General features: G+C 39.2%; 196 protein-coding genes and 7 tRNA genes (2 of these 203 only partly in view). 123 read left to right on the forward strand and 80 right to left on the reverse strand.

All coding sequences use genetic code 11. The features are described from left to right. Positions 1-668, reverse strand: partial view of a TorF family putative porin gene (locus QUE72_RS01435; RefSeq protein ID WP_286271067.1) — the 5' portion only. The gene continues 1 nt to the left of window position 1, outside the view; 668 of the gene's 669 nt are visible here — the first part of the coding sequence; the start codon lies at positions 666-668; only part of the stop codon is in view: it crosses the left edge, with 2 bases visible at positions 1-2. Positions 669-945: 277 nt separating this feature from the next. Here QUE72_RS01435 and rpe point away from each other — a divergent pair, with 277 nt between their 5' ends. Continuing rightward, complete coding sequence (gene rpe / locus QUE72_RS01440) at positions 946-1,614, forward strand: ribulose-phosphate 3-epimerase (RefSeq protein WP_074497848.1); 669 nt, start codon at positions 946-948, stop codon at positions 1,612-1,614. A gap of 20 nt (positions 1,615-1,634) precedes the next feature. Next, positions 1,635-2,639, forward strand: coding sequence for a tryptophan--tRNA ligase (gene trpS / locus QUE72_RS01445; RefSeq protein ID WP_286271070.1), 1,005 nt, complete (start codon positions 1,635-1,637; stop codon positions 2,637-2,639). 87 nt (positions 2,640-2,726) lie between these two features. Here trpS and QUE72_RS01450 read toward each other — a convergent pair whose 3' ends face one another. The 6 genes from QUE72_RS01450 to QUE72_RS01475 form a co-directional block, all read right to left on the reverse strand. After that, entirely contained in the window at positions 2,727-3,776 is a 1,050-nt protein-coding gene (locus QUE72_RS01450) for a hypothetical protein (RefSeq protein ID WP_286271072.1), read from the reverse strand. Positions 3,777-3,813: 37 nt separating this feature from the next. Beyond that, a complete protein-coding gene (locus QUE72_RS01455; protein WP_074497856.1) occupies positions 3,814-4,674 on the reverse strand; it encodes a ThiF family adenylyltransferase in 861 nt (286 codons plus the stop codon). 8 nt (positions 4,675-4,682) lie between these two features. Then, positions 4,683-5,486: a PEP-CTERM/exosortase system-associated acyltransferase gene (locus QUE72_RS01460; protein WP_074497857.1), complete on the reverse strand. Its 804-nt coding sequence runs from the start codon at positions 5,484-5,486 to the stop codon at positions 4,683-4,685. A gap of 88 nt (positions 5,487-5,574) precedes the next feature. Further along, positions 5,575-6,804, reverse strand: coding sequence for a pyridoxal-dependent decarboxylase, exosortase A system-associated (locus tag QUE72_RS01465; RefSeq protein ID WP_286271076.1), 1,230 nt, complete (start codon positions 6,802-6,804; stop codon positions 5,575-5,577). Then, positions 6,801-8,396, reverse strand: coding sequence for an acyl-CoA ligase (AMP-forming), exosortase A system-associated (locus QUE72_RS01470; RefSeq protein ID WP_286271078.1), 1,596 nt, complete (start codon positions 8,394-8,396; stop codon positions 6,801-6,803). Before QUE72_RS01470 ends, QUE72_RS01465 begins: the two co-directional genes overlap by 4 nt. A gap of 110 nt (positions 8,397-8,506) precedes the next feature. Then, entirely contained in the window at positions 8,507-9,361 is an 855-nt protein-coding gene (locus tag QUE72_RS01475; protein ID WP_286271079.1) for a patatin-like phospholipase family protein, read from the reverse strand. A gap of 165 nt (positions 9,362-9,526) precedes the next feature. Here QUE72_RS01475 and QUE72_RS01480 point away from each other — a divergent pair, with 165 nt between their 5' ends. After that, entirely contained in the window at positions 9,527-10,288 is a 762-nt protein-coding gene (locus QUE72_RS01480; RefSeq protein WP_074497862.1) for a S1 family peptidase, read from the forward strand. A 6-nt stretch (positions 10,289-10,294) separates the two neighbouring features. On the opposite strand, the gene QUE72_RS01485 is transcribed toward QUE72_RS01480, so the two are convergent. The 3 genes from QUE72_RS01485 to gpmM all read right to left on the reverse strand — a co-directional run bounded on the left by QUE72_RS01485 (position 10,295) and on the right by gpmM (position 13,866). Beyond that, entirely contained in the window at positions 10,295-11,047 is a 753-nt protein-coding gene (locus tag QUE72_RS01485; RefSeq protein ID WP_286271080.1) for a divergent polysaccharide deacetylase family protein, read from the reverse strand. Positions 11,048-11,122: 75 nt separating this feature from the next. Further along, entirely contained in the window at positions 11,123-12,283 is a 1,161-nt protein-coding gene (locus QUE72_RS01490) for a murein hydrolase activator EnvC family protein (RefSeq protein WP_286271081.1), read from the reverse strand. A 38-nt stretch (positions 12,284-12,321) separates the two neighbouring features. Beyond that, positions 12,322-13,866 carry a 2,3-bisphosphoglycerate-independent phosphoglycerate mutase gene (gene gpmM / locus QUE72_RS01495; RefSeq protein ID WP_286271083.1) on the reverse strand — a complete coding sequence of 515 codons (1,545 nt, stop codon included), beginning with the start codon at positions 13,864-13,866 and terminating at the stop codon, positions 12,322-12,324. A gap of 289 nt (positions 13,867-14,155) precedes the next feature. On the opposite strand from gpmM, the gene QUE72_RS01500 reads away from it, so the two are divergent. The 4 genes from QUE72_RS01500 (at position 14,156) to gpsA (ending at position 16,451) form a co-directional block, all read left to right on the forward strand. Continuing rightward, on the forward strand, positions 14,156-14,581 hold the full coding sequence (locus QUE72_RS01500) for a rhodanese-like domain-containing protein (RefSeq protein ID WP_074497870.1): 426 nt from the start codon (positions 14,156-14,158) through the stop codon (positions 14,579-14,581). A gap of 22 nt (positions 14,582-14,603) precedes the next feature. Then, positions 14,604-14,861: a glutaredoxin 3 gene (gene grxC / locus QUE72_RS01505; RefSeq protein ID WP_074497872.1), complete on the forward strand. Its 258-nt coding sequence runs from the start codon at positions 14,604-14,606 to the stop codon at positions 14,859-14,861. A gap of 79 nt (positions 14,862-14,940) precedes the next feature. Next, positions 14,941-15,441: a protein-export chaperone SecB gene (gene secB, locus QUE72_RS01510; RefSeq protein WP_286271087.1), complete on the forward strand. Its 501-nt coding sequence runs from the start codon at positions 14,941-14,943 to the stop codon at positions 15,439-15,441. Beyond that, positions 15,441-16,451 (forward strand): NAD(P)H-dependent glycerol-3-phosphate dehydrogenase, encoded by a 1,011-nt coding sequence (gene gpsA / locus QUE72_RS01515; RefSeq protein WP_074497876.1) that lies wholly within the window; start codon positions 15,441-15,443, stop codon positions 16,449-16,451. The genes secB and gpsA overlap by 1 nt, the downstream gene beginning before the upstream one ends. 3 nt (positions 16,452-16,454) lie before the next feature. On the opposite strand, the gene trmL is transcribed toward gpsA, so the two are convergent. Continuing rightward, positions 16,455-16,919 (reverse strand): tRNA (uridine(34)/cytosine(34)/5-carboxymethylaminomethyluridine(34)-2'-O)-methyltransferase TrmL, encoded by a 465-nt coding sequence (gene trmL, locus QUE72_RS01520; RefSeq protein ID WP_074497878.1) that lies wholly within the window; start codon positions 16,917-16,919, stop codon positions 16,455-16,457. 133 nt (positions 16,920-17,052) lie between these two features. Here trmL and QUE72_RS01525 point away from each other — a divergent pair, with 133 nt between their 5' ends. Then, positions 17,053-17,943, forward strand: a complete 891-nt coding sequence (locus QUE72_RS01525; protein ID WP_286271090.1) for a cation diffusion facilitator family transporter — start codon at positions 17,053-17,055, stop codon at positions 17,941-17,943. Here the strand turns inward: QUE72_RS01525 and QUE72_RS01530 are convergent. From QUE72_RS01530 to QUE72_RS01540, 3 genes are read right to left on the reverse strand one after another with little or no spacing between them, the layout of a single operon-like run. Continuing rightward, positions 17,910-18,893, reverse strand: coding sequence for an alpha/beta fold hydrolase (locus QUE72_RS01530; protein ID WP_286271091.1), 984 nt, complete (start codon positions 18,891-18,893; stop codon positions 17,910-17,912). The genes QUE72_RS01525 and QUE72_RS01530 overlap by 34 nt on opposite strands. Before the next feature lie 48 nt (positions 18,894-18,941). Then, on the reverse strand, positions 18,942-20,324 hold the full coding sequence (locus QUE72_RS01535) for an ATP-binding protein (protein WP_286271093.1): 1,383 nt from the start codon (positions 20,322-20,324) through the stop codon (positions 18,942-18,944). A 3-nt stretch (positions 20,325-20,327) separates the two neighbouring features. Next, positions 20,328-21,032, reverse strand: a complete 705-nt coding sequence (locus QUE72_RS01540; RefSeq protein WP_074497887.1) for a response regulator — start codon at positions 21,030-21,032, stop codon at positions 20,328-20,330. Between the two features lie 148 nt (positions 21,033-21,180). Between QUE72_RS01540 and QUE72_RS01545 the strand changes: the two genes are divergently transcribed. Further along, positions 21,181-21,690, forward strand: a complete 510-nt coding sequence (locus QUE72_RS01545; protein WP_286271096.1) for a Spy/CpxP family protein refolding chaperone — start codon at positions 21,181-21,183, stop codon at positions 21,688-21,690. Positions 21,691-21,854: 164 nt separating this feature from the next. Here QUE72_RS01545 and QUE72_RS01550 read toward each other — a convergent pair whose 3' ends face one another. The 5 genes from QUE72_RS01550 to rsgA all read right to left on the reverse strand — a co-directional run bounded on the left by QUE72_RS01550 (position 21,855) and on the right by rsgA (position 27,015). Further along, a complete protein-coding gene (locus QUE72_RS01550; protein ID WP_286271098.1) occupies positions 21,855-23,759 on the reverse strand; it encodes a M56 family metallopeptidase in 1,905 nt (634 codons plus the stop codon). Positions 23,760-23,783: 24 nt separating this feature from the next. After that, complete coding sequence (locus tag QUE72_RS01555) at positions 23,784-24,170, reverse strand: BlaI/MecI/CopY family transcriptional regulator (RefSeq protein ID WP_074497895.1); 387 nt, start codon at positions 24,168-24,170, stop codon at positions 23,784-23,786. Positions 24,171-24,327: 157 nt separating this feature from the next. Further along, complete coding sequence (locus QUE72_RS01560; protein ID WP_286271101.1) at positions 24,328-25,068, reverse strand: glycerophosphodiester phosphodiesterase; 741 nt, start codon at positions 25,066-25,068, stop codon at positions 24,328-24,330. Further along, positions 25,068-25,913, reverse strand: coding sequence for an archaetidylserine decarboxylase (gene asd, locus QUE72_RS01565; protein ID WP_286272935.1), 846 nt, complete (start codon positions 25,911-25,913; stop codon positions 25,068-25,070). The genes QUE72_RS01560 and asd overlap by 1 nt, the downstream gene beginning before the upstream one ends. Positions 25,914-25,977: 64 nt before the next feature. Continuing rightward, entirely contained in the window at positions 25,978-27,015 is a 1,038-nt protein-coding gene (gene rsgA / locus QUE72_RS01570; RefSeq protein WP_286271102.1) for a small ribosomal subunit biogenesis GTPase RsgA, read from the reverse strand. Between the two features lie 158 nt (positions 27,016-27,173). Here rsgA and orn point away from each other — a divergent pair, with 158 nt between their 5' ends. The 5 genes from orn to QUE72_RS01595 all read left to right on the forward strand — a co-directional run bounded on the left by orn (position 27,174) and on the right by QUE72_RS01595 (position 33,873). Beyond that, entirely contained in the window at positions 27,174-27,719 is a 546-nt protein-coding gene (gene orn / locus QUE72_RS01575) for an oligoribonuclease (protein WP_286271104.1), read from the forward strand. Positions 27,720-27,797: 78 nt separating this feature from the next. Then, the gene (locus QUE72_RS01580) at positions 27,798-28,310 is read left to right on the forward strand and encodes a DUF4442 domain-containing protein (RefSeq protein WP_074497904.1); all 513 of its coding nucleotides are present in this window, start codon (positions 27,798-27,800) and stop codon (positions 28,308-28,310) included. 156 nt (positions 28,311-28,466) lie between these two features. Next, positions 28,467-31,976: a hypothetical protein gene (locus QUE72_RS01585; RefSeq protein ID WP_286271105.1), complete on the forward strand. Its 3,510-nt coding sequence runs from the start codon at positions 28,467-28,469 to the stop codon at positions 31,974-31,976. A 5-nt stretch (positions 31,977-31,981) separates the two neighbouring features. Next, positions 31,982-32,179, forward strand: a complete 198-nt coding sequence (locus tag QUE72_RS01590; RefSeq protein WP_074497912.1) for a DUF1289 domain-containing protein — start codon at positions 31,982-31,984, stop codon at positions 32,177-32,179. Beyond that, complete coding sequence (locus QUE72_RS01595; protein ID WP_074497914.1) at positions 32,176-33,873, forward strand: response regulator; 1,698 nt, start codon at positions 32,176-32,178, stop codon at positions 33,871-33,873. Before QUE72_RS01590 ends, QUE72_RS01595 begins: the two co-directional genes overlap by 4 nt. Positions 33,874-33,880: 7 nt before the next feature. Here the strand turns inward: QUE72_RS01595 and queG are convergent, their stop codons facing one another. Continuing rightward, positions 33,881-35,038, reverse strand: a complete 1,158-nt coding sequence (gene queG / locus QUE72_RS01600; RefSeq protein WP_286271109.1) for a tRNA epoxyqueuosine(34) reductase QueG — start codon at positions 35,036-35,038, stop codon at positions 33,881-33,883. Positions 35,039-35,055: 17 nt separating this feature from the next. On the opposite strand from queG, the gene QUE72_RS01605 reads away from it, so the two are divergent. The 13 genes from QUE72_RS01605 (at position 35,056) to QUE72_RS01665 (ending at position 49,170) form a co-directional block, all read left to right on the forward strand. Further along, a complete protein-coding gene (locus tag QUE72_RS01605; protein ID WP_286271111.1) occupies positions 35,056-36,573 on the forward strand; it encodes an NAD(P)H-hydrate dehydratase in 1,518 nt (505 codons plus the stop codon). A gap of 7 nt (positions 36,574-36,580) precedes the next feature. Next, positions 36,581-37,063 carry a tRNA (adenosine(37)-N6)-threonylcarbamoyltransferase complex ATPase subunit type 1 TsaE gene (gene tsaE / locus QUE72_RS01610; protein WP_074497921.1) on the forward strand — a complete coding sequence of 161 codons (483 nt, stop codon included), beginning with the start codon at positions 36,581-36,583 and terminating at the stop codon, positions 37,061-37,063. A 16-nt stretch (positions 37,064-37,079) separates the two neighbouring features. Continuing rightward, on the forward strand, positions 37,080-38,399 hold the full coding sequence (locus tag QUE72_RS01615) for an N-acetylmuramoyl-L-alanine amidase (RefSeq protein ID WP_074497924.1): 1,320 nt from the start codon (positions 37,080-37,082) through the stop codon (positions 38,397-38,399). Positions 38,400-38,402: 3 nt separating this feature from the next. Then, positions 38,403-40,211, forward strand: a complete 1,809-nt coding sequence (mutL, locus tag QUE72_RS01620; RefSeq protein ID WP_074497927.1) for a DNA mismatch repair endonuclease MutL — start codon at positions 38,403-38,405, stop codon at positions 40,209-40,211. 7 nt (positions 40,212-40,218) lie between these two features. Next, entirely contained in the window at positions 40,219-41,157 is a 939-nt protein-coding gene (gene miaA / locus QUE72_RS01625; RefSeq protein ID WP_074497929.1) for a tRNA (adenosine(37)-N6)-dimethylallyltransferase MiaA, read from the forward strand. Between the two features lie 128 nt (positions 41,158-41,285). Further along, positions 41,286-41,549 (forward strand): RNA chaperone Hfq, encoded by a 264-nt coding sequence (gene hfq, locus QUE72_RS01630; RefSeq protein ID WP_074497932.1) that lies wholly within the window; start codon positions 41,286-41,288, stop codon positions 41,547-41,549. A 33-nt stretch (positions 41,550-41,582) separates the two neighbouring features. Beyond that, complete coding sequence (gene hflX / locus QUE72_RS01635; RefSeq protein ID WP_286271116.1) at positions 41,583-42,869, forward strand: ribosome rescue GTPase HflX; 1,287 nt, start codon at positions 41,583-41,585, stop codon at positions 42,867-42,869. A 75-nt stretch (positions 42,870-42,944) separates the two neighbouring features. Continuing rightward, positions 42,945-44,090: an FtsH protease activity modulator HflK gene (hflK, locus tag QUE72_RS01640; RefSeq protein ID WP_286271117.1), complete on the forward strand. Its 1,146-nt coding sequence runs from the start codon at positions 42,945-42,947 to the stop codon at positions 44,088-44,090. Positions 44,091-44,093: 3 nt separating this feature from the next. Continuing rightward, positions 44,094-44,975 carry a protease modulator HflC gene (gene hflC / locus QUE72_RS01645; RefSeq protein WP_074497938.1) on the forward strand — a complete coding sequence of 294 codons (882 nt, stop codon included), beginning with the start codon at positions 44,094-44,096 and terminating at the stop codon, positions 44,973-44,975. 70 nt (positions 44,976-45,045) lie between these two features. Next, positions 45,046-45,234, forward strand: a complete 189-nt coding sequence (locus QUE72_RS01650) for a DUF2065 domain-containing protein (RefSeq protein WP_286271118.1) — start codon at positions 45,046-45,048, stop codon at positions 45,232-45,234. Between the two features lie 147 nt (positions 45,235-45,381). After that, on the forward strand, positions 45,382-46,677 hold the full coding sequence (locus tag QUE72_RS01655) for an adenylosuccinate synthase (protein WP_286271120.1): 1,296 nt from the start codon (positions 45,382-45,384) through the stop codon (positions 46,675-46,677). 111 nt (positions 46,678-46,788) lie between these two features. Next, positions 46,789-47,535: a hypothetical protein gene (locus tag QUE72_RS01660; protein WP_286271121.1), complete on the forward strand. Its 747-nt coding sequence runs from the start codon at positions 46,789-46,791 to the stop codon at positions 47,533-47,535. A gap of 393 nt (positions 47,536-47,928) precedes the next feature. After that, entirely contained in the window at positions 47,929-49,170 is a 1,242-nt protein-coding gene (locus QUE72_RS01665) for a malic enzyme-like NAD(P)-binding protein (protein WP_286271122.1), read from the forward strand. Positions 49,171-49,260: 90 nt separating this feature from the next. Here the strand turns inward: QUE72_RS01665 and metJ are convergent, their stop codons facing one another. Then, positions 49,261-49,590 (reverse strand): met regulon transcriptional regulator MetJ, encoded by a 330-nt coding sequence (metJ, locus tag QUE72_RS01670; protein ID WP_286271125.1) that lies wholly within the window; start codon positions 49,588-49,590, stop codon positions 49,261-49,263. A 183-nt stretch (positions 49,591-49,773) separates the two neighbouring features. Here metJ and metB point away from each other — a divergent pair, with 183 nt between their 5' ends. The 4 genes from metB to QUE72_RS01690 all read left to right on the forward strand — a co-directional run bounded on the left by metB (position 49,774) and on the right by QUE72_RS01690 (position 56,304). Next, complete coding sequence (gene metB / locus QUE72_RS01675; RefSeq protein ID WP_286271128.1) at positions 49,774-50,934, forward strand: cystathionine gamma-synthase; 1,161 nt, start codon at positions 49,774-49,776, stop codon at positions 50,932-50,934. A 24-nt stretch (positions 50,935-50,958) separates the two neighbouring features. Next, positions 50,959-53,424, forward strand: coding sequence for a bifunctional aspartate kinase/homoserine dehydrogenase II (gene metL, locus QUE72_RS01680; RefSeq protein WP_286271131.1), 2,466 nt, complete (start codon positions 50,959-50,961; stop codon positions 53,422-53,424). Positions 53,425-53,655: 231 nt separating this feature from the next. Further along, the gene (locus tag QUE72_RS01685; protein ID WP_286271132.1) at positions 53,656-55,116 is read left to right on the forward strand and encodes a hypothetical protein; all 1,461 of its coding nucleotides are present in this window, start codon (positions 53,656-53,658) and stop codon (positions 55,114-55,116) included. A 57-nt stretch (positions 55,117-55,173) separates the two neighbouring features. Further along, a complete protein-coding gene (locus QUE72_RS01690; RefSeq protein ID WP_286271133.1) occupies positions 55,174-56,304 on the forward strand; it encodes a GGDEF domain-containing protein in 1,131 nt (376 codons plus the stop codon). Here QUE72_RS01690 and argE read toward each other — a convergent pair. Further along, complete coding sequence (gene argE / locus QUE72_RS01695; protein ID WP_286271134.1) at positions 56,301-57,449, reverse strand: acetylornithine deacetylase; 1,149 nt, start codon at positions 57,447-57,449, stop codon at positions 56,301-56,303. The genes QUE72_RS01690 and argE overlap by 4 nt on opposite strands. Before the next feature lie 280 nt (positions 57,450-57,729). Here argE and argC point away from each other — a divergent pair, with 280 nt between their 5' ends. The 17 genes from argC to tuf (QUE72_RS01780) all read left to right on the forward strand — a co-directional run bounded on the left by argC (position 57,730) and on the right by tuf (QUE72_RS01780) (position 74,150). Continuing rightward, positions 57,730-58,755, forward strand: coding sequence for an N-acetyl-gamma-glutamyl-phosphate reductase (gene argC / locus QUE72_RS01700; protein WP_286271135.1), 1,026 nt, complete (start codon positions 57,730-57,732; stop codon positions 58,753-58,755). After that, the gene (gene argB / locus QUE72_RS01705) at positions 58,755-59,534 is read left to right on the forward strand and encodes an acetylglutamate kinase (RefSeq protein ID WP_286271136.1); all 780 of its coding nucleotides are present in this window, start codon (positions 58,755-58,757) and stop codon (positions 59,532-59,534) included. The genes argC and argB overlap by 1 nt, the downstream gene beginning before the upstream one ends. A 40-nt stretch (positions 59,535-59,574) precedes the next feature. Then, entirely contained in the window at positions 59,575-60,495 is a 921-nt protein-coding gene (locus QUE72_RS01710; protein WP_286272936.1) for an ornithine carbamoyltransferase, read from the forward strand. 34 nt (positions 60,496-60,529) lie between these two features. After that, positions 60,530-61,759, forward strand: a complete 1,230-nt coding sequence (locus QUE72_RS01715) for an argininosuccinate synthase (protein ID WP_286271137.1) — start codon at positions 60,530-60,532, stop codon at positions 61,757-61,759. A gap of 18 nt (positions 61,760-61,777) precedes the next feature. Further along, positions 61,778-63,715, forward strand: a complete 1,938-nt coding sequence (argH, locus tag QUE72_RS01720; RefSeq protein ID WP_074497964.1) for an argininosuccinate lyase — start codon at positions 61,778-61,780, stop codon at positions 63,713-63,715. Between the two features lie 37 nt (positions 63,716-63,752). Next, positions 63,753-65,063 carry an amino-acid N-acetyltransferase gene (argA, locus tag QUE72_RS01725; RefSeq protein ID WP_074497966.1) on the forward strand — a complete coding sequence of 437 codons (1,311 nt, stop codon included), beginning with the start codon at positions 63,753-63,755 and terminating at the stop codon, positions 65,061-65,063. Between the two features lie 437 nt (positions 65,064-65,500). Beyond that, positions 65,501-66,682, forward strand: coding sequence for an outer membrane beta-barrel protein (locus tag QUE72_RS01730; RefSeq protein ID WP_286271142.1), 1,182 nt, complete (start codon positions 65,501-65,503; stop codon positions 66,680-66,682). 14 nt (positions 66,683-66,696) lie between these two features. Beyond that, entirely contained in the window at positions 66,697-67,206 is a 510-nt protein-coding gene (locus tag QUE72_RS01735) for a polysaccharide biosynthesis/export family protein (protein WP_074497971.1), read from the forward strand. Next, a complete protein-coding gene (locus QUE72_RS01740; RefSeq protein ID WP_286271145.1) occupies positions 67,206-69,362 on the forward strand; it encodes a GumC family protein in 2,157 nt (718 codons plus the stop codon). Before QUE72_RS01735 ends, QUE72_RS01740 begins: the two co-directional genes overlap by 1 nt. An 88-nt stretch (positions 69,363-69,450) precedes the next feature. Next, the gene (murB, locus tag QUE72_RS01745) at positions 69,451-70,479 is read left to right on the forward strand and encodes a UDP-N-acetylmuramate dehydrogenase (protein ID WP_286271146.1); all 1,029 of its coding nucleotides are present in this window, start codon (positions 69,451-69,453) and stop codon (positions 70,477-70,479) included. After that, the gene (birA, locus tag QUE72_RS01750; RefSeq protein ID WP_074497977.1) at positions 70,479-71,456 is read left to right on the forward strand and encodes a bifunctional biotin--[acetyl-CoA-carboxylase] ligase/biotin operon repressor BirA; all 978 of its coding nucleotides are present in this window, start codon (positions 70,479-70,481) and stop codon (positions 71,454-71,456) included. Before murB ends, birA begins: the two co-directional genes overlap by 1 nt. Further along, positions 71,453-72,172, forward strand: a complete 720-nt coding sequence (locus QUE72_RS01755) for a type III pantothenate kinase (protein ID WP_286271147.1) — start codon at positions 71,453-71,455, stop codon at positions 72,170-72,172. The genes birA and QUE72_RS01755 overlap by 4 nt, the downstream gene beginning before the upstream one ends. A gap of 127 nt (positions 72,173-72,299) precedes the next feature. Beyond that, a tRNA-Thr gene (locus tag QUE72_RS01760) sits at positions 72,300-72,375 on the forward strand. Between the two features lie 28 nt (positions 72,376-72,403). Beyond that, a tRNA-Tyr gene (locus tag QUE72_RS01765) sits at positions 72,404-72,488 on the forward strand. A 235-nt stretch (positions 72,489-72,723) separates the two neighbouring features. Further along, a tRNA-Gly gene (locus QUE72_RS01770) sits at positions 72,724-72,798 on the forward strand. A gap of 18 nt (positions 72,799-72,816) precedes the next feature. Beyond that, a tRNA-Thr gene (locus tag QUE72_RS01775) sits at positions 72,817-72,892 on the forward strand. Positions 72,893-72,965: 73 nt separating this feature from the next. Next, entirely contained in the window at positions 72,966-74,150 is a 1,185-nt protein-coding gene (gene tuf / locus QUE72_RS01780) for an elongation factor Tu (protein ID WP_286271148.1), read from the forward strand. 355 nt (positions 74,151-74,505) lie between these two features. Here tuf (QUE72_RS01780) and QUE72_RS01785 read toward each other — a convergent pair whose 3' ends face one another. After that, positions 74,506-75,135, reverse strand: coding sequence for an OmpA family protein (locus QUE72_RS01785; protein ID WP_074499538.1), 630 nt, complete (start codon positions 75,133-75,135; stop codon positions 74,506-74,508). Between the two features lie 487 nt (positions 75,136-75,622). Here QUE72_RS01785 and QUE72_RS01790 point away from each other — a divergent pair. The 14 genes from QUE72_RS01790 to QUE72_RS01855 all read left to right on the forward strand — a co-directional run bounded on the left by QUE72_RS01790 (position 75,623) and on the right by QUE72_RS01855 (position 94,452). Continuing rightward, positions 75,623-75,699: transfer RNA gene (locus QUE72_RS01790), tRNA-Trp, on the forward strand. A gap of 89 nt (positions 75,700-75,788) precedes the next feature. Next, positions 75,789-76,169: a preprotein translocase subunit SecE gene (gene secE, locus QUE72_RS01795; protein WP_074499539.1), complete on the forward strand. Its 381-nt coding sequence runs from the start codon at positions 75,789-75,791 to the stop codon at positions 76,167-76,169. 2 nt (positions 76,170-76,171) lie between these two features. Next, on the forward strand, positions 76,172-76,750 hold the full coding sequence (nusG, locus tag QUE72_RS01800; RefSeq protein ID WP_074499540.1) for a transcription termination/antitermination protein NusG: 579 nt from the start codon (positions 76,172-76,174) through the stop codon (positions 76,748-76,750). A 370-nt stretch (positions 76,751-77,120) separates the two neighbouring features. Further along, a complete protein-coding gene (gene rplK, locus QUE72_RS01805) occupies positions 77,121-77,549 on the forward strand; it encodes a 50S ribosomal protein L11 (protein WP_074499541.1) in 429 nt (142 codons plus the stop codon). Positions 77,550-77,551: 2 nt separating this feature from the next. Then, the gene (gene rplA, locus QUE72_RS01810; protein WP_074499542.1) at positions 77,552-78,247 is read left to right on the forward strand and encodes a 50S ribosomal protein L1; all 696 of its coding nucleotides are present in this window, start codon (positions 77,552-77,554) and stop codon (positions 78,245-78,247) included. 256 nt (positions 78,248-78,503) lie between these two features. Further along, positions 78,504-78,998, forward strand: coding sequence for a 50S ribosomal protein L10 (gene rplJ, locus QUE72_RS01815; protein ID WP_074499543.1), 495 nt, complete (start codon positions 78,504-78,506; stop codon positions 78,996-78,998). Between the two features lie 84 nt (positions 78,999-79,082). Continuing rightward, positions 79,083-79,451: a 50S ribosomal protein L7/L12 gene (gene rplL / locus QUE72_RS01820; RefSeq protein WP_074499544.1), complete on the forward strand. Its 369-nt coding sequence runs from the start codon at positions 79,083-79,085 to the stop codon at positions 79,449-79,451. Positions 79,452-79,733: 282 nt separating this feature from the next. Further along, the gene (gene rpoB / locus QUE72_RS01825) at positions 79,734-83,762 is read left to right on the forward strand and encodes a DNA-directed RNA polymerase subunit beta (protein ID WP_286271151.1); all 4,029 of its coding nucleotides are present in this window, start codon (positions 79,734-79,736) and stop codon (positions 83,760-83,762) included. Positions 83,763-83,852: 90 nt separating this feature from the next. Then, positions 83,853-88,073 carry a DNA-directed RNA polymerase subunit beta' gene (gene rpoC / locus QUE72_RS01830; protein ID WP_074499546.1) on the forward strand — a complete coding sequence of 1,407 codons (4,221 nt, stop codon included), beginning with the start codon at positions 83,853-83,855 and terminating at the stop codon, positions 88,071-88,073. Between the two features lie 346 nt (positions 88,074-88,419). Next, positions 88,420-88,794, forward strand: coding sequence for a 30S ribosomal protein S12 (rpsL, locus tag QUE72_RS01835; RefSeq protein ID WP_074499547.1), 375 nt, complete (start codon positions 88,420-88,422; stop codon positions 88,792-88,794). 84 nt (positions 88,795-88,878) lie between these two features. Further along, positions 88,879-89,352: a 30S ribosomal protein S7 gene (gene rpsG, locus QUE72_RS01840; RefSeq protein WP_074499548.1), complete on the forward strand. Its 474-nt coding sequence runs from the start codon at positions 88,879-88,881 to the stop codon at positions 89,350-89,352. A 163-nt stretch (positions 89,353-89,515) separates the two neighbouring features. After that, on the forward strand, positions 89,516-91,627 hold the full coding sequence (gene fusA / locus QUE72_RS01845; protein ID WP_074499549.1) for an elongation factor G: 2,112 nt from the start codon (positions 89,516-89,518) through the stop codon (positions 91,625-91,627). A 215-nt stretch (positions 91,628-91,842) separates the two neighbouring features. After that, a complete protein-coding gene (gene tuf, locus QUE72_RS01850) occupies positions 91,843-93,027 on the forward strand; it encodes an elongation factor Tu (protein WP_286271148.1) in 1,185 nt (394 codons plus the stop codon). A 228-nt stretch (positions 93,028-93,255) separates the two neighbouring features. Continuing rightward, on the forward strand, positions 93,256-94,452 hold the full coding sequence (locus QUE72_RS01855; protein ID WP_286271155.1) for an IS4 family transposase: 1,197 nt from the start codon (positions 93,256-93,258) through the stop codon (positions 94,450-94,452). Between the two features lie 178 nt (positions 94,453-94,630). Here the strand turns inward: QUE72_RS01855 and QUE72_RS01860 are convergent, their stop codons facing one another. From QUE72_RS01860 to uvrA, 5 genes are all read right to left on the reverse strand, one after another. After that, on the reverse strand, positions 94,631-95,851 hold the full coding sequence (locus QUE72_RS01860; RefSeq protein WP_175573135.1) for an RNA polymerase sigma factor: 1,221 nt from the start codon (positions 95,849-95,851) through the stop codon (positions 94,631-94,633). Further along, positions 95,817-96,167, reverse strand: a complete 351-nt coding sequence (locus tag QUE72_RS01865) for a YciI family protein (protein ID WP_074499500.1) — start codon at positions 96,165-96,167, stop codon at positions 95,817-95,819. The genes QUE72_RS01860 and QUE72_RS01865 overlap by 35 nt, the downstream gene beginning before the upstream one ends. 239 nt (positions 96,168-96,406) lie before the next feature. After that, positions 96,407-96,883: a hypothetical protein gene (locus tag QUE72_RS01870; protein ID WP_286271157.1), complete on the reverse strand. Its 477-nt coding sequence runs from the start codon at positions 96,881-96,883 to the stop codon at positions 96,407-96,409. 235 nt (positions 96,884-97,118) lie between these two features. Next, on the reverse strand, positions 97,119-98,630 hold the full coding sequence (locus QUE72_RS01875) for a leucyl aminopeptidase (protein ID WP_074499498.1): 1,512 nt from the start codon (positions 98,628-98,630) through the stop codon (positions 97,119-97,121). 236 nt (positions 98,631-98,866) lie between these two features. Beyond that, complete coding sequence (gene uvrA / locus QUE72_RS01880) at positions 98,867-101,689, reverse strand: excinuclease ABC subunit UvrA (RefSeq protein WP_286271159.1); 2,823 nt, start codon at positions 101,687-101,689, stop codon at positions 98,867-98,869. Between the two features lie 142 nt (positions 101,690-101,831). On the opposite strand from uvrA, the gene QUE72_RS01885 reads away from it, so the two are divergent. Beyond that, the gene (locus tag QUE72_RS01885; RefSeq protein WP_074499496.1) at positions 101,832-103,217 is read left to right on the forward strand and encodes an MFS transporter; all 1,386 of its coding nucleotides are present in this window, start codon (positions 101,832-101,834) and stop codon (positions 103,215-103,217) included. 101 nt (positions 103,218-103,318) lie between these two features. Continuing rightward, complete coding sequence (locus QUE72_RS01890) at positions 103,319-103,909, forward strand: hypothetical protein (protein WP_074499495.1); 591 nt, start codon at positions 103,319-103,321, stop codon at positions 103,907-103,909. A 38-nt stretch (positions 103,910-103,947) separates the two neighbouring features. On the opposite strand, the gene QUE72_RS01895 is transcribed toward QUE72_RS01890, so the two are convergent. Continuing rightward, positions 103,948-104,442 (reverse strand): GreA/GreB family elongation factor, encoded by a 495-nt coding sequence (locus tag QUE72_RS01895; RefSeq protein ID WP_286271160.1) that lies wholly within the window; start codon positions 104,440-104,442, stop codon positions 103,948-103,950. Between the two features lie 138 nt (positions 104,443-104,580). On the opposite strand from QUE72_RS01895, the gene QUE72_RS01900 reads away from it, so the two are divergent. From QUE72_RS01900 to QUE72_RS01915, 4 genes are all read left to right on the forward strand, one after another. Further along, positions 104,581-105,081, forward strand: coding sequence for an outer membrane beta-barrel protein (locus tag QUE72_RS01900; RefSeq protein WP_286271162.1), 501 nt, complete (start codon positions 104,581-104,583; stop codon positions 105,079-105,081). Between the two features lie 175 nt (positions 105,082-105,256). Then, on the forward strand, positions 105,257-107,287 hold the full coding sequence (locus tag QUE72_RS01905; RefSeq protein WP_286271163.1) for an oxidoreductase: 2,031 nt from the start codon (positions 105,257-105,259) through the stop codon (positions 107,285-107,287). Between the two features lie 188 nt (positions 107,288-107,475). Then, a complete protein-coding gene (pssA, locus tag QUE72_RS01910) occupies positions 107,476-108,789 on the forward strand; it encodes a CDP-diacylglycerol--serine O-phosphatidyltransferase (protein WP_286271164.1) in 1,314 nt (437 codons plus the stop codon). A 93-nt stretch (positions 108,790-108,882) separates the two neighbouring features. Then, entirely contained in the window at positions 108,883-109,758 is an 876-nt protein-coding gene (locus QUE72_RS01915; RefSeq protein WP_074499490.1) for an SMP-30/gluconolactonase/LRE family protein, read from the forward strand. A 278-nt stretch (positions 109,759-110,036) separates the two neighbouring features. On the opposite strand, the gene QUE72_RS01920 is transcribed toward QUE72_RS01915, so the two are convergent. The 3 genes from QUE72_RS01920 to QUE72_RS01930 form a co-directional block, all read right to left on the reverse strand. After that, positions 110,037-111,827, reverse strand: a complete 1,791-nt coding sequence (locus QUE72_RS01920) for a reverse transcriptase domain-containing protein (RefSeq protein ID WP_286271166.1) — start codon at positions 111,825-111,827, stop codon at positions 110,037-110,039. 730 nt (positions 111,828-112,557) lie between these two features. After that, positions 112,558-113,223, reverse strand: coding sequence for a single-stranded DNA-binding protein (gene ssb / locus QUE72_RS01925; protein WP_074499489.1), 666 nt, complete (start codon positions 113,221-113,223; stop codon positions 112,558-112,560). Between the two features lie 148 nt (positions 113,224-113,371). After that, positions 113,372-113,776: an acyl-CoA thioesterase gene (locus tag QUE72_RS01930; RefSeq protein WP_074499488.1), complete on the reverse strand. Its 405-nt coding sequence runs from the start codon at positions 113,774-113,776 to the stop codon at positions 113,372-113,374. Between the two features lie 269 nt (positions 113,777-114,045). On the opposite strand from QUE72_RS01930, the gene QUE72_RS01935 reads away from it, so the two are divergent. Further along, on the forward strand, positions 114,046-115,590 hold the full coding sequence (locus tag QUE72_RS01935; RefSeq protein WP_083602081.1) for an amidohydrolase family protein: 1,545 nt from the start codon (positions 114,046-114,048) through the stop codon (positions 115,588-115,590). A 119-nt stretch (positions 115,591-115,709) separates the two neighbouring features. Here QUE72_RS01935 and QUE72_RS01940 read toward each other — a convergent pair whose 3' ends face one another. From QUE72_RS01940 to QUE72_RS01950, 3 genes are all read right to left on the reverse strand, one after another. After that, entirely contained in the window at positions 115,710-115,901 is a 192-nt protein-coding gene (locus QUE72_RS01940; protein WP_074499487.1) for a hypothetical protein, read from the reverse strand. Positions 115,902-116,045: 144 nt separating this feature from the next. Continuing rightward, positions 116,046-117,173 carry an anhydro-N-acetylmuramic acid kinase gene (locus QUE72_RS01945; protein WP_286271169.1) on the reverse strand — a complete coding sequence of 376 codons (1,128 nt, stop codon included), beginning with the start codon at positions 117,171-117,173 and terminating at the stop codon, positions 116,046-116,048. A gap of 2 nt (positions 117,174-117,175) precedes the next feature. Then, entirely contained in the window at positions 117,176-118,546 is a 1,371-nt protein-coding gene (locus tag QUE72_RS01950; RefSeq protein ID WP_286271171.1) for a peptidoglycan DD-metalloendopeptidase family protein, read from the reverse strand. Between the two features lie 158 nt (positions 118,547-118,704). On the opposite strand from QUE72_RS01950, the gene tyrS reads away from it, so the two are divergent. The 6 genes from tyrS to QUE72_RS01980 all read left to right on the forward strand — a co-directional run bounded on the left by tyrS (position 118,705) and on the right by QUE72_RS01980 (position 122,608). Further along, complete coding sequence (gene tyrS / locus QUE72_RS01955; protein WP_074499486.1) at positions 118,705-119,904, forward strand: tyrosine--tRNA ligase; 1,200 nt, start codon at positions 118,705-118,707, stop codon at positions 119,902-119,904. 180 nt (positions 119,905-120,084) lie between these two features. After that, positions 120,085-120,336, forward strand: coding sequence for a hypothetical protein (locus tag QUE72_RS01960; RefSeq protein ID WP_254849590.1), 252 nt, complete (start codon positions 120,085-120,087; stop codon positions 120,334-120,336). A gap of 67 nt (positions 120,337-120,403) precedes the next feature. Continuing rightward, positions 120,404-120,943, forward strand: coding sequence for a DUF4136 domain-containing protein (locus QUE72_RS01965; protein ID WP_286271172.1), 540 nt, complete (start codon positions 120,404-120,406; stop codon positions 120,941-120,943). Positions 120,944-120,951: 8 nt separating this feature from the next. Next, the gene (locus QUE72_RS01970; protein WP_286271173.1) at positions 120,952-121,389 is read left to right on the forward strand and encodes a hypothetical protein; all 438 of its coding nucleotides are present in this window, start codon (positions 120,952-120,954) and stop codon (positions 121,387-121,389) included. A gap of 121 nt (positions 121,390-121,510) precedes the next feature. Continuing rightward, the gene (locus tag QUE72_RS01975) at positions 121,511-121,834 is read left to right on the forward strand and encodes a ribonuclease E inhibitor RraB (RefSeq protein WP_286271174.1); all 324 of its coding nucleotides are present in this window, start codon (positions 121,511-121,513) and stop codon (positions 121,832-121,834) included. 180 nt (positions 121,835-122,014) lie between these two features. Then, on the forward strand, positions 122,015-122,608 hold the full coding sequence (locus QUE72_RS01980) for an outer membrane beta-barrel protein (RefSeq protein WP_286271176.1): 594 nt from the start codon (positions 122,015-122,017) through the stop codon (positions 122,606-122,608). On the opposite strand, the gene QUE72_RS01985 is transcribed toward QUE72_RS01980, so the two are convergent. From QUE72_RS01985 to QUE72_RS02010, 6 genes are all read right to left on the reverse strand, one after another. After that, positions 122,605-123,237 (reverse strand): trimeric intracellular cation channel family protein, encoded by a 633-nt coding sequence (locus QUE72_RS01985; RefSeq protein WP_286271178.1) that lies wholly within the window; start codon positions 123,235-123,237, stop codon positions 122,605-122,607. The two genes, QUE72_RS01980 and QUE72_RS01985, sit on opposite strands and share 4 nt — an antisense overlap. Positions 123,238-123,242: 5 nt before the next feature. Continuing rightward, complete coding sequence (locus tag QUE72_RS01990; RefSeq protein ID WP_286271179.1) at positions 123,243-123,653, reverse strand: rhodanese-like domain-containing protein; 411 nt, start codon at positions 123,651-123,653, stop codon at positions 123,243-123,245. A gap of 9 nt (positions 123,654-123,662) precedes the next feature. Continuing rightward, a complete protein-coding gene (locus tag QUE72_RS01995; RefSeq protein ID WP_286271180.1) occupies positions 123,663-124,634 on the reverse strand; it encodes a cobalamin biosynthesis protein CobD/CbiB in 972 nt (323 codons plus the stop codon). A gap of 9 nt (positions 124,635-124,643) precedes the next feature. Continuing rightward, positions 124,644-125,354 (reverse strand): 5'-methylthioadenosine/S-adenosylhomocysteine nucleosidase, encoded by a 711-nt coding sequence (gene mtnN, locus QUE72_RS02000; protein WP_074495134.1) that lies wholly within the window; start codon positions 125,352-125,354, stop codon positions 124,644-124,646. Positions 125,355-125,494: 140 nt separating this feature from the next. Then, positions 125,495-126,154 carry a DUF2726 domain-containing protein gene (locus tag QUE72_RS02005; protein WP_074495136.1) on the reverse strand — a complete coding sequence of 220 codons (660 nt, stop codon included), beginning with the start codon at positions 126,152-126,154 and terminating at the stop codon, positions 125,495-125,497. A 139-nt stretch (positions 126,155-126,293) separates the two neighbouring features. Beyond that, positions 126,294-126,602: an ArsR/SmtB family transcription factor gene (locus tag QUE72_RS02010; protein ID WP_074495139.1), complete on the reverse strand. Its 309-nt coding sequence runs from the start codon at positions 126,600-126,602 to the stop codon at positions 126,294-126,296. Positions 126,603-126,732: 130 nt separating this feature from the next. On the opposite strand from QUE72_RS02010, the gene QUE72_RS02015 reads away from it, so the two are divergent. The 4 genes from QUE72_RS02015 to QUE72_RS02030 are packed head-to-tail and all read left to right on the forward strand — an operon-like array spanning position 126,733 to position 128,942. Then, the gene (locus QUE72_RS02015; protein ID WP_286271188.1) at positions 126,733-127,608 is read left to right on the forward strand and encodes an MBL fold metallo-hydrolase; all 876 of its coding nucleotides are present in this window, start codon (positions 126,733-126,735) and stop codon (positions 127,606-127,608) included. Beyond that, positions 127,608-128,048 carry a YeeE/YedE family protein gene (locus QUE72_RS02020; RefSeq protein WP_074495145.1) on the forward strand — a complete coding sequence of 147 codons (441 nt, stop codon included), beginning with the start codon at positions 127,608-127,610 and terminating at the stop codon, positions 128,046-128,048. The genes QUE72_RS02015 and QUE72_RS02020 overlap by 1 nt, the downstream gene beginning before the upstream one ends. Before the next feature lie 9 nt (positions 128,049-128,057). Further along, complete coding sequence (locus tag QUE72_RS02025; protein WP_286271190.1) at positions 128,058-128,471, forward strand: YeeE/YedE family protein; 414 nt, start codon at positions 128,058-128,060, stop codon at positions 128,469-128,471. 12 nt (positions 128,472-128,483) lie between these two features. Then, a complete protein-coding gene (locus QUE72_RS02030) occupies positions 128,484-128,942 on the forward strand; it encodes a fused DSP-PTPase phosphatase/NAD kinase-like protein (RefSeq protein WP_074495150.1) in 459 nt (152 codons plus the stop codon). On the opposite strand, the gene QUE72_RS02035 is transcribed toward QUE72_RS02030, so the two are convergent. The 3 genes from QUE72_RS02035 to QUE72_RS02045 all read right to left on the reverse strand — a co-directional run bounded on the left by QUE72_RS02035 (position 128,939) and on the right by QUE72_RS02045 (position 134,202). Next, entirely contained in the window at positions 128,939-131,998 is a 3,060-nt protein-coding gene (locus tag QUE72_RS02035) for an ATP-binding protein (protein WP_286271191.1), read from the reverse strand. The two genes, QUE72_RS02030 and QUE72_RS02035, sit on opposite strands and share 4 nt — an antisense overlap. Positions 131,999-132,482: 484 nt before the next feature. Then, positions 132,483-133,112 (reverse strand): dUTP diphosphatase, encoded by a 630-nt coding sequence (locus QUE72_RS02040; RefSeq protein WP_074495155.1) that lies wholly within the window; start codon positions 133,110-133,112, stop codon positions 132,483-132,485. A 73-nt stretch (positions 133,113-133,185) separates the two neighbouring features. Then, entirely contained in the window at positions 133,186-134,202 is a 1,017-nt protein-coding gene (locus tag QUE72_RS02045) for a GlxA family transcriptional regulator (RefSeq protein WP_074495158.1), read from the reverse strand. A 107-nt stretch (positions 134,203-134,309) separates the two neighbouring features. On the opposite strand from QUE72_RS02045, the gene QUE72_RS02050 reads away from it, so the two are divergent. Next, on the forward strand, positions 134,310-136,211 hold the full coding sequence (locus QUE72_RS02050; RefSeq protein WP_286271195.1) for a beta-ketoacyl synthase: 1,902 nt from the start codon (positions 134,310-134,312) through the stop codon (positions 136,209-136,211). 73 nt (positions 136,212-136,284) lie between these two features. Here the strand turns inward: QUE72_RS02050 and QUE72_RS02055 are convergent, their stop codons facing one another. Next, positions 136,285-137,307, reverse strand: coding sequence for a hypothetical protein (locus tag QUE72_RS02055; RefSeq protein WP_286271196.1), 1,023 nt, complete (start codon positions 137,305-137,307; stop codon positions 136,285-136,287). 129 nt (positions 137,308-137,436) lie between these two features. Between QUE72_RS02055 and QUE72_RS02060 the strand changes: the two genes are divergently transcribed. Beyond that, a complete protein-coding gene (locus QUE72_RS02060) occupies positions 137,437-139,218 on the forward strand; it encodes an acyl-CoA dehydrogenase C-terminal domain-containing protein (protein WP_286271197.1) in 1,782 nt (593 codons plus the stop codon). A gap of 122 nt (positions 139,219-139,340) precedes the next feature. Further along, positions 139,341-139,913: a glutathione S-transferase family protein gene (locus tag QUE72_RS02065; protein ID WP_286271200.1), complete on the forward strand. Its 573-nt coding sequence runs from the start codon at positions 139,341-139,343 to the stop codon at positions 139,911-139,913. A gap of 33 nt (positions 139,914-139,946) precedes the next feature. Here QUE72_RS02065 and QUE72_RS02070 read toward each other — a convergent pair whose 3' ends face one another. Next, positions 139,947-140,702, reverse strand: coding sequence for a MipA/OmpV family protein (locus QUE72_RS02070; protein WP_074495173.1), 756 nt, complete (start codon positions 140,700-140,702; stop codon positions 139,947-139,949). A gap of 240 nt (positions 140,703-140,942) precedes the next feature. Here QUE72_RS02070 and QUE72_RS02075 point away from each other — a divergent pair, with 240 nt between their 5' ends. Genes QUE72_RS02075 through QUE72_RS02085 form a run of 3 tightly spaced genes read left to right on the forward strand, consistent with a single transcriptional unit; the run spans position 140,943 to position 142,183 of the window. After that, the gene (locus tag QUE72_RS02075) at positions 140,943-141,656 is read left to right on the forward strand and encodes a 1-acylglycerol-3-phosphate O-acyltransferase (RefSeq protein WP_286271204.1); all 714 of its coding nucleotides are present in this window, start codon (positions 140,943-140,945) and stop codon (positions 141,654-141,656) included. Next, a complete protein-coding gene (gene rraB, locus QUE72_RS02080; RefSeq protein ID WP_286271206.1) occupies positions 141,653-142,003 on the forward strand; it encodes a ribonuclease E inhibitor RraB in 351 nt (116 codons plus the stop codon). Before QUE72_RS02075 ends, rraB begins: the two co-directional genes overlap by 4 nt. A gap of 21 nt (positions 142,004-142,024) precedes the next feature. Then, entirely contained in the window at positions 142,025-142,183 is a 159-nt protein-coding gene (locus tag QUE72_RS02085; RefSeq protein ID WP_175573055.1) for a hypothetical protein, read from the forward strand. Positions 142,184-142,216: 33 nt separating this feature from the next. Here the strand turns inward: QUE72_RS02085 and QUE72_RS02090 are convergent, their stop codons facing one another. Further along, a complete protein-coding gene (locus QUE72_RS02090; RefSeq protein WP_286271208.1) occupies positions 142,217-143,233 on the reverse strand; it encodes a LacI family DNA-binding transcriptional regulator in 1,017 nt (338 codons plus the stop codon). Positions 143,234-143,960: 727 nt separating this feature from the next. Here QUE72_RS02090 and QUE72_RS02095 point away from each other — a divergent pair. From QUE72_RS02095 to QUE72_RS02105, 3 genes are all read left to right on the forward strand, one after another. Next, on the forward strand, positions 143,961-147,122 hold the full coding sequence (locus QUE72_RS02095; RefSeq protein ID WP_286271210.1) for a TonB-dependent receptor domain-containing protein: 3,162 nt from the start codon (positions 143,961-143,963) through the stop codon (positions 147,120-147,122). A 202-nt stretch (positions 147,123-147,324) separates the two neighbouring features. Further along, complete coding sequence (locus tag QUE72_RS02100; protein ID WP_286271212.1) at positions 147,325-148,851, forward strand: tryptophan halogenase family protein; 1,527 nt, start codon at positions 147,325-147,327, stop codon at positions 148,849-148,851. A 20-nt stretch (positions 148,852-148,871) separates the two neighbouring features. Next, on the forward strand, positions 148,872-150,395 hold the full coding sequence (locus QUE72_RS02105) for a tryptophan halogenase family protein (RefSeq protein WP_074498796.1): 1,524 nt from the start codon (positions 148,872-148,874) through the stop codon (positions 150,393-150,395). A gap of 271 nt (positions 150,396-150,666) precedes the next feature. Here the strand turns inward: QUE72_RS02105 and QUE72_RS02110 are convergent, their stop codons facing one another. Next, a complete protein-coding gene (locus QUE72_RS02110) occupies positions 150,667-151,680 on the reverse strand; it encodes an IS110 family RNA-guided transposase (RefSeq protein ID WP_286271214.1) in 1,014 nt (337 codons plus the stop codon). Positions 151,681-152,034: 354 nt separating this feature from the next. On the opposite strand from QUE72_RS02110, the gene QUE72_RS02115 reads away from it, so the two are divergent. After that, positions 152,035-153,213 carry an IS4 family transposase gene (locus QUE72_RS02115; RefSeq protein ID WP_286271215.1) on the forward strand — a complete coding sequence of 393 codons (1,179 nt, stop codon included), beginning with the start codon at positions 152,035-152,037 and terminating at the stop codon, positions 153,211-153,213. 296 nt (positions 153,214-153,509) lie between these two features. Here the strand turns inward: QUE72_RS02115 and QUE72_RS02120 are convergent, their stop codons facing one another. Beyond that, positions 153,510-155,018, reverse strand: a complete 1,509-nt coding sequence (locus tag QUE72_RS02120; protein ID WP_286271217.1) for a tryptophan halogenase family protein — start codon at positions 155,016-155,018, stop codon at positions 153,510-153,512. 205 nt (positions 155,019-155,223) lie between these two features. Here QUE72_RS02120 and QUE72_RS02125 point away from each other — a divergent pair, with 205 nt between their 5' ends. From QUE72_RS02125 to QUE72_RS02150, 6 genes are all read left to right on the forward strand, one after another. After that, complete coding sequence (locus QUE72_RS02125) at positions 155,224-157,911, forward strand: family 20 glycosylhydrolase (RefSeq protein ID WP_286271218.1); 2,688 nt, start codon at positions 155,224-155,226, stop codon at positions 157,909-157,911. A 303-nt stretch (positions 157,912-158,214) separates the two neighbouring features. Beyond that, positions 158,215-159,108, forward strand: coding sequence for an N-acetylglucosamine kinase (nagK, locus tag QUE72_RS02130; RefSeq protein ID WP_286271219.1), 894 nt, complete (start codon positions 158,215-158,217; stop codon positions 159,106-159,108). 34 nt (positions 159,109-159,142) lie between these two features. Then, positions 159,143-160,141: a glucosamine-6-phosphate deaminase NagB-II gene (nagB-II, locus tag QUE72_RS02135; protein WP_074498793.1), complete on the forward strand. Its 999-nt coding sequence runs from the start codon at positions 159,143-159,145 to the stop codon at positions 160,139-160,141. After that, a complete protein-coding gene (nagA, locus tag QUE72_RS02140; RefSeq protein WP_286271220.1) occupies positions 160,141-161,274 on the forward strand; it encodes an N-acetylglucosamine-6-phosphate deacetylase in 1,134 nt (377 codons plus the stop codon). The genes nagB-II and nagA overlap by 1 nt, the downstream gene beginning before the upstream one ends. A 51-nt stretch (positions 161,275-161,325) precedes the next feature. Then, positions 161,326-162,615 carry an N-acetylglucosamine MFS transporter NagP gene (gene nagP, locus QUE72_RS02145; protein WP_286271222.1) on the forward strand — a complete coding sequence of 430 codons (1,290 nt, stop codon included), beginning with the start codon at positions 161,326-161,328 and terminating at the stop codon, positions 162,613-162,615. A 294-nt stretch (positions 162,616-162,909) separates the two neighbouring features. Beyond that, positions 162,910-163,128 (forward strand): TIGR02922 family protein, encoded by a 219-nt coding sequence (locus QUE72_RS02150; protein WP_286271223.1) that lies wholly within the window; start codon positions 162,910-162,912, stop codon positions 163,126-163,128. 68 nt (positions 163,129-163,196) lie between these two features. On the opposite strand, the gene ccmE is transcribed toward QUE72_RS02150, so the two are convergent. Genes ccmE through ccmA form a run of 5 tightly spaced genes read right to left on the reverse strand, consistent with a single transcriptional unit; the run spans position 163,197 to position 165,978 of the window. Beyond that, a complete protein-coding gene (ccmE, locus tag QUE72_RS02155) occupies positions 163,197-163,667 on the reverse strand; it encodes a cytochrome c maturation protein CcmE (RefSeq protein ID WP_286271224.1) in 471 nt (156 codons plus the stop codon). A gap of 3 nt (positions 163,668-163,670) precedes the next feature. After that, positions 163,671-163,883 carry a heme exporter protein CcmD gene (ccmD, locus tag QUE72_RS02160; protein ID WP_286271226.1) on the reverse strand — a complete coding sequence of 71 codons (213 nt, stop codon included), beginning with the start codon at positions 163,881-163,883 and terminating at the stop codon, positions 163,671-163,673. A 2-nt stretch (positions 163,884-163,885) separates the two neighbouring features. Next, positions 163,886-164,629, reverse strand: coding sequence for a heme ABC transporter permease (locus QUE72_RS02165; RefSeq protein WP_286271227.1), 744 nt, complete (start codon positions 164,627-164,629; stop codon positions 163,886-163,888). Then, a complete protein-coding gene (ccmB, locus tag QUE72_RS02170; protein ID WP_407704946.1) occupies positions 164,630-165,328 on the reverse strand; it encodes a heme exporter protein CcmB in 699 nt (232 codons plus the stop codon). Between the two features lie 8 nt (positions 165,329-165,336). Further along, complete coding sequence (gene ccmA, locus QUE72_RS02175) at positions 165,337-165,978, reverse strand: cytochrome c biogenesis heme-transporting ATPase CcmA (RefSeq protein ID WP_286271229.1); 642 nt, start codon at positions 165,976-165,978, stop codon at positions 165,337-165,339. Positions 165,979-166,251: 273 nt separating this feature from the next. Between ccmA and QUE72_RS02180 the strand changes: the two genes are divergently transcribed. The 5 genes from QUE72_RS02180 to hemH are packed head-to-tail and all read left to right on the forward strand — an operon-like array spanning position 166,252 to position 171,546. Continuing rightward, positions 166,252-168,234, forward strand: coding sequence for a heme lyase CcmF/NrfE family subunit (locus QUE72_RS02180; RefSeq protein WP_286271230.1), 1,983 nt, complete (start codon positions 166,252-166,254; stop codon positions 168,232-168,234). Further along, positions 168,227-168,775: a DsbE family thiol:disulfide interchange protein gene (locus QUE72_RS02185; protein WP_074498785.1), complete on the forward strand. Its 549-nt coding sequence runs from the start codon at positions 168,227-168,229 to the stop codon at positions 168,773-168,775. The genes QUE72_RS02180 and QUE72_RS02185 overlap by 8 nt, the downstream gene beginning before the upstream one ends. Beyond that, complete coding sequence (locus tag QUE72_RS02190; RefSeq protein WP_074498784.1) at positions 168,772-169,242, forward strand: cytochrome c-type biogenesis protein; 471 nt, start codon at positions 168,772-168,774, stop codon at positions 169,240-169,242. Before QUE72_RS02185 ends, QUE72_RS02190 begins: the two co-directional genes overlap by 4 nt. Positions 169,243-169,246: 4 nt before the next feature. Beyond that, a complete protein-coding gene (gene ccmI, locus QUE72_RS02195) occupies positions 169,247-170,494 on the forward strand; it encodes a c-type cytochrome biogenesis protein CcmI (RefSeq protein ID WP_074498783.1) in 1,248 nt (415 codons plus the stop codon). A gap of 32 nt (positions 170,495-170,526) precedes the next feature. Next, positions 170,527-171,546, forward strand: coding sequence for a ferrochelatase (gene hemH / locus QUE72_RS02200; protein WP_286271232.1), 1,020 nt, complete (start codon positions 170,527-170,529; stop codon positions 171,544-171,546). Positions 171,547-171,675: 129 nt separating this feature from the next. On the opposite strand, the gene QUE72_RS02205 is transcribed toward hemH, so the two are convergent. The 5 genes from QUE72_RS02205 to pepA all read right to left on the reverse strand — a co-directional run bounded on the left by QUE72_RS02205 (position 171,676) and on the right by pepA (position 178,189). Next, entirely contained in the window at positions 171,676-172,332 is a 657-nt protein-coding gene (locus QUE72_RS02205; RefSeq protein WP_286271235.1) for a hypothetical protein, read from the reverse strand. A 458-nt stretch (positions 172,333-172,790) separates the two neighbouring features. Beyond that, positions 172,791-173,000 carry a cold-shock protein gene (locus tag QUE72_RS02210; protein WP_074498780.1) on the reverse strand — a complete coding sequence of 70 codons (210 nt, stop codon included), beginning with the start codon at positions 172,998-173,000 and terminating at the stop codon, positions 172,791-172,793. 333 nt (positions 173,001-173,333) lie between these two features. After that, positions 173,334-176,189, reverse strand: a complete 2,856-nt coding sequence (locus QUE72_RS02215) for a valine--tRNA ligase (RefSeq protein ID WP_286271241.1) — start codon at positions 176,187-176,189, stop codon at positions 173,334-173,336. Between the two features lie 29 nt (positions 176,190-176,218). Beyond that, positions 176,219-176,674, reverse strand: a complete 456-nt coding sequence (locus tag QUE72_RS02220; protein ID WP_286271243.1) for a DNA polymerase III subunit chi — start codon at positions 176,672-176,674, stop codon at positions 176,219-176,221. A 6-nt stretch (positions 176,675-176,680) separates the two neighbouring features. After that, on the reverse strand, positions 176,681-178,189 hold the full coding sequence (pepA, locus tag QUE72_RS02225) for a leucyl aminopeptidase (RefSeq protein WP_074498777.1): 1,509 nt from the start codon (positions 178,187-178,189) through the stop codon (positions 176,681-176,683). Between the two features lie 240 nt (positions 178,190-178,429). Here pepA and lptF point away from each other — a divergent pair, with 240 nt between their 5' ends. Both lptF and lptG read left to right on the forward strand, forming a co-directional pair. Beyond that, positions 178,430-179,566: an LPS export ABC transporter permease LptF gene (gene lptF / locus QUE72_RS02230; protein WP_286271244.1), complete on the forward strand. Its 1,137-nt coding sequence runs from the start codon at positions 178,430-178,432 to the stop codon at positions 179,564-179,566. Then, complete coding sequence (lptG, locus tag QUE72_RS02235) at positions 179,563-180,630, forward strand: LPS export ABC transporter permease LptG (protein WP_074498775.1); 1,068 nt, start codon at positions 179,563-179,565, stop codon at positions 180,628-180,630. The genes lptF and lptG overlap by 4 nt, the downstream gene beginning before the upstream one ends. A 27-nt stretch (positions 180,631-180,657) precedes the next feature. Here the strand turns inward: lptG and QUE72_RS02240 are convergent, their stop codons facing one another. The 3 genes from QUE72_RS02240 to QUE72_RS02250 all read right to left on the reverse strand — a co-directional run bounded on the left by QUE72_RS02240 (position 180,658) and on the right by QUE72_RS02250 (position 185,422). After that, positions 180,658-181,161, reverse strand: coding sequence for an RDD family protein (locus tag QUE72_RS02240; RefSeq protein WP_286271246.1), 504 nt, complete (start codon positions 181,159-181,161; stop codon positions 180,658-180,660). Between the two features lie 68 nt (positions 181,162-181,229). Next, entirely contained in the window at positions 181,230-184,310 is a 3,081-nt protein-coding gene (locus QUE72_RS02245; RefSeq protein ID WP_286271248.1) for an efflux RND transporter permease subunit, read from the reverse strand. 11 nt (positions 184,311-184,321) lie between these two features. Further along, positions 184,322-185,422, reverse strand: coding sequence for an efflux RND transporter periplasmic adaptor subunit (locus QUE72_RS02250; RefSeq protein ID WP_286271250.1), 1,101 nt, complete (start codon positions 185,420-185,422; stop codon positions 184,322-184,324). 98 nt (positions 185,423-185,520) lie between these two features. Here QUE72_RS02250 and QUE72_RS02255 point away from each other — a divergent pair, with 98 nt between their 5' ends. Together QUE72_RS02255 and QUE72_RS02260 are read left to right on the forward strand one after the other, a co-directional pair. After that, positions 185,521-186,186, forward strand: coding sequence for a TetR/AcrR family transcriptional regulator (locus tag QUE72_RS02255; protein ID WP_286271252.1), 666 nt, complete (start codon positions 185,521-185,523; stop codon positions 186,184-186,186). 364 nt (positions 186,187-186,550) lie between these two features. Further along, positions 186,551-186,635 (forward strand) — tRNA-Leu (locus QUE72_RS02260). Between the two features lie 204 nt (positions 186,636-186,839). On the opposite strand, the gene QUE72_RS02265 is transcribed toward QUE72_RS02260, so the two are convergent. Both QUE72_RS02265 and QUE72_RS02270 read right to left on the reverse strand, forming a co-directional pair. Beyond that, positions 186,840-187,130, reverse strand: a complete 291-nt coding sequence (locus tag QUE72_RS02265; RefSeq protein WP_286271255.1) for a type II toxin-antitoxin system RelE/ParE family toxin — start codon at positions 187,128-187,130, stop codon at positions 186,840-186,842. Next, positions 187,115-187,378, reverse strand: coding sequence for a ribbon-helix-helix protein, CopG family (locus QUE72_RS02270; RefSeq protein WP_074498770.1), 264 nt, complete (start codon positions 187,376-187,378; stop codon positions 187,115-187,117). The genes QUE72_RS02265 and QUE72_RS02270 overlap by 16 nt, the downstream gene beginning before the upstream one ends. A 250-nt stretch (positions 187,379-187,628) precedes the next feature. Between QUE72_RS02270 and QUE72_RS02275 the strand changes: the two genes are divergently transcribed. The 4 genes from QUE72_RS02275 to QUE72_RS02290 all read left to right on the forward strand — a co-directional run bounded on the left by QUE72_RS02275 (position 187,629) and on the right by QUE72_RS02290 (position 192,637). Next, positions 187,629-187,713: transfer RNA gene (locus QUE72_RS02275), tRNA-Leu, on the forward strand. A gap of 320 nt (positions 187,714-188,033) precedes the next feature. Beyond that, on the forward strand, positions 188,034-189,218 hold the full coding sequence (locus QUE72_RS02280) for an alpha/beta hydrolase (RefSeq protein ID WP_286271258.1): 1,185 nt from the start codon (positions 188,034-188,036) through the stop codon (positions 189,216-189,218). Between the two features lie 550 nt (positions 189,219-189,768). Then, positions 189,769-190,686: a mechanosensitive ion channel family protein gene (locus tag QUE72_RS02285; protein WP_286271260.1), complete on the forward strand. Its 918-nt coding sequence runs from the start codon at positions 189,769-189,771 to the stop codon at positions 190,684-190,686. A gap of 142 nt (positions 190,687-190,828) precedes the next feature. Further along, positions 190,829-192,637: a M61 family metallopeptidase gene (locus QUE72_RS02290; RefSeq protein WP_286271262.1), complete on the forward strand. Its 1,809-nt coding sequence runs from the start codon at positions 190,829-190,831 to the stop codon at positions 192,635-192,637. A gap of 85 nt (positions 192,638-192,722) precedes the next feature. Here QUE72_RS02290 and QUE72_RS02295 read toward each other — a convergent pair whose 3' ends face one another. Further along, the gene (locus tag QUE72_RS02295) at positions 192,723-193,328 is read right to left on the reverse strand and encodes a glutathione S-transferase family protein (protein WP_286271263.1); all 606 of its coding nucleotides are present in this window, start codon (positions 193,326-193,328) and stop codon (positions 192,723-192,725) included. Positions 193,329-193,390: 62 nt separating this feature from the next. On the opposite strand from QUE72_RS02295, the gene QUE72_RS02300 reads away from it, so the two are divergent. Next, a complete protein-coding gene (locus QUE72_RS02300; protein ID WP_286271264.1) occupies positions 193,391-194,161 on the forward strand; it encodes a helix-turn-helix transcriptional regulator in 771 nt (256 codons plus the stop codon). Between the two features lie 41 nt (positions 194,162-194,202). Here the strand turns inward: QUE72_RS02300 and QUE72_RS02305 are convergent, their stop codons facing one another. Genes QUE72_RS02305 through QUE72_RS02320 form a run of 4 tightly spaced genes read right to left on the reverse strand, consistent with a single transcriptional unit; the run spans position 194,203 to position 198,588 of the window. After that, a complete protein-coding gene (locus QUE72_RS02305; protein WP_286271265.1) occupies positions 194,203-195,219 on the reverse strand; it encodes an ABC transporter ATP-binding protein in 1,017 nt (338 codons plus the stop codon). Beyond that, on the reverse strand, positions 195,216-196,739 hold the full coding sequence (locus QUE72_RS02310) for an ABC transporter permease (protein ID WP_286271268.1): 1,524 nt from the start codon (positions 196,737-196,739) through the stop codon (positions 195,216-195,218). Before QUE72_RS02310 ends, QUE72_RS02305 begins: the two co-directional genes overlap by 4 nt. Further along, positions 196,736-197,773, reverse strand: a complete 1,038-nt coding sequence (locus tag QUE72_RS02315) for an extracellular solute-binding protein (RefSeq protein ID WP_286271270.1) — start codon at positions 197,771-197,773, stop codon at positions 196,736-196,738. The genes QUE72_RS02310 and QUE72_RS02315 overlap by 4 nt, the downstream gene beginning before the upstream one ends. A gap of 2 nt (positions 197,774-197,775) precedes the next feature. Continuing rightward, positions 197,776-198,588, reverse strand: coding sequence for a hypothetical protein (locus QUE72_RS02320; protein ID WP_074498761.1), 813 nt, complete (start codon positions 198,586-198,588; stop codon positions 197,776-197,778). Between the two features lie 472 nt (positions 198,589-199,060). Between QUE72_RS02320 and QUE72_RS02325 the strand changes: the two genes are divergently transcribed. The 3 genes from QUE72_RS02325 (at position 199,061) to QUE72_RS02335 (ending at position 199,963) form a co-directional block, all read left to right on the forward strand. After that, on the forward strand, positions 199,061-199,507 hold the full coding sequence (locus QUE72_RS02325) for a PA2169 family four-helix-bundle protein (protein ID WP_286271272.1): 447 nt from the start codon (positions 199,061-199,063) through the stop codon (positions 199,505-199,507). Positions 199,508-199,535: 28 nt separating this feature from the next. Further along, a complete protein-coding gene (locus QUE72_RS02330) occupies positions 199,536-199,706 on the forward strand; it encodes a DUF1328 domain-containing protein (RefSeq protein WP_074498759.1) in 171 nt (56 codons plus the stop codon). 65 nt (positions 199,707-199,771) lie between these two features. Beyond that, positions 199,772-199,963 (forward strand): hypothetical protein, encoded by a 192-nt coding sequence (locus tag QUE72_RS02335; RefSeq protein ID WP_074498758.1) that lies wholly within the window; start codon positions 199,772-199,774, stop codon positions 199,961-199,963. 156 nt (positions 199,964-200,119) lie between these two features. Here QUE72_RS02335 and QUE72_RS02340 read toward each other — a convergent pair whose 3' ends face one another. From QUE72_RS02340 to QUE72_RS02360, 5 genes are read right to left on the reverse strand one after another with little or no spacing between them, the layout of a single operon-like run. After that, on the reverse strand, positions 200,120-201,391 hold the full coding sequence (locus tag QUE72_RS02340) for an NADPH cytochrome P450 oxidoreductase family protein (protein ID WP_286271273.1): 1,272 nt from the start codon (positions 201,389-201,391) through the stop codon (positions 200,120-200,122). A 3-nt stretch (positions 201,392-201,394) separates the two neighbouring features. Continuing rightward, positions 201,395-202,228: a DUF4198 domain-containing protein gene (locus tag QUE72_RS02345; RefSeq protein ID WP_286271274.1), complete on the reverse strand. Its 834-nt coding sequence runs from the start codon at positions 202,226-202,228 to the stop codon at positions 201,395-201,397. Between the two features lie 25 nt (positions 202,229-202,253). Further along, complete coding sequence (locus QUE72_RS02350; protein ID WP_286271275.1) at positions 202,254-202,775, reverse strand: DUF2271 domain-containing protein; 522 nt, start codon at positions 202,773-202,775, stop codon at positions 202,254-202,256. A gap of 24 nt (positions 202,776-202,799) precedes the next feature. After that, positions 202,800-203,405: a PepSY-associated TM helix domain-containing protein gene (locus QUE72_RS02355; RefSeq protein WP_286271277.1), complete on the reverse strand. Its 606-nt coding sequence runs from the start codon at positions 203,403-203,405 to the stop codon at positions 202,800-202,802. Positions 203,406-203,454: 49 nt separating this feature from the next. Continuing rightward, positions 203,455-205,833 carry a TonB-dependent receptor domain-containing protein gene (locus tag QUE72_RS02360; RefSeq protein ID WP_286271279.1) on the reverse strand — a complete coding sequence of 793 codons (2,379 nt, stop codon included), beginning with the start codon at positions 205,831-205,833 and terminating at the stop codon, positions 203,455-203,457. 242 nt (positions 205,834-206,075) lie between these two features. Here QUE72_RS02360 and QUE72_RS02365 point away from each other — a divergent pair, with 242 nt between their 5' ends. After that, positions 206,076-207,038 carry a type 2 periplasmic-binding domain-containing protein gene (locus QUE72_RS02365; protein ID WP_286271281.1) on the forward strand — a complete coding sequence of 321 codons (963 nt, stop codon included), beginning with the start codon at positions 206,076-206,078 and terminating at the stop codon, positions 207,036-207,038. A gap of 73 nt (positions 207,039-207,111) precedes the next feature. Beyond that, a complete protein-coding gene (locus QUE72_RS02370) occupies positions 207,112-208,131 on the forward strand; it encodes a LacI family DNA-binding transcriptional regulator (RefSeq protein WP_254849563.1) in 1,020 nt (339 codons plus the stop codon). A 13-nt stretch (positions 208,132-208,144) separates the two neighbouring features. Here the strand turns inward: QUE72_RS02370 and QUE72_RS02375 are convergent, their stop codons facing one another. The 3 genes from QUE72_RS02375 to pulA all read right to left on the reverse strand — a co-directional run bounded on the left by QUE72_RS02375 (position 208,145) and on the right by pulA (position 214,633). Continuing rightward, positions 208,145-209,671 carry an MFS transporter gene (locus QUE72_RS02375; protein WP_407704947.1) on the reverse strand — a complete coding sequence of 509 codons (1,527 nt, stop codon included), beginning with the start codon at positions 209,669-209,671 and terminating at the stop codon, positions 208,145-208,147. A gap of 26 nt (positions 209,672-209,697) precedes the next feature. Next, on the reverse strand, positions 209,698-211,749 hold the full coding sequence (locus tag QUE72_RS02380) for a glycoside hydrolase family 97 protein (protein ID WP_286271283.1): 2,052 nt from the start codon (positions 211,747-211,749) through the stop codon (positions 209,698-209,700). A 127-nt stretch (positions 211,750-211,876) separates the two neighbouring features. Next, positions 211,877-214,633, reverse strand: coding sequence for a pullulanase-type alpha-1,6-glucosidase (pulA, locus tag QUE72_RS02385; RefSeq protein ID WP_286271285.1), 2,757 nt, complete (start codon positions 214,631-214,633; stop codon positions 211,877-211,879). Positions 214,634-215,071: 438 nt separating this feature from the next. On the opposite strand from pulA, the gene QUE72_RS02390 reads away from it, so the two are divergent. Together QUE72_RS02390 and QUE72_RS02395 are read left to right on the forward strand one after the other, a co-directional pair. Further along, complete coding sequence (locus QUE72_RS02390; protein WP_074498749.1) at positions 215,072-217,849, forward strand: TonB-dependent receptor; 2,778 nt, start codon at positions 215,072-215,074, stop codon at positions 217,847-217,849. A 117-nt stretch (positions 217,850-217,966) separates the two neighbouring features. Continuing rightward, a complete protein-coding gene (locus QUE72_RS02395; protein ID WP_286271286.1) occupies positions 217,967-219,460 on the forward strand; it encodes a tryptophan halogenase family protein in 1,494 nt (497 codons plus the stop codon). A 62-nt stretch (positions 219,461-219,522) separates the two neighbouring features. Here QUE72_RS02395 and QUE72_RS02400 read toward each other — a convergent pair whose 3' ends face one another. Further along, positions 219,523-221,289 carry an alpha-amylase family glycosyl hydrolase gene (locus tag QUE72_RS02400; protein WP_286271287.1) on the reverse strand — a complete coding sequence of 589 codons (1,767 nt, stop codon included), beginning with the start codon at positions 221,287-221,289 and terminating at the stop codon, positions 219,523-219,525. A gap of 256 nt (positions 221,290-221,545) precedes the next feature. Between QUE72_RS02400 and QUE72_RS02405 the strand changes: the two genes are divergently transcribed. The 5 genes from QUE72_RS02405 to QUE72_RS02425 all read left to right on the forward strand — a co-directional run bounded on the left by QUE72_RS02405 (position 221,546) and on the right by QUE72_RS02425 (position 226,062). Then, positions 221,546-223,177 carry an alpha-glucosidase gene (locus QUE72_RS02405; protein WP_286271289.1) on the forward strand — a complete coding sequence of 544 codons (1,632 nt, stop codon included), beginning with the start codon at positions 221,546-221,548 and terminating at the stop codon, positions 223,175-223,177. 233 nt (positions 223,178-223,410) lie between these two features. Beyond that, positions 223,411-224,661, forward strand: coding sequence for an RNA polymerase sigma factor (locus tag QUE72_RS02410; protein WP_286271291.1), 1,251 nt, complete (start codon positions 223,411-223,413; stop codon positions 224,659-224,661). Positions 224,662-224,747: 86 nt separating this feature from the next. After that, positions 224,748-225,152 (forward strand): VOC family protein, encoded by a 405-nt coding sequence (locus QUE72_RS02415; protein ID WP_286271293.1) that lies wholly within the window; start codon positions 224,748-224,750, stop codon positions 225,150-225,152. Positions 225,153-225,213: 61 nt separating this feature from the next. After that, complete coding sequence (locus QUE72_RS02420; RefSeq protein WP_286271295.1) at positions 225,214-225,588, forward strand: DUF1428 domain-containing protein; 375 nt, start codon at positions 225,214-225,216, stop codon at positions 225,586-225,588. A gap of 105 nt (positions 225,589-225,693) precedes the next feature. Beyond that, positions 225,694-226,062 carry a YciI family protein gene (locus tag QUE72_RS02425; RefSeq protein ID WP_286271297.1) on the forward strand — a complete coding sequence of 123 codons (369 nt, stop codon included), beginning with the start codon at positions 225,694-225,696 and terminating at the stop codon, positions 226,060-226,062. Positions 226,063-226,108: 46 nt separating this feature from the next. Here QUE72_RS02425 and QUE72_RS02430 read toward each other — a convergent pair whose 3' ends face one another. Continuing rightward, entirely contained in the window at positions 226,109-226,711 is a 603-nt protein-coding gene (locus tag QUE72_RS02430; protein WP_286271298.1) for a LysE/ArgO family amino acid transporter, read from the reverse strand. Between the two features lie 109 nt (positions 226,712-226,820). On the opposite strand from QUE72_RS02430, the gene QUE72_RS02435 reads away from it, so the two are divergent. Further along, entirely contained in the window at positions 226,821-227,720 is a 900-nt protein-coding gene (locus QUE72_RS02435) for a LysR family transcriptional regulator ArgP (protein ID WP_286271299.1), read from the forward strand. 44 nt (positions 227,721-227,764) lie between these two features. Here QUE72_RS02435 and QUE72_RS02440 read toward each other — a convergent pair whose 3' ends face one another. Beyond that, positions 227,765-230,449, reverse strand: coding sequence for a CHASE domain-containing protein (locus tag QUE72_RS02440; RefSeq protein ID WP_286271300.1), 2,685 nt, complete (start codon positions 230,447-230,449; stop codon positions 227,765-227,767). Between the two features lie 214 nt (positions 230,450-230,663). Between QUE72_RS02440 and modA the strand changes: the two genes are divergently transcribed. Then, on the forward strand, positions 230,664-230,686 hold the 5' portion of the coding sequence (gene modA / locus QUE72_RS02445; protein WP_286271301.1) for a molybdate ABC transporter substrate-binding protein. The gene runs 718 nt beyond the window's last position; the window shows 23 of its 741 coding nt (coding positions 1-23); it begins with the start codon at positions 230,664-230,666; the stop codon falls past the right edge of the window.

The following is a 230,686-nucleotide window of genomic DNA, read 5'->3' on the forward strand; positions in this document are numbered from 1 at the left end:
TATAGATCGAAATCTATCGCATAGGCTAAATATACTTTAAGATCACCAGCACCACCGTCTAAGTCTGTTTGAGAAGCACCTAAAGTAAAGCCACTTTTACTGATACTAACGCCATAATCAATTGAATCTTCGGCTAACCAATCACCAGAATAAGAACCTAAGTGAAGACCAACTTCTGCTTCATTAGTTAATGCGAAACTATAATCTGCTGAGGCATAAATGGTATCACCAGCATCAGCTCCTTCTCCGTCAGTTAATACAGCAACACCTAAAGTTAAACCACTGAAACTGATATTCGCATAAACCTCTGAAAAATCAGCATCACCAGTTGTTTCATCAGGATAGGCGTAATAAATAAACCCGACATCATATGAAACTGTTTCATTGATATCACCACCAAAACCGGCATAAAAATCAAGTTCATAAGTCATGCCGTCAGCCCAATCGGCATTTGATACCCAAGTACCAGCGTAAAAGCCTGTATCACCTGCGTAATCAATACCGCCTGAAACAGCAGCTTTACCACCAGTTTGTTCTAAACCACGCCATAAATAATTGCTTGTCACTGCGGCATTAGCAGACCATTCACTTGCAATAGCAGGGGTTGTTAATGTTGATGAAGCTAAGATTGTTGAAACGAGTGCGACTTTCATTAAGTTATTTTTCATATTTTTCTCATAAAGTTATTGTTGTGTCTATTATTTACTATGGGTTTTGCAAAAGCAGTGCCTACGGTAAATAAAAAACAAAAAACTAATAAAATCATTTAAATACAATTGGTTATGAAATTAGTTTATTTGTGTGTTCAATTTTATATTGTCTTGGGTGATCAATACTGGTGCAGGAGGAAGGCGAAATGAGCAAAAAAAGTGCAATTGACATTGGTCGATTATTATTGAAATTTAGTATAAAGTAGCGCAGATTTTTCAAAGGGGTGTTGGATTTATGTCTTCTTATATTATTGCGCCATCAATTTTATCTGCTGATTTCGCTCGTCTTGGTGAAGAAGTTGAAAATGTGATCAGCGCAGGTGCTGATGTGATTCATTTTGATGTGATGGATAATCATTACGTACCAAACTTATCTTTTGGACCGATGGTGTGTCAGTCATTGCGTGATTATGGCATTACTGCTCCAATTGATGTTCACCTAATGGTTAAACCGGTTGACTCATTAATTCCCGCATTTGCAAAAGCAGGCGCTAATATCATTACTTTTCATCCAGAGGCGAGTGAGCATGTTGATCGCACTTTGCAGTTGATTAAAGAGCAAGGTTGTCAGGCTGGCGTCGTGTTAAACCCTGCCACGCCTTTGCATATTTTAGATTTTGTGATGGACAAAGTAGACGTGGTGTTATTGATGTCTGTGAATCCCGGTTTTGGCGGACAATCGTTTATTCCAACAACACTAGAAAAAATTAAATTAGTAAGAGAAAAAATTCGCCAAAGTGGCCGAGATATTCGTTTAGAGGTAGATGGAGGCGTAAAAGCCGATAATATCGCTGATATCGCTAAAGCGGGGGCTGATATGTTTGTCGCTGGTTCTGCAATTTTTTCTCAACCAGACTATAAAGAAGCGATTGATGGGATGCGTCGAGCGCTTGCAACTGTTTGATAAATTTTAGGTAAAAGAAAATGACAAAACCAGTAGTATTAAGTGGCTGTCAGCCGTCGGGCGAATTAACCATTGGTAATTATTTAGGCGCATTAAAGCAATGGGTAAATATGCAACAAAGTCACGACTGTTATTATATGTTGGTGAATCAACATGCGATAACGGTTCGTCCTGAAGCAGATGCTCTTAGAAAAGCAACGCTAGATGGCCTTGCACTATATTTAGCCTGTGGCATTGATCCTGAGCAAAGCACTATTTTTATTCAGTCACATGTACCAGAGCATGCCCAATTAAGCTGGGTGTTAAATTGCTATACGCAAATGGGCGAGCTTAATCGCATGACCCAATATAAAGATAAGTCTCAAAAGTCAGAAGCAAACATGAACGCAGGTTTGTTCACTTACCCGGTGCTAATGGCGGCAGATATTTTGTTATACGGTGCCAATGAAGTGCCAGTTGGGGACGACCAAAAGCAACATTTAGAATTAGCCCGTGATATTGCGACACGTTTTAATAATTTATATGGTGATATTTTTAACGTACCTGAACCTCAGATACCCGAATTTGGTGCGCGTATTATGAGTTTGCAAGATCCCACTAAGAAAATGTCTAAATCAGATACAAACCCAGGCAACTTTATTGGCTTGTTAGAAGATCCTAAAAAAATCAGCAAAAAAATAAAACGTGCAATCACTGACTCAGATGAGCAAGCGCGTATTTATTTTGATGTGGCAGAAAAGCCAGGGGTATCAAACTTATTAACGTTATTGTCATGTTCTACAGGGCAATCAATAACGGAATTAGTGCCACAATACGAAGATAAAATGTATGGGCATTTAAAAGGTGATGTAGCAGATGCTGTCGTGGCAATGTTAGAGCCAATTCAAACGCGCTTTCATGAATATCGCAATGATGAAGCTTTTATGAATAGCGTGATGCAAAAAGGCGCAGAGAAAGCTTCTGAGCGCGCAGAGCATGTATTGAAAGCCGTTTATAACGCGGTGGGTTTTATTGCTAAGCCGTAATTGAACTTTTTCAAACCATGGTGACAAGCTAGCGTAGCTTGTCACCATTAAGCATTGTTTAGTTATCTGTAGAATGCACCTGTAGTGCTATGTTTGGCGTTGATAAGACGTTATTGTACGTCTTAAAGTACGATGCTTGACAGGTTTTGCTGTATAACCTAGTCGTAAAAACATTAAGCCGTGGTGTCCATCAGGAGATATACCTTTCATATCTTGTTTGATCTGCTCAATGTTAGGCATGAATTCTGGTTCAATGTTTAACCCTCTTAATGAGTATATAGGCGCTGCTGCATAAGGTTGAACGGATAATTCTTCCATAGCAGCTTGTAACCAAAAGCGTTGTAATGCTTGGCCCCCTTTTATCACTGATGCGCGAGTATTATCCGCGATAGAAATCAAGGCGAGTACCGGAGAAAAACTAATAGGTACCTGAACGGAACGAAAGCCGAGTATTTTTGATACCCCAAGCTTATTGAAAAAGCTAATTGTTTTCCAATTCGACATCATTTGAAAAAAGGGTCTTGCTGGTGGTTCAATTTCCAGCGTTGATACAGGCATACCTTCTTGTGGCTTCGGATCATCAAAAATAACCGAAGAATATAGTTCTTGATGAAGTATTTTACTTTCAAAGCGTAAACTCTCAGCGTGTCGCATTACCGGTAAAGCTGATTTTTTTGCTGATTTATCAGTAAAAAAGGTAACCTTAGCATCATGGTATTCTGCTGCTTGTGCTAATCGAGTTAATACTTCATCTTTCACGGGTCCTTTGAAAGGAAATCGTCTATCGGTACAGCGTTTAGCGATTACATCTGCAAGGTTATGAGTTGCCGAATGGCTTTGCTTAAAGCTAATGTCGGCAACATGACGAGGAGCATTTTCTGGTGATGGTAAAATATTTACTTGAGCGGTGTAGCCGAGTTGTTCTGCTTGAATCACTGTATTTTCTACCACCGCACCAAGTGATATATCCGATAAAATATAATCTTCATCAGTTGCTTTTCCAGAACGTGTTTCATCAATGTAAAAACTGAGAACCCCGTTTTTATGGTACTCGTATGTAAATGGTGAACTATTATCAGCTGAAGGCGCAAATATTGCGGCTTTAATGATGGTTTCTAAATCGGAATGGTTGAGCACAAAGCGTACCTTTCTAGCAGTGAATGAAACAGTTGGTTTAAATCGCCATTTTCTTTTTGGCGATGATATAAGCTAATCTTTGAATAGGGTTATTGTTACCACCTGGTCGCCATGTTTTTTTATACTGATTTGTATAGGCGTCAAAATGTAGACCCCAAGGGACATTGAGCACTTTGCCGCGATTTAGAAAAATTTTCATCACTTGTGATGCAGCAACGCCAGCGGCTAGTTGGCAACCAATAAAAGTAGAAGGACCTTTTTTATTGGCTAAATCAAGTCTTGTTGGATCCACTAAATAGGCACTTTGTAGCGCGGCAGGGGTTAAGCCAAGAAAAAATTTTAAGTATTGCTCATTTTCAGTATGGCCTGCTAAGCGAAAATATTGCTCGAATGTCATCTCACCTGGAAGAAAGTTCAGACAAGCTGTTCCCATACCAATAGGTGCAGCAGTCGTTGCAGGTATTTGCTTTTTCGAACATTGATCAAAGACTAAACGTCGAGCATCCATTACGAAAAAATCAAGAGAATCTACGTAGCAATCTACACCGGCTAAAAACTCATGGATATTGTTAGCGTTGATACCTTCATCAAAGGTTTTTATTTCAAGTTCCGGATTAATTTCTAAAGCCATTTTAACCATGGTGTCTAATTTTTTAGCACCATAACTATTAATGTTGGCTCCTACTTGTCGATTGGTATTCTCACAGCCAAACTCATCGAAGTCAGAGACATGAAACTTTCCAATGCCTAATCTTACCAGGGTTAAAAAATGATCGCCGCCAACACCACCTAAGCCTGCAATCGCTACACATTTGTTGCGTAGTGTCTGTTGTTCTTCTTCTGTAAACCAGCCAATATTACGAGAAAAAGCTAAATCGTAATCAAATTGTTGTGACATTTTTTTGCCTATGTAGTGGGGGCTCTATAAATTTCGGGGATCCCAAATTGTCCGTCACTTCCATATGGTTTTAATTGAATTTGAGTGGATAACTCTTGATAAACGATCTCATACAATTCTTGCATTTGTTCGTTTAGATCAACGTAGAAGTTCTCTTCTTCTAAGAAAAACATTGCACGACGCCCATGATAATCCATTTCTTCGCCAACCTGCTTAAAGGGAAGGCCAAAGCGTTGTAATCGTCGGTTTAACCTTGGCTCCATCATTACCATGATGCCAACATGGTGACACATACTGGCTAACGCTAAACCACCTAAATAAAGCCCAATAGCAATGTTTGGAAAGTTGCGACGCTCTTCTGCTGAATACATGGTATCTGGATCAACATTACTTAAAACATAAGGTTTATTTTTTTCTTGTTCACGGCGTCTGAACGATGCTAAAACGGCAAGTCGAGATATTTCACCAAAGCCTCCTCGTGGTAGGCTTTGTGTATCTAATACCTCTTTTTTTGCACTCTCTAAACAGTGTGCTTCGAAAGGTAACTGATAAGACGGGTTTTCGGCAGGTGGAATAATCAACCGAATACAACCTGCGTAAATTCCTGTTCGTCGGTGTTCTAATAAGCAATGGTAAGAGAAGTCATCGCAGTCGTCACTTTCCATTCGCTCTTCGTTACTAGGCTCCCAGCCTAGCTCTTCGCTATAGACTCCGTACCGGATTTTGTAGGCTTCTTGTTGAAGTTCCTTGGTGTTAGCAAACCTGATCTTAAAAAATTGATCAAAGTTCTTTGCTATAGAATATCCGCTCATATAATCAGAAAACGCCTTTTATCACTTAAGTTTAAATATAACAGTATCTGGTAAAAATACCTTACTAATTTTATGCTAATTTTTTTCTTCATAGTAAAATTTCAGCTACTCTTCCCTGACTTAAAAAGTCTTGCGGGCTAGCAGTAGGACCATATGCACCCGATTGATAAATAATAGCAAAGTCACCAATATTTGCTTTGGGTAGTTCAACTTTACTTGCTAGAACATCAAGCGGTGTACACAGCGGCCCAACAAGAGTCACGCATTCTGTATCGCTATTTCCAGACAATAATTTATTGCCGAGCGACACAGGATAATTTTTTCTGATCACTTGTCCGAAATTACCCGAGTTGGCAAGGTGGTGATGTAAACCACCATTACACACGAGAAACTTTTGCTCTCGAGATGTTTTAATATCAACTATTTTACTTGCGTAAACACCACATTCACCCACGAGGTATCGGCCTAATTCAATGATCATTTCTACGTGTGAAAGCGTTACATATTGCGCAAATAAACGCGTTAAGTTTTCCATTATAGGCGCGGTGTTTAACCGTTTATCCCCCGGAAAATATGGAATGCCAAAGCCACCACCTATATTAATATAGTCGATCTTACTCTTTGTGATGAGCATCAGCCTTTCTGCAAGTGCAAAGGTATTATTGTGCATCTCTATGATGGCATCTGCTTGCAAGTTTTGGGAGCCTGAGTAAATATGAAAGCCTCTAAAATTTACCGCATCATAATCAAGTGTTGATAGCACTTCAGGTAATAACTCTTCATCGATACCGAAGGGTTTAGCTCCCCCTGACATTCGCATACCAGAGGCTTTCAGTTCAAATGCTGGGTTTACCCGTATTGCTACATTTGGTGTGGTATCAAGGTGTTTACCACGCTCAATGATGCTCGCCAGTTCGTTAATTGACTCAACATGTAAGGTAATACCGGCAACGATAGCTGCCGTGATATCTTCTTGGGTTTTTCCTGGGCCTGCAAAACTGATATTGGCTGGTGGCATGCCTGTTTGTAGTGCCAGTAATAACTCTTTTTTTGAAGCAACATCAAAGCCTTTTACTAACGGTTTAATAAAATTGACCAGTGGCGGGTAAGGGTTCGCTTTAACAGCATAATGCAAGCTTACTTGAGGTGGTAAGGCGGCTTTGAGTGCCGTAATAGTATCTTTAACGATGTTTGCATCATAAGCATAAAAGGGAGTTTGCCCAACGAGCATTTCAATTTGTGCTAAGGTTTTGTCACCAATCAATAGCTGTTGTTGATCAATGTTAAACTGTGACATAGGGGCATGTAATTTACTCATGATGCTTTATCCGAAAAGAAAGATTGGTACGTTGATGTTAGTAAACTACGATCAAGCTTACCATTTGCGTTATGTGGTAGTTCTGATAAAACAATGAAAGCTTCTGGTATCATGTAAGTTGGCAGTGCTTTTTTACAATGCAACAATAGTTCGTCTTGTAATGTTTGTGCCTCTTGCGTACTCGAGACAAGTGCTATAATACCTTGTCCTAGTATTAAATGTTCTATACCGATAACCACACATTCTAAAACATTTGCATGTTGGTATAACACTTCTTCAATCTCAGTGGGACTTACTCGATAACCTGATGTTTTGATCATTTCATCGTTTCTAGCAATGAAATATAAATAACCCTCTTTATCTTTTGTCACGGTATCACCTGAATACACAGCTATTTCAGGTAATTTTATACCTTGTGGTGAACAAGGGGATGGTTTAAAACGCATTTGTGTTGCTTGTTGTGCATTCCAATACCCTAAAGAGACTAATGGTCCGGTATGCACAAGCTCGCCAGGTTCATTCTCCGTGCATTCTTTTCCTTGGTCATTAATCACAAATATTTCTACATTTGGAATGGCCTTGCCTATTGAGTTGGGTTTACAATCAATTTTTTCTGGTGGCAAGTAGGTAGAACGAAAAGCTTCTGTAAGCCCATACATCATATAAGGTAGCGCATCAGGTACTGCTGCTCGTAATGTAGATAAAATGTTTTCAGGTAGTGCACCACCAGAATTGGTAAAATACCGCAAACTTGTGGTGTTGTACTTTTGCCAATTAAGCTTTGCTAATTGCCCCCATAACGGCGGTACACCTGCAAGACCAGTGACGTTATGTTGCTCTACTGCTTTGAGCAAATCTTGTGGTAATAAGTAATCAATCAAAATTGCATTCGCACCTGCGAGAAAACTTGTAGTAAGTTGGCTAAACCCGTAATCAAAGCTAATGGGTAATGCAGCAAGAATCACATCTTGCTCGTTGTTATGTAGATAGCTACTAACAGAGTGTGCGCCGATAACAATATTCTGATGGGATAGTACCACGCCTTTGGGCTTTCCTGTGCTGCCCGAAGTGTAAAAAATAGCCGCCATATCGGTTGATTTTATCGGCCTAGAAATTGGTGCGGTTCGTTTATTTTCACGAAAATAACGCCAAGATATGACACTAATGTGCTCGATGGTTTCGTGAGCAATTTCTTGTTCATCAACCAGTAATATATAGCGTAAAGCCGTGAGGTTATTTAGTTGATTTTTGAGGGTATGAAACCTTGCTTTATTGGTGACTAATAACGTTGTTTGGCAATCTTCTAAAATATGTTCAACTTGTGCTGTTTTTAATAATGGATTAATCGGAACAAAAACTGCGCCTATTCGGCTACATGCAAATAAAATGGTGATTGCTGTAATATTTTTCGGTAGTAAAACAGCGATACGATCGAAACGTGTGATCGATAATGCGCTATAACCATTAGCATTAGTGGTGATTTCGTGTTGCAACTGTTGATATGTAAGGCTGGTAGACTTACAGGTTAAAGCAGTTTTATCGGCATATTTGCTGGCTGAACTTGAGATGAGTTCATGAACAAAGCTGGTCATGGCTAATGCCTACGAGAAGCGTAAATATAAAATGTTGATGTTATGTTAATACAAATTGTGTATTGATGCTATGCCTTTGCTTTTCAAGTTAAATTACTTTGAAAGAACAATTAAAGCTTTACGGTTTTTTTTGCATCAATGGATAAGGCTTTTACTTTGATCGGTAATATTTTCGTGGCAGTATGATAGCCCTTGTAAAATAGCGCTTCTTTTTGTGCTAATGTCATTCCAAAGTCAACTGCTGAAGAAATACCAGTATTGACGACTACCGTATTATGCCAGAATGCCTCATTAATATATTCTCGGGATATGGTGGTCATAAAAGTACGTATTAATAAGCTGACATATTGCACGATTGGGAACATGCCTTTTATTTTGATATCGTCATATTCGTAATCGCCTTTCAAGCGAAAGCAAACCACAGGAGTGCCATCATTTGCCCAATCACGATGTAAGGCATCTTCTGATAAAATGCTGCCATCAACCATTAAATGTTTATCAAAGGTTTTAAAGCTAAAAACCAAGGGAATTGACATCGAGAAGCGTACCGCAAGCGACACTTTTAAATCAGGTGTATTTTCTTTGTTAAAGATCACGGGTTTACCGCGAGCTACGTCAGTTGCAACAATGTGTAAGTTAAACGGCATTTCTTTGAATGTTTTGCCGTGAAGCAGGCGATCGATCCAACGTTCAAAGACATCACCTGAGCTAAGGCCACCATTACGCAATAATTTAATTAAAGAATAACCACGAAACTTTGTATAATCTGTGTTTAAAGCGATATGTTTAATTTCAGCAATGGATAACCCTGAAGCATATAAACTGCTAATAATACTACCACCGGAAACCCCAACAATATGATCAAAGTCGAGATCATATTCATGAAGCGCTTGTAAAATGCCTACGTGGGCGGGAAGGCGTGTTCCGCCGCCAGCAAGAATAGGGACAATTTTTTGAGTATTCATAGCTTTCACTTTAAAACTAACTTATTGTTATCAATATAATTATGGTCAAAAATCATAATATTGCCTAATAATTTATAAAAGTTCATGCAAAAGTGTTTTTTGCTACTGAGGCTTTTTGATACATTTAATCTCAGAATAACAACGTATAAGGTGCGAAGTAAGGCGATGATAAAATGGATAATGTGGTGTTGTTTTGTTCTTTGTGGAGCAGTACACGCGAGCGAGTTAGCCGATACCCTCGAAAAAATCAAACCATCTGTTGTTGGAATTGGTGTTTATACGCCAACGGGTCGGCCTAAAAATCAATTACATGGCACAGGTTTTGTCATCGGCAACGGCAAATTTGTTGTCACAAATCATCATGTAGTTCCTGAATCGTTAAACGTTGCATTAAAACAACAACTAGCGGTATTCGTTGGCTCTGGGCGGCAAGCAGTTGTGCGCAAAGCACGTTTGATTGATTCATCAGCGAAGTATGATTTAGCTGTACTTGCCATTGAGGGTGACCCTTTACCCGCTATGACGCTATCAAATAGTGATTTTATCCGAGAAGGTAGTTATGTTGCGTTTACTGGTTTTCCTATTGGTGCAGTATTAGGGCTTTATCCGGTAACACACAGAGGTATTGTTGCGAGTATCACGCCAACGATAACACCTGTTGCAGATGCTAAAAAAATTAATATCGCGATGTTAAAACGTTTACGTGATCCTTACTTAGTGTATCAATTAGATGCAACCGCTTACCCTGGTAACAGTGGTAGTGCCTTATATGAAATTTCCACAGGTAAGGTGGTTGGTGTGATTAATAAAGTGTTTGTGCAAAAAACCAAAGAAGGGGTGATCACAAATCCTAGTGGGATAACTTATGCTATTCCTATTAAATATGTTATTGAATTGTTAGAAAAAAACAAAATCTTGTTCAAGTAACAGGCCCTAGTCTTCTGCAGTAATTTTTGAAAGTACAGGGGACTTTGTTGAAAGTAGGGCTGAAATATTGACTAAGTCGATATTGTGTTTGGCTAATTCAGGAATTAGTGTTTGCAGTGCTTGCATGGTTTCAGGGTGAGGGTGTGCAATGGCTACTACGCGTTTATTTTTTTTAGCATAATAGATAAGTTCATTAAATTGTTGACGAATATAGTGCTGGTCTAATTGATTATCGAGAAAAACTCGACGACTTAAATTTGGTACATCAAATTGTCTGGCTAAGCTTCTAGCTTTTGACTCTCGAGTGGTAACACTATCAATAAAGATAAGTTCTTTTTCTTTTAAAAAACGCATGGTCCATGCCATAGGTGAGTATAATGTAGTGAGCTTACTGCCCATATGATTATTAATGCCAACAGCAAAGGGTATTTCTTCTAATGCGAGTGTCAGGGTATGGCGAATTTCTGTTTCATCCATTTCCGCAGTTAAGGCGCCAGGCCCTAATGCCTTACCTGAGGTTGATTCCATCGGTACATGAATGATCACATCTTTGTTTGATTGATGGGCTTGTTCTGCGATTACTTTACCAAACGGCGTATGAGGCAATACCGCAAAGGTGATATTACCGGGTAATGCTAAGGTTTCGCTATCTGTTTTTCGGTAACCAATATCATCAATAATAATGGCAACCTGTGCATTTTGGGCAATGCATTGGCAAGCAAAAAAAACGAAGAATGCTAAGAGCGAATATTTAGTCATGCGATAGGTATTATTTTATTATTCTCATGAGTCTATCAAGTAACCTGCTGAGTTTCGAGACTAACGAACAATTAATTACCGACACCATAGTTTAGGGTTTACCGCCTTGCCATTATGACGTATTTCAAAATACAGTGCTGATTGATTTTGCCCACCACTTTGCCCAACAAGAGCGATGGGTTCACCCGTTTCTACTCTATCGCCAACGGATTTTAATAACGCTTGGTTATGGCCATACAAACTCATATAACCGTCTCCGTGATCAATAACGGTCACCAATCCATAGCCTTTTAGCCAATCTGAAAATAGCACGACTCCATGGTGAATGGTTGATATTGTTTTGCCTGAGGACGCAGCTAATAAAACGCCTTTCCATTTTAAATAGCCTTGCTTTCTCGAACCAAAACTGCGATTTATTCTGCCTTTTACCGGCCAATTAAGTTTGCCGCGTAATGATGATAATCCGCTGAGTGAAAAATCTTGTTTACTTAAACGGGCGATTCGAGCTAACGCTGCAACTAAACTTTCTTCTTCAGTTTCTAATTTTTCTAACTGCTGTTTTGCTGACATTAGTTGGTTATTTAAAGCGTTAACTGTTTTTTCTCTACGTTGTTTGCCTGTTTCAAGCGCTTGCTTGTCTACTTGTTGTTTCTTTTTTAATTGAGCAAGTTGTTGTTGTTGCGATCGTTGCTGCTGTTCAACTTCATTTAATTGAGTAATTGTTGATTGAAAGGCTTCTATTTCTTTTATGCGAGCGGTATTTAAATATTGATAGTAACTAACAGTACGTTGGACTTTACCTGGGTTTTCTTGGTTTAAAATTAACTTTAGATAATCATGATGCCCAGTACTGTATGCCGCTCTAAGTTGTTTTGCTAGCAGAGTTTCTTGTTGCTGTTTTTTACTGGTTAATTGTTGTTTTTCGGCGGTAAGACGGCGTAGGGTTTGTTGCGTGAGATCAAGCTTTTTATCTGTATTACGTAGCGATTTAGTTTGCTGAGATATGGCTAGCTCATCGGATTGAAGCTGTTTAAGTAAACGTTCGCGTTCCTTATCAACTTCTTTAATCGTGGACTTTTCTTTTTTGATCGCTTGCTTTACTTGATCGAGCTGTTCATCGGTCGCGGTTTCTTGAGCGCATAGCACTGGTGAGAACAACAGAATCACAACAGATAAAAAGCGAGTAAGTACTCGCTTTTTATCTCGCCATACTTGCAAAAGGCTACGTATTGTCATACTAAATTGTAAGCTCGCTGAAAAAATATCATGCGATATTATGAAGTAAGCTCCATCAGATTTGAACCTGTCATTTCTTTTGGTTGTGGTAGTGCCATCAAATTTAAAATAGTAGGTGCAATATCGCTAAGTGCACCTGTCGATGCAGGCGTTGCGTCACGGCCAACAAAAATTAGCGGAACCGGTTCACAAGTATGTGCGGTATGTGCTTGACCTGTTTGGTTATCTGCCATTTGTTCTGCATTACCATGGTCTGCTGTTATTAAACATTCACCGCCAACGTTTTCTAGCGCAGTAACTACGCGTCCGATACAGTTATCTACAGCTTCACAAGCTTTAACCGCGGCATCAAAGTTTCCTGTATGACCCACCATATCCCCATTGGGATAATTACACACAATAAAATCATACGATTGAGATTCAATGGCTGCAACCAATTTATCGGTTAATAAAGGGGCGTTCATTTCTGGTTGAAGATCATAGGTAGCCACTTGTGGGGAAGGAATTAATACACGCTCCTCGCCAATAAAGGTATCTTCTCTACCTCCGCTAAAAAAGAAGGTAACATGCGCGTATTTTTCTGTTTCAGAAATACGCAGCTGTGTTTTATCATGCTTTTCTAACCATTCACCCAATACGTTATTGAGCTCTTCTGGAGGAAAGGCACTAGGCGCATCAATATCGGCGGCATATTCTGTTAACATCACAAAATCGGCTAACGCAGGTGCTTTCTTCTTAGTAAAACCATCAAAGTTTTGTTCCACAAAAGCACGGGTAAACTGTCTTGCTCTGTCAGCTCGAAAGTTCATAAATATAATGGCATCACCGTCATCAACGGTAATTGCTTGACCGTTTGCATCAGGAATTGCCGTTGCTTTGACGAATTCGTCATTTTCATCACGTTGATAGGCGGCTTGTAAGCCTGAAACAGCATCTGCTGCTTGGTATTCTGCTTCACCGAGTACCATCAAATTATAGGCTGCTTCAACACGTTCCCAACGTTGATCTCTATCCATCGCGTAATAGCGTCCGATTATAGAAGCGACTTGACCGCAACCTAATTGCGCGAATTTTTCTTGTGCTTTTATCAGTGAGTTCTCAGCACTACGTGGCGGCGTATCACGACCATCGAGGAAAGCATGCAAATAGATCTCTTTTGCGCCCCGAGCGTGTGCTAGCTCAATCATGGCAAGAATATGATCTTCATGACTGTGTACACCACCTGGTGATAATAAGCCACATAAGTGTACCGCTTTATTGTTAGCAACTGCTTTATCTACAGCAGAAACAAGTGCTGGCACTTGATCAAATTCATCATCTGCAATGGCTTTCGTGATACGAGTAAAGTCTTGATAAACAATGCGTCCAGCACCTAGATTTACGTGTCCAACTTCAGAATTGCCCATTTGACCATCGGGTAATCCTACTGCCATTCCAGACGTTTGAATAAGCATTTTAGGCTTGGTGGCCCATAAGTTATCTAATACCGGAGTTTTTGCATGTTGAATTGCATTTGATTCTTGGTTTTCTCGATAGCCCCAGCCATCTAAAATAATTAATACGGTTGGTTTTTTATTAGCCATGCCAGTTCCTAACATATATTTTTCAGCGAACGTAAACTGTTGCCAAGTATATCAATTACGATGATAAATTGCTGCTTTTGAACTAGACAAAATCGTTCTAACAAAAACCATAATATTGATCGCAATGCGGTAAATTTTTAAACGGGGGAAAATAAGGTAAAAGTGAGTTTTTTGTGGATAAACCTCATCATTGCATAAAAGACGGAATGAATGATTGAAAAATCTGTAAAAAAACGTAGTAATCTGTATACTGTCGGCAAAATTTTCGAACTTAAATACGATTAAACAAATGGAACAATTTATTGCGTTTTTAGGGAATCACCCTATGTTAACCGCTGCTTGGGTTGGTATATTTTTGGCGATTGTAGTCATAAGTGTTCGCATAAAGCTTTCTCCGATCAAACAGTTATCTCCTCAAGAACTGACTTTTCTCGTAAACAGAGAAGAGGGGGTTGTGGTAGATATACGCTCAGAAAAAGAGTTTAAAACGGCTAGAATTTTAGACGCGAAACACTTACCCAGCGAAAAAGCGAATAAAGATGACTTTACTGCGCTTGAAAAATTGAAAGATAAACCCATTATTCTTGTATGCGCTGCTGGCGTATCAGCTTCAAATGTTGCCAATAAAATGCTTAAAGCAGGTTTTAGCCGTGTTAGTGTTTTGAAAGGTGGCATGAATGCTTGGTCTGGTGCAGGGTTACCAGTAGCAAAATAATTTGATTAATTGAGAATTTGTCATGGCTGTTGAAATTTATACCAAAGTTACTTGTGGCTTTTGTATGCGAGCAAAAATGCTGTTGGATCAAAAGAACGTTGATTATCGTGAAATTAAAATTGACGGTGATGCTAAACGACGTGAAGACATGATCAAGCGAGCTAATGGCGCATATACTGTACCGCAAATTTTTATTCATGATCACCATGTTGGCGGTTGTGATGAGTTATTTGCTTTACATGCCCGTAACCAGCTTGATGACTTATTGCAGAAAATATAAACACAGATCACCGATCTCTCGTTATTTAATAAATAGAACCGCTGTTTAATGTACAGCAACTCACTAAGGAATATATATTATGGCTGACGAAAATCAAAGCAGCACAGAAGGCGCAGAACAGGCGCCACAATTTGCCATTCAACGCGTTTACACTAAAGATATTTCTTTTGAAACGCCTAACTCTCCTGCGATTTTTCAAAAAGAGTGGAAGCCAGAGTTAAAATTAGATTTAGACACACGCTCTAAGAAGTTAGCGGATGACACTTTTGAAGTGTGTTTAGCGCTTACGGTAACTGCAACGGTTGAAGGACAAACGGCATTTTTAGCAGAAGTTCAACAAGCGGGTATTTTTACTATTGGTAACTTACCTGAAGCACAACTTGCACATACTATTGGCGCATTTTGCCCTGCAACACTTTTCCCGTACGCGCGTGAAGCGGTATTTAGTTTAGTTAACCGAGGCTCTTTCCCTCAAATTAACTTAGCGCCGGTTAATTTTGATGCATTATTTGCTTCTTACGTTCAACAGCGTTCAGCTGAGCAAGGTGCGGAAGCGCCTGCGAGTACAGAAACTCACTAATGACACACCAGTCAGCAATGGATATTACCATATTAGGGGCGGGGTCTTACGGCACCGCCCTTGCTATTTGTTTTGCTCGTAATGGCCATAACACTTTGTTATGGGGGCGTGATGTTAAACATGTTTCAGCCATGGAAAAGGCACGGTCAAATGAACGTTATTTACCCGATGCTAAATTTCCAGAAACATTAACGGTAACCAATGACTTATCATCGGCGGTATCGGCAAGTGATAATGTATTAGTCGTGGTGCCAAGTCATGCTTTTGCCGATTTACTTAAAAACATTAAATCTGATTTAACTGCTAATGCACGTATAGCATGGGCAACTAAAGGGTTAGATCCGGATACTGGTTGCTTATTGCAAGATGTTGCTCGTCAAATTTTAGGTAATGAAATTGCATTGGCTGTATTATCTGGCCCTACTTTTGCGAAAGAAATGGCCGCAGGTTTACCTACCGCAATTTCAGTGTCGTCGACAGAACAGTCATTTGTAGATGAGCTTTCTCGTTTATTACATTGTGAAAAAACCTTTCGGGTATACTCCAATAACGACTTTATTGGTGTGCAACTAGGTGGGGCAGTAAAAAATGTTATTGCGATTGGCGCAGGAATGGCTGATGGCATTGGTTTTGGTGCTAACGCTAGAACAGCATTAATTACTCGTGGTTTGGTGGAAATGTCACGCTTAGGTGCTGCCTTACATGCCGAGCCCACCACCTTTATGGGTATGGCGGGCTTAGGTGACTTGGTACTTACTTGCACGGATAATCAATCACGTAATCGTCGTTTTGGTTTAGCGTTAGGTCGAGGCACAAATGTTGAACAAGCAATGCGAGATATTGGTCAAGTGGTTGAAGGTTACCGAAACACTAAAGAAGTACATATGCTGGCGCAACGACTCAATGTTGAAATGCCGATTGTTGAGCAGGTATACCAAGTGTTGTATTGTGGTAAAGACGCTAAATTAGCAGCGTCTGATTTATTGTCACGTGAACGTAAATTCGAATAATATTTATATCGAGTTTTCAAACCCTAACTGACGCCACGCCTCGTAAATGATCACAGATGTGGCGTTAGATAAATTCATACTTCTACTGCCTGCAATCATTGGGATACGTATTTTATCTTCGTCAGGTATTTGCTGTCTTACTTCTTCTGTTAAACCTGCTGTTTCCGAGCCGAACAGTAAATAATCACCCTTAGAAAATGAAACATCGCCGTAATAATTTGTGGCTTTAGTGGTGATGGCTAAAATACGTTGAGGTTGTTCGGTATTCACGAAGTCTGCAAAATTTTTATGACGCTTTATTGCGGCAAACTCATGATAATCAAGCCCTGCACGTTTTAATTTCTTATCATCTAAATCAAAGCCTAGTGGCTCTATGAGGTGTAAATTAAATCCTGTATTGGCGCACAACCTAATGATGTTACCGGTATTGGGCGGAATTTGCGGCTGAAACAATACCACGTCTAACATAATGAATTCTCGCGATCGAAATAAAACGGTATTATACCGCTAAGCATCTCGAAGAGAACAGCTTTGGTTAGAAAGTTTAGTGTATGTTAGGTACACTATAATGGTTCTTATGTATCAATAGTGTCGTAAAGCAATGACAAAAAAACAGGCCAGTTATCAACGGTTAGTAAAAATCGCGGCGTTTTGTGCTGTACTGTTTGCTGTTGTGCAAATTTCAATAAAGTTATATGCGTGGTTTATTACTGGCGCAAGTGCCATGCTTGCCTCTTCAACAGATTCACTATTAGATCTTGCTGCTTCGTTTATTAATCTTATCATGTTAACCATTGCCTTAAGACCAGCCGATAACAACCATAAATTTGGTCATGGGAAAGCAGAAAGCTTAACAGGGCTGTTTCAATCAGCCTTTATTTTAGCATCGGCAATATTACTTATTATTCATGGTATTGAACATACTTCAAACCCCGTTATTATTCAGCAATCACACGTAGGTATATGGGTAACAATTGTTGCTTTTGCACTTACCTTATTGTTAGTTGTTATTCAAAAGTGGGTACTTAAACAAACGAATTCTTTGGCCATTGAAGCTGACAGCTTACATTACCAATCTGATTTACTCTTAAATGCTGGGGTGTTGTGCTCATTAATACTGAGCGATTATTTATGGCCACGAGCCGACGGTATTTTTACTATCATTGTTGGTGCTTTTCTCATTGTTGGTGCGTTTAGAATATTAAAGCAAAGTGTTGACCAATTGATGGATCATGAATTAACGGACGCAGAGCTAAAAGTCGTTCAAGATGTGGTAAAAAAACACAAACTAGCTATTGGTGTGCATGATATTCGAAGCCGGCAAGCAGGTGAAAAACGCTTTATACAATGTCATTTAGAACTTGATGATGACTTACCTTTATATCAAGCACACGAAATAGGCGAAGAAATTAGGTTAGCGGTAGAAGCGCAACTGGCGCCTTGTGAGGTGTTCATTCATCATGATCCTGTATCCGTTGTGGTAAGACATTGATGAATATAAGCAAGTACGTCTTCACGTATGTATTCTTGTTCAAATAGTAATTCATGCCTAGCGTCGTTAAACACTCTGGGTTTGTGTGCGCACAACTGTGGATACAGCTGATGAAGCTGTTGACAGAATATGTTTTGTGCTTGGTTATCTACAATGACATCATTAGCCGCTTGTAATATAAAAATCGGTGTTTTGATATTCGATAATTCTCGAAAAATATGCTGATTTGCTTGCAATGCTTGTGCTAACCAATGAAAAGTGACACCACCCAACTGTAATGTAGATTCTTGTTGGTACAAATTGATAAATCGTTCAAATCGAGTACTACATCCCATTAATGGGTTATTAGTAAACAGTGCTGGTTGGTAATTTTTATGACCAGGAAAGTACCAGGGTTCTACTGTTGCCATGCGGTTCATGCAATGCCCTACATGAATAATCGTTTTGGCTAACCAGTAAGGCGTTTTTCCGAAATTTATGGCTATCATAGCTGACGCTAAGATAGCTGATGTTATAGATATTGAATGCCGCTGTAACATGCGTAATGTGATTGCGCTACCCATAGAGTGGGCAAGTATTGATATACTTTTATTCGTGATATTAGGCTGTACTTCGTTAGTAATAAATGTTGCTAAGTCATCGGCATAATGATCAAAATGTTCAACATAGCCTTTATGCGTGTTAGATAGCATTCGTTGAGATAAGCCTTGGCCACGATGATCGTGAATAAAAATGTTATAACCCATAGCGGATAAATCATAAGCAAGTTCTTGATACTTTAGATAACTCTCGCTACGTCCGCTAGAGATCACAATGGTTGGTAATTGCGGATCTTTGACAATATTAACGTAAGCAATACGTATATTGCCTATACCGATAAAACTGGCTGTTTTCGCTTGTCGCCAAAAGCTTGCAATTGCGTCTAACTTCTTTTTATTCAAATTACTCATGAGTTTCAGTACTATATTACATTTTATCTGCGCACAACTAATATAGAATTATAGACCGAATGGCAAAGTGATGGTCACAATAAGTCCACCCATTGGATTATGCGTTGCGACGATATTCCCTTGGTGTTTGTCTATCGCTTGTTTGGCGATGGCAAGGCCTAAACCTGTGCCGCCACTGTCTCTGTCTCTTGCATCAGATACTCGATAAAACGGGTCAAACAGCTTGGCTAAATGTTGCGTTTCAACACCTTTACCGTTATCAGCAACGGTAATTTCTATGTTTTCTTGATGTTTACGCAGTGAGACCTCAATACTTTGTTGATCAAAACTATATTTAATGGCGTTTGAAATTACGTTATTAACCGCGCTAATAAAAAGTGACTCGTTAATAGCCAAAGAGATGTTTGTTTCTGCGTTGAGCTTTACATTAATTGATTTCTCATTAGCGATAAGCTGAGCATCTTCAACAATTATTGCCATTAATTGAGAAAGATCACATTGTGCCATATGAACTGATTCTAGGGTGTTTTCATGGCGAGATAGTGTTAATACATTGCTAATCATTTCATCGAGTTGCATTACTTCTTTTTCACAGCGAGAAAGTAAATCTTGTTTATTCTCAGCTTCGGGTAAAGTTTTTTCTAATAAACCTAGTGTGATTTGCAAACGGGTGAGTGGAGATCTTAGCTCATGTGATACATCAGCTAATAAACGCTGATGAGCAGAAATATTATTTTCTAGCTTGTCAGCCATTAAGTTAAAACTTTTGGCAAGCTGGCCTAATTCATCTCGTCGGTTTTCATTATTTTTCACGCGAGCTTTGAAGTCACCATTGCCGATAGTCAAAGCCGTTTTTTCCATGGCGCGTACAGGCCGAGTTAAATATTTTGCGAACACCCAACAAAAACACATACTTAATAAAATAGGCACGAAAATACGTACCCAATGAGGTAGCAGTAAGATTGTTTCATTAACGTCGCTACTTTTTACACGAGAAGCGATAAATAGTTGATAACTATTTCCTTGAATCTCCAGATTAGTTGGGCCGCTGATACGTGTATAATGGAATAAAACGCTGGTGTTATGGGTGATTTCGTTTTTCCTTAGGTATTTCGCCAGAGGTCTAGCAAAGCGTTTATTATGGTAAAAAATGTTGTTTGTTCTTGGATCTTTTATAAATAATGTTTGTTGAATGAATCGATCACTGCGTTTGATCACTTGTGATGGGTGTTTAAAATTCTTTTCTTGGATCCGTTTTGTAATGAGGGCTAATTTATCCATATCTTTAGCATTTAACGGCAGAATAACATTTTCTTGATCTAATTGGCTGGTGAGAAAATGTGTCATTGAAATCGAGACAATAGTGGTGATCCAAAAAACGAAAAAAAGTTTCACGCCAATTGAGCTAAGGAATTGCTTAAGTTTCAACATACGTTATTGCTCGCTTCCGGATAAGAAAATATAGCCAGCACCACGTATAGTTTTAATTTTTTCATCTTGTGCGTAAGTTGAAAATTTTCTACGGATATTACTCACATGCATGTCAATACTACGATCGAATGGGCTCAGTTTACGCTGCATCACCTGTTGTGATATGAGCTCTTTACTCACAATTGTTCCCGTGTTTTCCATTAATAACGTGAGTAATTGGTATTCTGTGCCAGTTAACTCAATGAGTTGATCATGACAATGTACTTCATGAGTCGCGGGGTTTAGCCGAACATGATTAATATGGTAACTTGAATTGTTGTTTTGCTGTTGTTGGACAATATCAATTCTGCGTAAAATGGCGTTGATACGGGCTAATAACTCACGGTGCTGAAAAGGCTTAGCAAGATAATCATCAGCGCCAAGCTCTAACCCTAATACTTTATCGGTTTCATCGCCTTTTGCGGTAAGCATTAAAATGGGCGTTGTATGCTTGCCGCCTAATGCTTTTAACAGTTCAAAGCCGTTAAGCCCAGGCATCATAACATCAAGTAATATTAAACAATATTTACTGTCTTGTGCTGCTGCTAAGCCTGAAATACCATCATGCCGCGCTTCAAGTTGATAACCTTCGTATGACAAATATTCACGTAACAGATCAGTTAACGTTTTATCGTCATCAATCATTAATATTGTACGTGTATCTGTCATCGTTTATATCCCTGTTGTTGGTACTTGCATTGTTATATTAACTGAGCGAAGGGGGTGACATGAAGTCTTTACACAACTTTTACATTCCTTTGCGTTTCTTTGCATTGAGTTCGTTATGATAATGGTGAATCTTTTAGAGGAGAGTACTATGAACAAATTATCATTGAAGTCTTGTATTGTTGCAATCAGTTTAGCTTTACCATTAGCGCTACCTGCTCAAGCAATGATGTTAGATCAATCAACAGATACAGCCCAAAAAGAAATGCGTCACCATAAAGGTAAATCAATGGCGAAGCATCAGTTAAAAAGAATGGCGCGATTTTTACAACTAGATGATGCTCAGATAGCACAGATTAAAACGATTTATCAAGATGCAAAAATTGTAAAAGAGCAAAATAAAGCAAGCAGAAAAGCATTTCGTGACGAAATGAAAGCGTTAGTGCAAAGTGAAAACTTTACTGAGCAAGCTTTCTTAACGCTACACCAGCAAAACCAAGATCAATTAACAGAATCAGCGTTGCAACGCGCAAAAACTAAAAATGCTATCTATTTGGTCTTGAACGATGAACAGCGTGAAAAATTTGCCAAATTTCAAGAAAAAAGAAAAAATAAACAAAAAGGTAAACGTAAAGGTAAGCGTAAGCATCACGATTCATAACGTGGTATAGGCACGACAGACATTATTTTTTACTGAAGGTAAATACGATAATCGCTGCAATTTAACATTAAGATGATCGTAAGTAGAATCAAAGTAGTATGTTTGAATAATACTACTTTGGTTTTTTGTTTGATACCGACCGATAATTATTTATTGGATACCGCTTATTTCATCAAGCTAAACGAAAATATTTTTGTCATTTTACTTTCGATAGGTTTGTTATTTATTTTTGCAGGTTGAAAGCGCCATTTGGCCATTGCGTTTTTGATCGCACTTTTAAAATAACTCACTCTACTTTTCTTTTCGAACTCAATGTTTTTCACTCGGCCTAAGGTATCGATGGTAAAGTTTACAGCTACGTCGATTTCTAAGCCTTTACGCTTTGCTGATGAGGGGTATCTCGGATCAGGAGAGGTTAGCAATAACGCTTTAGAGCGAACTGGCGGAGGTGCTATCTTAACAGGTGTTGTTTCTTTTGGCTGAGTAAACCTTGCTAATCGCGAATGTGGGATTGGGAGCGGAGCTGTTCGTTTTATTGGGGGCTGACTTTTATCAACTTCTGGCTCATGATTTAAAGCCGCAATTTGTTGCGAATAGGGGTTATCAAGACGTGACGTTTTATTTGATGAACTCGTTCGTTCAAAAGCTATATCTGATGCTGATTTTTTCGTCACAGGTAAAATCGTTTCAATCGTATTTTTTGGTGGTTGGTCACTCGTTAATACGTTGTTCGAAACTGTCTCATTAGACAATGGTGTTTTGGTCGGCACTGGTGCACTAATGTCTTTTTTAAGCTTTTGTTCTTGTTTTGCAATCGCTTGAGTGACTTCTTGATCAATAACCATATCGGAAGTGATGTGATCTGTAATAGGTGAGCTTACGATATCTGGAGCAGCAGTTTGCTCAGGGCTCAACGGAGCTTTATCTTGGTTAATTAATAAATTCGCAATAGAAGCTTCTGATAACTCCACTTCATGTTCAGACAGAGAACGGGGAATATCATTTGCTGAGCTAGCAAATGATATATAACCGGAAGATAAATCGACTATTGGCATTTTTATATATGGTTTTAGTGCTACAGCAAGAATAGAAACGATAATCAACACTGAAGCTAAAAACTTTCCTGATTCATCTGTTTTAGCACAATGGTGCTGATCAACTAAACGAAGCACGCGCTTTTTTAAATCACCGCCTGATGCTGCCATTGCCATTGTTGGAATTGCGTGATGTCGATGGTGATGGCACAAGCTTGCTGTATCGGTAAGTGTGTGCGCATAAGCTAAGGCGTCGCCTGACAGTGCAACGGCGATATCATCACTACAGTATTCACGCTCGTTGCGCATTTGTTTAGAAATCCAACGTACAGCAGGATGGAAAAATAACAGTGTTTCAATCAACGTTTGCAGTAAATTGACCAAATAATCATAACGCTTGATATGCGCTAATTCATGTAACATTAGCATTGATAGTTGGGCTGGTGTTAATCCAGTTATCATTGCTGCAGGTATTAGTACAACGGGTTTCAACCAGCCAATCGCCATAGGTACATCACAATGTAACGCAATGAGTAATTTAGGCTTTCGTGTTAATTTAATCTTTTTTACTAGGGCTTCAAATGTGTTATCTAACGATTTAGACGGCAACCTAACGCCATGTTTTGGTAATTGAACGACGTGGTAAAGTTCGATGAATAATTTTAATGCAAGCATGCAAACCGTTGCTAACCAAAGGATAGATAGAATAGGTAGTGAACCAAGCACATCTTGTTGCCAAGTTTGAGGGTCTGTGACCAAGAATAATTCGTCAGCATTAGAGGTAGGTAAAGCATGTTGTAAAATTAAAGAAGGGCTAATATCCGGCTGATAGATGAGGGAGAAGGTTATCATTGGCACAATCAAGCACAACGCCATTGCTGTGGTTGATAATAGGTATCGAATATTTGTGTGTTTAAAAGAAGTTAATACCAAAGAAAATTTTAACGTAAGCGCGATTAAACCACCCTGCCACAAAAAGTGAATCAAGGTAAGTGCGAGATAATATAATATTGCGCTATTTTCTATGCTATCCATTCTGTTTTTTCACAAATGTGTGCGTTATTCCTGCTTTTCTAAATCATTTAATAACTTACGAATATCTGCTATGTCTTCTTTACTTGTGCTTTCATTGAGTGCTCGCATCACTAACTTTGACGTTGAGCCGCCGAATGCTCGAGTGATCAGATCACGAATTAACGATGATTGTGTTTGCATTTCGCTATTAGCCGCGGCATAAACATGTGCGCGATTACTTTCATCGCGAATCACCAATGACTTTTCATGCATTATTTGTAATATTTTAAGTACGGTTGTATAACCTGTTCTTTGTGTTTGGCTTACCGTTTCATGCACCTGACGTACTGTTGCAGGACCAATTTGCCATAAAATATTTAATAAAGTCAGCTCGGCTTCTGTAGGCTTAACACCATTATTATCATGAGCCATTGAAGTTCCTTAATGCTTTGTGTGGTTAACACTGTTTCCACGTTGTTACGATTATATTACGAACATAATCGTATCTCGTGTTGAATAAATGAGCAACTAAAATTTACATTAAATTAATATTGAATTAACCTGTTGTTATTTATGTTAAATTTTTACTTTATAATTGTCTCGCATGAAAATCTGAAACAATTTTTTGAGATTGCTTAGGAAAATTAGTAAAAATACCCTCAACGTTTAATGCTAAACAACGTAAAATATCTTCTTCACGATCAACAGTATACACCCATATCTTTATATCTGCTTCAGTTAAATGATGGACTAAATCAGCGGATAAGCAGTCAATTGCAGGGTTAACAGCGTCTACATTTAGTGAAATCAAAGATGCACCTAGATCGTGAGGGTTATGTGCAATCAATGCAGCAACGGCGTATTGAGGCATAAACTGCTGGCAAGCGCTGATTAGCTGGTGGTCAAAACTAGACAATAATATTTGTGTCGACGAAAAATTACATTGTGTTACAGCTTCCGTTAAATGAACTTGTAATGAGTTTAACAGAGCGCTAAGTTCTGTTTTGTCTTGAGGCACTGTTTTGATTTCAATATTGACCATTACACGACCATCAATGTGGCGAAGTGTCTGCGTAAGTGTTGGGATATGTTGTGCGTAGCCAAGAGCTAAAGCTGTTAATTCGGGTAAACTATAGCGGTTAATATGCCCGTAGTTTTGGGTAGTTTTATCCACAAAATAATCATGAATAACAACAAAACAGTTGCTGGGAGCGTGGTAATGAACATCAAGTTCTATTCCATCAGCCCCCTGTATAATTGCTTGTTCAAAGGCAAGAAGTGAATTTTCGGGATATTCGCCGCTTGCACCTCGATGAGCAATAATTTTCATTACTCTGACGGCGATTCTTTGGATAAAATTGTCGCGAAAGGCTCTCCTAAACGGGTGATAGTTTCAGGACCTGCTTCAGGTACAAAATCAACCATATTTGGTGAAAATGTAGCGACCACTGTTGAGCCTAATTTAAAGCGGCCCATTTCTTCACCTTTTTGCAAGTGAATCGCGCCTGTGCCAGATTTTGGATATTGCCAACGAAACACATCTTTTCCTGCTGGTGGTGTAATGGTACCAGCCCACGTAGTTTCTATGCTGGCAACGATGGTAGCGCCCACTAACACCATTGCTAAACTACCATGCTCTGTATCAAAAATAGTGACAACACGTTCATTTCGAGCAAATAAATCTGGAACATTTTGCGCAGTGAGCGGATTTACTGAAAACAGGTCACCAGGCACATAGATCATCTCTCTAAGTGTGCCGCTCATTGGCATATGTATGCGGTGGTAATCTTTCGGTGCTAGATAAATACAGGAAAACTTGCCATTTTCAAAGGGTTCTGCGGTTTTGTTATCGCCACCGAGTAGACTTTGTAGACTATAATTAAACCCTTTTGCTTGAATGAGTTGTCCATCTACTATGTCTCCTTGCTGGCTTATAGCGCCGTCTACAGGGTAGCAAACTTCGTTTTTATCTGGATTTATTGGTCGAACGCCCTCTGCCAACTCACGGGTAAAAAACTCGTTAAAGGTAGAAAAATCTTCGGCATTTTTAAATTTCGCTTCATTCATATTGATATTGTAAGCTTTAATAAACCATCGAATAGCTTTGGTTGTTAACCAGCCAGCTTCTGCTGCGGCAAATTTACCTACAAGTCGTGAAATACCGTGTTTTGGCATTAAGTATTGTAAAGCGATTTTTATGTTATCTACGGACACGTATGGTTCCTTTAATTATCTTATGTTAATCATTAAATCTGGAGGTTAGCGTATTTGTACCTAAACTTGATAAAATACGCTGAAAACTTGCTAATCGTTCGGGATGAATCGCACCAGCTTCGCAAGCGGCTACCAGTGCACACCCCGGATCAGTTTGGTGTTTACAGTCTCTAAATTTACAGGTGCCAAGGTAGTCTGCAAATTCAATAAAGCCTTGGTAAACTTGCTCAGGCGTTAAATGCCATAAGCCAAATTCACGAATGCCTGGAGAATCAATTAAATCACCACCATCAAGAAAATGGTAAAGCCTCGCCACTGTTGTTGTATGTTGTCCTAATCCTGAGTTTCCAGAAACTTCTTTGGTTAATAAGCCAAGTTCAGGCATCAACGAGTTTGTTAGTGTGGACTTGCCAACACCTGATTGCCCGACAAATATACTGGTGTTATCTGCTAATTGTGCTTTAAGCGTAGCGATACCTTCTTGAGTTGTATTGGAAACTGCCAATATTTTATAACCAATATCTTGGTATATTTGTAATTGCTCATCGATAATTTCAGCGAGGTCATCATCAAGTAAATCTATTTTATTGAGCAGAATAATTGGTGGTATATCGGTTTGCTCTGCAGCAACAAGATAACGATCAATAATATCAGCATTAAAAGCAGGTAATACCGAAGTCACGATTATTATCTGACTAATATTGGCGGCAATGGGCTTAACGCCATCATAAACGTCAGGACGAGATAATACAGAATCACGTTCATGAACCGCTTCTATAACACCAGAAATACTGTGCTGTGTTTCTTTTCCTTGTCGCCAAAGTACCTTATCACCACAAACTAAAGAGCCAACAGAACGACGCAAGTTACAGCGAACAATGTCACCTGATGTGCTTTCAACGTCAGCATGTTGTCCAAATCGACTGATCACTACCCCTTGTTGTGATTCTCCTAATTCGTCATCTTGCCATTCGACAGCAGCAGATTTTCGCGCTAACTTTTTCGCTTGGTTGGCGTTAATTCGTCTGAGTTGACCTTTGGTTAATTTTTTAGCTTTTGCCACAGAAATTTTTCATTTTAATCGTCGTTAATATATAGTTTGGTTAAAACAAAATGTTTTAATCAATATGTGTTGTCACGTATTATACGGATAAATTTATCTTACAGCTATTACTTGTCAACGTTTAGTAATGTTCAAGTGCAAGTCATCAAGGGAAACATATGTCTTTAAGCGAAACCAACTTAATTTGGTTAGATTTGGAAATGACAGGTCTTGAGCCTGAACATGATGTGATTTTAGAAATTGCTAGCATTGTAACCGATAGCCAGTTGAACCTGCTTGCTGAAGGGCCAGTCTTTGCTATCCATCAACCTGACGATGTGTTAGACAATATGAATCAGTGGTGCATCGATACGCATGGTGCATCTGGGTTAACGCAACGTTGTCGAGAAAGTAATGCTTCCTTGTTAGATGCAGAAGCAGCAACCATAGCTTTTTTAGAAAAGTATGTACCAGCGGGCGCGTCACCAATGTGTGGTAACAGTATTGGGCAAGATAGACGTTTTATTAATAAATATATGCCTCACTTTGAACAATATTTTCATTATCGAAATTTAGATGTTAGTACGATTAAAGAGCTTGCTCGGCGCTGGAAACCAGAAGTTTTAGCTAAAGTAGAAAAAAAAGGCGTGCATTTAGCGTTGGATGATATTCGAGAGTCGATAGAAGAGCTTAAAGTGTATCGCGAACATTTATTTAATTGTTAATAGCAATACTGTTAGAAAAGCACGACAAGTGCTTTTTTCTTTGCTAAGGTTTTATGGTCTGACCAGTTAAAGGGGTGAATGATGCGTAATAAACTCGCGAAGACCATTAATAAATTAAATGTATTGCCTGCTGGCATAAAAGGTTTTTTAATAACCAAGATTTTTTGCTCAAAAGTAAAGTATGCAGGCACCACCGGCATTCGTATTGAGCAATTAACCGAATCAAAAGCGGTTGTGAGATTAACCAATCGAAAAAAGGTACAGAATCACATCGGCTCCATACATGCTGTGGCCGCTGCGGTATTAGCAGAATCTACAACGGGTATGGTTTTTGGTATGAATGTACCAGACACTTGCATTCCATTACTAAAGTCGATGCGTATTGATTATCAACGACGAATGCAAGGGAACTTAAAAGCGATTGCATTGTTAAACCAAGATCAACGCGACAGTATTAATCATATTGAAAAAGGTGAGTTAGTCGTCCCTGTGGAGATATTTGATGAAACTGACCAACAACCTATTGTATGTACCATGGAATGGGCATGGGTACCGAAACGAAAAACTGAAGCTGTTAAAGAAAGCCGTTGATTATTAGTCATAATTCCATAAACTGTAAAGATTGCATGTTGAATATGTACCGCTGATTACACTAAATAATAAACTGTAATCACTAAGATTCTTCAAGCTGAAGCAGTAACGCTACGATAGCGTACTGATCTATTTTTGCAGGTAGTTGATAAACGCATGGATTCAAAAACGTCACTTCATAAGCAGTTAGCATCGCATTTCACCAAGATATCGTTGGTGTTTTTGCTTTCGGTATTTATTCTACTCTATCTTATTTATGCGCGGGAAACAGAATTAGATGCGGTAAATAGTTCTGCAGTGCCGGCTTTGCAAAAACAAGCCGCACTCCATCATTTAACCTGGCAAAGTATGGTGTTGTTTCAACAGCTCACTGAAAGTACTGAAGCAACACAATTAACAGATAAACACCAGCAATTACTATCACTTCTTGCACAAATAAGACAATTAACCCCAGTGGGGAAAAGACAGCTTTCACTTATTGTCGATCGCTTTGAAAAGCTCAATGTCCATGCAAGAACAATCACTAATCATGCTGAAATAAACGAGTTACTTCATAAAAATGTATTGATTCAACTACAACTTGTTCATGATCAACTAAATCAAGAAATTACCAGTAAACAACGTGCTATGGATAAACTTTCACAGCAAATCACTGAAGATAAAGTATCTGATTCTGTTACGGTATCTCGGGCGAAAGCACACCTAAACCTGACGAGTGAGATGACATTATTAACGAAAACACTCAATAGTGTCGTTGAATTACAGGTGATGTTTCAGCGACTATCTATCCGCAGTGTTCAAGTTGACTTTAATTATCTAACTAACCGATTTTCTGAAATATTAACTTATTGGCAGCCTGCGTTAACAGAGTATTCGAAGTCTGATGATAGCAGCAATAAATTACTACTTGTGCTTCAAGAGTTGCAGTTATTGATGTTTGGCGAGCAAAATGTTGTTGCTAAATGGCGAGGTCATATTCGTATTGCTCAACAATACATAGAACAGGTTACGTTAGAGCGTCAAAATACACTGGAAATATTACAACGAGTAAGACTGCCTACAATCACTCAACCTGAGTTTCCTGGGTACTTGGCAGTATTGTTAGCACCTTATGCCAAATATAACTATCGCAACTTTTTATTGGCGATACTTATTGTTGTTAGTGTTCTTTATTTGCTCTTAATTGTGCAAATACGTCATAGTAAACGGCAACTTAAACAGTATGAAAGTAACTTATTATCTGTTGTAGAACGAAGTAGCTCTGGTAGTGAGGTTATTAAAGAGCAGATAACCACAAAGTCACTTGCAACAGTATGTGAAGAAATTACCCAACTGAAAAAACCTTTACACAATGAATCTGACTACCAACAATTACAAGCATCGTTTCAAGAGCAGCAAGCATTTTATCTAGAGCATTTAGGATCTTTTTATACTAAAGAGCCCACTGAAATACCTAGCACACTCAGTGAAATATTATCAAAAGGAAGTAATACACAACATAATACATGGCGTGCATTATTTTCGAATCAACAGATAAAAGCATTATTAAAAACAGCAAAACAAAGTAAAAAGCAACAAACGGTATCAAGATGTATTGTTGACAATAAATGGGGAGCAAGTTTTAGCTTTACTATGCTCTACCTTAAAGGTCAGTGGCGGGTTTTGATACAAGATAGACAGGTCTACATCAACCTACAACATGCTTTAGAACAACAACTTAATGACGCTAAAGCTGAAATAAACTCGTTACAATATCAACATCAAACACAACTATCAGAGCTGCAATTAACAATTACACGTGCCTTATTAAGTACGCAAAATACAGCTAAAAGTTATGAAGATCATTACCAGCAGCTATATCGACGCTTCCAAGAAACGATTACTTGGTGTCATCAGGCGTTATTTTTAGGCGCCAGCACTAAACGAATACCTGAATATACTGCTGAGGTTAATGTTAGCAACTTTACGCACTCTGTTATGAATAACATTGCGCTTGAGCAAAAATCTAAAACCAATCGTGTGTTTTTATCCCTAAGTCATCAAATAGCAGAACAAGCGACGATAAGTCAGCCTTATGCTTATGATTTTTTACTCACGATTGGAAAACTTGTACTGCAAGAGCAAATTTCTGCTGTGTTGTTGTTGTCGGTTGACGTAAAAGATATAAACCCTGGTCAGCAAGTGTTAACCATTGATTATCAAGTTAAACATCACACCAATCACCTTTCAATTCCGGCGATTGTTGCTTTACTTAACGACGATAAGGTGATGCCTAATACGCCAATTGTTATACCTTATCTGCAGGCGCTTTGCCGTAAATTACATATTAAAGACCTTCGAATTTCACAACTTGAACATGGATTCAATTTAAATTTTGATTTACCTCTTGCAGTAGCGAGTCATCGTGAAAAACCTGCTAAAGACGTTTACCTTAAACAGCAACAAATATATTTGTTATCCACTGATCCATACTTAACGTCATTTATTAATGATACGGTCATCGACAATCATGGGAAAGTTGAGGTGTTTTCAAAAGCAGCACAAGTACGTGATGCGCTTCATGTAAAACATCTGAAAAAACATGCTGATTCTGTGTTAATAATAACATCGGAGTTTAGTCAGAAAGATCTTGAACTTATGACTAATCACTTTAATGGATTACCTGAAAAAATTGCGCCAAAATTACAATTTATACAAGGATTTTCAGGGCAGTATTTAACGCGAACTGGGCTTTGCTCGTTAAGTGATAACGCTATATCAAATGTACAATTGCTGACCAGTTTGTCTGGATTATTGCATAATTCGGGTAGGCATAATCAACTTCTTTCTAGGAAAGTTTTTAACCACTATCATTATCGAGCATCTAAAGTTCAGGTGTTGTTAGCAAGTGATCGCATAGCGCGCCTAGCACCGTTGATAACATTATTACAATGGGCTGGGGTAAAAGTAACTACTGTTAGTGAAGCTCATCAAGCTATCAATTATTGGCAGACGGGACGATTTACTTTGTTATTGACAGACTTTACTCAATCACCTTATGTCGAATTATCAGCAGGACGAAAACTAAACAGGGGAGTTTTTCACCTCGACTCAACTGCATCAAATATTGACACTCCTGAAGACTTTTTACATTGGCAAATAGGGACGCTAGCACCTATTGATAAACTAGAGGAATTACTAGCGCAGTTAGCGCCGTGGCTATCGCCATTACCGTCACTTGAGTTGATTGAATCTAAAAATAAGCCGGTAGAAAAGTTAGCGTTAAGTAAAAAGAAAGAGATTAGTAAACCAGAAAAACCTATTCGAACAACTGACATTGAGCCAACTCAGCATTTGGCACACCAAACCCCGTTTGATTTGAGTCAGTATGCTGAAAATCAAGGTTCGCCAGAGTTAGCAGTATTTATGCTAGAGGATTATTTGCAAGACATCTCGCAAGCGATATCGACGATAAGTTCAGCACTGAAAAATAATAATATTGAACTAGATGAACCGTTATCAATCTTGATCAATAGCAGTAAAATAGTAGCCGCAGAACAGTTATACCTTAGTGCTAATGCATTAGCTCAAGCAGTTGCTGTTGGACATAGCACCGACATTCATGAGGCTTTGCAAACGGTGATAACACACCATCAAGCACTGCACGACTTTTGCCAAGCGATCTAAATACCATGAAAATTGATAGTAAAACATTAAGCCCTTGCATTCGAAATTGCTGTTTAGACAACAAGGACGTTTGTATAGGGTGTGGTCGACATGTTGATGAAATTGTTGGCTGGCGAAACTTTTCTGATGCACAAAAATACCAAATTTTGGACAGATGTGTTGAAAGGGTGCATAGTAATAAGAGTAAAGACACCAATAAGTGACACAATTAATGGAAACTGCCGGTAAAGACTTTTTTGTAGGTTATGAAGAACTTAAGGTATTAATTATCGATGATAACACCTTAATTCACGACACATTAAAAAAAACCTTATATGGACTTGGTATTCGCGAAGTTAGGTGTGCGCAAAATGCTTATTATGGCATGCGACTTTGTAATGAAATGCAATTTCAAATTGTGGTTTGTGCCTTCAATGTAAATAGTGATAAAGACGGGTTTCATTTATTAGAAGAGTTGAAGTTTAAAGGACATGTCACTAAGCGTACGGTGCTCATTTTTTTAAGCACAGAGACCAGTGAAAGTTTAGTTAACTCGATTATTGAATTACAACCTGATGACTTTTGGGTTAAGCCTTTAATTCCAAAGGTTGTTAAAGAACGCTTATCGAATACATTAAAAATAAAGAGTAAATTATTTAACTTATATCAAGCGATTGATAGACGTGAGTTTTCTAAAGTAATTTATTTTGCTGATCAGCATTTGAAGAATAAATCCTTACGCCACCTCCATCCCAATATATTGCGCATGCGTGGTGAAGCCTTGTTAAGTTTATTGGAATTTCATGAAGCAGAATTATTTTTTCAAGGGTTATTGAAAAAATATAAATTTGGCTGGGTATATTTAGGGTACGTAAAGTCTTTATTAAAGCAAGGTCGTATAGATGAAATACATGAGCTGATAAGTTCTTTAACCGACAAACCAGAAACACGTTTTGCAATGCATGACTTATTAGCTCAATACCATATTGAACAGGAAATGTATGCTACGGCTTACGAGGAAATCAAAAAAGCAACATTATTATCGCCACGAAACATAGAGCGAAATAAAAAGTCATGGGACCTTGCACGGCTTAATCATGATCATATCGGACAATTTCAAGCGACAAAAAGTATTGTTGCCAATGCGAAAAATTCTATTCATGATTCGCCTGAACTCTTATTAAACGTGATCAGAGCAGGTATTGATTTAGCAATAACGATAACAGACGGTAGCGCAGATAAACTGTTAAATCAGATTGAAAGATATATTCAACAAGTTCAAGAAGACTATAAAGAAGCAAGTGACTTTAAAGAACAAATAGCGGTCGCGCAAGCTCGCTTATTTAAAGCTCAAAACGAAGAAAAACGTGCAGAACGCATTGTTGAACATAAAATATCGCTTAGACCAACGCCAGAAATTGAAGATAACCTAGATAAGGTGAAAGTGTTTCACGAATTAGGTATGCGTGAAGAGGCTATGCTTTTGTTAGAAGCGATTAAAAATCAAATATCTGGAGAGTCACTAACGAGTCAAGTGGTTAACCGGTATATCGAACAAGAAACCAAAGAACGTGCTGACATCCATTTCACACCTAAACAATTACATGATATGGCGGTTGAACATTACCAGAAAAAAAGGTTTTCACCTGCACTAGAATCTGTGTTGCAAGCGATACAATTAGCACCTAACAGTGTGAAGTTTTCCACGAGTTTATTAAAAATTATGGTGGCTATGAAAGAAACCGGAGAACTAAAGGAAGAAGATTACCCGTTTGCAGATAAAGCGATTAAACTTTTTGATAACACGAAACTTGAAGGGAAACATGCTGAAGTGGTGGCTGAAGTGAAAGAGAACTGGCAACGTTTCTTTAGAAACCCCCATGCTCAAGAAGATGTTAACATTGAAGAAGCTGGTTAATAAACCGCTAAGCGTCTCTTGGTAGACCTTTTTCTATTGAACGGACTAACCTGGCATGTAAGCGGTGCTGCTTGTTTTGCTTAACTGAAATCGTTATTTCTGATTGTTTATTTTTCTGTTGTGCAATGGCCCAATCAATATGCTCTGCAACCATAGCCGTTGCCTGCGTTCTTTTAGCGCTTAGTGTTGAAATAATGTTAGGTGAGTAATCGCTATTTCCTAAGGCTACCGCAATATTTCGTTGCCAACATTCAAAACCTATGCGCCTTATGGGAGATCCTTGTAGTGTTGATAAAAATGTTTCTTCATCCCATGCAAATAGCTCAAGTAAAGTCACGGCATCTAATCCTTGTCTAGCTTGAAAGTCTGTTTCTTGAGACAGTTGTGCAAACTTATTCCAAGGGCAAATTAATTGGCAATCATCACAGCCATAAATTCGATTACCTATTAGGGGTCTAAATTCTATCGGAATGGCTTCTCGTAATTCAATGGTCAAATATGAAATACACCTTCTGGCATCAACCTCGTAAGGCGCTACAATAGCTTGAGTCGGGCAAATTTTAATGCAAGCAACACATGAACCACATGAATTTTCTTGTTTTTCACTTATTGGCAGCGGAATATTGACTAATAACTCACCGAGAAAAAACCATGAACCGGCATGTTTATTAATCAGCAGGCTATGTTTTCCAACCCAACCTAAGCCTGCTTTTTCAGCTAAAGGGCGTTCTAAAATTGGAGCAGAATCAACGAAAGGGCGATAATCAAGCTCGTGGCAATAGTGCTTTATTTTTTCACCTAAAGCTTTTAAACGTTTACGCATTAATTTATGGTAGTCTCTTCCAAGCGCATATCGACTCACATAAGCATGATCTTTATTTTTTAATGTTTGAGCAAAATTTGCGTTTTCGGGAAGGTAATCCATTCGAACACTGATCACACGAATTGTACCTGGATGAAGTTTATCAGGGTGCGCTCGCATATCACCATGATTGGCCATGTAACCCATTTCACCATGGTATTGATTGTCTAACCACTGTTCAAAATGATGATGATACTCGGACAGATCAATATCACTAAAACCGACATCGGCAAAGCCAAGCTCTTTGCCCCAAGACTTGATTTTTTCGGCTAATTCTAGATAGTTGATAGTTGAGTTATCCATTTATTGAGTGTTAAACGATGCCCGTATTAAAATTGTTGAGAAGTTTACCACAAAGCGCCTATTGCGCGACACAAGTGTTGGCGAATGAACATTGTCTTGCCAAGGAGCAAGGGCTTGAATTATATGCCTTGATGGAAAAAGCTGGACAAGCTGTTTTTTCGCGCATCCAAGAACAATACTCAAAAACAACACAGTTATTTATTTTAGCTGGTAAGGGTAACAATGGTGGTGATGGTTTTGTGCTTGCAAGACTAGCAGCAGAAGCCGGTTACAAAGTGACTGTTTATTTATGCGCAGAAGCTGAACAGCTTAAAGGCTGCGCACTAACAGCTTTTAATTCTTTACAAAAAACAACTATTACGGTTCTATATCAAAGTGAGCTAGCGCTCACGCCCAACTTTTTTCAAGAGAATCAATATGAGCTGATTATTGATGCGCTATTTGGTATTGGTTATCAAGGAGCATTAAAGTCAGAGCTTGCGAAAATCATCAACCTTGTCAATGGAACAAATATTACAATCGTTAGTATTGATGTACCTTCCGGGTTAAATGCCACCACTGGATACGTAGCAACCACTGCAATACGTGCAAGTGAAACCGTTACTTTTATTGCTGCTAAACAAGGGTTGATGACCGGCCAAGCTGCAGTTTTTGTTGGTCAACTTTATCTTGCAACCCTTTCGCTCAATGAGTGCTTTCAACAACGTGTTGATACGCAAATACACCTTCAAGGGAAAAATGCTATTCCGGATTGTCCTGTGCGTAATGACGCTAGTCATAAAGGCCATGTGGGGTTATTGCTTTGTATTGGTAGTCATGTGGGTATGCCAGGTGCAATCCGGTTAGCAGGTGAAGCCGCATTACGCACAGGTGCGTCATTGGTTGCGGTGTGTTGCGATTTCAATAACCATCACTTTGTAGTAAACGGACGTCCAGAGCTTATGCTTGCGCCAAGTGATGCTGAGTCATTAATGAAAAGCCATTATTTTGAAAGAGCAAAAGCGATGTTAATTGGACCTGGCTTAGGGCAAAATGAATGGTCGTCAGCATTATTTCAGTTGATACTTGAAGAAGAGCGCCCTTTAGTTGTTGACGCAGATGCATTGCAACTATTAGCTAAGTCGCCCTGTAAACGTAAGCATTGGGTGCTAACACCGCATCCAGGTGAAGCCGCTAAGTTATTGAATTGTACTATCAGTCAGGTAGAAGAAAATCGCTTTGATGCAGTGAAAGCTATCGCTAAAAAGTTTGGTGGTATTTGTGTGTTAAAAGGTGCAGGTTCTTTGATCTCAGATGGAGAGATAATTTGGATAAATACATCGGGTAATTCAGGGATGGCCTCTGGTGGCATGGGCGATGTTTTATCCGGTATAATAGCTGCGTTATTAATGCAGCTATCAGATCCAATGGAAGCAACGCGATTAGCCGTGTATCTACACGGTAAGGCAGCAGATGATATTGCAAAAAAACAGGGTAAAATAGGTATGTTAGCTAGCGATCTTTTTCTACCTATTCAGCAGTTACTAAACAAGTGAATCATTTATGACAGTTAACAGGTTACATTTACGTTTGATTGATGAACAGGCAACGGTTGCCTTAGGCAATACATTCGCAAAAGCAGTCGTGAACCAATTAAAATGCGGTTTTGTTGCTTATCTCTACGGTGATCTTGGTGCAGGCAAAACAACGCTTACCCGAGGTTTTGTACAAGGATTAGGTCATTCAGGTAAGGTTAAGAGCCCAACATATACTTTAGTTGAGCCCTATGAAATAGGAAAATGGCATGCGTACCATTTTGATCTCTATCGCCTTTCAGACCCCGAAGAGTTAGAGTTTATGGGAATTCGTGATTATTTTGATGAAAAAGCTTGCTGTTTTGTTGAGTGGCCAGATCGTGGTAAGGGCGTGTTACCTAACGCTGATATTAGTATTTCCTTACAATATTGTGGTGAACAAAGAGAAGTAGAATTAACCGCTCATACTTCCAAAGGACGAACACTTTTGGCAGTATTAGGTGAGCGCTAAGAAAGAGGTAATAATAATGTTGCAACGAAGTGTTGCTATAGTGTGGTTTATAGCAAGTATTTTCACCCTGTTTTATGCAAGTGAATCAGTTGCAAAAAATAACATTGATAGTGTGCGGGTGTGGCCTGCACCAGAAAACACGCGTGTGGTATTCGATTTATCATCCACGCCAGATTATAGCTATTTTTCTTTAAAAAATCCTCAACGTTTAGTGATTGATTTTAATGATACGCGAAACATTGCTAACTTGGTTAATGTATTAAATAACGATAAGCGAATTCGGAAGATTCGCACATCAACACCAAAAAATAAACGCTCAACTCGCTTAGTATTAGAATTAAGCGAAGCATTTAAGCTTGATATCTTTGCATTGCCGCCAGCGGGGCAATATGGAGATCGCCTTGTGGTTGACTTGTTTGATCAAAATCGAGTGGTGAAGCAAACAAACCCTATTTCTCAAGGCAACCGTGATATTGTGATCGCGATCGTTGCAGGACACGGTGGCGAAGACCCTGGTTCAATCGGTGCGAAAGGCACATACGAAAAGCATGTAACGCTGAATATTTCAAAAAAGCTCGCCGCATTACTTAATCGACAAAAAGGCTTGTCTGCTGTGATGGTAAGAACAGGTGATTATTATGTGAATCATAACCGTAAAACGGTAATCGCACGAGAAAATAAAGCCGATTTATTAGTGTCTATTCATGCTGACGCATTCACATCGCCACAGCCGCATGGGGCATCGGTATTGGTGCAATCGAGCAGAAGAGCTAACTCTGAATTTACCCGCTGGATTGCTAATCGTCAGAAAGAGTCTGAATTACTTGGAGGGGCGGGCGATACGATTAAGAAAACGAAAGATCACAACCTTGCATTAACGCTAGCTGATATGAAAAAAGAATACACTATGGCAAGCAGTTATGCTTTTGCTGAATATGTATTGCGAGAGTTAGGTAAAATTACCAAATTACATAAAAAGAGACCAGAAGGGTTGAGCTTAGCAGTATTAAAGTCTTCTGATATTCCAAGCGTATTAATTGAAACCGGTTTTATTTCAAACCATGCGGAAGAAAAACGATTGCGCTCTACTCAGCATCAACAAAAACTTGCCAGAGCAATTTATACTTCAATAGATAATTATTTTGCGGCTAACGCACCTGACGGTACTTATTATGCCTCAATCGGCCATCGTAAACATAAAATCGCAAGGGGAGAATCGTTATCAGTAGTGGCTCACAAATATAATGTGTCGGTAAAAAAATTAAAGTCAGTGAACAAACTTACATCAAATGTTGTTCGTATTGGACAAACCTTAAAAATTCCTCGCGCAGATTAATCTATGACAATTGAAATATTACCCGCTCAACTTGCTAACCAAATAGCAGCGGGTGAAGTGGTTGAACGCCCTGCATCAGTGGTTAAAGAGTTGGTTGAAAACAGTTTAGATGCCGGTGCAACAGCAATAAAAATAGACATTGAAAAAGGTGGAGCCAAACGCATCCGTATTTCTGATAACGGCTGTGGTATTGCTAAACAAGAACTTACCTTAGCATTAAGTCGTCATGCAACGAGTAAAATAAAAGCATTAATCGATCTTGAAGGTATCGCTTCATTGGGTTTTAGAGGTGAAGCATTAGCCAGTATCAGTTCTGTTGCGCGGTTATCATTAACATCAAAGCCCGCTGAACAACCAGAAGCATGGCAAGCGCATGCTGAAGGTCGAGACATGGAAGTAATAGTGCAGCCAGCAGCGCATGGCAACGGTACAACTATTGACGTAGTAGATTTATTTTTTAATACCCCTGCACGTCGAAAGTTTCTTCGGACAGAAAAAACAGAATTTGGCCACATTGAAGAAGTGATCAAAAGAATTGCGCTTGCACGTTTTGATGTCGCAATAACGCTGACGCACAACCATAAAGTGGTAAAACAATATCGCCTTGCTGACACCGACACAAAGCGAAGTAAACGTGTTGCACAAGTGTGTGGACAAGCATTTATTGATCATGCGCTTGAAATTAATTGTCAACATAATGGAGTGTCGTTAACGGGGTGGTTAACCAAACCTAGCTTTCATCGCAATCAAAATGACTTATGTTATAGCTATGTTAATGGCCGTATGATGCGCGATAAATTAATTAATCATGCAATAAGGCAAGCTTATCAAGAACTGTTACCCGCGGAAACATATCCCGCCTTTGTGTTATTTCTTACCTTAAATGTACGGGAAGTGGATGTAAATGTGCATCCGGCAAAGCATGAAGTGAGGTTTCACCAAGGTCGCTATATTCATGATTTTATTTACGCAACTTGCCATCAAGCACTTACTGAACAGACAGAACTGATAGAACAAACCTCCGAAGCGACTTCATCATATCAAAACCTTGAACAGCGTACTGCTATCAGAGGAGCAGCAGAACAGAGTCAGGATTATATCGCTCCCTTAAGATCCTCAGGTTCGGTATCTGGCTACAGAGCAAACAGCCAGGCGCCGTTTTCGTCTTCGTCGCAAGTGCCGTTAAACGCAGCTGAAAATTATCAGCAGCTAATGACGCCAGTGACTGAGTCACCTCAGCAATCATTAGAGACAACTGCAAATACTTGGTTATTTGTAGCTCCGCACTATGGGTTGTTTGTTGATGATCAGCAACAAGTTCAATTATGCTGTCTAAAACAGCTAGCTAAGAAAATTCTGCAAGAAAAAGTGTCGTCACAATGGCCAAGAGGTATAACGAGTCAGCCTTTATTGTTACCTGTAAAACTGAATGCTGATAAGGTGCATAGGAGTATGGTGAATAACCACCAAACAAAATTTGAGCAGTTAGGCATAGTGGTAGAACTTATCAGCGATAAGGCTGTCCAAATAAGGCAGTTTCCGGCAATGTTACGACATGTTGATGTTAGCTATTGTTACTTGAAATTAATAGAAGCTCTTAGTGTGGCTGAATGTGAATTAACTGATGAAAAACTTTGGCAACAGGCATTTGCAGAAGTTGCAACACCATCAAGCTTTCAAGCAGTAGACATGAACAATTTGATGAAAGAGTTCGAACACTATTTTCCTGAAAAAAATAAACAACAACAAGTCTTGAAAACACTGCCGGTAGACCTTACATCAGCTATACAGCAATTACAGCAGGCCAATTAGTTCTTGTATGTCATCTACGTTTAATGAGCTGCCGCCAGTTATTTGTTTAATGGGGCCGACGGCTTCTGGAAAAACAGCATTAGCATGTGAACTTTATGATGCATTACCTTGTGACATCATCAGTGTAGATTCTGCGCTAGTATACAAGGATATGGACATTGGAACGGCAAAGCCAACATTAGCTGAGCAAGCGAGGTATCCGCATCGATTAATCGATATTAAAGATGCGAGTGAAAGCTATTCTGCCGCTGAGTTTTGCCAAGATGCCTTAACAGAAATTGCTGCTATACGCGCCAAAGGTCGTATGCCAATTTTAGTTGGCGGTACTATGATGTACTTTAAAAGCTTAATTGATGGTATTTCGCCATTACCTGAAGCAAATGCCACAATTAGGGCTGAGATTGAAAAACAAGCAAGTGTTCTTGGTTGGCAAGGGGTACACGATGAATTAGCAAAGGTTGATCCGCAATCTGCGCAACGTATTCATCCGAATGACCCGCAGCGTTTGACAAGAGCGTTAGAAGTATTCCGCATTACCGGTAACACTTTGACACAATTAACCGCAATAAAAGGTGAGAGACTAACCGGTAATGTTTTACAATTTGCGATTGCACCGAAAGAACGCAAAGATTTACATGCTCGAATTGAACTGAGGTTTGAGCAAATGATTGCTCAAGGTTTTGAGCAAGAAGTCGTTAAATTAAAAGAACGTGGCGATTTACATGAAAACCTTCCTGCTATTCGGTGTGTAGGTTATCGCCAAATGTGGCAATATTTACAGGGTGAATGTAGCCATGAGGAAATGGTTTTTAAAGGTATATGTGCCACTAGGCAATTAGCAAAACGTCAGTTAACATGGTTACGTAACTGGCCAACACTTACTTGGTTAGCGATGGAGAATAAAAACAATCTCCAAGAAATTTTAAATGCAGTAAGCAAAGTGTAAACATTGATGTATAATTAGTTTTGCAGATAGTATTGATTAAATTACTCTTTTGACTATCTGCTTAAACATTAAATTTTGAGTGAGTATTACTCGTTGATTTTGACAACAATAACAAAAGGGGCCAAATAATGGCAAAGGGGCAATCTTTACAAGACCCATTTTTAAATGCGTTACGTCGTGATCGCATTCCAGTAGCAATATACTTAGTGAATGGCATCAAACTACAAGGACAAGTAGAATCATTTGATCAATTTGTTATTTTATTAAAAAACACCGTGAGTCAAATGGTTTATAAACATGCCATTTCTACGGTTGTACCAGCTCGTGCAGTTAATACCGCACCTCAAGCTAGCCAAACTGGTTTTAATCAATCAGTGGAAAACGAAGATTAATGCTAGTAACTCGTATTGTTCGGAGTTGTTCATTTGTTTGATCGTTATCAAGCAGGCGAACAAGCGATACTTGTTCATGTAGATTTTCCAGACGAAAATGCCCGCGAAGACTTACAAGAGTTTGAAATGCTTGTAAGCTCCGCTGGTATAGAGTCGCTTGCTGTTGTAACAGGTAAGCGCGATACACCGCACCCGAAATTCTTTGTAGGGAGTGGCAAAGCGGAAGAAATCGTTGAAGCAGTGACATGTTATCAAGCCAATGTCGTACTCTTTAATCATAGTTTATCCCCGTCTCAAGAAAAGAATGTTGAAGCGTTATGTAAGTGTCGTGTTGTTGATCGTACAACCTTAATACTTGATATTTTTGCACAACGTGCCCGTACGCATGAAGGTAAGTTACAGGTTGAGCTTGCTCAGCTTAAACATATTAGTACGCGATTAATCAGAGGGTGGACGCATTTAGAGCGTCAAAAAGGGGGGATTGGTCTTCGAGGACCAGGTGAGACTCAATTAGAAACAGATAGACGCTTGCTTCGAGAAAGAATGACAAACATTCGTAAGCGTTTAGAAAAAGTTGAAAAACAACGCCAGCAAGGTAGAAGGGCGCGTAATAGAGCAGAAATTCCAACGGTTTCGTTAGTTGGATATACCAATGCAGGTAAGTCAACATTGTTTAATCGAATTACCCAGGCGGGAGTTTATGCTGCCGATCAATTGTTCGCGACTTTAGATCCAACGTTACGAAAAATCGAGGTGGAAGATGTTGGCCGGGTTATATTAGCAGACACGGTTGGCTTTATTCGCCATTTACCTCACGACTTAGTGGCTGCATTTAAAGCGACATTAACTGAAACGCGTGAGGCAGAAATATTGCTTCATGTTATTGATATTGCAGATGAACGACGTTCAGAAAATATTGAACAAGTACAAGCTGTGCTAGATGAAATAGACGCTGGTGATGTACCTCAGCTATTAATTTGCAACAAAATTGATATGCTCGAAGATGGTGAACCTAGAATAGATCGTGATGAAACAGGGTTGCCAATTCGTGTTTGGTTATCAGCGCAAGCGGGTATTGGTATTGATTTATTATTTATCGCATTAAGCGAGCGTATGGCTCGTAAAATCGTTAAGTTTAGTTTAAAGATACCTCCAAATTACGGTAAGTTGCGCGGTGAATTATATGATTTAAACTGCATAGAACGAGAATCATACGACGAACAGGGTAATTGTTTAATGGATGTAAAATTACTGGAACAAGAGTGGAATAAATTAAGAAAACAAGATGAAGTGCACATAGAACGCTTTATCGAAAGTTAACAGACTGATATATTAGAGCAATTCTTGACTTAATATGTCATTTATAGACATAGAGTATTAATAGCGGAGAGCGTTATGGCTTGGAACGAACCAGGGAAAGATGATAAAGACCCCTGGAAAAATAAAGGTGGTAAAAACCAAGGACCACCGGATCTAGATGATTTAATCAAAGATTTAGGTAATAAGTTTGGTGGTGTATTTGGCGGAAAGTCTTCTGGTGGCGGCGGTAAAAGCTTCTCATCAATCGGCTTAGCGCTGGCCATCATTGTTTCAGTACTTGTGTACGCGTTCAGTGGTTTTTATACCATCAAAGAAGCTGAAAAAGGTATCGTACTGAGGTTTGGTCAGTATGCTGGTACAGTAGAGCCAGGCTTACGTTGGAAGTGGACATTCGTTGAACGAGTGATCCCTGTTGATATTCAAACAACGCGTGATCTTCCTGCGTCTGGTTTCATGCTTACACAAGATGAAAACGTAGTACGGGTTGAAATGCAAATACAATATCGTGTTGTTGACCCACGTAACTATGTATTTAGTGTAACCAATGCTGATGATAGCCTTAGTCAATCACTTGATAGTGCATTACGCTATGTTGTTGGTCATTCAATCATGGATGATGTATTAACAAGTGGGCGTGAAATTGTGCGTCAAGCGGTATGGACTGAACTAGAAAAAGTGATTGAACCTTACAATTTAGGTATTTTGATTGTTGATGTTAACTTTAAAGATGCTCGTCCTCCAGAAGAAGTAAAAGATGCCTTTGATGATGCTATTGCAGCTCAAGAAGATGAGGTGAGGTTCTTACGAGAAGCTGAAGCATATGCTCGTGGTATAGAGCCACGTGCTCGTGGTCGTGTTAAGAGAATGGAACAAGAAGCGTTAGCCTATAAAGAACAAACGGTATTAGATGCTGAAGGTTCGGTTGCTCGCTTTTCAAAATTGTTGCCTGAATATAAAGCCGCGCCAGAAGTTACGCGTCAACGCTTATACTTAACTACAATGGAAAAGGTTTACAGCAATACCAGTAAAGTTATGGTCGACGTTGATGGTGGTAATAACATGATGTACTTGCCGCTCGATAAAATTATTCAACAGCAATCAACAAATTCACAAAGAGTGAATAATCAGTCCAGTCAACCTGTGACAACAACACATTCCTCTAAGAACTCAGCGCCGTCTACTTCAGGTCGTGCTGATCGCTTCAACAATGGGAGAAATTAAGCAATGAAAAACTTTCTTATTGCCCTTATTGCCGCCCTGTTGGTGTTAGCGGTTTCTGCTGTCTTTGTTGTATTCGAAGGTCAGCGTGGCATTGTGTTTCAATTTTCAAAAATTAAACGTGACGATGCCGGCCAAATGATGGTTTATGAGCCAGGGTTACATTTTAAAATACCGTTTATTGAATCTGTTCGTAAGATTGATGCGCGTATCCAAACGTTAGATGAAGAACCAGATCGCTTTGTTACATCAGAGAAAAAAGATTTAATGGTTGATTCATACGCGAAATGGCGCATTGTTGATTTTTCAACGTATTACTTACGTACTTCAGGCTCTATAGAAAATGCTAGAGCTTTACTGAAACAGAAAATAAATAATGGCTTACGTACTGAATTTGGTTCTCGCACTATTAAAGAGATTGTTTCTGGTGATCGTGATGATATCATGAGCAAAGCTTTAGAAAGCGCTGAAAGTAGCCGTGAAGACTTAGGTATTGATGTTATTGATGTACGTGTTAAAGCAATTAACTTGCCTACAGAAGTCAGCAACTCAATTTACGATCGAATGCGTGCTGAACGTACTGCCGTAGCAAAAGAGCATCGTTCAAAAGGCCAAGAGCAGGCAGAGATTATTCGAGCCACGATTGATGCAAAAGTAACGGTGATGTTAGCTAACGCGCAAAAAGAAGCCTTTGAAATTCGTGGTGAAGGTGATGCATTAGCGGCCAAAGTTTATGCGGATGCTTTTAACGAAGATGCTGAATTTTATAGCTTTGTTAGAAGCTTAGAAGCATATGAAAACAGTTTTAATAGTAAGAATGATATAATGGTTGTCAAACCTGATAGTGATTTCTTCCGTTATTTAAAGAATACAGATAAATCAAAATAATCTGTAAACTTAATTGTTAAAAGGCCATGCTCAGTAAAATGACCATGGCTTTTTTATTCTGAGGACTATCATGACGATTGAATTATTATTAATGGCATGTGGTTTAGCCTTAATAATTGAAGGGCTGATACCCGCATTGTTCCCAAATAAGTGGCGAAATTATGTGTTGAAAATAGCACAAGAAAGTCCCTCGAACATCCGTACTATGGGAATAGTTGTGGTTTTTATCGGCTGTTTAATCTTATGGCTGCTTTATTAATATCAATTAATATAAAAGAATACTGCTGTTAAGTTATTCTGATTCTTTTAAATTTTAAAATCGTATTAAAAACCATCAAATAATTCCTTGGCCTCAATTAGGGTTTTTGGTAGAATCCCCGCCTAATTTTCTTTCCAATATGTGAATATGGGTAAAAACGTCGTTGTTCTCGGCACTCAATGGGGTGACGAAGGTAAAGGTAAGGTTGTAGACTTACTTACTGATAAAGCTAAATATGTGGTGCGCTATCAAGGTGGGCACAATGCAGGTCACACTTTGGTGATTAACGGTGAAAAAACCGTACTTCATCTTATTCCTTCTGGTGTTCTACGTGAAAATGTAAAGTGTCTGATTGGTAATGGTGTTGTGCTTTGTCCTAAAGCCTTAATGACAGAAATGAACATGTTAGAAGAGCGCGGCGTACCTGTACGCGAACGTCTTTTAATTAGTGATGCTTGTCCACTTATTCTTCCTTACCACAATGCATTAGATGCTGCGCGAGAAAAAGCACGTGGTAACAAAGCTATTGGTACTACTGGTCGTGGTATTGGCCCAGCTTATGAAGATAAAGTTGCGCGCCGTGGTTTACGTGTAGGCGACTTATTAAACGCTGAAACTTTCGCCGCTAAGCTTAAAGAAATTGTTGAATACCATAATTTCTCTTTAGTGCATTATTATAAAGTAGAGCCGGTCGACTTTGAACAAGTGCTAGCAGACGCACTTGAAGTTGGTGAGGTGATCAAAGCTATGATAGCTGATATCCCTGAATTACTTGATCAAGCACGTAAAAATGGTGATTCAATCATGTTTGAAGGTGCCCAAGGCACTTTACTTGATATTGACCATGGTACTTACCCATACGTAACTTCTTCAAATACTACCGTTGGTGGTGTTGCTACAGGTTGTGGTTTTGGTCCTCGTTATCTTGATTATGTTCTTGGTATTACCAAAGCTTATACAACACGTGTAGGCTCAGGTCCATTCCCAACAGAACTTGCTGACGAAATAGGTCATCATTTAGGTACGGTTGGTCATGAGTTTGGAGCAACTACAGGGCGTGAGCGTCGTTGTGGTTGGTTTGATGCTGTTGCCATGCACCGTGCCGTTCAAATTAATTCAATCAGTGGCTTTTGTTTAACCAAACTTGATGTATTAGATGGTTTAAAAACACTGAAAATCTGTACTGGTTATCAGCTTGATAACGGCGAAGTGATCACTGTATCGCCAACTGCAGCGGAAGGTTACGAAAAAGTAACGCCAATATACGAAGAAATGCCTGGTTGGGATGACTCTACGGTTGGGGTAACCAGCTATGATGCGTTACCAGCCAATGCAAAAGCATACATTAAGCGCATTGAAGAAATTACAGGTGTTCCAGTAGATATTATTTCTACCGGTCCAGATCGCGTTGAAACAATAATTAAAGTAAATCCATTTCAGTAAGCGAATGCGATAGTTGTTTAAAAAAAACCACCGTTCATGGTGGTTTTTTTATATGCCGAATAATTAATTGGTTTTTTGTTCTATACTAAACTAAAGGTGTGAGGGCAGTGAATGAAAGCGATATTAATATTCTTTTTGATGCAAATATTACCTTCAACAGCGAAGGAGTTTACGGTTGGTGTTCAAAACACTTCTTTTTATCCCTTGTATGATTTTCCTAACCCAAGCCATACGAAAGAACTTCTTGATGCGTTTGCAAAATCTAAAGGCTATACGTTTACGTATATAGTGCTACCCGTTAAACGAACTAATTATTGGTACAAAGAAAATGCGATAGATTTTAAATATCCAGATAATAGACGTTGGACGAACGGCCGTAGTTATTATCCATTATTAACGTTTAGTTTACCCACAGTAGAGCTGTTGGCAGCAGCCATGGTACCAGTTAAAAAAGTAGGGCGTAAACGAGAGGAAATTAAACAGTTAGGCACTATATTTGGCTTTCATCCAACCTTGTGGTTAGATTTAATCGAAAAAGGTAATACTGAAGTAGTTGAAAGCCCATCCACGTTAAATATTGTTAAACAAGCTACGCATGGTTATGTCGATGCGTTGAACATTGAACCTGCCGTAGTGAAACATCATTTACGCTTATTAAATAAAGAAGGAGCACTAGTGATTGATAAGAGTTTGCCTCACGAAGTATATAGTTATCACCTTTCCACAATTCATTATCCTGAGGTATTAAAAGAATTCGATCAATTCCTCTTGAATAACCAGGCTTTGTTAGGAAAGCTTAAAAAAAAGTACAATATTGATGATATTAGCGCATACAAAAAAAATGAGCAGAATAAATAGCCTAGCGATTTAACTTCCTTATATTCTTTTTCTTTTTAATATAGCGAGAATAAAGCATACCTGCTTAAGAACTACTTTGTCACTGTCGATCGAAAATGTTGAAAAATTACGAGTTTAAATTGGTTAACGGGCAGGAAATGACAATTTTCCCCCGTTTATGCTCGTTTAATTGACTTTTAAACGAAAAATAACAACATAATTCAGCGTTAAGATACTGAGCATTAGTTATCGTTATGTGTATTAGGCATGAAAAGTCACTATGATCTTACTCAATGAGCTTTATTGACTTACTGGTCGGCCTTGCTAAGAGCCAAGATGATCTTTTACTATAGCTTGAAAGAATAAAAACAACAATTTTACTTTTAATTTTAATATAACGCACAAGGACAACCCATGACGGACTTTCGCCAAAAAGCTCTCGATTATCATCAGTTTCCAAAACCAGGGAAAATAGGCATTGAATTAACTACACCAGCAGAAACTAGCCATGATTTAGCATTGGCATATAGCCCAGGTGTTGCAGAACCAGTGAGAGAGATTGCCGAAAATCCAGAGGCTGTTTATCAATATACTGCTAAAGGAAATACCGTTGCTGTAATAACGAATGGTACGGCAATTTTAGGCTTGGGTAATTTGGGCGGTATGGCTGCAAAACCTGTGATGGAAGGTAAATCTTTACTCTTTAAACGCTTTGCAAATATTGATTCGATTGATCTAGAAGTAAAACATAAAACGGTTGAAGAATTTGTAACTACAGTTGCAAATATCGCAGACAGCTTTGGTGGCATCAACCTTGAAGATATAAAAGCCCCTGAATGTTTTGAAATTGAAAAAGCGTTAATAGAACGCTGTAAAGTGCCGGTGTTTCATGATGATCAACATGGTACTGCTATTGTGACTGCTGCGGGTATGATCAATGCACTTGAAATTCAAGGAAAAGAGCTACGCCATGCAAATATTGTATGTATGGGAGCAGGCGCAGCTGCTATTGCTTGCATGGAGTTATTGATTAATTGTGGTGCTCAGCGTGAAAGAATTTATATGTTAGATACTAAAGGAGTTATTCATCCTCGTCGTAATGATCTAAATGAATATAAAAAGCTTTTTGCGAACAATACGGATAAAAGAACCCTTGATGATGTCATTGATGGTGCAGATGTATTTGTTGGCGTATCAGGTCCAAATGTATTGTCAGCGGAGCAGGTAAAACTCATGGCAAAAAACCCTGTTATATTTGCCTGTTCAAACCCTGATCCTGAAATAAAGCCTGAAATTGCATTGGCAGCAAGAGATGATGTTATTATCGCCACGGGCCGTTCTGATTACCCTAACCAAGTGAATAATGTTTTATGTTTCCCCTTTATTTTTCGAGGAGCACTTGATGTACGTGCGCGTACCATCAACGATGAAATGAAGGTGGCTTGTGTACACGCTATTCGTGAAATAGCAAAAGAACCGGTACCAGATGAAGTATTATCAGCAAGTGGTGATAAGCAATTATCATTTGGCAAAGATTACATCATTCCTAAGCCTATGGACCCAAGATTATGTCATCGGGTAGCTAAAGCGGTAGCACAAGCTGCGGTTGAATCTGGTGTTGCTGCATTATCATTACCCGAAAAATATGAAGACTAGTGGCTAATGCATCGTTATTTTATGTGTTAAGTAACGATGCAAATATTTTGACTGAGTATGATAATGCGAACGTTGAATAATGATTTACTATCAATCTTCATCGTCTTCAAAGACGCTAAAATCAGTAATGCCTTGCTCAGCTAAAGCATCGCGAATACTTTTAGGTAACCTATGCTCATTGTCTTTGGCAAGGTCTTCGTCGCTGGGTAATGGTTGGCCAGTGAAAGCGTGTAAAAACGCTTCACATAACAATTCACTATTTGTTGCATGACGTAAATTATTAATTTGGCGACGTGTTCGTTCGTCGGTTAACACTTTTAACACACGAATTGGAATCGACACGGTGATTTTTTTTACTTGCTCACTTTTTTTACCGTGTTCAGCATACGGGTTGATATATTCGCCATTCCATTCAGCCATGAAAGACCTCTAGTTACCTATAATACATAATTACGTTGATTTTACTGTTTGTAGCATCTTAGTCAATATGAATGTGTAGAAGTTTAGATGTCTAAAGTGCTTGATCCGATGCTTTATAACGTATAGACTTTTGGACGTCCAAACATCTATTTGGTTGGTAACTGTAGCAAAAAGGTGAGTAATATGAAAAATAGCAAATTAGCAACCACTGCGGTAAGAGCTGGTATAAATACAGATCAACATCATGGTGCTGTGATCCCTGCCATACACCTTTCAAGCACTTATGCATTGAAAGGCTTTAATGATAAACGCCAATTTGACTATTCTCGTACGGGGAACCCAACGCGCGCTACATTTGCTCAAGCGATCGCTGACTTAGAAGGCGGTTCTGTTGGTATTGTTACTTCCACAGGAATGTCAGCGGTACATTTAATTTGTCAGCTGTTATCAACTGACGATTTAGTGATTATTCCACATGACTGTTATGGTGGTAGTTATCGATTATTTACCCATTTGGCTAAGCGAGGCCAATTCAAATTACTGGTAGTAGATCAAAATGATCAAGCAGCATTCAAAGAAGCCCTATCACAACAGCCTAAACTCGTGCTCGTTGAAACGCCAAGTAACCCGTTAATGCGTATTGTCGATATTGCGCAAGTGGTTAAGCAAAGTCATGACGTTAATGCGCTTGTCGCTGTAGACAACACCTTTTTATCTCCAATATTACAACAACCTCTCGCCCTAGGAGCTGATATTGTTTTTCACTCTACTACCAAATTTATCAATGGACACAGTGATGTCGTTGGCGGGGTGCTGGTCACAAAAGATCAAGCACTTGGAGAAGAACTAGCATGGTGGGCGAACTGTATTGGAATTACAGGCTCTGCATTTGATAGTTATTTAGCGTTAAGAGGGCTAAAAACTTTACCCATTCGCATGAAGCAACATCAAGAAAATGCCGATGCAGTCGCAAATTTTTTACGTGAACATGGTGCAGTTGAACGGGTTTATTATCCTGGTTTTGAAGATCATCCAGGTCATCGTATCGCTATGCAACAACAAACGGCCCATGGTTCGATGATGAGCTTTGAAATTAAAGGCGGCGTAGAGGCTGTAAAAGTACTTTTCGATAATCTTTCATTATTTACGTTGGCGCAATCATTAGGCGGTGTTGAAAGCTTAATTAGCCATCCTTCAACAATGACTCATGCAGGGATGGAATTATCGGCTCAAATTGCAGCAGGTATTAGCCAGTCATTAGTGCGTATTTCTGTTGGAATTGAAGATATTGAAGATATTCTTTCTGATTTAAACCATGGCTTAAGCGTAAGCCAAAAAGTCTAGTTACCGAATTAAGTTGAAGAAGAAATGAATCAAACTAACGTAGTTGAACAATTTAGTGCTGATAAAAACCAATTAGCGAAACATGCAACGAATGTCCATAAATTTGGTGGTAGCTCGTTGGCATCAGTACAGTGTGTTGAACGTGTCGTTGAAATAATACGACAACATTGCCAAATAAATGATGTTATTGTTGTGTCGGCCAATGGTGATACGACTGACGCTTTGTTTGATATTTACCACCAAGCGTTAGCTCAAACCGATTCATTATCGACGCAAATATTAGCTTTGCAAGATCAACAAGCGAGTTTGATCAATCAGTTGTTAAATGCTGCCAGTGCAGCACGATTAACAATGCAACTTGCTGAAGATATTGAGCAAATTACGCAATGGATGGTGTCAAAACCAGTGCAATATGAAGCTGACTTACTTGCATACGGAGAAGTATGGTCTGCTAGATTATTATCATCAGTGCTCAGCGAAACGGTTTGCCCGAGTTATTACCTTGATGCGCGCGATTTTCTAGTGATAAATAATCAAGTAGATTGCTTTGTTGAACGAGATGAAAGTTTACAGCAATTTAAAGAATGTCTTAAAGCTAATCAGCTAGCGATTGTCACCGGGTATATTTGTAAAGATATTGAAGGTAAAAGCTGCACGTTAGGGCGTAATGGTAGTGATTATTCCGCAACAATTTTAGCCTCATTTACTGCGGCAACTAATGTGACTTTATGGACAGATGTTGATGGTATTTATAGTGCAGATCCTCGTGTTGTGCCGCAAGCTCGTAAACTGCACCGCTTACCTAATGGTGTGGCAAAGGAGTTAGGCCGATTGGGCAACCCTGTGTTACACGCTAAAACATTACAACCCATTACAGCAACTGATACACATTTACATGTAGCAAGTAGCTTTGACCCTGACGTACCTGGTACTGAAATTGGTAAGTTTGGGCAAATTGCTAAACAAGAGCTATCTGTTACCTATACCAATGATTTAATTTTGGCGCAATCTGAGAGCTTTGTTGGGGATTCTGGTATTCAAGCTGAGCGTGTTTTTAATGCACTTGGCGCTGATACTAGAGCAGGTTTTATTGTCATTAAACAAGAACAACAGAAGGGGGTAAGCCAATGGTTAGCTGCCCATGATACGGAAGTATCTTTCACTCCGTGCGCTATTCTTGCCGTTGTTGGTCATAACGTTGTTGAACAAGGACAAGTAAAGGCCAGATTTAAACGTGCGCTGCGTCACCAATCTTGCTTTTCTGTTGTCAATTCGCAAAGTGCACATAGCCTGATTGCCATTTTAATCAATCCGTGTACCACTGAATTATTAAACAATGTACACCATGAAATGACAAAGGATGCCCGTCATATCGGTATGGTGGTTGCAGGCTTAGGGAATATTGGTCAACGCTTTCTTGAAATGTTACCAGCACAATTGACATCAATCGCGGTATTAGAAAATGTGCATTTAGTTGGGTTAATTTCATCTCGTAAGGCACTAGTGAATACTGACGGTATTGAAGTAAATCAAGCATTAGAGTTGTTTGCTGAACAAGCGCAGAGTTATGATAATGAGTTGTTATTTTCATGGCTAAGTAACCATCCGTATGACGAATTAATTGTTGTTGACATCACACCAAGTGAATCGTTTAGCCAGTTATATTTGCCTTTTTTCCAACGAGGAATTCATATTATTGGTGCAAACAAGTGGGCTGCTTCTTCACCTACTGAAGAATACCAATGTTTAGTTGATACATCTCGAGATAACAAAAGCATTTGGCTAGGTAATACCACGGTTGGTGCAGGCTTACCGGTAAATTATGCGATTGAAGATCTTAATCGAAGCGGTGACAACATCACGGAATTGTCGGGCATATTTTCAGGCACGTTATCATGGTTATTTCAAACCTATGATGGCAGCGTACCATTTTCGACTTTACTACTCGATGCACTCGCACAGGGGATCACTGAGCCTGACCCCCGAGAAGATTTATCCGGTAGAGATGTACAGAGAAAATTACTTATTTTAGCAAGAGCCGCTGGTTTTAATTTATCGTTATCGGATATTTCTCGACAAGACTTAGTACCGGATACGTTACAATCGTTATCGACTCAAGAGTTTTTAGCGTCAGCGGAGCAGTTAGATACGTTTTTTGCGCAAGCGTTAGATGATGCGAATAATAAAAATGCGTGTATTCGATACATTGCGAATTTTTCGGCAGATCAACACGGAAAACTGCATGCGGAAGTAAAATTAGCGGTCTTACCGAATACACATGCGTTTGCAAACTTAACGCCGTGCGACAATATTTTTCAAATTAAGAGTGGTTGGTATCAAGACAATCCGCTTATTATCAGAGGCCCTGGTGCCGGTAGAGATGTAACTGCCGGTGGCTTGCACTCTGATCTTGTGGCGATGTGTCAACAACTTGTGAATCGCAGATCAGTTGTTAAACTTAAAGGCATTGAAGAAAATAACGACGTATAATAATTTTTGGCTTATTATACGAAACTAAGATATGTATTAAGTAACAATAAGACGATTCATTTGTGCCTGTTCATAGTGTTTTTTAGCATGTTTATTATCTCAACGGTGTTTCATCGTACCTTATAGTTAGCAAATAGAAGCGAAATATTCGTATGATTGAAGCTGTTGGACCAATGGGTAAAAGTAAAGTTTTATGGGATATAGTGATTCTACAGACACAAAGTATTATATATGGCTAACAAAATAGACACTAAATTTACATTACAAGTCAAAGCGTTATTAAATAAACTGTATGGTCGCAGTGTATTGAAAGATTCATTGCTTGAACAAGCAATAGAGTTTTATGAAAAACAGCCGTTTTATCAACACAAGCTGGATAACTTAACTCAGCAAATCAACGAATTGAATACTCAAAATGGGGATGCCAGCGCGAAGCGGCAGCTTGATAAGCTCGAACGTGAATACCGTGATATCAAGCAAGAGTTTAAGTTTGAAAGCAATGACAGATACAAATACCTTTATAATATATGTAAGGAAATCCTATCCTTAACAGAAGGTGCTACTTTTGCAGAAACTATTCGAAAATCAGCGCAAATGCTCGGCACCATTCAATTACTATGTCCTACGGTAGGAAAACGTGTTGCCGAAGTAAATGAACGTAGTAAACCCTTATATAAATCAGTTCTGACCTTACGCTTGCTAGATCAGCTTTGTATTGATAAAGCGATGGTTGCAAATGATGGACATGTTAAATCAGTGCTCGGTGCTCTATCAGGAGATGCGTTTAAAACGATGCAGGAACTTGACAAGGATACTCATGAAGCATTTATTGAAAACGTTAAAATTCCTGTGGTTATGGCTTCCCTATTGCAAGATATTGGGCATTTTCATCCAGAAGCGCAGCGAATTGTAAAAGGCGCTGATGGTACCTTAGATCCCCATCGCACTTTACCCGTAGAAGAACGAAAAGCGCTGCTGCAAATTAATTATCGAGAAACAGTGAAATTTCTAATTGATGGTATTGGCGCCCCTATTTATGTAGGTAATTCTAAGGCAGATAGAGATAAATTTAATGTCGCTGAACATAAAAAATTAATATTCATTAAGCATTTATTAAAAAGTGCAATTGCACCTAAATTGGGTGTCGGTAACTTGATTAAAGTACCACAAATTTATACGTCGATAATTTTGTCAACGAAAGACAGTTATAATTATAAATTACTGCCTAAGGTATATCAGGCGTTAAATCAAAATGCTGAGCGAGGCACCTGTAGCCCTCTGGTAGTTGATACATTACGAAAAATTACAGGAGATTTTCCACAAGGATTTGGCGTTACTTTTATTCCTAAAGATTCCGATGGAAAAAGTGGAGATCATTATGAATACGCCATAGTAAATCAACTCTACCCTAAAGATCCGAAACACCCATTATGTCGTGCTGCAACGCGAGGGCTAACCTTTATAAGTCACGGACAAGATATTGAAATAGTAGATGACATTAGTTTGTATAATACAGATACAGCAAAAAAATTCGCCGCATTAAGTAAAGATCGTTTAAATGAAATTTTAGAAAAGTTAGCTTCCAACTACCAAGAAAGAAAACAATTGGATCTGCTACCAAGATGTTGGCATGCAGGTGAGTTTTTTGGTTTACCTAATCACCAAAAGCTTTGGAATAAAACGGCTAATTAGTCATGTGTTTAGGAATATTTATGCTAATATAACGTGGTGACGAACAAGGAATGTAGTATGAGCACACATGTTGAGATCGCACTTGCGGTCATTTTAATTTCATTAGTAATGTTTTTTGCGTCTTTGCTTTTTCATGATAAAGCAGGAGACAAACCAGCGCGAATTGCTTTTCGAACTTTTTACTTCTCCGCGATTCTTTTTTTTATTTCTATTTCTAATTTTGTTAGTGAACCAGCACCGTTTAATGATTTACTGACTGACATCTTTTTCGCCATCTCAAATGCTAGTTTAACGTTAGGCATTTTATGGCGTTGTAAAAGCCGTTTACCTGAAGAGTTAGTATATGGCTTAACGACACTCTATTTATGTCTGGACGTTTTTATCAATGCGTATAGTGTGCAGTTTGCATATAGCTATAATGTTATTTGTTCACTGATTTGTGCCTATGCATTGTTAAATCGTCAAGATGGTGTCAACACTGGTGATAAAGGCATGGCTGCAATTTTATTTGTACATGCAGTGTTATTAATTATCAATCTTATCAGCGTAACCGGAGTCGTAGAAGCAGGGTTATACAGCAAGTTTATGACGGTGGTGTTTGTCTTTGCACCAGCATATATGGCAGGTTTGACAATCTTTCTTTTTGCCAGCTATATGTTAGACGCACGTAAAGCACTAGAAATTCAAGCAACAACCGATCCATTAACTGGCCTATATAATCGACGTTTCTTCTTTGAACAAGCAAAGCTTGCATTATCCACCAGTGAACGTCATGGCGAACCTTTATGCTTAATGATGTGTGATATTGATCACTTTAAAGACATTAATGACTCATTTGGTCATAAAGCTGGTGACAGCGCAATTAAAGCTTTTTCAAACGTATTACAGGCGTCTTTGCGTGTAGAAGATGTTTTGGCGCGCTATGGTGGCGAAGAGTTTGTTATTTTATTGCCACAAACTAGCTTAAGTAAGGCGCAACATGTTGCGGAAAGAATGCGTAGCGAAACTGAAAATATCGCTTTAGCCTCTGAAAAAGGTTGCATTAATATCACTGCTAGCTTCGGTGTTTGCCAAGTAGGTGAATTTAAAGATATTGAAACCTCTATAAATCACGCTGATAAAGCAATGTATGCCGCTAAATCAGCTGGCCGAAATAACGTAAAAACCTATTCGGCCGTTTTAACTTAATAACAGTAATGTTGAATTAATTGGCTTAGTACCTGATGTGTTTTTGTAATTTCCGAAAATGCTAAGAATTCATTAGGTTGATGAGCTTGCGCGATTGAGCCTGGGCCCATCACAATGGTTTGACAACCCAGTTGTTGAATAAAGGGTGCTTCAGTGGCGTAGTTTACTGCACAACATTGATGACCAGATGTTTGCTCTGCAACAGTTACAAGTTCGCTTTCTTTTGCTTGTTCAAAGCTTGGTGAGCTCGGGTGAAGCTCATCAAAAGCAACACGATCAGGGTATTTTTCTGCTAATGGGGTTAAGCATTCTGCTAATAACTGGATAAGTTCACCATCTGTCATTCCTGGTAACGAGCGCATATCTAGATCGAGTTCACAGTATCCACAAATTCTATTGGCGTTATCGCCTCCTTTTATTGCCCCTAAGTTTAATGTCGGTGATTGCACATCAAATGCAGTGTTTTGAAAATTTAATGCCAGCTTTTCTTTGAGTTGTAATAATGCTGCAATCACTTCGTACATTATTTCAATAGCGTTTACGCCAAATGCAGGTGTACTTGAATGACCTGATTTACCTTTAATGGTAATCCGATGTGACATATGACCTTTGTGCATCACTACAGGTACTAAATTAGTTGGTTCACCGATAACAGCTGCATCCGGTTTAATGAATTGATTTTCAGAAAAATACCGGGCTCCGGCCATAGTGGTTTCTTCATCAGCAGTTGCTAACACATATAAAGGTTTTTTTAAATCGTGCTGCTTAATGTGTTCGCAGGCTTGTAAAATAAAGGCGAAAAAGCCTTTCATATCGCATGTGCCTAAACCATAAAATTTGTCGTCTTTACTTAATACTTTCAAAGGGTCCGATTGCCAACGATTTTCATCGAAAGGTACGGTATCACTGTGACCGGCAAGTAATAAACCTCCTTCACCTGAGCCAAGCTTGGCCAATAAATTAAATTTATTTCGTGTGCCAGGAACTGGTTGAATATCTACGGTAAATTGTAAAGTTTCAAACCAAGTGGCGAGTAGATTAATGATGTCTCTATTACCTTGATCCCAGCTTTCTTGCGTTGAACTGATAGAGGGACTAGCTATAAGTGACTGTAAAGCTTCAATAAAATTAGGAATTTGACGCATGTTTATATTACCAATAATAATTGTTGGGTATATATGCTAATTTGTTGCATAACTACCCATTTTAACTTAGAATACATTTCTAGTGTAATGAACCGGAACAATTCTGGCTATTACTAAATGAAACTTATTTGAAGATTGCGCTTAGCAGTATGATTTTCTCTTAGCTTCTAATAGTATGAGTTGAGAGATCCCGAACAAAAGTAAACCGTATTATCTTGATGTATATCTTCGATACTGTGTTTATAAATAATGAATAAAATTGCAATTATGTTGAGGTAATATGAAAGTAGCAATAGTTGGTGCAAGTGGATATGTTGGCGCTGAATTAGTGGCGTTACTAACACAACATCAAAAAATGTCGATTGAGCATTTACTCGTTTCTGAAAATAGCGAATCTGCTAACGTTGCTTTTTCCACCTTGCATCCGCGCTTTAAAGGTGTGTGTGATACTCCTTTAGTTGCATTTTCTGCGCAATGGATTGAAGCTAATGCAGATGGTTTAGATGCGGTGTTTTTTGCGACGCCTCATGAGTTTAGTGCTGATTGGGCCCAAGCATTTTTAGCTAAAGGTGTTAAAGTTCTCGACCTATCAGGTGGCTTTCGTTTAAAGAACAGTCAAGATTATCCCCAGTATTATCATTTCGAGCATCAAGATTTAACATCGCTTTCAAAAGCCGTATATGGCTTAGCAGAGTGGCATGAAGCTGATATTGCTTCGAGTGATTTAATTGCCGTACCAGGATGTTATCCAACCGCAAGTTTATTAGCGCTAAAACCGATTATTGAAAATAACCTTCAACAGTCAAACGGTTTGATCGTAGTAAATGGCATTAGTGGTGTTAGTGGTGCTGGTAGAAAAGCAAGCCTTGCTACGAGTTTTAATGAAGTGAGTTTAACACCTTATAATATATTACAACATCGTCACCAACCTGAAATTAGCCAAGAAGCAGGCGTACAAGTCATTTTTAACCCGCATTTAGCGCCTTATAAACGAGGGTTGATGGTCACTATTACCTTATCACTTAAAGTGGGTGTGACCACGGAACAGATCAGTCAAGCTTACGAAGGCGCTTATCAACGTTCACCTCTTGTAAGGCTAACACCTCAATGGCCAAAGATTGATAACGTTGCTCATTCTCCTTTCGCAGATCTTCACTGGCGTGTCGACGAAGAAAAGCAAGTGCTAGTGGTCAGTTGTGCAATTGACAATTTATTAAAAGGAGCTGCTTCACAAGCAGTGCAGTGCGCTAATATTATTTTAGGTTTACCAAGTCAGTACGGCTTGATCATGGGAGAAAACCTCTAATGGTGATAACAAAAAAACCTTTAGTGATCAAAATAGGCGGAGCCATTCTTGAAAATGGCTCTGCTTTACATGCATTGCTTAATGTTATCGCCACTTTGAATAATCAACCTGTCGTACTCGTTCATGGCGGAGGTTGCGTTGTTGATGAAATGTTAACTCAAGCTGGTTTTACTACAGAGAAAAAACATGGGTTACGTGTAACACCAACAGCACAAATGCCATTAATTGCAGGTGCATTAGCTGGAACCGTGAATAAAACCATTGTCAGTCAAGCAAACAGCTTGGGATTAACCGCTGTAGGTTTATCATTGCAAGATGGCAATATGGTGAGCTGTGATTTACACGAGCTAGGCTTAGGTCAAGTGGGTGTGCCGAAAGCGCTTAGTAGCACATTGTTGGATAATTTATTAAAGCACCATTTTTTACCGATTATTTCTTCTATTGGTGCGTTATCAAACGGCGATTTAGTCAACGTCAATGCAGATGATGCGGCGGTTGTTATTTGCCAACTATTGAATGCTGAACTGCTCTTATTGACAGACGTTGATGGCGTGAAAGACGCATCAGGTCAGTATTTAAATTCATTGAATAATACCCTTGCTAAACAATTGGTTGAGCAAGGGGTTATTGCTGGTGGCATGACAGCTAAAGTTAATGCCGCTTTGTATGCAGCGAAACAATTACGACGAAGTATCGCGGTTGCCAGCTGGAAAAAGCCAGAACAAATAGCAAAGCTATTAAATGGCGAACAAATAGGCACCCGCATAGAAGCAAACTAACGTTTTTTCTTTTTTGATACTTTAGGATTTTACCATGGCTTTGAACCATTATTTAGCTGACGATCAATTAACCAAATCGCAAATTCAAGCGTTAATTGCATTGGCGATAGACATAAAAAAAACACCTTTATTGTTTAATCAGGTGATGAAAGGCAAATCAGTGGCGATGATTTTCGAAAAACCCTCATTGCGAACTCATGTAAGTTTTGACATGGGTATAAATAAACTCGGCGGTCATGCTCTTTATTTGGGGCAGCAAAATGGGAAATTAGGTGAGCGTGAACGTGTTAGCGATTACGCAAAAAATTTATCTTGTTATGCAGATGTTATCGTAGCTCGTGTTTTTGAACACCAATCAATTCAAGGGCTTGCAGAACATGCTTCAGTACCTGTTATTAATGCATTATGTGATGTTTATCATCCATGCCAATCGTTAGCTGATTTTGTCACCTTAGCTGAACGCTTTGAAAACTTATCAGAAGTTAAACTTGCTTATATTGGTGACGGAAACAATGTGTCTAACTCGTTGATGTTAATGGCTGCGGTGTTAGGCGTCGATTTTACATTGGTGTGCCCTGAAGGTTATGGCCCAACGCAAGATATGCTGAACAATACGGCTAAGCTTGCTGAGCAAAGCGGCGCTACATTTACTTTCACAACCAACATTAATGCGTTAGGTAAGCAAGATGCGATTTATACCGATACTTGGATATCAATGGGCAATGAAGGTGATGAAGATAAAGCTGCCCTACTTGAGAAATTTAAACCCTATCAAGTCAACCATGCATTAATGAATGACACACAGGCGAGTGTTGTGATGCATTGTCAACCGGCACATTTAGAAGAAGAAATAACCACCGCACTGTTTGATGACCAAGACAAGTCCGTGGTCTTCCAACAAGCAGAAAATAGAATGTGGGCGCAATGCGCCGTACTAACGTCACTTATCAGTGAACAGTAAATAATTTTGTAAAACAGATTTAATAGGTAGAAAAATGGCTTTAGCAACGAAAAAACAAATTAAGAAAGTAGTATTAGCATATTCAGGTGGTTTAGATACTTCTGCAATTATTCCATGGTTAAAAGAAAACTATGACGGCTGTGAGGTTGTCGCCTTTTGTGCAGATGTCGGACAAGGTGAAGAGGAATTGGAAGGCATTCAAGAGAAAGCTATCGCATCGGGCGCTTCTGAATGTCATGTTGTTGACTTAAAAGAAGAGTTTGTAAAAGACTATATCTATCCAATTTTAAAAACAGGTTCAGTTTATGAAGGTCAGTACTTGCTAGGTACATCTATGGCACGTCCTGTTATCGCTAAAGCGCATGTAGAAGTTGCGTTAAAAGTTGGAGCTGATGCGGTATGTCATGGCTGTACGGGTAAAGGAAATGATCAAGTACGCTTTGAATCTTGTTTTGCAGCATTAGCACCAGAATTAACCGTTATTGCACCATGGCGTGAATGGGATATGGTGTCGCGTGAAGACCTACTTGATTACCTTGCAGAACGTGATATTCCGTGTGCAGCATCACTGACAAAAATTTATAGCCGTGATGCTAACGCCTGGCATATTTCACATGAAGGTGGTGAATTAGAAGACCCATGGTGTGAACCGTCAAAAGAAGTATGGACCATGACGGTTGATCCGATGGATGCTCCAGATACGGCAGAAAGCGTTACACTTAGTTTTGAAAAAGGCGAGCTTATTGCCGTTGATGATAAAAAATTATCAGCCTATGAAGCACTAATGTATCTTAACGATAAAGCCGCGGCACATGGTGTTGGTAGAATTGATATTGTGGAAAATCGTTTAGTTGGTATGAAATCTCGCGGCTGTTATGAAACGCCTGGGGGCACAGTATTGATGGCGGCATATAAAGGGCTAGAAACATTAATTTTAGATAAAGAATCATTAAAATTTCGTGAATCAGTTGGTTTAGAGTTTTCACATGTTATCTACGACGGTCGTTGGTTTACGCCATTAGCAAAAGCTCAGTTAGCTGCAGCCGCATCATTTGCAGAACAAATAACCGGTGATGTAGTGGTTAAAATGTATAAAGGTAATGCAACAGTTACCCAGCGTCGTTCACCAAATAGCTTATATTCTGAAGCATTTGCGACTTTTGGTGCAGATGATGTTTATGACCAAAAACATGCAGAAGGCTTTATTCGTTTATTTAGCTTATCAAGCAGAATAACCGCACTTTCACAAAAAGACGCTAAGTAATCAAAAGGAAATAATATCATGGCATTATGGGGCGGTCGGTTTAAAGAGAAAGCCAGTGTGCAATTTAAAAAATTCAATGATTCCTTACCGGTAGACTACCGTATGGCGGTGCAAGATATCGTTGGTTCAATGGCGTGGGCAGAAGCGATTCATGAAGTGGGCGTATTAAACGACGATGAGTTAACACGCTTAACGGCGGCGCTTGCTGAATTAAAGCAATCTGTTGAAGAAAACCCAAAACAAATCTTAGCCTCTGATGCCGAAGATATTCACAGCTGGGTAGAAATTCAACTAATTGAAAAAACAGGTGATTTAGGTAAAAAGCTTCACACAGGGCGAAGTCGTAATGATCAAGTTGCAACGGACCTAAAGCTTTGGTGTAAAGAAACTGGCGGTGAACTGCTAATTGCTTTGGTTAATTTACAGCAAGCCATGATGAACCTTGCAGAGCGTGAAAAGGGCACGGTATTACCGGGTTATACTCATTTACAGCGGGCACAACCCGTAACGTTTGGCCATTGGTGTTTAGCCTATGTCGAAATGTTTAACCGCGATATTGGTCGGTTAAAAGATGCGATATATCGTTTAGACGTCTCGCCACTTGGCTCAGGTGCTTTGGCAGGTACCGCGTATCCAATTGATCGTAACGCGTTGGCACACCGTTTAGGCTTTAGAAAAGCAACGATGAACAGCTTAGATGCCGTTTCAGACCGCGATCATGTCATTGAACTACTGTCTTCTGCGAGTATTTCGATGATGCATTTATCGCGTTTTGCTGAAGATCTCATCTTTTATAATTCAGGGGAAGCAGGCTTTGTCGAAATGAGTGACTTGGTGAGTTCAGGTTCTTCGTTAATGCCGCAAAAGAAAAACCCTGATGCGTGTGAGTTGATTCGCGGTAAAGCAGGTCGCGTTTTTGGCTCGCTCACAGGAATGCTAACCACCATGAAAGCTTTGGCACTTGCTTATAATAAGGATATGCAAGAAGACAAAGAAGGTCTTTTTGATGCCATGGATACATGGCTAGAATGTATGGAAATGGCAGTGTTAGTTGCAGATGGCTTAAAAGTTAATCGAAGTAGAACATTGGCGGCGGCACAGCAAGGTTATGCCAATGCAACTGAGCTTGCAGATTACCTTGTAGGTAAAGATATTCCATTCCGTGAAGCGCATCATATCGTTGGCGAAGTCGTGCTTGCTGCGATTGATAAAGGTGTTCCGTTAGAAGACTTAACCTTGACACAACTGCAAACATTTAGTGAAAAAATTGAACATGATGTTTATCAGCATTTATCGATTGAATCAACGTTAGACAAGCGTGAAGCCCTAGGCGGTACATCGCGTACACAAGTAGAAAAAGCGTTAGCGACCACACAATCAGGCAATGAAGAAATTCTGAATGAACAAGTTGTGGGCGCGCCAGGTAAACAACAGATAAAAGTAGCATTAAAGCAAGTTCAACAACGTTTGAATGCACAACGAGCGGCAGCTATGTCGGTACGTAGAGCACGTATGCCAGATGTTGATGCTATTTTTAAACTGGTTAATGACTGGGCAGAAAAGGGGGAGATATTACCGCGTTCTCGAGATAATATTATCCATGATATTCAAAATTTTGTGGTGGCAGAACTTGAAGGCGAAGTAGTGGGATGTGCGTCATTGTATATTTATCAAACGGGCTTAGCGGAAATTCGCTCTGTTGTTGTTGATAAAGAACATCATAACCTTGGTCAAGGTCAGGCACTTGTTCAATACTTATTAGAGTTTGCACATCAAATTGAATTAGAAAAAGTGATAGTACTCACTTACATACCGACATATTTTAATCAGTTAGGCTTTGCATTGATCGATAAAGCATCATTAGCGGATAATATTATTGAAGATAGTCAGCCAGGGCCCGATAAAGATCCAGCCGATGAAGTGGCGATGGAATATAATGTTGATCCAAGTAAGTAATCAAGAACATGTTCTTGGCTTAATAAGTGATAAGTGAATGAATAATAACGATTTAAGTTACGTTAAATGGTTTAGGAATGCAGCACCCTACATTAATGCACACCGTGGTAAAACCGTGGTGCTTATGTTTGGCGGTGAGGCTGTAACACATCCTAATTTTGCTAATATTATTCATGATATTGCCTTGATGCGTAGCCTAGGAATGAGATTAGTGGTTGTGCATGGCGCTCGACCACAAATTGAAGACCGCATGGCAAGACGAAATATTGAACGTATTATTGAGAATAATATTCGTGTTACAGATGCAGAAACTTTAGTGGCCGTTAAAGATGCTACTGGTTCTATGCGACTACACATTGAAGCGCTATTAACCATGGGGTTAGCGAATTCGCCCATGCATGGTTCGCAAATTCGTGTAAGCACAGGCAACTTTGTTATCGCAAAGCCGATGGGGGTGCGTGATGGCATTGATTATAAATATACTGGAAAAGTGAGACGCATCGATGCTGAAGGCATTCAGCAGCAACTTGAGTTTGGCTCTATTGTACTATTATCGCCGATTGGCTATTCACCTACAGGCGAGGTATTCAACCTGGCACTGGAAGATGTTGCTACTCAAACAGCGATAGCGTTGCAAGCAGATAAGCTGATCACGTTTACCGAAGGTGAAGGTCTCACAGACAGTGATAATAATTTAATCCGTAGCTGTAGTGTTCGCACTGTTAAAACATTACTAGATGAAAATGATTGTCATGTCCGTCAATTATTACTCAGAGCAATCATCTCTTGCGGAGAGAATGGTGTAGAACGTTGTCATTGTGTTAGTTATCAAAGTGATACTGCGTTATTGCAAGAACTGTTTACTCGGGACGGTGCAGGAACGTTAATCGCCAAAGATCATAAAGAGCAAATATGTACCGCAACCATTGATGATGTGGGTGGTATATTGGAGTTAATCGCGCCGCTTGAACAAGAAGGTATTTTAGTTAAGCGTTCTCGAGAGTTATTAGAAGTAGAAATACATCGTTTTACGGTACTTAAAAAAGAAGATGTTATCATAGCTTGTGCTGCATTATATCCTTACGAAGAAGCGTTGGCAGGAGAGATTGCCTGTGTGGCAATTCATCCCGAATATCGCAGCGGCAACCGTGGTGAACGTTTGATGGGCGAATTAGAGTTACGCGCAAAATCCAAAGGGCTAACATCACTTTTCGTGTTAACCACGGTAAGCGGTCATTGGTTTATGGAACAGGGTTTTATTGAACAACCATTAGATAAATTACCTGAAGGTAAAAAACAAATGTATAACTTTCAACGAAAATCTCAAGTCTTGATGAAAGCAATTTAGCGATTGTTGATGTTTATTCAATAATGCCTGCTTAATCATCAGAAAGACTTTATATTGACAGCTTAATCGAACATCATTCATTGAAAAATACCGCTATTATGGCGGTATTTTTTTATCTCACTTTAGCAACAAACGCCACTTAGATTGGTATTACATCACGCTACCGCAGCTTTATTTAATTAGGAAATATCAAAATAAAATATAAATTTGGAACAATTTAATAGTCCCTAAACCCTAGTTTTTAGCAATTTTGATAAAAAATGGTCAATTGTTGTTGAAATTTTGCTTTATGGTGTTGAACAAGGTAATGTAACAAAAATGTTACTTCTATAAGTAACTAGCTCTACGTAAAGGGCAATTAGCCGCAAGGATGTTGATGAATAACAACGCTAACGGTAACTGAAATACAGTTAACATAATAATAAGAATTGTCGGGTATGATAACTAAACAACAAGCATTTTTTCTTGGCAGCTTTTTGCTAAGTGCTTTTTGCTCAATGGCGCAGCAGACGTCTGATTTACCGCAAGGAAATCAATTTAATCTTTCACTAAGCAGTGAATTCGGCACAGTTGACAACTTTTTGTTTGATAACAGTGATGAACAACGCACTAATTATTGGTCGTTAAGTCCTGAACTCTATCTTCAATTTGTTACTGACAAGCAACTCTTCTCTTTTGATGCAAAAACACAATTAAACAAATTTAGTGATTTTGAACAAGACGACCATTCAAATATATGGCTTGCTCCACGTTATTTGTACCGTTTGACAGATAATAAAACGTTATCTATCAAAGCTAGCCACCAACAAACCTATGAATACAGGGGCACCGGTTTATCTTTAGGTGACGCACAAAGTTTAAATAAAGGTGACGAAAAACAACAGTCTTCGTTCTCGCTTGGATATAGCTATGGCAGTAGTTACTCAACAGCGCAATTAGCAGTAGAACTAGGTGCAGTGCAAAGTAAATATCAGACCAGACGACACGTTACCAATCAACTTGATCAAGATAAACTTTTTGCAAATGCCACTTTTGATTATCAATTAGCGGGTGGCACCTTTTTATCGAGTGCATTAGAGATACAGCAAATAGCGTTCGAGCATCAACCGATTTACGACAATACAAAGTTAACTGCCTTAATCGGTATGAAATGGCCTAAATCAGTGGTAAGCCAGTTTTCATTACTGTTGGGTTATCAAAAAATTCGTTTTGAACAGCCACTGTTTGATGATGACAGCGCTTTTAAGTGGCGTATTTCTTGGCGATGGTCTCCTGCTGAATCTACCAATGTCACATTAGCTTCTGAGCGTGATTTTGCAGCAGCTAATAGACTAAATGATAGTTATCGTTTGGTTGATAAACATGTGATGAAGTTCACACAGCAGTTGAGCGACTATTTCTTGTTATCTGCCAACGTAGGGGTAAACCAAGAAGAAGTTGTTTATCCCGATAAACGAAAAAGTGAAAACTATTTACGTGCTGGAATAAGTGTCGATTATTTAATGTCAGATAGAGTATCGCTAATATTGAACTATCAGTTAAGCGATCTTAATGCCGATGATATGCTGTTTGAATATCAAAGAAATAGTGTTTCTTTGGGAATTAAAATAACAATCTAACGAGTGGATAAGCCATGCGCTTTTTTATTGTATTTTTACTGTTGTTTACTAATTTTGCTGCTGCGATGGAGTATCAATTAGGCTCTGGTGACAGTATTGCAATCACGGTATACGATGAACCTGATTTAACCACAAAGGTAAAAATCAACAAAACAGGGAAAATATCATTTCCATTTTTAAAAGAAATAGACGTACATGGTTTAACAACTAAAAAACTCGCAGCAGTTATCCAAGAAGGATTACTGGGCGATTATTTAATTAATCCACAAGTAACGGTATCTATCATTGAATACCGACCATTCTTTATTCATGGCCAAGTAAAACAGCCAGGTGGCTATCCATTTCAAGATGATTTAACGCTTGATAAAGCTATCGCGATAGCCGGAGGGTTAGCTGCTAGAGCTTCAAAAACGAATTGGAAGGTTTCGCGTGTTATAAACGGTGAAACGGTTGTTATGTCAGCTAATGTTGCAACGGTCATCTTGCCTGACGATATTATAGAAATTGAGCAAAGTTTCTTTTGATGAATCACGATGTAACGCCTATTAACCCAACGCAAGATGAAGTAGCTCTTAAAGAGGTGCTAAGCCCTCTATGGACGCGTCGTTGGAAAATAGTATTCTTTACATTACTTATTACCTGTATCGTCGCATTTTATTCATCATTATTAAAACCGTCGTTTCAAGCCAGCGCCATTTTGCAAATTGGGAGTAATAAGCCGAGTAATACTCTTTCTATCAATGACGCCTTTAATGAGTCGAGCGCAAGTCAAGAACAAATTCAAACACAGTATGAGTTACTGCGTTCGCGAAAATTTGCTGAACGTGTAATTTCACGACTAAATTTGACTAAGCACGAAGAGTTTAACAGCGGAAAATATAATGACAAACTTCCCTTTTTAGCAGAACTTTATCGAAAAGACACTACTCCAACAATTGACCAAACTGTACGTGAATTTCATCAACGATTGACCATTAAACCGATAGCAGGTACTGAATTAGTTAACATTACGTTTAGATCCTATTTTCCTGAGCTGTCCAAACAGGTTGCTAATCAAGTTGGGCAAACATATTTACACTATCAAGATGAAATTCATGGAGCGTCAAAAGAAGCAACATCACAGTGGTTAGTTGATCAACTAGAAGAGTTAGGGAAAAAACTTGAGGCCTCTGAACGTGCTTTACAGACATATCGCGAAGAACAAGGCATCGTTGATATTCGAGGTATTGCAGGCTTAGTATCGGCAGAGCTGACTGAATTAACCTCTGCGGCATTGAAAATGTCTAAAGATGCTGACGACTTAAAGGTAACTTACGACTATATTCAAAAGCATAAATCGAGCGTTGAGCAATTAGTTGAATTGCAAAAAATCACGAATAAACCTGCATTTAGTCAATTAAGGATCAGTGAAGAGCGGGCTGAACGAAAATTAAATGAGCTTTCTCAACGCTATGGTCCAAAACATCCTAAACGAATAACCGCTCAAGCTGATCTTAATGCTATTCGTATTAATATGGCTGAAACCGTTGATGAAATTGTGATGAGCTTGGAAAAAGATTATCTCAATGCATTGGAAAAGGTAAAAGGAACTAATCAGCGGTTAGATAAAGCGAAACAACATTATTTACGCTTAACACGGTTACAAAATAAGTTTTCACAATTAGAACGAGAAGTAGACACCAATAAAGAATTGTACAGTAATTATTTAGTCAGGCTGAAAGAAGCTGACGCCATGGGGAATTACAAAGCTAATTTTTATGTTCGTTTTATTGATAAAGCGATTACACCAAAAAATAAATCAGCACCTAATCGTTCATTGATGGTGATCATGAGTTTTATTTTAGCGTTTGCGGTTATTTCAATCATTGTTATTATGCGTGAATTGTTAATGGATACTTTGAACTCTCGTCGCAAACTTGAAAACTTTAATGATGCACCTATTCTGGCAGTGCTACCTAAATTTAGGCGTAAAAATAAACAAAGTACTGAGTTGGATTATTTCAACGATAATCGTTTTACCGAGGCAGTTCGAACCCTAAGAACAGCCATATTATTTAATGCCGAAAAGAAACCGCCAAAAGTTATCGCAATCACCTCTTCTGTGCCAAATGAAGGTAAAACAACAGTTGCACTTCAACTTGCGCGTTCATTTAGTGAAATGGAAAAAGTCTTGCTCATAGAAGCTGATATGCGTCATCCAACCGTGTATAAAAATTTAGATTTAGCGCCTCATAGACCAGGGCTTTCTAACTTATTAGCGAAAACACATCAAATTAATGAATGTATCGTTAGAGACAGTCAGGTGAAATTAGATATTTTAACCTCAGGTATTACACCGGCTAATCCTTTGGCTTTCTTATCAATGAAGCGTTTTAATATGCTGATTAAAGTCTTTGGTAATTTTTATGATCGCATTATTATTGAAACACCACCTGTGAATGCCGTCAGTGATGCGGTGATCATTTCTCGTAATGTAGATAGCGTACTTTATGTCGTTCACGGCAGTAAAACTAAGCGTGATCAAATTTCAGCAGGGTTAAGGCTATTAAAACAAGCTAATGCACCGGTGCAAGGGGTGGTGATCAATCAAAGCGAAAATATCGATACTGATAAATACCACAATAAATATTACAACGATATGGCCAATATCATTAAATTACCCATGAGAAAGCAAGGCTAATATTTGAATTGTCTTTTCAATTGGCATAAACATTCCTTCGCCGATTGTTTTTTATTACACTAGTACAAACCATCTATTTTCAGCGTGTATGCAAATTCAGCAATCATTTAATTTATCTCATCATAACACCTTTAAGGTGCCGGCTATTTGTCCGCAATATTTTGAACCCAGCACGCTTGAAGAATTAAAAGAGGCGTATCAAAGCTGCAAAGGCAATTTCTACTTACTTGGTGAAGGTAGTAATACGTTGTTTATTGATAATCAAGCCCCGTTAATTATTCGCCCTAAACTCATGGGTAAATCAATTAACATGGAAAAAAATGCTGTGTTTTTAACGGTAAACTGTGGCGAAAATTGGCATGAATTGGTGCAATACTGTGTGGCAAATAACTACTACGGTATTGAAAACCTGGCATTAATTCCTGGTAGTGTTGGCGCGGCACCTGTGCAAAACATCGGTGCGTATGGTGTTGAATTGTCAGATGTTATTCAGTCTGTTTCTTGGTTCGATTTTTCACAGCAACAGGTGATAGAGCTCGATAACAGAGCTTGTGAGTTTGGTTATCGAGACAGTATTTTTAAACAGTCACTACAAGGAAAGGGAGTCATTGTCAGTGTGACTTTGAAACTCGCCAGAGAGTTTCAGCCGAAACTTTCTTATAAAGGACTAAGCTTTGAACAAAAAAAACTAACAGCAAAACATGTGATGGAAAGGGTGATAAGCATTCGTGAAAGTAAACTTCCAGATCCTAAAAAACTCCCAAATGCAGGCAGCTTTTTTAAAAATCCGATTATAAGTAGCGAAATATATCACACATTAATTGCAACATATCCCGACATGCCCGCGTATAAAGTGACTGAGCAAACCTATAAGCTTGCTGCCGGTTGGCTAATAGAGCATGCTGGATTGAAAGGGTATCGTGAAAGAGGTGTTGGTGTGCATCAGAATCAAGCATTAGTACTGGTTAATTTTGAGCATGTAAAAGGTATGCGTATCGTTGAATTAGCGACACTTATTATGGAAAAAGTACAAGAAAAGTTTGGTATTTTATTGGCTCCTGAAGTACGAATTGTTGATCGCCGAGGCCTTACATCCATTTCAGAGATAATGGTCTAATGGCTAATCTAATAAAAGAAAAAATACTGATAGCGTTAGCCGATGGACAGTTTGTGTCTGGTGAATCATTGGGCGAGCGTTTCGGTATCAGTCGAGCTGCAGTATCAAAACATATTAAAGGCATTGGTGAGTTAGGCATTGATGTTTTTAGAGTTAGCGGTAAAGGGTATCGACTGGCGCAACCAATAAACATGTTAGATAAGCGACAGATTTTAACGCATATTGATCAAGCTTATTCAGACACGATTATCGACACTAACGTGCTTATCGATTCAACAAATAGTGAATTAATGCGCCGAATTCCTTCCCAATTAACACGTGGTCAAGTGTGTATTGCAGAGTGTCAAAGTGCAGGTCGGGGAAGAAGAGGCAGAGAGTGGGTATCTCCGTTTGGTTCTCATGTTTATATGTCAATGTACTGGTATTTAGAGCAAGGAATGTCTGCTGCCATGGGGTTAAGTATGGTAACAGCACTCGCGATTAGTGATGCGATTAAGAGCTTATATGATATTGATGTTGGGCTTAAGTGGCCTAATGATATCTATTTAAAGGGAGTTAAATTAGCTGGTATATTGATTGAATTAGAAGGGCAAGCATTAGATCCGTGTCATTGTGTTATTGGGTTAGGGGTAAATGTTGATATGCCTAATAATGTCACGGATAAAATAGATCAACAATGGACTGACCTTCAATCACATGTAAATAAAATCATTGATAGAAACCAGTTAGCGGCGTGTATTATTAGTAAGTTACGTAATCGAATATTCCAACATGAAAGATCAGGCTTAGTCGATATGATTGAAGATTGGCAAGCAAGGGATCAGTTTATTAATCAACCTGTTAAGTTAATCACAGGTGTTAATGAAACCCATGGTATCTGCCGAGGTATTAATAGCCAGGGTGCGTTACTTTTAGAGGTAGACAATAAAATACAGCCTATCTACGGTGGTGAAGTGAGCTTACGAGGCCTTGCATGAAATTATTAGTGGATGCAGGAAATACGCGAATAAAGTACACGATTTTTCAAACTGGGAAGTTTTCAACTATTCATACAGTCTCTACGGGTAACTTAACACCGGAACTATCAGCAGATGTAATCGCTAAAATCACGGGCTGTTTAATTGCGAGTGTGAAACAAAGTGATGCCATATTAGCTGTGATTGATTGGTGTGAAAAACATAACATTCCGATTCAACAATTACACAGCACTGAACACCACAAGGGGTTAATCAATAGTTATCCTGAACCGCGTACCTTAGGGGTTGATCGTTGGCTTGCCATGCTTGGAGCAATGAAGCTATTTCCAAGTACATCCTTAATGGTTGTTGATGCAGGTACTGCAACCACCCTTGATTGTATATCGCAGCAGGGTAAGCATCTTGGTGGTTGGATCATCCCTGGTATAGCATTACAAATGTCTACTTTATTTGATAAAGCTGAAAAGATTCATGGCGAGCCTGTAGCTATAAATAATATTGCTTTGGGCAACAATACATCGATGGCAGTTAGCCAAGGCGCTTTAATTGTCACTCTTGGATTGATAGAGCAGGGAGTAAAACTGTGTGCTGAACAAGGATTAAAACCACATGTTATATTAACAGGTGGCAATGCTGATTATGTGAGTCAGCATTTAGCGCTTGAACATCATGTTGATCCAGCACTTATCTTTCATGGAATGAGCCAATATTGCTGATAAAGTTAGCTAATTAAGCGCAGTTTTGGGTAAAAAATCGTCAAACAATAAAAATACGACATTTTTTTGTTTTTACCTATTGCAAGGGACAAAACATTACTCTAGAATTCGCACCACTTAATGTAGTGCCGACTTAGCTCAGTTGGTAGAGCAACTGACTTGTAATCAGTAGGTCGCCAGTTCGACTCCGGCAGTCGGCACCATTAATTCTCTTTTTGAGATTTAGAATTTGGAGGGGTTCCCGAGTGGCCAAAGGGATCAGACTGTAAATCTGACGGCTCCGCCTTCGGTGGTTCGAATCCACCTCCCTCCACCATTTTACATAGTAGCTTGCTACTATGTGGAGTAAGAGTTGGATAAGAACGTAAGTTCGACAAAATTGTCAGGAACAATTTTGAACGCGCAAGCGGCCCTTTAGGGTAAAAAGGCAGGAGCCTTTTATAATCCACCTCCCTCCACCATTTTTGCATAGCTTAGGCTATGCGGCGAAGAGCAACTTATAGTTAACGCGCTCTTTCACCAATTTTGCAGGGATATTCTGATTGAATACTGCGGGTGTCGTATAATGGCTATTACCTCAGCCTTCCAAGCTGATGATGCGGGTTCGATTCCCGCCACCCGCTCCAATCTTTGTAATTTCGTGTGCTGATATAGCTCAGTTGGTAGAGCGCACCCTTGGTAAGGGTGAGGTCGGCAGTTCAAATCTGCCTATCAGCACCACTACATTGAATTCTTCATTTATCCCACTTATTAACAATATAGCTTTTATAAAACTGCTTAGAGGTAATTGAAAGTGGCTAAAGAAAAATTTGAACGTTCGAAACCGCACGTTAACGTTGGTACTATCGGTCACGTTGACCACGGTAAAACAACTCTAACTGCTGCTATCTCAGCAGTATTAACAAAAACTCACGGTGGTGATTTACGCGATTTCGCACAAATCGATAACGCACCAGAAGAGCGTGAGCGTGGTATCACGATCAATACGTCTCACATTGAGTATGACACAGCATCACGTCACTATGCGCACGTAGATTGCCCAGGTCACGCGGATTATGTAAAGAACATGATCACAGGTGCGGCTCAAATGGATGGTGCTATCTTAGTAGTAGCAGCAACAGATGGTCCAATGCCACAAACACGTGAGCACATCCTTCTTTCTCGTCAGGTTGGTGTACCTTACATCATCGTATTCATGAACAAATGTGACATGGTAGACGACGAAGAGTTATTAGAATTAGTAGAGATGGAAGTTCGTGAACTTCTTTCAGAATATGACTTCCCAGGCGATGATTTACCAATCATCCAAGGTTCAGCATTAGGTGCATTGAACGGCGAAGCGCAATGGGAAGAGAAAATCTTAGAGCTTGCAGAGCAATTAGATACTTACATTCCAGAGCCAGAGCGTGCAATTGACGGTGACTTCATTCTTCCAATTGAAGATGTATTCTCAATTCAAGGTCGTGGTACGGTAGTAACAGGTCGTGTAGAGCGTGGTATCATCAAAGTAGGTGATGACGTAGAGATTGTTGGTATCAAAGATACAACAACAACGACTTGTACAGGTGTAGAAATGTTCCGTAAGTTGCTTGACGAAGGTCGTGCAGGTGAGAACTGTGGTGTATTATTACGTGGAACTAAGCGTGATGAAGTACAACGTGGTCAAGTACTAGCGAAGCCGGGTTCAATCAACCCACATACTAAGTTCGAATCAGAAGTATATGTATTGACGAAAGATGAAGGTGGTCGTCACACGCCATTCTTCAAAGGCTACCGTCCACAGTTTTACTTCCGTACGACAGACATCACAGGTGCAGTAGAGTTACCTGAAGGTGTAGAAATGGTAATGCCAGGCGACAACTTAAAGTTTGTAGTAGAGCTAATCAACCCAATCGCGATGGACGAAGGTTTACGCTTCGCAATCCGTGAAGGTGGTCGTACAGTAGGTGCTGGTGTTGTTTCTAAGATCATCGACTAATATCGATATCTAGTTCACATCGAACATCTAAAAAAGGTCGCGTCAGCGGCCTTTTTTGTTTTAGACCACCGAACGGCGTGAAGACCGAGCACGTGTAGAAATTGGTCACAGTTGACCAATTTTAGTAAGCGAGGGCGAGGAGCTCTGCGACGAAGCTGAGAGTCGTACAGTAGGTGCTGGTGTTGTTTCTAAGATCATCGACTAATATCGATATCTAGTTCACATCGAACATCTAAAAAAAGGTCGCGTCAGCGGCCTTTTTTGCATTTAAGTTCTGGCAGCTTCACGGAGTTCCGAGATTAAAGGGGTCAGGTACAATTAACCTTGCGATTAAATTGTACCTAACCCTTTAATTTTAAGCTTTATTTGGGATGATTTGAATTTCAACGCGACGATTTAAAGCGCGATTGCTGGCACTATTATTATTGGCAATCGGCATTGTTTCCCCGTATCCGGTTACTTTTAAGCGTGATGCTATAATATTTTTTTGTACTAGATAGTTTTTAACGCTACTGGCTCTTTTTAAAGAGAGTTCCTGATTATATTGACTAGCGCCGGTACTATCCGTATGCCCTTCAATACTTAACAAAGTTTTTTCATACTTATTAAGAACCTTCGCGATATCATTTAATGTGTTATGAAAGCCGCTGGAGATATAAGATTGATCGGTAGCGAAAGTAATGTTTGAAGGCATTACTAAGCGAATATTGTCACCTTCCCTTACAACATCAATACCAGAGCCTGACAATTCTTCTCTAAACTCTTCTTCTTGTTTATCCATATAGTTGCCAATAGCGGCACCTGCAATAGCACCAATAGCCGCCCCCCAAACTAACCGTTTATCTTTATGGTTACTGGTTGATTTACCTAACACTGCCCCAGCAACAGCACCAATAGCAGCTCCTTTCTCTGTATTAGTGGATGCACAACCAGACATGATTATTGATAGAGAAACAAGCGGAAAAAGAAGTTTTTTGGTTAGCATATTTGTACCTCATAGATGAATTGAAAATAATTAAATGCGTTAGATATAAAAGTTTGAACTTAGTAATAGAACAGTAAAATACTCAACAAAAATAAGTTTAACGTTAGTAGGTAAACATAGTGATAGAGTCTGCAACTAACAAGTCTATTGTTGATATTAACTTTGTGTACATTGTGATTATGTTAAGCTTAATTGACGCTGAACAATGAGTGACGTATACGATGGTAGATGCCGTGCTAACTTTGGTATTAACATGATTTAATGTTTTAACATTAATGCTTTATTTTATTTCTTCACTCACTTTCTCATATCAATTGAGGTAATTTGGTAAATAAAGTGAACAACTACGAGGAATGACTTTCATAGACAAGCAATAATTTACTTGAGTAAATAGATTGACTCAGTATAATACCCCTCTCTTTTCTTGAGTATCTCTTAATTTCCCAAAGCAAAATAAGACCTACCCAAGATAAGTGTATATTTTTGAAGGGGTATAGTTCCAATTGGTAGAACAGCGGTCTCCAAAACCGACGGTTGGGAGTTCGAATCTCTCTACCCCTGCCAAATTACTTATGTGGCCCTTGAAAAGGCCCAGATCATACTTATGTTATATGACATAAGATCATGGATCAGACAATATTACAGGTAAAGTTATGAATGCAAGTACAGAAAACCAAGAAAGTGGTTCTCTAGATTCATTAAAGTGGATAGTCGTTATACTCATTTTAGCTGGCGCAGTTGTAGGAAACTACATATACGGTGACCAGTCTGTATTAATACGTGCAGTTGCCGTTGTTACAGCTGTTGTAGTTGCTGGTTTTATTGCTGCGCAAACAGTGAAAGGTCGAAATGCGATTATTTTCGCGAAAGAAGCGCGCACTGAAACGAGAAAAGTTGTATGGCCTACACGTCAAGAAGCTGTACAAACAACAGGTATCGTTCTAGTTGCTACTTTATTTATGTCTTTAGTGCTATGGGGTTTAGATACCGTACTATTTGAAGTTGTCGGCTTTATTACTGGATTACAGGTGTAATTATGTCTGAAGAAAATAATGTAACAGAAACACCGAGCACTAATAGTAACCCAAAGTTACGTTGGTATGTGGTTCAAGCATTTTCTGGTTATGAAGCAAGAGTGCAAAAAACATTGCTTGAGCACATTGAAATTCATGGCTTAGAAGAAAAGTTTGGCCAAATATTAGTACCAACAGAAGAAGTAGTGGAAATGCGTGCAGGTCAAAAGCGTAAGTCTGCTCGAAAATTTTTTCCTGGTTACGTACTTGTTGAAATGGCAATGGACGAAGAAGCATGGCACTTAGTTAAAAGTGTACCGCGCGTACTAGGCTTTATTGGTGGTACGTCAGACCGTCCTATGCCAATAACTCAAAAAGAAGCAGATCGTATTCTTCAACGTATTGAAGAAACCGATGCGCCTAAGCCTAAAACATTGTTTGAACCAGGTGAAGTGGTACGAGTTATTGATGGACCTTTTGCTGACTTTAATGGTGTGGTTGAAGAGCTTGATTACGAGAAGAACCGTATTAAAGTGTCGGTGTTAATCTTTGGTCGTTCTACGCCGGTTGACCTAGAGTTCTCTCAAGTAGAAAAAGGCTAAATTTGACGTTATAAATAGCGTTTAAACTGTATTGTCTTCAATATTTTTTAATCGCGTATTAGCTATACGCTTATTGCAAAATATTTCGACGGCTTTGTTTAAAAACCATTATATAGCCAAATGAATAGTAAATTGAAAATGCTCGCTTTTGCGGGCATTTTTGCTTTTTATGATGCAATTACTATTTAATGCTTGAAACCTGACCAGTGATTACTTTATAATCCGCTGCCGTTTTTATTTGTACAAACGAGAGTTAGTACTAAAAGCGCAAAATTATTAACCCACGGGGAGCTAACACTTGCCATATATTAGGTTAGGTGTAGTGTTCGGAAGAACTAGCGATAATACCCATAAATTAAGGTAATTAAAGATGGCTAAAAAAGTCGAAGCTTTAATCAAGCTACAAGTAGCTGCTGGTGCAGCTAACCCGTCACCTCCTGTTGGTCCAGCACTTGGTCAACACGGTGTGAACATCATGGAATTCTGTAAGGCGTTTAACGCAAAAACAGACTCTTTAGAAAAAGGCGCTCCTGTACCAGTAGTAATTACTGTATACAACGATCGTTCTTTTACGTTCGAAACAAAAACTCCACCTGCTTCTTATTTACTTAAGAAAGCGGCTGGCATCAAGTCAGGTTCAGGTCGCCCTAACACGGAAAAAGTTGGTACAGTAACACGTGCACAACTTGAAGAAATTGTTAAGACTAAAGAACCAGATTTAACAGCAGGTTCTATGGACGCTGCAGTACGTACTATCGCGGGTTCTGCTCGTGCAATGGGTTTAGTGGTAGAGGACTAATCATGACTAAATTATCAAAGCGCGCTCGTCTTATTCGTGAAAAAGTAGACGTATTAAAAGATTATGAAATCAACGAAGCATTAGCTCTTTTGAAAGAATTAGCAACCGCTAAATTCAAAGAAAGCGTTGATGTAGCTGTTAACTTGGGCATTGACGCTCGTAAATCAGACCAAAACGTTCGTGGCGCAACTGTATTACCACATGGTACAGGCCGTGAAGTTCGTGTTGCTGTATTTACACAAGGCGCAAATGCTGACAAAGCTAAAGAAGCTGGTGCAGACATCGTAGGTATGGACGACCTTGCTGAGCAAGTAAAAGCAGGCCAAATGGATTTTGACGTAGTTATTGCTACGCCAGATGCAATGCGTGTTGTTGGTCAGTTAGGTCAAATCTTAGGTCCACGTGGCCTTATGCCTAACCCGAAAGTTGGTACAGTAACACCTGACGTTGTTACAGCAGTTAACAATGCTAAAGCTGGTCAAATTCGTTACCGTAACGACAAAAACGGCATCATCCATACTACGATTGGTAAGGTTGATTTCGATGACGCTAAGTTACAAGAAAACTTAGAAGCATTATTGGAAGCGCTTAAGAAAGCAAAACCAGCAAATGCTAAAGGTCAATTTATTAAGAAAATTTCAGTATCAACTACAATGGGCGCTGGTGTAACAGTTGACCAAGGTAGCTTAGCACTTTAATTTTCAGTAAGGCATGGTTCATGCTTTACTTGGGGCGAGTTATCAACTATAATTTCGCCCCTTAAATTTTGGTAGGTGCTGTGGAAACAGCCCCGTCAAAGACCGTAGGGGTAGCGATAGTTACTTAATATTTCCTACGTAGATGGTGATTACCCAGATATTTCCTTAAATTTTCTGGCTTCGCCGTAAAAAAATCCCAAGTTTACTTGGGGAGAAGTTAATACCGGATATCCGGTTGAACCAGGAGTTAAAGCCCATGGCTATCAATCTTGATGACAAAAAAGCAATTGTTGCTGAAGTTCAAGAAGCTGCCGAAGGCGCTCTTTCAGCTGTTATCGCAGATTCACGCGGTGTAACAGTTGACGCAATTACTGCTTTACGTGCTACTGCACGTGAAAACGGTGTGTGGATGAAAGTTGTTCGTAACACTTTAGCCCGCCGTGCAGTTGAAGGTACTTCGTTTGATTGTCTTGCAGACAATTTTATCGGTCCTTCATTAATTGCATTTTCTAGCGAGCATCCAGGTGCTGCTGCACGTATTTTTAGTGATTTCGCAAAAGAAAATGATGCGTTTGAATTAAAAGCAGCTGCATATGAAGGCGAAGTTGTAGATGTACAGTTACTTGCTAAGTTACCTACATACGACGAAGCAATTGCACGCTTAATGAGCGCAATGAAAGAAGCATCGGCTGGCAAGCTTGTCCGTACGATTGCTGCAGTTCGCGATCAGAAAGAGCAAGAAGCGGCATAATCGTTGTGATACAACATACGCTTTTTGAATTTATAGTTATTACACAGCCTTTTAAGTGGCTGTCATTAAAACAGGAAATTAAAAATGTCTATTTCTAAAGACGATATCCTAAATGCTATTGCTGAAATGTCAGTAATGGACGTAGTTGAATTAGTAGAAGCAATGGAAGAGAAATTCGGTGTTTCTGCTGCTGCTGCTGTAGCTGTTGCTGGCGATGCTGGTGGTGCTGCTGCTGAAGAGCAAACAGAATTCGACGTAATCTTAACAAGTTTCGGCGACAAGAAAGTTGGCGTAATTAAAGCAGTACGTGGTGCTACAGGTCTAGGTCTTAAAGAAGCTAAAGAGCTTGTTGAAGGCGCACCTAAAGCAATCAAAGAAGGCATTGATAAAGCAGAAGCAGAAGCTCTTAAAGAAGAACTTGAAGCTGCAGGCGCTTCTATTGAACTTAAGTAATCTGTTTAATCACAGATTATTTGCCTGAAAAGGCACTGGCTGGTGATTTAAACGTCACCGGCCTTTTTGCGCTAAAGAATATCGTTTTTTAAATTAGCCAATAAATTAGGTTTTTTTTTAAACGAAAACAGTGCATTATTTAATGTGAAAGCATTACAGCAATACCCTGTCTGATACCAATTGGATTAGGTAAGTGGTCATAAAAAGAAAAGTTGATCAATTATTTAGTCCAATTGGTATTTTTAGGCAGATTCGGCCATAACCAGCAAGCTGAGGAACCCCATGGTTTACTCTTATTCTGAGAAGAAACGAATTCGAAAGGATTTTGGTAAAAGCGCGCAAGTAATGGATTATCCGTTCTTGTTATCTATCCAGCTCGGATCTTTTCGTAAGTTTATTGATGTTGATCCGGCAGGCGAAACCGGTTTAGAAGCAGCGTTTCGTTCTATTTTTCCAATCAAAGCCTACTCAGGTAGTTCTGAATTACAATATGTCAGTTACCGATTAGGTGAACCCTTATTTGATGTAAAAGAATGTCAAATACGTGGTGTAACATATTCTGCGCCATTACGCGTAAAATTACGTTTAGTCATTTATGACAAAGAGGCGCCAGCGGGTACTGTCAAAGATATCAAAGAACAAGAAGTATATATGGGTGAAATCCCATTAATGACAGATAACGGTACATTTGTCATCAATGGTACTGAGCGTGTTATTGTTTCGCAATTACACCGTTCACCTGGTGTATTTTTCGATCATGATAAAGGTAAGACACACTCTTCAGGTAAGGTGCTTTATAATGCACGTGTTATTCCTTATCGTGGTTCTTGGTTAGATTTCGAATTTGATCCTAAAGATAATCTTTTTGTACGAATTGACCGTCGTCGTAAATTACCGGCATCAATCATATTACGTGCACTTGAGTTTAGTACTGAAGAAATTTTAGATATTTTCTACGATACAACAGGTTACGAAATTAAAGGCGACAAGTTAATTATGGAACTTGTGCCTGAAAGATTACGTGGTGAAACCGCTATATTTGACATTAAAATGCCAAATGGTGACGTGCTTGTTGAACAAGGTCGTCGTATCACTGCTCGTCATATTCGTGCACTATCAAAAGAAAATGTATCTGAGCTTGAAGTTCCGGCTGACTATATCGTTGGCAAAGTACTTTCTAAAGCTTACGTTGATGAATCAACGGGTGAAGTGATCGCAGAAGCGAATGCTGAATTAACGTTAGAGCTATTAGCGGAATTAAGCCAAGCAGGTCATAAGCAAATTTCTACTCTATATATGAACGAATTTGATGTTGGTTCATATATGTCTGATACCGTACGTATCGATACAACATCTAATCGCTTAGAAGCGCTTGTTGAAATATATCGTATGATGCGACCAGGCGAGCCACCAACAAAAGATGCGGCAGAAGCTTTGTTTGCTAACTTATTCTTTTCATTAGAGCGTTATGACTTATCAACGGTAGGTCGTATGAAGTTCAACCGTCGTGTTGGTCTTGATGATGAAGTGGGTGAAGGTACGCTATCGAAAGAAGATATTATTAAGGTGATGAAAACCTTAATCGGTATTCGCGATGGTAAAGGTGAAGTAGATGACATCGATCATCTAGGTAACCGTCGTATTCGCTCTGTAGGTGAAATGGCAGAAAACCAATTCCGCGTTGGTCTTGTACGTGTTGAGCGTGCAGTACGTGAGCGTTTATCACTTGGTGATTTAGACGCAGTGATGCCACAAGATTTAATTAACGCTAAGCCTATCTCGGCAGCGGTTAAAGAATTCTTTGGTTCGTCACAATTGTCACAATTTATGGACCAAAACAACCCGCTATCAGAAGTAACGCATAAGCGTCGTATTTCTGCATTAGGCCCGGGTGGTTTAACACGTGAACGTGCAGGCTTCGAAGTACGTGACGTACATCCAACACATTATGGCCGTGTTTGTCCGATTGAGACCCCTGAAGGTCCAAACATCGGTTTGATTAACTCGCTATCATGTTATGCACGTACAAACGATTATGGCTTTTTAGAAACGCCTTATCGTCGTGTTGTTGATGGTTTAATCACAGACGATGTTGATTATTTATCTGCAATCGAAGAAGGTAACTTCGTGATTGCACAATCAAATGCTGCGCGTGATGACTCCAACAGATTAACTGACGAACTTGTTAACTGTCGCCATAAAAACGAATTTACGTTAATGGCTGCTGAGCACATTCAGTACATGGATGTATCTCCACAACAAATCGTATCAGTAGCTGCATCGCTTATTCCATTCCTAGAGCATGATGATGCTAACCGTGCCTTGATGGGCTCGAACATGCAACGTCAAGCCGTTCCAACGTTAAAAGTGGACAAACCGCTTGTTGGTACAGGTATGGAAAAAATCGTAGCGGTTGATTCAGGTGTAACAGCTGTTGCCAAACGTGGTGGTGTTATCGACTACGTAGATGCTTCTCGTATTGTTGTTAAAGTAAATGAAGATGAAATGGTGCCTGGTGAAGCAGGTATTGATATTTATAACTTAAACAAATACACACGTTCTAACCAAAATACGTGTATTAACCAACGTCCAACAGTGCGTAAAGATGAGCCTGTTATTCGTGGTGACGTATTAGCTGATGGTCCATCTACTGATTTAGGTGAATTAGCACTTGGTCAAAACATGCGCTTAGCGTTCATGCCTTGGAATGGTTACAACTTTGAGGATTCAATGTTGTTATCTGAGCGTGTCGTTCAAGAAGATCGTTTTACAACCATTCATATTCAAGAATTAAGCTGTATTGCTCGTGATACTAAATTAGGTGCAGAAGAAATTACGTCTGATATTCCTAATGTTGGTGAATCAGCATTAAGTAAACTTGATGAATCAGGTGTTGTGTATATTGGTGCTGAAGTTAAAGGCGGCGATATCTTAGTTGGTAAAGTTACGCCAAAAGGTGAAACACAACTAACACCAGAAGAAAAACTACTTCGCGCAATTTTTGGTGAAAAAGCAGCTGACGTTAAAGACAGTTCATTACGTGTACCTAACTCTGTATCAGGTACCATTATTGATGTACAAATCTTTACTCGTGACGGTGTTGAAAAAGACAAACGAGCTGTAGAAATTGAAGAAATGCAGCTTAAAGAAGTGAAGAAAGATTTAGGCGACGAATTTTCTATCTTAGAAGATGGTATTTACGCTCGTGCTAAGAAACTTCTACTTTCAGCAGGTCTTAACGAATCTGATCTTAACAGCATGTCTCGCGACAAGTGGTTAGTTCAAAACCTTGCTAGCGAAGATCAACAATCTGAACTAGAGCAAATCGCTGAGCAATACGACAATATTAAAGCTGATTTCGATAAGAAATATGAAATTAAGCGTCGTAAGATCACACAAGGTGATGACTTAGCACCAGGTGTACTTAAGATTGTTAAAGTATATCTTGCGGTTAAACGTCGTATTCAGCCAGGTGATAAAATGGCCGGCCGTCATGGTAACAAAGGTGTAATTTCAAACGTTGTACCTGTAGAAGATATGCCATATGACGAAAACGGTGTGCCGGTTGATATCGTATTGAACCCATTAGGTGTTCCTTCACGTATGAACATCGGTCAAATCTTGGAAACTCACTTAGGTATGGCGGCACGCGGTATCGGTGAAAAGATTAACCGCATGCTTGAAGAGCAACGCGAAATTGCGAAGTTAAGAAGCTTCTTAAAAGAAGTGTATGAGCTTGGTGATTCTCGTCAAGAAGTCGATATTGATAACTTCTCTGATGATGAAATTATGCGATTAGCCGATAATCTACGTGCAGGTTTACCAATTGCTACTCCGGTATTTGATGGTGCGCAAGAAGGCGAAATTAAAGAATTGTTCCGCCTTGCTGATATGCCAGAAAGTGGCCAGTTTAACTTAACTGATGGTCGTACAGGTCGCCGCTTTGAGCGTCCAGTAACGGTCGGTTACATGTACATGTTAAAACTAAATCACTTAGTAGACGACAAAATGCATGCGCGTTCAACGGGTTCATACAGCTTAGTTACTCAGCAACCGTTGGGTGGTAAAGCACAATTCGGTGGTCAGCGTTTCGGTGAGATGGAAGTATGGGCATTAGAAGCATATGGTGCTGCTTATACCCTACAAGAAATGTTGACGGTGAAGTCTGATGACGTAAATGGTCGTACTAAAATGTACAAAAACCTTGTTGATGGCGACCATCGTATGGAACCAGGTATTCCTGAGTCGTTCAATGTACTACTTAAAGAGATCCGCTCGTTAGGTATTAACATTGAGTTAGACGAAGAATAAACGGTCGAGTATTTAGCTGAGCAAATCAGTAAGCGAAGAAGGTAGTTAACCTACCTTCTTCTCAAGATTAACTCCGACAGGAGATAGAGTGTGAAAGATTTACTTAAGTTTCTTAAGCAACAAAATCAAACTGAAGAATTCGATGGTATTCGCATCGGGTTAGCTTCGTCAGATATGATCCGCTCTTGGTCATATGGTGAAGTGAAAAAGCCAGAAACAATTAACTATCGTACGTTCAAACCAGAACGTGATGGTTTGTTTTGTGCGCGTATCTTTGGCCCAGTAAAAGATTATGAATGTCTTTGTGGTAAATATAAGCGTTTAAAGCATCGTGGTGTTATTTGTGAAAAATGTGGCGTTGAAGTTACATTAACTAAAGTTCGTCGTGACCGTATGGGCCATATCGAACTAGCAAGCCCTGTTGCACATATTTGGTTTTTGAAATCATTACCTTCACGTATTGGTCTTTTATTAGACATGACATTACGTGACATTGAACGTGTACTATATTTTGAATCATACGTGGTCACTGAACCAGGTATGACAACGTTAGAAAAAAGCCAAATCCTTACCGAAGAAGAGTACTTAGATGCACTTGAAGAACACGGTGATGAATTTGATGCACTTATGGGTGCTGAAGCTGTTTTAGCGTTATTAAAGCAAATTGACCTTGAAGGTGAAGTTGCACAAATGCGTGAAGAGTTACCAGAGATTGGTAGTGAAACTAAACGCAAGAAAATAACGAAACGTTTAAAATTAATGGAAGCGTTTGCGCAATCAGGTAACAAGCCAGAATGGATGATCATGTCTGTGCTTCCAATTCTACCGCCTGATTTACGTCCATTAGTACCGCTTGATGGCGGGCGTTTTGCTACGTCTGACTTGAACGACTTATACCGTCGTGTAATTAACCGTAATAATCGTTTGAAGCGTCTATTAGATTTAGTTGCACCAGATATTATCGTACGTAACGAAAAACGTATGTTGCAAGAATCAGTTGATGCCTTATTAGATAATGGTCGTCGTGGTCGTGCAATTACAGGTTCTAACAAACGTCCATTGAAATCACTTGCTGACATGATTAAAGGTAAGCAAGGTCGTTTCCGTCAAAACCTTTTAGGTAAGCGTGTTGATTATTCTGGTCGTTCTGTAATTACCGTTGGTCCAACGTTACGTCTACACCAATGTGGTCTTCCTAAGAAAATGGCACTTGAGTTATTTAAGCCATTCATCTACGGAAAATTAGAAGCACGCGGTTTAGCAACAACGATTAAAGCAGCGAAAAAATTAGTAGAACGCGAAGGTGCAGAAGTTTGGGATGTATTAGACGAAGTTATTCGTGAACACCCAGTATTACTAAACCGTGCACCAACACTACATAGATTAGGTATCCAAGCATTCGAACCGGTACTTATCGAAGGTAAAGCAATTCATTTACATCCATTAGTTTGTGCGGCGTATAACGCTGACTTCGATGGTGACCAAATGGCTGTTCACGTTCCGTTAACGATTGAAGCACAATTAGAAGCACGCTCGTTGATGATGTCAACGAACAACGTGTTATCACCAGCTAACGGTGACCCAATAATTGTTCCTTCACAAGATGTTGTATTAGGTCTTTATTACCTAACACGCTCACGTGTTAACGCGCTTGGCGAAGGTATGGTGTTTGCTGATACGAAAGAAGCAGAAAAAGCCTATCGTACTGACGCTGCTGATTTACACGCACGGGTAAAAATTCGTATTACAGAGCATATTCGTAATGACGAAGGCGAACTAGTTGCTAAAACAACGTTACGTGATACTACCGTTGGTCGAGCTATTTTATGGCAAGTATGTCCAAGAGGACTACCGTATGAATTAATTGATCAACCACTTGGTAAAAAACCAATTTCGCGTTTGATCAACCATGCATATCGTAATCTTGGCTTAAAAGACACAGTAATCTTTGCTGACCATATTATGTATACAGGTTTCCATTATGCGATGGTTGCTGGTGCATCAGTTGGTATCGATGATATGGTCATTCCAGATGAGAAATACACCATCATTGATAGCGCAGAAGAAGAAGTTACTGAGATTCAAACACAGTTTGATCAAGGTCTTGTGACTGCTGGTGAGAAATACAACAAAGTTATCGATATTTGGTCATCTGCAAACGAAAAAGTATCGAAAGCAATGATGGACAACTTGTCAAAAGAACAAGTTAAAAACCGTGATGGTGAAATGGAAGAACAAGATTCTTTCAACTCTATCTACATGATGGCTGACTCAGGTGCTCGTGGTAGTGCCGCTCAGATACGTCAGTTGGCTGGTATGCGTGGTCTAATGGCGAAACCAGATGGTTCAATCATTGAAACACCTATTACCGCTAACTTCCGCGAAGGTTTGAATGTACTTCAGTACTTCATCTCAACTCACGGTGCGCGTAAAGGTCTTGCCGATACGGCTCTTAAAACGGCTAACTCTGGTTACTTAACACGTCGTCTAGTTGATGTTGCACAAGATTTAGTGGTAACAGAACCAGATTGTGGTACTGAAGATGGTATCTTAATGACACCACTTATCGAAGGTGGTGATGTAGTTGAACCATTACGTGAACGTGTACTAGGTCGTTCTGTTGCTGAAGATGTATTAATTCCAGGCACAGAGACAGTATTACTTCCACGTAACACATTAATTGATGAAAAATTATGTGATACGTTAGAAGAACACTCTGTCGATCAAGTAAAAGTGCGTTCTATCATTACGTGTTCAACTGATTTTGGTATATGTGCTCAGTGTTATGGTCGCGACCTTGCACGAGGCCACTTGATTAACCAAGGTGAAGCGATTGGTGTTGTAGCAGCACAATCAATTGGTGAACCAGGTACACAGCTTACCATGCGTACGTTCCACATTGGTGGTGCGGCATCAAGAGCGTCAGCTGAAAACAGCGTTCAAGTGAAGAATACTGGTATTTTGAAATTACAAAATGCTAAATTCGTTACCAACTCAGAAAAGAAAATTGTTATTACATCACGCTCAACAGAGCTGACGGTTATTGATGAGTTAGGTCGTGAACGTGAACGTTATAAGGTGCCTTACGGTACTGTGCTTAGTAAAGCTGACGGCGAAGCGATCGAATCTGGCGAAACCGTTGCAAACTGGGACCCGCATACGCATCCAATCATTACGGAAGTAAAAGGTAATATCAAATTTGTTGACCTCGTTGAAGGTTTAACAATGACTCGTCAAACAGATGAGTTAACTGGGTTATCTAGCATCGTAGTGACAGATCCTAGTCAACGTAGCTCAGCGGGTAAAGAAATGCGCCCAATGGTTAAATTAGTTGATGCTAAAGGTAACGATGTAATGATTGCAGGTACTGATATTCCAGCGCAATATTTCTTACCTGGCAACGCAATTGTAAACCTGGAAGATAACAGTGAAGTTAATATCGGTGATGCGTTAGCACGTATTCCTCAAGAGTCGTCGAAAACGCGTGATATTACCGGTGGTCTTCCACGAGTTGCTGACTTATTTGAAGCACGTAAACCTAAAGAACCTGCTATTCTTGCAGAGAAAACAGGTATTATCGGCTTTGGTAAAGAAACGAAAGGTAAACGTCGTTTATTAATTACGCAGCCAGACGGTGTTGTATACGAAGAGATGATCCCTAAATGGCGTCAACTTAACGTATTCGAAGGTGAGTCTGTTCAGAAAGGTGAAGTTATTGCCGATGGTCCAGAGTCTCCGCATGATATTCTACGTTTACGTGGTGTTGCACCTGTTGCAAACTACATTGTTAACGAAGTACAAGATGTATACCGTTTACAAGGTGTAAAAATCAACGATAAGCACATTGAAGTTATCGTGCGTCAAATGATTCGCAAGTGTGAGATCTTAGATGCTGGTGATTCAGAGTTCCTTAAAGGTGAACAACTTGAAGTTGCTCGTGTGCGCATCGCTAACCGTGAGTTAGAAGCAGAAGGTAAACGCCCTGCTGAATTTGATATTCAAATGATGGGTATCACGAAAGCATCACTTGCAACGGAATCGTTTATTTCTGCGGCATCGTTCCAAGAAACAACACGTGTATTAACCGAAGCTGCTGTAAGCGGTAAGAAAGATACGCTACGTGGCTTGAAAGAGAACGTTATTGTTGGTCGCTTGATTCCTGCGGGTACTGGTTATGCTTATCACCAAGAACGTGCACGTAGCCGTGCTGTTGAAGTGGAAGAAGAAGTAACAGTATCTGCTGATGAAGCAGCACAAGCATTAACAGATGCATTGAATGCTGATTTAGAAGCAGGAAACGCTGACGATTAATCGTTAACAACGTTTAAGTAAAAACCGTCCATGGCAACATGGGCGGTTTTTTTGTATTGAATCAGCGAATAATAAAACTTTTCCTACTATTCTGAATAAATAAAATTATTCGCATAAAGAAATGACCACAGGGAAAGGCATGAGCGACATAAGATCCAACAACTGATTAATGATCCTTTTCGGGTTTTCCTTGACAGTGCGCTACAACGCCTTTAGAATTCTGCGACCTTTTATTCTGCGCTAGAAATAGCTTATGAGTTTAAGGGTTGATTTTACACGTTTAAGAGAGTGAATACAGTGATGAAAATCATTGGTATCACAATGTTTTAATTAATCAGGAGCTATAATGGCAACTATTAACCAATTGGTACGTAAACCACGTGTCAGACAAGTACAAAAAAGTAACGTTCCAGCGTTACAAGCTTGTCCACAACGTCGTGGTGTATGTACTCGCGTATATACTACTACGCCTAAAAAACCTAACTCAGCACTACGTAAAGTTGCTCGTGTTCGTTTAACTAACGGCTACGAAGTTACTTCTTACATCGGTGGTGAAGGTCACAACTTACAAGAGCATAGCGTTATCTTAATCCGTGGTGGTCGTGTTAAAGACTTACCTGGTGTACGTTATCATACCGTTCGTGGCGCACTTGATTGTTCAGGTGTTAACGATCGTAGACAAGGCCGTTCTAAGTACGGTGCTAAGCGCCCTAAATCTTAACGGTTCTCCGTCAAGTAAGGCCAAACTAACTTTTAATTTTTAATTGTTTTGGGAATATCCTGAAGCTATATCGGAGAATTTAAAATGCCAAGAAGACGCGTCGTTGGGCAACGTAAAATATTGCCAGACCCGAAGTTCGCAAATGAACTATTAGCAAAATTCATCAACATTCTTATGGTTGATGGTAAAAAAGCTGTTGCAGAAAAAATCGTATATGATGCACTAGATCTTTTAGCAGAAAAAAACAACGAGAAAGAACATTTAGAGCTTTTCGAAGAAGCGCTAGATAACATTCGTCCTCAAGTAGAGGTGAAATCTCGTCGTGTTGGTGGTTCAACTTACCAAGTGCCTGTTGAAGTTCGTCCAGTTCGTCGTAATGCGCTAGCCATGCGTTGGTTAGTTGAAGCAGCTCGTAAACGTGGTGAAAAATCAATGGCTCAACGCCTTGCTAACGAGATGTTAGATGCATCTGATAGCAAAGGTTCAGCGGTTAAGAAACGTGAAGACGTTCACCGTATGGCCGAAGCGAACAAAGCGTTCGCTCACTATCGCTGGTAATCACGATAGTAAAAAAATGAACAGCGTAGTTACTTACTTTCATAAAGTAGTAACTACGCTTTTCTACACTAGGCTATAGTTAAATACTTTTAGTGTCAGTCGTAGATAACTAGACATTTGAAATTATTTGAATATATCTTTTAAAGATTAGAGGAATACATTAGTGGCTCGTACAACACCTATAGAGCGTTACCGAAATATTGGTATCTGTGCTCACGTAGATGCAGGTAAAACGACAACAACAGAACGTGTACTTTTTTACACGGGGCTCTCACATAAAATTGGTGAAGTACATGACGGTGCTGCAACAATGGACTGGATGGAGCAAGAGCAGGAACGTGGCATCACGATTACTTCTGCGGCTACTACATGTTTTTGGAAAGGGATGGATGCACAGTTTGATGAGCATCGAATCAATATTATAGATACCCCTGGCCACGTTGATTTCACTATTGAAGTAGAGCGTTCATTGCGTGTGTTAGATGGTGCTGTATTAGTGCTGTGTGGCTCATCTGGTGTACAACCTCAAACAGAGACCGTTTGGCGACAAATGGAACGATACGCAGTTCCGCGTATGGTTTTCGTTAATAAAATGGACCGAATGGGCGCTGATTTCTTATCTGTTGTACAGCAAATGAAAGATCGCCTAGGCGCAAACGCGGTGCCAATTCAGCTAGCGATTGGCTCTGAAGAAGATTTTGCCGGTGTTGTTGATCTGATAAAAATGAAGGCAATAAATTGGAATGAAGCTGACCACGGCATGACCTTCACATATGAAGAAATTCCTGCTGACATGCAAGCGCTTGCAGAAGAGTGGCGTGAAAATTTAGTCTCAGAAGCCGCTGAAGCAAATGATGATTTGATGGAAAAATACCTTGAAGAAGGTGATTTATCTGAACAAGAAATTAAACAAGCTCTTCGTCAGCGTACGCTTGCTAATGAAGTTGTATTAACCGCCTGCGGAAGTGCTTTTAAAAATAAAGGTGTTCAGGCAGTACTCGATTATGTTGTTGAATTTTTACCATCACCTACAGAAGTACAAGCAATTACTGGTATCAATAACGACAAGCAAGAATCAGAAGGTACACGTGAAGCAGATGATAATGCACCGTTTGCTGCACTAGCGTTTAAAATTGCAACTGATCCGTTTGTTGGTACGTTAACATTCTTCCGTGTGTATTCTGGTGTGGTAAAAACCGGAGATAGTGTTTTTAATCCGGTAAAAGGTAAAAAAGAACGCTTTGGTCGTATTGTGCAAATGCACTCGAACGATCGAAAAGAAATTAAAGAAGTTCGTGCAGGTGATATAGCGGCCGCGATTGGATTAAAAGATGTAACGACAGGTGATACGCTTTGTGATACTGCTAATGTGATCACGTTAGAGCGTATGGAGTTTCCTGAGCCGGTAATCTCGATAGCAGTAGAGCCGAAAACAAAAGCCGATCAAGAAAAGATGGGTGTAGCGCTTTCTAAGCTAGCGGCAGAAGATCCTTCATTTAGAGTTGAAACTGACGATGAAACCGGTCAAACCATTATTTCTGGTATGGGTGAACTACATTTAGACATCATTGTTGATCGCATGAAGCGTGAATTTAGTGTCGATTGTAATGTGGGTAAACCGCAAGTTTCTTATCGAGAAACAATTCGCAAGCAAGTTGAAGTGGAAGGTAAGTTTGTTCGCCAATCAGGTGGTAAAGGTCAATACGGCCATGTTTGGCTTAGAATGGAACCTCAAGAAGAAGGTGCAGGTTTTGAGTTTGTTAACGAAATAGTTGGCGGCGCTGTACCTAAAGAATATATTCCTGCAGTTGAAAAAGGCTGTAAAGAACAAATGGATGCTGGTGTACTAGCTGGTTTTCCAATGTTAGACGTAAAAGTTACGCTATATGATGGTTCATTCCATGACGTTGACTCAAATGAGATGGCGTTTAAAGTAGCTGGTTCTATTGGTTTCAGAACAGGGGCTTTAGAAGCAAACCCTGTGATGCTTGAACCAATGATGAAAGTTGAAGTTATTACTCCAGAAGAAAACATGGGTGATGTGGTAGGTGATTTAAATCGTCGCCGTGGCATTATTGATGGTATGGATGAAGGCCCAGCTGGACTCAAAGTTGTTAATGCTTCAGTGCCACTTGCCGAAATGTTTGGTTATGCAACCGATTTACGCAGTGCAACCCAAGGGCGAGCTTCTTACTCTATGGAGTTTAAGCAATATGCAGAAGCGCCTAAAGCGGTGGCAAATTCAATTATTGAAGGGCGCGGAGGCGTTGTTTAGTCATTGGATAAGAAATTTGAGTAGTCGAATTTCGGCTATTCATAATACGACAAGCTCCCAGTGAGTTTGTGATAGGACATAAAGTTTGCTCATTTTTTGACAAGACCGTCCGTCTTGCCTACAATCTAGCACCTTAACTTTGTGTCTTTTACTCTCGCTGAGAGAACAAAATATTAAATTTAAATGTAAGTACTTTCTTTTAAGGTAATTTTAAAATGGCTAAAGAAAAATTTGAACGTTCGAAACCGCACGTTAACGTTGGTACTATCGGTCACGTTGACCACGGTAAAACAACTCTAACTGCTGCTATCTCAGCAGTATTAACAAAAACTCACGGTGGTGATTTACGCGATTTCGCACAAATCGATAACGCACCAGAAGAGCGTGAGCGTGGTATCACGATCAATACGTCTCACATTGAGTATGACACAGCATCACGTCACTATGCGCACGTAGATTGCCCAGGTCACGCGGATTATGTAAAGAACATGATCACAGGTGCGGCTCAAATGGATGGTGCTATCTTAGTAGTAGCAGCAACAGATGGTCCAATGCCACAAACACGTGAGCACATCCTTCTTTCTCGTCAGGTTGGTGTACCTTACATCATCGTATTCATGAACAAATGTGACATGGTAGACGACGAAGAGTTATTAGAATTAGTAGAGATGGAAGTTCGTGAACTTCTTTCAGAATATGACTTCCCAGGCGATGATTTACCAATCATCCAAGGTTCAGCATTAGGTGCATTGAACGGCGAAGCGCAATGGGAAGAGAAAATCTTAGAGCTTGCAGAGCAATTAGATACTTACATTCCAGAGCCAGAGCGTGCAATTGACGGTGACTTCATTCTTCCAATTGAAGATGTATTCTCAATTCAAGGTCGTGGTACGGTAGTAACAGGTCGTGTAGAGCGTGGTATCATCAAAGTAGGTGATGACGTAGAGATTGTTGGTATCAAAGATACAACAACAACGACTTGTACAGGTGTAGAAATGTTCCGTAAGTTGCTTGACGAAGGTCGTGCAGGTGAGAACTGTGGTGTATTATTACGTGGAACTAAGCGTGATGAAGTACAACGTGGTCAAGTACTAGCGAAGCCGGGTTCAATCAACCCACATACTAAGTTCGAATCAGAAGTATATGTATTGACGAAAGATGAAGGTGGTCGTCACACGCCATTCTTCAAAGGCTACCGTCCACAGTTTTACTTCCGTACGACAGACATCACAGGTGCAGTAGAGTTACCTGAAGGTGTAGAAATGGTAATGCCAGGCGACAACTTAAAGTTTGTAGTAGAGCTAATCAACCCAATCGCGATGGACGAAGGTTTACGCTTCGCAATCCGTGAAGGTGGTCGTACAGTAGGTGCTGGTGTTGTTTCTAAGATCATCGACTAATATCGATATCTAGTTCACATCGAACACCTAAAAAAGGTCGCGTCAGCGGCCTTTTTTGCATTTAAGTTCTGGCAGCTTCACGGAGTTCCGAGATTAAAGGGGTCAGGTACTGAGCTATCCCCACAAATAATTCTTACATATCAATGAAATAATTTGAACCGAAGGGAACATTCATGGTGTTTGGTGATCAGATCTATCGCCAAACAAAAATAACCAACCGGAAACACCATGAATGCGCTCCCTATATTGAAGAAAACCCTCACTCTTGTCACCCTTAAAATGCACGCTAGACGACGAACTTCTTTAGTTTTATCACTTGAAAGCCTATTAATGGGCGCAAATGCAACAGTGACTAATCTTGGCCGAGGCATTAACTCGAAAGCAAAAGAAAAGCACAGAATAAAACGAGCAGATAGGCTGTTATCCAATACGCATTTGCAACGAGAAGCATTTTCGATATATCAATCTTTAGCTAAATTCACGATAGGTAAAGCGATGCGTCCTATTATTTTAGTAGATTGGTCTGACTTAGATGAACATAAAGGACACTTTTTACTTCGAGCAACGCTTGCATCACATGGTCGTGGAATTTGTTTGTACGAAGAAGTGCATAGTGTTAAAACGAAAGAGAAACCTAGGACTCATCAACAGTTTTTAACAAACTTAGCTAAAATATTAGCCGATACAAGTAAACCAATTATCGTCACTGATGCTGGCTTTAAAACACCTTGGTTTCGGGCCGTTTTAGCGCATGGATGGGACTTTGTTGGGCGAGTACGTTTGCCCAACTTTTATAGTATCGATGACAAAGTATGGCAATGTATTACTCACTTATACGCTAAAGCCACAGGCTGTCCTAAGTCGTTTAACGGAGCAATTGCGAGAAGTAATCAATTAGCCTGCAGATTACTGCTTTATAAGCAAAAGAGCAAAGGTCGACAATCGCTGAATCATTCAGGTAAGAAAAGGCTTTCTAAAACCAATAAGGTTTATAGAAAATCAGCTAATGACCCATGGTTGCTCGCTACATCACTGCCTCAAACAAAGCAACTTGCTCGACGTACGACGAGAATATATGGTCTGCGCATGGAAATAGAAGAAGGTTTTAGGGATATGAAAAGTCATCAGTTTGGGCAAGGGTTTGAATATAATAGAACATACAACACCAATAGGCTGGCTATTCTTATCTTACTGACAACATTAGCTCATTGGTTACTGATGGCCATCGGATTAGCGGCTAAAAAAGCGTATAAACACCATCAATATCAGGCAAATAGCTTAAAGAATAAGAATGTACTATCACTTCACTTTATTGGCTTAAGAGTCATGGCAAATCGATATGAGAAGCTCTCATATCTCGAGCTTCTCACGGCAATTAAGCAATTGCATTTAACTGGAGGAGCACATTCCTTTGATACTTTATAGAATTAGTGGGGATCACACAGGGTCAGGTACAATTAATATAACTTTTCCATTGATGCTTCAGTCACTTATAATGTACCTGACCCCTTTAATTTCTAAAAAATCCATTCGCTATTATTTTGATCAATAAATAGCTGTGATATGGAAGTAGGTAAAGAATAGAGTATTAATTGGGATGTTTTTAGGCATTTAGCCTAGTTATCTTATCTATAATGAGTTGACGTTCGATCCGGTTTTTACTAAGTTTTAAAGCGTTGTGATAAGCGTTTATCGCTTGTGTTGCATTATGTTCAAGCTCAAAGGATTTTCCTAAAACCATATAATATGGCAAATAATTTTTCATTAGTTGCTCTATCGAAGCTAATTGGATTTTAGCCTTATTGACTTCCTTATTCATTAATAATGCGGCAGCATGATTAACGACAACTGCCGGTGATTGATTATATTCTCTGAGCTTTAAGTATAGTAACGAGATTTGTTGCCAGTCTGTGTTTTGAAAGTTCGATGATTGACAGTGAAGGCCTGAAATGGCTGCTTCAATATGGTAACTTGATACCGTACCGAACATCAGTGATTTCTGTAATAAAATATCAGCATTGTTAATGAGCTTTTTATTCCACAAGGAGCGATCTTGAATTTCTAATGAGATAAAATGGTGTTCATTTCTTGCTGGTATTCTAGCATAAGAAAAAGTCATTAAAGCTAGTAAAGCAAGTGCATTGGGCTTGCCACGAAATGTTCTACATAATGACGATAATAAATCGATTGCTTGTTTGCATAGTAAACTAACAAAAGATTTGGAGCCAGAATTTGAATAATAACCTTCGTTAAATACCAGATAAATCACTTTTAAAACACCAGAAATTCTTGCTTCTAAATGTTTAGCTGAGGGTAAGCTAAAATCAAAATTATTATTCTTGATTTTCCTTTTTGATCTAGTAACTCGTTGTTCAAGTGTCTTATGTGGAATGAGTAAAGCTGAAGCAATTGTTTTGTCATCAAATCCAAAAACAAACTTGAGCGTTAAAGCCACTTGATTGTCAATCGCAATAGTAGGATGACAACATGTAAAAATAAGGCTTAAGGTCGCATCTTCGAAATTATACGCTTGTTCAATGGTGAATGTTACGCTTGAACGATGCGGTTCAAATCTATTTTGTTTTCGCCAAGAGTCAATAGCAAAATTTTTGGCTGCACTTATTAACCAAGCCTTAGGGTTGTTAGGTATTGAATCCTTCCAGTGGGTAAGTGCTTTCTCACATGCATGCTGAAGAGAGTCTTGTGCTTGATCAAGATCACCTAACTGCCTAACGAGAACAGCTAATGCGGTTCCGTAGGCAGTGGTGATACATTCTTGTATTATCAAATTATTCAATAACCATAATTGGCCTAACTTCAACACAGCCATCTTTCGCGGATGGGATCCGGGAAGCAATCTCTACAGCTTCATCTAAAGAAGCCGCTTCTATAAGGTAATAACCGCCTAATTGCTCTTTTGTTTCAGCAAATGGTCCGTCGGTAAGAAGGGTTTCTCCATTTCTTACCCGAACAGTTGTTGCTGTTTCGGTTGGCATTAACGCTTCACCACCGATGTGGTTGCCAGTTGCTTCAATCTCTTCTGTAAATTTATGATAGTCTGCAAACAGTGCTTGGTTGGCTTGATCATCGCGCTGAGAAGCAAGTGACTCGGCCTCAAAGATTAAACATAAATATTGCATTTTACACTCCTTATTATTAGATAGTGACTAGATTATTATCTAGCTTCCCTTATAAGACGTTCGAATAAACAAATTTCCGACACTTGAATTAAAAATAATTTACAACGAGCGACTACTTATTGTTATTAGTCTATTTCGTTTATTGCTGTGCGCGTTGTATTCAGTCGGTTTGTATTTTTTGACTTTTAGATTAAAGGGGTCAGGTACAATTAACAATAATGTACCTGACCCCTTTAATCTTACATGAATGTATAAACTTGTATATTGTCGGCCGATTCCAGTATTTCAATTAATCTCGATTGTCCTCGAATATACTTATCTCCTTCATCGGCGCGTTTCCACATAGCATTCGTGATATTGTGATAAAAAGCCACATAAGGTGTGTTAAATTCAATTGCATTGGTGACGTTAGATATTTGCTCAATTGAAACATTTCGCTTGATGACGGGCTTTGCATAAAGCCTAATGAATGCCAAAGTATCATCGGTAAATTCTATTTCTGTAGCAATTCTTAGGTAATTTAATACTTCTTGTTGTGTTAAATAACGTTCATTTTGCGTGTCGTAAATAAATAACGCAGGAAAACTGGGCTTTTGTCGATCCTCTTGTAATGCATAAATATTATTAAGTTCTTGCATTGGCACTTTAATGTTATTGGCCTGTACTGAGTTGAAGCTAAAAAATAATATCAATAGTAGTGTAGATAATTGTTTCATAATTAAATCCTTTTACGTTTTTATAGATGGCCTTACAGGTTTCTTGGTTGATTGCCAACATGCAATTAAAGTAACTTATACCTGTTGGTATAATTGATTTTTATTTTTAAAACATTTAGTGCGCACTTTTTAACCTACAAACCATTAATGAATAAGTCAACTAACCATTTCGTAGTTTTCAACAAAACAAAAAAAGAGCACCGAAGTGCTCTTGTTAGCGGAACAAACAAAAACTTTATTGGTTGTTTAAAATCCATTCAGATAATAAACGCACGCCGTAGCCTGTGCCACCTTTTGGTACTTCACCTTTATTAGATGATGCTAACGCGTTACCCGCAATATCAATGTGAGCCCATTTTACATCACCGGTGAAGTGTTGTAAGAACGTAGCAGCAGTTGTTGCACCTGGACCACCTGTGCCTGTATTTCTTAAATCAGCAATATTACTTTTTAACATATCGCCATAGCCTAGCGGCAAGCGCCATAAGTTTTCATTGACTTGCTTACCAGCAAAGGTAAGTTGTTTAACTAGTTCATCGTCTTCAGAAAATACCGCGGCATAATCATTACCCACAGCACGAACCTTTGAACCTGTTAATGTAGCTAAATCAACCAAAATACTTGGATTATATTTCTCTCGTGCATACCAAAGCGCATCAGAAAGTACTAAACGGCCTTCGGCATCAGTATTTGTGATCTCTACTGTTAGACCTTCAGCAGTACGTAAAACATCGCCAGGTGCTACTGAGTTTTCAGAAACCATATTGGCAGCCATTGCCATAATGGCTACAACGTTAACTTTTTCTTCGTTTAATGCTAATGCTTTTACTGTACCTAGAGCTGCAGCAGCACCAGCCATATCAACTTTCATGTGTGCAATAGAACTGTGAGTTTTTATATTATAACCACCGGAATCAAAGGTGATACCTTTACCTGCTATAGCAATTGGTGCATCGTTGCTGTTCTTATAATGTGCGATAACTAAACGAGAACCGTCTATACTTCCACGGCCTACAGCTTCTAAGGCACCCATACCAAGTTTTTTAATCTCTTTAGGGTCAAGTACAGTAACTTTTACACCTAGCTTTTTAAGCTTCTTCGCTTCTTTTACAAAGTCTACTGGCGTTAACTCTGTTGCGGTTTCACTGGTTAAGTCACGAGCCAAAAATACACCCGATTCTATGTTGCTTAATGGCTTATATGCTTTTGTTGTGTCACTACCGTTATTTACGTCAAAATAGAAAGATTTTTCTTGGCGTTTTTCTTTACGGTATTCGTCAAAGCGATAAGCTCTAAGACTAATGCCATGAGCAATAAGGGCGGCAGTTTCTGCATTGTTCTCACCTACATTATCTGCGGCAACAGTGATGGTTTTGATGTGTTTTTGTTCTAACTTACCTGATAAATTACCACCAAGTTTGGTTGCTTTGTCTTTAGATAAGGCTTTATCGCCAGTGCCAACGACAATAACACGTTGGAAATCAAGGTTAGTAGGCGCTAAAATTTCCACCATGGAGCCATAATCACCTGAAAAATCAGCTGCGGCAATTGCTTTTTCTAGTTGACCGTTAGTTTGTGAATTGAATGCCTGAAAAGAACTGGTTGCAGAATCTTTAGCATGAAATACAACTAATGTATCGGTTGACTGTTTAACGGTTGTTTCAAAAGTAAAAGACTCTGCACTTGTAATGGCAGAAGCACCTAATAATGATAGGCTAAAAGCTAATTTAGTCAGTTTAGTTGGCATAAAATGTCCTTGTTATTAATGGTTATTTATCTGTGAGTTTTAATGATAATATTCTATCTAAGCTTGAATTAGTAGATGGGTTAGATGCGATAAACATGTGGTTATTCACGATAGTTTGATGTTCGTTGTAAGTATTACCAGCCAAATCAAAAAAGTGTTTCAAGAATAGAGTGTTTGTTTATTGATAAAAAGCGAGCAAGGCTCGCTTTTTAGGGTTTTAGCGATTACATTAATCGCTAAACAAGCTGTTTAAGAAAACGGGCAGTATGTGAGGTTTTATGTTTAGCAACCTCTTCTGGTGTTCCTGTTGTCAGTATCTCACCGCCGCCAGAGCCGCCTTCTGGACCAAGGTCTACTATCCAATCTGCAGTTTTAACCACATCAAGGTTGTGCTCGATGACCACAATAGTATTACCGTGATCTCTTAAACGGTGTATGACTTCGAGCAGTTTTTTGATATCGTGGAAATGCAGCCCCGTGGTTGGTTCATCTAAAATATACAGTGTACTACCCGTATCACGTTTAGACAGCTCTTTTGAAAGTTTCACCCGTTGTGCTTCACCACCTGAAAGTGTAGTGGCTGATTGGCCTAATTTTATGTAACTTAATCCTACGTCCATTAATGTGTGTAATTTACGTTTAACGGCAGGGATGGCAGAAAAAAATTCAAACGCATCTTCAATGGTCATATCTAATACTTCGTGAATATTCTTGCCTTTATATTTGACTTCTAACGTTTCGCGGTTGTAACGCTCACCTTTACAAACGTCACAAGGTACATATACGTCAGGTAAAAAGTGCATTTCTACTTTTATTACGCCATCACCCTGACAGGCTTCACAACGACCGCCTTTGACATTAAAGCTAAATCGACCTGGTTTATAACCGCGTGAGCGTGCTTCTTGCGTGCCAGCAAAAATATCGCGAACATTGGTGAAAATACCGGTATAGGTTGCAGGGTTTGAACGCGGTGTACGACCAATAGGACTTTGGTCAATATCAATCACTTTATCCAATAACTCTAAACCGCTAATTGATTGATAAGGTGAAGGTTCAGATGTTGTTGCTCCGTTTAGTTCTGTATGAGCTAATTTATATAAGGTGTCGTTGATTAAGGTAGATTTACCTGAACCGGAAACACCTGTCACACAAGTCATCAAGCCAATAGGAATGGTAAGATCAACATTTTGTAAGTTATTACCGCTAGCGCCTAGCAATGATACAACTTGTGTTTTATCAAAAGGAGTGCGCTTTTTTGGAATATCTATTTTTTCTTTACCAGATAAATATTTACCTGTTAATGACTCTTCGCTGGCTAAAATATCATCAACTGTACCAGAAGCGATTATATTACCACCGTGTACACCAGCCCCAGGGCCAATATCAATGACATGATCTGCTGCTCGTATGGCGTCTTCATCATGTTCTACAACAATAACCGTGTTGCCTAGGTCTCGTAAGTGTATCAGTGTACCTAATAAACGCTCATTATCGCGTTGATGTAAGCCGATGGAGGGTTCATCAAGCACATACATGACGCCGACTAAACCTGCGCCTATTTGACTCGCTAAGCGAATGCGTTGTGCCTCGCCGCCTGATAGTGTATCAGCACCCCGTGAAAGGTTTAAATAATTTAAACCAACATTAACAAGAAAGCCTAAGCGATCATTAATTTCTTTGAGGATCTTTTCAGCAATTTGACCTTTTTGACCGGTTAAGTGTAGTCCTTGGAAAAAAGCCAATGCGTCTGCAGTTGATTTTTCAGTAATGTGATGCAGTGGCGTATTGTCGATAAATACATTTCTTGCTTCTAAGCGCAAACGTGAACCATCACAATCAGGGCAATGTTGACTGTTTAAGTATTTTGTTAACTCTTCACGAACTGCGTTTGATTCCGTTTCACGGTATCGACGATCCATATTATTGAGAATACCTTCGAAAGGATGTTTTCGAATAACAATATCGCCGCGATCGTTCATGTACTTAAATTCAATTTGTTCGTTGCCGCTACCTCGAAGCACGATATCTTGGTGCTTTTTACTGAGAGATTGAAAAGGTGCGTCTACTGCAAACTTATAGTGTTCAGCAAGTGCTTGTAGCATTTGAAAATAATAGAAGTTTCGTTTGTCCCAACCTCTAATTGCACCGCCAGATAAGCTTAATTCAGGGTTAGTAATAACTCGGTTAGCATCAAAAAATTGTTGTGTGCCTAGGCCATCACAGGTTTGACATGCACCCGCAGGGTTATTGAACGAAAAAAGTCTCGGCTCTAATTCTTGCATGCTATAGCCACAATGTGGACAGGCAAAGTTGGCAGAAAATAACAGTTCTTCTTTGTCAGGTTCATCCATAAAGGCGACTTTTGCCGTGCCAGCGGTTAACCCTAATGCGGTTTCAAAAGACTCGGATAAGCGTAACTGAATATCTTCGCGCACTTTTAATCGGTCAACTACCACTTCAATGGTGTGCTTCTTATGCAATTCTAGCGTGGGTGGATCAGATAAGTCGCAAACTTCACCGTCTATTCGCGCTCGAATATAGCCTTGTGCTGCGAGATTATCTAATAGCTTTACATGTTCACCTTTCCTGTTTTGTAACACAGGAGCAAGAACCATCACTTTTGTGCCTTCTTCTAAAGCAAGTACCTTATCTACCATTTGCGAAACAGTTTGTGCTGACAAAGGTTGATGATGAGTAGGGCAACGAGGATCACCTACACGAGCGAAGAGCAACCGTAGATAATCATATATTTCAGTGATGGTACCGACTGTTGAGCGTGGATTGTGCGAGGTTGATTTTTGTTCTATTGATATAGCGGGTGACAAACCTTCAATATGATCAACATCGGGCTTTTCCATCAACGAGAGAAACTGACGCGCATAGGCTGATAATGACTCAACATAGCGTCGCTGACCTTCAGCATATAAAGTGTCAAAGGCTAATGATGACTTACCAGAGCCTGAAAGGCCTGTAATGACGATAAGTTTATCTCTTGGTAGATCTAAACTGATATTCTTCAAATTATGGGTACGTGCACCACGAACTTCTATTTTTCTCATAATGTTCCAACAGTAAATCGCAGCCAAACATTATGGCATAACTTGCAGGTGAACTGCATTAATAATATCCATTTTTGTTACGTGAATAGCCGTGGTAAACTAGCGCGGTTTTCGTTAGCTAGTCAGGTAGTTTGTTGTAAATATGGGTCACTCAGGATTAAATCAGATTGAGAAAAAAGCCGCTTTTTCATTAGCTGCTGTGTTTGGCTTGCGCATGTTAGGCCTTTTTATGATCCTACCTGTTTTTGCAATTTATGGTGAACAGTTAGTCGGTTTTAGTCCAATTTGGATTGGCCTAGCGATAGGCGCTTATGGCTTAACACAAGCGTTATTACAAATACCGATGGGCATGCTATCAGATAAATTTGGCCGAAAGCCGGTGATACTTGGTGGTTTGTTGGTGTTTTTACTGGGTAGTATTGTTGCTGCAATGTCAGAGACCATCTATGGCGTTGTATTAGGGCGAGCATTGCAAGGCATGGGGGCGATTGCTAGCGCAGTATTGGCATTAGCGGCTGATTTAACTCGAGAAGAGCAGCGTCCTAAAGTAATGGCCACCATCGGCATGTTTATTGGTTTATCTTTTACCGCTGCGATGATTGTAGGGCCTATTGTGGCTGAATCTTTTGGTTTGTCTGGGCTATTTTGGTTTATTGCTTTATTAACAATTGCGGCCATGTTGATGATCCAATTTATTGTTCCGTTTTCCGTCAACAAAGCGCCTCGTGGAGATAATGTTGCTTTACCCGCGCAACTAGGCAAAATCATACGTGAACCTCAGTTATTTCGATTAAACCTTGGCGTGTTTATTTTGCACATGGCACTTACAGCGTGTTTTGTCACATTACCAAAACAATTTGTGCAAGCAGGGTTAATGTTAGAAGATCATTGGCAATTGTATTTACCGGCGCTACTTGGTTCGTTCTTGTTAATGGTCCCGTTTATGATCTTCGCTATTAGAAAGCAAAAAGAAAAACAGATGTTCGCGAGTGCAGTTTTATTGTTAAGCGCATCTTTACTGTTTTTTTGGTATTTACCTTTAACATTAGTAACTCTAACAGTGCTAGTAGTGCTGTTTTTCACCGCCTTTAATTATTTAGAGGCGACCATGCCATCGTTATTATCTCGTATCGCACCTGCAGGCCAAAAGGGTAGCGTGATGGGCGTATATTCGAGTAGCCAATTTTTTGGGGCTTTTACCGGTGGGCTGTTAGGTGGAGCTATCGCTGTAACTTTTGGTGAATCGATGATTTTTCTTATAATGGCTAGCTTTAGCCTTTTATGGTTCATTGCTGCGATTGGTATGAAACCACTTAAAAAATCAAAAAGTTATAGCTTTTCTACCACGATAACAAATGAACAAGAAGCGAATGATGTTGTTAACCAGTTAGTCGTTTCCCCAGGGGTTATTGAAGCTACCTTAGTGCACTCTGAATCTGTAGCTTACTTGAAAATTGACGATAAAATCGCAGATTTAGCGCAGATAAAATTATTGTTGAAATCACCCATTAAGAAAGAAAGCGTTTAGTTCTATTGTAATATTCACTCTTGTTTTATTTTTCGTTATCCAGTACCGTTAGGTAACTGCAAATAGGAAGCAGAATAACATTAATAAAACAAGGAGTTGTCATGTCCTATAAATCTTTATTTATTACCTGCCTTTTTTGTATTACTTTCAGTTCGTTTTCAGCATTAGCCGATAGACTTACGGGTGTATTAGAAGGTACGTATCTTGCCGTATCAGGCCATAGTACATCAAGGGAAGTAAGCCGCTTAACGATGGGAGAATCTCCTAGACAAGTCGGCAAATATAAGTTGGTACTTAAACGTGAAGGTTGGAAAGACCTGTCAAAAGAAGATAAAAAACGCATTAGAAAACGATTAGTGATCAAAGGCGAATTTACTGGCGTGATGGATATGTCAACTCACACATTAAACCATACGCTGGTTAACCAAGATAAATCAGGCACGCTATATTCGCATGGAGATTATTTAATACCTGAACAAGGTGATGCATACTGTAGCAACGGTGTTCCTTTAGCAGGTATCGAGCATATTAATTTTGTTAACGGTTCAGGCATTTATCAGCATTTAATCGTTGGAAAACTACAACTAAAAGCACAAGTGAATAATTGTCCAACAGAAGAAAATTTTTTACAAAATGAGTTTACCGTTATTGTTGGAAATGGCAGCTTAACTTTTGCTGCGACTGGCGAATAATCATAGTATTTCTTGGATGAGTGATTGAATAATGGTCATTACACTATGCTGATGATTTCATCATGCATGTTGTTTTCGCCAATACTTACAATCACTTCATCTCCTTCTTCTTTGCCCATTAGAGCTGCACCAATCGGGGAGCTAGGCGTAATAATAATCGTTGTTTGATTGTCTGCCTTAATCGTTAAGCCACCTCCTGCTGGACTAATGAAGTAGTGATGCTCTTGGCTTGCAAGTTGTATTAAAGACGCCATTGCTATCGTGTGATGTGGTTCAATAATCAAATTTGATACTTGGCTCATGGCTAACGACAGTTCGTTTACGCGGCGAGAGTGCCCCTCAGCTAGGTAACTAGCTTCTATTGCTAAGGTATCATATTGAGTTTCAGCCACTGATTGATCATCAATGGCTGCCAGATGGGCGTTTTTAGCCGCCTGCTTTGCTGCTTCTAAAGCATTTGCTAGCTGAACTAATAATGCTTGCTTAACTGTTTTTTTTCTGTGAGATATCCATAGGAAAGCTGTGTCGCTCACTTATTAGCCGATAACGTGATTTGTAAAAATAATGTTAACTTTTTAATTGTTTTCCATGCTTTGGGCATTATAATGCGCGTCCTTTTGAGTAGAACATATTGTTTACAAAGGGAAGAAATCAATTATAAAGGATATTCCATGAAAAAAATAACATTAGCCTCATTATTCTCATTATGTGCTTTTACTGCTTCCGCTGAATGGTCTGGCGGCGTTGGCTATGCAAATTTATCAAATGAAGACATCAGCCTTGGGGCGTTAGTAGGTGAAGTCGCTTATAACGTACATAAAGAAGAAAAGTTTTCTTTGATCACAGGCTTACGATACGGCATAGGCATTCAAGATGATAGTGCTAGCTATGCCAATACAACGATTGATATTGAGTTAGATCGCTTCGTTGCAATCGATGTAAAAGTGCAGTTTGCCCTGAATGAGCAAGTGTATGCGTATTTACTGCCTAGTTACGGTAATGCAAAACTTTCGGCATCAGTTGTTGGTGAGTCAGCTTCTGATGATGATTGGGAGTTTGGTTATGGTGGTGGTATTGGTTATCAGTTTAATCAACAGTCAGCGATTGAAGCGAGCTACCAACAGTTTGATGATACTGATGTGCTAGGTGTGAGTTATACCTTTAAGTTTTAAAGCATTGAGAGATTACCTCTATTAAACGAGGCAGTATGTTAAAAAGGGCTAACGTGTTGTTAGCCCTTTTTTATGATTACAAAAAAACTATCTGACAGGTGTCAAAATAAAGCTTGAAATTTAATCGAACAGCTACTACCTTATAACAACTGGTTAGACCTTTAAGAGATGCATCATGCCAAAAAAATCACCTTTTCCACATATTTTTCAACCCTTAGATCTTGGTTTTACTACATTGTCGAATCGCGTACTGATGGGATCGATGCATACCGGCTTAGAGGAAGAAAAAAACGGCTTTGATAAGCTAGCTGCTTTTTATCAAGAGCGTGCAAAAGGTGGTGTGGGCTTAATTGTTACTGGCGGTATAAGCCCAAATATTCGAGGGCGGCTTGCCCCTTTTGGCTGTCAATTAAGTTATTTCTGGCAAGTAAACAAGCATAAAAAAGTAACGGAGGCTGTACATAAATATCCGACTAAAATATGTTTACAACTTTTGCATGCAGGGCGTTATGCTTATCACCCATTTAGTGTTTCAGCGAGTAAACTCAAAGCGCCAATAAATCCGTTCACGCCAAGCAAAATGTCAGTGAGACAAATTAAGTCAACCATTAAAGATTTCGCGCATTCTGCAAAGTTAGCCGCCAAGGCCGGTTACGATGGCGTTGAAATTATGGGTTCAGAAGGTTATTTAATTAATCAGTTTAGTTGTGTACGGACCAATAATCGCTCCGATGAATGGGGTGGCTCAATTGAAAATCGTATGAGATTAGCATGTGAAATTGTTAAAGCGGTTAGAGCAAAAGTGGGTGAAAAATTTATCATTATTTTTCGTTTATCTATGCTGGACTTCGTAGAAGGGGGGAACGAATGGCAAGATGTTGTTACCATGGCCAAAGCAATAGAAAAAGCGGGTGCAACCATCATTAATACGGGTATTGGTTGGCACGAAGCGCGTATTCCAACTATTTCAACTTCAGTACCAAGAGCCGCCTTTACTTGGATCACCGAAAAAATGAAACAAGAGGTTTCGCTACCGTTGGTGACAACTAACCGCATAAATACGCCGGAAGTCGCAGAAAAAGTGCTTGCAGAAGGGCAGGCTGATATGGTTTCTATGGCGCGACCCTTTTTGGCGGATGCTGATTTTGTCAACAAGGCGGCGGCTAACCATAGTGATCATATAAATACCTGCATTGCTTGTAATCAAGCGTGTTTAGATCATGTATTTAAGCAACAGCGTGCGTCTTGTTTAGTAAACCCCCAAGCTTGTTATGAAACAGAACTTGTGCTTGAAAAAGCGCACGCTGTAAAGAAACTTGCCGTTATTGGTGCAGGCCCAGCCGGTTTAGCCTTTAGTGTTTATGCATCGCAAAAAGGTCACCAGGTTACTTTATTTGATCAGGCTGATGAAATAGGTGGCCAATTTAATGTCGCCAAACAAATCCCCGGCAAAGAAGAGTTTTATGAAACGCTGCGTTATTTTAAAATACAATTAAAAAAACATAATGTTACGTTAGTGTTAGGGGAGCAGCAATCGGTTGAAAGCATCGCTAAACTAGGCTTTGATGAAGTGATTTTAGCCACGGGTATTACGCCTAGAAACTTGTCAATTGAGGGGGCAGATCACCCTAAAGTGCTGAATTATTTACAGGTGATAAAAGAAAAAATGCCTGTTGGAAATAAAGTTGCCATTATTGGAGCGGGTGGTATTGGCTTTGATGTTGGCTGTTACTTAGCGGAACAACATAGCTTATCAAGTGACGCAGATGCGTGGATGAAAAACTGGGGTGTTGATAAGCAATATCATCAGGCAGGTGCTTTGCTAGCAAATGCTGCTCATCCACGTACTGAAAAAGAAATTTATCTTTTACAGCGTAAAACTACAAAGGTTGGTGCCGGTCTTGGTAAGACTACGGGCTGGATCCATCGAGCAACATTGAAAAATAATGGCGTTAAAATGTATAACGGTGTGTCGTATGAAAAGATTTCTGATCAAGGGTTACATATTACGCATGAGGGAAAAGCAAAAATTCTCGATGTAGATAATGTGATTGTTTGTGCAGGACAAGAGCCACAAAGGCAGTTATATGATGGATTGAAAAGCGCCAATATAACTACCCACCTTATTGGTGGTGCTGATGTCGCAGCCGAACTTGATGCCAAGCGGGCAATTCGTCAAGCACTAACACTTGCTATATCTGTATAATATAGTTTTAGTACAACGCTTATTAGGATTGACGTACCTAGCATGGGTCACTGTTATTTATGCTGCTGACATCATAAACTCATTTATTGTTTACATACGAATTGAGGTTACAGCCACTAGAACTTGCGTTGGCCATGTTAGGTTAATACACTCCACACATTGAATATTTCTAGTGGCCAACAGATTTTATGCAAATAAATGCGATTGAACTTCAACAAAAACATATTAATGTTATCTCGTCTGCAAAAGCGTTTGCCGCTGTTTTAAATGGCTTAATTGCTCAAGCGAAAAATCGCATTGTTATTTCAGCGTTATATCTTGAAAATGATCAAGCAGGCCAAGCTGTAATGATGCAGCTTGTTACGGCCAAACAAAAAAATCCTACCTTATCTATTTCTATTATTGTGGATGACCACAGAGCTCGCAGAGGACGCATTGGCGATAAAACAGCTGCCGGTAATTTGGTTAGTTACCAAGCTTTATGTCGCAAATATGATGTTGATATTGCCTTTTACGGTATACGGGTTAAAACGCGAGAGATCATGGGAGTGATGCACCTTAAAGGCATGTTTTTTGATGATACGGTGCTTTATAGTGGGGCAAGCATTAATAATGTTTACTTACATCACCATTCACAGTATCGCTTAGATCGTTATTATCAAATACAGAGCAAAGCTTTAGCTGATAGTATGTGTGATTTATTACTCACAAAAATAGTCGCTAAAGGCTTAGCAAGCTCGTTATTAGAATCAACAGTCGTTGATAAATCACAATTAAAACAGTTAAGCCAGCGTACTTTTTCAATGCTACGTCATGCACAATATCAACTTCCAAAGCAGCCCAAACAAGCTGAACTTTCGGTAACACCTGTACTTGGTTGTGGCAAAAAGCATAATGCCTTAAACGATTTATCACTATCGCTATTAAATGAGAGTAGCCGTTCTGTAGTGTTAATTACGCCATATTTTAATTTACCTAAAAAGATGATTAAAGCGATTACACTCGCAATGAAACGTGGTGTGTCAGTTAAAATTATCGTAGGTGATAAAGTCGCGAATGATTTTTTTATTGCCGATGAAAATGCTTTTTCAACGATTGGTATTATCCCGTATTTATATGAAAAATTGTTACGTCGTTTTGTTAAAAAATATCAAGCAGATATCAGCCAAGGGAAGTTAAACATACATGTATGGCAGGATGGCGATCATACTTTTCATGCTAAAGGTATGATTGTTGATGATAAATATCATTTACTTACCGGAAGTAACCTGAACCCGAGAGCGTGGAATCTTGATTTAGAAAATGCGATTTTATTGCAAGATCACCAAAAAGTGATGATGCAAACTATTACACAAGAGCTTGATAATATCGTAAAAAATACCCGAAAAATCACCGATGCGAGTATGCTTGATGAAGAGCTACAATACCCTGAAAAACCTAGAAAAATGATGAAGAGACTGACTTTTTCTAGAATTGATCGATTATTAAAACGCTTCCTTTGATAAGTAAAATCTCTTACCTTATAACTGAATGTTACTTCCGCCTACCGTGAACTGTGGTAACGTTAATTAAAATCAGTCACTTAATTAATATATATGAATTATAAACAGCTAGTTATCGGTAAATTTATTCTCTTAAGTTCTTTAGCGTGTACAGCAGGAACAGACACCACAGATTGGATGCCCGAGCAAAGCTTCACTCAAGGTGTTGAAGGGCCTGCCGTTGATCAATCTGGCCACTTATATGCCGTTAATTTCGAAAAACAAGGCACTATTGGTAAAGTTACCGCAAGAAACAATGCCGTGATTCATATCACATTAACTGATGGCTCTATTGGTAATGGTATTCGTTTCGACAAAGCTGGAACCATGTATATTGCTGATTATGTTAACCATAATATTCTAGCGTTAGAGAAAAACAGCGAAGATGTTAAGGTTTATGCTCATAATGATCAGATGAATCAACCTAATGATATCGCCATTATGGATAATGGTATTTTGTTTGCGAGTGACCCAAATTGGGCGGAAAACTCAGGTAATCTTTGGCGTATTAATACTGATGGTTCAACTTCATTATTGGAAAAAGAGATGGGCACTACAAATGGTGTTGAAGTAAGCCCAGATAATAAAACCTTGTATGTGAATGAAAGTGTGCAACGAAATGTTTGGCGATATGATCTAGACGCTAAAGGAAACATTAGTAATAAAACGCTTTTTCATCATTTTGAAGACCATGGAATGGATGGCATGAGAACCGACAAGGCAGGTAATCTGTATATTGCTAGATATGGTGCTGGCGTGGTTGCGGTATTATCGCCAAGTGGTCAATTAATAAAAACAGTTACTTTATCGGGTAAGCACCCTACTAACATCGCCTTTGGTGGTAAAGAAGGTAAGCAAGTGTTTATTACTATGCAAAAAAGAGGTGCGATTGAAACATTTAATAACGATATCGCGGGTAGAAATTATTAGCCTCGAACCGTGAGTTGGATGTGACTGACTAATACCTATAGAAAAGCCCCATAAAAATGGGGCTTTGCTCTTTTTAGGTTACAATAAGCGCGATACTGTCAATTACCTAAATATTATTAAAAAATAAAACAAAAAGCCCTTATAAAGGACTTTTTCTATTTAAATCTACATTTTTATTTTTGTTTCAGAGTTGGGTAGGACACGTGCGCCCTAAAAAGGGTTAGCCGTTGTCCCCCCACCGAACCGTACGTGCACATTTCTATGCATACGGCTCTCCATTAGACTTTAGCAAAATTTCGATAATCGGGTAGCGTCCCTCTGTGAAGATCTACATGACAGTCCTTGCATAACACCAATGTTTTCCTGTTACGGGCAATCATTAGGCGTTTCCAAGGTTCTATACCATCTTTGATATCTTTCAGTTTGCGCACATGGTGAACTTCAAGATAGCCAGTTTTGGTGCCACAATATTCACAGCATGTTGCTGACATCCTATCTAACAGCTCGGTACGTGAGGAATATTTATAAACATTCGGTAACTGATTAATAAAATCAGGCACACTAATTCCGGCTGTAGACACACTTCGATTTTTAAGTTGGAAAACCTCAATTTCATAGCGTTTTCCATTACGAAATTCATAGTGAATGTATCTACCATCTGGTTGCCTTAATTGCCGAGCAATTTTAGTCCTTGATGTTCGATGCTTGCCTGCCAGTGTCTTAAACAAACTGTTTTGCCATATCCAATGTAATTTATTGAGATATAGCACTGGTGCAAGGTTGTAGTAGTTTGCAAAACCGCGCATTTCCGCATTGTACTGACTAATGATTTCATAGTCAGACAGATACATCATGACTGGTTTACTGAGACTACCACCATCCCCCATGTCGTAATTCCCATAGCCACGAAGAGAACAGAATTTATGTATTCTGGCTCTTGGTACACCAAGGTGGACATGTTCAGTAATAGTACGTTTAGTCCCGTATGTCTTACCGCCATCCGATCTATGTCCCACAACACATTTGACCCTTTTATCTTCCCGTCTACAAATCACTTCATAGCCAAGAAAAACAAAGCCTTGCTTAGGATCTACAACACTCGATTTTTCTTTCGAAACTTCAAGTTTTAATTCTGACTCAACAAATTCAGTAATGTCAGCCATTACCTGCATTGCTTCCTGTTTTGAACCAATGATCCCAATTAGGAAGTCATCAGCATACCGAACGTATCTCATGCGTTTAAAGTCAGGGTCATCCATAAGAACGCTTGACGTACTCGCCATTTGCTCTTCGAATGCCTTCACCTCTTGCTTCCATCTTTCAATTTTCTGCTCATCAGCAGGGAAACCAGAGGCTCCGAAACCTTGTTTTATCCACTTGATGCGGTTGGTACGATTTTGTAGAGCCTTTTTGTACTCTGGGTTGGGTTTCCTTCGTCCTCCTTTACTGAACTCTTTGATTTTAGTTTTCATAAACTCATCAAGTTCATGGAGAAAAACATTGGCTAGTATCGGGGAAATTATCCCGCCTTGCGGGGTTCCCGTGTGGGTGCCAAAGTAACGCCATTCTTCCATATAACCAGCCTTTAAGAACTTCCTGAGAAGCGCCAGAAAAGGTCGATCATCAATTCTCTTACTGAGAAATCGCAGTAGGAGGTCATGGTTAATGTTGTCGAAATAACCCTTGATATCTACGTCACATACCCACTTGGTTCCCTTCCAACTGTCTCTAATTTCAGTCAGAGCAGTGTGACAAGATCGCCTAGGTCGAAATCCATAACTCCAATCACTAAAGGCTGGCTCGTAGATTTCTTCCAAGATCATTCTCATGACCTCTTGTATCAGCTTGTCATCACCACTTGGTATTCCAAGAGGTCTTTTCTTACCATTCGGCTTCCGAGCATCTTTGGGTATGTGTGTGCGTCTGCAAGGTTTAGGATAATAACTACCAGATTTTGTGAGGTTGATCAGATGATTAATCCTTTCAATGCCCATTCCATCCAATGTGTTATCGTCTATCCCTTTCGTCATGGCTCCACGATTGGGATAGATGTTGGCATAAGCCTGCATCCAAAGATCCTGATGACTACACATGATTTTGTGTAGCTTCTTGATCTTGCAACCTTGTTTACTTGCTTTACTAATACCACTTAGAGCTTTGAGTGTTCTATCTGATAGCACTGACTATCGAACCTCGCTTCTATTAGTATCGCGTCTAACTGACTCCCTTCCCCCTTACATTTGAATTTTCACATGGGTTACTCCAGTGCTTATATCCAAATTTCAGGTCGGATTAAAACCGACTGCTACCCCATTACAGGGCTACGTTGGGTACTACGGAGCCTCCGTCACCATATTGGTTGTTAAATTCAAACCAACTTAGGTGATCCCGCATTTCTCTGTAGTCAAGAGGCGTCCTACTTAGGTTTCACTTACGTCCAATTACCACTCTCACCGAGCAGGTGCCAATGTTGTCGGATATGATGACCTTCTAAACATAATCATCATAAACATTGGTATGACTCCTTAACTATCGTGAGCCAAAGATATCCCGAAACCCACTATGGACTATGATTCAACCAATCAGGTTTAACCATATAGGACTTGCAATGACTGGCGCAAAGTAGATAGTTTCCCCGCCACCAGCCTTTTCCTAACATGCTGCACTCCCCTCCCTCTTTCGAGGTTCAAGTCTATTACTAGACAAGGATAAGTTAGGCTTGCAATAGGCTTTCCAACAGCCTATACTTGCGACACAGACTTGCCGTAAGTGCTTGATTTACAAAGCAAAACGGCGCACTCAGAACGGGATGTCATCATCAAAATCGATAGTTGGCTCTTGAGGGTTTACCTTAGCGTTTGACTGATTTTGTTGCTGAAAGCCGCCTTGCTGCGCAGGTTGTTGTGTCGGCTGCTGCTGATAACCTGATTGCGAACCACCTTGTGGTGAACTTTGCGCTGGCTGTTGATAACTTTGCTGCTGTTGTGGAGCTGGCTTTTGTTGATAACCTTGCTGTTGTTGCGCTGGTTGCTGATAAGCGGCTTGCTGAGGCGCTGCTGCTGGCTGTTGTTGGTATCCACCGCCTTGTTGCGAAGAAGACTGTTGATAGCCTCCTTGACCTTGGCCTCTTGAATCCAACATTTGCATTTCATTAGCAACAATTTCAGTGGTGTACTGATCTTGGCCTTGTTGGTTTTGCCATTTACGTGTTTGTAAACGACCTTCTAAATATACTTTTGAGCCTTTCTTCAAATATTCACCGGCAATTTCCGCTAAACGTTGATAAATAACAATGCGGTGCCATTCAGTTTTTTCTTTCTGTTCGCCAGTTTGTTTGTCTTTCCAGGTTTCAGATGTTGCTACGGTAAAGTTTGCAACGGCATTACCATTTGGCATAAAACGTACTTCAGGATCTTGCCCTAAGTTGCCAACAATAATGACTTTATTTATCCCACGACTGGCCATGTAACTCTCTCACTTTTATAATTCGTACAACTTAATAAGTTGTTGATAATAAAACAATTGTAACTTTCTCGTTAGCGGTTGTTTTATTTGGGTTAACAGAAAAGAGATCCATTCTAACACTGCTCTTTACAATGCGATAGATCCAATTTTAGTTCTTTAAATATTCCGTCATTTTTCCAGCGATATCTGTAGGAATTTTCGCTGTTTTTTGTGTTTGATAGTCAAAATGCACCATGACGGCTGTACCTGATGCTTTTAATTCATTTTGTTGCCATAACTCTTGATAAACATCAAAGGAAGAACTCCCAATTCGGCCAATATAAGTTCTAACTTCCATTTCATATTCATAATACATTTGACCATGAAAGGTTGCATCTATTTTGGCTAATATTAGGCGCCATTTTTGTAAATTCAAATCGGGCGTGAACCATTTAAATACTTCGTTTCTTGCACCTTCAAACCATATGGGGATCATCGTATTGTTAATGTGGCCAAGTGCATCTGTGTCGCAAAACCTTGGTTTGAATGATTCGTGAAAAAATTTATTAGTCATTAGTGTCCTTATTCTTTTGATCTATGATGTTCTGAGGCGTACAGCGTGGCTACTTTAATATTCTCTTGTGTATGTTACAACTTACTATTGTGCTTAACTGGGGGGAGTGTTCATCGCAGTAAGCAGCGTAATCATCCTATTAAGATAGCATGATATCAATTTTGTGTTAGTCTTTTGAAAGTTCTTTAGCGCATATGACTTTGCTGTTTTAACGTAGGGAAAAGCCCTGTCTATAGCAATTCATAGGTTTTAATCAAAAGAGAATAATAATGAAAAAACTGACTATTTTATTTTTTACGTTCTACTGCACTTTTGCGTTTGCCGGTGCAGGTGACAAAGCTCCAGATAGAAAAGTAGGCCAAGGGCCTTATGAAAGGTTAATTCTGCGTGGTGGTATTGTGGTCAACGGTGAAGGTGCACCTGCAAGAGGGCCAATGGACATTGTGATCGAAAATGATCGTATTGTTCGCATGGTTAGTGTTGGTAACCCAGGTGTACCGATTAAAGAGGGTGGTCGGCCTAAAGCGCGAAAAGGCGATATTGAGTTAGATGTTTCTGGGCAATATATTCTGCCTGGTTTTATCGATATGCACGGTCATATTGGTGGAAGTGCTGACAATATTCCTGCGGAATATGTCTTTAAACTTTGGCTGGCACATGGCATTACTACGGTAAGGGAACCAGGTAGCTTTAATGGCGTTGATTGGGTGATGGATCATGTTAAACGTAGTGAAAAAAATGAAATTGCTGCCCCTAGAATTATTCCATATGTAGGTTTTGGTATGGAGAATAAGCAAGCAATTACTACGCCTGAACAGGCTAAAAAGTGGGTTAAATATATTGCTAAGCGTGGCGCTAAAGGGATTAAGTTTTTTGGTGCTCCACCAGCGATAATGGAAGCCGCGTTAACCGAAGCAAAACATCAATCGTTGGGTTCTATGATGCATCATGCGCAGTTGGAAGTGACAAACATGAATGTGATCGATTCAGCGCGTTTAGGTTTAACAACCATGGAGCATTGGTATGGTTTACCAGAGGCATTGTTTGAGCACCAGCGTATTCAAGACTATTCACCAGACTATAACTACAATGATGAACAAAACCGATTTGGTGAGGCAGGCCGTCTATGGCAACAAGCAGCAAAACCAGGCTCTAAAAAATGGCAGCAGGTACGTGACGAGTTAATTGAGTTAGATTTTACCATTAACCCAACAATGACGATTTATGAAGCGAGTCGTGATTTAATGCGCGAAATGAACGCAGACTGGCACAAAGAGTATACCTTGCCAACGTTATGGGAATTTTTTCAACCCAATAAATATGCCCATGGTTCTTATTGGTTTGATTGGACGACAGATGACGAAATCGCTTGGAAGAAGAACTACCAACAATGGATGACATTTATCAATGATTATAAAAATCATGGTGGCAGGGTAACAACGGGTTCTGATGCTGGCTATATTTTTAAAATATATGGGTTTGGTTATGTGCGTGAATTAGAGTTATTACGCGAAGCAGGCTTTAATGCACTAGAAGTTATTCAATCGGCAACAATAAATGGTGCTCAAGCGCTTGGACTAGAAAAAGAGATTGGCTCTTTGCGTGTTGGTAAGAAAGCAGACATGGTGATTGTAGCTGAAAATCCTTTACGTAACTTTAAGGTATTGTATGGAACGGGTCACTTTCAGTTAGGCGACGATAATAAGCCGACAAGAAAAGGCGGTGTGAATTTTACGATCAAGGATGGCATTGTTTATGATGCTAAGGCATTGTTATCAGAAGTTCGTGCAATGGTTGAAAAAGCCAAACAATAATAAGGTCAAGTGATGCGTGCCTAGTGGTTAACCTGCGCACGTTCTTGTAAATATTAGCCGTGAAAAAGAAAAACCTCCTTTTCAGGAGGTTTTAATAATTTGGGTATATGCGCAAATTATTAATAGTAAGTATCTTCTCTATTGTGCGCTTGAGGATCTTCAATTAACTCATCAAAATTCACTTCAAAGCTATTATTGTCTTCGGTATTGGCAATATAAATGGTACGCGTAGAACCATCAATCCAAGTGACAGTACCACTACCTTTTTTACTACCACACTTCATGCCGATGTGAATGTCATTAAACTCCATATTTCCTCCTCAAATGCTGATAAATGCAGCACAACTGTTTGACGCTTTATAAATGCAATAGTTCAATTTAAGAACAAGTTGCGCATGTTTTTTCTACAGCGGGATATTTATTATATGGTGAAAAAAAAGTAGGTCTATACAAAGTTAAGGGGTAAATTCAATTCCTAAGATTGTTTGTCTTGAGGCCCCCGTTACATCGGGTATCTGGTTATAGATTTTTTTGTCATAAGCGTAGGCGAGCCAAGCAAATGCACTCGCTTCGAACGCTTGATTATTCAGGCCTAATGAATGAATATCATTGACAGTATGTCGTTTAAGTTCTTGTTTTAATAACTTATAACAGTGTAAGTTGTTGATTCCACCACCGCATAAATATACGAAACTCTTCGGGGATAATTTATCTACTTCATTGGCAATTGTTGTGGCTGTTAATTGCGCTAACGTTGCCTGAATATCGTTAGGTATCCATTTAGGGTTTAGTTGTAACGCTAACCAATCTAATGTGAAATATTCCCGACCGGTGCTTTTAGGAGCAGGCTTAGTGAAGTAAGGATCAGCAAGTAAACACGCCAATAACTCAGGGATCACTTTACCTGAAGCTGCCCAGTGCCCATCTTCATCATGCCTTTTATGCAAATGCTTGTAACACCAAGCATCAAGTAGTGCGTTTGCTGGCCCAGTGTCAAATCCAAGCACTTTTTTTTCTTTAGAACTCGGTAAGTAAGTGAGATTGGCGATACCTCCTAAGTTCACAATAAACGTATCATTATCACGTTCTTCAAATAAAAATTGATGGAATGCGGGAACAAGAGGCGCGCCTTGACCGCCCAATACAACGTCTTTCGTTCTAAAGTCACCGATAACACGCAGTTCAGATAAGCAAGATAATGTTTGATTACAGCCGATTTGCAGCGTAAAAGGCACAGAATTAATGGTGGTTTTTTCTGGTCGATGACGAATGGTTTGTCCGTGATTTCCAACAGCAATAATTTGCTCACGAGTAATACGATATTTTTCGAGTAACGTATTGATTGCTTGATGATAAAAGTGAGCGAGCTCAACCGATAAGCTTGCCATAAGGTCTATATTGTCGCCTTTAGGCTGATATAAACGGGTAACACGAGAGTGTAATGTATCGGTATAAGGGTGAAATACATGGCCAATTAATTGGGTTTTTTCACGACCTTTTTTTGTTTCATCAAAAGCCACTAAAGCTAAGTCAGCACCATCTGCACTTGTGCCTGACATGATGCCGATATAATAGCGTTGCATGGTTAAGGCGCTTGGTTACCTGACGATTCGAGATTATTTAACGCGAGTTTAGAAGTATTTAATTCAGCTAAACGTTGTTTCGCTACAAGGGCAAACTCATTTGCATGCTTTTTATCGATAGGTTGAGCATCGGGTAACTGAACAGTTCGTGGGTTACGATGGATGCCATTCAATAAAAATTCGTAATGTAGATGTGGTGCTTGAGACATACCAGTTGAGCCAACATAGCCAATAACTTGTCCTTGTTTAACGCGTTGCCCTTTTTTAACCGCACGTTTAGAAAAATGTAAGTATTTAGTAACAATGCCATTACCGTGCTGAATAAACACATAGTTACCATTATATTTGTTGTAAGTTGAGTGAGTTACTTTTCCGTCGCCAGAAGCAACAACAGGGGTGCCTGTGCTTGCGCGGTAGTCAGTACCTCTGTGGGCCTTCCAACGCTTTTGGATCGGATGAAAGCGTCTCGGTTTGAAATTAGAGCTGATATATTTGAATGACACAGGCGCTCTTAAAAAAGCTTTACGCATACTTCTGCCATCAGGGGTATAGTAGCGGCCATCTTTATAACGGATTGCTTGAAAGGTATCACCTTGGTTGTTGAACTCTGCGGCTAAAATTTTTCCGGTGCCAATAAACTCACCTTCAACATAACGCTTTTCATATACCACATGAAAACTATCGTTTTTACGAATGTCTAAGGCAAAGTCTATATCCCAACCGAAGATATTTGCTAGATTAATAATTTGTGCGTCATCTAAACCAGCGTTAACGCCAGCGGTCCAAAAGTTAGATTTAATTGTACCGTGCGCCGTGAACTCAATGGTATCAACTGACTTCTTTTCTTTTCGAGCGACAAAGCCTTGTACAGAGTCAGTGATAAATAACGTTTCAGTTTTTGATATTGAATATTCTAATGCGACTAAATCGCCATTTTCATTTTCGCCAATTTGTAACGTGTCACCAACATTAATTTTACGTAATAATTTGCCAAATTCACCTTTTGCATGACTCACCTTATGAGTTACCTGTGCGTTATGGCCAAATCTTTTTAATATTTTTGCTAACGAATCGCCAGATTTTACTTTCGCGGTGTGCCAGCTTAAATGAGGGATGCTGTGCTGTTCAATCGCATTTTCTTGCGTTGTTTGTTCCGTCTCTATTTCTGTAGAAAGATCTACGTTTTGTGTGTCAGCAGGAAGTGGTAGCTGGTAACGTTCACCAATTTTTAATGAAGAATGCTCTGATTGACGGCTCGCTGTTGCCTTTTCAGACGGTAAAAGCAAGATAAAAAGTAGCAAAATGCTCGCAGCAGAAAGCAAAACTTTGTGCTGTTTAGGTAAGGAGAGATATAAATCTTTTATATTTTTCAAATGGATACAGCCTTCACTACAAATTTAATTACAACATCCATCGGTTACTATAGCAAAATATTATACGGATAAACAATCATAGGGTTTTAACTTGTTGCGTATTTACAGTAGAATTCTGCCCTTATTTATTTTTTGAAACCACCAAATTGGAGCCAACCATGTTAGATGTCAGCCAAGCGTTTGCAGAATTAAAGCGCGGTGCCGAGGAGATCTTGCTTGAAGATGAGTTGCTTGAAAAACTTAAAACAGGCAAGCCGTTAAAAATTAAGGCAGGGTTCGATCCAACAGCTCCAGATCTGCATTTAGGGCACACTGTTCTGATCAATAAATTGCGTCAGTTCCAACAGCAAGGGCACGAGGTTATATTTTTGATTGGTGACTTTACCGGTATGATTGGTGACCCAACGGGTAAAAATGTGACTCGTAAACCATTAACTAAAGAAGATGTACTAGCAAACGCCGAAACGTATAAAGAGCAAGTCTTTAAAATACTCGACCCTGAAAAAACGCGCGTCGAATTTAATTCAACGTGGATGGATAAACTTGGTGCTGACGGTATGTTGAAATTAGCGTCACGGCAAACAGTAGCGCGTATGATGGAGCGTGACGACTTTAAAAAACGCTATACTAACGGACAAGCGATTGCGATTCACGAATTTATGTACCCATTAGTACAAGGCTGGGATTCAGTAGCACTTGAAGCCGATGTTGAATTAGGCGGTACCGATCAAAAATTCAATTTATTGATGGGGCGTGAATTACAAAAATCTGAAGGTAAGCGACCACAAACAGTATTGATGATGCCATTGTTAGAGGGGTTAGATGGCGTACAAAAGATGTCTAAATCGCTGAACAATTATATCGGTATTACAGATTCTCCAACAGATATGTTTGGCAAGATCATGTCTACATCTGATGATTTAATGTGGCGTTATTATCAATTGTTAAGTTTCAAATCTATTGATGTGATTGAAAGCTATCAGCAACAAGTTGCAGAGGGTGCTAATCCAAGAGATATAAAAATTGAACTAGCAAAAGAAATTATTGCGCGATTTCATGATCAAGAGGCTGCTGAAAAAGCCCATAAAACTTTTATCGAGCGTTTTCAAAAAGGTGCAATGCCAGATGATATGCCCGAGCAAACCATTGCAAGTGATCAAGGGGAGTTACCAATTGCAAATTTACTTAAAGATGCAGGGCTTGTAACAAGTACATCTGAAGCGATGCGAATGATCAAGCAAGGAGCTGCGAAAATAGATGGTGAAAAAGTTGTAGATAATAAGTTGAAAATTCAAGCGGGTAGTACAGCTGTTTATCAAGTAGGCAAACGCAAGTTTGCGAAAATAACATTAAGTTAATGAGAAAGTCGGCTTAGCCGGCTTTTTTTTACCTTTTTGTCAGGTATTTTTACAAATAGTGAACTTGAGTAAACTTTAATTTTTTAACCTTTTGATTTTTATGTGTTAATTATAGTTGGAATGTAAAGTGCTTGCTTAATTTATGACAGTACTTTTCATAAATTAACATTGAGAGCAGCCATGGAAGACCGCCAGTTTAGGGATCCATTGATTGAAAGAAGACATCAACAATGTCAGCAAGAAGGATTATGGGAACGCTTGAGTATCGCACAGAAATTTTCAGCAAGTAGCTTAATTAAATACGGTTATAAATTGATGTTTATTCGTCACGCTGCGCATACTAGCTTAGCGATAATGTTACTTGATGAAAAGATTACAACAATAAGTAGTGATGGAGAAATAAACACTTCACCAGATATACAGTTGAGATAGAAAGAGAATACTTGAAATTTTGCTGTATCACTTTACTCTGTAGTAAAGCATTTAACTGTATTTGATAATGAAGAAAAAGCTGTCGCTGCTGTTCATATTATGCACGCTAATAGGGTGTAGCATAAAGCCTACATACCAAGCAAAACATGCCAATAATGTCGATTTTTTCGCATTATCTTTGTACAGTCTTTATGATAGAAACTCTGTTTTTAGTGACTATCAAAACATGTCTGATACGACTCGAAATAGCATTGAAATTGCCATTGAAAAAGCCTTTGATGCTCAGGGGTGGCAATATAAATCTCCAGACAATGCCCAAGTTATCGTAGCGTATCACCTTGTTGATCGCTTAGCTGAATTGAAGAAATATAATAGAGGCGTTAAATATTGTTTGCCTTGTCTTCCGGTACAGGTGCCTGAAAAACAAAATAGGCATCAAGTAATGCAACCTGGCACATTGATACTGGATATGGTTGATGTGAACCATAATCGTACGATATGGCGAGGTGTTAGCCGTTTGAAAATCAATGAACGAGATCATAGTCTTGAAGCCCAAGATAAAATTGAACAAGCAATTATTGGCTTACTTGATACCGTTCCGAAATAGGTAAATCTATGTTGAAATGGTTAGTGATCACAATAGGAACTATTATTGGTTTTTTGTTGGTGATATCTGTTATTGGATACCAGCTTAAAAACAATGAAGAAAAGAACCGCGCCTACCTAGAACAAGAACATTTCAAACCCACAAATTCAGTTGAGCGGCAAGACCAAAAGGTGCATATTGCCCCGAATAATACCATTCCTTTTGAGCAAACGAATAGTTATCAAATAATAAAACAGCATTTAACGTGTATTAATAACCAACAATGTAAAGCGGTGAAGGTCTCGTTTGCTGACCAGTCTTGTTTACTGGCAATCAACAGTATTGGCGCAGCTCGACTTTTAAAAGCCGCACCAACAGAACAAGTAGGTTCGTGTCCAAGCATCAGTGTTAACACCGAGGCCGTATGTTTAGATAATGTGTGTCAGCTTAAAAAAATGCGCAACTAGCACTAGCGCCGTCACATAAGCAAGGTATACTAGTGGGGATAGCGTGATTGGAACTTTTACCTCTTGGTATTCTATCAATCGCAGCGCACATTTATTTATAATAAGCATGTAACGAATCCTTATGACATTTCCAAACGACGAAACCGGCCAAGTGCTAACTGAAATGCAAAATGCAGGCATCGACTTAAGCATAATTCATTCAGTAGTTTTTTTTCAACTTTTTGAAAAAGAAGAACAAGCTAGAGCAATGGAGAGTTACCTAAAGCAGAAAGTGCCAGATATGCAGGTAAAAGTACATCCAGATCAAACCCCTAACGTATGGGATGTTGATTGTACTGTTAACATGTTACCAGATTATGATGTCATCACTGCTCAAGAAGCACAGTTTGAACAGATAGCTGCTAAATTTGATGGTTATAATGACGGTTGGGGAATTGAAGTATAACGCTAAAACTTAATGATGGTTTACGCTGGTATTCGCTTAAAAGCAAGTTGTAACATTCCGTCTCTGATTACAAATAAGGCACTTTTTTTTACAAAAATTGACAACTTGTAGACACTTGAACAACAGTGTTTTTTGGGTTCTATTGGCATCATATTTTCCAATAATTATTAATGGGAAAACATGATGAAACACACACTTCTTTCTTTACTTATTTTAGCGGGTATTAGCACACCTGCTTTGGCAGAAAATAACACTAAACACTCTGTTGGCTTACAAATTGGCGGTGGAGGCCTTGATTATAAAGGCAAAGATACTGATAGCCAAGGCGTTGCTAAATCTTACCTTTACTACAATTATAAATTTTCTCATTATTTTTCTGCTGAAGTAGGCTTGGTCGGCGCAGAAGATATTGATGATTGGGAATGTAAGAAAAATGCTGATGATGAATTTGTTTGCTATTCAGATGACAGCGATGATTTTGAAATAGTCGCTGATGATTTTGACTTTGGCTCGGTAGTGGTCGCGATTCGTGGTGAACTACCGCTATCTAAACACAATAGTTTGTATGGCAAAATTGGTGCTGAATTTTACGATTATGAATTTGGTCTAATGCGAGAAAAAACCATTAAAGAGGATGGAACAGGCTTATTTGCTGAATTAGGTTGGCAATATCGTTGGAATAATGGCATAGGATTAAGCGCAAGTTATCAATTTCATAATGTTGGTGATTTAGAAATGAAAGGCTTAAACCTTGGTATTAGTTACGCATTCTAGTCATTTTTACTGCCAGCCTGTTGTTGGTCGGCAATATTAAAGGCAGGTAGCGATACCTGCCAATAAATAGCAGCTAACCTTAAGGCCAATGCACCAACTATGGCAACAATAAGGGAAACATTTTCGGTAAAGCCAATAGTCTGCAAGCCAATAAATAATATACCACCAAGCATTGCCGCTAAGGCGTATATTTCTTGGCGAAGAATAAGTGGTATAACGTTGCAAAGTACGTCTCTTATCATACCGCCAGCAACGCCAGTGATCATGCCCATGACTATTGCAACCGTTATTGAACTACCTAAACTCAGTGCTTTTTCGGTACCTAAAACGGCAAAAAGTGCTAATCCAAAGGCATCAGATATTAGTAAAAATCTTTTTGGGATACGTGTTGGGCGGCGTATAAAAAGAATGGTTAAAATAGCGGTGAGTAAAATAACATAAAGGTAAATTGGACTTGCCACCCAAAAAACAGGCGTGTCTAAAATAACATCTCTGATCGTCCCGCCGCCAATGGCGGTAACGGCGGCTAGCACTACAACCCCAAATGGATCAAGTTGATACCGCCCTGCCATAAGGGCGCCTGACAGTGCAAAAACCACAATGCCAAATAAATCTAACCAATAAAGCAAAAATCTTACCTCTGCGTATTTTCTGTCACCACAGGTAGCTCATCAGCTTGCCAGCCGTTGAAATCACCAGATAAATGTCGTAATTGAGAAAAGCCGTGTTTTGTTAATATTTCCTCAGTAATTTGTGCTCGTCTTCCTGAGCGGCAATGCACCACTACCATTGAATCTTGATGTATGCTTAATTCATTCAACCGTTGTTCGATTTCATTATGAGGAATGTTAATCGCATTGGCGATATGCCCGGTGTTAAATTCTTGTGCAGATCTCACATCTAAAATAATCACAGGAGCAGCTTTCGGGGCTTTTGTAATTGATATTAACTGTTGAGCTGAGATGGTTTTGGTTTCATTAGCTTGTACAAAACTTGTTAGTAACAATACGAACAAAAATACAGATAATTGGTTAAATGTTTTCATCAGAGCGCCTTATGTAGCAAAAGAAATGAACATAGATAATACTAGCATACTGAAAATAATCCCGATGTTTAAGGCTTTTACTAACTGCAGCTGTTTAATCGTGTTTGAAAGCTCTGTAGTGGAAGGTTGAGAACCTGACTGATTAAAGCTAACGCGTCTTAACTTGTGTCCTTGATAAAGTGCAACGCCCCCTAATTGGACATTATTAATTTTAGCGGCGGTAGCTAGTAAGTAATCGCTCGTTAACCTTGATATATGTGAGCTGATAGACTGTGCGCTAGTACGGTTCGTTTTACTAAACATTAAGAAGCTTAATTCTATAGAAAGTATTAACGCCGGTAGCCATTGTAATAGCGATATAATTTTTCCAACAAATTTACCAAAATATTGATATTTTTCAATTTTTGTATTCCAGCTGTAATGTATTTCTAACAGAATGCGATAACAAATGGCGGCAATGGGACCAATAAGCAAATAAAGCAAAATGACTAAAAACTGACGTTGTAGGTAATTGAGCCAAAGCATTTCAATACAGGCTTTACATAACCCCATACTAGATAATGTTGAGGTATCTCTTAGTACCCATGGCTGTAAATGCGCTTTTGCTGAACTGTTTTCTTGTTTGTTTATTGACGTGATCAGTTGGCTAGCCATTCGTTGTGCGCCAGCTCCTGATAAAGCAAAAAAAAGTAATAAGCTGTGCCAAAGTATCGGCACTTCAACAAAATCTTCAAATAACCATATAATTATGATTATAGGTATTAGCGTGATCAGTGTAGCGGCTGCACCAGCAATTTTTTGCTGTTGTGTACCATTATGTTGATTGTTTACTTTGTCTGACAGGCGTTGACAGTAAAAACGAAAGAAATGCGTGGTGTCTTTCGTTTGTACAATAGCAATAACAGACCTCAATAAAAGGACAACTAATACGATGATGAGTTGCAAAATGAAAGGGGTAAGTTGGTTGATAAAGTCTGTCATGTGGTTTGCTTAGTTCAAGGTAATGCCTTGTAAATTTTCAATCATGTTCATCACCAGCTGAGAAGAATTAACTGATGCAGTTTCAAGGTATGCTTCAAATGAAGTAGGGGATTCTTTACCAGCAATATCTGACATTGAGCGAATGACTACAAAAGGGGTTGATAGCTGATAGCAGGTTTGTGCAATTGCGGCGCCTTCCATTTCTACTGCTGCCATCGTGGGAAAATTTGCCCGCGCTTTTGCTATATCGTCATCTTTGGTCATAAAGGTATCACCTGTTGTGATCAAGCCGACAAGTGTTTGAATGCCCGGTAATGATGAAATACTAGCTTTTGCTGCTTCGACTAAACGCGGGTGAGGAAGGTAAGCGGCGGGATTCGCTGGTAACTGGCCAATTTCATAGCCAAATGCTGTTACATCAACATCGTGATAACGTACTTCACTGCTAATAACAATATCACCCACTTTTAAAGACTGTTCGAAACCACCAGCAGAACCTGTATTGACAACATACTTAGGAGAGAATTCTTTGATGAGAAATGCTGTTGCAAGTGCTGCCGCGACCTTACCAATACCCGATTGTACTATTACAACGTCGGTGTTATTTAACCTACCATGGTAAAATGAGTAGCCTGCGATGTTTGTTGTTTTTGCGTCAATTAATTTTGCTTTTAAAATCGCAACTTCTGGTTCCATTGCGCCGATAATACCTACGGTCATTTTATTGCCTTAGTGAAAATATTGATGGCGAAAGTATACGTTAACAACTATGGTTTTTACAGCGATGAAAAAGCGGAAATTATTCCGCTTTTTGTTATTAAGGTTACTACGTTTGTACGTTTAGGCTAGATCAGAATATGTTAATGGGGCAATGCACCCATACTAGGTGCTGGTAATTTTCCGTTGTTTAATTGATTAGCTGCAAGTGCTGCTGTCGGTGTGATCACACCTGTTGAAGATGATGCAGGTTTGGTTCGAGCTTTAACCATTGGAGCAGGGATCACTCTGCCTTTCATTTTAGGCTCCATGACTTTATTGGCAAACAAACGCGTTTGTAAACAATGTTTTAATTCTTCAACAGAATAGGTTGCTTTCACTTTAATACGTAAATGTGGAATTGATGCTGCTTCAAGCGCGCCACTTACAAACCAATCTTTTTTTACTTTATAACCTTTACCTTGCGTATCGACGAGATCGATGGTGCCAAGTAGCTTCATGCTTTGACGATCACAAATGGCAAAGTCTAAATATTTGTTATCGGCCTTATTACGTGCAGTTTGACTTGCTCGTTGTGAAACCCCGCCTCTTACCGTAACAATATCAGAAAGCTTTACTCGGTTGATAACACGATATTCACCACCAACAGCTTGTTCTAATAAACGATGAAAATTCTTTTCCGCTGAAGTAAATACAGTGGCTTTTCTATCGAAAGGAAATGGGAAACTAGTATCATTTAAACGATTTGCTAATAAAGCAACAATAATGATCAAACTGATCATCGCAAATAAAATGAGTTCCATAATGCGCTCCAAATTTACAAAATATTGACGGTTTTGTTAAAACAGTTTTCTTGTAACAGATAAAGCATTTTTTGTGCCATAAACATGCGAACAATATATTTATCTTAAACGGCATAATTTTCGTGGATTGTGAGGTGCTCTAATGGTCTGCTTCCGGACAAAATAGCTCATAAAGCACAGATAAAAGCTGGATAACTTCTGGGCTTTTTACTAAGTAATAAATAGTTTGTGCATCTCGTCGAGTTTCAACTATTTGTTCTTTTCGTAATACGGCTAAATGTTGAGATAGTGCTGATTGGCTTAATGGAATATGTTGGTTCAATTCACTTACCGACATTTCATTATTCATTAACGTACATAGGATCATCAATCTATTTTCATTGGCCATTACTTTTAATAAATCTGCTGTTTGTTTGGCTGCATTTATTAGCGCGCTAGGGTCTTGCAATGAATTTCTCCATGATGAGTAACGTTACTATTTATAGCAATAAATAGTAATTTAGACAATGCTAAATTAGCATTGACTAATATAATTAAGGTGAATAAACTAGCGCTAGTAGTTATTAAGGAGTGTGCTGATGAAGCCAGTGGTTATGTCTTTTTTCCACGATGAAACTTGTACGTTCACCTATGTTGTGTTCGATGCTGAACAACGAAGTGGGGTTGTTATTGATCCAGTACTCGATTTTGATCAAGCTTCAGGTAAGGTCAGTTATGAAAGTGCAAACCAGGTGCTCGAATATGTTAACGAGCAACAATTAACGATAGAGTGGATCCTTGAAACACATGCACATGCTGATCATTTAACGGCAGCGCAATATCTTAAACATAAGACCAATGCCCAGGTTGCGATAGGCAAAGGTATTGCTACTGTGCAAAAAACGTTCAAAGAGATTTATAACCTAAGCGAAGCGTTCCCTGTTGAAGGTGAACAATTTGATCGGTGCTTTTCCGATGGCGATAGTTTCTCTATTGGTTCATTGACTGTTGATGTTATCGCAACGCCTGGGCATACCAATGACAGTGTAACGTACTTAATTGGTGATGCGGCTTTCATTGGTGACACCATGTTTCACCCTAGCCTCGGCACTGCAAGGTGTGATTTTCCTGGAGGTGATGCGGCGATGTTATTTAATTCAATTCAGCGACTTTTCGCATTGCCGCCGAATACACGTATTTTTTTATGTCACGATTACCCAGAAGGGGATAGATCGCCAACATGCCAAGTAACGCTTGTTGAGCAAAAGACTGAAAATATTCATGTAAAAGAAGGTAACAGCAAACAAGATTTTATTGCGTTTAGAACTGCTCGTGACAACTCATTAGCGGCACCTAGACTATTACTTCCCGCCATTCAAGTGAATATTGCTGCTGGACACTTTCCAAAACCTGAAGGCAACCAACAAATTTATTTAAAATCGCCGGTGACCTTTCCGCAAATAGGAGATAAATAATGGAATCATTAATCAGTTATTTACCCGCATTTTTAGGCGGTATGTTAATAGGCTTATCAGCCTTACTGTTGTTTATAGGCTTAGGCAGAATCGCAGGGATAAGCGGTATTGTTGGAAAGATTTTACAACAATCAGAATCTGATAATCAGGCTAATGACAAGCTGTGGCGCGTATTATTCATTTTAGGGTTGATAATAGGCGCTGCGATTTATCATTTCTTTGATCCTTTTACATTGCCGTTTCGTCAACCACCATCTGCTTGGTTTATGATTATTGCCGGGTTATTGGTTGGTATTGGCACATACATAGGAAGCGGGTGTACGAGTGGTCATGGCGTGTGTGGAATCGGACGTTTTTCAATTCGATCTATGAGTGCCACGATTATTTTTATGCTGACTGCTGGCATAACCGTCTTTGTTATTAAGCATGTGTTTGCGTAGGAGAAGCGTATGAAGAATGTAATCGCCATTATTTCTGGGATTTTGTTTGGCTTAGGTTTAGCGATGTCTGAAATGATTAACCCTACAGTGGTTATCGCATTTCTAGATGTTGCAGGAGATTGGAACCCGGCACTTATGTTTGTCATGTTCGGCGCGTTATTGGTGACGACTGTCGGTTTTACACTTTCTTTAAAAAAACAGTCACCTCTTTGTGCGAGTCAATTTTATTTACCTACTAACTCTGCGATAGATAAACCTTTGATTATAGGTGCAAGTCTATTTGGTATCGGCTGGGGAATGGCAGGATATTGCCCTGGACCAGCAATAGCAGGACTGGCGTATGGCCAACAAGAAACCATTTATTTTGTGATAGCAATGCTGGTTGGACTAAAAAGCGCTCAACTATTCAGTGCTAAAGGGTAGTAGGTATTTAACATGGAACTTAAAAGCATTGTTTCTAAGCTTGCGATGATTAACGTAATGTTGCCACAAGAAAATTTATTGGTAGGTGGCCAACCTACCTCAGCAGATTTGTTATTCCTACAAAAAATGGGGATCAGACAAGTTATCAATTTACGTCCAAAAACTGAGCCGCTAGGGTATGATGAGCAAGCGATTTGTCAGCAGTTACAACTGTTTTATCATGTTATACCGGTGACAGACATCACCACATTAACACGAGATAATGCTAAGCAATTATATCAATTACTAGTTGTGAATGAACCTACGTTAGTGCATTGTGCAAGTGGTAATAGAGTAGGGGCACTTATTGCTCTTATGGCATTTTGGTTACAACATTGTAGTGCAGAAGATGCGTATTTTTTAGGGTTACAATCAGGGCTTACAAAGCTTGCTCCTGAGGTGAAAAAGTTACTAGGGTTATCTTCTTGTTAATCTGTCTTCTTATGGGCTTTGTCTAATAATTGATAGGTTTTCTGTTCTAAAATATTCACATTTACAGGTTTAGTAATATAATCATTCATACCTGCAGCTTGACATTTTTCTTGCTCACCTTTCATCGCATTAGCGGTCATCGCCATAATAGGTATTGTTTGGTATCGTTTCCCTGCGTTACCTTGTCGTATCAGAGTCGTGGTGTCGTAACCATTAAGAATTGGCATATTACAGTCCATATAGATGATGGAAAACTGAGATTCATCGTTGGAGTTCTGTAATTGTTCAATGGCATCTTCTCCATGTATAGCCGTACTTACGGTTAAGCCCATACCCTCTAACATATGTTGTGCGACTTTTCGATTAATTCTATTATCATCAACAACAAGTACATGCACAGGTGAAGATATTAATTGTTGCTGATTTAATAATTGCTCTTTGTCATATTTTCGGCGAGTGTCATTAATTTTTTGCTCTTCTCGGTTGCGCTCATGTAATACTGATTCTAAAAAGTCAGCGCGTAATACGGGCGATTCAATAATCGTTGCTTGAGAGCTTATTTTTGAGAGATCATAACGTCCGTTATCAATGATTAACCATTGCGTCAGTGTGTTTTCTTTTAATGTATTCTTAATATCGGCTATGTTGTTGTCAGCTTTTAAAAATGAGGTATCGGTCACTAAGTAATCGATAGTATTTTCTAATAAAAGTTGAGTTATATTACTCGTGATAGGTATTAAAGAGCCGCCACTGAAGTTTATTAATCGTTCAATAATTGAGCATTCAATTGGATCTTCAATGCAAACACAAAAGTACTTACCTTGTAAACGTGTTTTCACTTGTGCATCGAATGACACACACTCTTCAAGCATGATTGTGACCGTAAAGGTACTGCCTTTTCCTAACTGAGAGCTAACGTGGATATCGCCGCCCATTAAATTGGCTATTTGTTTACAGATTGACAGCCCTAAACCTGTACCACCATATTCTTCGGTAATAGTTCTATTGGCTTGAGAAAATTCTTGGAATAAGTGTGTTAATTCATCTTCGGAAATACCAATGCCTGTATCTTCAACCGTGAGATTTAATATCACGGTAGATTCTGTGGTTATGGATTCCGCGGTTATTTTTATATAACCTTCTTTGGTGAATTTTGCTGCGTTACTGACAAGGTTTGAAATGATTTGTTTTAAACGAAATGCATCAAACTTCGCTGATGCGATGGTTAAGTGGCTAGTATCTATATAAAAAGTTAACCCTTTCTCTTTAATGACGATACTCAGGGTAGAAACTAACGACTCAATTACGTCGTGAATTTGATGATGTTGATAATTTAATTCAAGTTTACCTGCTTCGATTTTAGAGATATCTAATATATCATTGACTAATGAACTTAATGTTTCAATGCCATTTTCAGCCATTGAAATATAATCATTTTCATCTTGAGAATGAATGTCACGTTTTAATAATTGGATTGCACCAGTAATTCCGTTTAATGGAGTGCGCATTTCATGGCTAATTGTTGAAATGAATCGGCTTTTAATGTCACTCAACTCTACTGCTTTATCACGGGCAATTTCTAGCTCGCTTGTTCGTAGTTCAACTTCTTTTTCAAGGTTGAATTTTTGTTGTTCTATTAAATTATATGCCTCATTTTCCGCGGTCACATCAGATATTAGTAATGCTAGTTTTGGGGTTTTCTTTTTTACTGTATCGCGAAATAATGGAATTGCTTTGCAATTTAAATACAAGGTGGTATTACCTTGAGTTGCTTTAAGTGTTTGGTGATTTATTGGGGTGCTAGCGGAAAAGTGAGTAAATATTGATGTAATATCTAACGTTAAATGTTCTTTTAGTACACTAGAAATTGCTTTACCTACCAGTTCATTAACCGACGCCCTCATTAGGTTTGATGCTGCTGTGTTGCAACTAATGATGCTATGTTGCTTGTTGAGCACAAAAACCGCTTCATTGGTTGAGTCAATAATTCTTTGCCCTGACTCAAATTGCTTTGCCAGTCGACTGGCTTTATTCGATAGATTATAAAAATATACTAATATTGATAACGCAATGATCACGACAATGAATAAAACAATTATACTTGAGGTAAGCGCTTGCGTTTTTTGTGCATTGATATATTTCTGAGGCAGCATTAAAGCAACTTGTAACGTATTTCCTTTGCCATCAACGGGTAGTTGAAGTTGTTTTAGTATGCCTCTAAATTGCTCTTTGCTTGCTGAAGAACTTATAGATAATGCGTCAGCTTCCTCGTTTTCGAAGATATAATCTTGGTTTAATCGATGTTCAGGGGATAAATCACGCGAATATTTTAATGTACCATCTTCGTGACAAAGGTAGTATCCTTCATCATCCATCACCATTAATTGCTGATGATCAGTGATCAAACCACGTACACTATTAAAAATTTTAGTCACATCAACATTGGCAACGAGCACGCCATATAAGGTTCCTTCATCTTGGTATATTGGAATTGACAATCTAAGCGTTGGAACATGTGGAATTTCAATGGTGTTATTCTCTTTATTTAAAGAAATGCGTGAAAATAACATGTTTTTAGTCGGTGAATTCACAGCCTCTGTAAAGTAATCATGATGGGCTTTGTTTTGAAGAACGTTAGCAGGAACGCTACTTATATTACCTTTCTGGCGGATAACTTTTAAAAATTCATCGCCGTTATTTAAAATAATGCGTAGTTGAAAATACTCATCATAATTTTTTAAAAATCCAATAAATATCTGCTCTAATCGTTTACGCCATAATTCTGTCGTAGAGCCATCTAAAGCATCAATGTCATTATTCTTATTAGCTCTAGCTAAGCCTCGTAAAGGGGGGGTAAAATGTAAAAATGACACCTCATTGCTTAAAGATGAGAACTCTGAATTAAGTTCTTCCATGATGTTTTCATGAACTTGATTTATTTCATTTATACTACGCGCTTCAATGTTGGCTGTATTGTTATAGATAAAGCCACTAGCAACAATGATTAAACACAGTAGTAAACTCGCACCGAGATAAAATTTCCACTTTTTGTTCATGAACTTTGAACCATCGTCCCCTCAAGCAAATTTATACTAATTCGCATAAAGATTAAGTCAGCTCAGAGCGATGTCAGAGGTGGTAGAATAAGCGAAACGTGTGCAGGTTATAGTGTTCTACATCAAACACGTTTTGCGCAATAATCGCGCCTCTAACACGCTCCCAAAGGGCGAGTTTAAACGCTTCATAGCCTGTGTTGTTGATTTTGAAAAGGGAATAACCATTCTCTGTAATCAACGCCGTGCCTCTAAAGCGTTTAATTCTCGCTGAATGACCGAATATTTATGCGAATTGGTATTACTCGCTTTACATTGATTGTTAAATTTTTGTTATAACCAAGTATCACTTAGTATAGACATGTTCTTCATTTATAGCCTATTTTTATTCATATGCATGACGTAAATTTAGTGTACAACGCCAAAAAATCAAGCACAGTAGCATCAGCCGAAGCTTATTGAATAATAGATACCCCGTGATCTTTCTTTATCTTGGGTAGTGACTTTTTAATGTTGAATAAAGTTGTTGCTGAAAATTTTCGGCTCCAGCATCTAGTGCACTTACAACACGTGCTAACACTTCGTTGTCTTCTTCGCCGTGCCATATTTTTATATAAGTTCCATCTTTATAGCCATGATCTTGACGGAAAAAGTTTAAGGTGTTTTTTCCAACGTATTGACGAAATAATTCGTTTAGATCCATTGACATTAAACGCATACAATCAGCAAAGGCTGTGGCATCAAATGCTTTATGAGTAACCGCTGCCGACGCTAGGTTTTCTAAAGCAATTTTAAAATCTTGCTCGTCGGTAGGCTGTGCAAGTTGCTTTACTAACTCATCGGTTATTTGTTCAACAGGTGAACCTGTCATTAAACGTAAACTTAAACCAAAATGAAAAATATCAACGAGTTCAAGCTGTACTTGTGCAACGTCTATTTCTTGATGTTTCCACCATTTCCAACCATGATGATCCAACATTTCAGCACATTCTACCCAGATTGCTCTATACCATTCGTAGCCATTAGCACGCCATGTTTCACTGACTCGGGTGTTCATTGCGTCTTGTAATGTTAGCATTTGTTGAATTTGAGAGTGAGCAATACTGTGTTTTGTCATGTTTTTTCCAATTAATCAGACGTCATTACGTATAGTTTGCCGTAGAGGTTTCGTTGGCACAAGTAAAGAATGCTTACTGGGCGCTAAACAGTTTTTTCTTGGCGATAACACGGTAGTCTTTCGGAGTAGTAGCCATGTTCTTTTTAAATAAGCGGGTAAAATGGCTTTGGTCTTGATAGCCAACATGAAAAGCGACCTCTTGTATCGATAAGTTAGTCGAAGTTAATAACTCTTTTGCTGCTTCTAATTTTAACTGTTGCCAATATTTATAAGCACTTATTCCGTTTGCTTGTTTAAACCTTCGTGTAAGCGATCTTACACTTATATCAAACTGTTCTGCGATCGATTCAAGAGAAGTTTCAGCACTTAAGTTTGTTTGCATCCAAAATTGTATTTGACTGATAAGTTCATCACTATGGCGATCGGCTGCCCCCTCTAAATAACGTTGCTCTTCATATGGCTTTCTAATTTCGTGAGAAAAGTTGCGTTCCACTGTTTGCGCTGCAACTTTGCCATAAATTTGCGCAATGATATGTACAATAATATCTGCGAGGGCATTTAAGCTGGCTGCACAGTAGATACGATCAGATTGAGTAATAAAAAAATCAGGTTTAAGGTCAACTTGTGGATAATCTCGTTTAAATTGGTCTACGTAGTGCCAATGTGTGGTGGCTGGCCTTGAATGTAAAATACCTGCCTCTGCCATAAAACATACGCCTGTTCCACCACCAATAACGGTACTTCCTTGATGCCAAATTTTATCTAACCAATTAATCAGTTTAGGTAGGCGTTTAAGTAGCGGTCTTGGATTTCGCCATAAACTTGGAATGAAAGCAAAGTCAGGTTGAGTCGCTTTGGCTACTTCAACGTCAGGCAATAATCTAATGAGTGCTCGAGTGGTGACAGGTTTTAAATGTTCGGCGACCATTTCAATGATTAATTTCGGCGCATTTTTATTTTGTTGTAACCCCGCGGCTTCACCAGCACGCAGCATTTCAACGGGTAAGCTTACACTTGTTGCCAACATATGATCGTACAAGATCAAGGCAACTTGTACTTTTTTACGTTTTAATGACGAGTTTTGTTTCATTTGGCTATATTGACATAAATTTTGGCCGAATATAACAATTAAAACAATTCGATTCTAAATACACTTAATACATTAATCGTATTATCTGTATTTAGAAGAGGCATGACATGACAGCATTACCGGTAATTGTTGGTATGGGCGGCATAAACGCCGCTGGCCGTACTTCGTTTCATCAAGGCTTTCGACGTATTATTTTAGATAAATTATCGGAAGAAGCACGGCAAGAAACGTTTGTTGGCTTGGCAACATTAATGAACTTAGTGTCATTTAAAGATGGCCTTTATGTTGATCATTTAGGTGAGGCCATAGCTAGTAATAGTATTGAGGCCCGTTATGGTGAGAAAATTTTAGCAGGTACTTTGATCCGTAAAATCGAATCAAATCATTTTGATCCTGATGCAACACCATGGCAGCAAAAAATTGCTTTACAGGCCGAAAGTAATGGTTTGGTTTTTACCGCTAAAAAACGTGATTTGCCTAGACCATTACCAAGTACATGGCAAGTGAGTGAACTTGACGAAAAAAACGTAAAAGTATTCATTGAGGGCACGCTTGAAGTAAAGCACGACTCAACGCGCGATAACCCAATAAAGGCTGCAGGTCAATTTCCTACCGGTTTTAATCCTGCCGTATTATATAATAGCCGCTATCAACCCAGAGGGCTACAAGCGACGATATTTGGTGCAGCTGATGCTATTCATTCAACGGGTTATAGTTGGCCTGAGTTAGCAAAACACGTAAGCCCAGATGAAATCGGAACATATTCTGCTTCTGTTTTTGGCCAAATGCAGGCCGAAGGTTTAGGCGGTATGACACAAAACCGATTGAAAGGCGAAAGGGTGTCAACTAAAAACCTTGCACTTGGTTTAAATACGATGTCTACCGACTTTATCAATGCGTATGTTACAGGAAGCGTGGGTACGACGTTTACTTCTACTGGTGCTTGTGCCACATTTTTGTATAACTTGAAAGCAGCGGTCAATGACATTCAATCGGGTCGTATTCGGTTAGCTATTGTGGGTAGTAATGACTGTGCGCTGACGCCTGAAGTTATTGAAGGTTTCGGTAACATGAGTGCACTTGCCAACGAAGAAGGCTTGAAAAAGCTTGATGGTATTATTGAAGGTGAAGCAAACCATCGTAGAACCAGCAGACCTTTTGGTGAGAACTGTGGCTTTACCATTGGTGAAGCTGCGCAATTTCTTGTTCTTATGGATGATAAATTAGCGTTAGAACTTGGCACTAAAGTTTTAGGCTCAGTTGCAGACGTTTATACAAACGCTGATGGTATTAAAAAGTCGATCACAGCACCAGGCCCTGGTAATTATATTACTATGGCGAAATCTGTCGCGTTGGCAACAAGCATCGTAGGTGAAGAAGCGGTTCAACAACGAAGCTTTATTTTAGCGCATGGATCAAGCACTCCGCAAAATAGGGTGACTGAATCACTTATTTATCATCGTATTGCTGAGTCATTTAATATTAACCAGTGGCCGGTAGCAGCACCCAAAGCGTATTTAGGCCATACTATTGGCCCAGCAAGTGGCGACCAAGTAGCTTGGGCGTTAGGTGTGTTTGAATATAATATTATGCCAGGCATTACGACTATCGATTCGGTGGCGGATGATGTGCATGATGAAAGATTAAACATATCGACTGAGCATTGGCAGTGTGATGACATGGATGTAGCGTTTATTAACTCTAAGGGGTTTGGCGGTAACAATGCAACGGCAACACTACTCTCTCCTAAAGTGACTCTGTCTATGATGGAAAAGCGCTATGGTAGTGAAGCGCTAACAACTTATTATGATAAACTTGTTCGTGTTGAGCAGGCGCGTGAGCAATACCAAGCGAAAGCAGATAAAGGTCAGTTTGAATTGATTTATAAATTCGGTGACGGTGTACTATCAGACGATGATATTAGTATTTCACAAGATGAAATTGCAATGTCGGGTATGGCTCAGACAATTTCATTGCCAAAAGCTAACCCATTTAGTGACATGGTGTAATAACCCGTCAATAAAGCTTTCTAGTATTAAGGTCAGTGAAATACTGGCCTTTTTTCTGTATTAAGTTTGGGGGTTAAGAAGCGGCGTCATCGTTTTCTATTTCTTCACTGGTATCTGTTGGTAACGTTTCTAGCGTATACCGCCCATGCACTATCGCTCTTTCTGATTCGGGTGCTATCTCACCTAAGGGCAACATAGCAGGCCCAGTTGGTTCGGCTAATATATAAGTTGTCCCTTGTTCTGTGAGGGTTTTATCATTGCCTTGTGGAGTGTCATCAATACCTATTAAGGCATGATTATCAATAAAAATGAGTACCATTTTCACTCTAGGCATTAACATACGGAGCATAGCTGCTACGAGCGTTACTTTACTGTCACAGTCTCCTTGATTTTCATAAAGCAGTTTTAGCGGTGGATTAAAACCAGCACCTGAAGAGGTGATACGCGATTCTAGCGTGGCATAAGGAATGCTTTGTACAAAACTAATGACAAAATTAGTCACCCGTCTTATATTTTTGATTGATGACTTAGCCATAATTGTTGGCTTTAAAGGCTTGAAATCTACTACTGATTCCTGCGCAATTCTGCTGTGATCGGGTTTTATCGCAAGTATATTGTCTGGCGTATAAAACTCTTGGTAATAGGTTTTCTGTAGATATTCAGCAAAAAAGCTTTTTTGTAAGGTAGCAATTTTCTGTTCTGCTGCTTTTATTGCTGACGCGCTTTGACCTTTTATTTCTGCAGTTACGTTACTACCTTGCCGATTAAAGCGAATATAAACATCTGAAATTGGCTGTTTTCTAAGGTGTTTTCGTAAACTGTTGTTGACAAACTCTTGAGCACGTTCAGGTTTATAAGTGTTAAAACTTCTATACTTATCAAAAACTTGCTTTTTTTTAAACTGAAAGTTTAGCGTCTGCGAAATATTGTTATGATCAAGCCATTCAACATGAAAATTTACCTGATCTTGCTGTTGTTTTTTACTGAAATTGAGTTGTTCAGCATGACTGTATGCGCCGAACAGTAGTGAAAAATAAAGTAAAAAACCATTAACGGCTTTGGATTGTTGCATTTGTTCACTTAATTGCAATTTCATGTCTTATACTCACTTTAAGCAAGCTAAAGCAATTCGACAAGTTATTTGCGTTGCTATGCTTTACATTCTCAATAGTTTCGTTATATTCAAACGAGTGTTTGAATTAATTGTTTGAAATGAGGTTGCCGTATGGCTGAATATCACGCACCGCTAAAAGATATGAATTACTTATTATGGGATGTTTTTGCTGTTGATAAGGTTTGGTCAACATTACCCAAGCTAGCTGAGCATGTTGATAAAGAAACATCTCAAGCTATTTTATCTGAATGTGGGAAAATTGCTGAGCAAGTAATTGCACCAATTTCTCGAGAAGGAGATGAAGTAGGCGTTAGTTTTGACGGTGGCAAAGTGACAACCGCCCCAGGATATAAAGAAGCGTTTCAAACTTATGTAGAAGGAGGCTGGAGTGCGCTAGGCGGTGACGTTGAATACGGCGGTATGGGCATGCCTAAGGCAATCACTTCATTACATGAAGAAATGTTATGTTCAGCAGATATTTCCTTTTCACTATATCCCGGTTTGACTGCCGGTGCTGCACTTTCTTTGGCTAAACACGGCAGTGATGAGTTAAAAGAGCGTTATTTAACTAGGCTATATGCTGGCGATTGGACCGCATCAATGTGTTTAACCGAAGCACATGCGGGTACTGATTTAGGCATGATCAGAACGAAAGCTGAGCCTCAAAAAGACGGCAGTTATAAAATTACCGGTAATAAAATTTTCATCACGGCAGGGGAGCATGATCTTACCGATAATATCCTTCACTTAGTGTTGGCAAAATTACCTGATGCACCCGCTGGCCCTAAAGGCATATCTTTATTTGTAGTGCCTAAGTATCAAGTAAACGATGATGAAAGTTTAGGTGATTTTAACCACGTAAGTTGTGGCTCAATAGAGCATAAAATGGGAATACATGCCTCAGCTACTTGTGTTATTAATTTTGATGGTGCCACTGGCTTTTTAGTGGGTGAAGTTAATAAAGGACTTGCCTGCATGTTCACCATGATGAATTTTGAGCGTATTGGTGTTGGTATACAAGGCTTAGGAGCAAGTGTTCGATCTTATCAAAACGCATTGGAATATGCCCAAGACCGTTTACAGAGTCGTTCACTTTCTGGAGCGAAAACGCCAGATAAACCTGCTGACTCTATCATGGTTCATGGCGATGTACGTCGTATGTTACTTAACATGAAAGCGCTTAATGAAGGTTCGCGGGCTTTATCACTTTATATCGCTAATCAACTTGATATTGCAACTTACGGTGAAGGTGAAGCGCAAAAGTCAGCAGAAGCCATCGCTGCATTGATGACACCAGTTGCTAAAGCCTTTTTTACTGACATTGGATTTGATAATACGGTTGCAGGTCAACAGATATTCGGTGGTCATGGCTATATACGTGAATGGGGGCAAGAGCAACTTGTGCGGGATACACGCATTGCGCAAATTTATGAAGGAACCAACGGCATTCAAGCGATGGATTTGCTGGCGCGAAAAGTGGCAGCGAGTAAAGGTGAACTGTTAACAGGTTTATTAACCGAAATTAAACAGTTTATGGCGAATACTTCGAACAGCCAAATGGACGAATTTGTCAAACCATTAGCTGACGCTGTTGATGATTTAGAAAAAACAACTGAATTTGTTTTATCTCAAGCAAGTCATGATGCTGAAATATTGGGAACAGCAGCCAATGATTACTTACACCTTGTTGGCTATACTGCCATGGCATTTGTATGGTGTAAGATGGCTGACGTTAGTATAAATAACGAAGCGGAAGACCCAAACTTTCATCAAAGTAAAATACATACAGCCCGATATTATTTCACTCGTTTATTACCGAGACGATTGTCGCTCATTGAAACGATTAAAGCAGGTTCATCACCAATGTTTGATATGCCCGATGAATTGTTTTAAATAGTAAATGCAGATCATCGATTTTATCTAAACCCGCTTTTATGCGGGTTTATTATTTGGAGTATACGGGAATAATGATTAGTATGTATTTTATCAGCAGAAAATCAATAAAAGGACAGCGAATGAAATTATTAGGGTCTACTACATCACCCTTTGTAAGAAGGTTACGTGTTTATTTAACTGAGAAAGAATACGAATTTGTAAACTTAGACATTTTCGCGGAACAAGATAGAGCGTTACTAACGATAAACAATCCAACGAAAAAAATACCTGCATTGATTGATGGTGAGTTATGTATCTATGATTCTCGCGTGATCTATCGCTATTTAGCTAATAAATTTTCTCAAGATGCATTGTCTTGGCAGCAGGAAAATTTATTAACTTTAATTGATTCAGTTAATGATGCGCTGGTGTCTATGTTGCTGTTAAAGCGCTCTAAAGTTGATACTCAGCAAGACGCACTGTTTTTTAACTTACAACGAGAACGAACGGAATCTGTTTTGACTACCTTAGATAAAGCAGTTGCTGATGGTCAATTTAACAACTGGCATTATCCAGCAATCTGCCTATGGTGTTTGCTTGATTGGGTTGACTTCAGAGAATTAGCAGAATGGCGGAGTTACGACCAGCTCGTGCAATTTTTCGAACAAAATAGCACACGAGCTATATTAGCAAAAACAGATCCAAGAGTTTGAAACCTGTTATAACATCGCTCTACAGGGAACAAACTAAAATGAATATCGAGTACTAATAAGTGCCATTTGCGTATTATTGTGTTTTATCAGCGGGCTGCTTGAAAGCGTTTCGTCTAAATTAGTGGTGCTTAGCATGCCAAGTAGCTGCCAATCTTTGGAAATTGAATAGGTTGTAACAATACCTAAGGTGTAATTCTTCGCTCTGGATGTATCATTAGCGGTGTTTAAAAATAGGTATTCTGGCGCACCAAAATAATGCCTAATTTGGTTTTCGCCCAAAGACTCTATTTGAGCGGTCAATGCGACATTTAAGTTTTCATAGGAGGCAATGTTATAAGCCCCCTGTAAAAAGATTGCCGTTGAATCAGCAGATATTGTTTGTTGATTGATAATCGTTGTTTCTGCGCTAAAGCGGCCATGTGTATAGGCAGCATTTACACCATGTTTGGTTTCATGAAGTTGAAAGTCATGTTCAATATCGCCTGCGTTTATGTACGAATTGTTAATGTGATCAAACCAATAATTACCGGCCTGTCTTTTTTGAGCGTTCCAAGCGAGAGTTCTCGGACGAATTTGTTGATGTATTTGCTGGTTTTCAAGCGGTGGAAGTAGCCCAAGCGATTCAGCACTATGCGTTGCTAAGCCGTGTGGGATATCAAGCGCATCTCGTCCCCACTGTTGTGACAACTGTGGAGCAGTTTGCTTTTTTTTAATCGTGTCTTGACTCACGTTATTGTTAGCAAATGCAGTAACGCTTAGTAACATAGTGATTAAAAGTATCAGTTTCATTGACGACCCTTGTGTTTCGGTGGCGTAAAATTTTGATTCGAAATACAGAACTAATTTTTACTACGCTACATTCTTAACTATAGCGTGAGTGAATAAAAAAGTGAGTTTTTTGAAAATAAAATTTATCAAGATTTAATTAACGTTCTGTTTTTATAAGTAAAAAACCTCGTATTTTTTTCGTTAACAATTTCGAATCTGGTTGATGTATAATTGCCGCAAGTTTCGTTATGAGAATGACAGTTGTTAGCATTTATTCGTATTATTTTACTCGCCATTGCGATTGTAGTTATTGCCTCTTTATCGATATTAATGTGTTTGTTCAGACCTTTTCATCGTAATAATGTTTATCGCACCGCCCAATGGATGGCTAAAGTTGCTTATATCGTGGGTGTGAAAATTGAGGTGAGGGTGCCTGCATCAATATCACCCAATTGCTCTTATGTATATATAGGTAACCATCAAAATAGCTATGATCTTTTCACTATTAGTAAAGCAGTATTACCTAATACGGTTAGTGTCGGTAAGAAAAGCTTAGTTTGGATCCCCTTTTTTGGTCAAATGTATTGGTTAACAGGTAATATTCTCATCGATAGAAACAACAAGAATAAAGCGTCAAATACGATTACAGCAACAGTAGAAAAAATTAAGCGTAAAGGTATTTCTGTGTGGCTTTTTCCAGAAGGCACAAGAAGCTACGGTAGAGGAATTCTTCCTTTTAAAACAGGAGCATTTAGAACTGCCTTACAAGCAGGTTCAGCAATAGTACCTTGTGTGTGTAGTAATTCTAGTGATATCCGGCTTAATCGTTGGAATAACGGCAAGCTGATTATCGAGTACATGGACCCTATTCCGACAGTAGGGTTAACCATTGAAGATATTAGAAAGCTAGCAAATCAAACACGAGAACAAATGACGATTAAATTTGAACAACTTTCCCAAGAGGCTAACGCATGAATGATCAAGCACTAATTGAATTATACGAACACACAGAGTCTCTTGTGGAAGCGCTACTCACTGATGGTTCTAATGAAGACGTTCACCACACGATTGAACATCACTTTTCAAGTGCTAGCTTTGAGCAACTTGAAAAAGCTGCGATAGCTGCATTTAAGTTAGGGCTAGAGGTAGAAGAACCTGAAGAAGCTGAGTTGGAAAGTGGCGAAAAAGTCTTTGCTTTTGATATTGTAACAGAACAACCTCTTGAAATAGATATCTTAAAAGATGAAACAAAGTTCATGTTTGAGTTGGCGAAACAGAATGAAGTTGATTATGATGGTTGGGGAACATACTTCGAAGAATAATAAATTAAAAGGTTTTCACTCATGGACTGGCTAGATAAAATACTCCGAGCAGATGTATTAGCGTTATTAATCCCTATTTTTGCCATTGTAGGTGCATTTAGTGTGGCGGCATTAAAGGCACATCATCGTCATCAAGAACGAATTGAAAAAATTAAACAAGGTATTGACCCCGATAGCTAACTACAGGGAGATACTGGTAGGGTTAGTCGTTGTTTAGGTTATGTTTGACGTCGAGTCTCTTACAATAAGTTGCGGTGTGTAGTGGGTGACAATAGATTTAGCTTGTTGCTTTCTTGATTTGGCAATTAATAGCTTTGCTGCATCTTCCGCAATTTTAGGGTTAGGCTGATGAGCCGTTGTTAGTCTAGGCCAGGTTTGTCGGGAAAACGGACTGTTTTCAAAGCCGGCTATAGATAATTGTTCAGGAATATTTATACCAAGTAAGCGAGCTGCAAATAGTGCACCTGCCGCAATTTCATCATTACAGCAAAAAATAGCGCTAGGTTTATTTTCTTTTGCCATTAATTGTTTGGCGCCTTGAACACCCGACTCAAAAGAATATTCACCATTGACAATAAATTGCGTATCTAATTCGATGCCGTTATCTTTTAATGCTTTTTTATAACCTCTTAAACGTTCTACAGTAGACATATGCTCAGCTTCACCGGCAATAAAAGCAATGTTTTTATGACCAAGGTCTACTAAATGTTGCGTAATACTTAACGCTGCTTCATGATCATTTACCATAATGCATGGTGCTATATCGTCAGGGGCAATATCTCCAGACATGATGCGAACAACCTCAATATCGAGCGTCAGAATATGTTCAACAAATTCTGGCATTTCTGAAAAAGGAGGTGTTAGTACTAAACCCGCGATGCGCGAGTGCTTGATCATATTGGTAATTTCTTCAAGAAGGTTTTCAGATTTTGCTCTGCAAGGATGAATTAATAATTCAAACCCTTGTTTCTTGCAGGCTTCTAAAATACCGTTCTGCATATCAATAACATAATATGCGTTCGGGTTATCATAAATAAAAGCGATGCTATATGATTTCGTTCCTGCAAGGTTGCGGGCGGCTAAATTAGGTTGATAATTTAGCGATTTTACTGCCGTCATTACCTTTTCGCGTGTAGGTTGGCGTACAGAAGGCTCGTTATTTATCACTCGAGATACTGTTTTTATTGATACACCTGCCGCTTTAGCAACGTCAGTGATTGTTGTTTTCATCTAAAATACAGCCTTGTTTGTAATAGTTATAATTAATCGCGTAAAGTGCAGATGCGTAAGAATATGTATTTATACTGTATGCAGCAAGTTTTTATTCATAAGTTTTATCAACAGCAATAAGTCATTAATACGTTCGAGCCTGACAGCGTTGTCACAAATCAACATCAATCTTTAAAATAAGTGAAGGCGCAGCGTAAAGTCAAGGTCAAAATTTATACAAGTCGCAATGAGTAAACCGATTAATTTAGTGACATTTAGTGCTGATGACATACAAATTATTAGGGCCTGTTGCTTTGCTTATTACCATAACCCGAGATAAATTTTAATGGGTGACCAAAACGCTTTTGTGCCATTCATTAACATTAACCAATATTAACGTTCCATTAACATTGGTTTGTTGAAAAAGCTCTTTACTATGCATAAAAATGTATTTTTATTCATTAATATCTTATAACTAAGCGATAAAGTGTAAAAATTTAACTAAAATCGTTTGTTTTTTAATTAATACTTAAAAATAATTTAAACTTAAAGCTTATACTAAACAACAAGTTAGTTGTAATTATTTGATAATTTCACGATCAAGTATAGCCATAGTTGAAAATTTTGTGTATGGTTTTACGTAACCTATGACAACGCTGTCATCAAAATAAAAGACAGCGCTGTCTTTAACAAGGTTAGATAAACATAACTAAACATATTTATAAAAAACGTGTGTAAGGGAAAGTCGATGTCATCTAAAACATTTAAAAAAGGCGTGTTAGCGAGCTCAATCGCTATGGTGCTTGCTGGTGGTGCTGCACCATTAGCAATGGCTGAGCAAGGCGCTGATAAAGAAGTTGAAGTAATTGAAGTGACGGGTATCCGTGGCTCAACAAAAGCAAGTATTAACGGCAAGCGTTTTGCTGATTCGCAAGTAGACGGTATTGCCGCTGAAGATATTGGTAAGTTACCTGATGTAACCATTACTGATTCACTACAACGTATCACTGGTGTGCAAATTGAACGCGTTGCGGGCGAAGGTGGTGCGGTGCAAATTCGTGGTCTACCTCAAATTGATACCACCATGAACGGTGAAACCTTTTTATCTGCAACCACTATTGATACCTCAGGCGCTGATTTAGGTGATTTACCTGCGCAACTTTTTGGCGGTGTTGATGTGTACAAGTCAGCAACAGCTGATAACACAGCCCAAGGTATTGCGGGTGCAATTGATTTAAAAACTCGTCGTCCGTTTGATATGGATGAAGGGTGGACTTTTGTTGGTGGTGCTGAAGCGGCACGTGGTTCAATTACCAAAGAAACTGACCCAACGTTACATGGCTTAGCGGCATATAATGACGGTAAAATTGGTTTCTTAATTTCAGCAGTCACTCAAGATGTAACCCTTGCAACCGATTATAACGGTCATAACGATACCTCTGAAAACGGTGGTTTAGGCTGGACATCAAACAACTATGCGTGGAGTACTCCAGCAGAAGGCGCTGAATATCGCAACATTGTGCCACACGGTTTTACTGCGTTTAACAAAACAGAAGAGCGTGAGCGTGATGCTGTTCAAGCGTCATTGCAAGTTGATTTAGGTGAAGGTTTTACCTTAACCGCGGATTATTTCTATACGAACCAAGACCGTTTTAATGCACGCTCTGGCTTTAACACCAATAACCGTTGGCAAACCTTCGCACAGTATGCGTTTGCAACCAACTATACCGGTGATTCATACACCGATGGTGACGGTAATGAATGGCGTGGTGTTGATGCGTTTAAGATGCGTCCATACCGTATGCAATCATTCACACAAGTGAATGTTAATGAAGAAAAATCACGTAACTTTAACTTACAGTTAGATTATGACAATGGCGGTGCGTTAACCGGTCAAGTACGTTTCACTGATGCTACTGCGACAGCAAAAATGCGTCATGCCTACGGCGAAGGCGATATCATGAGTATCGATGAAGGTGCGTTGGTATTAGGCCCAGGTGGCTTTACCTCGGCTGAACACTGTACTAACGGTGAAGAAATCGTTGGCTCAGAAGGCGGTTGTTACGGCCAGTACTCACAAGGTATTGAAACGGGCGACTTCTTCTTAACCCATGATGCCAGTGGCGAGTTTCCAACGTTTGGTGGTTTTGACCAAGTGGTTGCTGGTGGTCAAGGTGATATGTCGGTTGCGGATTACATGGCAAGTTTAGATTCATATCATGTGGGTGCGTTTTCATCAGAAGGTAACACCGATGATGAAGCGGATTTACGTACCTTTAGCACAAAGTGGAATTACGCGTTAGAAGATAACGATGTGATCACCAGTGTTGATTTTGGTATTCGTTATTCACAACGTGATGTAGACCATGACCAATTTACCTATACTTCAGACTTTGGTAATGGTTGTGATATTGCGCAATGGAAAGCCGTTGACCAAAACTTAGACAGAAGTACGAGTAATGCGCCTGATAATGCCTGTTATGGTATGGCTGGTACCGGTGAATATACGGCAGCAGAGCAAGGTAACTTTGCTTATAACGCAGAAACAGGTGAATACGAAGAAACTTCTCACTATCAGTATGATGAAAATACGGGTGAGAGAATGTATGTACCGAAAGTTGATGGAAATGGTGACCCAATCTATGGTGACTTTACATGGACACCATACACACTTTTACCACCAACACGTCTAGACGACCATACAACGGTTTCATGGCAAACAGACTTTGGTAACGTAAAAGGTATTCCAGGCGTTTGGGTGATTGACCCAAGTAACTTCCGTGACCCACGTCAATGGCATAAAGACACGTTTGGTAATGTACAACGTACTGAAAATGGCGGTGCTACGTATGATGTAGGTTTAGATGAGTTATCTTACTTCTTACAAGCGAACTTTGAGTACGGTAACCTATCAGGTAACGTTGGTTTGAAAGTCATTGAGACCACATTATTTGTGAAGCAAAACCTTATTGGTGGTAACTTACCGCATTCAGGTTTAGGGCCAGATATTGGTGATGAAGTTACAGAGCGTAAGTATAAAGACGAGCTACCGTCAATTAACTTAGCATACCAAGCAACAGATGACGTGGTATTACGTGCTGCATTTTCTGAGAACATGCAAGCGTTGAATCTGGACCAATGGGGTGCAGGTAAGAACGTTGGTATGGTGTTCAACAATAGTTGTGGCTGTATGCGAGTACAAACAGTGACGTTAAACGGTAACCCGGCGTTAAACCCATGGCGCTCAGAGAACTGGTCATTATCAGCTGAGTGGTATGCTGGTGAAGCGTCAATGTTCTTCGCCTCAGCATTTGGTATCGATATTGCTGAATTTACTGAAAGAAAAACAGAGCAACGTAGCGAAGAGCCGGATAGTGATGGTGTGATCCGTGGTCCACACCCAACAACCTTTACGGCACAATCTGAAGGTGGTGAAGTCGCTGGTTTTGAATTAGGCGCGAAAGTCGCGTTAAGTGACTTCTTAGGTGAAGACAGCATTCTTAAAAATGTTGGTTTTGACGTTAACTACACGTATACCGATTCAAAACAAGAAGCGAAAGACGCACTTGGTGATGACTTACCGTTCCAAGGGATGTCAAAAGATACCTACAACGCGGTTGTATGGTATGAAAACGATACATTCTCAGCGCGTTTAGCGTGGAACTCACGTAGCCCACGTTTAATGACAGCGGGTAGTGCAGGAACAGGTGGACAATCGTTATACCAAGACGATTACTCACAGGTAGACTTTAATGCCACGTATAACTTCAGTGAAGACATTAGCTTTTATCTGAATGGTTCAAACATTACTGAAGAGTATCAGCAAGCTTATATTGAGTTTGAAAAGCAAAAAGCTTTCCAAAACGTTTATGAAGCACGTTGGACTGTAGGTACACGCGTTAAGTTCTAATCGAACAACTCTGGACTGAATCAAAAACCGTCGCTTATGCGGCGGTTTTTTTATCTATATCATGTAAAACACGATATAAAAATATTGAGCTTAATCAAATAAGCGCTAAATGATGTTAATTTCTATATTACTGCGTGCTAGGGTAGTACTCAGTCATATAGAAATTTGTAGGGCAGTCTGTGCTGTGTAAGTAGGTAATTGGATGAAAGAACAAAAAAAACACGTTAATTCAATTGTTATTGTTGGTGGTGGAACTGCAGGCTGGATGACGGCAGCAGCCTTGAGTCATCATTTTACCAATAAAAATGTCAGTATAACTTTAGTAGAATCCTCACAAATAGGAACCATTGGCGTTGGTGAAGCAACAATTCCGACACTGAGGCGTTTTTATCGTAAGTTAGGCTTGTCAGATCTTGATGTGTTAAAAGCTACGGCAGCAACATGCAAATTAGGTATTGAGTTTCAAGATTGGCATAAACTAGCTGGTTCGTTTATTCATCCGTTCGGCCTTTATGGACAAGGGACGAAAGAGGTTGATTTTCATCATTATTGGATGCGTCAAAAGCAAACCGATAATGCATCACCTTTGGCAGACTTTTCCTTAGGTGTTCAGCTCGCCAAAGAGAATAAATTTACTTTACCAAACACTAAGCCTGAAAGCCAACTTGAAATATTTGACTGGGCTTTACACTTTGATGCTGCTTTATTTGCAAAACTAATGAGGGAATATTCCGAAAACAATGGAACAACCTTAGTTGATGGAAAAATTGTTGATGTTATTACAAGTGAGGAAAGTGGTGTTATAAAACAAGTTGTATTAGAAAATAATACGACGGTTGAAGGCGATCTTTTCATTGATTGTTCGGGGTTTAAAGGGTTACTCATCGACAAAGCATTAAAAGTTGGTTATCAAGATTGGAGTGAATGGTTGTTTTGTGATCGCGCTGTTGCTGTGCAGAGCGAGTCAACATCAGCGCCTAGTGCACGCACAGTCTCTAAGGCACATCAGGCAGGTTGGCAATGGAAGATTCCTTTACAGCATCGACAAGGAAATGGACATGTTTATGCGAGTAACTATATTGACGACCAATCTGCCCTTGATACGCTATTAGCAAATATCGACGGTAAACTATTGCACGACCCTCGTTCTTTTACTTTTACCCCCGGGCGACGCGAAAAAGCGTGGCATAAAAACTGTGTGGCTATTGGGCTTTCTTCCGGCTTCTTAGAACCTCTTGAATCTACTAGTATTGCCTTGGTTGAAACAGCGATAGAAAAGCTCATTCCATCATTAGATGCACTGAACTATGACTCAGATACCGTTGAACAGTTTAATCAAAAAACAGTGTTGGAATATGAACGAGTGCGAGATTTCCTAATTTTACATTACCAATCAACACAACGAACTGATTCGCCATTTTGGCGTGATTGTCAACAAATGAAGTTGCCAGAAACGTTACAAGAAAAGGTTGATATTTATAAACAGACTGGCGAGATAAAGCCTTATCCATTTGAGATTTTTGGTAAGGATAGTTGGCTGGCTATTTTTGATGGTTTTGAAATTTATCCGCAAAGCTATAATAAAAAGGCAGATAACATGCCGATTGAGTACCTAAATAAGAATTTAGCTTATATGCAACAACGGGTAAGGCAGTCGGCAGATAATGCTTTATCACATGGTGTTTTTTTAAAGAAATATTGCCACTTTGAAGCAAAGATATCGTCTTAATCGTTTTCACTGGAATTAACATGAAAAAAACAGAAAATCCGCTTAATAAAATAGTCATTGTTGGTGGTGGAACCTCCGGGTGGATTGCTGCAGCGACACTTGCTCACGGCTTTAGAAACGCAAACATCAACATAGAATTGGTTGAATCGGAACAAATCGGCACTATTGGTGTGGGTGAAGCAACTATTCCTTCTTTAATGGTGGTGTTAAATAGTTTAGGCATTAGCTTAGATGAATTTGTGAAAGAAACGCAGGGAAGCTTTAAGTTAGGCATTCAGTTTGAGGATTGGCATTCCCAAGGGGAAAATTATTTTCATCCGTTTGGAGGCTTAGGTAAAACGATTGCCGGTTTTGATTTTTTTCAATGTTGGTTAAAGTGTAAAGCCGAGGGGGATTTAACACCATTAATGGCACACTCTCCAGAAGCAGTTTTAGCAGAAAGAGATAAATTTTTTCTACCTTTTAATGTGCAAAATACGCCCTTAGAAAGGGCTTTTTATGCGTTACACTTAGACTCTACTCTGGCGGGAAAATACTTTCGTAATTTTGCTGAAAAGTTGGGCGTAAAACGTACAGAAGGTCTAATTGAAAGCGTTACCCAGTACCAAAATGGCAATATTCAATCGGTAACCTTAGAAAGTGGAAATGAAGTTAAGGGTGATTTTTTTATTGATTGTTCGGGCTTTAGAGGCCTATTAATCGAACAAACATTACATTCAGGCTATGAAGATTGGTCTGAATATTTACCCTGTAATCGAGCGGTTACGGTACAAACAAAAAATATAGGCAGTACTAAACCTTATACTGTTTCTAAGGCACGAGACGCCGGTTGGACATGGCGTATCCCATTGCAACATCGCACAGGAAATGGCTACGTTTTTTGTGATAAATATATTAGTGATGATGAAGCGATAAAAACCTTATTATCTGCGGTAGAAGGAGAGCCATTATCGGAGCCTCGAGTGATTCCCTTTACAACGGGGATCCGTAAAAAAGCTTGGCAGAAAAATTGTTTAGCTCTGGGGTTAGCGCAAGGCTTTATTGAGCCACTAGAGTCAACGGCTATTCACTTAGTGACAAGAACGTTAGCTTATTTTATTAGAATGTTTCCAGATACATCTTGCCAACAAGAATTACAAGATGAGTTTAACCGTCGAGTGAGAGTTGATTATGAGGAAATAAGAGACTTTTTAGTCTTACATTATTGCACCACTTCACGAGAAGATACTGAATTTTGGCGTTGGTGTAAACAAATGCCTATTCCTGAATCACTACAACAAAAAATTGATTTTTTTAAAGCGTCTGGAGGATTAATACCGGGTGTTGAGTCGCTATTTCAACCGTCAAGTTGGTATGCCATATTTAATGGTATGAAGGTGATGCCGACACGCTATAATCCTGCGTTAGATACTTTAGCACCAGAAAAACTCAAAACGATATTGGCTAAAGGCGCGAATGGTTTAATTGAGATTGCCGAAAAACAACCGAGTCACGATCAATTTCTTGAGCAGTATTGTCAAGCACCTTTACCAGGTAATAAGTAATACCATATATGGACTCTCTCCGATTGCAAGATAGTAATTGATAGGGTTTCAAAGTTCATTGCTGCCATATATTCGGCTTTTTTATGAGCGGATTTATCCGCTCTAGCCCTGATGGATATCCGCCCCTATTACCTTATCAATCTCGACGGCTTCTAACAGCCCTTGGTATTATCAGGTTTTAATAGAGCGGCTCTGAACCGTTTTCCGTCAATATCTATCTTTGCAATTTTTGCTTTTGAATGTTATTCCGTTTTATCTGTGATTGTTTGCTTTAAGCAAACTTATAATCTTCTTCCTTAACAACCATAGCCCATGCCATTCTTGCCATCTTATTGGCTAAGGCCACTACCGCTTTATTAAACGGCAGTCGTTCACGTAGACTACTCGCCCACTGACTCACTTTATCGGTTTTATTCCCTGCTTTTACTAATGCAGCCCTGGCACCGTTAATGAGTTGGGTTCGTAAATAAGTATTCCCTCGTTTACTAATGCCTTTTAAGTTTGGGTTGTCTCCCGTTGTATGCTGTTTGGCCACTAAACCAAGCCATGCAGCAACATGACGGCCATTTTTAAACGCTTTTCCATCACCAACTGCGCTATAAAAAGCCGTTGCGATGATAGCGCCTATCCCTGTCATTGTTTTTAATCTTTCGCATACTTTCTTTGTCTTACTAAGTGTACTTAGCTCTTTGTCTAATGCCTTGATTTGCTCATCGAGTCCAGTTAATTCGTCATACAAATTGGATATATGTCTGCGTGATAACACGGTGAGTTTATTCTCTGCATCTTCTAAAATATCAGGTACAGCTTTTCTCACTTGATTTGCCCCTTGAGCGATACTTATACCGTACTCAGCTAATAACCCTCGAGTTTGATTGATTAATGCGGTTCTAAATTTTATTCGTCGTTCTCTGATTCGATGTAAAAGTTGAATATCTTGCTGCTCTACATTTTTTATCGGAACAAAGCGCATATTCACGCGTTGTGATGCTTCAGCTATCGCCTCCGCATCATTAAAGTCATTTTTATTACCTTTTCGATAAGGAACAACATATTGCGGTGCAATGACTTTAACTTCATGACCGTAACTTTTTATAGTTTGCGCCCAGTAATTAGTGGAGCCACAGGCTTCCATAACAACAATCGAAGACTCTAAATTAGCAAAGTACGCTTTAATATTCGCACGTTTCAGCTTTTTCTTTTTGAGCACCTTTCCCATGTTTGATAACCAAACTAAATGAAAAATGTTCTTGGCGATATCTAAACCTATTGTTACTTTATTCATGTGACTCTCTCTACTTTGTTTATGCGAAAACTTACCCCTAACTACTATGGCGCATTATGACGCCGATGGGGAGTGGAGAGAGTCCATTCCATTAATTCGCATAAATATTCGGTCATTCAGCGAGAATTAAACGCTTTAGAGGCACGGCGTTGATTGCAGAGAATGGTTATTCAGGAGAACGTGCTCCTGCGTTCTCTAATAAGCTACATCCTTGTAGCGTCCTTTTCAAAATCAACAACACAGGCTATGAAGCGTTTAAACTCGCCCTTTGGGCTGACGAATCCCCAAAAAATGACAAGCACAACATTTTATGATCTTATTAGTTCGCCAAAACAAAAATAAGAGTAAAATGCTATGCCTGAATCCTTACTTTGCCATAACTTCTTTGATAAGTCCTTATCGAATTTCAATCAAGCGAGAATGAAGACACTTAAAGCATGCTCTGAAGCACTTATAGCGTCTGATAGATTAACCTTAACAAGTTTGGGGCGTTACTTAGCTGGGCGTGCGAACATTAAGCATAAAATAAAAAGGGTTGATCGTTTTCTTAATAACGAGCATTTGTTTAACCAACAAGTTGAAATATACGCTTCGTTGGCCAAGCCAATCATTAGCAACTTGCCTTGTTTAGCCATTGCAGTGGACTGGAGTGGTTGTTGCCGTTCAGATTACCACCTGCTTAGAGCGAGTTTACTCGTTGATGGTCGTTCTTTAGTGCTTTACAACATGGTTGTTGAATTAAAAGATTTTGATACGCCAGAAACCAATGCCAGATTTTTAGACAACCTCCTTCAAGTTATTGGTGAACACCGGTCCGTTTATATTTTGTCAGATGGTGGTTTTCTTACTCCTTGGTATACTAAAGTCCGTTCATTAGGATGGCACTTTATTGGCCGTCTCAGAGGCACGATGACATGTAAGTTAGAAGGTAAAAATACTTGGGAAAAACTCCCTGCCTTTCATCAGGGAGCGAGCTGTCAACCAACTCGACTTGGCAAAGCGAGGGTTACTCAACACAGTCCAACAGCATGTGATGCATTTCTCCATTTGTACAAAGGAAAATACAAAGGACGAAAAGGGAATAGCCGTTTTACTAAAGATACTCGCATGTATCGACGGCATGCTCATGAGCCATGGTTACTCGCAACATCAGATAATACACTCACTAGTGATCAAGTAATTAAGTTGTACAGTAAAAGGATGCAAATTGAGCAAAACTTTCGCGATGACAAAAGCCAACAATATGGCTTTTCGTGGCGGTTTAGTAAAACACAAGGCGTAAGGCGAATGAGTGCCTTGTGCTTAATTGCATGTTTAGCTAGTCTATTACTTTGGTTTGTTGGCTTTGAAGGGGAGCAGCGCAATTGGCAAATAATGTTTCAGGCTAATACGATAAAACACCGCAGAGTTCTATCGTTTCTTACATTGGCGAAGCAAGTAATTCGGCATAGACTCCACAAAATTAAAAATCACTATCTACAGAAAAGTCGAGAAAACTTTTTAGCTTATTATCAAATATGTTCAGTTATATAAAAATGGGGATCCGTCAGCCCTTCGGGAGCGTGTTAGAGGCGCGATAATTGCGCAAAACGTGTTTGATGTAGAACAACTATACCTGCACACGTTTCACTTATTCTCCCACCTCTGACATCGCTCTGAACTGACTTAATCTTTATGCGAATTGGTATAACCTGAGTTCGGCATAACAATTGCGTGAACAGTGTGATAAATAAAAAGCTCACCGTTTCAGTGGATTAGCTAACTTCTTATCCAGAGAGCAGGTTAAGTAATAATGTGTTATTTGTGTTTAAATGGTGGTGTCCCGAGTTTTACTCGGGATTTGCTCGACAATGAGTGTTAATGAAATCTTGGTGTTGCATCGCTTGCTGTGCAGCATTTTCAATAGATTGTTTCATTTGTGCTAAATTTTTGCTCATCACATCAAAAGGCATGTTAGCAATACGCTCATCAAAACGCTTTTGCTTGATATCAAAAGCATTGTACATCGTAAGCCAACTAGCTGCTTCGAAGGACTCACTTTCTCGCATGATGATATGCCCGCGGCTTTCAAAAACTGCTATTTTATGCGCTAACGTTTCGGGAATATCCATCTTTTGGCAATGACGCCAGAAAGCTGAATCATCACGTTTTGTTGCTTTATAGTGTAAAATGAGAAAGTCGCGAATGTGCTCAACTTCATCATTATGCAAGCGATTTACTTCATCAATATCATGTTGATTAAAAGATTGATCAGGAAAAAACGTTAATAACTTATCAATGACTGACTGTATTAACGAAATACTCGTAGATTCTAAAGGTTCTAAAAAGCCAGAAGATAGCCCTATTGCGACACAATTTTTATTCCAAACTTGCTTTCTACGTCCTGGTGTAAAACGAAATTTTCTCACTTGGTTAATGGTTGCGCCTTGTACACTATCAAGTAAGGTACGTTCGGCGTCATCATCAGTTTGAAATTGACTTGCATAGATATAGCCATTGCCCATACGGTGTTGTAAAGGGATGCGCCATTGCCAGCCAGATGATTTAGCAATTGAGCGTGTATATGGTGTAGGTTCGCCAACCAGTTCAGTTTGCACGGCCATAGCGCGATCGCAGATCAACCATTGACTCCAATCTTCATAGCCTGTTTGTAATGCTTCTTCAATCAGCAGGCCTTTAAAGCCAGAACAATCAATAAATAAATCCCCTTCAACAATTTCACCATTATCGAGTGTTACAGCAGAAATGAATCCATTATTTTGATTTAATTCAACACTGTTAATGAGAGCATCTATGTGCTTTACACCTAAATTCATTGCAAAATCTTTTAAAAAGTTAGCGTATAGGCCAGCGTCAAAATGAAAGGCATATTGGTAGTCAGCAAGAGGGCTTGGCGGGTTAGGGTGAGGCTGAGCAAATTTTCCTTTTTTTGCAAGTACTGCGGGAAAGCAATAATCTTCAATATTTAATGCCGCACCTTGATGGTTTGCTTGGTTGATATATTGATGAAATTCAATATTGTTAATCGGCATCCCATAGTCAGAGAAAGGATGAAAAAAATTTTCTCCTTGTTGGTGCCAGTTTTCAAATTGAATACCAAGCTTGAAAGTTGCCTGAGTTGCTTTAATTAAATCGAGTTCGTTAATACCCAAGTTTTTATTATAGCTAACAATATTTGGTATTGTTGCTTCACCAACACCAACAGTCCCTAAAGCGCTTGACTCGATAATCGTAACATCAACGTTTTTGCCTTCTAAGAAACGGCCTAAACTTGCTGCACTCATCCAGCCTGCGGTACCACCACCAACAATGACAACTTTTTTAATGGGCTCTGACATAAAGTACACTCTCAACGATTTCAAGATTTATGGGACTATATCACGGGTAATTAGCGTTAAATAGAAGATTGGTGCAAATAAAATAAAGTGATTAATATGTCTATAACCTAGCGTTGCTTGAGGCTTGTGTAAAGATTTTTTTGACAGCGCTGTCAAAATGAGTCATGTTTATACGATCAATCAAAAAAATAAAATGAGTAGCGAAATGATGAAAAAGAATGACTTTGCCGCTTTAGCGACTGCGGTTGTTATGTTGTTAGGGTGTGGTAACCCTCAAGCGCCGTCGACTCAAGATGAGCAACCTTCAGAGACAAAAATGCAACAAACGCACTCGTTAACACAACAACAGTTAGATAACATTGCTACTTCATTACAGGTAACTTTTGTGCTGGTAACTAACCAAGCTGGCGATAAGTGCGATAAAAATAAAACTGATGGCTTATGCTTTGAGGCACAGTTTCAGTTAACGGCAACTGAGGATTTGCCCGCGGCAGGTTGGAGTATTTATTACAGCCAAATTGCACCGTTACACAACTTCGATGGAGAATTATTTACCTTAGAACATCTAAATGGCGATCTTCATCGGTTAACGCCAACGGATAAATTTACCGGTATCAACAAAGGCGAAAGTGAAACCATTACTTTCCGTGCGAGTTTTTGGACCTTGGCGGAATCTGACATCATGCCAAATATGATTATATCGGCACCTGATTTAGCACCAAAAGTTATCGAAAGCACTAAAACTGGCATTGATTCAGAAACAAAAATGGAAGTGCTTAAACATGTGAAAAGCTATTCAGATTATCAGCATCATTTTCAACGAACGCCCAGCGATAAAACGCAGTGGTTAACCGCCGAAGATTTTTATCAAAGAAACAAAGTGCTTGGAGAAAAGTTACTTGATGTGAGCAAGGTGATTATTCCTACGCCAAAAAACATTGTTTTCCCTGAACCATCAGGAGTGTTAGAGCTTACTTCTGGCCTTACAGTTGATTACGGTAATGTACCATCAGAAAGTGTTGCCGCAGCGTTGCATCGCCTTACCTTGCTTGGCGTTGAACAAGCCACAAACGGTGTAAAGGTTAAATTAAGCATAGTGCCAGATCCGGAAAAAATGATTGGTAGTTACACCTTAACAGCTTTAAATACAGGGATCCGTATCACCGGTGTTGATGAAGCTGGTGTCTTTAACGGACTACAATCTCTCGCAAGTTTATTGACTGTTAACGAGCCGCGAATACCGTATGTGAGTATCCAAGATGAGCCGCTTTTTGAATTTCGAGGATTATTAGTTGATGTAGCACGTAATTTTCGTGATAAAAATTTTATTATCAAGTTAATGGATCAAATGGCGGCTTATAAACTCAATAAGTTGCATTTACATATGGGTGAAGATGAAGGGTGGCGTTTGGAAATACCAGGGTTACCGGAATTAACAGAGGTAAGCGGTAAACGTTGTTTTGATGTTACGGAACAAAAATGTTTAATGCCTCAGCTAGGTGCTGGAGTAGATGAAAATAACAAAAATAATGGTTTTTATAGTGTTGACGATTATACCGAAATTTTGAAAGCAGCCACGGCACGTCATATTCAGGTATTACCATCACTTGATATGCCTGGACATTCTCGCGCTGCAATAAAAGCGATGACTGCACGCTACAACAAGTACATGCAATTAGAAGATAAAGCAAAGGCAGAGCAGTATTTATTACATGATCCCAATGATATAACTAAGTATTCATCGGTGCAGTTTTATAACGACAATACGATTAACGCTTGCCAAGAGTCTTCTTATGCTTTCGTTGAAAAGGTGATGACGGAAGTGAAAAATATTCATCAAGCAGCGGGGCAACCCTTAACACGCTATCATATTGGCGCAGATGAAACAGCCGGTGCTTGGCTTGAATCGCCTGTGTGTAAAGCCTTTATTGAAAACAATGATAAAGGCGTGACTGACATGAAGCAGTTAGGTGCATATTTTGTAGAACGCGTTGCCAATATGATCTCTGACATGGGCATAGAACCAGCAGCATGGAGCGATGGCCTAGAGCACGTAAATAAAGAGAATATGCCAGCGGTAGTGCAAGCGAATTCATGGGGGCATATTCCTTGGGGGGCACACCATGTGGTTAATAAGTTTGTGAATCAAAATTGGCAGGTGGTGATGTCGACACCTGATGTTACTTACTTTGACTTTCCGTATGAAGCCGACCCTAAAGAGCATGGTTACTATTGGGCATCTCGTCATACAAATACGGAAAAAGTTTTCCAATTTATGCCACAAAACTTACCTGTGCATGCTGAATTTTGGTTAGATAGACAAGACAATCCGTTCTCGATTGACGATACCTTACAAAAAGATGAACAAGGCAATGTTATCAATCGTCCGATGAAGCAAGGGCGAAACGTGCTTGGCATTCAAGGGCAACTGTGGAGCGAAAATGTACGGACAGACAACGTGGCTGAGTATAAAATTTTTCCAAGGTTAATCGCGTTAGCAGAAAGAGCATGGTACGAGCCTGAATGGGTAGTCACTTATAATTACCAAGGCGCTAAATACTCACAATCAACCAATGCATTCACCGCAGAAAAAGAAGCATTAAGAAATGAAAAATGGCGTGTATTTGCCAATGCGTTGGGGCAAAAAGAGCTGCCTAAGCTCGATCTTGCTAGAGTGACCTACCGCTTACCAACGGCCGGTGCACAAATTAAACAAGGAAAGCTGTATGCAAATAGTGCATTTCCGGGACTAACCATCGAATATAAAGAAAAAAATAAAAATTGGATAACCTATCAGAAACCTATAGCTGTTAGTAACGATGTAGCAATACGAACTAGCACGCAAGAGGGTGATAGGAAAAGTAGAATAACAAAAGTAAGGTTTCAACCGTAGTGAATACGTCGGCAATAACAAGTAAATTTAACAAGGCACTTGGCCTTTTATGGCATTATTTTATTGCTGACGTTAGCAATGCGTTGAAATTAGTGAATGGATATATTATCACTCGCCTATAAAAGTGTAGAGTAATCAATATTTTGTACACTTATTCATTAATTGTTTATAAAAACAGGGTAATTTTCTTAAAAAGTAAATGACAACGCTGTCATTTCTGGTTAAGATAAATTTATCTAAATATATAAGTTTTAATTTGTAATCAACTTTTAGTATTACAAATGTAGTAAGCATGAGGTCAAAATGCCTAGCAGCAGTGACATTAATAACACATACTTTTTAGGCATCGATGGCGGTGGTAGTAAATGTAAAGCCATTATCGTTGATGCGGATAATAAAGTACTTGGAGAAGGCATTTCAGGCCCAGCGAACCCCTTACATGGCTTTGAGCAAGCAGTTAATTCAATAACTGAGTCTGCTCACATTGCACTCAAGGCATCAGGTTTGAATTTGCAGTTAAGTGATTTAACAGCAGGTGTTGGTTTAGCAGGGGTTAACTTGCCTGCACTATTTGAACAAATGTCTAACTGGCAACACCCGTTTGGCAAAATGTTTTTAGCTACTGACCTATTGATTGCTTGCTTAGCTGCACATAATGGTGATGATGGTGCTGTTATGATAACGGGTACCGGCTCATGTGGTTTCTCTTATGTAGATGGGCATCCTTATACCATTGGTGGACATGGTTTTCCACATGGTGATAAAGGCAGTGGCGCTTGGTTTGGCTTTCAAGCCGCAAATTATGTATTAATGTCATTAGACGGTTTAAAAGCACCGTCAATGATTAATGAAAAATTACTCACCTTGTTAGATGTGCAAGATGGCTTACAAATGGTGGAAGCTATCGCCGGAAAACCTGCTGCTTTCTACGCTAAACTGGCAAATCTTGTCTTCGATGCGGCGGAAGAAGGTGATTTTGCAGCTAAAGCGATTGTTGAAGAAGGCGCTTGTTATATTAGTGGTGTTGCTCGACAGCTTGAAAAACAAAGCCCTCCGAGAATTTCGTTGATTGGAGGATTAACTCCTCGAATAAAGCCTTGGTTGGATGAAGATATAAAACATAAACTTGCTGAGCCAATATGTGCGCCTGAAATGGGCTCGGTAATTTTTGCTCAGCAACAACTCGCGTTGCTTTAATTAGTTAGAAATTTAAAAGATATAAGGTTTACACATGACACAAACAATTATGGAGCAAGAAGCTAAACAAGCTCCTTCAGTGATTAAAGGCCAACTTTCGGCAAACCAAGCATTGGCGAAGTCTATCGGTGAAAAGTTACGTCAAATTAATCCAAAAATGGTGATGATTATTGGCCGAGGCTCATCAGATCACGCAGGTGTATTTGGTAAGTATTTAATCGAGGTTGAAGCCGGTGTGCCTACCTTTGCCGCAGCACCATCAGTATCGAGTGTTTATGGCAAGCAACTTAAACTTGAGCAAGCCGTTGCCATCGTTATTTCTCAATCAGGCCGTAGTCCTGACATTATCGCTCAAGCTGAAATGGCAAAAAAAGGTGGCGCATATGTCATCGCGTTAGTAAATGATGAAACATCACCATTAAAAGATATCGTTGATGAAGTATTACCGCTAAAAGCTGGCGCAGAAGTGTCTGTTGCAGCAACCAAAAGTTATTTAGCTACTTTATCAGCATTGTTGCAGTTAACTGCTTTTTGGACCGAAAATGAATCACTTATTAATGCATTAGATACGCTTCCAGATGCCTTACAAACTATCATTGATTCAGAGCCACAATTAACTTCTAAGTCAATTGAAGGCGTTAAAAATATGGTCGTACTAGGGCGTGGCCTAGGTTATGCAATCACTAAAGAAATGGCGTTAAAATTAAAAGAAGTGAGCTCAATTCATGCTGAAGCATTTAGCTCAGCAGAGTTCTTACATGGGCCAGTAACGCTTGTTGAACAAGGGTTAGCTATTTTAAATGCAGCGGTGAATGATGAAAGTGCGCCTTCACATCAAGAACAAATTGATGAAGTAACACAGCGTGGTGCTGACTTAGTGCATATTCGTCAAACAGATAACTCAGTGCATCCGCGATTAGCACCATTAGTGGTATTGCAACGTTTTTACCTTGATGTGGCTGAAGTCGCTGTCTCGAGAGGTTTTAATCCAGATGAGCCGAAAGGCCTTAAAAAAGTCACTAAGACATTATAATGACTAGTTTACGTCTACATGTTCATCAATTATTCGACGGTCAGCAAGTGCTTGACCATCAAGTATTGACCGTTACTGACGGCACCATAACGGCGATCGATAATGATACCTCAAATGCTGATGACGTGATCTCGGCATTCGTTGTACCTGGTTTTATTGATCTACAGGTTAACGGTGGTGGTGGTGTATTATTTAATGATTCTCCCTCATTAGAGAAGTTAACCACCATCATCGCCGTTCATCATCAGTTTGGAACAACAGGCATGCTGCCAACGTTGATCACAGACAAAATTGAAGTGATGGAGCAAGCAGCAGATGCAATGGCTGCTGCTATTAGCAATAAAGTACCTGGAATATTAGGCATACACTTTGAAGGCCCGCATTTATCGGTTGCTAAAAAAGGCACACATGCGGAAGAATATATTCGCCCGATTAGCGATCGAGAGTGGCAGGTATTATCACGCAAAGATATCGGGCAGGTTTTAGTAACCTTAGCTCCAGAAACTGTTTCGGTAGAAGATATAAGTCGAATGGTATCGTTAGGCATCAAAGTATGTTTAGGACATACAAACGCTGATTATCCAACAGCGCAAGCTGCGATTGATGCTGGCGCTGATGGCTTTACTCATTTATATAACGCTATGTCACCGATTCAAGGAAGAGAACCAGGGGTTACTGGTTGTGCTCTACTTAATGATAACGCAAGTTGTGGCATTATCATCGATGGACATCATGTTGATTATACTACCGCTAAATTAGCATTAAAAACGAAACCAAAAGGAAAAGTGTTTTTGGTTACTGATGCAATGTCTACCATTGGTACAAATCAAACTGAGTTTTCATTTTTTGATCGAACAGTGTATTTGCGAGATGGCCGCTTAACATCAACTACCGGTGAATTAGCGGGGGCAGCCTTAGATATGATTACCGCTGTAAATAATAGTCATCATGGGCTAGACATATCGTTTGAAGAAGCTGTTAGAATGGCTAGCAAGTACCCAGCAAATTATATAAATCAATCGGGTATTCGAGGTGAATTACAAGTAGGTCAAGCTGCTGATTTCTTGGTGTTAAATCAAGATCACCAAGTTATATCTACTTGGGTTGCAGGGAAGCCTGTATATAACGCATAACAATTTATAGCAATAACAATAATAAGATTAAAATTTGAGGAAACTATGGAAATGTCCGTATCAACAGATAAAAAACAAAGTAGCGTCGTGCCTATGGCAATCGTTGCTACGCTCTTCTTTATATTAGGGTTTGCGACTTGGCTTAATGGCTCTTTAATGCCGTATTTGAAGCAGATTTTAGATTTAACACCCGTACAAGCGTCGTTAATTCTTTTCTCTTTTTACATTGCTGTTACTTTTACTGCAATTCCTTCAGCAGCCGTCATTAGAAAAGTTGGATATAAAAATGGTATGGCGTTAGGCATGGCGACGATGATGGTTGCAGGTTTACTTTTTATTCCAGCAGCTAAAACGCAAATATTTGCTTTATTCTTATTTGCTCAACTTATTATGGGGGTAGGTCAAACGTTATTACAAACGGCCGTGAACCCTTATGTTGTGCGATTAGGCCCAGAAGAATCGGCCGCAGCACGTATTAGTGTAATGGGGATACTAAATAAAGGTGCTGGTGTCGTTGCACCAATGGTATTTACCGCACTTATATTAAGCAACTTCACCGATTTAGTTGGTAAAGAGTTAACACAAGAAGATATTGATTTAATGGCTGATGGGCTAGTGTTGCCGTATTTAGGCATGGCATTATTTATTGGTTTACTCGCTTTGGCTGTTAAAAAATCTCCTTTACCTGAGTTAAAAAGTGAAGAGGAAGAAAGCGATAAAGGTCAGGTTAAAGAAGCTTTATCTCATCCAAACCTTCGTTTTGGCGTGATTGCAATTTTTGTTTATGTCGCTGTAGAGGTTATTGCAGGGGATACTATTGGCACTTACGCATTGTCGTTAGGTGTAGAAAATTATAGTGTTATGACTTCTTATACCATGATTTGTATGGTAGCGGGTTATATCTTAGGTATTGTACTTATTCCTCGTTATATATCACAAGCAAAAGCGTTAGCCGCTTCTGCAGTCTTAGGTGTCGTCTTATCATTAGGCGTATTGTTTTCTGATGATCAGTCTTTCATCATTGCGAATTCATTATTAGTGCCATTTGGTGGAGCCTTACTACCAGATCCTTTATTACTAATTGCCTTTTTAGGGTTGGCGAATGCGATTTGTTGGCCGGCAATATTTCCTCTTGCTTTGTCAGGTCTTGGTCAATTAACAAGTACTGGTTCGGCGCTGTTAGTGATGGGGATTGCTGGTGGTGCCTTTGGTCCCTTATTTTGGGGTATTGCAACAGGAACTTCATTTGGCCAGCAAGGCGGCTATATCGTGATGTTACCTTGTTATTTATATATCTTATTTTATGCAGTAAAAGGGCACAAAATGCGTAAGAAAGCGTAGTATTTTGTCTCTCTGGAAATTTGCCAGAAATGGCATACCATCTCACTAGTTGAGGGTGCGTTAAAAAGATCTTATGTGATCGCCCTGGGTTTCGGCTCAGGGTTTTTTTTCGTTTAAACTGCGTGAAAACTTGTAATAAAATTTGATGTTTAAGGTGATCTCAAAGGGAAAGTTCCGTATCATGCTACTACTTTAGTAAGCAAAAGTAGTCATTTTATTTGTAAGTAGGCTATTTATAGTTTTACTTATATATTTTCAAAACTCGTTAGTTGTCGCACGAATAAGTAGGGTGTAATGAGTCATAAAACTGAACTAGTCACAATTATTTACTATTGTGATAAATCAATCGAATTGTTCCATCATATTGGACATTTTGAAACTAGTAAAACAGGCAGAATTATTTTACCTGATAGCTTTAAAAAGGGTAAATCGATAGTTGCTGTGTGCCGCGGTGAGGTAGATATTATGAATAAAATAGGTGATCGAATTTTACCAAATGAAGACGTTGCATAACACGAAATATAAAGCTATCAATATGAAATATAGCCACTAACGTTAACGTCAGTGGCTATTCAATGAAATTAATATTTATTGGAATATTCAGGTGGTGTATGGCCTTCGCCTAAAGCATCAGCAACTTCTTTAGGCATATAATTTTCGTCATGTTTCGCTAACACTTCAGTTGCCTCTAAAACCCTGTTTTCTATTAATACTCCGTTAGCAATGATACCTTGGCCTTCCCTAAAAAGGTCAGGTAATATGCCGTCATATTTTACGGTAATGGTTTCACCCTTATTAGTTAAGCCAAATTGTACTTTTAAGCTATCAGGGTTTCGTGAAACAGACCCAACTACTACTAGACCGCCTACGCGAATTCGCTGCCCAATTACTGGTTTGTTACCCGTATCATCTTTACCGTGAATAATCTCATGTGGTGTATAAAATAAATCAATATTTTGATTTAAAGCGTATAAAACTAATGTTGTGATCAAACTAATGCCTATTAGTATTGACACAACGATTGTTAATCGTTTTTTTCGTCTTGGATTCATGAGCTACCTCTTGTCTTGATTTTGTTCAAGCGCTGCTTGTCTTAATTTCTTCTCTCGATTATAACGGCGTTTAATCTGTGTCAGGGTGGCATGATGTTTCGCATTGGAAAATAAAGCCAGTAATACAAAAATTACAAATGTAAAACCGTATGAAAGCCATACGTAAAAACCATGCCCGTCCATTGCGATAAATTCTGCGAAGTTTGAAAATTGCATGTTTATTTCTCTGTTTGATTCACTAAATGTTTTACCCAAGGGCGGGTGGCATTTCTTTCAAGTAGTTCAGTTTTAAACCGTAAACAAATCAGCCAACTTATAAGGAAAACAAAGCCAAACAAACAAACCACAAAGGGTAGATACATGTCCATGGTCATCGCAGGCTTTCCTATTTGGGTTACTGTTTGGCCTTGATGCAATGTATTCCACCATTCAACGGAATATTTAATGATCGGTACATTTACAACCCCAACTATTGCTAAAATGCCTGCAGCTTTACTTCCCTGAGCTTTATCTTCAAAAGCATTGTGTAAAGCGATAACGCCTAAATAAAGAAATAACTGAATTAATTGCGAGGTTAATCTGGCATCCCATACCCACCATGTACCCCATGTGGGTTTACCCCAAGCGGCACCGGTGAATAGCGCAACTGCGGTTAATGCTGCACCAACAGGTGCAATGGCTGCAACTGAAGCGTCAGCTAACTTTAATTGCCATACGAGGGCACTAAAAGCAATAATTGCCATTGCCACATACGCACTGAGTGAAAGAATGGCAGATGGAACATGGATGTAAAAAATTCGAAAACTATTACCTTGTTGGTAATCAGGTGGCACAAATAAAAGCGCCCACGTCATTCCAACGGTTAATAAAATCATTGCTAAATAGCCAAACCAAGGTGTTAGCTTTTCTGTTAATTGAAAAGTTTTTTCAGGGTTAGCGTATGGGTGTAACCATTTCCACATTTAGTTAGTACTCACTTTTAATGCTGCGCTCACAGCAAATGGTGAAAGCGTAACAGAACCGATAAAAAGTGCGCCGATTATAGCAAGTTGTCCCGTGTAGGGTAAGTTCATTGCTGCAGTATCTATTGCACTTGTCGCAAAAATTAATAATGGGATATATAAAGGTAAAATTAACAAACTCAGTAACACTCCACCTTTTTTAACGCCAACGGTTAACGCAACACCAATTGCGCCGATAAAACTTAATACAGGGGTTCCAATAAGCAAGGTTAATAATAATGCCCCATATGCATTTTCAGGAAGATACAATAATACCGCGAGTAATGGTGAAATTAAAATCAGGGGTAAACCGCTGATGATCCAATGTGCGCATATTTTAGCGAGTACAATAATAAATGTTGGGCTTGGGCTTAACAGCATTTGCTCAAGAGCGCCATCGGCATGATCACTTTTAAAGAGGCGGTCTAACGATAAGAGTGTGGCTAGTAAAGCAGCAACCCAAATAATGCCGGGCGCTATTCTAGCAAGCATATTAGGCTCAGGACCAATGCCAAGAGGAAAAAGCGTGACAACCAAAATAAAAAATAATAATGGGTTAGCAATATCATCTTTATGACGGAAAGCAATAGTGAGATCGCGCTTAAATACGGTGTAAAAAACCCGCCGATATGAAATTGAAGTATTGATTTCTTTACTCATAGATTAACCTAGAAAAACCTATATTCAAGCGTAAGCTTTTGATAGCAACTAATGGGCATTTGTAAGTCTTGATGCGTGGTCAAAATAACAGCCCCACCATTGTTAGCGTGTTCTTTTATAAGCTGTTCTAGCTTTAATACCCCTTTTTTGTCAATTGCGGTAAATGGTTCATCTAAAATCCATAGTTTCGCTGGGGTTTGCCATAATTGTGCTAACGCTATTCTTCGGTGTTGACCAGCACTTAAATGGGAAGCAAGAGCATCTTCAAAGCCTAATAAATTAACTTCTGAGAGCGTCTCTTCGGCTTTTTGAATAGGTAATCCATGCAATGCTAAGGAGAAAGCTAAATTTTCTTCGGCGGTTAATTCATCTTTAACGCCAACCTGGTGGCCAAGGTAAAGCATATTTTGGTGAAAATATTCTTCACAAGTTCGAATAGGTTTCCCTGCAAAATAGACTTGCCCCTCATAAGGAGAGGATAAGCCTGCTAAAATACGCAATAAGCTTGTTTTTCCTGCGCCATTTGGCCCTTCTACTTGTATAATATCACCGCGCTTTACTGTAAAGTTAAGCGCTTCAAAAAGCACTCTATCTTCTCTTATACAGGTTAAGTTTCGCGTTTCTAAAAGGGTATCGTCACAGTGACTCATGAAATGGTTCGTTTGTTACGTTATTGAAATTGTTGCTAGTGTAATCTAAATCACACACGTTAGTTTGATCTAGATCCTACACCAAGTAAGTAATTTATTATACCATTGCTTTCGTTCGCAAAATATATGCAACTTAACGCAAGATTACTGCTTTTTTTAGCGAAACGGTGGTAGAATTGCAGCAATTTTTGGCCTACGCATTTTACTTCATCAGCCAATTTTTGATGGTGACAGTGTGTTAGTCTGCCTTATAAGCGCTATCGGAGAAGTTTTATGATCCCTGAATTGGGGCACTTTGCCTTAATATTAGGATTGGCGTTTGCCATCTGTTTAAGTATCGTTCCACTTATTGGTGTTTTTACACGACAACCTATCCTTGTTGGTTATGCAAAGCCCCTTACCTTAGGGATGTTTGTGTTTACCGGGCTTAGTCTCATCATACTAGCGTATTTATTCGTTATTGATGACTTCTCTGTTAAATATATTGCTGGTCATTCTAATTCGTTATTACCTTATTATTTTAAAATCAGTGCAGTGTGGGGAGGTCATGAAGGCTCCTTATTACTGTGGGTTTTTTCGTTAACGGCATGGACAATGGCGGTCGCTAAATTTAGCAAAGGTATTGATGAAGGATTTATCGCGCGAGTACTTGCTATATTAGGTATGGTGTCAGTAGGGTTTATGTTGTTTACCATTTTAACATCGAACCCCTTTGAACGCTTATGGCCGATTGTTCCGTTAGAGGGGCGTGATCTAAACCCATTACTGCAAGATGTAGGCTTAATTATTCATCCGCCCATGTTGTATTTAGGGTATGTAGGTTTTGCAGTTGCCTTTGCTTTTGCAATAGCGGCATTAATGTGTGGAAAGCTAGACGCTGCCTGGGCTAGATGGGCCCGTCCTTGGGTAACCGCAGCATGGATATTCCTTACTCTGGGTATTGCATTAGGCAGTTGGTGGGCATACTACGAATTAGGCTGGGGTGGTTGGTGGTTCTGGGATCCCGTTGAAAACGCCTCGTTTATGCCGTGGCTTGTGGGTACGGCATTATTGCATTCATTAGCGGTAACTGAAAAGCGCGGCGCGTTTAGGAACTGGACCGTGCTACTTGCTATATTTGCTTTTAGTTTAAGCTTATTAGGTACATTTTTAGTCCGTTCTGGTGTAATCACATCAGTACATTCTTTTGCCTCTGATCCAACGCGTGGCATGTTTATTTTACTACTATTAGCGATTGCTGTTGGTGGTTCGTTGATCTTGTTCGCCTTTAGAGCATCCAATGTTTCTAGCTTTAGTCGTTTCTCATTTTACTCACGCGAAACGGCATTATTATTGTGTAATATTATCCTAGTGGTTGCCTCGATAACGGTATTACTTGGTACGTTGTATCCATTAATGATTGATGCAGCAGGTCTTGGAAAAATATCTGTTGGTCCCCCTTATTTTAATGCGGTGTTTGTACCAATTATGAGTGTGTTATTTCTTGCGATGGGTATAGGGCCGCTGATTCGCTGGAAAAAAGCGAAAAAAGGGGAGTTGCGAAAGCAAATTACTAAACCTTCGATTGCAAGTATCGTATTAGGCATATTATTTCCATTGGTATATGCCGGCGAGATTAACTTATTAGCAAGCTTTGGAATGACCCTCGCTTTCTGGGTTTCACTCGTGGTGATAAAAGATTTAAGAAACCAAGCTAAACAAGGTAAGTCAGGTTATCAATTTTCACGTATTTCATTGAGTCAATGGGGAATGACGGCTGCGCATATGGGCATCGCGGTTACCATTGTGGGTGTTACCTTGGTGTCCATTTATGAAAAAGAAGTGAGTGTAAAAATGCACTATGGCGAATCGGTACATGTTTCTGGGTACGATGTTACCTTAAATGGTGTTATTCCCGTGAAAGGGCCAAATTATACTGCTGAGCAAGGGCAATTAGAAGTCACTAAAAATGGCGAATTCGTTGCCTTATTGAAACCTGAACGCAGAACCTATCTTGTTCAAACAATGGGTATGACCGAAGCTGGCATAGATCCAGGACTTTTTAGGGATGTATATGTAGCACTAGGGGATCCTTTACCTGACAATGCTTGGGCAGTGCGGATTCATTATAAACCATTTGTTCGTTGGATTTGGTTAGGGGCTATTTTTATGGGGATAGGTGGTTTTCTGGCGATGTTAGATAAACGTTACCGCCGTAAAAAGTCTGCGAATGTAAACACAAACCAAACCGTTATCGAGGGAGGAAATAATGAATAAAATAATCCGTTTTATTCCTCTAGTACTGTTTATTGCTTTAGGTGTTGTTTTGTATCGTGGTTTATCGTTGAATCCTCAGGAGTTACCCTCGGCATTGATAGGTAAGCCCATACCAACGTTTTCATTAACACAATTGTTGAAACCAGAAGTCACACTAACGGAAAAAGATCTCAAAGGAGATATCGTTTTACTGAATGTATGGGGAACATGGTGTGTGTATTGTAAATATGAACACCCGTACTTGGTAGATATCGCGAAAAGTAAACGTGTTTCTTTATATGGTCTTAACTATAAAGATGTACGTGAAGATGCGACTAAATGGCTCAAAGATTATGAAGACCCTTATGTTTTGTCAATTTTTGACCCCATGGGAAAGTTTGGCATTGAACTGGGTGTTACCGCGGCACCTGAAACGTTTGTTATTGATGCTAATGGGATCGTACGAATGAAGCATGTTGGGCCGATAGACGGTAAAATATGGCAACAAAAATTCATTCCAATGATTGAAAAACTAGAACAAGAGCAAGGAGTAACTCCATGAAGATGTTCACGATCATTGTTATTTTATTGTTGGGTATGATCTTAAGCGCATTTCCTGATAAAGCATTAGCAACCGATACTTACGTGTTTGATAACCCAGTGACTGAAATACGCTATAAAGCGTTAATCAAGGAACTTCGTTGTCCTAAATGTCAAAATCAGAACCTTGCCGATTCAAATGCACCTATTGCAAAAGATCTGCGCCGTGAAGTGTTTCAATTGTTGCAAGAAGGCAAGGCCGATAAAGAAATTGTTGATTTTATGGTGGCGCGATATGGCGAATTCGTATTATACCGCCCGAAAGTGTCACCGCTGACATATGTGCTTTGGTTTGGACCTTTAGTGCTGTTACTGATAGGTATCGTGGTACTGGTGCTGATTGTCCGTAAAAAACCAACGATTGACCGTTCTGCAAAACTGTCATCACAGCAAAAATCACAATTAGATCAAATTTTAAAAGATAAATAATCCTATGGTAGCACTACTTTTTACACTGATTGCCTTTATTTTATTGTTGTTAATAATTGTTTGGGGGCATTTTCTTCGTCAACGTAACTATCGTAATAAGGTGGATAATAGCTTTCGCGATGAAACTAATATTCGTTTGTATAAAGAACACAAATCTGAGATAGAGCGTGATTTTTCCCAAGGACGTTTAGATCAAAGCAGTTATGATTATCTGATATCCGAGCTTGATCAAAGTTTATTACAAGATATAGAAGAAAATGCCAATGAGCAGAAACAAGTGACGGAAGCTAAACCGATCACGATGTTTTGGCCGGTTACGATGACTGTGTTTATGCTAGCGTTTAGCGCACTTCTTTACCAACAAACAGGGGCTTTTGAAGAGTTAACGACAATGCCTCGACAGCAGCAAAGTCATCAATCACTTGATGCTGAACAGCAAGCGTTGGTACAGCTGCAAAAATTAAAACAACAAACTGAACAAGAGCCAAATAATAGTGATGCTTGGTATAGTTTAGGGCAGGCACTTGTGGGGGCGGGTGACTTTTCAGCGGCATTAGCAGCTTTCGACCGTGTTATTGAAATAGACGGAGAGCATGCTGATTTATATGGAGCGAAAGCGCAAGCAAGCTTTTATCAGAATGAGCAGAAAATCACACCTGAGGTTCAATCTTACATCGACAAAGCATTGGCGCTTGATGCCAGAGATCCATCAACAAATATTTTGTTAGGTATGCATGCCTTTGTTAATCAAGATTATCAAACAGCGGTACAACATTGGCAATTGGTCGTGTCTGATAATCGCCCAAGTGTTAATGTCCAAGCTTTACAACAAGCACTTACTGAAGCGAAAAGCCGCTTGGCGCTAACAGGAGAACAAGCATCTGTTGATGTTAATTCGCAAGTATCTTTAAGTGTTAAGGTATCGTTATCCGATGAGATTAGAAAGCAACTAGAACAAGGTCAAGACAAGGTGGTATTTATTTATGCCATTCCTGCTGAGGGCTCAAGAATGCCATTAGCTGCTATTAAGTTACGTGCAAGTGATTTACCAACAGCAGTGACCTTATCAGATGCCAACGCCATGACTCCGCAAGCGAAACTAAGTGATGCTAAAGCAGTTAATGTGTTTGCTATTATTTCAGAGTCAGGCAGTGCGGGTATAAAACCGGGTGACTTTAAAGCCGAAGCCTTAAATGTCGAACTTGCTACAAACAAAATGATCTCATTAAATATTAATACCGTAGTAGAGTAGATGCTGGTTAACGAAAAGGTTGTGAACGATAGATGTTAAAATCAAGGTATATAGGGCAAGATAAATCAGTCCATAAACGTACGGCCAAAGTTGGGGTGCTGTTAACTAACTTAGGTACACCTGATGCACCAGAGCTAGTAGCCTTAAAACGTTATTTACGTGAATTTCTATCAGATCCGCGCGTTGTAGAAATACCCAAGTTAGTATGGTGGATTATTCTTCACGGCATTATTTTGCGTATAAGGCCGAAAAAATCAGCTAAGTTATATCAGTCTATTTGGACAGATGAAGGTTCACCGCTATTGGTATTTATGCGAAGGATCCGCGATAAGGTCGCGAAAAAGTTAATGTTAGAGCAACAGAGTGAAGTTGTGCTAGATATCGCAATGCGTTATGGGTCTCCGGCTATTTCAGAAGCGCTTACTCGCTTTCAAAAACTGGGTATCGATAAGTTTATAATTTTACCGTTATACCCACAATATGGCGGTCCTACAACGGCATCAACGTATGATGCGGTCACTCAAACTATCAGTAAATGGCGTTGGATACCAAGTATACATTTTATTAATGGCTACCATAATCATCCTTTGTATATTAACGCGTTAGCAAATAGTATTCAGGCACATATTGATACTCACGGTAAGCCAGATAAACTGTTACTGTCTTATCACGGCATGCCTAAACATTTTCTTGATAGTGGCGACCCCTATTATTGTTTCTGCCATCAAACGACGCAGTTAGTAGCGGCACAACTAGGATTGCTTGAGGATGATTTTATCACGACCTTTCAATCGCGATTCGGAAAAGCTGAATGGTTAAAGCCTTATACTGATCAAACGCTTGAAGAACTCGCTAAACAAGGCTGCAAGCATGTTGCTATCATTAGTCCTGCCTTTAGTGTTGATTGTTTAGAAACACTAGAAGAATTAGAAGAAGAAAATCGAGAGATTTTTATTGAAGCAGGAGGTGAGCAGTATCATTATATTCCTGCTTTAAATGACAACGAAGATCATGTCACCCTTATTTCGGATATTATTGAGCAATATCTGTAGTAAAAAAACGCATTGCAATAGCAGCGGTTACTCCCTCTCCCTAAGCAGTAACATGACTATTGCAATGCTAATTCATTTACATCAATACACAAAAATATATCACTAATTATTTATGCTCATTAGTACTCATTAAGCGCAAAAATGATAATGTTGATCAACAGATTTTTTATAGCTGATCGCGAATAGCAATAATAAACTTAACGAAAATAGTATCGGGGTAGTAGGTAACGATACTGTCACCGGCATGGTCGTTAATAGCTGCTGTTGGTTGATAGCATTTGGGGAACTAGTGGCTAATTGCCATTGAACCTGTTGTAAACTACCTGTGCGCTGCAGCGTCATGCCTTTTGCTGTAGAAGGGGGTTGAGTAACCAATATATCGGTAGAAACAAGGCCTTTTGCAGCGCCATTTGTTGCAACAAAACGCCCTTCATAACTTATAAAGTCTGATACAAAGTCATGCTGATTATTGACTAAAGCGATACCATCTGGCGATCCATTTTGAATCCCTGAAAAATAAAAAGTGGCAAAACCATAGCCATTACTGTTATTTGCTAAGGTGCCGGTAAGGGGCTGGTTTTTATATACCTTACCGTTGCCGCCGTTATAGAACAGCAATGACCATTGCGATAAATCTGTCCCTGCATTGCCAATAAGTTCTACAAATTCATTTTTATCACTTCCAGCGTTGTCATAGTGTATTTCATTAATCTGCAATAAACTTGCAGCACATTTACTGCAAAACAGCGTAAAAATAAGCGCTATACAATAGCTTAATGGTTTCATATGTGTAATTCCTTTTACTTAAGTTGTGTTGACTCCGCAGGTTAGTGTAGAAAAATAGCCAACGTCAGCAACCTTAAAAAGGTGATACAAGGTATTTACAACATATAATTAACCTTTTTTAGGGTAACATTTAAAATGGGGGGCATGAGTGCGCTTTTACTGTAAAAATACAAGTGAATTTATTTAGTAAGTAGTGTTGTTTCAGGTGACTGGACTTCCCAGATTTTGTGAAATGAGTTTGCTTTTTGAAAATATCACTAACTCGTTTGGTGATGAGAATCAGTTGATATGTAACTTACTTGACCATTTAACGAAGTGCTAAAAGCCAGTAGGAAATGTACAGGTGCAGAGATTGATTATTTACTTATCAAAAAGGTAAAAGAGTTAATAAGCGACACAGAAATTTAGGCAATAAAAAACGGAGCACTATCGCTCCGTTTTACAGTAATCTTTTTTAATTAAAGTGCTGTAACGTTTTTCGCTTCAGGACCTTTTTTACCTTGCTCAACAGTAAATGATACTGATTGACCGTCAGTTAGTGTACGGAAACCGTCACCTGTGATTGCACTGAAGTGAACGAACACATCAGGGCCGCCTTCTTGCTCGATAAAGCCGAAGCCTTTTGATTCATTAAAAAATTTTACTTTGCCAGTTACTGAGTCAGACATACCAACATTTCTCTCTATAATATAAGGTTTAACAATTTAGGCTATTCAGACATACATGCAGATGTAGCCATGTACGGAGTAAATGCTCTCTACCCAAAAGTACAGACAGAGAAAGGTTTCCATAACACAGGTGCGTTTAGGTTTAAATAGAACTCATAAATGAGGCTATTTAGTCCCTCTCTTCAAACGCAAAAACTCAACGCAAAAGAATTGTAGCACACAAAATTATTAATAGCTTGAATTATAGTGAAGAATAATTGAACTTTTTTTTACAAACAGAAGCCTGCATAAAACAGGCTTTTGTTATTTACAGTAAACGTCGGCTAAATAGCGCTACATTGCAGCAATTTGCGCTTTTTGGTCGTTAAGTTTCGCTAATGCAGATTCAGTTTCTGCTAATTTAGTTTTTTCTTTATCGATAACGGCCGCAGGTGCTTTAGCAACAAAATTTTCATTGTTAAGCTTTCCGCTGATTTTTTGTGCGTCTTTCGCTAACTTTTCAATCGCTTTACTAAGTCGCGCTAACTCTGCTTCTTTATCAATTAATCCTGCCATTGGAATTAACACAGACATTTCACCAATGACTGATGTGGCCGAAATTGGACCATCGTCATCAGCAGATAAAATTTCAATGCTTTCTAGTTTGGCTAGCGCGCTAATGAAGTTGTTGTTTTCATCTACGCGGCGCTGATCGTCTGCGGAAGTATTTTTCAAGTACACAGGTAATGGTTTGCTTGGTGCAATATCCATTTCACCTCTAATATTGCGTATCGCAACAATAAATTGTTTTACCCACTCTAAATCATCAACGGTTGCTTGGTCGACAAGCGAATCATCATACTGAGGATATGCTTGCACCATAATGCTATCACCTTGAGCATTAAAGTTGGTTAGTGGCACCACACGCTGCCATATAGTTTCTGTAATAAATGGCATTAATGGATGCATGACACGTAATAGCGTTTCAAGGGTTTCAACTAATGTTTTGCGTGTGCCGCGTTGTTGAGCTTCATCACCTTTAAATAATATTGGTTTTGTAAGCTCTAAATACCAATCACAGAATTGATTCCAGGTAAATTCATATAATGCTTGTGAAGCTAAATCAAAACGGAAGGTTTTAAAGGCTTCATGTACGGTTTTTACCGTCTTTTGAAGTTCAGCTTGTACCCAACGGTCTGCTAATGAAAGGGTAATGTCACCGCCTGACTTGCCACAATCGTGTTCTTCGGTGTTCATTAATACATAGCGGCTAGCATTCCAAAGTTTATTACAGAAGTTACGATAACCGTCTAAGCGTTTCATATCCCAGTTAATGTCACGTCCAGTAGAAGCAAGTGCTGATAAGGTAAAGCGAAGCGCATCGGTACCATGGGCTTCTATACCATCAGGAAAGGCTTTTTTGGTTGCTTTTCCTATTTTATCTGCAAGCTGAGGCTGCATCATGTTGCCGGTACGCTTGGTCAGTAACGCATCTAAAGAAATGCCATCAATCATGTCGAGTGGATCAATAACGTTGCCTTTTGATTTTGACATTTTATCGCCATTTTCATCGCGAATAAGCCCTGTTACGTAAACTTGTTTAAAAGGGACTTGAGGCTTGCCATTTTCATCTTTGATGAAATGCATGGTCATCATGATCATTCTAGCAACCCAGAAGAAAATAATGTCAAAACCTGTGACTAATACATCAGTCGAATGAAACTTCTTCATCATTTCTTCTTCATTAGGCCAACCTAATGTTGAGAAAGTCCAAAGTGCGGAAGAAAACCATGTATCTAGTACGTCGTCGTCTTGCTTTAATATAACGTCTTCAGCAAGTTGATGTTTATCTCTGACTTCTTGTTCACAACGACCTACATATACATTGCCTGAATTGTCATACCAAGCAGGAATACGATGCCCCCACCAGAGTTGGCGTGAGATACACCAGTCTTGAATGTCGCGCATCCAAGCAAAATACATATTTTCATATTGCTTTGGTACAAATTGAATGTCACCATTTTCTACGGCTTCAATCGCAGGTTTTGCAAGAGCTTCTGTTCTTACATACCATTGGTCAGTCAGTAATGGCTCGATAATAACGCCAGAACGATCACCGTATGGAGCAACTAAATCATGATCTTTAACGCTATCAAGTAAGCCTAACTGTTCAAATTTAGCGATAATAGCCTTACGTGCGTCAAATCTATCTAATCCAACTAAATCGCTAGGCAATGATGCGTCAAAATCTTCGCTCGGTTCGCCATTGGTATTGTATACTTCTGCATTAGCCAAAATAGCCGCATCTTTATTAAAGATGTTAATCATGGCTAAATTACAACGTTTACCCACTTCATTATCATTAAAGTCGTGCGCAGGCGTAATTTTTACACAACCTGTGCCTTTTTCCATGTCAGCATGTTCGTCACCAACGATAGGTATTAAACGATCAACAAGCGGTAATTTAATATGTTGACCAATTAATGCTTTATAACGTGGATCTTCTGGGTTTACTGCAACGCCTGTATCACCTAGCATGGTTTCAGGGCGCGTTGTTGCTACCACTAAATAGTCTTTGCCATCAGCGGTTTTGGCGCCATTAGCCAGTGGGTAACGTAGTTGCCACATATGGCCTTTTTTGTCTTTGTTTTCAACTTCAAGATCAGATATGGCTGTGTGTAATTTTGGATCCCAGTTAACTAACCGTTTTCCGCGATAAATTAAATTGTCTTGATAAAGGCGCACGAATACTTCTTGTACTGCGTCACTTAAACCATCATCCATGGTGAAGCGTTCTCGCGACCAATCAATTGAATTACCAAGGCGTTTCATTTGTTTGCCAATGGTGCCACCAGATTGTGCTTTCCATTGCCAAATTTTATCGATAAAAGCGTCTCGACCATAATCATGTCGATTCTTACCTTCTTCTGCCCCTATTTTTCGCTCTACTACCATTTGTGTAGCAATACCTGCGTGGTCAGTACCTGTCTGCCATAAGGTACTTTTACCTTGCATACGTTGATAGCGTATTAAGGTGTCCATAATGGTTTGTTGAAAGGCGTGCCCCATATGAAGGCTACCCGTTACGTTGGGTGGTGGAATAGCAATACAGTACCCTTCACCGTTGTCGGTGGGGGCGAAATAGCCTTGTTCTTCCCAAGATTGATAAAGTTTGCTTTCGATTTCAGCAGGGTTAAATGTTTTTTCCATTGGATTAATACTTACGCGTTAATTTAATGTTACTTTGTTTTCACAGGTGCAGCCGCTTGGTTGTCTACCTGAAACCCAAGTTGACGGTATTGTTTAAAGCGCGCTCTAGCAAGCTCTTTCAATTTTTCGTCGTTGGGTACAAAATCGATAATGTTTGAATATTGTTGAGCAAAGTTTGGCACTGTACTCGTTAAATTAATTAATACTTGTCGTCTGTTTGTCGGTGCTTGCCAACTAATTTCTACGGCTGAACCATTTTTTTGTCCTTCACCAAGTAAGTTATGAGGAACAAAGCTATTTGGATCAAAAGACCACAAAAGCTCATCAATGTGATGAGCTTGTTCTTGCGAGTCTGTATAAATGAATACACGCTGATTTTGTCGATAAAAATTTGCTGCTTGAAAGCATGCATGTAAATTATCTAACGGTATGTTGTGTTTATCCTGCTCTTCTAACAGGTAAAACATGACATGTGTATTCATCATGTGCGCTTATTCACCTTGTTCTACACCAGATTTATTTAATAAAAATTGCGATAACATGCTAACAGGACGGCCCGTTGAGCCTTTATCTTTACCACCACTACGCCAAGCTGTGCCGGCAATATCTAAATGTGCCCAGTGATATTTCTTAGTAAATCGCGACAAGAAACATGCTGCGGTAATGGTACCTGCTGCACGCCCACCTAAGTTGGTGAAGTCAGCAAATGGGCTTTCTAGTTGTTCTTGATATTCTTCCCATAAGGGTAAACGCCAAGCACGGTCACCACTTTGATCTGACGCATTGAGTAATTCATGTGCTAGAGGATTATGTGTACTTAACAACCCACTGGCATGTTTACCTAAAGCGACAACACAAGCACCGGTTAATGTAGCAACATCAATCACGCAATCAGGGTCAAAGCGTTCAACATAGGTAAGTGCATCACATAATACTAAACGGCCTTCAGCATCAGTATTTAACACTTCAACGGTTTGACCAGACATGGTGGTTAATATGTCGCCAGGGCGGTAAGCATTACTGCTTGGCATATTTTCACAGCCAGCAAGTACCCCAATAACATTGATAGGTAAGTTAAGTTCGGCTAAGGTATGCATCGCACCCAATACGCCTGCTGCTCCACCCATGTCGTACTTCATTTCATCCATGGCTTCGCCTGGCTTTATTGAAATACCACCACTATCGAAGGTTAGCCCTTTGCCAACAAGTACAATGGGCTTGCTGTCTTTGTCACCACCTTGATAATGAATAATACTCATCATGGATTCATTGGCAGAGCCGCGCCCTACAGCAAGGTATGAGCCCATACCAAGTGCTTCCATTTGTGCTTCATCAACCACGTCAGTTGAGACGTTGTCGTATTCATTCGCTAAAATTTTAGCTTGCTCAGCAAGGTACGCAGGATTACAAATATTTGGCGGCATATTCGCCACATTCTTACAGGTATTAATGCCTTCTGCGACCGCTAAACCATGCGCTACTGCACGCTCACCTAAAGGTAACTCGCGTCTTGTTGGAACATTAAAAACGATTTTTCGAAGTGGTCTACGTGGTTCTTCTTTACGTGTTTTCAAGCTATCAAAACTGTACAAGCAATCTTGTGTTGCTTCTACGGCTTGTCTTACTTTCCAATAATTATCACGGCCTTTCACATGAAGCTCTGTTAAGAAGCATACTGCTTCCATTGAGCCTGTTTCGTTCAAGTTGTTTATGGTTTTACTGATAATTTGACGATATTGCCTTTCGTCAAGCTCGCGTTCTTTTCCGCAACCAACCAGTAATACTCGTTCACTTAAAATATTAGGTACATGATGTAATAACAACATTTGACCTGATTTACCTTCTAAGTCACCTCGACGTAACAAATTACTAATGTAGCCTTCGCTGATTTCGTCCAGTTGTTCGGCAACAGCAGATAAACGTCTTGGTTCAAAAACGCCGACTACGATACAAGCACTGCGTTGTTTTTCTGGGCTGCCGCTTTTTACGCTAAATTCCATGGGCTCTCCTAGTTTGAGGTAAATCTGAACGTTTTTTAAAAAAAATTCAGTTTAACTTGCTTAAATCTACCATTAATAGATAAGCTTACTGTGATTTATTTTTCGCTAAAGGCTATAATTATAGCCTTATCCAGAAGCATTACCTAAAGGCTTTTGAATTATTTTAGTTATGAAAATGACAAGTTTACTTAAAAATTGTCATTATGTCAGAAAAAAACTAAGTTTTTGTAGGATCTCTTTGTGATCGTTTTTCGTTATTTATTAAAAGAAGTGGTTAAAACCCAACTCGCAGTATTTGTGGTGTTAATGACCATTTTTATCAGCCATAAATTTGTCAGAGTACTTGATGACGCCTCTGAAGGTGGTATTCCTGGCCAGTTAGTGATGGTGTTTATTGGTTTAAAAGCGCCCGACTTGGCAGGCACGATATTACCTTTAAGTTTCTTTTTAGGGATTTTGCTTGCTTATGGGCGCATTTATGCCGATAACGAAATGACCATTTTACATGCGACGGGCATAAGCGAGTGGTATGTAGTCAGGGTTACGCTTATTCTGGCTGTGATCACTGCGATATTTACAGGCTTGTTCACTTTATATTTATCACCGCTTGCTTCTGAATATGAGTATCAAGTCAAAGAAAAGCTTGCTGCTGATTCTGGACTAAGTGCATTAGTGGCTGGACGTTTTCAAACCACAGGTAATAAAAAAGCTGTGGTGTTTATTCACGGGAAAGATAGAGTGAGTAATACCTTAGAAAAAGTGTTTGTGGCACAGTTACCAAATGAGAAATCAGGACAGAGTGAAATTATCAACTCAAGTTTAGTGTATGCAAAACAAGGTGAGGTAATAGAAGAATCGTCAGGCTCGCAACGTTTGATCCTATCTGATGGCACGCGTTATCAAAATGATCCAAAGAACCAAGAATTCAGACAAGTTGCGTTTGGTAAATATTACATTCAAATTGAAGATCAAAAAATTGAACATAAACGTAGAAAATTAAGTGCTATTCCCACACAACAATTGTTCAATGAAACATCGAGCGAATATCGCGCTGAAATTCATTGGCGAATAGCGTTCCCTTTAGCATGTATTATTTTAACCTTTGTTGCCGTACCGTTAAGTGTGGTAAACCCGCGACAAGGGAAGTTTGCCAAAATGTTCCCAGCTATCTTGCTGTTCTTGAGCTATCTATTGCTGTTAACGGCAATGCGAAGTGGTTTAGAAAAAGGCTCAATTCCGTTGCAGTTTGGTTTATGGCCCGTACATTTATCTGCGTTATTTGTTGGCTTTAGTCTATTAGCAAAAAGCCGAAGTACGGGGTTGAGGTTACGCTCTGTTTTACCGTTTTATGCCAAGAAAAAAGAGGCTAAAACATGAAAATTTTAGATTTATATATTGCTAGAATTATTGCTTCCACTACCTTACTCACACTTGCGGTGTTTGTTAGCCTTAGCGGCATTATTAAATTTGTAGAACAAATGAGATCGGTAGGCAAGGGCAGTTATGACTTATCACATGCGGCGCTTTATGTATTATACGCTGTGCCACGTGATGTCGAATTGTTTTTTCCAATGGCTGCATTAATCGGCGGGTTAATTGGTATCGGTATGCTCGCCAGTAATTCTGAACTGGTGGTAATGCAAGCGTCGGGTTTATCGCGCTTAGATATTATTAAATCAGTGATGAAGTCTGCTTCAATTCTTATTATATTGAGCATGGCAGTGGGTGAGTGGTTAGCGCCTGCTGGCGAAGCAGCCGCAAGACAAGTAAAAGCGCAAGCCATTTCTGGAGGTAGCTTGATCTCTGCTAAAGGTGGCACTTGGGCAAAAGACGGAGATTATTTTGTTCATATCATGGAAGTGCAAGACACAGGCTCATTAAAGGGAATACAAATTTACCGTTTTGATCGTGATTTAAAGTTATCAAGCTGGCTGGCGGCGAGTTCTGCTGTATACCAAAAAGATGCGTGGCTATTAAGTGATGTGGTAGATACCTATATTCAAGATAAAGAAATTACCACAAAATCGTTACCTACCATGGCTTGGCAATCTACGTTAACGCCAGATAAACTCGGTGTGGTAACGGTTAAGCCAGAATCATTATCGGTCAGAGGGTTATTAGATTATTTAGATTACCTTGCGGAAAATGACCAAGACTCAAGCCGTTATCAGCTTGCCTTTTGGCGAAAGTTGATACAGCCTGTAACGGTTGCGGTGATGTTATTGGTCGCACTATCTTTTATTTTTGGTCCATTGCGTTCAGTGTCAATGGGGGCAAGAATTATGATGGGTATTGCTACGGGTATTTTGTTTTTTATTACGAATGAAGTATTAGGTTCGGTGAGCTTGGTGTATCAACTACCAGCGCTATTTGGTGCAGCAATGCCTAGTGTGATTTTTACTGCCATTGCTTTATATTTTATTCGAAAGAAAGCGGGTTAATAACCATACTCCCGCTTTAATATAAAATTAAATTTTCGCCTTATTCGCTGCCAGCGATAACACGACAATTTCTGTATTCGTTAATTTATCTTGTAAACTTAACTTGTGTTTCCATTCGATAAAAAGCCAAATATTGCCTAACCCAAATAGGCTGTAGATAATTCTTATTAATCCTAGTTTCTTATTGATTAATTGCCCGTCTAAATGTTGTAGCCTTAAACGCCAGGCTTTCATTCCTAGGGTTTGACCGCTTCTTGCCCAGAAAAACAAAAAGAAATAAATAACCCAGAAAATGTTCCAGCCATATATGAGTGCGCTATAAAAGTATGATGACTGCTGCACATCAATTAAGTGTTGATGATCGTTCATGTTGACCAACCCGAGTGTTGCGCCAAGTTGAAATAAGCCAAAGCCTATTGCGCCGGCCACCATATAAACGGCAATCGCTAATAGTGCGTCATAAATCCATGCGCCCAAACGGCGCATAAAACCAGCACGTGGAAAAGCGGTAAAATCTACTGAAGACATCATGTTACTCTGTTTTTAAATGACGCGTCAGTGTAGCAGACTCTTTCTTACGACTTAATAGATTATCGGCGCTAACATGTGCCTTTTTCTTCACTCGGCTTAATTTTATATAAAGCGGCATAGAGTGCAGGCACAACTCCTAAGGTTAAAATAGTACCGATGCCTAAGCCAAAGGCGATAACATTCGCTAAACCATAAAATAGCGGGTCTTTACTAATAATTAGCGGCATTAACCCCATTATGGTGGTAATAGTTGTCATGGCGATTGGACGTAGGCGCATCAAACAAGCATCGACAATTGCTTGAAACTCACTTTTACCTTGTGCTTGTTCAATATTTATTCGGTCAATGAGTACAATGGCATTATTAATAATAATACCGGCCAAACTATACAAGCCTAATGTCACCATAAATCCAAACGGTGCTTGCATGATAAACAGTCCCATTACTGCGCCGACAAAAGATAACGGAATAGTTAAACAAATGATTAACGGCTTACGGTAGGAGTTAAATTGTGCGACTAATAAAATGATGATCACGCCTAATACAATCGGCATATTGGCACTTAATGATTTTTGCGCGGCAGCTGATTCTTTGATCACGCCGTCATATTCAATACGATGATTGACAGGTAAATCTTTTTTGAGCGCTTCAAGCTTGTCATCGATGCGTAATTTCAGGTCTTCCGCGGCCATCTTTGTATTGCGCGCTTCGATGCTGATAGTGCGAAACATATCTTCATGATGGATCATGGAAAATTGATTTACTGGTTCAAAGTCAGCTACTTGAAATAACGGTATCGTGTTGCCGGTAGTATGTGAGTAAACATTAAGCGTACGTAACTTATCAATGTTTTTTCGTTCACCTTCTTGAGCGCGAAAAATAATAGGGATAATATCGTCACCTTCGCGGAAGTTGGTGATATGAGCACCAGAAAAATAGCTCTCTAATGCTTGCGCAATATCACTTGACGTTAATCCTGCTCTTTTAGCACGGTGTTGATCAACGTTTACTGCAATTTTGGTGATCAAGTTTTCCCAGTTATGTCGAACATTAATAGTATTGGGGGTATCGTGTAATAAGGTCATAATATCTTGTGCTTTTTTGTAAAGCACATTCTTATCAGGGCCTTTTACTTGGATTTTTAAAATGGCGGAATCTGACGGACCCAAAAACATTTTTTTCACCCGTGCCGAGACATTAGGAAATGTTGATTCAATGAGTGGATCTAAATCTTCTGTCACTGCTGTTATATTTGTATCTGGTTTTACGTTTAATACGATAAAACCTTTATTCTCTGCAGGGTCTTCAGGGTTGAGTGATAAAACAAACCTAGGACCACTAAAGCCAACATAGCCAGAATAGCTTTCAATGTAGTCAAATTGCTTTTTGTTTTCGTTAAACCAAGTAAACAGTTGTTGCATTTGACGATCAGTTTCCCGTGATGAAGTACCATTGGGTAAGTCGATATTAATCAATATTTGTGTGCGATCGGAATCCGGGAAAAACTGTTTTGCGGCAAATTGCATTGAAAATACCGCTGCAAAAAATAACACCACCATACCAGATAAAAACAAGGCTTTATGAGATAAAATCCATAACAATAGACGTTGGTAAGACTGGTAATATTTTCCTAACTGGCTATCGTTAGTTTTTGCAGGGCTGCCTTCTTTGTCTGACACCTTGATAAAGTAATAGCTTAAAATAGGGGTAATTGTGAGCGCTAAAACCCAGCTGGCTAATAACGAAATTAAAATTACCAAGGAGATTGATCGGGTATATTCTCCCGCTACATGTTCGGCTAACATTAACGGCAAAAAGAACAAGATAGTAGTGGCAGATGAACTTAATAAAGGCAAGGCAAGCTCTTTGCAGCCTTGAACCATGGCATTATAACGTGAAGTATTATCTTCCAAACGTCGCTTAAAGTCTTCTGCTAATACAATGCCGTTATCCACTAATAGCCCAAGTGAAATAATCAATGTAGCTAAACTCATGCGTTCAAGTTTAATACCGCTAAACTGCATAAAGGTTAAGGTAACTAGCATCACGCACGGCACAATAGTACCGACAATGAGCCCTGTTCTTACGCCTAAAAACAGGACAACAACGACTAAAACAATAGCCAATGTTTGTAATACGCTAAACGACACCCCTTTTACTGTTTTATCAACTTGTTCTGCCTGGTGTGTGGCTATATTTAATTGATAACCAATAGGTAAAGTGGCTTGAATTTCTTCAATTTGTGCAATTAAGCGTGGTGAGTACTCTAAAATGTTATAACCCGATAACATCGCAGTGGCAAAAAATATGGCCGGTTTACCGTTAAAATATGCCTGTTTATCCGGCGGATCAATATACCCTCGTTTTATGCTTACTATATCTTTTAGCGCAATAAAGTCTTCCGTGTTAGGTATAGAAATAAAGGTATTCGCAATATCATCAAGGGTGTTAAAATTACCCGTTGGTTCAATAATATAGCTTTTTGCACCTGTATCCACTTCGCCACCAGAGCGCACAATATTTTGATTTCTCAATTCATTCATCAGGGCTTGAGGAGAAATACCCAATTGTGATAATTTCGCGTTAGAAGTTTCGAGGTATATGCGCTCTGCTTGATACCCCAAAATATCAATTTTTTTAGTACCTTCAACACTATATAAGGTGTCACGTATATGTTGAGATATATCGTACATTTCAGCCATGGTGAAACCGTCAGCAGTGAGTGCTAGGGTAACTACCGATACATCACCAAATTGGTCATTCACATAGGGTGTTATTGTACCTTCAGGTAACTTACTTTGTGCAGCGGTGACTTTATTGCGTAAATCTTGCCAAATATCATCTAAATTAAAAAAGCGGTCGTAAATCTTTACATGGATTGTAGATAAACCCGTGGATGAAGACGATTTTATTTCTTTAACTTCAGGAATTTTACGAATTTCTTCCTCAAGTTTTTTCGTGATCAATTTTTCTACACGGTCAGGCGCCATACCTGGAAACTTAGTGGTTACAATTGCTTCACGAATGGTAATGCTGGGGTCTTCTTGTGCTGGCAAAGTAAAATAAGCAAATATGCCATTTATCAGCATTAGCGCTGCAATTAAAAAAACAGTCTTACGATATTTAAAAGCCGTTGCAGTAATATTCATTGATAAAACCCTTAATTAAAACGTTGGGTTTGTTGATCTAAAAGCGTCACTTGTTGACCATCTCGTAAAAAGGCAATGCCGGCCGTAGCGATAATTTCACCGTCTTTTAAGCCTTCTGATAAAATGATCTCGTTATTAATCACATTCTCTGCATGTACATAACGCTTATTCAGTGTTTTTGAGGTTGTGTTGTAAACAAATACATAGGATTTTTGTTCTAAATCTGCGCCAATTGCTGTAGCAGGTATTCGAATTGCAGGCCCTGAATACCCTGATTGCTCACTATTCTTATAAGTGAAAGAGACTTCTGCTGTCATGCCAGCTCTTAATGCATCATGGTTGTCATTTAACACAACCGTTAACGGAAAAGCATTAGCTGACTGTGCTCTGGTACCAATTTCAGTGATGTGTCCTTTCATCACGACTTGATTTAGCACGGGAAAAGTGACATTCAATGCTGTGTTTTTTGATAATTCTCTTATCAATGTTTCAGGTACCATCACATGTACTTCTAAACCATGTTCACCTTCAATTTCAAAAATAGGTTGTCCTTGAGATATTTGCTGGGAAGGCTCAATTAATCGCTTGGTAATAACACCGTCGTAGGGGGCTAGCAATATGCTGTCCTGTTGGTTTTTATTGGCAATATCCACTTGTGCTTGAGCAACCGCTACTGCACTTTTAGTAGAATTGAAAGCTGCCTTGGCATTATCAAAATCTGATTGTGAGACTAATTGTTGTTTGATCAATTTTTTAAATCGATTGTAGGTGCTTTCTGCTTCTGAAAAGCTTGCTTTTACTTGCTGAAGGTTAGCATGTGCTGATTGCACACTGAGATTAAAACTGCGTTGATTTAATTGCGCAAGTCGTTGACCTTTTTGTACCGTGTCCCCTAAATTGACCGGTACATCTTCTACCTTACCTGCTACTTCAAAGCTCAATGTCGCCGTTTCAACAGGGGCGATAATACCTGATAGGGTACGCACTTGTTCCATAGGAGATAGCGTGACTTTCTGCCAAGCGATGGGCCTAATCATTGGATCTTTTTTAGGTGAATTATCTGAACAAGCGATCAGAGAGAAAAGAAAAAAAACATAAAAAATATTACGCATTGCAGACGTCCATATAAACAATTAATCAATAAAGCGTAGCCTACATTCATAAAAGAATACATATAGATATGAAATGGTACTACTAAGTACCAGATAGTGTGGTACTATCTAGTACCAAAGTCAATAAGAAATATTTAGTGGGTATGCAAGCAGAGTTAATATTATCGCAAAAAACGTTATCTGAACGCGGAAAAAAAATTTTAGATGCAGCACAGCAATTGTTTCTGGAACATGGTTATGACAATACATCACTTGAAATGATCATTAGTGAGGCTGGCGGTTCAAGGCGTAATATTTATAGTGAATTTGGTAATAAAGAAGGGCTATTGATTGCGGTGATCAAAGAGCATATCGCCGCACAAGTATCATTATTAGTTGATATTGATTATGACTTACCGCCAGAAGAGGCGTTGACCAAGGTATGTTGTCGATTTATGGATGGCTTTTTGTCTGAAACCGTGATTAAACTTTTCCGTTTAGTGATTAATATTGTGCCAACCCTACCACAACTGGGCGAACTCATTTTTCATTATGGACCACTTACAGGTTGCCGACCGATTAGTGATTATTTAGCTTACTTGAATAAGCAAGGTGTATTATTAATAGACGATAGCGAGTTTGCTGCGCATTTATTAATTGAAATGATCAAATCTCGCTTACATGTTCAAGCGTTATTATTACCAAATAACCCGCCAACGAAAGCTGAAATATCAGCGCACGTTCGTCAAGCAGTACCAGTATTTTTACGCGCTTATAAAGTTTAATCTGTACGATAATTAAAGTGTTGTACAAATTAACAACAAATAATACCTATCAAATGAAAAAGCGGTTGCCAACATCAAGTAATCTCGTATAATGCCAGCCACTTCAACAAGAAATTGTTAAGTCACTGTGTCGCCGGAGTTGAAATAGGTAGACACGACGGATTCAAAATTGAAAACGTCTACAGCTAACCCATTGTTAGTTAAGTGATAAACTTAGTTTTGTGTCTTGCAAAGATTTGCAAAGTTTTTACGAGATTACAAAAATTACTGACCTAGTTTTAAGGTTGGTTTAGTTTATAAAGAGTTCGATTTTAGATACAAGAATTGATTTCTTTGCAAACTGAAAAGTTAGCTACAAGCCTTTGCCGGTGTGGTGAAATTGGTATACACGACGGATTCAAAATCCGTTGCAGCAATGCGTGGCGGTTCGAGTCCGCCCACCGGTACCATTATATAGAAGCCTTGTCCTTAATCGGATGGGGCTTTTTTTATAGGATTTGAAGACTCTAAGTCCGCTATGAGCGATTTGCAGACCGTGGGGATATTCAGGTTTACGATTGAGAAACCGCTCTAAAGCGGACATTTATCGATACGATTACCTTGTACCGAATGCATTGCCAAACGCATCGCTACTCACCTACATCAATGTAACCTTAAGTACGTTCTTCTTTGCTGTGCCACACCCTTACAACAGCGATAGTAATGTTCTCCTCCCTATAACGTAAAACATAATTTCCTGTGCCAAAAGGAATGAGTATTTCTCGAAATGAGCTTAAGCCTTCAACAGGGCGTCCTGATTCAGGGTTACTCATTAAAGTTAATGCACCTTCTTTTATCTTGCTTGCTGCTCTTTTAGCTGCGTTTGGGTTTTTCTCTTGAATGAACTTTCTCAACCGCATTAAATCTGTTACGGCATCAGGTAACCAAACTACTTCTCGGGACATGATTTTTCCTGCTCAGTACCCCAACCCTCTAACCAATTCATTACTGATTGATTACTAACAGACTCACCATTTTCTTTATAAGCTTCCCATCTTTCTAATGATTCTTTATCAGCTAACTCTTTCGCTTCTTCTTGCTCGATATAACGGGCTAATGCTTCTTTGGCATGATGACTTTTTGAACGATGGGTACGTTCTGCCAATGCAGACAACCTACTTTCTAAGTCATCATCTAATCTAACGCCTAACATAGTTTGACCTTTACACTTTGTTTAACCATGTTAAACAGTGTTTAACAATTTGGTGAATTTGTCAATTTACTTATCGCATTCTTGCTGATTATTCACCTCCCATTCAAACTCATAACGTACCCAAAGTTCAAAAGCTACAAGAAAAAACTATTAGAGGAATCAATCCAAAAATACCATATCCCCCCTGTGTCAGGATAGTTCTCGCCTCAATTGATTGCTTTGCAAACTGAAAAGTTAGCTAAAAGCCTTTGCCGGTGTGGTGAAATTGGTGTACACGACGGATTCAAAATCCCTTTTCGAAAGAAGTGTCGGTTCGAGTCCGACCACCGGTACCATTATTGAAAGCCCTGTCCTTAATCGGATGGGGCTTTTTTATTGGGAGAAAATCGTAATGATTCAAAGGTCGGCAAGGATACGAAAACGGACGTTAATCTTGGCTTACTTAGCGATAAGTGAACCGATAAAGAGGAAGTTTACTAAATAGTTTTGATATGACTTGTCTGTACTATAAGCAACGGTCTAAATTTTATAAAAAATGATTCTTATTGCTGAAAGTTTTATATTCACCTGCATTGTTTTGTTGTTTTTATGACCAGTTTCGTTTAATGTACGAAACTTCGTATACATAAATAAGTTATTGTAATAAAGGGAAGTTATGAAAAAAATTCAATTGTGGATATTTATTTTACTGAGCTTGATTATTAGCAAATCGGTGTTAGCTCAGAGTAATTTAGATATTCAAGCAAGAGTTGAATCTAAAAAGCTTCAAAGCATAAAAAACATTTCGATTAGGCTCCCCAAAAACTACTATGAAAGTCAAGCGTCACATTTAAAATTTCCTGTTTTATATTTTCTTGATGGGGGGCGTTCTGACGAACATATTAATGCGGAAATTTCAGCATTGTCAGGTAGTGGTATTATTCCAAATTTTATTGTTGTTGGCATCGAAAGAGACGGTAAAAATAGATTTAGAGATTATACACCTGTCCCAGACAAAGAAAATAGAGGCGGTGGTGCTGACAACTTTATTCACTTTCTTGAGCATGAATTAATTCCGTATATTGATACGAACTATAGAACGGTAGGCTTTAGAATATTGCAAGGGCACTCATTGGGAGGACTATTCAGTTTGTATACTTTTCAAGCTAAACCTGAGTTATTTCAAGCACACTTTGCTTTTAGTCCATCTCTCGATCAGGCAAATTCATTAGTCACGCAATTGGTTCAAAAATACATTAAAAATGGCGCAATCAAGCAAAAGTATTTGTACGCCAATATGGGGAGCGAAGGGACAGACATTATTACGACTACAGGTAAAACAATGGTAGGAGATTTCAACGCAATAAATAACGTATTAGACAGTGATTACAGGTTACCATTTCGCTATAAATTTGAATCTTTTGAAGAAGATCCTCATCACTTGACTCAGTTTACAGGCTTGCGAAGAGCACTCAGAGACTTATTCAAAGATTTTTTTTATACACACAGTAGATTTGCATTAGGTATAGAAGAATATAACGCGCATTACTCGCAACTTACTAAACAGTACGGATTTGAGCTTATTCCCAAGGAAGGAGAAATGTACTGGGCAGCGGTTGCAAATATTAGCATGTTTAATAATAGGAAAAACGCTTTAAATTTCTTTAAATTAGAAGCTGAACTTTATCCTAATTCCGTAAATGCACTAGAAAACTTGGCGGATTTTTATCAAGAAGAAGGTGAGTTAGAAAATGCAATATTATTACTCGAAAAAGCGTTAACCCTTGTATCACATGAAGATGATAAATATTCAAATTTGTCAAAAAAATTAGTAGAGTTTAATTTAAAACAGAAAGATTAAAAAAACGAATATAATGCGGAACTGCTGCAACTTAGCTAGATTCCGCTTCGGGTAACTGATAAAAATCTTCTTGCAGTTATAGGAGACTCTTAGATCGACAAACAATTTACATGCAAAATATTTTCTTTGATCACTATTCCTCTCCAAATTGCCGTCTAGAAATTAAGTGCCAGCGACAATATAGAGATTGAACGATCATAAAATTTAGCAATTAGTACCCTAGTTATTACAAAAGATTAACGACCGCTTTAGGTTCTGGTTGCCGTTAGTGTCTCAAAAGCTAATTGGACTTCCCATACTTTGCTAGACACTAAACGAGTTACATTGAACTTTAACTAGAGGTGTTTATGAGTGTTTCTTTACTCCCTGAGGTATTCCTACAATTGTATGATTTTTGAACCTCTATGTACTTTTTTCACGGTGTTCTGTTGTTATTACCGATAAATTTGCCACGTTAACTGCTTACTTTCTTGTATAGCCTGTTCTTGCGTTATATTTACCACTGGCATGCATTCTGCTCCTATTGGCTAAAAGTATATTTGGAGTAGTTATGTCACTTACACTTGAAAAGTTCAGGTCGTTAATCAATGAAAAATTAACCGCTTGGGTAGAGTTGACGGTTAAAAATTTACCGAATGTTGTTATTGCCTTTGTGGTTTTTTTACTGTTTTTCTTATTATCTAAGGTATTTTCTCGTTGGATAAAAAATTTATTAAATAGAGTGTTCCAGTCACACCAAATAACAGGACTAATTGCTGGGATTAGTCGAATAATATTTATTGCCATTGGTTTTTTCTTTGCCTTAGATATTATGGGGTTGTCTAAGGCGGTTGCTTCATTACTTGCTGGTGCGGGTATTATCGGTTTGGCTATTGGTTTTGCGTTTCAGGATATGACGGAAAACCTTATTGCTGGCGTTGCAATGGGTATTCGTAAACCTTTTCAAGTGGGTGATGTGATAGAAGCAGACGATGTCTTTGGCACCGTAAAAGCAATAAATCTGCGTAATACTTTAGTGGAAACCTTTTTTGGTCAGTTAGAGCTTGTTCCTAATAAAATTCTGTTTAGAAATATCTTAACCAATTATTCTTATAATGGCGTAAGGTGTATTGAAATACCAGTTGGTATTTCTTATGCCGATGACATTGAAAAAGCATCAGAGGTGATTGTAGAGAACATTAACCAATGTGATTTTGTTATTAACAAACAAGAAACGGCTGTATACGCAGAAGGATTTGATGATAGCAGTGTAAAATTACTGGTATGGTTTTGGATTAACTACCCTGGGCAAAAAGGCTTTATGCAAGCTCGTCACGAAGGCGTTGCAAATATTAAACGTGCCTTAGCAGAAGCTGACATTTCGATACCATTCCCAATCAGAACTTTAGATTTTGGTATAAAAGGGGGTGAAAAATTAAGTGCAATGATGAGTTCAAAAAAGGCTGAAAATACCGAGAAAGCATCATGAGTTACTGCTGAAGATAGCTTTGAAGAACAATATAAGGTTATGTTTACACCATGTTAGCGATTAATTTTATCGTTAACATGGAATTTGTATACCAAATAGGTAAACTATCCGCACCTTAAAATTTAGTGAATATATAATTTTTATGCAAAAACTTTCACACCATATTTCATTATTAACGTTTGCATCTATGACATTTTTATCTGTCGATGCTTTCGCTGATGTAAACGTAGATATTGATTTAAGCAAGGCGGAACACCATTACGCCAATGTCACCATGTCATTACCAGAATCGGTAAAAAGCAGTATTGATTTAAAACTTCCTACTTGGCGTACAGGTCGTTATGAAATTCTAAATTTGGCTAATGGTATTCGCGAATTTTCTGTTGAAGGCGATAATATTTCTTGGCAAAAAGTTGATAAAGACACATGGCGTTTAACGGGTGATTTTAAAAGTGGTGTTGAAGTAAGCTATCAAGTTTATTCAAATCAACTTGGTTATCGCACACGCCATGTTGATGACAGCCATGCGTTTTTAGACGCCTCTGGTGTTGTGATGTATACCGAAGAAACACGTGATGATAAACATATTATTCAATTAAACACCCCTAAAGAATGGCGCAGTGTTTCAGGTTTAGTTTCAGGGGATAACGCCCATCAATTTATTGCATCTGATTATGATTTACTAATTGATTCACCTATAGAAACAGGTATAAACGAATTTCATGAGTTTACCGTTGATGGCCGAGAATATGAGTTGGTCATTTGGGGTAAAGGTAATTATGACAGTGAAAAAATGGTGAAAGATCTAAAAGTACTTGTCGCACAAGGCAATACTATTTGGTCTGATTATCCGTTCGAACGCTATGTATTTATGGTACATGCAACCAGTGGCGCCAGAGGTGCGACTGAACATTTAAATTCAACCATTATTCAACGTTCGCGCTATAGCTTTTCTGAAAGAAAAGATTATTTACAGTTCTTAGGAACTGCAGCACATGAATTTGTGCATACGTGGAATGTTAAGCAATATCGTCCAGAAGGCTTAGTGCCTTATGACTATCAACATGAAAACTATTCGAATCTACTTTGGTTAGCTGAAGGCTCAACCAGTTATTTGCAAAATCAATTATTGATGCGTGGTGAATTAATGACCACGAAAGAATGGTTAAAAAGTTTATCTAAGAGCATTAATGGTTTTAAACGTAAACCAGGACGCGATGCACAGTCTGTTGCAGAAGCCAGCTTTGATAAGTGGATCAGCGAAGGTGGTGATTACGATAAAAACCATAGCGTTAATATTTATTCTGAAGGCTTTTTAGTTTCTTGGATGTTAGATTTTGATATTTTGGAAAAAACTAAATTAAAGAAAAGTTATCGTAATGTGCATGATGTACTTTATAAAGAGTACAGCATTCCAAAAACCTTTAACGATCAAGACGTATTAGCGGTGTTGAAAAAAGTGACGGGTGATAGCTACCAATCTTGGTGGCAAAAAAATGTTGATGGTCATGCAAAACCTGACTTTGATAAACTGCTGGCTAAAGCTGGTTTAGAAATTAGCTATGGTAAAGAAGATAAAAAGAAAGCATGGACAGGGTTAAGTACCTCTTCCCATTCCAATGGCTTATTGGTAAGAGCGGTAGAAAAAGGCAGCCCAGCGTGGCAAGCAGGTTTTACTACGGATGACATCATCGTGGCTGTCGATGGCTTGCGTATGGCAGACAAAGGCTTGAAAAAGCGTTTAACCAATTTCAAACCAGACACTGATGTTGAATTTACCTTTTTTAGACGTGACCAGTTAATGACCAAAACCATTACCTTAGCGGCTATGCCAAAAAGTGAATTAAAAGTACAAGCGATGAAAGATGCAAGCAAAGCGCAGAAGGCATTTTTTAAAGCATGGACAGGTTTAGATTTTCCTGAAAAGAAAGCTGAAGAAAAGAAAAAATAACATTTAACTAAATTTTGTCGAATGGATAAAGGCCACTTGTTTGCAAGTGGCTTTTTTTATGAAGTAATATCGCGAAACAGTGACGTTATTGTTCTGCCATTTCCAAAAAGCCGCCATGAGTGTCGCGGTAAGCTGGGCGCTGTCTTATACGTTCAACATATGCCATAACTTTGGGAGATGGTTCATACCATTTAAAAATGATGGCAAAGTCTAACAAGCCACCAAACACAACATCAGCTGCGGTGAACTGTTCACCTAAAACCCAATCATTTCGAGGGGTCATTGCTTCAATTGTTGCTAACACTCTGGTCATATCACCCCAACCAACTGACTTAGGGTCTAGAGATTCAATATTAAAAGCTGCGAGAGTAAAGGCTGGTTCAATTGTGTTTCCGGCGATAAATAGGTAACGATAATAGGTGGCACGTTCGGCACTACCAACTTGAGGCGCCAGTTGCTTTTCAGGGAATTTATCAGCTAAATAGGCGCAAATAGCTGCAACCTCTGTCACGACTACATCATCATCTACCAATACAGGCAATTTACCCATAGGGTTTATATTTTTGAATTCTGGTGATAGGTTTTCTCCATTTTCAAAATCAATAATCACTTGCTCATGGGGAGCGTCGAGCTCTTTCAGCATCCAGTCGGTGGTGATCCCTCTGCTCATTTGATTGAAATAGTGTTTCATTTATAGACTCCTTGTCGCCATGTGGCGAGGTTAACGGTTAAGTGGTTTGCGACAAATACTATATGGTAATTTATGCCGTTATTTGGCATATTAAAGAAATGACAAATACTAGCTTTGAACATCGCAGTGAACGGCGCAGCCGCCTACTTGGATTACTGCGCTCTGAAGAACATTGGAAGTCTGCTGACTTACGCGAGCAGTTGGGGATTAGCCAGCGAACCTTGATGCGAGAAATAGCTCAGTTAAGGCTTGCTGGTTATCCTATTGATTCAGATCGAGGACGAGGCGGAGGCATTCGTTTAAATGGTCGCTGGGGCATTGAGCGCTTACAGTTAAATCATCAAGAAGTGGTTGAATTGATACTGTCGTTAGCCATTATGGAGTCACTACAATCGCCGTTGTTTACCAATAACCTTAAAGCAATTAAACAGAAGCTCTTTCAAGCCTTTCCTGAAAAACAACGCAACGCAGTGAGTACTATTCGTAAGCGTATTATGGTAGGTGATAATGCAGGAACAACTGCCGTTGCACGTTATTTAAAGCCAACATCAAAGGTATCAGAATCTGTTGCAGAAGCATTCTTACAATGTAAGTGTTTAGAAATTGATTATGTAGCAGAGTCAGGTGAACGAACAACACGTGTGATTGAAGCACAGTATATTTTATTATTCTGGCCTATTTGGTATATCATCGCTTGGGATCATTTACGCAAATCATCTCGTGTTTTTCGCATAGATAGAATTCAACGCGCTCATGTGGTTGAAAACCGTTTCAAACTTCGCCATAAAGACACCTTTTTCGATGTGTGTATGCCGTTTTATCAATCAATTTAAAGCACAAGGTGCTGATGGTGATATGCTTGTACTTGCAAAAATTACCTTATATTATAAGCGTTTAACTTACTTGCTGTATTGATGGCAATACTGACACTTTGCCCTGTTTGAAGTTGCAGTGTATTGCTTTCTCGCACCCTAAGTTGTTCGCCTGTCGCGAGCTCTACGAGAAATAATCGACTTTTACCTTCATAGCGCGACCAAATAATTTTACCTATACCCTTGTCATTAGCTTGTAAATTAAGGTCTTCTGGTCGCACTAATAATTCAACGTTATCTTCGAGGTTCTCGTGAATATGAATAACGCTTTTACCCATAATACTGGTAACAACCCCTTCTGTTGAAGAGTATTCACCTTGAATAAAGTTAGCATCACCTAAAAAGCGAGCAACAAATTTATTAACGGGTGTTGTGTAGCATTCGTGTGGTGGTGCAATTTGTTCAAGTTTGCCGTTTAACAAAACGCCTACTTTGTCGCCAATTGACAGTGCTTCTTCTTGATCATGCGTGACCCAAATAGCCGGTACACCGGCTTCTTTTAAGGCGCTGCGGATCTGCCATCGCAGTTCATCTTTTAATGCGGCATCAAGGCTGGAAAGTGGCTCATCTAATAACACTAATGCCGGTTCATGTGCTAAAGTTCGTGCTAATGCAACACGTTGCTTTTGACCGCCAGAAAGTTGATTGGGTTTAACGTGTTTAAAATTGCTGAGCCCTAATACCGCCAACCAATGTTCTGCTTTTTCATGGCTTTTTAGCCGAAAACTTACATTTTCTATGACGGTTAAATGCGGAAATAAGGCAAAATCTTGAAACACCATACCAAGCTTTCGTTTTTCAGGTGCTACGTGTTTTTTGGCTGTTGCAGTCCAAGACTGGTGTTTGATTTCGCCCGATTCAATCGGTAATAACCCAGCAATGGCTTTTAAAATAGTTGATTTACCGCAGCCTGTGGGTCCAACAAGCATCAGTATTTCTTTTTGTGCTAAGGAAAAACTCAGATTATCAACGACAGTATTATCACCATAGTTAATACTTAAATTGGTTACTTCAATCATTTAATCTGTGTTTCCTTATTAAATTCAATATCATTAAATCGCTCACCAGTGAGCATTAATAATAAACCAAGGGCGGAAATAAAAATTAATAATAAGCCTGGAATAGCAGCTAAGCCAAAATAACCAGCTTCATATACTCGCCATAAATAGGTGGCTAAGGTTTCGTAACCCGTAGGGCCTAATAATAAAGTTGCAGGTAATTCACGCATGGCTTCTAAAAATACCAGTGCGCCACCTGCAATTACACCGCGCATGGTTAATGGTAAGGTTACTCGGCGAAAAGCTTCTTGTCGACTTGCACCCAGTAGCCTAGCTGCGTTGACCATAGAAGTATCTAAATTTTCGGTCGCGGTTCTAATGCTGCCAATAGCTAAAGGAAGAAAGCGCAATAAATAAGCCAACACAAGCAGACCGAGTGTTTGGTACAAAAAGGGGAGCTGTAAACCAATATAAACGAGTGCGGTACCCATTACGATGCCTGGTATACCAAAGCCAACAAAAATAATTCGCTCCATGAACTTGCCTGCTCTTCCTTTTAAAGAAGCATGGGCAAGTGGAAGTGCAATGATCATTGCAGCCATTGCTGCTAATAAAGAAGCTTGAGCCGAGTTCCAAGCATAGGAAAGCTCAAAGTTACCAAAGCCATCTCGCCATAACCAGATAGAAAATACCGCTAAAGGCAGTACTATGGCAAATAACACGATGGGAAACATACCACTTATGATGAGCAATAGTTGCTTTTTATTAGGCCAAAACACTAAGTGTCTACCCGGGGGTTCTTGGCTACCTTTCACTTGAGCTTCAAGGTATAAAACTAATGCCACAATCACCAATAACTGTAACGACAACATCGCTGCTTGGCTTAAACCAAAAGCATTGTATTCAACGTAAATAACGCGGGTAAAAGTATCTAACCCCATAAATGCAGGTGTACCAAAATCTGATAACGCATATAACGAGGCAAGCAATGCTCCAGCGGCTATGCCGTTAAAAATGCGTGGTAATGCGATACGCCATAAACTCGTTAATAAAGACATGCCTAGAGTTCTTGCTGCGTAAACTTGGCTTGCATCTAAACTGCTTAATGCCGCACGTGTACTGAGTAACACAAATGGGTAGGTGTAAAAGATCATGATCACACTAGCCCCAAATAACCCATCAAAAGGGGGAGTTTCTATCCCTGTAAGTGCATTTAATTCACCACTATAACCAAACGTTGCATAAAAGGTGAATGCGCCTAGATAACTTGGCATGGCTAACGGGGCTGCGAGTAACACTAACCAGAACTTTTTCCAAGGCAATTGCACATAAGTCAAAATAACAGCCAAAGGTACGCCAATTAGTATGGCCCCTAAGGCGGTAAACGCCATTAATAATAACGTATTTGCCAGTACTTCAAGGTTGTAAGCATCAAATATTTGGGTACTGTCTGACGCTAAAGAGAATAAAACACTAACAGGAAATAGCGCTAAAGCCGCCACCATAAAAGCGACGATATACGATGTTGACCAAGGTTTCATAGCACGCCGGCTTTACGCATTAATGTTAATGTTGGCCTGACATCAGCCAATTTGGTTAAATCTACATTAGGCGGGGAAATCGTATCAAGCGTTGGAATGCCTTGCGGTGGTGCATTATTACCTGCGAGAGGTATTTCATACGCTTCGGATGATAAGTAGCTTTGTACTTCAGTTGTTAATAAGTAGCGAATAAAGTCTATCGCCGTTTTATTTTCAGTGAGACTAATAATGCCAGAGGCATTGATCAAGCAACCTGCATCGTTATTTGTGAAGGCTAATGTTAAATTCGCGTCAGGCTTTCCTGATTTTAATCGTAAGGTGTAATAATGGTTTGCTAAACCAATATCCGCTTCTCCGCGCTCAACAGCCATGACAACACCTAATTCACCAGCATACTTTTTCGCTTTTTGTTTCATTGCTTTAAGCCACTGAATGGTTGCGGCTTCACCTTCTAATAATCGCATAGCTGTCACAAAGGACTGAAAAGAAGCATATGATGGTGCCCAAGCTATGGATAAGTCAGTATTAGGTAAATCCATAATACTGGTCGGTAGTTGCTTACTGCCAACTTTCGTAGGATTGTAGGGCAAAGTACGAATACGGCCAGTGATAGGTGCCCAATTATGAAAGCGAAATTCTGGTTTTAATTGAGCAGTAATATCAGTCGGTAATGATTTTGCTAGCCCTGCTTGAGCGACTTGGCCGATAGCGCCTGAATCAACCGCCCAAAAAAGGTCAGCGCGCGAAACACCAGCTTTTGCTTCTGCGAGTAGCATGTTAGCGAGGGCTGCTGTTGGCCCTCGACGAATTTTCAAATCAAAATTAGGGTTACGCTTTTTAATAGCATTAAGAACATCTTCATACAAACCACCCTCACCACGCCCAAGATAAAGTGTGAGCTCACCTTCAAGTTTAGGCAACTCTTCAACAGAATAGCTTTTGATACTATTTGCGAGAGCACTAATAGATAAGCCGGGTAGGGCGCCTGCCAAACTAGCCAGTGATAATGTTTGAAGCAGTGTTCTACGGTGCATTATTAAAATACGTCCTTTTTATTGTTGGCATTGTTTTTAATTAAGGTACTTGCGCGGTTAACTTTGTTGGTCATGGTTGCAACAATCTGACGAACATCTTCAACGCTTGCATGAGATTTTATTGCCTTGGGTAGGGTAACATTGAAATCTTTTTCTAGATCTTCCACTAAATTGGCGTCTAACGCAATAAGTTCTCCTTCAACACCTTCAAATAAATTCAAATAGGTTTCTGCGACCATTTTAACAGAAGTATCGATTAGTTTTTCAGCGTACTTTGCTACGACTCTATTTAAGCGTGTATTTATTGTATCTAGGGCTTCAATTGAGTTTGTTGGCGCTCCTTCTCGTGTTTGAATCTGAGCTAAAAGGCCTTTATCTTGAAGCGTAGCTGCCATTTTTACTGCCCCTAAACCTTGCCATAAAGCCTGGGTTAATTTTGTTTGTTCTTTTCTTACATCGTTTATTGGTAAACCTTTATCTATGCTCTCTTTAACGGCAAAAAGCCCTTGCCAAATAGAGGCATAAACTAAAACATAATTTGTTTCGATAGCGGCATGAAACTTCACCGCTTCCCAATGTTCAACAACTGCATCAGCGTGTGCCGCTTTTGCACCATCTTTATGATAACGGCTTACGATCCCGTCTACTTTTTCAATTAACCAATGCACTTCTTTTTCATAAGCGGGTAAATGTTTTGATAAATGATTAACATGGTCGCCTACCGGCCCATTGGCTTGTGCAGATATCGTGAATAAAGCGCTACATACCACTAAAGATTTAAGTAGATGTACGCATTTTTTGCTTATTACATTCATGGAGTGATGATTCCTTTTAAAGAGAGCTTGCGGTCGTTACATTATTAATTGTAAATGATACTTATTCTTAATTAGTTAGTAAAGTAATAACCTTTTCAGTTGTACTTCTTTGCAAAGGCCTAAAGCTTTTCGCTGAGTCGGTATCGCGTTAATTCAAGTTAATACTGTTCACTTACTTGATCGTGCCACTTTAATCTTAATCGCTCAAGCAGGCCCCTTATCTAGATCTCCTGTACATCTTTCAAAAAAACCGTTATCGGTAGTCGTGCCTATTCGATATTAAATTCGATAAAACATTGTTTTTTGATAAACAGTAAAAGTTACAATAGCCATGTAAATATTGCTGGCATTATACAAATTAAATTATTTAATCGTTTGTTTTTATTATGTTTTTGTTGTTGGCATACCTTGTGCATTTTTAATGTTGAATTAAGTGAAATTACTTTTAAACAACCAAAGTTAAGGAGTATTTATGTCATTATCAAATTACGATATGGGACCTGTTAAGGAATTAATTAAGGTACTTAATGGTGGTGTTGAATTTTATAAAGAAGCTAAAGAAGAGTTATCAGATAACACGTTAGCGACTATTTTTAATAAAATGATCACCGAAAAAACAAGAGCTATTTCAGAGTTACAAACGTATGTACTGATCGATGAAGGTGAAATTGAAGATGATTCAGATTTAGTTGTTACCATGCGCGAAAAGTATACTAAACTTCTTACTGTTGTTCGTGCCGATAAAGAGCATACCTATCTTGATCAGTTAGAAGAAGTGGAAGATAGAGTGCTTGATAAGTTATCAGATGCAATGGAAGCATCATTACCAGAGCCGTGTAATATCGCATTAAGTCAAATTCAAATACGTATGCAAGCGTGTCACGATGAAATGAAAGCCTTGCAACAAGCATCAGCGTAATACCGTGTAAACTTACAAGGAGATTACCATGTTAGGTTGGTCACTCACATTTCTTGTTTTGGCAATTATCGCCGCGTTGTTAGGTTTTGGTGGTATTGCAGGTGCGGCAGCAGGAATCGCTAAGATATTATTTTTTATCTTTCTCGCACTTGTTGTGTTGTCGTTTATTGTACAAATAATTCGTAAACCAAAGGTTTAACTAATCGCCACCGTAAAGCGGTGGCGTAAATTGACTTTTAATTGTTATGGCAAAGGAGCTATTAAATGGAAAACATCTCTACTTATATTAAAATTACATTATTAACATTAGTGATGGCGCTAGCAGGTTGTTCAGATGGTCCAGCAGAAGATGCAGGTGAAACGGTAGATGAAGCAATGACCGATGCTGAAAATAAAGCAGAAGATCTTTGTGAAGAAGCGAAAGATAAATTAGATACTGAAGATAAAGACTGTTAATTTTTCGCTGAAAAGCTGACTCATCACTGATGGCAGCTTATTACTGAAGAAAAACAAAGATCAAATGGGTTATCAATAACAATATAACGTTATTGATAACCCATTTTTTATGCAGGTATGTTTAATGTTGCTATTAAAGTAAACCCTTAATCGCATCTAATATAAATCTCGGTGGTATCGCTCTGAGGCTATAAGCGTCTCAAGTTCTGACTGACCCAGAATAGTTACTAGCGCCTGATGAACTGCATTTCCCATGCCTGTTAAACTGCCACACACGTAGATGTCTCCTTGTGTTTCAATAAATGCTTTTACTGCTTGTGAGTGCTTTATTAAAATATCTTGCACATACTTTTCATTGCTACTTTGACGTGAAAATACGCGATCTACACGACTTAGCACATTTTGCTCTTGCCAATGGGCGATGTCAGATGATAAATGATGATCATGTATGGGCTCTCGCTCGCCATAAATTAACCAAATTGGCCCTGCATTTTTTGTTAGTGATCGTTGCTTAATGTGGCCGAGCAATCCAGCTAAACCACTACCAGCGCCAATAAGTAATAGTGGGGTGTTAGTTGCGGTCAATTGGCAACTTGGGTTAGCTCTTACCTTAACTGTTAGTAATGATCCTTCGCGACAGGTTTGGGTAAGAAAACGTGATGCTAAACCTTGGCTGCCGTCAGGGGCAATATGCAGACGTACCAATAATATTAATTGATCATTGTAAAGATCACTCGCTGCACTGGCTATTGAATAACTTCGTGGGGCACCATATTTACCTTTTTCTGGTGGTAATACTTCTAATATATCGCCTGGTTTCCAGGTTAAATTCTTTGCATCTAAATGCAAGTGATATAAGCCAGGGCTAACACTGTTAGGGTTTAAATGTGTTCGTTCTTTTAGCTTTGCTGTTGTAAAATCGAAAAGTTTATCTTCTGTTTGCTTTGCATTGGCATCAATGTATTTGATGTCTGATAAAGGTTGAGCACCAATATGGGTGAGCTGCTGATAGACTTGTTTACCGAATGCGCAAAAAGCTGGGTAACGGCTATCACCTAACGCAGTAACAGAGAATTTTAACGATTGGATAATATCTTGATTAATTGAATTCAGTGACTGAATAAAGCCATGGCCATTGTCGGGTGCTTCACCCTCACCATAGGTACTAACAAAAAAATGCATTTCTGATGCCAGGCTAAAATGCTTTGGGGTTAGCTTGTTTAAGGGTAAAAGTAATGCATCGGAAAATGAAATAAGTTGAGATTGAGCCGTTGCTTTTGCTTGTCCTGTTTGACTGGCATAGACAAAAATAGGTTGGTGACTAGCCATCGTCGAACGAGGCTTATGACGTAACCAACTGATACCAACCCATAGGCACCAAGCAATACTCAGTGCCAATGAGACGACTATGCGTAGTTCTTCACTCATGCGTTAAAGCGGTAATACTTCAAAGGTTGCTGAATAACTACCAGTACGTTTTGTTGCTGGCGCTTCTGCTTTATCATCTTCATAAGATGCTTCTAAAAAGTACATGCCTGCGTGTGGCCAAGTGACGCTAAATTCACCTTGTGCGTTTGTTTCTACGTTGATGGTTTCAGGCGCATTTCTGTAACGCATGGAACCACGAGTTATTTCAATTTTAGTTTTTGCAGCCGGTTCACCGTCAATATAAAACTTGAACGTTGCTTCTTCTGTTGCAAATAAATCATTTGGATGAGTTACAGGTACAAGTTCTAACCCTTTATTGCTTGGTGCTAAAATATCATCGCTTGGTTGACCTAAGGTGACAAAAGTTTCTGATCTGTATGAGCTGTAAGTTACTTTTAGATCTTTTGCTTGTTTAGGCACTGCGGTTTCGAATGTTTCACCTTTAGCTGGGCCGCCTCTACCTGGCCATCTCTTACGCTTACCTTCGGCATCTTTCCAAGAAGCGCGTAAACCAGAAGATGCTGAGCCAACGCGATAAGTACCGCTTTGAGTTAGGTTTAAATCAAATGTATTGCGGTACTTTCCCTTGCCAACATTTTCAAATGCTAATTCTTTACCATCAGGGCCGGTTGCCGAAAGGTAGCTCATGCGAAAGGCAACATGTTCAGGGATAAATAGCGTATTCGATACCGCAGCATCAAAAGTGACGTAGTTTTGCTCACCGGATAACACGGTTTTGCTAGGTTTTATCCACGCTCTATGGGCATGAGCGGGTATAGAAATGGTAATCATGGTTAGCGTGACTACGACTAACGTTATTAATTTGGTTGATAACATGTGCTTTTCTCCTGGCAACATTGGTTTATTCTTTAATGGTTAATGTGATGTGGTCTAATTCGCGCTTACCAGCGACAGAAATAGGTAAGTCTTTTGATTTTATAGGCAGTGTAATAGGGATCTGAAGTAGTTCTCGACCACCCACCTCTCTTGAGGCTTCCACTCTTATTTTGTATTCGCCAGAGCGTTGATTTTTGAGTAAAGAGGCCAGTTCAAGGGTGATTATATGACTGCCTGGCCCTTTAGTTGCACCAGTAATACCATCGATAGGCATTTCAAGTTTACGCCCGCCTCTGCGCCACCATTGACGTAAATCGGCCAGCCATTCTTCACCTTTGCCATTTTCCATTTCAACATCGTACCAAACGGCGATTTGTGTAGTATTACGTTTTTGATCTTCTAACCAAACAGCGACATAAGGTTTGTGATATTCAGCCACTTGTAATCGAGGGATAGTGATCTCTAGTTGTAACGGTGACTGAGCATATGCACTGGCAGTGATGACTAAACTGGCAATTGCCAGTAATTTACATATGATTTTAAACACGGTTTTCTCCTTGGGTAATCATGGTTAATGAACAAAAAGTAATAACAAAATAGCGGGAATAATTGCCCCTAAAACAGTGACAGGCCAAGTCATCCAACGGTGGTTTTTTTGTCGGTAAAGTAGCAGCAAACCGGTTAAGCAAAAAACGACGCATGCAACAGAAAAGACATCTATAAACCAACCCCAGGCGGTGCCTGTGTCACGACCTTTATGTAAGTCATTAAAGTAGGCGATTAGGCCTCGTTCTGTACTTTCATAACTTAGCTCATTACTATAAAAATCAACCGCTAGCCAAGTATCTTCACCCGGACCTGCATGAACGATATACAGTTCATCGTCTGACCACTCTGCAACAGCGTTTTTTGAAAGTTGCAAGGAATGGGTTTGTGCTAACCAAAACGATAATGCTTTAGGTGGCGTTTCTGTCGGGTTTTCATTGGCTGTCGTTTTTAAAGCTTCAAGTAAATTTTTAGGTAGTGTTGCTTCTAATGTAGTTATTTGCGGGGTAACGGTAATATCAGCCGCATGGTTCAGGGTAATACCTGTGATGGCAAAACCTAACATGCCTACTAGACATAATGCAGAACTAACCCAGTGCCATTGTCTAATTGATCCCAAATTCACTTGCATTATTACCCCAAAAATAAGGCGACATCGTTAATATGCCGCCTGTTGATATCTAAAAGCTTACAGTAACACTTGCCCAAAAGTTGCGAGCTTTGTATTTTACGTTGTAATCATCTTCGAATACCACTTCACTGACAACCCCCCGGCCTGATAAATATTCAAACGTTCCATCACCGTTTAAGTCATCATAACTTGTTGAATAAGAAGTAAAGTCTCTATCTAGTAGGTTGTTTACACGTAAATTCACCATCACATTATCATTTAGCGTCCAACGGGCGCCTAAGTTTAGCAGTGAGTAGTTTTTGTAATATAGTTCGCGTTCATGAACTGAGTCGAAACCACGGTAACGATCAGAACGATATTCACTTTGCAAATAAACATTTAAATCTTCTGTGGCATCCCAGCCAATGTTGATATTACCCATATGCTCGGCTGTATTGGTTAAAGGTAATCCTTCTTCCGGGCCACTTTGCTGTTCACTGTCTGTCCAGGTGTAGTTTGCATACACTGACCAGTCGTTTGTTAGCTGGTAACGACCCGCCACTTCAATACCTTGTAATGTAACTTTATCGATATTAATTTTTTGGCTGTAGGTGGTATAACCTAACTGATCGTACTGGCCTAAATTCACACATGGGCGAACCCCACCTGTTTTTTCACAGCTTTGAATGGTGTCACCGCGAGCAATTTTATCTTCAAATTCAGTATCGAAATAGGTGATATTGAAATTATGTTCATCTTTACTCCAATATAACGCAATTTCACTGTTTACACTGGTTTCAGGCTCTAGCTCTGGATTACCGGCGAAAGGACTTGTACCTTGGCCACCAAAACCCGTAATGCCATCGTATAAGTCAGTTGTTTTTGGCGTTTTATAGCCTGTGCTCACACCACCTTTAATAGTCCAATCATCATTGATGTTATAAACGGCATAGGCGCGTGGTGATGTTTGATTACCAAAGACATCGTGATCATCAACACGAACACCTGCGGTTAAGGTAAAGCTATCTGTGATCATCCAGTTGTCTTCAGCAAACAATGAATACATTTTCTGCTCTTGAATAGCGCCAGCATTGCCTGACTCTAAGCCAAATACGCCATCTTGCAGTTCGCCGTCAATTGCTTGCAAACCTAAGACAAAATTATGATCGCCGGCTGCGTTATCAATGGGTATGTCAAAGCGTAAATCAAAGGTGTATTGACTACTATCTAACGGTCGCTCTGGGCGTGGTAAGAAGGTATCTTCTGCAAGGTCACGACGTTGGTCTTCTGACATATTTTCATAATCGCCTGCACCATCATACATTTTTTGCAACAATTGACGCTCAGCGACACTTAACGGCAGCGTGCGGCCATTGTTTTGCGTGTCAACATAGCCAAGTGAAGCAGATACTGCCCCGAAGCTAAATTCACCAGTATAGGCTAATGACCACCATTGACGATCAAACTGCTGTTCAGCGGCGTAACCTGCTCGTGGGTTTACTTTACCACCTCTGTCTTGCCATAAAGCTTCTATGCTATCTTTTGTGCCTAAAGGATAGATTATACTGCCAGTATCAATGTTATAGTCAGGGGTATTGTCATATTCTTGGTGTGAATTATCATAATCAAACGATAACTCATGGCCCTCGGCAGGAGTATAATTGATACTAAAACCGTAATGTTCACTGTTGTTGTCAACAGTACGACCACCGCTACCAAAACCTAATGATCTGACATGCACGTCACCGTTTGGATCAACTGCGGGAGCAAACTGAGGTGATGATGCTTGCTGATCATAAGCACTTGCACGAAACCCTACACTGAGTACATTTTTAATGATCGGCCCAGCAACCGAAACATCACTGGTAATATCATCACCAAAGTCATTGTTGCTCTGAAAGCTACGACCAAAAGTAATGGCCCCGTTCCAGTTTTCTGTATGTTTTTTGGTGATCACATTGATCACACCACCCAGTGCATCTGCACCATAAAGGGTTGACGCAGGACCACGAATAATTTCTACGCGTTCAATAGTTTCTAAAGGTGGTATATGGTTAAAAGCGTTACCACCAAAGTTATTCGGGTAGATATCGCCATGGTTGTTTTGGCGTTTGCCATCTATTAGCAGCAAGGTGTACTCACCCGTAAGACCACGCATACTAACACTGCCTTGACCTGTTTTGTCACGTGTTGTGCCAATATCAATACCTTCTTGATACTTCACAACATCCAATAAAGACGTAAATGATCGTGATTTAATGTCTTCAGCGGTAACAATAGAAATACTTGCAGGCGCTTGTGTTAGCTTTTGTTCAAAACCCGTTGCAGTGACAACAAGCTTTTCAATATTTTCAAGATCAGGAGAAACATTTGCTTCTGCTGAAGCAATACTGATGACTGTCGCTTGTAAAGCAAAGGCGACTGCGGAAAGTCTTACTTGAGTGTTCATAATATCCCTGTAAAAGTTGTGTATTCATATCTGTGTATTTTTATGAGGCGAGATTATACAGTCCCTTACAAAAAAGACAATACAAATGATATTAATTCTTATTTGTATTTGTTTCTATAGGGTGAATATGTGTTAATTGGCTCTTTTGAAGGTTGTTTTTGTTAACAGTAAATCTAACTATAAAGCCTATTTTTTGTGCTATAGTGAGTTAACTTTGGTGTCGGTAAGGAGGCGGGCCTTTAATGAAAAACGTTTGTGTTAACGTAGCTATCTTAAGTATGTTACGGTTAACGGCTGCTTTATTTAAAATATCAAAAGTTGAAAAAGCGCTATTATTATCATGGTGTCGTTATCTCATGATCTTTGCATTTATGCATCCTTCACTAAGTTCAGCCAATGAAACAATTATTATTCGATACAACGCTCCCGTTGAGGAAAATGATCCCCAAAAAGATTACTTTGTTTTATTGCTTAAGGAAATTTGTCAAACGTATCAACAAAAAGGTACTGACTGTACGTTAGTGCCAGTTTCTTTACCTATGGTACTGCAACGGCAATTAAAAAGTTTAGATAAAGAGCTTATTGATGTTGTTTGGACGGTAACCAATCAAGATCGCGAAGAGAACTTTTTACCTATTCGCATTCCACTGATGAATGGCCTCATTGGCTATAGAATTGCTGTTGTTAATAATAAACATGCCCCTATTTTTCAAAAAAAATATGATTTAGCGCAATTAAAACAATTGAGATTAGCGCAAGGGCGGGGTTGGCCTGATGCAACTATTTTGCAACGTAATGGGTTTAATGTTGTGGAAACTGCTTGGTATGAAACGTTATATAAAGACACTGCATTAGGATTATTCGACTTTACGCTTCGTGGTGTGTTAGAAGTCTATTCAGAGTTTGAGAAATTTAATCAGAAAAATATATATATTGACCAACATCTATTATTTAAATACCCGTCATCAATGTATTTTTTCGTAAAAAAAGCTAACACTAAGTTAGCACAACAAATACAACAGGGTTTAGAAGCTTTAATTGAAAATGGTCGTTTTTCAGAATTATTAATGCATTTTAAAAATCACCAAGAAGCGTTGTCTCAGGCTAAACTAGAACAGCGTACTACGATTGAATTAACGAATAGTAGTTATCCTCAACAAACAATAAAGCAGTCAAACGCTAAACTTGTGGGTAAGCTTGATTAATTTCATATAATATTATGTACTTAGCTCGTTAGTGGCGGTACTATTTAACGATAACAAATTTATGGGGCCATTAATGTCTAAAGCAACGTCTTTTGATATTGCCTATCGTGCGGGTGTATCACAATCTACAGTTTCTCGCGCGCTACGCAATAGCCCTTTAGTCAACGAAGAAACGCGGCAAAAAGTACAAGCCATTGCGCGAGAGTTAAATTACAAAGTTGATAAGCATGCCAGCAGTTTACGAACGCAACAAAGTAATACTATTGCGTTATTATTATTTGAAGATCCCACTAATGATGATTCATTAATAAATCCGTTCTTTTTATCCATGCTAGGCAGTATTACACGTGCGTGCGCACAAAAGGGATACGATTTATTAGTGTCATTTCAGCAGCTAAGTGATGATTGGCATGCTGACTATGAAGACAGTAAAAAAGCGGATGGCCTAATTTTATTAGGTTATGGTGACTTCATGGATTACGAAGAAAAGTTAATACAATTAAGCGAGCAAAATACCCACTTCGTACGATGGGGTGCAAAAGTAGATAATGAACGAGTATTGTCTGTTGGCTGTGATAATTTTCACGGTGGTTATCAGGTGACAGAGCATGTGATTAAACAAGGTAAAAAAGCATTTGCTTTTTTAGGTGATGCTTCTACTCATTCCCCTGAGTTTTTGAATCGTTATCATGGTTATTGTCAAGCGTTAACAGATAACAAATTAACCGTTGAAAGTAAGCGTCAAATTGATGCCATTTCTGTTGAAGATTCAGGATATGAAGCTGCATGTCAGTTGATTAACAGTGGCATTGACTTTGACGCTATTTTTGGTGCTAGTGATTTGATCGCTATTGGCGCCATGCGTGCATTACAAGAGCATGGTTATACAATACCTGATCAAGTTGCTGTAGTGGGGTTTGATGATATCGCCATCGCAAGTTTTACCATTCCATCTTTAACCACCGCTAAACAAGACACTAAACTTGCAGGTGAATTATTAGTTGATAATTTAATTGCGTTAATAAATGGCGAGTCGCCAGATGATGTTTTAATGCCTACCACACTTATCGTCCGTAAATCGTGTGGTAGTTAATATCAATGACAAGTTAACTATGCTGGTGACTTTCTTTTACACGCAAAGTTAATAAACCAGCCAAAATCATACTTGAACCGCCAATAACTAATGAGTAAATAGGCTGGTTATCAAAAACCTTGGTGATTAACACACCTAAAATACTCGCGGCTAAAATTTGTGGTAACACAATAAAGAAATTGAAAATCCCCATGTACAACCCCATTTTTTTTGCGGGTAAGGCATTAGCAAGTAGGGCGTAAGGAATGGATAAAATAGATGCCCAAGCAAAGCCAACACCAATCATGGATATTATGAGGTATGTTGGATTATCGATAACAATAAATGAAACAAAACCTACTCCACCAAGTAATAAATTAATCATATGTGCTATACGCAGATTAAACAGCTTAACAATTAATGGAATACAAATGGCTGCAAAAACAGCAGTTAAGTTATACGTTGAAAATAACACGCCTACCCAGTCTGCTCCTTCATTATAGGCCACAGATGTAACATCAGACGTATTATAGTGAAACGCTGTTATTGCTGCTGTGGTGTAGGTCCACATGGCAAAAAAAGGAAACCAAGAGAAAAATTGCACTACCGCTAATTGTTTCATGGTATCAGGCATTGCGAATAAATCTGCCATAATTTGGGCAAAACCATTGTCAACTTTATGTTGTTTATGCATATAGTTAGCAACGAGTAAACATAAACCAAATACAACAAAGCCTCCGGTTAAAATATAGAGACTTTTATCTAAGCGCGATATGTTGCTATAAACTAACACACTACTGACGATGCCGATTATTAGCGTGATCATGCCATAAATACCATAAGGTGGTGTTACTCGTGGCATTGGATGAACAGTTTCTGTATCTTCTGCTTGTTCAAACGCGGCTAATTGTTCAGGTGAATATTCTTTAGTGGTAAAAATTGTCCATAATACTGCAAGTAAAAAAACTGCTCCACCAGCGTAAAAAGCAAATTTCACTGAGTCAGGTAACTGTCCTGGCGCTGCTGTATTACTGATATCAAGCCAGTTAGTCATGATCCACGGTAATGATGATGCAACCACAGAAGCAACACCAATAAAAAAGCTTTGCATTGCATAGCCTGTTGCTCGCTGTTTTCTCGGTAACATATCACCGACAAAAGCGCGAAAAGGTTCCATGGAAATATTAATAGAAGCATCCATGAGCCATAGCATACCAGCCGCCATCCATAAGGTAGGAGAGTTTGGCATGATAAACAGTGACAAACTCGCGGCAATAGCTCCTATCAAAAAGTATGGGCGACGGCGACCGAATTTACCCCAGGTATTATCACTCATATAGCCAATAATCGGCTGTACAATTAACCCAGTAATGGGGGCGGCGACCCATAAAATCGCCATGTTACCGTAATCTGCGCCTAAGGTTTGAAAAATGCGACTAACATTGGCATTTTGTAAAGCAAAACCAAATTGAATACCCATAAAGCCAAAGCACATGTTCCAAATTTGCCAAAAATTTAGTGTTGGCTTTTGCTGCGTTATGGATGAAGTTGAAATTGTCATTATTATTACCTAGTTGCTGCGACTGCTTAATCTAGTGCTTTAAAGCGAATGGCGGTACCACCGCTTGTAGCGAGTGCTAGCGTTAAACTATCATTCGCTGAAACCGACTTGTTTTCAATGATTATTTCATATGGGTTATCAACCCAATTTGCATTATCGCCATCTCGATAAATTTGCGCTTGGTAGCGCTTGCCTTGCTCAAGAAAATGTAAGGGTAAATTAATGGTGCGGGCGTGTTCATTGGTTAATGCCCCTACATACCAATCTTTACCATGACGTTCTTGACGTGCTATTACCACATATTCACCTATTTCGCCGTCTATCGCTTTACTTTCTTGCCAATCAGTTGGTACATCTTTAATGAACTGAAATGCCGGTAAATTTGCTTCATAATGACGCGGTAAATCAGACGCCATTTGAATCGGACTAAAAATAACGACGTACAGTGCTAATTGTTTTGCCAATGTGGTTTGTGGGCGATCAGTGTTCGCGCCTAACCCTTTATATGACATATTAAAGGTGCCAGGTGTAAAGTCCATTGGTCCAGCTAACATGCGAGTAAAAGGTAAGATAGCAGCATGTGATGGTGGGTTTGGTGGTGATCCCCACGCGTTATACTCTTGACCGCGAGCACCTTCTCTGCTGATCCAGTTCGGATAGGTTCTGCGTAAGCCAGTATCTTTAATCGGCTCGTGTGTATTAATGCTGATTTGATATTTGGCGGCTAATTTAATGTTGTCTAAATATTCATTGACCATAAATTGGCCATCATGCCATTCAAAACGCGCAATACCGTGTTCATCAATACGTTTGATTTTTCCACCATCAGCGACATAACCTGTTTTAACTTGGCGAACACCGTGTTGTTGGTACAGCTCAAAAGCGTCAGCCATTTGATGACGATAATTGGTTACATTGCCAGATGTTTCATGATGACCCACTAAACGTACACCTTTTGCCAAGCCATGCTCTGTTACTGCTTTGATATCAAAGTCGTCATATGATTGAGTAAAATTAAATACATCACCGTTGTCGTACCAATCACCATCCCAGCCAATGTTCCAACCTTCCACTAGCACGCCATCGAAGCCATGTTTTGCGGCAAAGTCCATGTAACGTTTGGTTTCTTCTGTGGTAGCCCCGTGTTGCTCACCACTACCCCAAGTGGTTTCACCAACATGCATCCCCCACCAGATGCCCACATACTTTCCAGGTTCTATCCAAGACGTGTCCGTTAATTTACTGGGCTCATTAAGGTTTAAAATCAGATCAGAGTTGAGTAATCCCGCTGCATTTTTGCTCATTTGAATCGTACGCCAAGGGCTGGTGAAATTTGCTTTTTTTCTCACTAAAATTCCGTCGTACCAAGGTGTTAAATCCGCTTTTAGTTTATTATGACGACCTTTTTGAATCGTCATGCCGGCATAGTCGACCAGTGCGGCTTCATGAATACTTACATGTTCGCCGTCTGCTAATTTCATTGTCAGCGGAGTATGTACATGATCTATTTCGGATAATGGAGTAGTTTCGTATATATATTCATAGCGATTCCAACCACGTGCAGGGATCCACCAAGCAGTGGCTTTCTCAGCATGCGGTATATTAAATTCTGTTAATTCATCAGTGATAGCAATATCACCATCTAGCCCTGGCTGTTTCGGAACTTCATAGCGAAAGCCTATACCGTCATTAAATACGCGAAAGCGCACGCTAAATTGGTTAGACGTTTTTCTGTTGGTAGTGAAGTTCACGATTAATTCATGATGATTATCACGTACATTTTTGCGTTCGCCCCAGGGTAATTGCCATGTGCTGTCAGCCGTTTTTTGTTTACTTGAAGCAATTGTAAAGCCCTCAGCTAGGTCAGCTGACTGCTGAAACCTTAAACCAAGCAGCGATGTATCAATCACTTGGTTGCCGTTAAAACTTACCCGGTAACTTGGTGTATTTTCGTCACTTATTGAGACTGTTATTTTGTTGTTTGGCGAGCTTACCTTAACTGTTTTTGCTAATAAATTTGGTGCGTATAAGTAGGCGCTTGCAAAAAGGGTTGTTAGAACCAGCAGATTTTTCTTCATTATTTTTCCTGAGGGTTTATTAATGGTTAACAGCATAAAATTACTGGTGGCAAATTACAGCTAGTTGCATACGTATTCAGCATAATTTCATCGCTCTGAACTGACTTAATCTTTATGCGAATTGGTATTATTGCTTGATAAAAACGGCGGTGGTTAGCGCCGGTACAGAAAAACTGTTGGTACCTATTTGACTTTCTTTGACCACGTTATCAGCTCCTTGTTGTTGTACTGGATGAAGTTGGTAGTCGTTTGCGTTAGCAAAGTTGAGCGTTTTGCGATTACCTGAGTTATTAAATATAACAAGGGTGCTCGGATAGTTTTTGTTACCATTGATACTCATTGCAAGCATACCAAGCTGTTGTTTGCTGCCAGTATTATGGAACCGAACATTGGCAATAATTTGTTTGGCGGTGGTTAAACGAAAAAGTGGGTTAGACATTCTTATGTTGACCAAATCAAGGAAAACCTTGGTGCTAAATGCAATATCCTTTGCAGAGGCTACATCTTTGCCAGCATTCTTATGGCGTAATGTTAAAATGGTTGGCCAGTTTTGTTGGTCCTTTTCTGCTGGCGGTAAGCCGATCTCGTAGTTATTTGAGCGTTTGGTAAAATCTACATAGTTAAACCAGTCGCCATAATCATAGGAATCTCGCAAGAAACCTTTTGATCGTAACATTTCACTGCCCATATGAATGAAAGGAATGCCCTGGGAAAATAACGGATACGCAAGCGATAAAAGCTGCATTCGCACACGCTGCTCAGTGGTCAAATCATAAGCAATACGGTATTGGTTGTTGTCCCATAACGTTTGATTGTCGTGCTTTGATACGTAGTTAATGGTGTCGGCAGGATCAAGTGCATAGCCTGTTGGTTGATCGCCATATGGAATTTCACTTCCTTTTCGAATGGTATCTTCTGCAGTAAATAATGGGTAGTTAGCTAAGTTGCCCGTTAAACCAATTCGGAGTTGATCGGCTAACGCGAGATAACGTTGGCGATCGTCGCCTGATTGCAGTTCATTAGGAAATGTTGCCAAACCATTAGCAATACCTTGGCTTTTGCGAATTTCTTGTCCTTGCGCATTAAATGCACCGCCTCTTACAGCGTCTCTTAACCTGTCGGTAAAGGTACCAATTTCAGTTCCACCAAGTGCTAGTTGACTGGCTTGCTCAAATCGCTGGTGATTGGCAACTTCACCAAAGTTCCATCCTTCACCATAAAAGTAGGTGTCAGCATCAACGGCTTTTACTGCTCCACGGGCGTTAAGCATTGATGATTTGGGTTGGTGGCCCATTAGGTCAAAACGAAAACCGTCAATTTTGTAATCTCTTGCCCAAACTACTAATGAGTCAATCATTAATTTTTCCATCATCGTATGTTCTGTTGCAGTGTTATCACAACAAGTAGACTGGGCAATTTTTCCCGTAATAGGATCTAATCGTTGATAATAATTAGGAACAATTTTATCGAGAACAGCAGTTGGCGCTAAGGCAGCTTGGTGGGTATGGTTATAAACAACATCCATGATCACGCGAAACCCTAAATTGTGTAATGTTTGTACCATCGTTCGAAACTCAACAATGCGGCTTACTCCATCAGAGTTTATTGCGTAACTGCCTTCCGGCACTGTGTAATGAAATGGGTCATACCCCCAGTTATAATTATCATGGCGTTGTAGTGCTGAAATAACGGCTTGTTGTTGTTTGCTCGTACTAGGCAACGTTGCCAGATATTCATTTAATTTCTGCGATTTATCGGTATTTAATGCACAAATTTCTTCAAGTTGGCTTTTTCGGCAAATATCATTTAGTGAGTTGTTGATATCTATTACGGTTTCGCTATTTTCATCTACCGTGCCTATATCGAATGCGGGCAGTAAATGAATACTGTTTATTCCTGCGGTTCTAAGTGCTTTTAAATGTAACATTCCGGCGCTATTTTTTTCGGTAAAAGCGAGGTATTTACCTCGATTATTCTTATTTTTTAGTGTTGTATCGTGTGAACTAAAATCACGAATATGGGTTTCATAAAAAATATTATCTTCAGGGTTTTTAACAGGGTTATCTCGCTGCGTAAGCCAGCCTCTTGGCTGGGTGGAAGGGTGATTTAAATCAAATATTTGTGAGTGCTCACTATTCGTTGATAAACTCAGAGAATAAGGGTCAGTTGTGATTACTTCTTCTATTTTTTTCGTGCTTGGATGATATAAGGTGATTTGGTAGCGATAGAACTGTTCATGTAACGAATGAGATGTGGTCGCTGACCAAATGCCTGTACTTTTATCTTCATGCATCTTGAGTTTGTAAGGTGATGTAGGTCGTTTAGCCTTATCAAAAAGTTGAACATTTATTGCCAACGCTGTAGGTGCCCATAACTTAAATTGCACGCCGTTATTCGTGAGTCGTGCACCTAATTCATTATCTTCATTCGCATCTTTTTGCCCTGAAGTATAAAGCGCATCGATCACGTTTGCGGTTTGAACATATGTACCTACGAGGTCGCCATGCTGTTGTTTATACACAATAAGAGGTTGTTTTAATAACTGTTTTATTTGTTTGGTTTGTGCTTTGACTGTGAAACACTGAAATGCTTGTAAGTGTGGGTACTTATGCGCTAATGACTGACTTATTTGGCACTTAGCTAATGGAAATGTTTGTTCTATTTTTTCAGCATTGAACGTAGCAAGGGTCATTTCATCGGATGAAAATTGTGTCGCAACTACTATGGTGTCAGGTGTTAACCAGTGGGCTCCCGCCAACTTTATATTATTCGATGTTTTTTTTGGAACAACTGCCGTCGTGCTGCTGTGTGAAAAATGTTGAAGTTGTGCATTTACTTGTTCTGTTATGCATAGCCATAGCATGATGGTTAAAAAAAAGCGCATCTTAAATCCTGTTAATTTATAAGCAGTATAGTCGGTGAATTTTGCTTAATTTACGTTGCGAGGCTATGAATAAGAAGTAGCTAGGTATTATTGCATACGTATTCAATCATTTGGTTGTGTTAGCATTTTGTAAATTTTTGTTTAAAAACCATCCGCTATCTGTGGTGAAGAATGCTATATTTTATCAGGGCTGTAACCAAATGTTTCAACACTAAAAAAGTCTTTATTGTCTTCATTTTGAATACGTATGCAGATAAATGCATAAATTGAATACGTATGCATAATGTATTTTTCAGAAGCCGACCTCTCTATATTTAGGTCATCCACGTGACAGTGGGTATCGACTTACACATGAAATATACATTTAGTTATTACAACAGCTATTGGATACGCTGAAAATTAAAATAAAGTACAGGGAAGGTAGGGGAGAGAATACAGATGGTTAAGTTTACACCGAGCAAGTTAACATTGGCGTTGTTGTCGACGGGTTTGATGGCAGTTAGCGCTTCATCGTTTGCTTACGCACAGCAAACCGACGAAGAAAAAGAACAAGCAAAAAAAGCAGATCAAGAAGTTGAAGTCATCGAAGTAAAAGGACTTCGTGGTAGCTTAATTAAATCAATTAACACAAAACGTTTTTCTTCAAACGTTGTTGATGCCATTAGTGCCGAAGATATCGGTAAACTACCTGATTCATCAATTGCTGACTCCCTATCACGTATTTCAGGGTTAGCGGCACAACGTTTGGAAGGCCGTGCGAGTGTTATTAGCATTCGCGGCTTTGGTGAAAATGAGTCGACTACAACACTTAATGGACGTGAACAAGTGTCTATTGGTGATGGACGTGGTGTTGAATTTGACCTTTATCCATCTGAAATCATGAGCGGCGTTAGTGTTTACAAAACGCCGAATGCGTCAATGACTGGTGAGGGCATCGCAGGTGTCATTGATATGCAAACGATCAGTCCGCTATCAAAAGCAGAACAAGTGATTGTGATCAATGGCCAATATGAGAAAAATGGCCATGACGCAGTGGTAGATGGTTATGATAATAATGGTCACCGCTTAAACTTCTCATATATTGATCAATTTGCTAATGACACACTGGGTGTCGCCTTAGCTTTTAACACGATGGAATCTCCTGGCCAAGAAAAGCAATTTGGTCGTCATGGTGACCCATTCTTGTATGACCTGACGGATGAAGAAGGCAATAGCTACACAGGCATTAAAGGCGCGAATATCAAAGGTCGTTCTTCAGTATTAGAGCGTGACTCTGTTATGGCTGTTGTAGAGTACGCCCCAACAGAAGACTTAACCATCACCGTTGATTCTTTATACGTTGATTTTAGTGATAAACGCTACGTAGGCGCGATAGAATTCGGTTTTAATAACTGTGATGATGAAGGTAAGTTCCCTGATTGTGAATATACCATTAATAGTGTTGAAGACGGCTTTGTTACGGGGGCTACTTACCGTAATTTTCCTTTTTATGTAAAGAACAATCAAGAACACCGCACAGCTGATTTATTAAACTTAGGTGTAAACATCGAATACCGTGTTAATGATGACTTAACGGTAACGTTTGATGCCAGCTCTTCTGAAGTAGAGCGTGATTTATATCAGCATGCTACGTTTGGTGGTGCATCATCTTTTGCGGGTAATGAAGTAACGTATCAATTAAATAAAGACGGTTCGGGCGGTACTTTTGATAGTTCACTTGACTATGGTGACCCCAATACGGTTGGCTTAGGCGATATTATGGGGTGGGATCTTGCTGGTGAACGTTCTAACCCGAAAGTAGAAGATGAAATTAAATCATTTAAACTTGCAGCTAAACACATGCTAGAAAGCGACGTGTTTGACTCGATTGAATTTGGTTTAGCCTATCGTGAACGCGATAAACAAAAAACGATTAGCTATTCAAAAACTGATGTTTTACCGTCTGCGATGATCCCTGGTACTAATGTAGCTGCTATTTCACCTGAATACTTACTGGGTACGGTTGATTTAACGCACGCCAATTTGGGTCATACGCTTATCTTTGACCAAGAAGCCTTGCTTTCAAGTGGCGCGGTTTATAGCGAAACAGATGTGACTTACTCTTGGGGTAAAATTAATGATGCTTTCCAAGTGAGTGAAGAAGTATCAGCAGCATTTGTGCAAGGTAATATATCAACTGAAATAGCCGGTAAGTCGATACGTGGTAATGTTGGCTTACGCTACATCAAAACAGAGCAAAGCTCAATTGGTGACACGTTTGGCTGGAGTGGTATAGATACTAAACTTGATTTCTCGCACTCTTATTCAAATTTCTTACCAAGCGTTAATATTATTGTTGATGTATCAGATGATGAAATTCTGCGTTTTGGTTTTGCGAAAACGATTGCTCGTCCTACGATGGATGACATGAAAGGTGGTATTTTAGTTGAACCAACAAGTTGGAGTGGTAATCCTGACGACACCGATATTAATGGCAATTATTGGAAAGCTTCAGGGGGGAACTATCAATTAGAAGCCCGTGAAGCAAATGGTTTTGATGTAAGCTATGAGAATTATTTCTCAGATGAAGGTTACTTCTCGGTAGCGTTATTTTATAAGAAAATTAAAAACTGGAATTTTGATAGCGTTTATGAAACTGAACTTCCGTTAGATGACGCATCGTTATCAACACACCCTGTTGCGGGTAATATTGATGGTTTTAGTGATAAAACAGCGACGGTTAACGCAAAAGAAAATGGTGGTGAAGGCGACTTACGCGGTGTTGAACTTTCAGTGTCATTTCCTTTTAAAATGATTGATGAGAGCTTAGAAGGCTTTGGTATTTTTGCTAGCCATACAATGGTGAAGCAAGATATGAAAGACTTTAACGGTGATGATTATACCTTACCTGGCTTGTCTGAGCGTGTTTCAACCATTACCGCGTATTATGAAAAAGACGGCATTCAAGTGCGTACCTCGATGCGTAAACGTTCTGATTTTACCGCGTCAATCTATTCAACTATTGGCTTAACGACTGAACAACGTTTCGGTCTAGGCGAAACGTTAGTTGATGCGCAAATTGGCTATGACGTTACTGATAACCTTTACCTTTATGTGCAAGGTCAGAACCTAACGAATGAGGCGTTCCAAACTAAATTTGACGATGCTGATTACGCTACTGATCAATACTTTGATTATGGTCGTAGCTATCAAGCAGGGTTTACCTATAAATTTTAATAGTAATACGTTTTAAGGTTAGTTGAATAAGTGCCCTGGTAATGTCATGTTATTGGGGCATTCTACTTTTTCTCCTATTGAAATTTACCCTTCGGTGCTTAGGTCGAGAGAATTATCATGAAAAATAAAGTGAATAAGGTTGTTATTTTAGGTGGCGGCACGGCAGGGTGGATGTCGGCAGCGCTGTTAGTGAAAACCTTCGGCAATAAACTGGATATTACGTTAATAGAGTCAGACCAAATAGGCACTATTGGCGTTGGTGAGGCGACGATACCGCCGATTATGCACTTTAATGAAGAGTTAGGTATAAACCCTAAAGCGTTTATCAAAGCAACTAAAGCGACAATAAAGCTCGGCATTGAATTTGAAAACTGGGGAACAGTTGGTAATCGTTATATGCATGCTTTTGGTGATATTGGTAAAAGCTTTCCGCTTTGCGATTTTAATCACTTTTTTACAAAAGCACACCACGCAGGGCTTAACTATGATTTTTGGGACTTTTCATTAAATTACCAAGTCGCTAAACGTAATGCATTTGCGTTACTCGATAAAATACCAGGCTTGAATCTTAACGGACTCGCCCATGCTTATCATTTTGATGCTGGGCTTTATGCAAAATTTCTAGCTCAATATTGCCAAGCCAAAGGCGTGAAGCGAATCGAAGGAAAAGTTTCACAGGTTGAACAATGTGAAAAAACAGGCAATATTCTGTCATTAACCCTAGAAAATAGCACTCAAGTGGCTGGTGATTTGTTTATTGATTGTTCGGGTATGAAAGGGCTGTTGATCGAACAACGTTTGAATACAGGCTTTGAAGACTGGTCTCATTGGTTACCTGCTGATAGCGCTATAGCAGTACCGAGTGAAAGTGTTTCTCCGATTAAACCATTTACACAATCCATTGCCCATGAAGCTGGCTGGCAGTGGCGTATTCCATTGCAGCATAGAACAGGTAATGGCTTTGTATATAGCTCAAAATATTTAACAGATGAACAGGCCCAACAATGCTTGCTTACAAATTTAGACGGTAAAGCGCTAGCAGAACCGAAAGTGATTAAATTTAAAACCGGACGTCGTTTAAAACAATGGCATAAAAATGTGGTTGCTATTGGTTTGTCGAGTGGTTTTTTAGAGCCGTTAGAGTCAACTAGTATACATATGATCCAAAGTGCTATTGTGCGTTTAGTGAAGTTATTTCCTCATCAAGGTATTGATGAGGTGATGATAGAAGAATTCAACCGTCAATCTACACTTGAATACGAGCGTATTCGTGATTTTATTATTTTACATTACAAGCTTAATCAACGTGACGATAGCCAGTTTTGGCGTGACTGCCAGCGAGCAGAAGTGCCCCAGTCTTTAAAACATAAAATGGCGTTATTTAAGTCTTCAGGGTTAGTGTTTCGAGAAAATGACGAGCTTTTTACAAAAATTGCCTGGCAGCAGGTATTTTTAGGTCAAGGGTTAATTCCTGATGACTATCATCGTAGTGCAGATCAACTAAACACTGATGAATTAAATGAAATGCTTTACAGCATTAAACAAATAATGACTAAAACGGCTGAAAAGATACCACCGCATCATCAATTTATTGATGCATGTATTCGCTGATATAAGGGATTAATAATAAAAAAAACCAGTGCATTGCACTGGTTTTTTACGTTCAGTTTACGTTATTTAATTGCGCGATAAAGCGCAAATGACAAACCTGGCAGAGAAATACGTGACTGTTCACCCACTGTTTCTATTAATGCTTGTTCAGATGGATGAATGAGTTGATATTGTTTATCGAGGGTTAATAGTGCTGATTGCTCAGCAATTGCTGTGTTAAAAGCGATGAGGTAATCATCTCGTTTATCTTGTTTACGCAGTACTAATAAGCCTGCCTTATCTTGAGTCAATATAACCTCTTGCTCGCCGACACGTAATGTTTTATGTTGGTGGTAAAGGGACGTTAAGGTTGAAAAGTAAGTAAATAACGGGTGACTGATATCAAAGTTATCCTGTGCGGTACTTGCCGTTGTTTGCAGCAGTTTCTGGGCATTATGGGTAGCTACTTTAGATGGCATCATGTCTTGTCGCGCGTTGTGGTTATCACCTGTACCAATAAAGCCCTGTTCGTCACCGTAATAAATAACAGGCACTCCCCTTAAGAAAAAAGTCATTGCGCTGGCTAGCTTGAGTCGCCGGCTAATTTCTTGGTGACTAAACTTTTCTTGTTTCGCAAGCAAATAAGCAAAGCGACCCATGTCGTGATTTCCGGTAAAGTTTAATAATTGATTGGCATTTTTATATAAACCGTCTTGTGCAAAAAGCGTACTAAACAATGCAGTAGGCTTTTGTTCTATTAACGTTTGATACAACACTGACTGTAGGCCAAAGTCGAGTACAGACGGTAAAGTACCCTCTGTTGTAAATTTACTTAGCTCAATGGGGTTGCCACTATATACTTCACCAAACATAAAGAAGTTTTCTATGCCTTGAGTTTCGGCATGATCAGCAAGTGCAGGAATAAATTGTTGCCAAAACTCAATATTGACGTGTTTGACGGTATCTATGCGAAAGCCATCAGGTTTAAACTCGCTGATGATGTGTTTGTAAATATCGATCATACCCTCAACGACCGCTTGCGATTCCGTATTTAAATCATCAAGGCCGAAAAAGTCACCATTTAATGAGTTTTCACCACTAAAAGTAGAGTCGCCTTGGTTATGATAATGTTTAGGATGATTTAGCCATGCTGGCGTTTTTAGTTGCTCATTACCTTTTTGAATGACTGTTCGATACCCCTTGCCTTGAGCTATCTCAGCAAGAGAGATGTAAGGACATGCTTCACCGCTTTCAGACCATCCTGAACCGTCTTGTCCATGGCATTCCTTGTATTTGATCACATCGGCAGTGTGATTGGTGATAATGTCAAAAAATATCTTAATATTGCGTTTATGTGCAGCATTAATCAACGCTTTAAGGTCATCATTACTGCCTAGGTGGGGATCAATTTCGGTAAAATCTAATACCCAATAACCATGATAGCCAGCGATATCTCCTTGCACTGCTTGATTACGTAAAATAGGCGTTAACCAGATACTAGTAATGCCAAGCTGTTCTAAATAAGGAAGTTTATTCGTTAAACCCGCTAAATCCCCACCGTGAAAATACTTTTCATTGCTAGGGTCAAAACCGCCAAAAGAAATCGGTATTTCATTCGCGCCATTGTCATTCATGGTATCACCGTTACTGAAACGATCAGGTAACACGAAGTAAAAGACTTCATCTTCAATCGGTCTTTGTTGATAAGGCATCAAATCACTCGCAATGACTGGTGTTATGGAAGATTGCAATTGTTGGACACTGGTTTTTTCTTGTTTGCACCCGAACAAAAAAGCTGCACACCAGCTCAGTGTAAATAGGGTCAATAATGTTTTTAAGTGTAATGCCATAGGTGCCTTGTTTATTATTGTTACGTTAGCAAAAGTACTTTGTATTGATAGTACAAAGATCTCAGCGACAAGTATAAAGGTTACATACGTATGCATAACAATTCAGGCATGGATTAACCATGCATACGTATGCAGTAGCATTGCACTAAATCAAGGGGCTACTTATGCTTACAGGGTCTCGATTAATCGTGACTGGCCACTGCACTTAATACTGTAAGCCACATGAATATTATAAAATAACGTAGATTGGACTTGTATGGAAATTCAACCTTGGTGGCGTGGCGCCGTAATATATCAAATTTATCCTCGCAGTTTTATGGATGCCAACAATGATGGTATCGGTGATCTTGCTGGGGTTGTTGAAAAATTCCCCTATATTAAAAGCTTGGGCGTAGATGCGGTTTGGATTTCGCCGTTTTTCAAATCACCGATGAAAGATTTCGGTTACGATATTAGTAGCTATCGAGAAATTGATCCGATGTTCGGTAATATGGATGATTTTGATCGCTTAATGAACAAAGCGAAAGAGTACGACATTAAAGTCGTGATAGACCAAGTATTGAGTCATACTTCTGATCAACACGCTTGGTTTATTGAAAGCCGTCAAAATAAATCGAATGCAAAGGCAGATTGGTATGTGTGGGCTGATGCTAAAGAAGATGGTACGCCACCCAATAACTGGTTATCTATCTTTGGTGGATGTGCTTGGCAATGGGAGCCTAGACGTCAACAGTACTACTTACATAATTTTCTTACCTCGCAACCTGATTTAAATTTTCATCACCCTGATGTGCAAAAAGCTGTACTTGAAAATGTTGAATTTTGGCTAAAACGTGGTGTTGATGGATTCCGTTTAGACGCAATAAATTTTTGCTTTCATGATCAGCAATTACGCGATAATCCGGCAAAAGCGCCTGAAGATAGAAAAGGTCGAGGGTTTAGTGAAGATAATCCGTATGCCTTTCAATATCATTACTACAATAATACCCAACCAGAAAATATTGCGTTTATGGAAGATATACGTCACTTAATGGATAAATACCCAAATGTAGTGACGTTAGGTGAAATATCTTCCGAAGATTCATTGCAAACTATGGCTGACTATACCCAAGGAAATAAACGATTACACATGGCGTATAGTTTTGAATTATTAACACCTGATGGTAGCCCTCGCTATATTCGACAAACCGTTGAAGCACTAGAAGATAAGTTAGTTGACGGTTGGCCTTGTTGGGCCATTGGTAATCACGATGTGATGCGGGTTGCTTCCCGATGGGGGACTGATGAAAACCGCGAAGCACAAAGTAAAATGTTTAATGCGTTACTTGCCTCGCTACGAGGCAGTGTTTGTAGTTACCAAGGTGAAGAACTTGGTTTAACGGAAGCCGACATTGCTTATGAAGATTTACAAGATCCTTACGGCATTACTTTTTGGCCTACCTTTAAAGGTAGGGATGGTTGTCGAACACCAATACCTTGGTCAGTTGATGCAACCAATGCGGGCTTTTCACAAAGTGATCACTTGTGGTTACCTGTAAGCGACGCGCATCAAGAAAATGCTGTGTCAGTGCAGCAAAACCAACCCTCGTCGGTATTGAATGCTTATCAAACCTTTTTACGCTGGCGTAAAAGTCAATCACCTCTGCTATATGGTGATATCAACTTTATAGAAAGTAGTGACGATAAGTTAGTGTTTACACGTGGATATGAGGGGAAAACGATACATGTTATTGCTAACTTTTCTGCCAAGACAATTACGTGTGATTTACCTTCTTCAGCTTGTCACCTAACGGAAGGTCATGGCTTTTTAGCCGCTGATATTTCAACGAATGAGCAGCATACAACTGTTACGGTAGCGCCTTATCAAATAGCCTATCTCGCTCAATAGTTTTATATTTCGTTAATAAATAACCATCGTACTTAATTGTTCGATGGTTTTTTTGTGCCTAGCAACAAACACTATATGTACCCTGAACGTGGGGTATTAGCGGCCGCTTTTTAATACTTTGTTGCCTACAAACGCGAGAACCTCTTGAACTTTGTGGTATAGTTTTTGTTCGTATTTAAGCATGCACCAAAGAGCACATGCCTATTTAAAGTGCAAAAAATAGTATTTAAATTATGATCAATGTTAAACAAACAGGGCTAACAGTTGAGCAAGAAATCACCTCATGTTATCAGCGTGAGTCAGGTGCTGTATTGGCAACGCTTATGCGTTTATTGAATGGTCATTTTGATTTAGCGGAAGAAGCGTTACAAGATGCATTCACGGCAGCTTTATTGCAATGGCCAAAAGATGGTGTGCCTAATAACCCGCGCGCATGGTTAATTTCAACAGGGCGATTTAAAGCGATAGATAAGCTTCGTAAAAATAACAGTTTCTCTAGATACCTCACTTCAACGATACCTGATGACGTGGTGCAAACCGCCCTCTTTGAAGAGCCAGAGGTTATTGAAGATGATTTACTGCGATTGATTTTTACTTGCTGTCATCCCGCGTTAGCAATAGAGGCCAGAATTGCACTAACACTCAGAGAAGTATGTGGTTTAACAACGGAAGCGATAGCCGCGGCATTTTTAATTCCAGTTTCTACTCTTGCCCAACGTATTGTTCGAGCTAAAAATAAAATTCGCGAATTGCAGATACCATATGAAGTACCTGATACTGATTTGCTGCCAGAACGATTACATTCGGTGCTAGCTGCTTTGTATTTATTATTTAATGAAGGCTATTCGGCAACTGTTGGTCATGACGTTACATGCACAGAACTACCCTTAGAAGCTATTCGGTTAACGAGGCTACTGTCGGGATTAATGCCACAAAAAGAAATTATTGGCTTATTAGCATTAATGCTACTTCACGATGCCCGTAAAAAAGCGCGTATGGATGAGCACGGCGAACTTGTTTCTTTGGAAGAGCAAAACCGTACTTTATGGGATCAGCCGCAAATAGCAGAAGGGTGTCAATTCGTAAAAAAAGCATTATCAATGGGGCAAGCTGATCCCTATACATTGCAAGCAGCTATCGCTGCCGTACATTGTGAAGCGCCTAGCTTTAAAGAGACTGATTGGGCTGAAATTACTGGATTATACCAAGTACTTTTATCAATAAATTTCTCACCGGTTTATGCGTTAAATCATGCGGTAGCGCTATCGATGCGAGACGGCCCCACTGCCGGTTTAAAGGCAATAGAAGCAATAGAAGATCATAAAGCATTACAACATTATTATTTACTTTATGCTGCAAAGGCGGATTTATATCGACAACTTGCGCGTAAAGATGCAGCATTGTCTGCATATAAACGCGCTTTAGATTTAACCCAACAAGCCCCCGAAAAACGGTTTATCGAAAAAAGAATGGCAACGCTTTAATTATTTTTTATGTGGTGTGTCGAAATTTTAAGGCCTTATACGACTACTCTTTAAAACACTTAAAATAAACACATAAGGAGTAAAAAATGACATCGATGATTTTCGTCAATCTACCTGTAGCCAACCTATCAGCAGCGATAAAATTTTATCAAGCAGTTGGCTTTGATAATAACCCGAAATTTACCGACGACACTGCAGCATGTATGGTGTGGAGTGAAAATATTCATGTCATGCTATTGACACATGAAAAATGGCGACACTTTACGCAACGTCCTATCCCCGAAACTTCTTCTAGTGAAGTGATGCTAGCTTTGTCATTAATTGATAAGAAGCGTGTTGATGTAATGCTTAAAACTGCTCATGAATGCGGAGGTATCGCAGATGTCAATCCAGTGCAAGATTTTGGCTTTATGTATGGCCGTGCTTTTACCGATCTTGATGGACATGTTTGGGAAGCTATGTGGATGGATCCAGCAGCAGCGGCTGAATAATAAGGTAAACGTTAGCGCTGATTTATAAACATTTACAAACCCTAAGAAAAGGAGAATAAGAATGACCTATATTGATGGCATGGTAGCAGCAGTACCTAAAATGAATAAAGAAAAGTTTAAAGCACACGCTGAAGCATTTGATGCCGCTTTTATTGAGTGGGGAGCGATACGTGTTGTGGAATGTTGGGAAGATGATGTCCCTGATGGAAAACAAACAGACTTTCGTCAAGCGGTTAAAGCTAAAGCTGATGAACAGATCGTGTTTTCTTGGATTGAGTGGCCTGACAAAGAAACACGTAATGCTGGCATGGAAAAAATGGAAGCAGCAATGAAATCCGATCCAAAGATGAACATGGAAGAAAACCCTATGCCTTTTGATGGCATGCGGCTTATTTATGGTGGATTTGTGCCAATGATCACCATGAATCAATCTTAACATTTACGGCTGTTGTATAGGGGGAGTCGATAGGCTTCCTCCCTATGTTACTTAGCCCTAAATGTTATTACTTGAGTATTATTGAGACACAATAGGAGGCAATTCATGAAATATTTATGTTTAGTTTATTATGATGAAACTAAGATGGAGAAGTTATCACAGACAGAGTGGGATGATTTAAATCAAGAGTGCATCGCTTGCGTAGAAGGCTTATCGGCTAGCGGCCACTTTATTGATGGTGCGCCTTTGATGACAACGGATAGGGCATTGAGTTTGCGTATTCGCAATGAAAAGCCTTTGATCACCGATGGACCCTTTGCTGAAACCAAAGAACAGTTAGCCGGCTTTTATATGCTTGAAGCCAGAGATATGAATGATGCACTTAGATTGGCACAAAAAATCCCTCCTGCTCGTTACGGCACTGTTGAAGTAAGGCCTGTTCGCGAGCTAAAACATGATAATAATGACAGATAAATAATGAAGTGATAAACGTTAATGATTCATTCACGTTTTTTGCAAATTAATGGATGAAATTAAGTAATTGATACGCCATAAATAATAAGATAATAGCGATGAGACTATCGAATATTCGCCACTTGGTTGTCGAGCTAAGCCAGTGTTTTAATGTTGGAGAAAACGCAGTCAGTGTGATAAACCAAATAATTGAGCCTATACATGCACCAAAAGCAAACATTTGAGGTGAAGATTGTAATGCGCCGATACTACCAAGTAGTACAACAGTATCTAAATATACATGAGGGTTTAAGAAACTGATCATTAATGTTTGTGTGACGGTAACTTTCCAGTGATGGGCATTCGCTTTTGCTGCATTTAACCCTGAACTTCCTTGATAAGCTCTATAGGCTGCACCTCCTGCTAGATAGATCAACATGAGTACACCGCCATAGGTAAGCCAGGGGGTTATAGCGGGTAAAAGTTCTTTAATTTCATTTGCGGCATATACCCCTAATATAATGAGTAATACGTCGGAAAAAATACATGCGGCGGCTAATGCTAGACGATTTGCACCCGCCATGCTTTGACTAAGTACCCAAATATTTTGTGCGCCAATGGCTATTATAAGGCTTAAGCCAAGCATTATCCCTGAGAAAAAAGACAACATATTAATTCCATGAGTTTTTATTCACTCAATTAGTAAGTTTATATTTGCATCATACGTAAATTTAATTATTATCATAATGAATAATACTGTTGATACATGAGTAATAATCATGATGGATTATCAATTGCTAGAAGCACTTCACGCGATAGTCAATGAAGGTGGTTTTGAAAGGGCGGCAAACAAACTTTTTATTACCCAATCTGCGATAAGTAGAAGAATACAGTCGCTCGAATTGCTTTTAGGTGAGCCAGTATTAATACGATCAAAACCGCCAAAACCGACGGGTAAAGGAATACGTTTGTTAAACCATTTTCAACAGGTTTTACAATTAGAAATGGAGTTAAATATAGACTCACTTGCCGATACTGCAGCTAGTGCGATGCCAATCACTATACGCCTAGCAACCAATCGAGACTCATTAGCTACTTGGTTGCCAGAAGCGTTAAGTATTTTAAATGGTTTAGATCAACAACAGATGAAATTCGAATTACTGGTTGATGACCAATCTGTTGTGCTTAATAAGATGAAGTCTGGCGAAGTGATGGCATGTATTTCTTCAGAGCCTAACGCGATTAATGGCGGAAAAGTGAGTTACTTAGGTATGTTGCGTTATCGAGCTGTCGCATCTCCGGCGTTTTTATCCAAATACAAAGTGAATGTCGCTCAAGACTTAGTCAAATGCCCGTGTCTTATTTTTGATGAAAATGACAACTTACAACATCAATTTTTGGCGGATGTTGTAAAAAGCGATACTGATTTTGTACATTTATTGCCATGTCCAGAGGGTTTTAAACAAGCGTTAATCGCAGGGGTTGGCTATGGCATGTTACCTGAGTTGCAGTGTGTTGATGCACTTGCCGAAAATAAACTTATTATCCTCGGAGATGAATACTCTATTGATGTACCCTTATATTGGCATTATTGGCAATCAGAAGCCCCACAATTAAAAGCGTTGAGAACACAAGCATTAACCGTATCTTCGCTACGTTTATTTCAACCTGATAAATAGTGGCATAGGCGTATATGCTATTCCTGTTTTTCATCGCAGAATAATTATTCACGCAATAGCCTGTTAAGTTCTTTTATTAATTTATCTTTTTCTAAGGGTTTTGATAAGTAGCCATCAAAATATTGGCGATATAAGTCTTGTTCACTTTTCAACGCGTTAGCGGTTAAAGCAATGATGGGTTGTTCAGGTGCCTCTGCCTTTATTTTTTTACAAGCGGTTAAGCCGTCCATTTCTGGCATTTGTATATCCATAAAAATAAAGTCTGGGGCGCAAATATGAAATTTATTAATCGCATCAACACCGTCATTTGCCATAACAATATTAGCATTGGTAGGCTTCATCATTTTAGAAATAACCAATTGATTTATTTTGTTATCTTCAGCAATGAGTATGGTTTTATCATGCATATCAGGGTAGAGAGTATCAAGTGTCACTGTGGTGGATTTGTCACCAGTAACAGCTGTTAAAGGCAAGGCTACAGCGATAGTTGTACCTTTATTGATCTCGCTTTCTACATCGATAGAGCCTTTCATTAGCTTCACTAATTTATCTGATATGGGGAAACCAAGACCTGTGCCACCAAAGCGGCGTGTTGTAGAGCTATCTGCTTGTTCAAAACGGTTAAATAAACGCTTTAACGTTTGTTGATCAATACCAATACCGGTATCTTTAATGGTAAACAAAACACCATTATGTTTTTCGGCACTTGCAGTTATGCTAACTGAACCTTTCTCGGTGAATTTAATCGCATTAGAAATTAGGTTAATCAATATTTGCCGAATACGAACGATGTCGCCCAACCAACATTCGTCTTGAACTTGGTTATCAAAGCTTAAGTTAATATTTTTACCTTGAAGTAACAGTGACAATTCAGAATTTAATTGTTCCATCAAAACGGGTAGCTTAAATACTTCATTTTCTAATTCAAGCTTACCCGCTTCAATTTTCGAAAAGTCGAGAATATCATTGATAATCGTAATGAGAGATTTAGTTGAATGATAAGCGGTTGAGATGAGCTTTTTATTATTAGCGTCAAAGTCTTGTTCTTTTAATAATTGAATCGTACCGTAAACACCGTTTAAAGGGGTGCGTAATTCATGACTCATGTTAGCAAGAAATTCTGATTTTGCGATGGATGCTTGTTCAGCTTTTATTTTTGCTTCTTTTAGCTCGTGCTCATGTTGTAACGTTTCCGTTAAATCGTACGCTATTCCTAAGTAACCTAACGATTCTGAGGTTGAATTCGCTAAAGAGGTTACACTGAGTCGTACTTGAATATGCTGGCCTGACTTACTGACATACGTCCATTGGTTGGTATCTATTTCGACGTATTTAGTTTTCACGACAAATACTTCGAACCCTGGTGTAATATCTTCATTTAGTTCTTTTGAGAGCTCAATAGATTTGGCAATAACTTCACGTTCAAGGTGAAAAATAGCAGGTGAATGTGTATTGATTAGCTCATCAGCACGGTACCCTAACAACTTTTCTGCAGCAGGATTAAATACTTGAATTATCCCTGTTTTGTCCGTTGCAATGACCGCGTACGCTGCATTTTTTAAAATACTATCGTTAAGCAAGTTAGCTTGTATCAGTTCATCGGTTTTATTTGCTACAGCTGTAGATAATTGTGAGTTGGTCAGTGTTAATTTTTCTTCTCTTGCTTTGGCAAGATCAATTTGATATTGGGCAAGTTGTGCTTTTCGTTGCAAAGCTAAGTGTAATAAAAAGTACGATAATAGTGTTACCAAAGTGAATATGGTACCGGTCATTAACCCTAAATACTGATGGGGTAAATTTAAGTTCTGCAAAAACTTTTCGGTCGAAAATAACTTAATTTCCCATGTGCGACCATAAATGGGCACTGTTTTAGCCATGTATTGCATACTAGTTAAATTTTCAGCCTGGGCTTGGTAAAAAGGCACTTTATCTGTAGTGTCGCTAATGGCTAGGAGATCATCACCAACTTGTGTCACTGTGGCTAAAATTTCACCGATCAGCAGAGGGGCGTAGGTCCAACCATAAACCGTATCTTCAATTTCCTTGACTGACTTGGGTATGCTATTGTTGTGATACACTGGTTTGACTAATAAAAAACCATGTTCTACTTTTCCAGTGGCTTGCACTAGTGTGATAGGAGCCGTTAAAGTCGTTTGATTATTTAGCGCTGCATTTTCTAAAGTAACTCTGCGATTTTTTTCCGAACCAACGTCTAATCCAATCGCTTTATTATTAACAGATTCAGGAAAAATATATTGAATAATATAACGCGTCTTATGATGTGGAGTTAACGACTTGATAGAAAACTTATTATCAGGCCTGTCTTGGTTAGCTTGCTCAGTAAACTGTGATTCTTGTTGTATCGTTACAGGTTTGATAAGGCCAAAACCACGGGCGCCTTTATATCTCTCTGGATAGTTTTGGGCGTTACTAAAGGTATGAATTGTTTTATGAGTAATGTAGCTAGGGTCGTGCGAAAGAATTGTTGAATGTAAACTAGCTACACCTAAGGCATAATGATCGAGCCTTTCTATAATGCCATTAGTAATAAAGTTTAATCGTGTTTTTAATGCTTGTTGAATTTGGCTTTCAATCTTCTCTTCATGACTAAATTGTTGGTAAGTGGAAAATATAAGTCCAAAAATAATAATAAAACAACTAAATAGATATTGCTGTTTAGTAAAACTTAATTTAAATAATGACAGAATTAAACCCTCAAATATTTTCAATTTTAGGTAAATGTTAAGTGTGTACGGAAAATTCTTTGCACGTTGTAAATAATAAATAGGTAAAACATACGTGCATTATTGCGCACTCATGCTTCTTCAAGTATATATTGTCGGCTTGAGTTAGCAATATTGTTTTACCAATTTGATAAGCTGATGCCAATTGAATTTATGTTGATATTCTGCCACCATCTTTCTTTTCAAGTTAAATGCCCTGATGAAATTATTTTTTACCTTACT

Source organism: Thalassotalea hakodatensis (assembly GCF_030295995.1).
Classification (GTDB): Bacteria; Pseudomonadota; Gammaproteobacteria; order Enterobacterales; family Alteromonadaceae; genus Thalassotalea_C; species Thalassotalea_C hakodatensis.

Bases quoted from the DNA above. Each gene is read 5' to 3' on its own strand.
- rpe (WP_074497848.1), top strand. From the start codon at position 946: ATGTCTTCTTATATTATTGCGCCATCAATTTTATCTGCTGATTTCGCT.
- trpS (WP_286271070.1), top strand. From the start codon at position 1,635: ATGACAAAACCAGTAGTATTAAGTGGCTGTCAGCCGTCGGGCGAATTA.
- QUE72_RS01455 (WP_074497856.1), bottom strand. From the start codon at position 4,674: ATGTCACAACAATTTGATTACGATTTAGCTTTTTCTCGTAATATTGGC.
- QUE72_RS01460 (WP_074497857.1), bottom strand. From the start codon at position 5,486: ATGAGCGGATATTCTATAGCAAAGAACTTTGATCAATTTTTTAAGATC.
- QUE72_RS01465 (WP_286271076.1), bottom strand. From the start codon at position 6,804: ATGAGTAAATTACATGCCCCTATGTCACAGTTTAACATTGATCAACAA.
- QUE72_RS01470 (WP_286271078.1), bottom strand. From the start codon at position 8,396: ATGACCAGCTTTGTTCATGAACTCATCTCAAGTTCAGCCAGCAAATAT.
- QUE72_RS01475 (WP_286271079.1), bottom strand. From the start codon at position 9,361: ATGAATACTCAAAAAATTGTCCCTATTCTTGCTGGCGGCGGAACACGC.
- QUE72_RS01480 (WP_074497862.1), top strand. From the start codon at position 9,527: ATGATAAAATGGATAATGTGGTGTTGTTTTGTTCTTTGTGGAGCAGTA.
- QUE72_RS01485 (WP_286271080.1), bottom strand. From the start codon at position 11,047: ATGACTAAATATTCGCTCTTAGCATTCTTCGTTTTTTTTGCTTGCCAA.
- QUE72_RS01490 (WP_286271081.1), bottom strand. From the start codon at position 12,283: ATGACAATACGTAGCCTTTTGCAAGTATGGCGAGATAAAAAGCGAGTA.
- gpmM (WP_286271083.1), bottom strand. From the start codon at position 13,866: ATGGCTAATAAAAAACCAACCGTATTAATTATTTTAGATGGCTGGGGC.
- QUE72_RS01500 (WP_074497870.1), top strand. From the start codon at position 14,156: ATGGAACAATTTATTGCGTTTTTAGGGAATCACCCTATGTTAACCGCT.
- grxC (WP_074497872.1), top strand. From the start codon at position 14,604: ATGGCTGTTGAAATTTATACCAAAGTTACTTGTGGCTTTTGTATGCGA.
- secB (WP_286271087.1), top strand. From the start codon at position 14,941: ATGGCTGACGAAAATCAAAGCAGCACAGAAGGCGCAGAACAGGCGCCA.
- gpsA (WP_074497876.1), top strand. From the start codon at position 15,441: ATGACACACCAGTCAGCAATGGATATTACCATATTAGGGGCGGGGTCT.
- trmL (WP_074497878.1), bottom strand. From the start codon at position 16,919: ATGTTAGACGTGGTATTGTTTCAGCCGCAAATTCCGCCCAATACCGGT.
- QUE72_RS01525 (WP_286271090.1), top strand. From the start codon at position 17,053: ATGACAAAAAAACAGGCCAGTTATCAACGGTTAGTAAAAATCGCGGCG.
- QUE72_RS01530 (WP_286271091.1), bottom strand. From the start codon at position 18,893: ATGAGTAATTTGAATAAAAAGAAGTTAGACGCAATTGCAAGCTTTTGG.
- QUE72_RS01535 (WP_286271093.1), bottom strand. From the start codon at position 20,324: ATGTTGAAACTTAAGCAATTCCTTAGCTCAATTGGCGTGAAACTTTTT.
- QUE72_RS01540 (WP_074497887.1), bottom strand. From the start codon at position 21,032: ATGACAGATACACGTACAATATTAATGATTGATGACGATAAAACGTTA.
- QUE72_RS01545 (WP_286271096.1), top strand. From the start codon at position 21,181: ATGAACAAATTATCATTGAAGTCTTGTATTGTTGCAATCAGTTTAGCT.
- QUE72_RS01550 (WP_286271098.1), bottom strand. From the start codon at position 23,759: ATGGATAGCATAGAAAATAGCGCAATATTATATTATCTCGCACTTACC.
- QUE72_RS01555 (WP_074497895.1), bottom strand. From the start codon at position 24,170: ATGGCTCATGATAATAATGGTGTTAAGCCTACAGAAGCCGAGCTGACT.
- QUE72_RS01560 (WP_286271101.1), bottom strand. From the start codon at position 25,068: ATGAAAATTATTGCTCATCGAGGTGCAAGCGGCGAATATCCCGAAAAT.
- asd (WP_286272935.1), bottom strand. From the start codon at position 25,913: ATGCCAAAACACGGTATTTCACGACTTGTAGGTAAATTTGCCGCAGCA.
- orn (WP_286271104.1), top strand. From the start codon at position 27,174: ATGTCTTTAAGCGAAACCAACTTAATTTGGTTAGATTTGGAAATGACA.
- QUE72_RS01580 (WP_074497904.1), top strand. From the start codon at position 27,798: ATGATGCGTAATAAACTCGCGAAGACCATTAATAAATTAAATGTATTG.
- QUE72_RS01585 (WP_286271105.1), top strand. From the start codon at position 28,467: ATGGATTCAAAAACGTCACTTCATAAGCAGTTAGCATCGCATTTCACC.
- QUE72_RS01590 (WP_074497912.1), top strand. From the start codon at position 31,982: ATGAAAATTGATAGTAAAACATTAAGCCCTTGCATTCGAAATTGCTGT.
- queG (WP_286271109.1), bottom strand. From the start codon at position 35,038: ATGGATAACTCAACTATCAACTATCTAGAATTAGCCGAAAAAATCAAG.
- QUE72_RS01605 (WP_286271111.1), top strand. From the start codon at position 35,056: ATGCCCGTATTAAAATTGTTGAGAAGTTTACCACAAAGCGCCTATTGC.
- tsaE (WP_074497921.1), top strand. From the start codon at position 36,581: ATGACAGTTAACAGGTTACATTTACGTTTGATTGATGAACAGGCAACG.
- QUE72_RS01615 (WP_074497924.1), top strand. From the start codon at position 37,080: ATGTTGCAACGAAGTGTTGCTATAGTGTGGTTTATAGCAAGTATTTTC.
- mutL (WP_074497927.1), top strand. From the start codon at position 38,403: ATGACAATTGAAATATTACCCGCTCAACTTGCTAACCAAATAGCAGCG.
- miaA (WP_074497929.1), top strand. From the start codon at position 40,219: ATGTCATCTACGTTTAATGAGCTGCCGCCAGTTATTTGTTTAATGGGG.
- hfq (WP_074497932.1), top strand. From the start codon at position 41,286: ATGGCAAAGGGGCAATCTTTACAAGACCCATTTTTAAATGCGTTACGT.
- hflK (WP_286271117.1), top strand. From the start codon at position 42,945: ATGGCTTGGAACGAACCAGGGAAAGATGATAAAGACCCCTGGAAAAAT.
- hflC (WP_074497938.1), top strand. From the start codon at position 44,094: ATGAAAAACTTTCTTATTGCCCTTATTGCCGCCCTGTTGGTGTTAGCG.
- QUE72_RS01650 (WP_286271118.1), top strand. From the start codon at position 45,046: ATGACGATTGAATTATTATTAATGGCATGTGGTTTAGCCTTAATAATT.
- QUE72_RS01655 (WP_286271120.1), top strand. From the start codon at position 45,382: ATGGGTAAAAACGTCGTTGTTCTCGGCACTCAATGGGGTGACGAAGGT.
- QUE72_RS01660 (WP_286271121.1), top strand. From the start codon at position 46,789: ATGAAAGCGATATTAATATTCTTTTTGATGCAAATATTACCTTCAACA.
- QUE72_RS01665 (WP_286271122.1), top strand. From the start codon at position 47,929: ATGACGGACTTTCGCCAAAAAGCTCTCGATTATCATCAGTTTCCAAAA.
- metJ (WP_286271125.1), bottom strand. From the start codon at position 49,590: ATGGCTGAATGGAATGGCGAATATATCAACCCGTATGCTGAACACGGT.
- metB (WP_286271128.1), top strand. From the start codon at position 49,774: ATGAAAAATAGCAAATTAGCAACCACTGCGGTAAGAGCTGGTATAAAT.
- metL (WP_286271131.1), top strand. From the start codon at position 50,959: ATGAATCAAACTAACGTAGTTGAACAATTTAGTGCTGATAAAAACCAA.
- QUE72_RS01685 (WP_286271132.1), top strand. From the start codon at position 53,656: ATGGCTAACAAAATAGACACTAAATTTACATTACAAGTCAAAGCGTTA.
- QUE72_RS01690 (WP_286271133.1), top strand. From the start codon at position 55,174: ATGAGCACACATGTTGAGATCGCACTTGCGGTCATTTTAATTTCATTA.
- argE (WP_286271134.1), bottom strand. From the start codon at position 57,449: ATGCGTCAAATTCCTAATTTTATTGAAGCTTTACAGTCACTTATAGCT.
- argC (WP_286271135.1), top strand. From the start codon at position 57,730: ATGAAAGTAGCAATAGTTGGTGCAAGTGGATATGTTGGCGCTGAATTA.
- argB (WP_286271136.1), top strand. From the start codon at position 58,755: ATGGTGATAACAAAAAAACCTTTAGTGATCAAAATAGGCGGAGCCATT.
- QUE72_RS01715 (WP_286271137.1), top strand. From the start codon at position 60,530: ATGGCTTTAGCAACGAAAAAACAAATTAAGAAAGTAGTATTAGCATAT.
- argH (WP_074497964.1), top strand. From the start codon at position 61,778: ATGGCATTATGGGGCGGTCGGTTTAAAGAGAAAGCCAGTGTGCAATTT.
- argA (WP_074497966.1), top strand. From the start codon at position 63,753: ATGAATAATAACGATTTAAGTTACGTTAAATGGTTTAGGAATGCAGCA.
- QUE72_RS01730 (WP_286271142.1), top strand. From the start codon at position 65,501: ATGATAACTAAACAACAAGCATTTTTTCTTGGCAGCTTTTTGCTAAGT.
- QUE72_RS01735 (WP_074497971.1), top strand. From the start codon at position 66,697: ATGCGCTTTTTTATTGTATTTTTACTGTTGTTTACTAATTTTGCTGCT.
- QUE72_RS01740 (WP_286271145.1), top strand. From the start codon at position 67,206: ATGAATCACGATGTAACGCCTATTAACCCAACGCAAGATGAAGTAGCT.
- murB (WP_286271146.1), top strand. From the start codon at position 69,451: ATGCAAATTCAGCAATCATTTAATTTATCTCATCATAACACCTTTAAG.
- birA (WP_074497977.1), top strand. From the start codon at position 70,479: ATGGCTAATCTAATAAAAGAAAAAATACTGATAGCGTTAGCCGATGGA.
- QUE72_RS01755 (WP_286271147.1), top strand. From the start codon at position 71,453: ATGAAATTATTAGTGGATGCAGGAAATACGCGAATAAAGTACACGATT.
- QUE72_RS01785 (WP_074499538.1), bottom strand. From the start codon at position 75,135: ATGCTAACCAAAAAACTTCTTTTTCCGCTTGTTTCTCTATCAATAATC.
- secE (WP_074499539.1), top strand. From the start codon at position 75,789: ATGAATGCAAGTACAGAAAACCAAGAAAGTGGTTCTCTAGATTCATTA.
- nusG (WP_074499540.1), top strand. From the start codon at position 76,172: ATGTCTGAAGAAAATAATGTAACAGAAACACCGAGCACTAATAGTAAC.
- rplK (WP_074499541.1), top strand. From the start codon at position 77,121: ATGGCTAAAAAAGTCGAAGCTTTAATCAAGCTACAAGTAGCTGCTGGT.
- rplA (WP_074499542.1), top strand. From the start codon at position 77,552: ATGACTAAATTATCAAAGCGCGCTCGTCTTATTCGTGAAAAAGTAGAC.
- rplJ (WP_074499543.1), top strand. From the start codon at position 78,504: ATGGCTATCAATCTTGATGACAAAAAAGCAATTGTTGCTGAAGTTCAA.
- rplL (WP_074499544.1), top strand. From the start codon at position 79,083: ATGTCTATTTCTAAAGACGATATCCTAAATGCTATTGCTGAAATGTCA.
- rpoB (WP_286271151.1), top strand. From the start codon at position 79,734: ATGGTTTACTCTTATTCTGAGAAGAAACGAATTCGAAAGGATTTTGGT.
- rpsL (WP_074499547.1), top strand. From the start codon at position 88,420: ATGGCAACTATTAACCAATTGGTACGTAAACCACGTGTCAGACAAGTA.
- rpsG (WP_074499548.1), top strand. From the start codon at position 88,879: ATGCCAAGAAGACGCGTCGTTGGGCAACGTAAAATATTGCCAGACCCG.
- tuf (WP_286271148.1), top strand. From the start codon at position 91,843: ATGGCTAAAGAAAAATTTGAACGTTCGAAACCGCACGTTAACGTTGGT.
- QUE72_RS01855 (WP_286271155.1), top strand. From the start codon at position 93,256: ATGAATGCGCTCCCTATATTGAAGAAAACCCTCACTCTTGTCACCCTT.
- QUE72_RS01865 (WP_074499500.1), bottom strand. From the start codon at position 96,167: ATGCAATATTTATGTTTAATCTTTGAGGCCGAGTCACTTGCTTCTCAG.
- QUE72_RS01870 (WP_286271157.1), bottom strand. From the start codon at position 96,883: ATGAAACAATTATCTACACTACTATTGATATTATTTTTTAGCTTCAAC.
- QUE72_RS01875 (WP_074499498.1), bottom strand. From the start codon at position 98,630: ATGCCAACTAAACTGACTAAATTAGCTTTTAGCCTATCATTATTAGGT.
- uvrA (WP_286271159.1), bottom strand. From the start codon at position 101,689: ATGAGAAAAATAGAAGTTCGTGGTGCACGTACCCATAATTTGAAGAAT.
- QUE72_RS01885 (WP_074499496.1), top strand. From the start codon at position 101,832: ATGGGTCACTCAGGATTAAATCAGATTGAGAAAAAAGCCGCTTTTTCA.
- QUE72_RS01890 (WP_074499495.1), top strand. From the start codon at position 103,319: ATGTCCTATAAATCTTTATTTATTACCTGCCTTTTTTGTATTACTTTC.
- QUE72_RS01900 (WP_286271162.1), top strand. From the start codon at position 104,581: ATGAAAAAAATAACATTAGCCTCATTATTCTCATTATGTGCTTTTACT.
- QUE72_RS01905 (WP_286271163.1), top strand. From the start codon at position 105,257: ATGCCAAAAAAATCACCTTTTCCACATATTTTTCAACCCTTAGATCTT.
- pssA (WP_286271164.1), top strand. From the start codon at position 107,476: ATGCAAATAAATGCGATTGAACTTCAACAAAAACATATTAATGTTATC.
- QUE72_RS01915 (WP_074499490.1), top strand. From the start codon at position 108,883: ATGAATTATAAACAGCTAGTTATCGGTAAATTTATTCTCTTAAGTTCT.
- QUE72_RS01920 (WP_286271166.1), bottom strand. From the start codon at position 111,827: ATGCAGGCTTATGCCAACATCTATCCCAATCGTGGAGCCATGACGAAA.
- ssb (WP_074499489.1), bottom strand. From the start codon at position 113,223: ATGGCCAGTCGTGGGATAAATAAAGTCATTATTGTTGGCAACTTAGGG.
- QUE72_RS01930 (WP_074499488.1), bottom strand. From the start codon at position 113,776: ATGACTAATAAATTTTTTCACGAATCATTCAAACCAAGGTTTTGCGAC.
- QUE72_RS01935 (WP_083602081.1), top strand. From the start codon at position 114,046: ATGAAAAAACTGACTATTTTATTTTTTACGTTCTACTGCACTTTTGCG.
- QUE72_RS01940 (WP_074499487.1), bottom strand. From the start codon at position 115,901: ATGGAGTTTAATGACATTCACATCGGCATGAAGTGTGGTAGTAAAAAA.
- QUE72_RS01945 (WP_286271169.1), bottom strand. From the start codon at position 117,173: ATGCAACGCTATTATATCGGCATCATGTCAGGCACAAGTGCAGATGGT.
- tyrS (WP_074499486.1), top strand. From the start codon at position 118,705: ATGTTAGATGTCAGCCAAGCGTTTGCAGAATTAAAGCGCGGTGCCGAG.
- QUE72_RS01960 (WP_254849590.1), top strand. From the start codon at position 120,085: ATGGAAGACCGCCAGTTTAGGGATCCATTGATTGAAAGAAGACATCAA.
- QUE72_RS01965 (WP_286271172.1), top strand. From the start codon at position 120,404: ATGAAGAAAAAGCTGTCGCTGCTGTTCATATTATGCACGCTAATAGGG.
- QUE72_RS01970 (WP_286271173.1), top strand. From the start codon at position 120,952: ATGTTGAAATGGTTAGTGATCACAATAGGAACTATTATTGGTTTTTTG.
- QUE72_RS01975 (WP_286271174.1), top strand. From the start codon at position 121,511: ATGACATTTCCAAACGACGAAACCGGCCAAGTGCTAACTGAAATGCAA.
- QUE72_RS01980 (WP_286271176.1), top strand. From the start codon at position 122,015: ATGATGAAACACACACTTCTTTCTTTACTTATTTTAGCGGGTATTAGC.
- QUE72_RS01990 (WP_286271179.1), bottom strand. From the start codon at position 123,653: ATGAAAACATTTAACCAATTATCTGTATTTTTGTTCGTATTGTTACTA.
- QUE72_RS01995 (WP_286271180.1), bottom strand. From the start codon at position 124,634: ATGACAGACTTTATCAACCAACTTACCCCTTTCATTTTGCAACTCATC.
- mtnN (WP_074495134.1), bottom strand. From the start codon at position 125,354: ATGACCGTAGGTATTATCGGCGCAATGGAACCAGAAGTTGCGATTTTA.
- QUE72_RS02005 (WP_074495136.1), bottom strand. From the start codon at position 126,154: ATGGAACTCATTTTATTTGCGATGATCAGTTTGATCATTATTGTTGCT.
- QUE72_RS02015 (WP_286271188.1), top strand. From the start codon at position 126,733: ATGAAGCCAGTGGTTATGTCTTTTTTCCACGATGAAACTTGTACGTTC.
- QUE72_RS02020 (WP_074495145.1), top strand. From the start codon at position 127,608: ATGGAATCATTAATCAGTTATTTACCCGCATTTTTAGGCGGTATGTTA.
- QUE72_RS02025 (WP_286271190.1), top strand. From the start codon at position 128,058: ATGAAGAATGTAATCGCCATTATTTCTGGGATTTTGTTTGGCTTAGGT.
- QUE72_RS02030 (WP_074495150.1), top strand. From the start codon at position 128,484: ATGGAACTTAAAAGCATTGTTTCTAAGCTTGCGATGATTAACGTAATG.
- QUE72_RS02035 (WP_286271191.1), bottom strand. From the start codon at position 131,998: ATGAACAAAAAGTGGAAATTTTATCTCGGTGCGAGTTTACTACTGTGT.
- QUE72_RS02040 (WP_074495155.1), bottom strand. From the start codon at position 133,112: ATGACAAAACACAGTATTGCTCACTCTCAAATTCAACAAATGCTAACA.
- QUE72_RS02045 (WP_074495158.1), bottom strand. From the start codon at position 134,202: ATGAAACAAAACTCGTCATTAAAACGTAAAAAAGTACAAGTTGCCTTG.
- QUE72_RS02050 (WP_286271195.1), top strand. From the start codon at position 134,310: ATGACAGCATTACCGGTAATTGTTGGTATGGGCGGCATAAACGCCGCT.
- QUE72_RS02055 (WP_286271196.1), bottom strand. From the start codon at position 137,307: ATGAAATTGCAATTAAGTGAACAAATGCAACAATCCAAAGCCGTTAAT.
- QUE72_RS02060 (WP_286271197.1), top strand. From the start codon at position 137,437: ATGGCTGAATATCACGCACCGCTAAAAGATATGAATTACTTATTATGG.
- QUE72_RS02065 (WP_286271200.1), top strand. From the start codon at position 139,341: ATGAAATTATTAGGGTCTACTACATCACCCTTTGTAAGAAGGTTACGT.
- QUE72_RS02070 (WP_074495173.1), bottom strand. From the start codon at position 140,702: ATGAAACTGATACTTTTAATCACTATGTTACTAAGCGTTACTGCATTT.
- rraB (WP_286271206.1), top strand. From the start codon at position 141,653: ATGAATGATCAAGCACTAATTGAATTATACGAACACACAGAGTCTCTT.
- QUE72_RS02085 (WP_175573055.1), top strand. From the start codon at position 142,025: ATGGACTGGCTAGATAAAATACTCCGAGCAGATGTATTAGCGTTATTA.
- QUE72_RS02090 (WP_286271208.1), bottom strand. From the start codon at position 143,233: ATGAAAACAACAATCACTGACGTTGCTAAAGCGGCAGGTGTATCAATA.
- QUE72_RS02095 (WP_286271210.1), top strand. From the start codon at position 143,961: ATGTCATCTAAAACATTTAAAAAAGGCGTGTTAGCGAGCTCAATCGCT.
- QUE72_RS02100 (WP_286271212.1), top strand. From the start codon at position 147,325: ATGAAAGAACAAAAAAAACACGTTAATTCAATTGTTATTGTTGGTGGT.
- QUE72_RS02105 (WP_074498796.1), top strand. From the start codon at position 148,872: ATGAAAAAAACAGAAAATCCGCTTAATAAAATAGTCATTGTTGGTGGT.
- QUE72_RS02110 (WP_286271214.1), bottom strand. From the start codon at position 151,680: ATGAATAAAGTAACAATAGGTTTAGATATCGCCAAGAACATTTTTCAT.
- QUE72_RS02115 (WP_286271215.1), top strand. From the start codon at position 152,035: ATGCCTGAATCCTTACTTTGCCATAACTTCTTTGATAAGTCCTTATCG.
- QUE72_RS02120 (WP_286271217.1), bottom strand. From the start codon at position 155,018: ATGTCAGAGCCCATTAAAAAAGTTGTCATTGTTGGTGGTGGTACCGCA.
- QUE72_RS02125 (WP_286271218.1), top strand. From the start codon at position 155,224: ATGATGAAAAAGAATGACTTTGCCGCTTTAGCGACTGCGGTTGTTATG.
- nagK (WP_286271219.1), top strand. From the start codon at position 158,215: ATGCCTAGCAGCAGTGACATTAATAACACATACTTTTTAGGCATCGAT.
- nagB-II (WP_074498793.1), top strand. From the start codon at position 159,143: ATGACACAAACAATTATGGAGCAAGAAGCTAAACAAGCTCCTTCAGTG.
- nagA (WP_286271220.1), top strand. From the start codon at position 160,141: ATGACTAGTTTACGTCTACATGTTCATCAATTATTCGACGGTCAGCAA.
- nagP (WP_286271222.1), top strand. From the start codon at position 161,326: ATGTCCGTATCAACAGATAAAAAACAAAGTAGCGTCGTGCCTATGGCA.
- QUE72_RS02150 (WP_286271223.1), top strand. From the start codon at position 162,910: ATGAGTCATAAAACTGAACTAGTCACAATTATTTACTATTGTGATAAA.
- ccmE (WP_286271224.1), bottom strand. From the start codon at position 163,667: ATGAATCCAAGACGAAAAAAACGATTAACAATCGTTGTGTCAATACTA.
- ccmD (WP_286271226.1), bottom strand. From the start codon at position 163,883: ATGCAATTTTCAAACTTCGCAGAATTTATCGCAATGGACGGGCATGGT.
- QUE72_RS02165 (WP_286271227.1), bottom strand. From the start codon at position 164,629: ATGTGGAAATGGTTACACCCATACGCTAACCCTGAAAAAACTTTTCAA.
- ccmB (WP_407704946.1), bottom strand. From the start codon at position 165,328: ATGAGTAAAGAAATCAATACTTCAATTTCATATCGGCGGGTTTTTTAC.
- ccmA (WP_286271229.1), bottom strand. From the start codon at position 165,978: ATGAGTCACTGTGACGATACCCTTTTAGAAACGCGAAACTTAACCTGT.
- QUE72_RS02180 (WP_286271230.1), top strand. From the start codon at position 166,252: ATGATCCCTGAATTGGGGCACTTTGCCTTAATATTAGGATTGGCGTTT.
- QUE72_RS02185 (WP_074498785.1), top strand. From the start codon at position 168,227: ATGAATAAAATAATCCGTTTTATTCCTCTAGTACTGTTTATTGCTTTA.
- QUE72_RS02190 (WP_074498784.1), top strand. From the start codon at position 168,772: ATGAAGATGTTCACGATCATTGTTATTTTATTGTTGGGTATGATCTTA.
- ccmI (WP_074498783.1), top strand. From the start codon at position 169,247: ATGGTAGCACTACTTTTTACACTGATTGCCTTTATTTTATTGTTGTTA.
- hemH (WP_286271232.1), top strand. From the start codon at position 170,527: ATGTTAAAATCAAGGTATATAGGGCAAGATAAATCAGTCCATAAACGT.
- QUE72_RS02205 (WP_286271235.1), bottom strand. From the start codon at position 172,332: ATGAAACCATTAAGCTATTGTATAGCGCTTATTTTTACGCTGTTTTGC.
- QUE72_RS02210 (WP_074498780.1), bottom strand. From the start codon at position 173,000: ATGTCTGACTCAGTAACTGGCAAAGTAAAATTTTTTAATGAATCAAAA.
- QUE72_RS02215 (WP_286271241.1), bottom strand. From the start codon at position 176,189: ATGGAAAAAACATTTAACCCTGCTGAAATCGAAAGCAAACTTTATCAA.
- QUE72_RS02220 (WP_286271243.1), bottom strand. From the start codon at position 176,674: ATGATGAATACACATGTCATGTTTTACCTGTTAGAAGAGCAGGATAAA.
- pepA (WP_074498777.1), bottom strand. From the start codon at position 178,189: ATGGAATTTAGCGTAAAAAGCGGCAGCCCAGAAAAACAACGCAGTGCT.
- lptG (WP_074498775.1), top strand. From the start codon at position 179,563: ATGAAAATTTTAGATTTATATATTGCTAGAATTATTGCTTCCACTACC.
- QUE72_RS02240 (WP_286271246.1), bottom strand. From the start codon at position 181,161: ATGATGTCTTCAGTAGATTTTACCGCTTTTCCACGTGCTGGTTTTATG.
- QUE72_RS02245 (WP_286271248.1), bottom strand. From the start codon at position 184,310: ATGAATATTACTGCAACGGCTTTTAAATATCGTAAGACTGTTTTTTTA.
- QUE72_RS02250 (WP_286271250.1), bottom strand. From the start codon at position 185,422: ATGCGTAATATTTTTTATGTTTTTTTTCTTTTCTCTCTGATCGCTTGT.
- QUE72_RS02265 (WP_286271255.1), bottom strand. From the start codon at position 187,130: ATGTCCCGAGAAGTAGTTTGGTTACCTGATGCCGTAACAGATTTAATG.
- QUE72_RS02270 (WP_074498770.1), bottom strand. From the start codon at position 187,378: ATGTTAGGCGTTAGATTAGATGATGACTTAGAAAGTAGGTTGTCTGCA.
- QUE72_RS02280 (WP_286271258.1), top strand. From the start codon at position 188,034: ATGAAAAAAATTCAATTGTGGATATTTATTTTACTGAGCTTGATTATT.
- QUE72_RS02285 (WP_286271260.1), top strand. From the start codon at position 189,769: ATGTCACTTACACTTGAAAAGTTCAGGTCGTTAATCAATGAAAAATTA.
- QUE72_RS02290 (WP_286271262.1), top strand. From the start codon at position 190,829: ATGCAAAAACTTTCACACCATATTTCATTATTAACGTTTGCATCTATG.
- QUE72_RS02295 (WP_286271263.1), bottom strand. From the start codon at position 193,328: ATGAAACACTATTTCAATCAAATGAGCAGAGGGATCACCACCGACTGG.
- QUE72_RS02300 (WP_286271264.1), top strand. From the start codon at position 193,391: ATGGTAATTTATGCCGTTATTTGGCATATTAAAGAAATGACAAATACT.
- QUE72_RS02305 (WP_286271265.1), bottom strand. From the start codon at position 195,219: ATGATTGAAGTAACCAATTTAAGTATTAACTATGGTGATAATACTGTC.
- QUE72_RS02310 (WP_286271268.1), bottom strand. From the start codon at position 196,739: ATGAAACCTTGGTCAACATCGTATATCGTCGCTTTTATGGTGGCGGCT.
- QUE72_RS02315 (WP_286271270.1), bottom strand. From the start codon at position 197,773: ATGCACCGTAGAACACTGCTTCAAACATTATCACTGGCTAGTTTGGCA.
- QUE72_RS02320 (WP_074498761.1), bottom strand. From the start codon at position 198,588: ATGAATGTAATAAGCAAAAAATGCGTACATCTACTTAAATCTTTAGTG.
- QUE72_RS02325 (WP_286271272.1), top strand. From the start codon at position 199,061: ATGTCATTATCAAATTACGATATGGGACCTGTTAAGGAATTAATTAAG.
- QUE72_RS02330 (WP_074498759.1), top strand. From the start codon at position 199,536: ATGTTAGGTTGGTCACTCACATTTCTTGTTTTGGCAATTATCGCCGCG.
- QUE72_RS02335 (WP_074498758.1), top strand. From the start codon at position 199,772: ATGGAAAACATCTCTACTTATATTAAAATTACATTATTAACATTAGTG.
- QUE72_RS02340 (WP_286271273.1), bottom strand. From the start codon at position 201,391: ATGAGTGAAGAACTACGCATAGTCGTCTCATTGGCACTGAGTATTGCT.
- QUE72_RS02345 (WP_286271274.1), bottom strand. From the start codon at position 202,228: ATGTTATCAACCAAATTAATAACGTTAGTCGTAGTCACGCTAACCATG.
- QUE72_RS02355 (WP_286271277.1), bottom strand. From the start codon at position 203,405: ATGCAAGTGAATTTGGGATCAATTAGACAATGGCACTGGGTTAGTTCT.
- QUE72_RS02360 (WP_286271279.1), bottom strand. From the start codon at position 205,833: ATGAACACTCAAGTAAGACTTTCCGCAGTCGCCTTTGCTTTACAAGCG.
- QUE72_RS02365 (WP_286271281.1), top strand. From the start codon at position 206,076: ATGAAAAACGTTTGTGTTAACGTAGCTATCTTAAGTATGTTACGGTTA.
- QUE72_RS02370 (WP_254849563.1), top strand. From the start codon at position 207,112: ATGTCTAAAGCAACGTCTTTTGATATTGCCTATCGTGCGGGTGTATCA.
- QUE72_RS02375 (WP_407704947.1), bottom strand. From the start codon at position 209,671: ATGACAATTTCAACTTCATCCATAACGCAGCAAAAGCCAACACTAAAT.
- QUE72_RS02380 (WP_286271283.1), bottom strand. From the start codon at position 211,749: ATGAAGAAAAATCTGCTGGTTCTAACAACCCTTTTTGCAAGCGCCTAC.
- pulA (WP_286271285.1), bottom strand. From the start codon at position 214,633: ATGCGCTTTTTTTTAACCATCATGCTATGGCTATGCATAACAGAACAA.
- QUE72_RS02390 (WP_074498749.1), top strand. From the start codon at position 215,072: ATGGTTAAGTTTACACCGAGCAAGTTAACATTGGCGTTGTTGTCGACG.
- QUE72_RS02395 (WP_286271286.1), top strand. From the start codon at position 217,967: ATGAAAAATAAAGTGAATAAGGTTGTTATTTTAGGTGGCGGCACGGCA.
- QUE72_RS02400 (WP_286271287.1), bottom strand. From the start codon at position 221,289: ATGGCATTACACTTAAAAACATTATTGACCCTATTTACACTGAGCTGG.
- QUE72_RS02405 (WP_286271289.1), top strand. From the start codon at position 221,546: ATGGAAATTCAACCTTGGTGGCGTGGCGCCGTAATATATCAAATTTAT.
- QUE72_RS02410 (WP_286271291.1), top strand. From the start codon at position 223,411: ATGATCAATGTTAAACAAACAGGGCTAACAGTTGAGCAAGAAATCACC.
- QUE72_RS02415 (WP_286271293.1), top strand. From the start codon at position 224,748: ATGACATCGATGATTTTCGTCAATCTACCTGTAGCCAACCTATCAGCA.
- QUE72_RS02420 (WP_286271295.1), top strand. From the start codon at position 225,214: ATGACCTATATTGATGGCATGGTAGCAGCAGTACCTAAAATGAATAAA.
- QUE72_RS02425 (WP_286271297.1), top strand. From the start codon at position 225,694: ATGAAATATTTATGTTTAGTTTATTATGATGAAACTAAGATGGAGAAG.
- QUE72_RS02430 (WP_286271298.1), bottom strand. From the start codon at position 226,711: ATGTTGTCTTTTTTCTCAGGGATAATGCTTGGCTTAAGCCTTATAATA.
- QUE72_RS02435 (WP_286271299.1), top strand. From the start codon at position 226,821: ATGATGGATTATCAATTGCTAGAAGCACTTCACGCGATAGTCAATGAA.